The organism is Ruegeria sp. CDSC051, from assembly GCF_059610665.1.
In genome coordinates, this window is record NZ_JBXWOC010000002.1 from 346,029 (window position 1) to 549,647 (window position 203,619).

Annotated in this window: 184 protein-coding genes and 6 pseudogenes (1 of these 190 cut by a window edge); 110 read left to right on the top strand and 80 right to left on the bottom strand. The window is 55.2% G+C overall.

What is annotated here, in order from left to right:
* Positions 1 to 6,903: the 5' portion of a hypothetical protein gene (locus tag AC2FH0_RS07215; protein ID WP_496788935.1), read on the bottom strand. 666 nt of this gene lie to the left of the window's left edge; only the first 6,903 of its 7,569 coding nucleotides appear in the window; it begins with the start codon at positions 6,901 to 6,903; its stop codon lies beyond the left edge, outside the window.
* Between the two features lie 631 nt (positions 6,904 to 7,534).
* On the opposite strand from AC2FH0_RS07215, the gene AC2FH0_RS07220 reads away from it, so the two are divergent.
* Together AC2FH0_RS07220 and AC2FH0_RS07225 are read left to right on the top strand one after the other, a co-directional pair.
* Positions 7,535 to 8,467, top strand: coding sequence for a helix-turn-helix domain-containing protein (locus tag AC2FH0_RS07220; RefSeq protein WP_496788936.1), 933 nt, complete (start codon positions 7,535 to 7,537; stop codon positions 8,465 to 8,467).
* A 752-nt stretch (positions 8,468 to 9,219) separates the two neighbouring features.
* Positions 9,220 to 11,913, top strand: a complete 2,694-nt coding sequence (locus AC2FH0_RS07225) for an autotransporter outer membrane beta-barrel domain-containing protein (RefSeq protein ID WP_496788938.1) — start codon at positions 9,220 to 9,222, stop codon at positions 11,911 to 11,913.
* Positions 11,914 to 12,251: 338 nt separating this feature from the next.
* On the opposite strand, the pseudogene AC2FH0_RS07230 reads toward AC2FH0_RS07225, so the two are convergent.
* The 5 genes and pseudogenes from AC2FH0_RS07230 to AC2FH0_RS07250 form a co-directional block, all read right to left on the bottom strand.
* Positions 12,252 to 12,716 (bottom strand): annotated as a pseudogene (locus tag AC2FH0_RS07230) (IS6 family transposase); the annotation flags it as partial.
* A 137-nt stretch (positions 12,717 to 12,853) separates the two neighbouring features.
* Positions 12,854 to 13,726: a TniQ family protein gene (locus tag AC2FH0_RS07235; protein ID WP_496788940.1), complete on the bottom strand. Its 873-nt coding sequence runs from the start codon at positions 13,724 to 13,726 to the stop codon at positions 12,854 to 12,856.
* Positions 13,727 to 13,783: 57 nt separating this feature from the next.
* Positions 13,784 to 14,466 (bottom strand): IS6 family transposase gene (locus tag AC2FH0_RS07240; RefSeq protein WP_496709084.1). Its coding sequence is split into 2 segments (ribosomal slippage): positions 13,784 to 14,181 and positions 14,181 to 14,466, totalling 684 coding nucleotides; the frame shifts between segments, so codons are not numbered across the junction.
* Between the two features lie 288 nt (positions 14,467 to 14,754).
* On the bottom strand, positions 14,755 to 15,822 hold the full coding sequence (locus AC2FH0_RS07245; RefSeq protein WP_496709085.1) for a ParB/RepB/Spo0J family partition protein: 1,068 nt from the start codon (positions 15,820 to 15,822) through the stop codon (positions 14,755 to 14,757).
* Entirely contained in the window at positions 15,815 to 17,200 is a 1,386-nt protein-coding gene (locus AC2FH0_RS07250; protein WP_496691397.1) for an AAA family ATPase, read from the bottom strand. The genes AC2FH0_RS07245 and AC2FH0_RS07250 overlap by 8 nt, the downstream gene beginning before the upstream one ends.
* A gap of 580 nt (positions 17,201 to 17,780) precedes the next feature.
* On the opposite strand from AC2FH0_RS07250, the gene AC2FH0_RS07255 reads away from it, so the two are divergent.
* Positions 17,781 to 19,040, top strand: coding sequence for a replication initiation protein (locus AC2FH0_RS07255; protein WP_496787392.1), 1,260 nt, complete (start codon positions 17,781 to 17,783; stop codon positions 19,038 to 19,040).
* 38 nt (positions 19,041 to 19,078) lie between these two features.
* Here the strand turns inward: AC2FH0_RS07255 and AC2FH0_RS07260 are convergent, their stop codons facing one another.
* Both AC2FH0_RS07260 and AC2FH0_RS07265 read right to left on the bottom strand, forming a co-directional pair.
* Complete coding sequence (locus AC2FH0_RS07260) at positions 19,079 to 21,385, bottom strand: Tex family protein (RefSeq protein ID WP_496788941.1); 2,307 nt, start codon at positions 21,383 to 21,385, stop codon at positions 19,079 to 19,081.
* Between the two features lie 64 nt (positions 21,386 to 21,449).
* The gene (locus AC2FH0_RS07265; protein ID WP_496788943.1) at positions 21,450 to 22,472 is read right to left on the bottom strand and encodes an Ldh family oxidoreductase; all 1,023 of its coding nucleotides are present in this window, start codon (positions 22,470 to 22,472) and stop codon (positions 21,450 to 21,452) included.
* A gap of 157 nt (positions 22,473 to 22,629) precedes the next feature.
* Here AC2FH0_RS07265 and AC2FH0_RS07270 point away from each other — a divergent pair, with 157 nt between their 5' ends.
* From AC2FH0_RS07270 to AC2FH0_RS07335, 14 genes are all read left to right on the top strand, one after another.
* Positions 22,630 to 23,475 (top strand): helix-turn-helix transcriptional regulator, encoded by an 846-nt coding sequence (locus AC2FH0_RS07270; RefSeq protein ID WP_496788944.1) that lies wholly within the window; start codon positions 22,630 to 22,632, stop codon positions 23,473 to 23,475.
* A gap of 210 nt (positions 23,476 to 23,685) precedes the next feature.
* Positions 23,686 to 24,312: a hypothetical protein gene (locus AC2FH0_RS07275; protein WP_496788945.1), complete on the top strand. Its 627-nt coding sequence runs from the start codon at positions 23,686 to 23,688 to the stop codon at positions 24,310 to 24,312.
* Between the two features lie 73 nt (positions 24,313 to 24,385).
* Positions 24,386 to 24,985 (top strand): hypothetical protein, encoded by a 600-nt coding sequence (locus AC2FH0_RS07280; RefSeq protein ID WP_142640306.1) that lies wholly within the window; start codon positions 24,386 to 24,388, stop codon positions 24,983 to 24,985.
* 23 nt (positions 24,986 to 25,008) lie between these two features.
* Positions 25,009 to 25,602, top strand: a complete 594-nt coding sequence (locus tag AC2FH0_RS07285) for a hypothetical protein (protein ID WP_496705314.1) — start codon at positions 25,009 to 25,011, stop codon at positions 25,600 to 25,602.
* Between the two features lie 36 nt (positions 25,603 to 25,638).
* Positions 25,639 to 26,946: a hypothetical protein gene (locus AC2FH0_RS07290; protein ID WP_496709090.1), complete on the top strand. Its 1,308-nt coding sequence runs from the start codon at positions 25,639 to 25,641 to the stop codon at positions 26,944 to 26,946.
* Between the two features lie 41 nt (positions 26,947 to 26,987).
* On the top strand, positions 26,988 to 27,668 hold the full coding sequence (locus tag AC2FH0_RS07295; RefSeq protein WP_496788947.1) for a hypothetical protein: 681 nt from the start codon (positions 26,988 to 26,990) through the stop codon (positions 27,666 to 27,668).
* Positions 27,669 to 27,673: 5 nt separating this feature from the next.
* Positions 27,674 to 30,970, top strand: coding sequence for a hypothetical protein (locus AC2FH0_RS07300; RefSeq protein WP_496788949.1), 3,297 nt, complete (start codon positions 27,674 to 27,676; stop codon positions 30,968 to 30,970).
* Positions 30,967 to 31,605, top strand: coding sequence for a tail fiber protein (locus AC2FH0_RS07305; protein ID WP_496788950.1), 639 nt, complete (start codon positions 30,967 to 30,969; stop codon positions 31,603 to 31,605). The genes AC2FH0_RS07300 and AC2FH0_RS07305 overlap by 4 nt, the downstream gene beginning before the upstream one ends.
* A gap of 21 nt (positions 31,606 to 31,626) precedes the next feature.
* Positions 31,627 to 32,343, top strand: a complete 717-nt coding sequence (locus AC2FH0_RS07310; RefSeq protein WP_496788951.1) for a glycoside hydrolase family 25 protein — start codon at positions 31,627 to 31,629, stop codon at positions 32,341 to 32,343.
* Between the two features lie 311 nt (positions 32,344 to 32,654).
* Entirely contained in the window at positions 32,655 to 33,548 is an 894-nt protein-coding gene (locus AC2FH0_RS07315; RefSeq protein WP_496788953.1) for a type IV pili methyl-accepting chemotaxis transducer N-terminal domain-containing protein, read from the top strand.
* Between the two features lie 216 nt (positions 33,549 to 33,764).
* The gene (locus AC2FH0_RS07320) at positions 33,765 to 35,378 is read left to right on the top strand and encodes a phosphate ABC transporter substrate-binding/OmpA family protein (protein ID WP_496697221.1); all 1,614 of its coding nucleotides are present in this window, start codon (positions 33,765 to 33,767) and stop codon (positions 35,376 to 35,378) included.
* 82 nt (positions 35,379 to 35,460) lie between these two features.
* Positions 35,461 to 37,098, top strand: coding sequence for an OmpA family protein (locus AC2FH0_RS07325; protein WP_496788954.1), 1,638 nt, complete (start codon positions 35,461 to 35,463; stop codon positions 37,096 to 37,098).
* A gap of 101 nt (positions 37,099 to 37,199) precedes the next feature.
* Entirely contained in the window at positions 37,200 to 39,020 is a 1,821-nt protein-coding gene (locus tag AC2FH0_RS07330) for a serine/threonine protein kinase (RefSeq protein WP_496788955.1), read from the top strand.
* Between the two features lie 175 nt (positions 39,021 to 39,195).
* Positions 39,196 to 40,017 carry a PP2C family protein-serine/threonine phosphatase gene (locus AC2FH0_RS07335; protein WP_496788957.1) on the top strand — a complete coding sequence of 274 codons (822 nt, stop codon included), beginning with the start codon at positions 39,196 to 39,198 and terminating at the stop codon, positions 40,015 to 40,017.
* Between the two features lie 100 nt (positions 40,018 to 40,117).
* Here AC2FH0_RS07335 and AC2FH0_RS07340 read toward each other — a convergent pair whose 3' ends face one another.
* A complete protein-coding gene (locus AC2FH0_RS07340; protein WP_496788958.1) occupies positions 40,118 to 40,630 on the bottom strand; it encodes a cold shock domain-containing protein in 513 nt (170 codons plus the stop codon).
* Positions 40,631 to 41,002: 372 nt separating this feature from the next.
* Here AC2FH0_RS07340 and AC2FH0_RS07345 point away from each other — a divergent pair, with 372 nt between their 5' ends.
* Positions 41,003 to 41,374 (top strand): transposase, encoded by a 372-nt coding sequence (locus AC2FH0_RS07345; RefSeq protein WP_496788960.1) that lies wholly within the window; start codon positions 41,003 to 41,005, stop codon positions 41,372 to 41,374.
* A gap of 150 nt (positions 41,375 to 41,524) precedes the next feature.
* On the opposite strand, the gene AC2FH0_RS07350 is transcribed toward AC2FH0_RS07345, so the two are convergent.
* From AC2FH0_RS07350 to AC2FH0_RS07370, 5 genes are all read right to left on the bottom strand, one after another.
* Positions 41,525 to 42,148, bottom strand: a complete 624-nt coding sequence (locus AC2FH0_RS07350; protein WP_496788961.1) for a class I SAM-dependent methyltransferase — start codon at positions 42,146 to 42,148, stop codon at positions 41,525 to 41,527.
* A 9-nt stretch (positions 42,149 to 42,157) separates the two neighbouring features.
* Positions 42,158 to 42,904, bottom strand: a complete 747-nt coding sequence (gene pssA / locus AC2FH0_RS07355; RefSeq protein WP_496691414.1) for a CDP-diacylglycerol--serine O-phosphatidyltransferase — start codon at positions 42,902 to 42,904, stop codon at positions 42,158 to 42,160.
* A 12-nt stretch (positions 42,905 to 42,916) separates the two neighbouring features.
* Positions 42,917 to 43,591 carry a phosphatidylserine decarboxylase gene (locus AC2FH0_RS07360; RefSeq protein ID WP_496788963.1) on the bottom strand — a complete coding sequence of 225 codons (675 nt, stop codon included), beginning with the start codon at positions 43,589 to 43,591 and terminating at the stop codon, positions 42,917 to 42,919.
* A 347-nt stretch (positions 43,592 to 43,938) separates the two neighbouring features.
* Positions 43,939 to 45,372 (bottom strand): NCS1 family nucleobase:cation symporter-1, encoded by a 1,434-nt coding sequence (locus AC2FH0_RS07365; protein ID WP_496691416.1) that lies wholly within the window; start codon positions 45,370 to 45,372, stop codon positions 43,939 to 43,941.
* 222 nt (positions 45,373 to 45,594) lie between these two features.
* Entirely contained in the window at positions 45,595 to 47,052 is a 1,458-nt protein-coding gene (locus AC2FH0_RS07370; protein WP_496788964.1) for an NCS1 family nucleobase:cation symporter-1, read from the bottom strand.
* A gap of 109 nt (positions 47,053 to 47,161) precedes the next feature.
* Between AC2FH0_RS07370 and AC2FH0_RS07375 the strand changes: the two genes are divergently transcribed.
* On the top strand, positions 47,162 to 47,728 hold the full coding sequence (locus tag AC2FH0_RS07375) for a recombinase family protein (protein WP_496691418.1): 567 nt from the start codon (positions 47,162 to 47,164) through the stop codon (positions 47,726 to 47,728).
* 46 nt (positions 47,729 to 47,774) lie between these two features.
* On the opposite strand, the gene AC2FH0_RS07380 is transcribed toward AC2FH0_RS07375, so the two are convergent.
* Both AC2FH0_RS07380 and AC2FH0_RS07385 read right to left on the bottom strand, forming a co-directional pair.
* Positions 47,775 to 48,728, bottom strand: coding sequence for a helix-turn-helix transcriptional regulator (locus AC2FH0_RS07380; RefSeq protein ID WP_496788965.1), 954 nt, complete (start codon positions 48,726 to 48,728; stop codon positions 47,775 to 47,777).
* Positions 48,729 to 49,182: 454 nt separating this feature from the next.
* Positions 49,183 to 49,660: pseudogene (locus AC2FH0_RS07385) on the bottom strand (IS6 family transposase); the annotation flags it as partial.
* A gap of 178 nt (positions 49,661 to 49,838) precedes the next feature.
* Between AC2FH0_RS07385 and budA the strand changes: the two are divergent.
* A complete protein-coding gene (budA, locus tag AC2FH0_RS07390) occupies positions 49,839 to 50,633 on the top strand; it encodes an acetolactate decarboxylase (protein WP_496702375.1) in 795 nt (264 codons plus the stop codon).
* A gap of 123 nt (positions 50,634 to 50,756) precedes the next feature.
* Positions 50,757 to 52,409, top strand: a complete 1,653-nt coding sequence (locus AC2FH0_RS07395) for an NAD-dependent malic enzyme (protein WP_496788966.1) — start codon at positions 50,757 to 50,759, stop codon at positions 52,407 to 52,409.
* Between the two features lie 97 nt (positions 52,410 to 52,506).
* Here AC2FH0_RS07395 and AC2FH0_RS07400 read toward each other — a convergent pair whose 3' ends face one another.
* Complete coding sequence (locus AC2FH0_RS07400) at positions 52,507 to 53,730, bottom strand: YbfB/YjiJ family MFS transporter (protein WP_496788967.1); 1,224 nt, start codon at positions 53,728 to 53,730, stop codon at positions 52,507 to 52,509.
* 145 nt (positions 53,731 to 53,875) lie between these two features.
* On the opposite strand from AC2FH0_RS07400, the pseudogene AC2FH0_RS07405 reads away from it, so the two are divergent.
* A pseudogene (locus AC2FH0_RS07405) lies at positions 53,876 to 54,082 on the top strand (isochorismatase family protein); the annotation flags it as partial.
* Between the two features lie 366 nt (positions 54,083 to 54,448).
* Positions 54,449 to 54,763: a hypothetical protein gene (locus AC2FH0_RS07410; protein ID WP_496788969.1), complete on the top strand. Its 315-nt coding sequence runs from the start codon at positions 54,449 to 54,451 to the stop codon at positions 54,761 to 54,763.
* Positions 54,764 to 54,982: 219 nt separating this feature from the next.
* On the opposite strand, the gene AC2FH0_RS07415 is transcribed toward AC2FH0_RS07410, so the two are convergent.
* Complete coding sequence (locus tag AC2FH0_RS07415) at positions 54,983 to 56,287, bottom strand: tetratricopeptide repeat protein (RefSeq protein ID WP_496788970.1); 1,305 nt, start codon at positions 56,285 to 56,287, stop codon at positions 54,983 to 54,985.
* A 135-nt stretch (positions 56,288 to 56,422) separates the two neighbouring features.
* Between AC2FH0_RS07415 and AC2FH0_RS07420 the strand changes: the two genes are divergently transcribed.
* The 5 genes from AC2FH0_RS07420 to AC2FH0_RS07440 all read left to right on the top strand — a co-directional run bounded on the left by AC2FH0_RS07420 (position 56,423) and on the right by AC2FH0_RS07440 (position 62,238).
* The gene (locus tag AC2FH0_RS07420) at positions 56,423 to 56,701 is read left to right on the top strand and encodes a hypothetical protein (RefSeq protein WP_142639695.1); all 279 of its coding nucleotides are present in this window, start codon (positions 56,423 to 56,425) and stop codon (positions 56,699 to 56,701) included.
* A 1-nt stretch (position 56,702) separates the two neighbouring features.
* Entirely contained in the window at positions 56,703 to 58,340 is a 1,638-nt protein-coding gene (locus tag AC2FH0_RS07425) for a sulfatase-like hydrolase/transferase (protein ID WP_142639693.1), read from the top strand.
* A 102-nt stretch (positions 58,341 to 58,442) separates the two neighbouring features.
* Positions 58,443 to 60,110, top strand: coding sequence for a sulfatase-like hydrolase/transferase (locus tag AC2FH0_RS07430; RefSeq protein ID WP_496691424.1), 1,668 nt, complete (start codon positions 58,443 to 58,445; stop codon positions 60,108 to 60,110).
* 60 nt (positions 60,111 to 60,170) lie between these two features.
* Positions 60,171 to 61,415, top strand: a complete 1,245-nt coding sequence (locus AC2FH0_RS07435) for a DUF3179 domain-containing (seleno)protein (RefSeq protein WP_496788971.1) — start codon at positions 60,171 to 60,173, stop codon at positions 61,413 to 61,415.
* 70 nt (positions 61,416 to 61,485) lie between these two features.
* Positions 61,486 to 62,238 carry an outer membrane protein gene (locus AC2FH0_RS07440; RefSeq protein ID WP_496788972.1) on the top strand — a complete coding sequence of 251 codons (753 nt, stop codon included), beginning with the start codon at positions 61,486 to 61,488 and terminating at the stop codon, positions 62,236 to 62,238.
* 510 nt (positions 62,239 to 62,748) lie between these two features.
* Here the strand turns inward: AC2FH0_RS07440 and AC2FH0_RS07445 are convergent.
* From AC2FH0_RS07445 to AC2FH0_RS07465, 5 genes are read right to left on the bottom strand one after another with little or no spacing between them, the layout of a single operon-like run.
* Positions 62,749 to 63,318: a TetR/AcrR family transcriptional regulator gene (locus AC2FH0_RS07445; protein WP_142640372.1), complete on the bottom strand. Its 570-nt coding sequence runs from the start codon at positions 63,316 to 63,318 to the stop codon at positions 62,749 to 62,751.
* A gap of 3 nt (positions 63,319 to 63,321) precedes the next feature.
* Complete coding sequence (locus AC2FH0_RS07450) at positions 63,322 to 64,380, bottom strand: flavin monoamine oxidase family protein (RefSeq protein ID WP_496788973.1); 1,059 nt, start codon at positions 64,378 to 64,380, stop codon at positions 63,322 to 63,324.
* A gap of 3 nt (positions 64,381 to 64,383) precedes the next feature.
* Complete coding sequence (locus tag AC2FH0_RS07455) at positions 64,384 to 65,067, bottom strand: SDR family NAD(P)-dependent oxidoreductase (protein WP_496788974.1); 684 nt, start codon at positions 65,065 to 65,067, stop codon at positions 64,384 to 64,386.
* The gene (locus AC2FH0_RS07460; protein ID WP_496691430.1) at positions 65,067 to 65,735 is read right to left on the bottom strand and encodes a cupin domain-containing protein; all 669 of its coding nucleotides are present in this window, start codon (positions 65,733 to 65,735) and stop codon (positions 65,067 to 65,069) included. The genes AC2FH0_RS07455 and AC2FH0_RS07460 overlap by 1 nt, the downstream gene beginning before the upstream one ends.
* A gap of 33 nt (positions 65,736 to 65,768) precedes the next feature.
* Positions 65,769 to 66,389, bottom strand: coding sequence for a glutathione S-transferase family protein (locus tag AC2FH0_RS07465; protein WP_085822351.1), 621 nt, complete (start codon positions 66,387 to 66,389; stop codon positions 65,769 to 65,771).
* Positions 66,390 to 66,745: 356 nt separating this feature from the next.
* Here AC2FH0_RS07465 and AC2FH0_RS07470 point away from each other — a divergent pair, with 356 nt between their 5' ends.
* Positions 66,746 to 67,033 (top strand): hypothetical protein, encoded by a 288-nt coding sequence (locus tag AC2FH0_RS07470; protein ID WP_496702353.1) that lies wholly within the window; start codon positions 66,746 to 66,748, stop codon positions 67,031 to 67,033.
* Between the two features lie 188 nt (positions 67,034 to 67,221).
* Here the strand turns inward: AC2FH0_RS07470 and AC2FH0_RS07475 are convergent, their stop codons facing one another.
* The 8 genes from AC2FH0_RS07475 to AC2FH0_RS07510 all read right to left on the bottom strand — a co-directional run bounded on the left by AC2FH0_RS07475 (position 67,222) and on the right by AC2FH0_RS07510 (position 74,963).
* A complete protein-coding gene (locus AC2FH0_RS07475; protein WP_496702351.1) occupies positions 67,222 to 67,665 on the bottom strand; it encodes a YqfO family protein in 444 nt (147 codons plus the stop codon).
* A gap of 80 nt (positions 67,666 to 67,745) precedes the next feature.
* Positions 67,746 to 68,450 (bottom strand): ArsR/SmtB family transcription factor, encoded by a 705-nt coding sequence (locus AC2FH0_RS07480; RefSeq protein ID WP_496702349.1) that lies wholly within the window; start codon positions 68,448 to 68,450, stop codon positions 67,746 to 67,748.
* Positions 68,451 to 68,796: 346 nt separating this feature from the next.
* On the bottom strand, positions 68,797 to 69,606 hold the full coding sequence (locus tag AC2FH0_RS07485) for an NAD-dependent epimerase/dehydratase family protein (protein ID WP_496788975.1): 810 nt from the start codon (positions 69,604 to 69,606) through the stop codon (positions 68,797 to 68,799).
* On the bottom strand, positions 69,594 to 70,496 hold the full coding sequence (locus AC2FH0_RS07490) for a hypothetical protein (RefSeq protein WP_496788976.1): 903 nt from the start codon (positions 70,494 to 70,496) through the stop codon (positions 69,594 to 69,596). The genes AC2FH0_RS07485 and AC2FH0_RS07490 overlap by 13 nt, the downstream gene beginning before the upstream one ends.
* 52 nt (positions 70,497 to 70,548) lie before the next feature.
* Positions 70,549 to 71,544, bottom strand: coding sequence for a substrate-binding domain-containing protein (locus AC2FH0_RS07495; RefSeq protein ID WP_496788978.1), 996 nt, complete (start codon positions 71,542 to 71,544; stop codon positions 70,549 to 70,551).
* A 56-nt stretch (positions 71,545 to 71,600) separates the two neighbouring features.
* Entirely contained in the window at positions 71,601 to 72,563 is a 963-nt protein-coding gene (locus AC2FH0_RS07500; RefSeq protein ID WP_496691437.1) for an ABC transporter permease, read from the bottom strand.
* A 26-nt stretch (positions 72,564 to 72,589) separates the two neighbouring features.
* Complete coding sequence (locus AC2FH0_RS07505; protein WP_496691438.1) at positions 72,590 to 74,155, bottom strand: sugar ABC transporter ATP-binding protein; 1,566 nt, start codon at positions 74,153 to 74,155, stop codon at positions 72,590 to 72,592.
* 136 nt (positions 74,156 to 74,291) lie between these two features.
* Positions 74,292 to 74,963: a GntR family transcriptional regulator gene (locus AC2FH0_RS07510; protein ID WP_496691439.1), complete on the bottom strand. Its 672-nt coding sequence runs from the start codon at positions 74,961 to 74,963 to the stop codon at positions 74,292 to 74,294.
* 107 nt (positions 74,964 to 75,070) lie between these two features.
* On the opposite strand from AC2FH0_RS07510, the gene AC2FH0_RS07515 reads away from it, so the two are divergent.
* The 13 genes from AC2FH0_RS07515 (at position 75,071) to AC2FH0_RS07575 (ending at position 85,783) form a co-directional block, all read left to right on the top strand.
* A complete protein-coding gene (locus AC2FH0_RS07515) occupies positions 75,071 to 75,940 on the top strand; it encodes an SMP-30/gluconolactonase/LRE family protein (protein WP_496691440.1) in 870 nt (289 codons plus the stop codon).
* A gap of 26 nt (positions 75,941 to 75,966) precedes the next feature.
* On the top strand, positions 75,967 to 77,001 hold the full coding sequence (locus AC2FH0_RS07520; RefSeq protein WP_496702333.1) for a sugar ABC transporter substrate-binding protein: 1,035 nt from the start codon (positions 75,967 to 75,969) through the stop codon (positions 76,999 to 77,001).
* An 83-nt stretch (positions 77,002 to 77,084) separates the two neighbouring features.
* Positions 77,085 to 78,608, top strand: a complete 1,524-nt coding sequence (locus tag AC2FH0_RS07525; protein WP_496702331.1) for a sugar ABC transporter ATP-binding protein — start codon at positions 77,085 to 77,087, stop codon at positions 78,606 to 78,608.
* Entirely contained in the window at positions 78,605 to 79,606 is a 1,002-nt protein-coding gene (locus AC2FH0_RS07530) for an ABC transporter permease (protein ID WP_496788979.1), read from the top strand. Before AC2FH0_RS07525 ends, AC2FH0_RS07530 begins: the two co-directional genes overlap by 4 nt.
* Before the next feature lies 1 nt (position 79,607).
* Entirely contained in the window at positions 79,608 to 80,396 is a 789-nt protein-coding gene (locus AC2FH0_RS07535; protein ID WP_496788980.1) for an SDR family NAD(P)-dependent oxidoreductase, read from the top strand.
* A 22-nt stretch (positions 80,397 to 80,418) separates the two neighbouring features.
* Entirely contained in the window at positions 80,419 to 80,913 is a 495-nt protein-coding gene (locus AC2FH0_RS07540; protein ID WP_496702537.1) for a lactoylglutathione lyase family protein, read from the top strand.
* Positions 80,906 to 81,937 (top strand): C-terminal binding protein, encoded by a 1,032-nt coding sequence (locus AC2FH0_RS07545; RefSeq protein ID WP_496788982.1) that lies wholly within the window; start codon positions 80,906 to 80,908, stop codon positions 81,935 to 81,937. Before AC2FH0_RS07540 ends, AC2FH0_RS07545 begins: the two co-directional genes overlap by 8 nt.
* Positions 81,938 to 81,949: 12 nt before the next feature.
* Positions 81,950 to 82,639, top strand: a complete 690-nt coding sequence (locus AC2FH0_RS07550; RefSeq protein ID WP_496691446.1) for an RraA family protein — start codon at positions 81,950 to 81,952, stop codon at positions 82,637 to 82,639.
* Positions 82,620 to 83,540, top strand: coding sequence for a 2-dehydro-3-deoxygalactonokinase (locus AC2FH0_RS07555; protein ID WP_496702541.1), 921 nt, complete (start codon positions 82,620 to 82,622; stop codon positions 83,538 to 83,540). The genes AC2FH0_RS07550 and AC2FH0_RS07555 overlap by 20 nt, the downstream gene beginning before the upstream one ends.
* Positions 83,537 to 84,163 (top strand): 2-dehydro-3-deoxy-6-phosphogalactonate aldolase, encoded by a 627-nt coding sequence (locus AC2FH0_RS07560; RefSeq protein ID WP_496691448.1) that lies wholly within the window; start codon positions 83,537 to 83,539, stop codon positions 84,161 to 84,163. Before AC2FH0_RS07555 ends, AC2FH0_RS07560 begins: the two co-directional genes overlap by 4 nt.
* Positions 84,160 to 84,861, top strand: coding sequence for an SDR family NAD(P)-dependent oxidoreductase (locus AC2FH0_RS07565; RefSeq protein ID WP_496691449.1), 702 nt, complete (start codon positions 84,160 to 84,162; stop codon positions 84,859 to 84,861). Before AC2FH0_RS07560 ends, AC2FH0_RS07565 begins: the two co-directional genes overlap by 4 nt.
* A 9-nt stretch (positions 84,862 to 84,870) precedes the next feature.
* Positions 84,871 to 85,389, top strand: coding sequence for a 2,4'-dihydroxyacetophenone dioxygenase family protein (locus tag AC2FH0_RS07570; protein WP_050606110.1), 519 nt, complete (start codon positions 84,871 to 84,873; stop codon positions 85,387 to 85,389).
* A complete protein-coding gene (locus tag AC2FH0_RS07575; RefSeq protein WP_496691451.1) occupies positions 85,370 to 85,783 on the top strand; it encodes a methylglyoxal synthase in 414 nt (137 codons plus the stop codon). The genes AC2FH0_RS07570 and AC2FH0_RS07575 overlap by 20 nt, the downstream gene beginning before the upstream one ends.
* 24 nt (positions 85,784 to 85,807) lie before the next feature.
* On the opposite strand, the gene AC2FH0_RS07580 is transcribed toward AC2FH0_RS07575, so the two are convergent.
* From AC2FH0_RS07580 to AC2FH0_RS07595, 4 genes are all read right to left on the bottom strand, one after another.
* Positions 85,808 to 86,953 (bottom strand): alpha-hydroxy acid oxidase, encoded by a 1,146-nt coding sequence (locus tag AC2FH0_RS07580; RefSeq protein ID WP_496788984.1) that lies wholly within the window; start codon positions 86,951 to 86,953, stop codon positions 85,808 to 85,810.
* Between the two features lie 47 nt (positions 86,954 to 87,000).
* Entirely contained in the window at positions 87,001 to 88,284 is a 1,284-nt protein-coding gene (locus tag AC2FH0_RS07585) for a TRAP transporter large permease (protein WP_496788985.1), read from the bottom strand.
* Between the two features lie 10 nt (positions 88,285 to 88,294).
* On the bottom strand, positions 88,295 to 88,780 hold the full coding sequence (locus tag AC2FH0_RS07590; protein WP_496691454.1) for a TRAP transporter small permease: 486 nt from the start codon (positions 88,778 to 88,780) through the stop codon (positions 88,295 to 88,297).
* A gap of 78 nt (positions 88,781 to 88,858) precedes the next feature.
* A complete protein-coding gene (locus tag AC2FH0_RS07595) occupies positions 88,859 to 89,857 on the bottom strand; it encodes a TRAP transporter substrate-binding protein (protein WP_496788986.1) in 999 nt (332 codons plus the stop codon).
* 117 nt (positions 89,858 to 89,974) lie between these two features.
* On the opposite strand from AC2FH0_RS07595, the gene AC2FH0_RS07600 reads away from it, so the two are divergent.
* Complete coding sequence (locus AC2FH0_RS07600) at positions 89,975 to 90,646, top strand: GntR family transcriptional regulator (RefSeq protein WP_496691456.1); 672 nt, start codon at positions 89,975 to 89,977, stop codon at positions 90,644 to 90,646.
* Positions 90,647 to 91,648: 1,002 nt separating this feature from the next.
* Here AC2FH0_RS07600 and AC2FH0_RS07605 read toward each other — a convergent pair.
* Genes AC2FH0_RS07605 through napF form a run of 8 tightly spaced genes read right to left on the bottom strand, consistent with a single transcriptional unit; the run spans position 91,649 to position 98,155 of the window.
* The gene (locus AC2FH0_RS07605; RefSeq protein WP_496788988.1) at positions 91,649 to 91,906 is read right to left on the bottom strand and encodes a hypothetical protein; all 258 of its coding nucleotides are present in this window, start codon (positions 91,904 to 91,906) and stop codon (positions 91,649 to 91,651) included.
* A gap of 13 nt (positions 91,907 to 91,919) precedes the next feature.
* Positions 91,920 to 92,621, bottom strand: coding sequence for a NapC/NirT family cytochrome c (locus AC2FH0_RS07610; RefSeq protein ID WP_185956761.1), 702 nt, complete (start codon positions 92,619 to 92,621; stop codon positions 91,920 to 91,922).
* A gap of 29 nt (positions 92,622 to 92,650) precedes the next feature.
* Positions 92,651 to 93,088 carry a nitrate reductase cytochrome c-type subunit gene (locus AC2FH0_RS07615; protein ID WP_185956760.1) on the bottom strand — a complete coding sequence of 146 codons (438 nt, stop codon included), beginning with the start codon at positions 93,086 to 93,088 and terminating at the stop codon, positions 92,651 to 92,653.
* A gap of 12 nt (positions 93,089 to 93,100) precedes the next feature.
* The gene (napH, locus tag AC2FH0_RS07620; protein WP_496788989.1) at positions 93,101 to 94,018 is read right to left on the bottom strand and encodes a quinol dehydrogenase ferredoxin subunit NapH; all 918 of its coding nucleotides are present in this window, start codon (positions 94,016 to 94,018) and stop codon (positions 93,101 to 93,103) included.
* Positions 94,015 to 94,833, bottom strand: coding sequence for a ferredoxin-type protein NapG (gene napG / locus AC2FH0_RS07625; RefSeq protein WP_496788990.1), 819 nt, complete (start codon positions 94,831 to 94,833; stop codon positions 94,015 to 94,017). Before napG ends, napH begins: the two co-directional genes overlap by 4 nt.
* Positions 94,834 to 94,860: 27 nt before the next feature.
* On the bottom strand, positions 94,861 to 97,353 hold the full coding sequence (gene napA / locus AC2FH0_RS07630; protein WP_496788991.1) for a nitrate reductase catalytic subunit NapA: 2,493 nt from the start codon (positions 97,351 to 97,353) through the stop codon (positions 94,861 to 94,863).
* Positions 97,350 to 97,643: a chaperone NapD gene (locus tag AC2FH0_RS07635; RefSeq protein WP_282027935.1), complete on the bottom strand. Its 294-nt coding sequence runs from the start codon at positions 97,641 to 97,643 to the stop codon at positions 97,350 to 97,352. Before AC2FH0_RS07635 ends, napA begins: the two co-directional genes overlap by 4 nt.
* A complete protein-coding gene (gene napF / locus AC2FH0_RS07640) occupies positions 97,640 to 98,155 on the bottom strand; it encodes a ferredoxin-type protein NapF (RefSeq protein ID WP_496702283.1) in 516 nt (171 codons plus the stop codon). The genes AC2FH0_RS07635 and napF overlap by 4 nt, the downstream gene beginning before the upstream one ends.
* Before the next feature lie 407 nt (positions 98,156 to 98,562).
* Here napF and AC2FH0_RS07645 point away from each other — a divergent pair.
* The 5 genes and pseudogenes from AC2FH0_RS07645 to AC2FH0_RS07665 form a co-directional block, all read left to right on the top strand.
* Positions 98,563 to 98,823: pseudogene (locus AC2FH0_RS07645) on the top strand (IS110 family transposase); the annotation flags it as partial.
* Between the two features lie 476 nt (positions 98,824 to 99,299).
* On the top strand, positions 99,300 to 101,222 hold the full coding sequence (locus AC2FH0_RS07650) for a DUF3604 domain-containing protein (RefSeq protein WP_496788993.1): 1,923 nt from the start codon (positions 99,300 to 99,302) through the stop codon (positions 101,220 to 101,222).
* 160 nt (positions 101,223 to 101,382) lie between these two features.
* Entirely contained in the window at positions 101,383 to 102,213 is an 831-nt protein-coding gene (locus AC2FH0_RS07655) for a peptidyl-prolyl cis-trans isomerase (protein WP_496788994.1), read from the top strand.
* Positions 102,210 to 103,199, top strand: a complete 990-nt coding sequence (locus AC2FH0_RS07660) for a HupE/UreJ family protein (protein WP_496788995.1) — start codon at positions 102,210 to 102,212, stop codon at positions 103,197 to 103,199. Before AC2FH0_RS07655 ends, AC2FH0_RS07660 begins: the two co-directional genes overlap by 4 nt.
* A gap of 7 nt (positions 103,200 to 103,206) precedes the next feature.
* Positions 103,207 to 103,314: pseudogene (locus tag AC2FH0_RS07665) on the top strand (IS6 family transposase); the annotation flags it as partial.
* A 119-nt stretch (positions 103,315 to 103,433) separates the two neighbouring features.
* On the opposite strand, the gene AC2FH0_RS07670 reads toward AC2FH0_RS07665, so the two are convergent.
* Positions 103,434 to 106,310, bottom strand: coding sequence for an autotransporter family protein (locus AC2FH0_RS07670; protein WP_496788996.1), 2,877 nt, complete (start codon positions 106,308 to 106,310; stop codon positions 103,434 to 103,436).
* 231 nt (positions 106,311 to 106,541) lie between these two features.
* Between AC2FH0_RS07670 and AC2FH0_RS07675 the strand changes: the two genes are divergently transcribed.
* Positions 106,542 to 108,641 carry a tetratricopeptide repeat-containing sulfotransferase family protein gene (locus AC2FH0_RS07675; RefSeq protein WP_496788998.1) on the top strand — a complete coding sequence of 700 codons (2,100 nt, stop codon included), beginning with the start codon at positions 106,542 to 106,544 and terminating at the stop codon, positions 108,639 to 108,641.
* Positions 108,642 to 109,087: 446 nt separating this feature from the next.
* Here the strand turns inward: AC2FH0_RS07675 and AC2FH0_RS07680 are convergent, their stop codons facing one another.
* Positions 109,088 to 109,822, bottom strand: a complete 735-nt coding sequence (locus AC2FH0_RS07680) for a TetR/AcrR family transcriptional regulator (RefSeq protein ID WP_496691632.1) — start codon at positions 109,820 to 109,822, stop codon at positions 109,088 to 109,090.
* On the opposite strand from AC2FH0_RS07680, the gene AC2FH0_RS07685 reads away from it, so the two are divergent.
* The 3 genes from AC2FH0_RS07685 to AC2FH0_RS07695 are packed head-to-tail and all read left to right on the top strand — an operon-like array spanning position 109,776 to position 111,284.
* Entirely contained in the window at positions 109,776 to 110,312 is a 537-nt protein-coding gene (locus AC2FH0_RS07685; RefSeq protein ID WP_496691467.1) for a redoxin domain-containing protein, read from the top strand. The two genes, AC2FH0_RS07680 and AC2FH0_RS07685, sit on opposite strands and share 47 nt — an antisense overlap.
* A 55-nt stretch (positions 110,313 to 110,367) precedes the next feature.
* Complete coding sequence (locus AC2FH0_RS07690) at positions 110,368 to 110,835, top strand: YybH family protein (RefSeq protein ID WP_496691468.1); 468 nt, start codon at positions 110,368 to 110,370, stop codon at positions 110,833 to 110,835.
* Between the two features lie 41 nt (positions 110,836 to 110,876).
* On the top strand, positions 110,877 to 111,284 hold the full coding sequence (locus AC2FH0_RS07695; protein ID WP_496709125.1) for a hypothetical protein: 408 nt from the start codon (positions 110,877 to 110,879) through the stop codon (positions 111,282 to 111,284).
* A gap of 318 nt (positions 111,285 to 111,602) precedes the next feature.
* Here AC2FH0_RS07695 and AC2FH0_RS07700 read toward each other — a convergent pair whose 3' ends face one another.
* A complete protein-coding gene (locus tag AC2FH0_RS07700) occupies positions 111,603 to 112,229 on the bottom strand; it encodes a DUF2306 domain-containing protein (protein WP_496704945.1) in 627 nt (208 codons plus the stop codon).
* Complete coding sequence (locus AC2FH0_RS07705) at positions 112,222 to 112,974, bottom strand: hypothetical protein (RefSeq protein WP_496789000.1); 753 nt, start codon at positions 112,972 to 112,974, stop codon at positions 112,222 to 112,224. The genes AC2FH0_RS07700 and AC2FH0_RS07705 overlap by 8 nt, the downstream gene beginning before the upstream one ends.
* Positions 112,975 to 113,015: 41 nt before the next feature.
* Between AC2FH0_RS07705 and AC2FH0_RS07710 the strand changes: the two genes are divergently transcribed.
* Genes AC2FH0_RS07710 through AC2FH0_RS07720 form a run of 3 tightly spaced genes read left to right on the top strand, consistent with a single transcriptional unit; the run spans position 113,016 to position 114,323 of the window.
* Positions 113,016 to 113,468, top strand: coding sequence for a MarR family winged helix-turn-helix transcriptional regulator (locus tag AC2FH0_RS07710; RefSeq protein ID WP_496691472.1), 453 nt, complete (start codon positions 113,016 to 113,018; stop codon positions 113,466 to 113,468).
* 1 nt (position 113,469) lies between these two features.
* Positions 113,470 to 113,694, top strand: coding sequence for a hypothetical protein (locus tag AC2FH0_RS07715; RefSeq protein ID WP_496702585.1), 225 nt, complete (start codon positions 113,470 to 113,472; stop codon positions 113,692 to 113,694).
* 5 nt (positions 113,695 to 113,699) lie between these two features.
* On the top strand, positions 113,700 to 114,323 hold the full coding sequence (locus AC2FH0_RS07720) for an SAM-dependent methyltransferase (RefSeq protein WP_496691474.1): 624 nt from the start codon (positions 113,700 to 113,702) through the stop codon (positions 114,321 to 114,323).
* Between the two features lie 876 nt (positions 114,324 to 115,199).
* Here the strand turns inward: AC2FH0_RS07720 and AC2FH0_RS07725 are convergent.
* The 3 genes from AC2FH0_RS07725 to AC2FH0_RS07735 are packed head-to-tail and all read right to left on the bottom strand — an operon-like array spanning position 115,200 to position 117,766.
* A complete protein-coding gene (locus AC2FH0_RS07725; protein ID WP_496789001.1) occupies positions 115,200 to 116,576 on the bottom strand; it encodes an MATE family efflux transporter in 1,377 nt (458 codons plus the stop codon).
* 12 nt (positions 116,577 to 116,588) lie between these two features.
* Complete coding sequence (locus AC2FH0_RS07730; protein WP_496691476.1) at positions 116,589 to 117,176, bottom strand: helix-turn-helix domain-containing protein; 588 nt, start codon at positions 117,174 to 117,176, stop codon at positions 116,589 to 116,591.
* An 11-nt stretch (positions 117,177 to 117,187) separates the two neighbouring features.
* Positions 117,188 to 117,766 carry a carboxymuconolactone decarboxylase family protein gene (locus tag AC2FH0_RS07735; RefSeq protein ID WP_496789002.1) on the bottom strand — a complete coding sequence of 193 codons (579 nt, stop codon included), beginning with the start codon at positions 117,764 to 117,766 and terminating at the stop codon, positions 117,188 to 117,190.
* A gap of 334 nt (positions 117,767 to 118,100) precedes the next feature.
* Between AC2FH0_RS07735 and AC2FH0_RS07740 the strand changes: the two genes are divergently transcribed.
* Genes AC2FH0_RS07740 through AC2FH0_RS07760 form a run of 5 tightly spaced genes read left to right on the top strand, consistent with a single transcriptional unit; the run spans position 118,101 to position 122,103 of the window.
* Positions 118,101 to 118,829 carry an amino acid ABC transporter ATP-binding protein gene (locus AC2FH0_RS07740; RefSeq protein WP_496691478.1) on the top strand — a complete coding sequence of 243 codons (729 nt, stop codon included), beginning with the start codon at positions 118,101 to 118,103 and terminating at the stop codon, positions 118,827 to 118,829.
* Between the two features lies 1 nt (position 118,830).
* Positions 118,831 to 119,673 carry an amino acid ABC transporter permease gene (locus AC2FH0_RS07745; protein ID WP_496691479.1) on the top strand — a complete coding sequence of 281 codons (843 nt, stop codon included), beginning with the start codon at positions 118,831 to 118,833 and terminating at the stop codon, positions 119,671 to 119,673.
* 36 nt (positions 119,674 to 119,709) lie between these two features.
* Positions 119,710 to 120,543: a transporter substrate-binding domain-containing protein gene (locus tag AC2FH0_RS07750; RefSeq protein WP_496691480.1), complete on the top strand. Its 834-nt coding sequence runs from the start codon at positions 119,710 to 119,712 to the stop codon at positions 120,541 to 120,543.
* A 55-nt stretch (positions 120,544 to 120,598) separates the two neighbouring features.
* Complete coding sequence (locus tag AC2FH0_RS07755; RefSeq protein WP_496691481.1) at positions 120,599 to 121,480, top strand: amino acid ABC transporter permease; 882 nt, start codon at positions 120,599 to 120,601, stop codon at positions 121,478 to 121,480.
* Between the two features lie 14 nt (positions 121,481 to 121,494).
* Positions 121,495 to 122,103, top strand: coding sequence for a glutathione S-transferase family protein (locus AC2FH0_RS07760; RefSeq protein WP_496691482.1), 609 nt, complete (start codon positions 121,495 to 121,497; stop codon positions 122,101 to 122,103).
* A 30-nt stretch (positions 122,104 to 122,133) separates the two neighbouring features.
* Here AC2FH0_RS07760 and AC2FH0_RS07765 read toward each other — a convergent pair whose 3' ends face one another.
* The 3 genes from AC2FH0_RS07765 to AC2FH0_RS07775 all read right to left on the bottom strand — a co-directional run bounded on the left by AC2FH0_RS07765 (position 122,134) and on the right by AC2FH0_RS07775 (position 124,654).
* Positions 122,134 to 122,451 carry a non-heme iron oxygenase ferredoxin subunit gene (locus AC2FH0_RS07765; protein ID WP_496691483.1) on the bottom strand — a complete coding sequence of 106 codons (318 nt, stop codon included), beginning with the start codon at positions 122,449 to 122,451 and terminating at the stop codon, positions 122,134 to 122,136.
* A 3-nt stretch (positions 122,452 to 122,454) separates the two neighbouring features.
* Complete coding sequence (locus tag AC2FH0_RS07770) at positions 122,455 to 123,411, bottom strand: fatty acid desaturase family protein (protein WP_496702245.1); 957 nt, start codon at positions 123,409 to 123,411, stop codon at positions 122,455 to 122,457.
* A 157-nt stretch (positions 123,412 to 123,568) separates the two neighbouring features.
* The gene (locus AC2FH0_RS07775; protein ID WP_496702243.1) at positions 123,569 to 124,654 is read right to left on the bottom strand and encodes a hypothetical protein; all 1,086 of its coding nucleotides are present in this window, start codon (positions 124,652 to 124,654) and stop codon (positions 123,569 to 123,571) included.
* Positions 124,655 to 124,748: 94 nt separating this feature from the next.
* On the opposite strand from AC2FH0_RS07775, the gene AC2FH0_RS07780 reads away from it, so the two are divergent.
* Both AC2FH0_RS07780 and AC2FH0_RS07785 read left to right on the top strand, forming a co-directional pair.
* On the top strand, positions 124,749 to 125,678 hold the full coding sequence (locus AC2FH0_RS07780) for a LysR substrate-binding domain-containing protein (RefSeq protein WP_496691486.1): 930 nt from the start codon (positions 124,749 to 124,751) through the stop codon (positions 125,676 to 125,678).
* Between the two features lie 96 nt (positions 125,679 to 125,774).
* The gene (locus AC2FH0_RS07785; protein ID WP_496702597.1) at positions 125,775 to 126,824 is read left to right on the top strand and encodes an aromatic ring-hydroxylating dioxygenase subunit alpha; all 1,050 of its coding nucleotides are present in this window, start codon (positions 125,775 to 125,777) and stop codon (positions 126,822 to 126,824) included.
* A gap of 43 nt (positions 126,825 to 126,867) precedes the next feature.
* On the opposite strand, the gene AC2FH0_RS07790 is transcribed toward AC2FH0_RS07785, so the two are convergent.
* Entirely contained in the window at positions 126,868 to 127,656 is a 789-nt protein-coding gene (locus tag AC2FH0_RS07790) for a phytanoyl-CoA dioxygenase family protein (RefSeq protein ID WP_496789004.1), read from the bottom strand.
* Positions 127,657 to 128,012: 356 nt separating this feature from the next.
* On the opposite strand from AC2FH0_RS07790, the gene AC2FH0_RS07795 reads away from it, so the two are divergent.
* The 6 genes from AC2FH0_RS07795 to AC2FH0_RS07820 all read left to right on the top strand — a co-directional run bounded on the left by AC2FH0_RS07795 (position 128,013) and on the right by AC2FH0_RS07820 (position 134,339).
* Positions 128,013 to 129,263: an FAD-dependent oxidoreductase gene (locus tag AC2FH0_RS07795; RefSeq protein WP_496789006.1), complete on the top strand. Its 1,251-nt coding sequence runs from the start codon at positions 128,013 to 128,015 to the stop codon at positions 129,261 to 129,263.
* Between the two features lie 13 nt (positions 129,264 to 129,276).
* Positions 129,277 to 129,534 carry a sarcosine oxidase subunit delta gene (locus tag AC2FH0_RS07800; RefSeq protein ID WP_496691490.1) on the top strand — a complete coding sequence of 86 codons (258 nt, stop codon included), beginning with the start codon at positions 129,277 to 129,279 and terminating at the stop codon, positions 129,532 to 129,534.
* Positions 129,521 to 132,391: a 2Fe-2S iron-sulfur cluster-binding protein gene (locus AC2FH0_RS07805; RefSeq protein WP_496789007.1), complete on the top strand. Its 2,871-nt coding sequence runs from the start codon at positions 129,521 to 129,523 to the stop codon at positions 132,389 to 132,391. The genes AC2FH0_RS07800 and AC2FH0_RS07805 overlap by 14 nt, the downstream gene beginning before the upstream one ends.
* Before the next feature lies 1 nt (position 132,392).
* Positions 132,393 to 132,890, top strand: a complete 498-nt coding sequence (locus AC2FH0_RS07810; protein ID WP_496709133.1) for a sarcosine oxidase subunit gamma — start codon at positions 132,393 to 132,395, stop codon at positions 132,888 to 132,890.
* A 13-nt stretch (positions 132,891 to 132,903) separates the two neighbouring features.
* A complete protein-coding gene (locus AC2FH0_RS07815) occupies positions 132,904 to 133,314 on the top strand; it encodes a RidA family protein (protein WP_496709134.1) in 411 nt (136 codons plus the stop codon).
* Positions 133,315 to 133,406: 92 nt separating this feature from the next.
* Positions 133,407 to 134,339, top strand: a complete 933-nt coding sequence (locus AC2FH0_RS07820; protein ID WP_496691494.1) for an AEC family transporter — start codon at positions 133,407 to 133,409, stop codon at positions 134,337 to 134,339.
* Positions 134,340 to 134,361: 22 nt separating this feature from the next.
* Here AC2FH0_RS07820 and AC2FH0_RS07825 read toward each other — a convergent pair whose 3' ends face one another.
* The 7 genes from AC2FH0_RS07825 to AC2FH0_RS07855 are packed head-to-tail and all read right to left on the bottom strand — an operon-like array spanning position 134,362 to position 141,987.
* Positions 134,362 to 135,660, bottom strand: a complete 1,299-nt coding sequence (locus AC2FH0_RS07825; protein ID WP_496789009.1) for an amidase — start codon at positions 135,658 to 135,660, stop codon at positions 134,362 to 134,364.
* Positions 135,657 to 136,874 (bottom strand): YlbE family protein, encoded by a 1,218-nt coding sequence (locus AC2FH0_RS07830; protein WP_496789011.1) that lies wholly within the window; start codon positions 136,872 to 136,874, stop codon positions 135,657 to 135,659. The genes AC2FH0_RS07825 and AC2FH0_RS07830 overlap by 4 nt, the downstream gene beginning before the upstream one ends.
* Positions 136,847 to 137,473: a hypothetical protein gene (locus AC2FH0_RS07835; RefSeq protein ID WP_496691497.1), complete on the bottom strand. Its 627-nt coding sequence runs from the start codon at positions 137,471 to 137,473 to the stop codon at positions 136,847 to 136,849. Before AC2FH0_RS07835 ends, AC2FH0_RS07830 begins: the two co-directional genes overlap by 28 nt.
* Positions 137,473 to 138,105, bottom strand: a complete 633-nt coding sequence (locus AC2FH0_RS07840; protein WP_496702607.1) for a hypothetical protein — start codon at positions 138,103 to 138,105, stop codon at positions 137,473 to 137,475. The genes AC2FH0_RS07835 and AC2FH0_RS07840 overlap by 1 nt, the downstream gene beginning before the upstream one ends.
* On the bottom strand, positions 138,102 to 139,472 hold the full coding sequence (locus tag AC2FH0_RS07845) for a Rieske 2Fe-2S domain-containing protein (RefSeq protein ID WP_496789012.1): 1,371 nt from the start codon (positions 139,470 to 139,472) through the stop codon (positions 138,102 to 138,104). The genes AC2FH0_RS07840 and AC2FH0_RS07845 overlap by 4 nt, the downstream gene beginning before the upstream one ends.
* 31 nt (positions 139,473 to 139,503) lie before the next feature.
* Positions 139,504 to 140,964, bottom strand: coding sequence for an aldehyde dehydrogenase family protein (locus tag AC2FH0_RS07850; RefSeq protein ID WP_496789013.1), 1,461 nt, complete (start codon positions 140,962 to 140,964; stop codon positions 139,504 to 139,506).
* A complete protein-coding gene (locus tag AC2FH0_RS07855; protein ID WP_496789015.1) occupies positions 140,965 to 141,987 on the bottom strand; it encodes a succinylglutamate desuccinylase/aspartoacylase family protein in 1,023 nt (340 codons plus the stop codon).
* 131 nt (positions 141,988 to 142,118) lie between these two features.
* Here AC2FH0_RS07855 and AC2FH0_RS07860 point away from each other — a divergent pair, with 131 nt between their 5' ends.
* The 3 genes from AC2FH0_RS07860 to AC2FH0_RS07870 are packed head-to-tail and all read left to right on the top strand — an operon-like array spanning position 142,119 to position 144,330.
* Positions 142,119 to 143,213, top strand: a complete 1,095-nt coding sequence (locus AC2FH0_RS07860) for a pyridoxal phosphate-dependent aminotransferase (RefSeq protein ID WP_496789016.1) — start codon at positions 142,119 to 142,121, stop codon at positions 143,211 to 143,213.
* The gene (locus AC2FH0_RS07865) at positions 143,213 to 143,761 is read left to right on the top strand and encodes a decarboxylase (protein ID WP_496702615.1); all 549 of its coding nucleotides are present in this window, start codon (positions 143,213 to 143,215) and stop codon (positions 143,759 to 143,761) included. Before AC2FH0_RS07860 ends, AC2FH0_RS07865 begins: the two co-directional genes overlap by 1 nt.
* Positions 143,758 to 144,330, top strand: coding sequence for a thiamine pyrophosphate-dependent enzyme (locus AC2FH0_RS07870; protein WP_496702617.1), 573 nt, complete (start codon positions 143,758 to 143,760; stop codon positions 144,328 to 144,330). Before AC2FH0_RS07865 ends, AC2FH0_RS07870 begins: the two co-directional genes overlap by 4 nt.
* Here the strand turns inward: AC2FH0_RS07870 and AC2FH0_RS07875 are convergent.
* Together AC2FH0_RS07875 and AC2FH0_RS07880 are read right to left on the bottom strand one after the other, a co-directional pair.
* Positions 144,317 to 145,207: a LysR substrate-binding domain-containing protein gene (locus tag AC2FH0_RS07875; RefSeq protein ID WP_496702618.1), complete on the bottom strand. Its 891-nt coding sequence runs from the start codon at positions 145,205 to 145,207 to the stop codon at positions 144,317 to 144,319. The genes AC2FH0_RS07870 and AC2FH0_RS07875 overlap by 14 nt on opposite strands.
* A gap of 140 nt (positions 145,208 to 145,347) precedes the next feature.
* Entirely contained in the window at positions 145,348 to 145,926 is a 579-nt protein-coding gene (locus tag AC2FH0_RS07880) for a helix-turn-helix domain-containing protein (RefSeq protein WP_496691506.1), read from the bottom strand.
* Between the two features lie 269 nt (positions 145,927 to 146,195).
* Between AC2FH0_RS07880 and AC2FH0_RS07885 the strand changes: the two are divergent.
* Together AC2FH0_RS07885 and AC2FH0_RS07890 are read left to right on the top strand one after the other, a co-directional pair.
* Positions 146,196 to 146,296 (top strand): annotated as a pseudogene (locus AC2FH0_RS07885) (IS6 family transposase); the annotation flags it as partial.
* A 51-nt stretch (positions 146,297 to 146,347) separates the two neighbouring features.
* Positions 146,348 to 146,542: a hypothetical protein gene (locus tag AC2FH0_RS07890; protein WP_496702425.1), complete on the top strand. Its 195-nt coding sequence runs from the start codon at positions 146,348 to 146,350 to the stop codon at positions 146,540 to 146,542.
* Positions 146,543 to 146,741: 199 nt separating this feature from the next.
* Here AC2FH0_RS07890 and AC2FH0_RS07895 read toward each other — a convergent pair whose 3' ends face one another.
* Positions 146,742 to 147,743 carry a nuclear transport factor 2 family protein gene (locus AC2FH0_RS07895; protein ID WP_496709795.1) on the bottom strand — a complete coding sequence of 334 codons (1,002 nt, stop codon included), beginning with the start codon at positions 147,741 to 147,743 and terminating at the stop codon, positions 146,742 to 146,744.
* 158 nt (positions 147,744 to 147,901) lie between these two features.
* Between AC2FH0_RS07895 and AC2FH0_RS07900 the strand changes: the two genes are divergently transcribed.
* The 15 genes from AC2FH0_RS07900 to AC2FH0_RS07970 all read left to right on the top strand — a co-directional run bounded on the left by AC2FH0_RS07900 (position 147,902) and on the right by AC2FH0_RS07970 (position 163,004).
* Positions 147,902 to 148,951, top strand: a complete 1,050-nt coding sequence (locus AC2FH0_RS07900) for an ABC transporter ATP-binding protein (protein ID WP_496691509.1) — start codon at positions 147,902 to 147,904, stop codon at positions 148,949 to 148,951.
* A gap of 83 nt (positions 148,952 to 149,034) precedes the next feature.
* Entirely contained in the window at positions 149,035 to 150,261 is a 1,227-nt protein-coding gene (locus AC2FH0_RS07905; protein ID WP_496691510.1) for an ABC transporter substrate-binding protein, read from the top strand.
* A 65-nt stretch (positions 150,262 to 150,326) separates the two neighbouring features.
* On the top strand, positions 150,327 to 151,355 hold the full coding sequence (locus AC2FH0_RS07910; RefSeq protein WP_496789017.1) for a carbohydrate ABC transporter permease: 1,029 nt from the start codon (positions 150,327 to 150,329) through the stop codon (positions 151,353 to 151,355).
* Between the two features lies 1 nt (position 151,356).
* Positions 151,357 to 152,238: a carbohydrate ABC transporter permease gene (locus AC2FH0_RS07915; RefSeq protein WP_281972841.1), complete on the top strand. Its 882-nt coding sequence runs from the start codon at positions 151,357 to 151,359 to the stop codon at positions 152,236 to 152,238.
* A 178-nt stretch (positions 152,239 to 152,416) separates the two neighbouring features.
* Positions 152,417 to 153,406, top strand: a complete 990-nt coding sequence (locus AC2FH0_RS07920; RefSeq protein WP_496789018.1) for a nuclear transport factor 2 family protein — start codon at positions 152,417 to 152,419, stop codon at positions 153,404 to 153,406.
* A 132-nt stretch (positions 153,407 to 153,538) separates the two neighbouring features.
* A complete protein-coding gene (locus tag AC2FH0_RS07925) occupies positions 153,539 to 154,069 on the top strand; it encodes an ester cyclase (protein WP_142639920.1) in 531 nt (176 codons plus the stop codon).
* Positions 154,070 to 154,080: 11 nt separating this feature from the next.
* Positions 154,081 to 155,421, top strand: a complete 1,341-nt coding sequence (gene hisD / locus AC2FH0_RS07930; RefSeq protein ID WP_496789020.1) for a histidinol dehydrogenase — start codon at positions 154,081 to 154,083, stop codon at positions 155,419 to 155,421.
* A 79-nt stretch (positions 155,422 to 155,500) separates the two neighbouring features.
* Entirely contained in the window at positions 155,501 to 156,565 is a 1,065-nt protein-coding gene (locus AC2FH0_RS07935) for an ester cyclase (RefSeq protein WP_496713557.1), read from the top strand.
* A 1-nt stretch (position 156,566) separates the two neighbouring features.
* Positions 156,567 to 157,334 carry an SDR family oxidoreductase gene (locus AC2FH0_RS07940; RefSeq protein ID WP_399169394.1) on the top strand — a complete coding sequence of 256 codons (768 nt, stop codon included), beginning with the start codon at positions 156,567 to 156,569 and terminating at the stop codon, positions 157,332 to 157,334.
* The gene (locus AC2FH0_RS07945; RefSeq protein WP_142639914.1) at positions 157,334 to 158,353 is read left to right on the top strand and encodes a LacI family DNA-binding transcriptional regulator; all 1,020 of its coding nucleotides are present in this window, start codon (positions 157,334 to 157,336) and stop codon (positions 158,351 to 158,353) included. Before AC2FH0_RS07940 ends, AC2FH0_RS07945 begins: the two co-directional genes overlap by 1 nt.
* Positions 158,350 to 159,324: a nuclear transport factor 2 family protein gene (locus AC2FH0_RS07950; RefSeq protein WP_496789021.1), complete on the top strand. Its 975-nt coding sequence runs from the start codon at positions 158,350 to 158,352 to the stop codon at positions 159,322 to 159,324. Before AC2FH0_RS07945 ends, AC2FH0_RS07950 begins: the two co-directional genes overlap by 4 nt.
* Before the next feature lie 150 nt (positions 159,325 to 159,474).
* On the top strand, positions 159,475 to 160,437 hold the full coding sequence (locus AC2FH0_RS07955) for a cupin domain-containing protein (RefSeq protein WP_496691516.1): 963 nt from the start codon (positions 159,475 to 159,477) through the stop codon (positions 160,435 to 160,437).
* A 58-nt stretch (positions 160,438 to 160,495) separates the two neighbouring features.
* Positions 160,496 to 161,620 (top strand): cobalamin-independent methionine synthase II family protein, encoded by a 1,125-nt coding sequence (locus tag AC2FH0_RS07960; protein ID WP_496704993.1) that lies wholly within the window; start codon positions 160,496 to 160,498, stop codon positions 161,618 to 161,620.
* Complete coding sequence (locus AC2FH0_RS07965; protein ID WP_496789022.1) at positions 161,617 to 162,312, top strand: alpha/beta fold hydrolase; 696 nt, start codon at positions 161,617 to 161,619, stop codon at positions 162,310 to 162,312. Before AC2FH0_RS07960 ends, AC2FH0_RS07965 begins: the two co-directional genes overlap by 4 nt.
* On the top strand, positions 162,309 to 163,004 hold the full coding sequence (locus AC2FH0_RS07970; protein WP_496702200.1) for an RraA family protein: 696 nt from the start codon (positions 162,309 to 162,311) through the stop codon (positions 163,002 to 163,004). Before AC2FH0_RS07965 ends, AC2FH0_RS07970 begins: the two co-directional genes overlap by 4 nt.
* A gap of 110 nt (positions 163,005 to 163,114) precedes the next feature.
* Here AC2FH0_RS07970 and AC2FH0_RS07975 read toward each other — a convergent pair whose 3' ends face one another.
* The 5 genes from AC2FH0_RS07975 to ugpB are packed head-to-tail and all read right to left on the bottom strand — an operon-like array spanning position 163,115 to position 168,215.
* Positions 163,115 to 164,050 (bottom strand): glycerophosphodiester phosphodiesterase family protein, encoded by a 936-nt coding sequence (locus AC2FH0_RS07975; protein ID WP_496789024.1) that lies wholly within the window; start codon positions 164,048 to 164,050, stop codon positions 163,115 to 163,117.
* Positions 164,050 to 165,105, bottom strand: a complete 1,056-nt coding sequence (ugpC, locus tag AC2FH0_RS07980; protein WP_496709800.1) for a sn-glycerol-3-phosphate ABC transporter ATP-binding protein UgpC — start codon at positions 165,103 to 165,105, stop codon at positions 164,050 to 164,052. Before ugpC ends, AC2FH0_RS07975 begins: the two co-directional genes overlap by 1 nt.
* Before the next feature lie 3 nt (positions 165,106 to 165,108).
* Complete coding sequence (gene ugpE, locus AC2FH0_RS07985) at positions 165,109 to 165,945, bottom strand: sn-glycerol-3-phosphate ABC transporter permease UgpE (protein WP_271949133.1); 837 nt, start codon at positions 165,943 to 165,945, stop codon at positions 165,109 to 165,111.
* A gap of 20 nt (positions 165,946 to 165,965) precedes the next feature.
* On the bottom strand, positions 165,966 to 166,847 hold the full coding sequence (gene ugpA, locus AC2FH0_RS07990; protein ID WP_496789025.1) for a sn-glycerol-3-phosphate ABC transporter permease UgpA: 882 nt from the start codon (positions 166,845 to 166,847) through the stop codon (positions 165,966 to 165,968).
* Positions 166,848 to 166,904: 57 nt separating this feature from the next.
* Positions 166,905 to 168,215 carry a sn-glycerol-3-phosphate ABC transporter substrate-binding protein UgpB gene (gene ugpB, locus AC2FH0_RS07995; RefSeq protein WP_281972851.1) on the bottom strand — a complete coding sequence of 437 codons (1,311 nt, stop codon included), beginning with the start codon at positions 168,213 to 168,215 and terminating at the stop codon, positions 166,905 to 166,907.
* A gap of 181 nt (positions 168,216 to 168,396) precedes the next feature.
* Here ugpB and AC2FH0_RS08000 point away from each other — a divergent pair, with 181 nt between their 5' ends.
* The gene (locus AC2FH0_RS08000; RefSeq protein ID WP_281972852.1) at positions 168,397 to 169,302 is read left to right on the top strand and encodes a LysR substrate-binding domain-containing protein; all 906 of its coding nucleotides are present in this window, start codon (positions 168,397 to 168,399) and stop codon (positions 169,300 to 169,302) included.
* A 239-nt stretch (positions 169,303 to 169,541) separates the two neighbouring features.
* A complete protein-coding gene (locus AC2FH0_RS08005) occupies positions 169,542 to 171,521 on the top strand; it encodes a bifunctional 2',3'-cyclic-nucleotide 2'-phosphodiesterase/3'-nucleotidase (RefSeq protein ID WP_282021800.1) in 1,980 nt (659 codons plus the stop codon).
* Positions 171,522 to 171,638: 117 nt separating this feature from the next.
* On the opposite strand, the gene AC2FH0_RS08010 is transcribed toward AC2FH0_RS08005, so the two are convergent.
* From AC2FH0_RS08010 to paaG, 4 genes are read right to left on the bottom strand one after another with little or no spacing between them, the layout of a single operon-like run.
* On the bottom strand, positions 171,639 to 172,235 hold the full coding sequence (locus AC2FH0_RS08010) for a TetR/AcrR family transcriptional regulator (protein ID WP_496709802.1): 597 nt from the start codon (positions 172,233 to 172,235) through the stop codon (positions 171,639 to 171,641).
* Between the two features lie 3 nt (positions 172,236 to 172,238).
* Positions 172,239 to 173,549 (bottom strand): phenylacetate--CoA ligase PaaK, encoded by a 1,311-nt coding sequence (paaK, locus tag AC2FH0_RS08015; protein ID WP_496709803.1) that lies wholly within the window; start codon positions 173,547 to 173,549, stop codon positions 172,239 to 172,241.
* 24 nt (positions 173,550 to 173,573) lie between these two features.
* A complete protein-coding gene (paaI, locus tag AC2FH0_RS08020) occupies positions 173,574 to 173,999 on the bottom strand; it encodes a hydroxyphenylacetyl-CoA thioesterase PaaI (RefSeq protein ID WP_496709833.1) in 426 nt (141 codons plus the stop codon).
* 2 nt (positions 174,000 to 174,001) lie between these two features.
* Positions 174,002 to 174,787: a 2-(1,2-epoxy-1,2-dihydrophenyl)acetyl-CoA isomerase PaaG gene (gene paaG / locus AC2FH0_RS08025; RefSeq protein ID WP_496789027.1), complete on the bottom strand. Its 786-nt coding sequence runs from the start codon at positions 174,785 to 174,787 to the stop codon at positions 174,002 to 174,004.
* Between the two features lie 103 nt (positions 174,788 to 174,890).
* Between paaG and AC2FH0_RS08030 the strand changes: the two genes are divergently transcribed.
* The 14 genes from AC2FH0_RS08030 to AC2FH0_RS08095 all read left to right on the top strand — a co-directional run bounded on the left by AC2FH0_RS08030 (position 174,891) and on the right by AC2FH0_RS08095 (position 189,909).
* Positions 174,891 to 176,924: an FAD-dependent oxidoreductase gene (locus AC2FH0_RS08030; protein WP_496691526.1), complete on the top strand. Its 2,034-nt coding sequence runs from the start codon at positions 174,891 to 174,893 to the stop codon at positions 176,922 to 176,924.
* 69 nt (positions 176,925 to 176,993) lie between these two features.
* Complete coding sequence (locus AC2FH0_RS08035; protein ID WP_271949076.1) at positions 176,994 to 178,013, top strand: TRAP transporter substrate-binding protein; 1,020 nt, start codon at positions 176,994 to 176,996, stop codon at positions 178,011 to 178,013.
* A gap of 57 nt (positions 178,014 to 178,070) precedes the next feature.
* Entirely contained in the window at positions 178,071 to 178,577 is a 507-nt protein-coding gene (locus AC2FH0_RS08040; protein WP_496691527.1) for a TRAP transporter small permease, read from the top strand.
* Entirely contained in the window at positions 178,574 to 179,926 is a 1,353-nt protein-coding gene (locus AC2FH0_RS08045; RefSeq protein WP_496693796.1) for a TRAP transporter large permease, read from the top strand. Before AC2FH0_RS08040 ends, AC2FH0_RS08045 begins: the two co-directional genes overlap by 4 nt.
* Positions 179,926 to 181,113: a cytochrome P450 gene (locus AC2FH0_RS08050; RefSeq protein ID WP_496789029.1), complete on the top strand. Its 1,188-nt coding sequence runs from the start codon at positions 179,926 to 179,928 to the stop codon at positions 181,111 to 181,113. The genes AC2FH0_RS08045 and AC2FH0_RS08050 overlap by 1 nt, the downstream gene beginning before the upstream one ends.
* Positions 181,114 to 181,220: 107 nt before the next feature.
* Positions 181,221 to 183,251, top strand: a complete 2,031-nt coding sequence (gene paaZ, locus AC2FH0_RS08055) for a phenylacetic acid degradation bifunctional protein PaaZ (protein WP_496789030.1) — start codon at positions 181,221 to 181,223, stop codon at positions 183,249 to 183,251.
* 49 nt (positions 183,252 to 183,300) lie between these two features.
* The gene (locus AC2FH0_RS08060) at positions 183,301 to 184,116 is read left to right on the top strand and encodes a PaaX family transcriptional regulator C-terminal domain-containing protein (RefSeq protein ID WP_496789031.1); all 816 of its coding nucleotides are present in this window, start codon (positions 183,301 to 183,303) and stop codon (positions 184,114 to 184,116) included.
* Positions 184,117 to 184,318: 202 nt separating this feature from the next.
* Positions 184,319 to 185,521: a 3-oxoadipyl-CoA thiolase gene (gene pcaF, locus AC2FH0_RS08065; protein WP_496789032.1), complete on the top strand. Its 1,203-nt coding sequence runs from the start codon at positions 184,319 to 184,321 to the stop codon at positions 185,519 to 185,521.
* Between the two features lie 15 nt (positions 185,522 to 185,536).
* A complete protein-coding gene (gene paaA / locus AC2FH0_RS08070; protein WP_496698310.1) occupies positions 185,537 to 186,514 on the top strand; it encodes a 1,2-phenylacetyl-CoA epoxidase subunit PaaA in 978 nt (325 codons plus the stop codon).
* 23 nt (positions 186,515 to 186,537) lie between these two features.
* Positions 186,538 to 186,822, top strand: a complete 285-nt coding sequence (paaB, locus tag AC2FH0_RS08075; RefSeq protein ID WP_142639870.1) for a 1,2-phenylacetyl-CoA epoxidase subunit PaaB — start codon at positions 186,538 to 186,540, stop codon at positions 186,820 to 186,822.
* On the top strand, positions 186,822 to 187,580 hold the full coding sequence (gene paaC, locus AC2FH0_RS08080) for a 1,2-phenylacetyl-CoA epoxidase subunit PaaC (protein ID WP_496789034.1): 759 nt from the start codon (positions 186,822 to 186,824) through the stop codon (positions 187,578 to 187,580). Before paaB ends, paaC begins: the two co-directional genes overlap by 1 nt.
* Before the next feature lie 5 nt (positions 187,581 to 187,585).
* Entirely contained in the window at positions 187,586 to 188,047 is a 462-nt protein-coding gene (gene paaD / locus AC2FH0_RS08085) for a 1,2-phenylacetyl-CoA epoxidase subunit PaaD (protein WP_142639942.1), read from the top strand.
* Between the two features lie 13 nt (positions 188,048 to 188,060).
* Positions 188,061 to 189,134 (top strand): 2Fe-2S iron-sulfur cluster-binding protein, encoded by a 1,074-nt coding sequence (locus AC2FH0_RS08090; protein WP_496789035.1) that lies wholly within the window; start codon positions 188,061 to 188,063, stop codon positions 189,132 to 189,134.
* Between the two features lie 13 nt (positions 189,135 to 189,147).
* On the top strand, positions 189,148 to 189,909 hold the full coding sequence (locus tag AC2FH0_RS08095; protein ID WP_496789036.1) for a Phenylacetic acid catabolic protein: 762 nt from the start codon (positions 189,148 to 189,150) through the stop codon (positions 189,907 to 189,909).
* A gap of 33 nt (positions 189,910 to 189,942) precedes the next feature.
* On the opposite strand, the gene AC2FH0_RS08100 is transcribed toward AC2FH0_RS08095, so the two are convergent.
* The 4 genes from AC2FH0_RS08100 to AC2FH0_RS08115 form a co-directional block, all read right to left on the bottom strand.
* Entirely contained in the window at positions 189,943 to 190,683 is a 741-nt protein-coding gene (locus tag AC2FH0_RS08100; protein WP_496789038.1) for a maleate cis-trans isomerase family protein, read from the bottom strand.
* Positions 190,684 to 190,691: 8 nt separating this feature from the next.
* Positions 190,692 to 191,855, bottom strand: a complete 1,164-nt coding sequence (locus AC2FH0_RS08105; RefSeq protein ID WP_496789039.1) for a M24 family metallopeptidase — start codon at positions 191,853 to 191,855, stop codon at positions 190,692 to 190,694.
* Positions 191,852 to 193,006: an amidohydrolase gene (locus AC2FH0_RS08110; protein ID WP_496789040.1), complete on the bottom strand. Its 1,155-nt coding sequence runs from the start codon at positions 193,004 to 193,006 to the stop codon at positions 191,852 to 191,854. The genes AC2FH0_RS08105 and AC2FH0_RS08110 overlap by 4 nt, the downstream gene beginning before the upstream one ends.
* 105 nt (positions 193,007 to 193,111) lie before the next feature.
* A complete protein-coding gene (locus AC2FH0_RS08115) occupies positions 193,112 to 193,576 on the bottom strand; it encodes an Lrp/AsnC family transcriptional regulator (RefSeq protein ID WP_271949042.1) in 465 nt (154 codons plus the stop codon).
* Between the two features lie 124 nt (positions 193,577 to 193,700).
* On the opposite strand from AC2FH0_RS08115, the gene AC2FH0_RS08120 reads away from it, so the two are divergent.
* The 4 genes from AC2FH0_RS08120 (at position 193,701) to AC2FH0_RS08135 (ending at position 197,800) form a co-directional block, all read left to right on the top strand.
* The gene (locus AC2FH0_RS08120; RefSeq protein ID WP_496705028.1) at positions 193,701 to 194,750 is read left to right on the top strand and encodes a pyridoxal-phosphate dependent enzyme; all 1,050 of its coding nucleotides are present in this window, start codon (positions 193,701 to 193,703) and stop codon (positions 194,748 to 194,750) included.
* Between the two features lie 23 nt (positions 194,751 to 194,773).
* Positions 194,774 to 195,826 carry a TRAP transporter substrate-binding protein gene (locus tag AC2FH0_RS08125; protein WP_496709815.1) on the top strand — a complete coding sequence of 351 codons (1,053 nt, stop codon included), beginning with the start codon at positions 194,774 to 194,776 and terminating at the stop codon, positions 195,824 to 195,826.
* Positions 195,827 to 195,918: 92 nt separating this feature from the next.
* Positions 195,919 to 196,455: a TRAP transporter small permease gene (locus tag AC2FH0_RS08130; protein ID WP_271949035.1), complete on the top strand. Its 537-nt coding sequence runs from the start codon at positions 195,919 to 195,921 to the stop codon at positions 196,453 to 196,455.
* Between the two features lie 61 nt (positions 196,456 to 196,516).
* Positions 196,517 to 197,800 carry a TRAP transporter large permease gene (locus AC2FH0_RS08135; RefSeq protein ID WP_416383921.1) on the top strand — a complete coding sequence of 428 codons (1,284 nt, stop codon included), beginning with the start codon at positions 196,517 to 196,519 and terminating at the stop codon, positions 197,798 to 197,800.
* 59 nt (positions 197,801 to 197,859) lie between these two features.
* On the opposite strand, the gene AC2FH0_RS08140 is transcribed toward AC2FH0_RS08135, so the two are convergent.
* Positions 197,860 to 199,164 carry a UDP-glucose dehydrogenase family protein gene (locus AC2FH0_RS08140; RefSeq protein WP_142639848.1) on the bottom strand — a complete coding sequence of 435 codons (1,305 nt, stop codon included), beginning with the start codon at positions 199,162 to 199,164 and terminating at the stop codon, positions 197,860 to 197,862.
* Between the two features lie 160 nt (positions 199,165 to 199,324).
* Between AC2FH0_RS08140 and gmd the strand changes: the two genes are divergently transcribed.
* Both gmd and fcl read left to right on the top strand, forming a co-directional pair.
* Entirely contained in the window at positions 199,325 to 200,449 is a 1,125-nt protein-coding gene (gene gmd, locus AC2FH0_RS08145; protein ID WP_142639846.1) for a GDP-mannose 4,6-dehydratase, read from the top strand.
* Between the two features lie 10 nt (positions 200,450 to 200,459).
* Positions 200,460 to 201,437: a GDP-L-fucose synthase gene (gene fcl / locus AC2FH0_RS08150; RefSeq protein WP_496789041.1), complete on the top strand. Its 978-nt coding sequence runs from the start codon at positions 200,460 to 200,462 to the stop codon at positions 201,435 to 201,437.
* A gap of 32 nt (positions 201,438 to 201,469) precedes the next feature.
* On the opposite strand, the gene AC2FH0_RS08155 is transcribed toward fcl, so the two are convergent.
* Both AC2FH0_RS08155 and AC2FH0_RS08160 read right to left on the bottom strand, forming a co-directional pair.
* A complete protein-coding gene (locus tag AC2FH0_RS08155; RefSeq protein ID WP_496789043.1) occupies positions 201,470 to 202,546 on the bottom strand; it encodes a DUF2793 domain-containing protein in 1,077 nt (358 codons plus the stop codon).
* Positions 202,547 to 202,753: 207 nt separating this feature from the next.
* Positions 202,754 to 203,619: cupin domain-containing protein (locus AC2FH0_RS08160; RefSeq protein WP_496789044.1), on the bottom strand; the 866-nt coding region annotated here is incomplete at its 5' end.

The window sequence follows — 203,619 nt, forward strand, 5'->3', positions numbered from 1 at the left end:
CACGCCTTCGTAGGACAACGCACCGCCCAAGAACCATCCATCCGAGACCTCAATCTGAGCACCCCCTGCCATACTCCAAGTGTTTTCATCAAATGAAAGATCGCCATTGTTTGCGTCCGCATTTCGCGTCAGGCCACCAAAGGAAAACCATGAACAAGTTCCCTCATGCGAATAGGAAATCTGCCCGTCTTCATTTGCTTCTGGACAAGACATCAGACGCTCTGAAAACCGGTATGAGCTTCGCAATGACGCGTCCGCCAAACGTAAGACATCAGCACTTGCAACATGCTCGTAAATCTCGACCACTTCTTCGACTGTTTCGACGGCAAGTAACGGGAAAACAAATGCGTCCACATTTGTGAACTCATCGCTGCCCGACGCGACAGCTGTGTTACGCGAATCTGCCAGTCTACCCAGGTATCCTGCAACCGAGTTTAGGTTTGGATTGGAGGCATAAGCGCTGGACTGAGAACGCGTAGTATCTCGGGTGTCATTCACCCCAGAACTTATCGGCTCAGATTCCCAGGCTGCATAGTTAACATCATAATTTAGCGAAAGAATATCTTCCCCATTGCTGGTAGTCTTTGCCAGACTATAGGTGACAATAGCGGTGTCACTAACAGTCAGATCGGTGGTTTCCACAGTGGTTGCTCCATGGACAATCTCAATGCTTCCTGTCGCGCTATTGATAGGCAAATGATCAACCGGGTTGGCCACGACAGTCCCTGCAAGGGTCGCCGGGCCATCCTGGATCGAAATCAAATCGCCAGAGTTGCTGTCAAAGTCGAAGTCAACCCAAAGAGATCCCGTATCAGATTGTGTGATTGAACCGGTTAGCTGAGTGGTGGCCACATCGCCTAGCGTTCCTCCCACGCTACCGATTGACCCGGCTGACATAGTGCCGTTGTTGGTCAATTGTGACGTGCTCGTCCCTAGATCGAAAACAATTCCAAGACCAAGCGATGCGTCCTCATAGTTGTTAAACGCATTCTCGGTGGCAGAACCATTTCCCTTTGTCGCAACCAGCGATACTGAGCCCTCCCAGATGCCGTAGTTGTCCACAGCCATTTCGCCATCATGGTTCTTCAACGCATAGCCATATGTAACACCCTCTAAGGAAAATGCTTCTGACCGCTTTATGGTGCCGTGGTTGACAAGACTACTGTCACTATTCCCCATTCCCCAAAGAATGGCTTCTGTCGTGTCTTCGCTGGCGGTGATCGATCCCCCCTCGTTGACCGTTAACGAGATCGCGCCATCGCCATCATAGCCATCGCTTTGCAGAAATACGCCACGGCCATCCACTCCGGTCGCGGTGATATCGCTATTCACGATCAAGGTCACATCACCTGCATCCTGACCACCAGCGGAGCCAGCATCAACATCCGCTCCGCTGACACTTTGAGCAAAAACTCCCACAGCACCGGCACCCGAGACCGATATAGGTGCATTCACCGTGACATTCACATCACCGCCTGCACCATTGTCTGCTCCACCACCGGCCCAAGATATGGCTTCGCTTTCAGCATCGGTAATCAAGCCGCCCCAGCTTGACGCACCGCCACCACCGCCAATCGATTGAGCCCAAACGCCATGTCCGCGAATGCCGGTCGTGGATATTCCCCCAGACCCGTTGCTTGCATTTCCAATTGTAACGTCGACTTCACCGCCGTCGCCACCGTCGCCCGCGACCAAAGCTGTCCCCACGGCAATACCAACGTTCAGATCAACGCCAAATTCACCAGTCAACGCACGCGCAACAGCGCCTGCGCGACCGCCTCCGCCACCTACAGACTGAGCGAAGACGCCCATTGCATCAATTCCTGTGGTAGCGATGTAACCTGTCGACTCAACCTCGACCGTATGGCCATTTCCGCCATTTCCACCGGTTCCACCAACGGCGAACTCACCAATACTACCCGCACCCGTCGACGCGGTGCCGCCATTGCCGCCGCCTCCGCCGATGGATTGCGCAAGGATTGCGTCTGCCGCAAATCCTGCGGTCGAGATCGAACCGGAATTGGTGACAGTAACAGCGTCACCATCACCGCCGCTTTCCCCTTGGCCACCAACTATCGCGGAAACGGATGTGAAAGAACGGACATTGCTAAAGCCTTGACCTGCTGCAGCCGAGATATACCCCAGAACTTCGTCAGCCGTGGCATCCGGCAGAACGTACTCAAGCCCGAGCGAACCACCGCCGCCATTGCCGCCACCGCCTCCAATCGATTGTGCAAAGATGCCGTAGCTTTCAGTGCCCTCTGTCTCGATCGTTGCAGCGTTGTCTACGACAACCACACCACCATCGCCGCCATTTGATCCGTTGCCACCAATCTCGATATTGGCTTTCGCCGAGTAGGTTGTTTTGGGTGAATCCTCATCGGTTGAGGAGGCACACGTGACCGAGCTTGGCAGGACCGCATTGTTGAAGGTGCACGCCCCTACAATACTTTGATTGTAACCCGAAACGGAGCCTCCGTCACCGCCCCCACCCCCAACGGATTGCGCAAAAATACCGTAAGAAATACGGTCCGCCACCTTGTTACCGTCATCGTCGTATTCTTCGTATCCCACTTTGATGTTGCCGGTATTGTTGACCGTGACATCACCGCCATGGTTGCCACTGCCGCCTTTGCCGCCGACCGAAATCCCAACATTGACGTTACCCGTCTTGTCGGTGGTGCCTTGTTGGCTTGAGGTATAATCGAAAATAGCAGTCCCTGCGTTTCCAGCGCGGCCGCCTCCGCCACCGACGGATTGGGCATAGAGGCCGTGCGACTCTACACCATTTGTTGTCACGGCGGCCGAATTCGTTACGGAAACGTCACCTGCAGTTCCGCCCCCTGCACCCGACCCGCCTACGGCAGCTTCAAAGTTTGCGCTACTGCTCTCGGCCATTTGGATCGCAGCAGCAACAGCATTCCCACCATAACCGCCGTCACCACCAATTGACGTTGCCATGATCCCGTCAGAATAAGCGCCAGCGGTGACAATCGAGATCGTGTTTTCAACGCTCACATCATCGCCAACGCCGCCTGATCCTCCGTCCCCGCCAACTGTGACATCGGCTTGCATTCCAGCGTCAGAGCTGAGCGTGAGTGCACCCGAATAGGACGAACCACCGAATCCACCATTTCCACCAACGCTCGAGGCAAGAATACCCCGTGAAGCATAGCCGTAGGTCGTAATCAGGTTCGACGAGTTTACCGTAGATGTTGAAGTTGCGACCGTAACGGTACCTGACGAACCGCCGCCACCACCGGCGCCGCCAATAGTAACGCCGGTTTGCGCTGAGTATTCTCCCGCGCTCAGGCTACCTGCCGCGGAGAACGCACCATGGCCACCGCTGCCACCAAGGCTCATAGCCATGATTGCATCCGCATAGTCACCTGAAGTTAGCACTTGGCCCGACTGTTCAACCGAGACATCTCCGCCGGTTCCACCGCCGCCACCTTCACCACCAACTGTGACCTGAGCCTGCCCCATCGAGGATGTCGTGCCCGAGATCGCGGCAGTAGCGCTACCACCGCCGCCGCCAACGCTCATAGCCTTGACAGCAGTTGCATGATCTCCTGCAGTCTGCACGAGGTTGTCCGTGGAGACAGAGACATTCCCAGCCTTGTGCCCTCCGCCACCGTTTCCTGAGACTGAAACTGTGGCTGCTCCGGTCGATGTACCGTCTCCTGCGATCGAGATACCGCCGCTGCCTCCGCTGCCGCCAACCGACTTAGCCAGGATCCCAATGGAATTATCTCCAGCTGTAGAGATCGTGCTGGCTATTCCCAAAGTCACATCCGCAGCATCGCCGCCGCCGCCACCCGTTCCTCCAACCGCAAGGTTTACTGCACCCGAACTCGTTAACGATCCTGCAATTGTCATCGAGCCGTGGCCGCCACCGCCACCGATTGATTGCGCGTTGATCCCGATTGCAGAACTTCCTTCTGTGCTAACCGCAGTGGTATCATCCATGGAAACCGAAACACTGCCAGCATCGCCACCTGCGCCACCGGCTCCGCCGATAGACAAGTCCGCATCAGCTGTCGACGAACCAGTTGCTGCGACAACGAGCGCCGCATTGCCGCCATTGCCGCCAACACTTTGTGCGAAAACACCATCCGAGGCGTCACCCGTGGATGAAATTGCAGCTGTTCCAGTGATATCCACGGAAACCGTGTCCGCAGATCCACCACTACCTGCGGCACGTCCAACTGCTGCCGAGAGGCTGATGTCCGAAACGGCATTGGCATCAATCGAGATGCCGGACGCCCCACCACCGCCGCCTACAGACTGTGCCTTTACGCCGGTGGAATTGTCTCCGGACGTGGCCACATTACCGGCACTGCTCACCGTCACAGCGCTGGCGTCACCGCCGGTTCCGCCCTCACCGCCAATAGACGTACTGGCCGCAATGTTTGAAGAATTTGCAGAAGAAATGGACATTCCACCAGTGCCGCCGCCACCGCCGACCGATTGGGCATGGATACCTGCAGAATGATCTCCTGCAGTTGTCACGTTTGTCATGGCCGAGGCACCATTCGCTCCGGTAAAGGACACCGCAGCGCCGTCACCGCCAGCTGAGGCATCGCCACCGGCACCTACGGACATATCAATCACTGCACCTGCGCTGGCCGAAATGCCGTATCCGCCATCTCCGCCGCCACCGCCAATCGATTGCATGTAAATGCCGGTGGAGTGGTCACCCTGGGTTTCAACAGCACCGGTTCCCGTACCGACCACGGCGATGGCCCCGCCATCGCCACCAGCTCCGCCATTGCCACCAATCGCAGAGGAGAACTCTGCGCCGACCGAGATCGAATTCGACCCTGATCCGCCGCCACCGCCAGCACTCTGCAAAAAGATTCCGTCGGAATCCTCGCCTTCGGTAGAGATAGTCGCTCCACCGGATGACCCCACGGCCATGTTTAGGGTGGCATTAATGGTGCCACCATTACCACCGTCGCCGCCAGTACCGCCAATTGAGGTCATTCCGCTGGTAGAATGGCCTCGACCACCGCCGCCGCCGATTGTCTGGGCGTGCAAAGCATCAGAATATGCACCTATGGTCCCGATCGTTCCGTTAAGATCTATAGTGACCGCGCCGCCATCACCGGCGGAACCCGCATCGCCGCCAATGGCAACAAGTCCGGTTGAAGATCCCGATGCTCCACCGGAGCCGCCTTGGCTTTGCAAGACTATCGCATCCGCGTTGTCACCATTGGTGTTTACGGCACCACGACCGGTGAAGGACACCGCGCCACCGTCACCGCCAGCTGATCCATCGCCACCTAGCGCGACAATCCCGTCGGCCGAGCCGCCGATGCCACCTCCGCCGCCAACCGATTGAACATAAGCAGCAACGCCATAGTCAGAATTCGTGACAATGTTCGCTTCATCATAGAGGGTCAAACTCGCTCCGGCGGATGCTCCTCCTGCCTGCCCGCTAGCTCCATAAGTGTCTAGGCCAGAGCTTGAGCCGCCTACCCCACCAAGCCCGCCGACCGATTGCAAGACCAAACCATAGACCTCGCTGTCCGAGGAACCAGCAACTAGATATCCGTTGAAATCCAGGCTGACATTGCCGGCACCGCCGCCGCCGCCGCCACCACCGGATTTCCCACTCGACAATCCGCCACTGCCATCGCCCCCATCGCCGCCGCTGCCACCCAATGATTGCAACACAATGACTGGTTGATGGTAGTTTTCAATTTGGTTGCCGCTATTGCTTAGATCAACGATCACATTTCCGCCGACACCACCCTCGGCTCCGTCGCCTCCGCTAGCTTTGTAACCATTGCTTCCATCGCCACCAGACCCACCGTGCCCGGCCTGCGACTTAAAGAGAAAAGTCGGCTCAACGGAATAGTGATCATTCCATATGATATACCCCTGGCTTGCATCGAAATTGATGTCACCGCCATCGCCACCGGTTCCACCATTTCCAGCCTTGCTATCATCCAGATCACCACTTGCGTTGCCACCATGGCCACCCTCGCCGCCGATGGATGAAAAGGCCAGAAAGGTCTGCGTACCAGTTTGTTCGTTGTTCAGGTAATTGTAGAGCGTGAAATCGATGTCGGCACCGGCCCCACCGACGCCGCCTTTACCTCCGGTTGCGGTCTTTAACACGCTAAAGCCTTCACCGCCATGGCCGCCTTCACCACCTTGGCCAGTCACCGACAAAAGTTGAATATCGGTATCAACGCCTTGTGTTTTTCCAATGCTGAGCGTGATCGATTCACCACTTCCCCCGGCTCCACCCTCACCGCCATGGCCGTTACCTAGATCAGACTTTCCCGAACCGCCTTCTCCACCATCTCCGCCATAGGTCCCGAGGGTAACGTCGGTGCCCGACATGAGACCAGAATCCCAATACAACAAAACCGGGCCACCGGCTCCACCGTCGCGTCCATCGCCACCTTCATGAGTTGAGGTCGAGGTGTCGCTGCCATTGTCGTTTCCGCTGTGCCCTTTTCCACCTGTGCTGGTCGAGTAAACGACGCTCCCGGTCACTTGTATGCCATAAGTCTCGTCACCGTTTTGACCGTCAACGACGATCTCAAGTTCGCGACCGCTCGTACTGTCGTCAGTGTGGTTCTCACCTTCTTTGCCTGTGGACGTAAACCAGAGGCCATAGTTCACACTGTCTGATTCATTGGTCAGGAAATCCGTCTGCTGATCCATATGGATACCATAGTAGTCACCGCCTGCCGTATCGGATCCGTCCGTATCTTCTTCTTTGAACGAAGTGAGATCGCCCTGACACCGCCAGGTGGTCACGTCGGATTCGAAGTAGCATTCATCTGCCAGCGCCTGCGACCAACCAAAAACCGTGAACATCACAACCAGGGATGAGGGTGTTCCGGACATGACAAAGGCATGCGAAATCGTTGAAATCGGTTTCATGTACCGTACCCGTTTTTTTGTTCTTCAGAGCAAACCTCGGCTCACTCATTATGATCCAAGACGTAACAATTCAATCCGGGTCGTTCATTGTCACAGCGTCTCAGTCTGCAACTGAGGAAATGACCTCGATCTTTACCTCAAAAGTGTCTGTAGTTTCTGGACCTTATTGGGTGGGCGGCCCTTGATCTGCCATCAGGTAAGTCGTCGAGATGGACTACATCAGAACCGCTTTAGTTCAACTTAGCCCGCGGAATGTGAGACAACTCCTAGTTCAGAAATCGGAGTTGAACGGATCGACCTGCAATTGGTCGGTCATGTTCCCGAGAAACATACACGTCAAACCCGTTTGTATTTTCGCCATAATTGAAACAAACTCTGAAAATACTCATTTAGGTGTATGTTAAGTTTAGAAGCTGACCTATGGTTGTGTCCTGATGTTGAGGAATGGCACGGGAGTATTGATCCATACGATGCCACCAGCGCCGGGACACTAAACAACGACACACTGGCTTATGTCACATTCGGCACCGAGCGGAGTGAGTTTTGTTACATCGGTTAGCCATGATGGAGCATTTGTGAGCAAGTGAGCAGCACAGGAAAACCTGCCCAAGAGGGTCATGACCCAGTGCCGATGTTAACGATGACTTCTTCGTGCTCACTGGAAGAGCAAATGGAGTTCGCCTTGGACACCAATCGCGAGGGATTTGATGTTGATTTGGCAACAGATCTCGAGCGAGTGAGTATCGACCAAAAGATGTGGTTCGCAGACAGTTTTGCCCTTTCCGCCGGAACGTGGAATGGCCTTGCCTTTTCTCGCATTCCCAACAAGCATTCACTGAATGACGTTTTCGCGATTGAGATCCTATATTCAGGGGTCGAGCACTGCCATACTTCAGGCGACCGATCAGAATTCAAAGTTTCGACGACCCATATGCATTCGGGTAGCGAGTATCGAGATACCTTGGAAGATGCGACTACAGCGGGCCTCTACGTCCCAATTGAAGCTGTCGGGTTTGATCCTTCTAAACACACAGAGCACCTGTTTCATTCATTGGATTCATCAATAGGCGCGCTTATTGGAACTGCCCTGCAGAATGTAGTCCAACGTATGCCCTACATGCCCGCAAATGACGTGCCTGACGCTATTGAAGAAGTAACAGATCTGGTCCGCGACCTTATTCTGGCCAATCGAAAAGACGTTAATCGGGGCAATGTTTCACGCGCCCGTAGGCTGGCGATTGACGCTTATATCGACGAACACATCTTTGACACGACGCTGAACGCCAACAAGCTTTCAAGCGAATTCGCGGTATCCCGCGCAAGCCTGTACCGTCTATTCGAAGCTGACGGCGGTGTAGAAGCCTATATCATAAAACGAAGATTGCACCGCACCTTGTTGACACTCAAGCGCACGACATCGAAACGCGGAGCCGTACGCCGGGTATCGGAGAGTTTCGGCTTTTATGATGCCGGGAACTTTACGCGTGCTTTCAAAAACGAATTTGGCTTTAAGCCATCTGAGGTTCTTGGCACGGGTGAAATCCAAGTCACAAATCTGGTATAGTTGATACTGGTTAGAAACGAACCCGGGTACGAAACGGTACAACGCGTTAGCTGTCTGAGAAACTTGAGTTCTGCGACCTTGGGAATTTCAATCGTAAATTTTGGTCCCGTTTCGATTGAAACCATCAACTTATTCTAGGCTCAAGACTCATCGCCAGTATATGACCAAATACTAGATGCGATCCCTGAATCGCCAGTTCCAATCAGAGTTGATTGACCCACTTTCTGACCACATTGCCTTTGCCGTGCGGACTTGAGCCATAGATGCGCTCCCAAACCGAGCAGAAACTTGGCTTCACTGTTTCTTCAACAGTAATCCGGCATTTGATTTAGCCAATTTACGAAGAATCAGATTGAGACGTGGAGACAGTGATCTGCCGCATTCGAGCCGTATTATTTTTACACGCTAAAGGTGTAAATAGGTGCGCACTTTATTTTCGTTAACGATTTCAGCGGCTTAATAACCGCAAACTTGTCAGTCGAAAACTGAATTGTCAATTGTTTTGGCAGGTGAAGGCGTTTGCGTTGGTTCAGCATTCAACGCAGTGCGAATTCGCAGCTGGAATTGAAAGAATGGCTGCCCGTATCACCTGAAACTACCGGAAATAAAGTCGGGATAATCCCCGAGTGCATTTCTAACGACATGGCAATTCCTGGTTGCAAATTAAGTAGTTAGGGATCGGAACTTTGAAGAAAAACATCACAAACATCACACCCGCATATCAGTCATCATATCTGCTGCGGGGAGGGCGTATGACAAAACACAAGGGTCAGGTGGCCAGTTTTGCACCGTTACTTGGGCGACTAGGCAGACATGCCGCATCAGGTGTGCTTGGCTTGGCTCTTATTTTTGGCGGTGGAACTGCTCATGCAGGTGTTTGCTCGGGGACCGCTACCCCTGGTAGTTTTCTCTGTAACGGAGGAGCAAACCCCGCCTCTGATATCCCTGTCTACATCAATCGAAACGGACCAGTCATCGTAACAACCGAGGGGGGGTTCGATCTGAACATCAACAGTTATCCCAGCAACAATGCTTTTGATTTAACTGGTAGCGCGATCAACTTCACCGATGGGGTCGCTTCAACAATCACGGCCTTGGGCTCGAACTCCAATGGAATAGATGCGGATGTTCAACTTGGTTTTTCAGGCGATATTCAGATTACTTCAAATGGCATTATCAGGGCTGGACGCGCAGGGATCTTTGTAAGGCAAGGAGGGTCCGGGGGAGTTCGGATAAACACCAGAGATGTGACCGGTCAAAACACCCACGGAATCTTCACGAGGACAGACACTGGAGGAACCGGTGACGTGGAAATAAGTGCAGGAGAAGTCAACAGCCGACTGGCCGGTATTCGCTTGGTTCATTTCGGAGGTGGTGATGTCCGGATTGATGCCGGGATCATTAACAGCACAAACGGAGAAGGCATAAGCGCGATTTCTCTTGCAACCACCGACTATGACATGACGGTTACCGCACTTGGCTTGATAACCAGCGGAGGACCGGGAATTGCCGCACGACACAATGGTACCGGGACCTTGGCGATCACGGTTCTGGGTTCGATCGATAGCCAAGGTGGGGCTGCAATCGCTGCTGATACCTTAGCCGGACAATTGTCTACGATCGACATTCTAAGTGGTGCGACGGTTGTTTCGCGCTCCGGTCAGGCGATCACGAACAATGAAGGCGACAGCCGGGTGACGGTTGAGAACGGATCTATCGTTCTTGGTGATGTTGTGCTGGGCGGCGGCCGGGATGAGCTGATAGTTGAAGGGGCTGCGGATATCAGTGTACCGTCGCGCATTGACGGCGGCGACGGTACCGAAGATCACCTGACGCTATCGGGGGTATCGGGCCGATTTGACTTCGATCCGTTTATGAACTGGGAACACCTGACGCTAAGCAATGATTCCGATTTGGGAATAACCTCATTCTTCGCCAATCAGTTTGACACGATTGAGATTGACAGTGGTGCGATCATGAATGTGTTGCCCGGATCAGTCATTGAGAGTGATCTGACTGTTCAAGCAACTGGCAACCTACGGGCACAAGCAGGATATGTGACCCGATATCTTTTGGACGGCAGTGTTTTAAATGACGGGTTGATCTCGGTTTCTGACACCGTTGCCGGTGACGAGTTGTTCTTTGGCCGGAATCTGTCAGGCAGCGGTACAATTGAACTGGATGTGAATTTCACCAACGGAGCAAACGATTTCGTGCAGGTGGACGGTGACAGCGCAGGGGCCAGTCAAGGCTTAGGGGTGCAAAAGATAGGCAGCGGCAATGGTCGTTTACAGGAGTTCACGCTTGTCAGAGTGTCGGGCTCCAGCACTGAAACCGATTTTCGCCTTGTTGATGCGGATTTCGTCACAAATAGCGGCGCACAGGCGATCAGTGATGGCACCATTTCCTACGTACTGGAATACGATGCCGCCGCCGGAGCATTCGTTCTGACGCCATTTACCCGCCCGGGAACACCTGGTGGTGTGAATGGCAATCCTGGTGGAGATTTCCTGGCTGCAAGTGCCCAGCAAGCGAGCGATCACATGGCCTTTTCAAGTGCATTGCAGCGTGTTCGGATTGCAACGCGAAGCAGCGGCACTGAAGCCAATACGGTCAGTCGCTCGCTTAACAAACTGACATCGACCACGCGACCCTTGGTCTGGGTTCAGGCCGAGGGGCAGCGTGACCACTACGAATCCGGTGGCCGGGATGTAACAACCAACAGCGGCGGCTTGCGATTTGGCGCCGGTCTGCCCTTGGGTGAAGTCGCGGGTGGGCAAGTGTTTGGTGGGCTCGAGTTTGGTGTAAGCAGCCTATCAACCGACATAAGCACTTCTTTGACCAGTGCCGATGTCTCGACCGACGCCTATGACGCGACACTCAGCGCGCTTTGGGTTGCGGATAGTCTGCTCTATGTCGACGGTCAGCTTCGCTATGGGTATTTTGATAGCACCACTCGCCCCAACGGGGGCGAGTCTGTGGACACCGACAGCAGCGGGTACGGGATATCTGTCGAGATCGGTAAACCATTTGCGATGCAAAACGGGCTGACGCTCATTCCGCAATTACAGCTGATGTACAGCGATATTGACATGGACGATGTTGCGGATCTGGCAGGCGGTGGTCAAACCGGCTCATTGGTAGATGGTGATACTCTAACAGCGCGGTTCGGGATGCGTGCAGAGCGCGCTTTTTCAGACTACTCAGTTCTCTATGGTCAGATCGACTATTATCACGCATTCGACGATGAAACCTCGGTGGCCTTCGGCCAGAACACGGTGCTGACGGAGCGTGGCCAGAACGCCGTCGCGCTGGCCCTTGGCGGCAATATCGAACTGTCAAGCCGAACGCGCGTGTTTGGCGAACTTATTGCCGAAACCGGACTGGGCGGCAGTTCTGACGACTACGCCTTTGGCGGAAACATTGGCTTTGAGTTCAGGTTTTGAAAACTAGCTAATGCAACCTCACCCATCACAGCGAACCTTAACAGGAACTAAATGGGGGCGATCACTACGCAAATGAGGTTCTTCATGACGTGAGTCTATCGTTTCAATCTATGCCTCCCCCCTCCTGCATTGATGTGAAACGTCAAACCGCGACGCGCTTGGAACCCGCAGTTTTCGACGTGCCCTTAGCGGGCCTCCACTCCGATCCCTGGCTCGCTAAACTGCCGTCGCAGCTCGCAACAGCTGCGGCGGCTTTTTTCGGTAGAGTTTGAGGAAAGCGAACGGGTTGTGTCGCAAACTTTGGCGTTGATCAGAGCTACCCCTCTGATTGGGTGGATTTATCCGGCGAGCTCTGCAAATTGACGGAATCCGCTTGTCGAAGGCCCAAGCTGGCCCTTGCGGATCATGTGGGCGGTCTCGATCCCTGCAAGTGTCGCTGCAGCTGAGACGAAGCTTTTGAAGCCGAGCATCGGCCTCATGAGTCGCTTGATGAACCGGTGATCCTGCTCGATATTGTTGTTAAGGCATTTCGACCTGACGGTGTCGATCTTAACCGGCATCTGCAACCGCTTGAAGATCTTGTTCACGTCCTTGATCCCGGCCGCGTTGCTCCTGCTTTTGTCAATGGTGATCTGCTTCGGTATTCCTTTGATGCACAAAGCACTGGCGAAGAATCTCAATGCAGACTTGGCGTCTCGCTTCTCGGAAAGCATGAAATCAAGGGTTTGCCCGTCGCGATCGACGGCACGGTACAGGTACACCCATTCACCGCGAACTTTGATATAGGTCTCATCCATGCGCCTAGATTCCGCCGTGTTGGCCTTCCGTTTCTGAGCCGCGCAAGCTGTCACTGTACCCTAATAAATCAGAACTTACGGATTCACGGCGTTCTGGGGCGTTTTTGTACCCTTAATTGCAATTTATCCGCAGGTTCCTTGGCTTATGACTTGACCCCACTTGAGTGCTTCCAGATTGCATCGGCGCGTGTCAGAAGCGCTTGACGATTTGCCTCTGCTCCGAGCTCTGAGATGGCCTGACGAGCGGCCTGCAAAGCGCTCTCCGACACTCTTGGGCGGCACAATCCAAGTGTTTCATGCCCGGTTGGATGCCCTGTTTCACCCAGTTCAGGAAGCGGTCGACCGAGGTCCTGCGACAATCCACGGATCCGCTCGATCATCTGACGATGTTCAGGAAAGACGCGGCTCAACTCCCGGGCCGCCAGGTCGTTTCCTCGCAGTATGATGGCGGCACCCAACAAGGGACGGGTCGTGCCGATACCGACCGCAGCAAGCGCCAGTAGCCTATCGCGCTTGTTCCCAGAGGTGAGCGACCAAAGACGCCCGATCTTCAGCACCGACATGACTTGCAGGGTCAGACTGATCCGGCGCAACCGCGCGAGATCGGTCGTGGTAGCAGCCGTCTTCAGAACTTCCGCGCCACGCAAAGCGCGGGCATGAAGTCTGCCTGATACATCTTTGGCTGGATACTTGGCTGCCAGGACCTGGCCGCAGATTTCACAGGTCATCGACCATGCCAAGCGCCAATGGCGAAGTACAAGATCGGGTGATTTAGCAACACACCCCGGGCAATATTGGAAGTCATGCCGGGACACGTATTTCACGTCATGCTGCATTGTATCCGGAAGAGCCATGCTGACGATTTCACCCGGGGACCGCTGAACCGCCCCGCATAGCATGGCCCAGTTCGCCGTCCGCAGATCGCTTGCACATTCCGGCACCCTGCCCTGCCCAATACCCAGATAGCCACAAAGCTCTTCAACCGAACAATGATTGGCCTTCGCCAAGCGACCCATCCAGGTTCTGTCGCAAACTTTTTGGATGGCAGAACATCAGTGGAATTGATTAGCAGTTTACCCCGCCAGTTGGGCGAACTGCTGAAACGGACGGAGTTTGGGTGTGAATTGACCTTTGCGGATCATGTTGACCAGTTCTATGCCTGCCAGGACAGATGCGGCTGAAGCGAAAGATTTGAAGCCCAGCATGGGTCTGATCCTTCGTTTGATGAAGCGGTGATCCTGTTCAATGATGTTGTTGAGGTATTTCCGCCTGACCATATCGATCGGGATCGGACAACCAAAGCCTTTCAACATCTTGTTGATCGCCTTGATGCCAGCAGTATTGGCACCACTTTTGTCGATGACGATCTTGCGTGGCAATCCGTTCAACTCGAGAGCGCGGGCGAAGAACCTCGTCGCAGCGGCTTTGTTCCGGCGCTCGGACAACATGAAATCCAGGTCTTGCCGTGTTTGTCGATCGCTCGGTAAAGATAAACCCATTCGCCTTTTACTTTCACATAGGTTTCATCCATGCGCCACGAACGGTCTGCGGGACGCTTTCTATACCGCCCTGTTTCAGCAAGGGGACCTGCATATCGACTGACCCAACGGTTTAGCGTCGTATGATCCAGATCAACGCCACGTTCCGCCACGATTTCTTCCAGATCCCGGTATGAAACACCGTAGCGGAGATAGAAGAAAACCGCGTGAAGGATCACGTCTTTCGGAAAATGCGCGCCCTTAAATGAGATCTTCACGGCCTGCTCCTGTCGTGTTCCAGCACGCGCTACCAGAAATGCAGTCGAACTGACAGGTGGGGGCGAAGTTTGCGGCAGAACCCACGTAAACGTTTGCCTCAGCGACATTAGCATTTACCCAAATTCCTCTAGCGAGCACCTCCAAAGGATCTTGAATCCATAATGATCATTTATTCCTCATTTTGATCATTACCTTGACAGTAGTAGAATTCGCCTCTGCGAACCAATCCAGTCAGCTCTTTGATTTTTTTGACGACGAGACCGACCTATCCCGGTCTCGTCACAGGACTAACCCAGATGGTTGCCAATCTGGTCGATCAGGTTTTGAGCCTCATCAACTGAAATTTCCCTCCCGCGTATCCTGAGGCGGAGTTCCCCAGATGTCACCTCGGCCTGAATTGTGCCGCCTGTGGGAATGATAACCGGTGTCAAGCGTTGCACCTGCTGCGGGCGCCCGCCGCGCGATTTTGCTTTTTCCGCGTCCGGCACGCCCTTGATCGCAGCTTCAAGCAGACCCCATTCGGATTTGGAATCCAACGGGCCGGCGCCAGCCAATGCCTGGCGCAATCTGGTTTGTGCCCCGTCCCGCAATGCCGAAGCAAGCTTGAGCCCGGCCTTTTCTGACAACGACACGGGATGCTGCAGCAAATCCCCCAACGCTTCATGCACCATAGCAAAGCTACGGACCTTGGACCGTTTGGCTTTGGACGCTGCAGCAAAAAGCACATCGACAGCGGCCTCGGTTGAAGCAAAAACCCCCTGCCCCGCCGCCAGAACCGCGACGCGCCCGCGTTCATAAGGGCTGAGGTTCGAGCGCAACTCATTCTCTTCCACCATCGAGACGTAAGCGCCCTGCCCTGTTCCAGCCTCACGGACAAATGCAGGAATCTCGATGAACCGAGCATCACTTTGGGACAGCCGCTTGAAGGCCTCCAGACGCCGATAGCCCGAGATCAGGCCAAAACTGTCACCGACCCGGCTCACCTCGATTGGCGTTCTCAAGCCGTGAACGCGCAGCGATTCCAACAGTTCCGCCATGGCTTCTTCGTCTTCAACCATCCGGTCACGGCGGATGAAATCCGGATCAATCTGATCCAGCGATATTTTTTCCGCAATCAAACCGGCGGTTTGTGCATCGCGCCATCGAGCTGCATCACCTTGGTCCTGGGCCAAAGCGACTCTGTCTGTCACGGACGCCATGCCACCCAAGGTAGCGGCCTCCGCCGCAACCTGAGCTATTGGAGGTGCGGACGAGCTTGCTTCAAACGGGCTGATCGACGGTTTCGCGGCGAAACCCGCTTCAAGCTGTTCGAGCTCTGTTGTGTCCGGTGCGGTCAGTCTTCTGCGTTTAGCCATCTGCCTCTCCTCCCATCTGAGCGTCGCGCCACCAGCAACCGATCAGAACCTCTTTGAATTCTGCGTAAGTCCGGTCAAACGTTTCCCGACCCCGAACATACGTATCCCGGTTAAAATCACGGTAGTCGGCTTCGTAGATCCCATTCACCTGCTCACCAGCCTGCCCGACCAAAGCAGTATAGTCCTGCCGGTAGGCATTCATGAAATCCCCGAAATAGGCCTGAATTACGTTCGCCATGTCTGTTTGCTGACTGGCATCAAACCGGGTGATGATTGCGCGTACAACATCCCATTCGAACTTGAGCTCAGGCAAGCCAGCTGCGCGTTGTGCCGTGTTTTCACCATCCTCGATACTGGCGAAGGTCGTATAGAGCATGTCGAAGAACCGACCCGTTGAATCAAACTCCAGAAACGAAGCTCCAAGCGGAACCAGAAGGATATCTGCAGCAGCCAGTGCATTGATCGTAAGGTACCCAAGTGCAGGAGGCGTATCGAGAAAGACGATGTCATAATCGTTGAGGATACCTTCATCTTCGAGGAAATTGGTCAGGCCGTCCCACAAAGGCCAACTTCTCAGCCCCATCCTCCACACTGGGATCTGGAACTCGGCCCAGTAAAGGTTCAACTGCGCACCTATCAGATCAATATTTGGCCAATGGGTGTTCTGAATTACATCGCCAGGGGTCGTTTTAAGCGCCTCTTGCAAGGTCTCATCCAATGGAATTTCAGGTTGACCCGCCGCATTGCGCACGCGGTTTTCCTCCTGCACCGCCCGAGCATAGTCCTTCGCGATCAAGGGGAACACAGTTTGCCATTCATCTGCGACGGACCCGCCAAGGATCGACGTCATGGATCCTTGGCTGTCGAGGTCGATTACCAGAACCTTGTACCCGTCCAAGGCGGCGGACATGGCCAGATGGGCGGCGGTCGAGGTTTTTCCAACACCGCCTTTGAAATTTGCAACGGAAACAACCTTTGCCGGAAGCCCTTCAGGCCGGTAGGGAAGATACTCCTTCGTGCTGACGCCTTCAGCCGCAAAATGCTGGCGCAAGGTCAGGACCTCTTCCAAAGTGAACCATTTTGAACCGGCTTCTCCTTCGCCTTGAGGAAGATCAGGATGTGCTTTGAGGACACGGCGGAGATGCGCAGGTGCAACCGGAATTAGGTACTTAGTTATTTCCCAAATTGAAAACCTACGCAGCCGCTTTTCCCCATCAGGAGCATAACCTCGGCGAGCAAGATCCTCACGGCCTTTGGCGCAGAATGCCGCTGCTTTTGCGAATCGAGAGGTTCCTATAGGATCAGGTAACTTCCCGGCCGCTGTTGCGGGATCAAGATTCAGATATGGCGGTAGCGGAGGTTGGTTTGATTTGTTCACTGTCGTTGCCTCAGAAGATGTTCGCCTTAGCGGCGTATATTTAGGAATGTAGCGAACATTATCTTCTAAAGCTATCCTGCGATCGGAAGTTTTCCACAGTTTTTGCGCGCAAGGCTGGGTTTCGCCACGAAACTCTAGAAAAATGAGAGAGCACGCCAACAAAGAGTTTATTATTTATAGAGTCTTTAAGAGATTTAGATTAAGAATATGATAATTATAACAACAAGTTAGATCACATTAGGGACCCATTTACAGTTCCTAGGGCATCCGATTCCGGGATCAAAGGTGCCCAGATACGGGACCAAGAGAACCATTCGACAGGAACAAGGGCACCGATTCGCAGGGACGTGGATCTTCGACGCTATTAGACACTTACAAAGCCGTTTCTAGTACGTTCGATCCTGTCTGAGTCGTTCTTATGACGGGCTCGCGATGATGGGTCTGGGGATAAGTTTCGGTATATCTGTTTAGGGTACCCGTTTTCGGGATGAGCCAGATCCTGTATTTGGGCACCTAATAGAAGTTGATTGATAGGTACCTTTCATGGCAGAAATGCAAAAAAGAGCAGTCAGGCAGAATCATGCCGGAAACACAAATAGACATGGATCACCTATCCGGAGCCTTGCGAAGGGAAACGGTGAAAAAGAACGTCGCCGCGATTCATATCAGCGGTAAGTTGACATTGCTTCAGCGAAAGCTGTCGAATGTCCTGCTTCTCAATGCCTATGATGCGCTGACATCTGCACAGACCCATACCATCGATGCACGAACTCTGGCGATGATGGTCGGCTATAACTCGAACGATTTTGATACCTTGCGTGCAAGCCTGCGCGCCCTGGCCGAGACTGTCGCTGAATGGGACATGTTGGATGAGCAGGGGCGTCAGGAATGGGGTGTTTCCTCTCTGCTGAGTTTTGCCAAGCTCAAGAATGGTGTTTGTGAATATGCCTACTCACCGGCGCTGGCGCAGAAGCTGTATGATCCCAAAATCTATGCGCTGATCAACGTTCAGATTCAGCGCAACTTTTGTTCTGGGCACGGATTGGCACTGTATGAAAACTGCTATCGCTTTGTCCGCATCGGGTCGACAGGTTGGTGGGCCTTGGACGTTTTTCGAAAGCTCATGGGTGTAGATGGCAGCGACTATTATACCAGCTTTAAACATCTCAACGCTAAGATCATCAAGCCGGCGGTTGCCGAGGTGAACAAAAGCTCGGACATTCTGATCGAACCCGAGTTCCAAAAGAAAGGCCGGACGGTCACTGATATTCGCTTTCGGATTAAGGGAAACCCGCAAAAGGCGATGTTCGAAATTGATGACAGCGACGGTGCTCGGAATATGCAGGTGTACACGAAGCTACGTGATCAAGGGGTCTCGGACCGTTTGGCCCGACAGTGGATTTCCGAACATGGTGAAGACTACGTCGCGCAGAAACTTGATTACGTAAGGCAAAAGGGCGGAGTGAAATCCACATTGGGCTATCTGTCGGCCGCATTGCGCGATGACTATCAGCCACCTGAACCGGAACAGCCAGCGAAACCCAGCCCCGAAGCACTGGTAGAAGCGCAGGCGAGGCAGGCCCAAGTGGCGGTTGAAGACAAAGCCTATGCCGAACGGGTAGCCGAGCGGGAGGAGCGGGCGCGGAAACTCTCGATCGTAGAAGAGCTGGTTTCGCGGCGAAACCCGACACAGAGGGACGCAGATAAAAGACTGTTTCTTGCCGGTCTAGACAACGACCTGGACCGCGAGCATTTCCGAGCGCATGCGTGGCGCTCGGGGCTGAATGCAACCGCAATCTTCGAATTCTGGCAAGAGCTAGAGCCAGACGCTTTCGACTGATCGCGGTAAGGGCAGGGGGGTGCACACCCTGTAGCAGATTATTGTTTTTTGAACGCAGATTTCAGTGCATCTGCAAGTGCCCCCTGCTGCGCATTATTGCCGTTTTTTGCGCGTTGTGTTTCTTTTTGTTTTGTATGGCTTTGCCGCGTTTGGTCGCTGCTTTGAACGCGCTTTTGCCGGGTTTCAATGCCACCATCCTTGCGCATCGTCAGACCGATGCGTTTTCGTGGCGCATCCACCTCGACGACCCGTACCTTAACTACCTGGCCCGCTTTGACGACATCATGGGGATCTTTGACAAACCGATCTGCTAGTTGGCTGATATGCACCAACCCGTCCTGATGAACACCGATATCAACAAAAGCACCGAATGCCGCAACATTGGTAACTGTGCCCTCCAGGGTCATTCCAGGTTTCAAATCGCTGATCTCTTCCACGCCATCAGCGAACGAGGCAGTTTTGAAATGTGGCCGGGGATCACGACCGGGTTTTTCAAGCTCGGAGAATATGTCCTGAACCGTGGGCAGGCCAAAACTGTCGTTAACAAACTGTTCGGCGCGCAGGCCTTTCAGGGCGCCTTCATTCCCCAGGATTTGCCGAATATCCCGCCCACATGCGGCGACAACGCGTCGGGCCACGGAATAAGCCTCGGGGTGCACGGAAGACGCATCAAGGGGCTCGGCCCCATCGCGTATTCTCAAAAAACCCGCGCATTGTTCGAACGCGCGGGGACCAAGGCGCGCCACCTTCAGCAACTCTGAACGAGATTGAAAGGCACCATTCATGTCGCGGTGCAACACGATGGATTCTGCCAGCCCCGGGCCCAACCCGGACACATGCGACAGCAATGGGGCAGAAGCAGTATTCAGATCAACCCCGACAGCATTCACAACGTCTTCAATGACAGATGCCAATGATTGCGAAAGCTTATATTGATCCACATCGTGCTGATATTGCCCGACCCCGATGGATTTGGGTTCGATCTTGACCAGTTCCGCCAAGGGGTCCTGTAAACGACGGGCGATTGAAACTGCGCCCCTAAGGGAAACATCCAGGTCCGGGAACTCTCGGGCGGCCAGTTCGGATGCGGAATAGACCGATGCTCCGGCTTCCGAGACCACGACTTTGGTGGGAGGAGTGACGGTTTTGGGCAAATCTCCGAGCGTGTCGCCGACCAGCTTTTCGGTTTCGCGGCTGGCTGTTCCGTTGCCGATTGCAACAAGCTCAATGCCGTGCTGGGCGATCAGGCGCAGGATTGTGGCCTGCGCGCCTCGAAGGTCATTCTTGGGTTGGAACGGGTAAATTGTTTCAGTTGCAACCACTTTGCCAGTTGCATCGACAACCGCTGCTTTGACACCTGTTCGTATTCCAGGGTCCAGCCCCAAGGTTGGGCGGGCGCCAGCTGGCGCAGAGAATAGTAAGTCTTTGAGATTGCGAGAGAAAACGGAAATCGCCTCGTCCTGGGCACGGCTGCGAAGGTCGGCCATCAGGTCAACCATCATCGTCAGCGAGAGCTTTACCCTCCAGGTCCAACCGGCCACCTTGCGTAACCAAGTATCGGCAGTTGAATCCGTGCGGGTTAGCAGATGTGATGCGACGATCGCTTCCGCCCGAGCAGCGCCGGTCTCGGGGTCCGGCGCGATGTCCAATGTCACGATGCCCTCTTTTGAAGCGCGAAGCATCGCCAAAGCCCGATGAGACGGCGTTTTGGCCCACAGCTCGGAATGGTCGAAATAGTCACTGAATTTCGCGCCATCCTGTTGTTTGCCATCAATCACCTTCGAGGTCAGCAGCGCCTCGCGCTGCATGAAGCTGCGCAGTTCGCCTAACAGGGTGGCGTTTTCGGTTAGTCGTTCGGTGACAATGTCGCGGGCACCGTTCAGGGCATCCTTGCCGGTCGGAACGGCCTCGGACAGGTAGGATTGAGCAAGGGTATCGGGATCGACAGACCGGTCTGCAAGAATTGCGTCAGCCAGAGGTTCCAACCCGTTCTCGCGTGCGATCATTGCCTTGGTGCGCCGCTTGGGTTTGTAGGGCAGGTAGATGTCTTCCAGCTGTGCTTTGGTGTCAGCCAGCGCAATGGAATTTGCAAGATCGACTGTCAGCTTGCCTTGATCCTTGATCGAATTCAGGATGGTTGCGCGACGGGCGTCCAATTCGCGCAGATAGGTCAGGCGTTCTGACAGGGTGCGCAGTTGGGTATCGTCCAAACCACCTGTCGCTTCTTTGCGGTAGCGCGCAACAAAGGGCACAGTCGCGCCTTCGTCCAACAATTTTACTGCGGCCCCTACCTGATCGGGTCGGGCGTTGATCTCGGTGGCGATGGTGCGGGCGATGCGGTCCAATGGGGCCTCCTGACAGTCGTTCGGAGAGACTTCTTAGCCAGCTGCTTTGCTGAGGGGAAGGGGGCTAAATCTGTTGGGCCAACTCTTGCAGATCGTCATAGAGGGTTTTGGTAATCTCAACATATCCGCGTTCGATGTTGCGGGCTCGGGCGGCAAACCGGCGTTGCGATGGCAGGCGCGCGCCCTGATCGGTGATGTCAGCGAACAGGCGTTCTGCCCTTGCATCATTCGGGTCTATGCGGCCACCGCTGAAATGCCTCGGATCGAAGGCCAGAAGGATTTCACCATGATAGGGGGCGCCGCCTGAGTTGCCGGCAAACTCCATGCTTTCCAGACTGGTCAGGTCGTCGATCAACGGACCGGCCAAGAGTTCGATCATGATGGACAGGGCCGAACCCTTGTAGCTGCCGAAGGTCAACATCGCACCCTCCATCGCAGCCTGCGGATCGTTGGTTGGGTTGCCGTCCTTATCGATTGCTACGCCATCGGGCAGGGGCTTGCCTGCGCGGCGATAGAGTTCGATTTCGCCACGGGCAAAGGCGCTTGTTGCGAAGTCAAAGGTGAAGGGATCCTTGCCCTGTCGCGGCCAGCTGAAGGCCAGCGGGTTGGTGCCCAACGAACCGCGGGTGCCGCCGGCAGGGGCAACCCAGGAATGGCTTGGTACCATCGCCATCGCCGCAAGGCCGGCAGCAGATAGCCGCTCCACTTCGGGCCAGAGGGCAGAGAAATGAAAACAGCGATTGATGGCCATGGCTGCAATACCATGGGTTCGGGTTTTCTCGATCAGAATTGGCAGTGCCTCATGAAATGCCAGCAGGGACATACCCCCGCGAGCATCGACCCGAACGATGGCGTTATCCGATTGGGTAATGGCTGGCGCGACATTTCCGTCAATCTTGCCTGCCTTCATGGTGTCATTGCACATGAACAGTCGGAACAGGCCGTGCGACTGGCAATCATCAATCTGACAGGTGACCAGCATATCCGCGATGGCCGCTGCATGGTCCGGCCCGTATCCGGATCCGGACAGGATGGTCAGGCTTAGGTTTCGTATCTCATCCAGTGTCAGCTTGACCGCTTCGCTCATCTGCCATGTCTCCCATTGCGTTGGCAGAAGAAGGCATAGCTTGGTCTGACTGGCAAGGAGAACCCTTGGCAATTTGCCATTCATTTATGGTTAATACCGTATTGGATTGGTCTAATAATGCAATATGTGAATAAGTTAACAGAAGTTCCCAGGCCTTTTGTACTCAATCGAAAGTTGTGGTGGCGGCACAGCGACTCAAGTTGATTTTTCAGATCAGCAGAGGTCGCACCCTGCGTGGCGCCCTACAAAATTTTCAGAAGTTTTTTGGATGGGGAATTTTATGCATAGTCCTTATGATCGTGACCGAGTGATCTGCTTGGAGTTTACACCGCGCCTTTTGTCCGAATTTCGCAGCATAGTTGAAAGGTCTATGGGATACCGCGTGTCGAACGATGCAGAAAGCACAGGCATTTCTTACCATGAAAAAGCAATCGTTGTACGTCAGTGCCTGAAGCGTTTTGTGCCGGCCAACGCCCCAAAACCTGCCGGGTCGCATAAGCGCCAGCATAGTTTTGCACTGATCAACCTGGGTTTGTCGACGGCGCGTGCCGAAGTATATTCGCAAGGATACAGCGACTATATTGCCTATCCATTTGTCACCAGCGAAATCCAGCACAGATTCAGTGCGGCGCGAGCATTGATGAAACAGGATGTCTCTGCCGAGTACTTTTCAAAAGATACGTTGGTCAATGCTGCTTGTAATTTCCTTTCTACCGAGCCCGAATTTGCAGGCGGCATTGACGCCTTGGCGCAAGTGGTCGGGTCAAACCGGAACACCTTGTCCAAGCGCTTCAAGGAAGAGTTCGGTGTTGGCCCCATGGCTTGGTTTCGGCGCTACAGGTTGAACTATGCAGCGGCCCTGGTTCTTGAGGGGCAGCACAGCATTCAGGACATCGCCTTCAAGGTTGGCTACGAGGATGCGAATAACTTTTCGACCGCGTTCAAACGGGAATTCGACGTCTCGCCGTCGGAGTATCGGCGCTATCGCAATTCGATGAATTAAGCCTCACCCAAAACACGTCCTGGATGAGCATGCTCCTGCGCGCGCGAGGCTGGCCAAAATGTGCACCGGTTACCGCGGGCAGGGGTCTAACAGTGCAAAGATCAAAGGAAATGATGATTCCTGCAAAGATCGAATTACAGAGTTCTCAGCTAGCATTGATTCACGATTTCGTCGTTCTCGACAAGAACCGCTAATGGAAGGAATCTGAAATTGGTTACCGAAAATATTCAACTCAGATTGGTCAATCACTCGGATGATGCCAATAATTCATCGATCGTTATTTTCCAGCAAAACGTGGCCGAAGATTTCGGCGAACTCGCTATCGCGTGGAAAGTCATCAAAAACCTGGGGCGGCTGGATTATCACCCCTTCAAATACCCGCTGAAATTCATGGTTTCGGCCTCGGACAGTTATGGGAACTATACGCCGCAGATGACGGCCTATGACGGTCAGGCCTATGAAATGGTCAAAGACACCAGCGGAGATATTTTGCGCCTGGCCAAAACCCCGGCAACGTCACCGAATGAGGTCGAGCTGCGCAACAACCTGACTATGGGGTCGATCAACGCGAATATCTATCGCGAAGGCAAACTTCTGGCCGCCAAGACCAACCTTGCGCCGGGGCAGAAGGGCGTCTTTCAGTTCCACCCGACCATCTATATCGGCGTGGTGTCGCAGATCGAAGAGGGCCAGGTCATGGACTCGGCGATCATCAGTCAGATCAACACCGAGATCAATCTGTTCGGCATCCAAAGCGCTGATATCGTGATGTCGGGCGGCGGGCCTGGCAAAAACTCTACCCCCTTCGATTTCCAGCTGGCAAACATCAATGCGTAAACGCGCCCTGCGGCGAATCACGCGCCGCAGGATGCACACCGCTTGACGGAGCTATGGAAAGAGGAGGTGTGTCATGACCAAAACTGCCGACACAACAATCGCCCTAAAACGCAAACGGTCTGAGGGCGACGAAGACAGCGATCAGAAGGCTGCCGCTGATACCCCGACGCCGGTAAAGCCCGCGAATCCCAAAAAGCCGGATTCGAAACCCAAGGATGACGCGGACAAGAAAGACAGTTTGAAGCCCATCAAACAGGTTTGGCAATCTGGCGATTTCCATAAGACCGGGCGCAACAAGCCCCCCTATAACGGGCTTCAGATCTCGGTTCAGTACAAGGTGGACGATGCCGGGAAATTTGAGGACGTGGCCGTCACCTTCACGGATTTTACATATTCCAAGGACGGGGTCTCATCCGAAATTCAGGCTCTGGCGGTCAGTGATGGCTGGGTTGAGGTTCCCAAACCCGCCAAACCCAAGCCCAGCAAAGACGCCAAGGCGTCACCGTCCAAGGGCGATAAGGGTAAAACAGATTTCACAGTGGTCGGCCACGTCAAAATCAGTGGCGAGCCGGACGGAAAGTTCTTGAGGTTGCGTCTGAAATCCGGCCTGGAGCCGGGGTTTCAACAGCTTGGTTTTATCATGAGGCTGTCGCCGCCGCCGTCGAGTTCATAACACAGATTCGTCAGGGTGGCGCGATGACAACCCAACTCGTATTTGAGAACCGATCATTAAACCCCAATGTGCGCAGGGTTGGCCTGTTCTGGGACTGTTTGGATCACGACCAGCACATTAGGCCGTTAACCTGGCAGGTTGTTCTGCAATGCCCGTATCGCTGGTACCGAAGCTTTCAGATTGACCTGGCCCTGTCGGTCAGGTTCGTCACTCGCGAGGGCAATATCTCGCCCGATGTTCTGGTGGATCGCAAAGTTGTCTGTGGCGAGGCAACGATCGAACCCCGGCGCAAAGGCGACGGGATTGACCTGACCATCACGGTTCCAAAAGGGCATCGGTTGCACAAGGTGCAGGTCGTGCGCTGCGGCTTTCCCCTGACCGAAACCCGCCTGCCTTTGCAGGGAGAATGCGTGCTCCGGGCTCCGGACCGGCTGAACTTTGCGGCCGATATGACAACGCGGCAGGGTTTTCGGATCGACCGCCGGGAAATAGGTCCGGGTGTGGCCAGTTTTGATCTGCACCAGGTCCAGGCAATGCGCGTCGCCATGTATGGCGGCACGCCGGGTCCGAATTCCGATCCGATCAATTTTGTTGGTTACGACATTCAATATTCATGACGCCCAAAGCGGGCGAAACTTTGGAGGAGTGAATTGATGGTTTACAGACGTACATCCGGAATTCTGACCGACGGCGGTGCCGATCCCAAGCGTGAGGCGGACTATATTGTTGCCGCCGCCATCGTAGGTCATTCGATCGAACAGATCCGCGCCAATGTCGATGTGCAGTTTTCAATGGAACCTTCTGACGAGATGCCCAGGCCCGACAAATGGTCCCGCGAATGGGATCAGCTTCAGCAAGCCGCCCAGAAAATCGGACAGCTGGCCGCTTTGGAAATCGACATGCAGGGCCATTCGGTCAGGGCAGGGACGGCCGTCGATCATAAAACCGGCGCTGTGATCGTTGGGGTTTATGGTTTGGCCGGGCATGAGCCTCCGACCGAGGGCGATATCCGCCACCCCGAACACCACCTCAGTGACAAGGGGCAGGTGCTATATGATGAGATCAAGCAAAGGGATCGCGACCCCGCTTATCAGTATATCGGGCTGGGGGCCTATACCGGGTTTGTCGATAACGGAAATGTCGAAGGCGACACCGATCCGGTCGGTCCGATGCCAAGCGCGCGGTTCCATATCCCTGATCTGGATGCGGGCGATCATGACGACAATATTTTCGAGGGATGGTACCCTCGGTGGTTGCCGCCCGAGGATTCTGCCCTGTGGAACCCGCGCGTTCGTCGCGATACCCATGACCATGACTGCGTTGGTTGGGGCATCATTGGCGGCGATCTGGCGCAGGATGCTCCGAAGGAAGGGGAACCCGATCACGGGGCGACAAACCGGTCGGACCAGATCACCAATATCATGCGCTTTGATCAGGGTATGAATTTCGTCGATGAAAGCGGGGACGAAGGCGTTAAGGGCTATACCCACGGTATGATCCAGGCGATCTACAAGGCCTATCATCTGGGCCCGCATTGCACGCCTTATGAAATTACGGTTGGTGACTGTACCACCAAGCTGGCCTCGTGTTTTGGCTGTACGATGTTCATGACCGCCAATGGCTATCCGCCCACCTCGACCCATCTGGGGCGCGCCGAAAGCTGGGTGCCACTTTACGAGCCGTACAAGCCGTCGACCTCACCCAAAACCGAGCGGATCGTGATCAACGACCTGAACGCCAGCTTTGCTGCCTATTGCGACAAGGTTCTGCGTACTGGGATGCGCGCGCTGAGCGTCGACAATATCGCGGGTGCCTATGACCACTGCCCGGCTGCGCTGGAGCATGTTCTGGGCGGGCATTATTCTGCGGATAACCGGGTTGCGGTCTCTCTGTTTCTGGATGCCCTGACTGTTCATGACCGCGAGCTGAGCCGCGTCCGTCGCGTATTGGGTTTGGACTAAGTCACCGACAGCCCGAATTAACATATCGGAGGAGAAGACACATGGCCTTTCAGGTTTATGCACTCGTACATACCCGCTCTGGTCGGTTTCTGATGTTTCGTCGACCTATCCTGACCTTTTTCCAGCGTGGAAATGGGGGGCAAATTTTCCCCGAAGGTCAGAAACTGCAGGGCGGCGGGCGCTATGCTCTGCCATACGCTCAGGTTGATCCTGAAATCGCGATTGAGCTTTGGGAGGATGATAATTTCATTGCCGAAGCCGGCCAACAAATTCTGATTGATTGTTGCGGTGCGCTGATCGAGTTCCTTCCCCCAGAAGCGGCAGACAGGGGGCCTGTGTCAATCGAGGGCGAGCATGAGATATTGCTCGCCCCGGCGACCGAAGTCGTGACCCGTTTCGACGAAGATGGCACGCGATCCGCGGTTTATTTCGCCGAAGTGTCCGACGCGGATCTGGACCGCATTCGCGACTATATGGTTGAGGTGTTGGCCGAGGCTCGCGCGGCGATGTTGGCCGTGATTCAGGACAACCTGTATGAATACACCGAGATCGAGGCATTCTTTCCGCACGCGCCTTTTGACAACATCCATACCGGTGTTGATGTCTGGCAACTGGATATCGAGCGTCTGGAAATCAGTGGCCTGAAATCCAGCAAGCTGACCAAGGGTTCACTGCAGGCGATCAGCGAGCTTGAGGTCGTGTTGGCGGTGGAAGACGCTTAACGGGCATGACCAGCCAGGACCCCAAACTCATTTGGATGGATGCGCCGTTCGAGGATCTGCGTAACCAGTTGGTGGCCAATTTCGAAACCCATCCGCATGGTGCCGATCCCCCGGAATTCGTGACCGTCCAGTTCTTTTTCACCAAGACACCGGGCAAGGCCGTGCGCGGCCCTGTTCTGAGGTACAAGGAAAGAACGCCGCTGAATGTGCTGTTCGAAACCGGTGAGCGGTTGACCGGTACCCTGACCTGGCAAAGCGGGTTGAGTACACCGTTGTCTCAGCAGGTCCTTGGGGCTTTGGCTCTGCAAGAACCCGAGACCGGTCGTGTCTGGCGCTTTCAGGGTTTCATGTCTGAATTTGGCAAGCCAAGCCATATTCCATCGCCCGATTCCGGGGCAGGGGGCGGGGCCGATGATGGTGGGAACTCTGGCATCGGGCAAAACGGTTCAGGCGGACATGACGGGCATGACCCAGATCAGCCAAGCCACAATCACGCCGGAGATGGCAGTGATCCCTTCAGCGATGATCCAGATTCCGAAGGGCTGAGCCCGATCACCCAAGGGGCCAACCTGCGCTGGGATGAGCTGTTCCCCTTCATCTATATGAAACACTGGCCGTCGATAGCGCCGGGCGCGCTGGATGCGGGTTTCATGGAGGTTCCGCAAAAGATCCTGGCGAACAGCGTGTTCCTGCAAAGCCTTGTTTCAAAATCCGGGGACAGGTCAGGGCAGGAGGCTTTGGCGGTTACTTACGTGGATCCAAGCTCGAACACCGACAAAACACCAGGTGGGGATAGTTCGCCCCATCCGGCATCGGATGCGGGGCAATCCGGCAAGGCTCAGCCTGCGGCTGAACCGAACAAACCCAAAGGGTACATCTCCTCGATTGAAACGCTTGGCCCGCCATTCAGTTCTTATCCTGAACTGTGGCCGGCTCTGCGAGAGCTGCCGGAATTTACGCTGGCCCAGATCACAGATCTGATCAAGGCCCGTCTGGGCGGATGGGCCGCATTCAAGGTTCTGGCAAATGCACCGGATGCGCAAAAGGAACTGGCCCGCATCTGGGAAAGCACTATTGCGCTGAACCTTCTGGCTGGCTGGCAAAAAGACGAACTTGCAGTTCTGATTCAGGTGTTGACTACCCATCACGTTCTGACCCGTGCACTGGCTGCAACCGAAGGAGGGCAGGCCAGTTTGATGACCGATCCGGTCACCGGGCAACAGATCAAAGCTTGGATGCATGCGACGCTGGTTTTGCCTGGCTCCATATTCGAGCCGAAAAAGCCTGCGCCGGTTGCGGCAAAGGATACAGATCATCAGATCCCTTTGAAATTGACAAAGCCCGGCTGGGTGCGCGCCTATTCATACGGGCTTGCCCGTTCGATCCGGTATCAGCCACTTGGGTATGAATTGGGCGACGTGCAGCGTATCGAAAATGTCTTGCGCGGTGAAATGCGCGAGACGCGAAACCGGAGGTTGCAGCGCCGCGAAAGCCATGAGGCACATTCCGATGTGACCACCAAAATTGCACGGCGGGACGAGGATACCTCGGTCTCGGACCTAATCAACCAGGTGCAAAAGACGTTGGCCGACCATGTCTCGACCACGCATGTCAACTCCTACGACACCCAGTACGGAATGCCGACAGATGGCAATAAGATGAGTGTTACCGGGAATTGGTGGGTGCAAGAGCAGCCAGCCGGAGGCTTTGCGAAAAACGACCTGAAATTCGCTCGCGACATCGTCGAGAAAACGGTGCGAAACCTGTCACGCGAAATGCGCCATACGCGCGAGGTATCCGAAGTTGAAGAAACCGAATACTCGGATGTGACTCGCTTTGACAATCGGCGGAACGGCACGGATATCCGCGGCATCTATCGCTGGGTGAACAGAAGCTTCCGCCTGCGCACGAAAAGCCTGGGCGAGGTTCTGATTTTTGAGATCATGGTCCCCAGCCCAGGCGAGAATCTGGTCAGGCACATCCGCCGGTCCTGGCAGCTTGATCTGCGCCCACCGAAATCGCCAGCTGAGTTCGGGATTGCCGGGTTTCAGAATCTGACGGACACGGCAGGCTCGACTGACGATGGCAAGGTTTTTTACCTTGATGCCTTTCAGGAATTCGGGGTGGAGGCGACCCGCATGGCGCCGCCATCCCAGCTTGTGGTGAGCCAAACGGTGCAAAGCCACACGCCAGTGGCAGAAGGCGCCCTGTTGATCCCAGGCGGCTTTGAGCCGATCAGTGCAACAGCCTCGGTGATGAGTGTCGGAACCCCGGCGGAAACCCATGTCATCGTGGGGTCGGTCGCCCTGCAACCTCAGCAAGCGGGGGGCAAAACCGCTCCTTCTGGTGCAAATGGCCATGCGGACAAGTCACCGCAGCCACTGCGCCTGCCTGTCAGCCAAGCCTCGGGCGCGCAGGTGCTGAGCGCCCAGCTGGATAAAGGGTTCGGAACCGGAACCTCTCCGGCGGATGAAGGCCATCCGCTTGGGTTCACCATTCTGTGCAGCCCCAAGCAAACCGCAGCCACACAATCGTCCGAGCCCAACTCTCCGCCGGATATGCCGGTTCCCGATCCTGCACCAATGCATCTGCAATCCGAATTGACCGGTTTCTTTGCGGCAACTCTTGAAGTGACGTGCCAACGGTCGGCGCAGACTTATTCCGATTGGCAATTCGAAACCTATAGGCTGATCAAGGAAGCGTATGCGCGGCAGCTAGAGGGATACCGTCGCAAACTGGAACAACAGGTGGCTGCGATTGAGGCTCAGAACCCTGCGTTCCTGAACAAGGCGGTGACGACGGAAATCCTGTCCGCGGCTCAGGAGCAAATCTTGACCCTCAGCGGGTCCGAGAAAGATGCCGTGGCCCCGGATTATGCCAAGCCGCGTATCCGGCACTATCTGCAACAAACGGTCGGGTGGTCCGACATCGCCACATTCATGGATATCGAGGACGAAGTCAGCGATCTGACAGGCGACCCCGCGGATCTTGCCCTGCGTGAGACCGTACCCGACCTGCGGTTCCGGGATTTTCTGCGCGCTGACCGTGTGCGCATTCTGGCACCGGTCGACAGAAAGCACGCGCGCAGTTTCCTGTATTTCCTGCGCACCGGTCGGATCTGGCCGGATGCAGACCATCTTGCCCCTTGCTTGCCCGAAGACGCCGAGATTGTGGCCCGGATAAAATCGGAACATACACAAGACGATGAAGGCAATGCGCAATCCTGGACGGTTCAGGTGCCCACGCATATGTGCATGCTGAGTGCGGATAGTGATCTGCCAGGTCAGGCGGATTCAGAATGAGACCGCCAGGCTTTCCGACCCCGCCCCGACCAAATGCTCCTGGCGGACCGTTTGAGCCGCAACAAGGCTGGGGTCCGTCTCCGGGCCGGGTATTGGGGATGCCGGTTGGCGCGGTGATCGCTTTTTCCGGGGAGCTTCTGGGACAATCCAAAAAGCTGGCGGGCGGGACCACTGATCTGCAACATTATGGCTGGAAGGTTTGCGACGGCTCACCTCTGTTGATTTCCGCTTATCCGGAATTGTTTGCCGCCATCGGATATCTGTTTGGTAAAGGCAAGGACGGAGAGTTTCGACTGCCTGATTACCAGGGCTATTTTCTGCGCGGCGTCGACCCCGGCGGGAAAGTCGATAAGGATCAGGACCAGAGGTACCGGACCGACAAAAAGAACCAGAAATATGACGGGGTAGGGTCGCTGCAACTGTCTGCGCTCCAGCAACACCAACATGTGCTGGAACAAAGCGACAGCACGGTTTCAAACGGAGTGTTAGGCCCGGAACCGGTTATCGCCCCCACACCCCAATCCAATTCGGGCAACGTCGTTAAAGGGTCGGCCCTGACCAGCGAGACCGAGACCCGCGCAATCAACATCTCGGTCTATTGGCTGATCAAATGTCGGTTGGATGCGGTGTTATGACAGATAGAAAAGGCCGATCTGATGGCATGTAGGCTGGGCAAAATTGTAAGGTCGTTTCGCAAACCATCGGGTCATATTCCCAAAGCGGCGCCAGATAAGGCGCAGGCAAAAGGGATAGATGTCAGTGATCATCAGCGGGATATCAATTGGCCGCAAGTCGCAGCCTCGGGTGTTTCTTTTGCGCTGATAAAGGCGACCGAAAGCGTCAGCATCAAGGATGCGTATTTTCAGCCAAATGTACTCGGCGCGAATGAGGTGGGTATCCTGTGCGGCGCCTACCACCTGCTTCACATCAGCCACCCGGCCAAGCCACAGGTCACGAATTTTGTCGATGCAGTGCAGGCTGTTCTTTCGAAAGGCCCGGTTGGAAAATCCGGCCTTCTGCACCTGCCATTTACACTCGATCTTGAAGGCGTCCCGACGGCACAGGGGGCCGCCTATCGAAGCCTCGCGCTGGAATGGCTTACCAGCGTTCAGAGAGCTTTCGGAACGGTTCCGATGGTATATGCCAATCTGAACACCTGGGAGACCGAGCTGACCTCGGGTTTCGGGAACTACCCGGTCTGGCTGGCAGAATACGCAGCCAGACCCGCACCCAATGCGCCGCAATGGGAGTTTTGGCAGCATTCTACGAACGAGCGAGTGTCCGGAATTGCCCCAGAGGTTGATTTGGACGTGTATCGCGGATCGGTTCAGCAACTGAAGGCGCAGTACGGGGTGCGAAGTCGAAACTTATAATTGTCACAGTTCGATTAACCAAAATGTTCAGTTGCTAGCTTGGGCAAACCCAAAAACGGTGGTGCAATTCCACAAAAGGATTTGTGTGATCCCGGTTGGTTAGGATTGTTTTTGACCTGTCGTATGCGTCGAACAAAATGGCCCATCTACCTTATGAATCACCAGTCCTGGCTCGGTTTGGGTGACGTGGCGTAAGTCCCGAAATCAACACAATTTGATCTTGGGCGTTCCACATTGCCACCCGAAAGAAGAGGTCACGTTCGAATGTGGTGGGTTAAATGTGAACAGGGGTAAGGTTAACTGCAATGAGAATGAATCGACGAGTCTTCGTTAACTGCGCATCAGTCGCGACAGTTGCGACATTATTGCCAGTGGGGGGAAATGCACTGGCAATGGCCGCAGGTCAGGTAGCACACCGTATACTGGCCGCGGATAAGCTGAGTTTCCTCACAGAGAAGGTCGCCAAAGCCGTTGTGCTTTTAAGCCTCGGTGCTGAGGTGGAAAAAGATCTTGCAGAGCTGCAACATGCTCATGATGAGTTCGACAACATCCTTTTGGGGTTCCGCGAAGGCAAAGGGTCTTCGGGTGTTGATCGCGAAAGGTTTGTGTCCGTCAACAATGCTCTGAAAGAGGTAGAGACGCTTTGGGCGCCCTATCGCATAGCGGTTGAAGAAATCATCGCGGCCGGGTCTGTCGATGACGAACATCTTCATATGATTGTCGACAATGACGAGGCTCTGGAAAAGACCTGTCACCATGTTGTTCGCAAGCTGGAAGAAGCTTACGGGGACGTGGACATTGATCTGGCGCTTGCGATTGCGCTGGACTTTGCGGGTCGCCAACGAATGCTGACGCAGAAAATCTGCAAAGAGATCGCTCTGGCTGCCACAGGCAAAGACACTGTTGAGCACCACGAGAAGTTCAAAAAGAACGCCAAGAAGTTTGGTAAGATCGTGGATGTGCTGATCGAAGGTGGTAGCAGTTCGATAACAATCGCCAAACCGCCAAGCAAAGCTGCTCGTGAAGCATTGACCGAAGTGCAGACGCATTGGGTCAAGTTGCAGCCCGTCGTCGAACAGCTGGACGGTGTTGATGTTCCGAATGTCGCGGATGTAACCCATTTCTGCGCCGAGATGGACGTTCTTGAAATCGAAGCTGAAAGGGCCGCGCTTCTGTACGAAGAGGCAATCAAGCTCGATTCCTGATCACTATCAGGGGCTTGGGCAACGCCTGGGCCTGAGTTCGGGGATATTCGCAATCCAAGGCATTGCAATCACCGAGAAACTGTAAATCGCGCGATTTGGCTCATTCACCTCTGCAACGCATATCCACAAACCGCAGTGCAGCCACATTCGCGTCTTTTGATGCACAAAAACATGCATCAAAAAAACACCAAATGAGTGCTAACTCGAGGAGTTAAGATGTTAAATTCGACATTCCAGCGGCTGTTCGCCGCCTCTGTAATCACAGGTTGTATCACCACAGGCTCACTCGCGCAAGAGGTGCGTCTGGTCGGGAAAGACAGCAATATCGATGTTATTGGCAATCTTTTGTCGTCGAAAGACGGGAAATATCTGGTCGAAACCGATATTGGCGAGTTTGTGATCAACCAGGATCTTGTGACCTGTGAGGGCGAAGCCTGTCCGACCGAACAGACATACGTCTATGATCTTGAGATTTCCGCACCGGACGAAATCGCCGAAGTTCTGGTTCCGATTATTGCCGAGGGCTATGCCGCGGTCGCGTTGGAAGCCGAAGCCCAGCTGTATGACGAAAACGGTGAACCGGTTGATACCGAGACTGTCGATGTGGGCGACCACAAGTTTGGCGAAGAACATGACTTTGCCTTGGTGCTGAACGATCTGGAAGGCGACGACGTTGCCACGTTCGGCATTCATACGGCGAATGGTGCGCGCTTGTTCGAGCGGATGGCCAAGAAAGACGCGTCGATCATCTTCTCGGAAACACCGGCCGGTAAAGCGGATCGTTCAATCGTATCCGAAGGCGGCGGTGGAAATCTGCGCGATTTCGACCAGGAACGCGTCATTGCCGTGGACGGATTTGCGATGATCGTGAACCCTTTGAACCAGATCCCTGATCTGAGCGTTAAGCAGGCGCGCGATATCATGTCCGGCGACATTACAAACTGGTCCGAGGTTGGCGGGTCCGATGCACCCATTCACGTGTATTCCTTCGACCCTGACACCGAGGCTTATCACCACATTGAAAAGCTTCTGTTCAAAAAGTCGGACAAATCTCTGACAACTGAATCCAGTATCGTCCATGACAGAACCGAATTGACGACCGCGATCATGGAAGATGTCGCTGGCTTTGGTATCGTGAACTATGCGGCCAAGCGCTCGGCGCGCGCTGTTCCGCTGCGCACAACCTGCGGGATCATTCAGGACCCGAGCACCTTTAACCTCAAGACCGAAGAATACTATCTGCAGGAACGGGTTGTGGTCTACAACCGCGCGGATATCGACGGCTATGCGCGTGAATTGGTTGATTTTCTGGACACTGACGGGCTGGATGGACTGGTTGCAAAGGCTGGATATATCGACCTGTCGATCACAGCGGACAGTCAGGAGCGAGCTTCTGAACGGCTGGCGGCCGAGCTTGAAGAAGGTGAAAATGAATACGAGGCCGAACTGGTCGAGAGCCTTCTGAAAAACATGAATACCCATGATCGTCTTTCGACAACGTTCCGTTTTGCGCCCGGCTCTAAGCGTTTTGACAACAAGGCCGAGCGGGATTTGGCACGGATGATCAAATACCTGGGTGAGAGCAAACCAACCGAGGTCGTTATCGTTGGGTTTACAGATAACAAAGGCCCCTTTGACTCGAACCTGCTGATTTCGCAGGAGCGCGCCGAAGCCGCATTGGATCATCTGATCGAAGTGGCAACGGGTGGCGAGCTTGAAGGCATAACTCTGAAGGCATCCGGATACGGCGAGCTGGAACCCGTGGCCTGCAATGACAGCCCGCGTGGCCGCGCAATCAACCGCCGTGTTGAAGTGTGGATCAAAGAATAATCACATGATTGGAAGCCGCGGCCATTGTGCTGCGGCTTCCGCGTCACGCGTTAAAATTTATCCGGGGTTTTAGACGAGTATGATGAGTTTGTCCAAATACGCAGCTGCAGCAGGCTTTGTGGTCATTGCTTCTTTGGGGCACGCGCAGGATGTCACGCTGACCGCGAAAAACGGGTCCAGGTCGGTGACAGGTGAGCTGGTAGATATCCAGCCAGGGAAATTCATTGTCCGTTCCAATGTTGGTGTGCTTTCTCTGAACGCGTCTGAATTTCTTTGTCAGGGTTCAGGCTGCCCGAAAAGCCTGCCTTCGGATACCGACATGGTGGTTTCTGGCGCAGGAGGTCTGGCGGATATCCTCCTTCCTCTTGTCGTAGATGGGTTTGCCTCCGAGCGGGAACTGTTCTCGGACACCTTTGATCTGCAGGGTGTACCACTGGGAGAGCAGCACGGATTTGACACAGATGCCGGCAAGGTTTCGACGATCGAAGGACGAAAGGCCTTTGATATCCTGATCACCGATGACGCGGCTGAACCGGTTCACAATATCCTTGTCAAAGAAGCAACCGGGCAGGACTTGTTCGAGTCTCTCATTGCCGGTCAGAGCGATTTGATTATCAGCGAGGAGCCGGTTTCAGCTGAATTGTACCGAAAGGCCAGGAAGAGTGGCCTTGGCGATCTTACAGCTTTGCAGCAAGAGCATGTGCTGGCGGTTGATGGCTATACGGCTTCGGTCAATCCTGTAAATGGCACGAAGGCTCTGACGGTTGATCAGATTTCGCAGATATTGTCCGGTGAAATTACCAACTGGAAACAGCTCGGCGGCCCGGATCAAAATATCAACGTCTACTCGCTGCCCAAATCCTCTGGGGCGTTTCACCGAATTGAGGGTTTGATCCTGTCTCCATTTGGGCGTGAGTTGTCCCCCGGCGCCGAAATCGTAAATTCTGATCGCGCACTTTCCCGTGCAATCGAATCCGACCTGTATGGCTTTGGTGTCATGCGGTATTCTACGATCCGCGATGCGAGGGCGATGCCTCTGCTCAGCGAATGTGGCATTGTCCATCTGCCAAACCAGTTTTCGATGAAAACCGAAGAATATGGGCTACAAAATCGGGTGACCGCCTATAACGGTCGCGATTCCGGAAGCTTTACCACAGCCTTGGTGTCCTTTTTGGATAGTCCTGAAATTGACGGGCTGGTTTCAAAGTCCGGGGTCACAAGCCTGTCTGTTGTCGAACAGGAAGAGGACGCAAAGTTCGAACAGCTGAAGGCGAGCATCGAAGCCATGGCGGTTTCGGCAAATTCGGCTGAGATACGGTCCTATGTTGCGGAAAAATTAGCGACCAGGCGCCTTTCAACGACGTTCCGTTTTGCGCCCAGCTCGTCCAGCCTGGACAACAAGGCGAAGCGGGATATCGCCCGAATTGCTGAATATATCCGGGATGTCAAACCCTATAAAATCGTTTTGGCCGGTTTTGCCGATGCCGGCGGCAGCTTTGGCAAAAACCGTCAGCTTTCGTTGGCGCGCGCCAAAAAGGTGCTCCAAGAGCTGAACAAAACCATCGAACCAAATGGCACTTTGGTCGAGGTGCGTGGTTACGGGGAAATGGCCCCGGTCGCGTGCAACACCAACTCGATTGGCCGTGCCAAAAACCGCCGTGTCGAAGTTTGGAGCGAACTAGAAGGGCCCGATGCCGAAGTAACCGCATGGGGAGAGTAAAGCATCATCCCCAGGTTCCTGACACCACTTTTGTACAGATTTTGTGAGCAACAATCGGCCGGCACCGGAACCAGCTGACCAAGGTAGGGTAAATATTTCCAATGGTACAACCAGTCCACTCAAACGAACATTTCCCGGACGAACTCGCTCCGGGCAGCCGGCTATTGGCCGGCCAATACACGATTATTCGATTTCTCAACAGCGGCGGTTTTGGCATCACCTACTTGGCCAAAGACAGCCTTGAGCGCACGGTCGTGATCAAAGAGTGCTTTCCCGAGGCAATCTGCAGACGGAGTCAAACGGCCGTTCGTCCCCGTTCACAGTCTCATACGTCTTCCTATGAGGCACTTGTCAGGTCGTTCGAAACAGAAGCGCGCAATCAGTCGAAGCTTGTGCATCCGAACATCGCGGGTGTGCACCAGGTGTTCCGGGACAACGAAACCGCCTATATGGCGATCGATTTCATCGAAGGCAAAGACCTTCTGGATACGATCGATGAGCGCGGCATCCTACCTCCGGAAGAAGTGAAAAACCTGCTGCGCACCACGCTCAAGGCGATTGGATTCATACACAGTAAGGGCATGCTTCACCGGGATATCTCCCCGGATAATATCTTGATCGACAAGGATGGCGAGCCCGTGGTGATCGACTTTGGTGCCGCGCGCGAAAGTGCAGCTAAATCCGACCGGGCCATGTCGATGTTGCGTGTCGTCAAAGAAGGGTATTCACCACAGGAGTTCTATCTGCAGGGCGGTGAGCAGGATCAATCCAGCGATCTTTACGCTTTGGCCGCTACATTTTACCATGTCATCAAAGGGTCCGCTCCGCAGGATAGCCAAACCCGTCTTGCTGCCTTGGCCCAGAACGGAACGGATTGTTACGATCCACTAGAAGGCGCTGTAGAAGGTTATCGCCCCGCTTTCCTTAGGGCGATAGATCGCGCTCTCAGCATCCCGCCCGAAGACAGATTCAAGTCCGTGCAGGAATGGCAGGACGCGATGGAAGAAAAGATGCCGATCGAAGCAAAGCCCGTTTTGGACTCTGCTGTCGAATTCAACGATACGGTCTCAGTCAACAAGAAGCCATCGCGTGGTCGGTCGGGTCCCATTGCCCTGGTCGCGCTTATCGCCATCGGACTGGTCGGAGGCGCCGGCTATTATTTCAGTCAGGGTGGAGAACCCGGGCAGGGTGAAACGATGGTCGCTGAAACCAATGCGCCAGTAGTCGCCGAACAGGCCAAAGAAACTGTGGTTGCGATGGCGGTCGAGGCCACGCCTGCCGCTGTCGAGCCCGTGGCAGAAGTTGAAACTCCGGCCCCGGCTTCGCCCGGCGTAAATTGGATCAGTTGGACTGGCCCCGCCGTTGATTTGCCTTTCACGACTGTCACAACAGCGCAGCCACAGGGCAGCTTTTCCATGGTCACACTTGTGCGCTCTGATCTTGATCAAGCGGCAACGGAATGGCTGAAATCCGGAACAATCATTTATGTGGTAAATGGCAATCTAGTAGTGGATGACGCCTCAATTATTCGTGCGATCCAGTCCAGTCAGACCGCATCGGATAGCGGTCAAATATCTGTGGGCATGCGGATTAGAACCGACGCGGACAGTCCGGTTACCGAACAGACCTTAAACGTCCAGATCGGACATGTGGTCGAACTGGCCAATGGCACTCAGTTCATTACCGTCAGTCAGGGAAATGGGAAGTGGATCACCAAGGTTCTGCGCGCACCATCATCCGTCGTGCCTGTCCGCGTCGGCGACATTGTTGTGTCCGAAGCCGCTTCGCAAATCGCGGTTGAAGGTGAAAACGACATTGCGCGCGTATTTGAGGAACTGACCAAAAATGGTGTGGAACTTGCGCAGCTGACAATTGCCCGAGATGGAGAATTGCAGGCTGTGGATCTGCCGCTCAATCCCTGATGCCTTCATGACCTGTGGTATAGGGTGGCGCCTGAACCGCCAGTAGCGGTCGCACTGGAGCTTTGATTGTCGCCTTTCATGTTTTGGTCCAGATCATTGAGAAGCCCCAGCACTGCAGGAAAGTACAGAATTTATTTGGAAGGGTTTTCTTCTTTCACTTTCGGAGAGATTTCTTATGCAGATTGGAAATGCCTTAAAACATCTGGCACGGGAACGTGCTGTCGAATTGTTTGACGTTGCGATAGCGATCAACCAGGGCGCACGTTACTATCAGGAAGATGCCATTCTGACCGAAATCCCGGCCGGATCCGATTTCGGAATTATTGTTCTGTCCGACGGTATGGGGGGGCACGCAGCAGGTGATGTTGCATCGAACCTCATCGTCCATGCGGTGATGAACTGCTGGAGATCCGCCGGCCTGAGCTGTGAGTCATCGAATGCTGAGGTCACAGATTTCCTTCATCGCGCGACCCAAGAGGCAAATAGCCAAGTTCGCCTCGCCAGCATCAAAGAGCAAAAAACCAAAGGCATGGGGGCGACTTTGGTTGCGCTGGTCTGCATCCAAGATCGTGTGTTTTGGCTTTCGATTGGGGACTCGCCGCTCTATCTCTGGCGTGACCAAAAGCTGATGCAGCTGAATGAGGATCACTCGATGGCGCCTCAGATAGATATGATGGCGAAACTGGGAATGATGGACCCAGAAGCCGCGCGCTGTCATCCCGATCGGAACACGCTTATATCTGTCGTATATGGCGGGGATATTGCCAAATTGGATTGCCCCGCTGATCCGATGATACTTTGTGCCGACGATATTCTGATCGTCGCCTCCGATGGCCTTCAATTTCTACGCAATGATGAAATTTTGGATGTTGTCACGCAAGATTGCGAAAAGCACAGCGCTGCTATCGCGCAAAACCTGATGGGGGCTTTGACAAAGTTGAACCATCCTGATCAGGACAATGTGGTGTTTTCGGTGGTGAAGTTCGGCGCGCCGTAAGGCCCCACAGCTTTGGCGATGAAGATGGGTCTGGGCAATTTTCGGGCGCTAAATCCGTGTTTGCGATGCACTTTGGCTGCCGACTATCCTCGGGACTATATCATGTCCAGGCCTGAACCGAAACCACAACTCTGCCGCCGGGTTCATCGCTCACCTCAACGCCCAATGCCTCTCCGACGCTCACCAATCCAAGACCGGCTTCTGCTAGTGTGTTTGCGTGCAAAAAACAGTCCCTGCCGTCATTGAAAACATTGACGAACCCATAGTTCTTTTCCTGACTAAACCACTTGACCCTGGCCGGCAGAACCGAGGTCGAGGCTATCTGCCGGGAGGCATTGCCATTCTGCTTTGCCGCTGCGGGGGCTGCTTCTGACTGAATGCGCAGGATTTCGACAATTTGAAACCCCTTTGGCGCTTCGCGTGTCAGTGCCTCTACCGTGCATCCAGTGGCGATTGAGGTCTGGCCGAAATCGTGCAGCGCACTTTGATGCAGCAAAGCATCCTTGCCGGTCACAGAGCAGGTTAAAAAGCCATAGCCTTTTTTAGCCGAAAACCACTTCAATGTTCCTGTGATGTGCCCCAGTGAAACATCACCTAGTCTTGATCCGTCCATAACCGTTTACCATTAAGCGTCACAACCTTCGCCTGCAAACCTGATCAGTAAATGTGGTATTTATTAGTCATGTTTAAAAATATCTGCCTGACGCAAAGTCAAATTTGCAGTTGCTATTCCCGGGCGCCGAGCCGCGTGTGATCTGAGCGACCGGGTCAGAGCAAGCGTGCAGATATACCGCTCTAATTGGCTCAACCCGATCCCTCGCGGGTTTCGAATGAGTCTCTCGCTCCCGGGACACGCAAGGTCATAGAAACTTGCGGCGGTTTCTCTGAAAACCGCTGTGTATAGGTAATTGAGAACGACCCCATTGCTCGGGTTACAACGAAAGTCTCCGGCGTCGAGGTGGCGTGAGGGTCTGGATTTCTGAAGGTGTTGTGCAGAACTGGGCGTCACCTCGACGCAAGTAAGCCGATCACCTTCATAGTGGACATCACGGGTCTGAAAATGCGTAGCGGCGACGGTTGGCATGAAGAAAAGCACGGCATCAGGAAAGCCCGCAAAGCCTGGCGCAAGCTGCATATCGGGCTTGATCCGGAAACCGGCGATATCCCCGCAGCGGAGGTGGTCACGGAACATGTGGGCGAGAAACTGCGGCCAGATCTGCTCACCGATGTTGATGCCGATGTGAGCCGGTTTCTGGCGGGTTGTGCCTACGACGGCCATGGATATCCTAGGACAGTAGCATCCCCTGCATTGAAATTCGCGAAGAAATTGAGCAACAGCGATGAAAACACACCGTAAAAAGCTGGAAGACACCGCAAAACGGTTTGGTAGCAAAGCGTTGTGGCTGCACGAAGAAGCATCGTAAGCTAAATTTTGTTCAAATATCGAGAAAAGCTGGTGTTGCTCAGTTTCCTGTTTGCAGCCGTACCAAGTTCATTTACCGAAAAGTTACGTGACAACTGTTTTTTTCAGTACCAAAAATGTCATCATCCCCAGAGGTGGAAGGGTTCTTTGCTCCTCTACGGCAAGCGCATCCTCTTGCAGCACTGTTTCAATATCGAAATCAGAATGCCAGCCAATCGTATTTGCGACCGGAGCAATCGCGCGTTCCAAGGATGCGAGCAACCCCCGCTTTCGTTGGAAATGGTTGGTAATCACTACTTTTCCACCCGGTTTACAGACCCGTGCTATTTCCGCCATTACCCTTTCCGGTTCCGGTACGACGGATAGCACGTGCATTGCCGCAACCGTATCGAAATAGTTGTCGGGAAAATCAAGCGTGCGGGCATCCATTTGCCTCAGCTCGACAACATGGTCCAGCGATAGATCTTTTGCTTTGTCGCGCGCCTTTTGCAGCATGTCCTCACTGAAATCGATTCCGGTCACTTGCGTTTCGGGCCCGTAATGTTCCAGCGAAAGTCCGGTGCCGACGCCAACCTCCAGAACTTTGCCTGGACGTCTATTGATAAAATCAACCGCCTGCTGCCGCCCGACATTGGTAACTGCCCCAAACGTCTTGTCGTAGATGGGGGCCCAGCGAGCATAGGAAGTTTGAACGGCTTTGATGTCCATATCGAGTCCTTAACGGTTAGAAGGTATTCCCCTGTCGAGCCACGCCCAGGCGACCGTGCCCACATATCCGAAACAAAGCACAATCAACGTAGCCCAGGCGAAAGTCAGCAATGCGGCCCCCGCAACAGCGACACCGATGAGAAAAAACTTTGCGTTCTCGCGCGAGATTCGCGTCGTCTTGAATGACCAAGTCGGTATTTGGCTGATAAGCAGAAGACCTATGATCACCATATAAAGGCAAATCAATATACTGGGTAGCAAAGGGGCATCGGCGAAGGCGAAGGACAGATACATTGGCAACATGACAAGCAGCGCCCCTGCAGGGGCGGGTACTCCCTCGAAATAGGCCCCATCTTGATCGCAGGTTTCGGATTTGCCGCCCACATTGAACCGGGCAAGTCGCATGACGCAGCACACCGCAAAAAACAGAACCGCAATCCAAGCCGCACTGCGTATATCCTGCAAGGCCCAGAAATAAAGAACGAGCGGTGGGGCGACCCCGAAGTTCAAGAAATCTGCAAGTGAGTCTAGTTCGGCCCCCAGTTTGCTGTCACTGCTGAGAAGGCGCGCAATACGGCCATCCAGCCCATCCAGCACACAGGCGGCAATTATCAACTGGACAGCGAGCACGTAATTGCCCTGAACGCCAAATCTGATTGCTGACAGGCCCGCGCATATGGCCGTTATAGTCAACGCATTGGGCAACAAGTGGATCAGCGCAAACTCGGTCTCTTCCTGTTTGGGTGGTTTTTCCACTGATCCAGTTACCTACTTTTCTTCAGGCATGGGCAAACTGGCAAGGACGGTTTCGCCCGCAATCATCGTTTGCCCTACACGCACTTGTAGGACCATGCCATCAGGAAGATAAACATCCAGCCGCGACCCGAAGCGGATCAATCCAAATCGTTCTCCAGTTTGCATCGCTGCGCCTGGCTTCACAAAGCAGACGATCCGTCTGGCCACTAGGCCGGCAATCTGGACAACAGCCAGATTCTGACCGTTTTTCATACGAATGCGCAGGCTGTTGCGCTCATTATCAGCACTGGCCTTGTCCAGGGATGCGTTGAAAAATTTGCCGGGGCGATATGCAACAGCGGTAATCTCACCTTCAATTGGCGTGCGGTTCACATGACAGTTGAAGACACTCATGAACACACTGACACGGGTGAGAGGCGTGTCAGGCATCCCAAGCTCGTTCGGCGGCACCGCCGCTTCGATCAGCGAAACCACCCCGTCCGCTGGGCTGACGATCAACCCTTCTCCTGTGGGTGGCACGCGTTCCGGGTCGCGAAAGAAATAGTAGCACCAGATCGTGAGGCCGACACCAATCCAGCCCAGAATGTTAGACAGGATAAACAGACCGAAAGTAATGGCGGCAAAGATCGCGACAAACCGAATACCTTCCGGGTGCATCGGTTTGATGAACGTATCGCGCATGCGCATTGCAATCTTTCCCCTAGGTCAACTGATTGAACTTCATAAGTGGATTGGTAGGGAAGGCAAGTGGGACTATTGCGGTGGGCAACGATTGATGGCGGGGTGTTACAATTTGATGGGTTCTACTGACAGCTTTTTTGATGCCCAGGTATCGGGGGTTGGACCAGGCGCCAGATTTTCGTTGTGGCATTCCGCACCGTTATAGATCCCTGATCCATGCAAAAAGCTCCAAATGCGCCATACTGCGATCTCTTTAGCACTCCATTGCAGGCAGCTTTTGGTCAGAGCCACTGTCAACAACCTCAATACCTGATGGCAGGCGGCGCGCCGCCCGCCATCTATTTTCTCAAATACTAAGTGTTCTTCTTGGCCATAGCATTATAGATAACACCGCCAAGTATCGCACCGATGATCCAAGCATATCCTGACAGAATCCCCAGTGCTGGCACCCAAACAGTAGCCACCGAGAATACTGAAGCAAAACCAAAGGCAATTAGTGCCGAGTCATTCCAACCGTTACCATAATGGTAGGCACCGCCTTCCATGTTGTAGAGGTCGTCCACATTCAGCTCTTCCTTCCGAATCTTGTAGTAATCTACGATCATGATCCCAAAGATCGGAGCCAGCGTCGCACCGAGCGTGTTCACGAACCCGGCAATGCCGATATTCGAGATAATGGCCGTCCAAAGACCGCCAATTACCAAGGCAAAGACTGAAGTGGCCAGACCTGCCTGACGGAAGCTGATCTTACCAGGGGCCAGGTTGGCTATGCCATTCACCGCCGGAATGAAATTCGCGACCAGATTGATGCCAACGGTCGCAGCGAAGAAGGTAATCGCTGCGATGATGGCCAGCAGAACGCTGTCGGTCTTCTCGACGATCTCGGTCGGGTTGATGATTTCTTCACCAAAGACCACGGCGGCACCGCCGGTCGTCAAAAGCGCCAATGCCGAAAAAAGGATCATGTTCAGCGGCAAACCGGCAAGATTACCGGCCTTCATGGATGCCTTGTCGCGGGAATAGCGGGAAAAGTCCGAGAAGTTGATCATCACGGCTGAGAAATAGGCAACCATAGTTCCGAATATGGCGATGAAGCCTTTAACTTCAGATCCAAAGGTGCCTTCTGGGTTGGCGAAGATGGTCGCGGTTGCGCTCAGAAGCTGCCCGTCCGCGCGCTGCCATAGCACGATGACCAAGCCTATCATCACCGCATAGACGAATGGTCCGGCAAAGTTCAGAAATGTCTCGACCCAACCCATGCCGCGCCAGAAAATGACGATGTGGAACACCCAAACGAGGAGAAAGGCAAGCCAGTCGATGCCCGTCAACCCTAACATCTCTGCACCACCGCTGATGCCTGTTATCGAACGGATCAACAATGAAAGGGCGGTCGAAGCGAAATAGACCTGAACGCCATACCAGAAGACAGCGACTGTGGCCCGCAATACTGCCGGTAGCTTGGATCCGGTTGTGCCCATACTGGCGCGCGCCAGAACCGGATAGGGGATACCGTATTTTTCTCCGGGCGCGCCGGATAGGTTCACCATCCACATAACGAACAGCCCCGCGAAGATGAGTGCCAGAAAAGCTGTCCAACCCCCAACGCCGTAGGATATAAAGAGCGACGCAACTAGCGAATAGCCAAACAGTGATTGAACATCGTTGGCCCAGATGTTGAAAATTGCAAACGCGCCCCAGGTTTTTTCATTGGGCGTGACCGGATTTAGCGTGTCACCTTCCGGATCTGTAGTACTTGCATTTTTTGCAGTTGTTTCTGCGGTTACCATAATGGTCCTCCCATTTTGCTTTCGGGGGGAGAGCCCCCAAGATTTGCGGCAATAGCCGCCCATCGATTCAGGGTTTGTGGCCTGAACCGTTTCCGTCGCAGGGTTGCGACGTTCGTTCCCGTGTCGGCTTGTTGTCAGAGACAAATCAATCCAGTCCGATTGCATGTATCTGCAATCGGTTGATTTGCCCGTAGGCATCAAACTGGTGGATGTCTCAGCCTATCAGCGCTTTGCAATTGCCCAGTAGAAAACACCTCCAAATCCTGCGCCAATCACCCATGCAAAGCCTGACAGCGTATTCAGCATGGGAACCCAGACTGTGAGTACCGAAAATGTAGCCGGAAGGATGAACGACACGATTGCGGCCATATTCCATCCGTTACTGTAGAAATAGGGGCCGTCACGGGCCGCTGAAAACAGCTGATCCACATCCAACTCACCGGATTTCACCAGATAAAAGTCTGCGATGATGATCCCATAAACAGGTGCCAGAATGGCGCCTAATGTGTTCACAAACCCCAAGATACCGATCTGGCTGATCGTCGATACCCAAAGCCCGCCAATCACCAGCGCGTAGGCCGAGGTAATTATCCCGGCAACGCGGAAATTGATCCGACTGGGCATAAGGTTCGCCAGATCGTATGCGGGTGGTATGAAGTTGGCGACGAGGTTGATGCCGACCGTGGCGGCCAAAAATGTCGCCGCCGCCAGGAGTGTTAGTGGCAAGGAATCGACCCTTGCAATTATAGCGGTCGGGTTGGTTAACGCCTCGCCCCAGATTGCGACAGTACCTGCCGTTACAATCAATGCAATCAGGGAAAAGAAGGCGATATTGATCGGTAGACCGATCAGGTTACCCTTTCGCATTTCATCTTCTGATCGTACGAACCTGGAAAAATCGCCGAAATTGATCACCACGGCCGAAAAATAGGCGGTCATTGTGCCCACGACTGCAGTGAATGCGCCAAGTGAGTTGCCCTTGTAGTCGCCGGTTCCGCGGAAAATAGTGCCGACCTCCAGCCAGAGATCGTTGCCGACTTCGACCCAGATCATGATCGCCAGCGCCACCATCACCGCATACACAAATGGGCCAGCGAAATTGAGAAAACCGACAATCGGATCAATACCGTTCCAGAAAAGCGCAATCTGAAAGGCCCAGACTGCCAGAAAGGCACCCCACTCGATGACGCTGAGGCCCAGAAAGATTGCAGGGCCATTTTCCCCGATCAGTGCGACCATGGCCAAGGCAAGTGCAGTCGATGCAAAATATGTTTGTACACCGTACCAGAAGATAGCCACGACGGCCCGGATGAGGGCAGGGAAATTCGCCCCGCGAACGCCCATGCTGGCTCGTGCCATTACAGCAAATGGAATTCCATATTTGACACTGGGTTTGCCGATCAAGTTGACGAGCCCCATGACAATGAATCCCGCCAACACGATACCCGCAAACACCGCCCAGCCATTCAGCCCGTAAGTCAGGAACAGCGACGCCGCCAATGTGTACCCAAACAGCGATTGAACATCGTTGGCCCAGACATTGAAGAGCTCAAACCAACCCCAATCGCGCTTTTCGATAGGAACGGGGGCCAGGTCCTCGTTGTAGAGGCTGGAATCCTTTGTAGCTTCTGTAAGAGAATGCTGCATTTCGTCCCGGTCATTCGCTGCGGCGATTGTCATTGCACAGATTCAGCGCTATTGTCGTGCAGAACTGCGTGCAATAAAACGGTCATAAATGCGTGCAAAAGTCAAGAACTACTGTGATCCAATCCTACGAGACTGATTTAAAATGGTAAAAATCGGATATGCGCGGGTATCATCGAAATGGTACCGAAGTGAGGTTCAACTCAGCGAGCTTAAACGTCAGGGATGCGACCGCATATGGAGCGATACCGCGCAGGACGGGACCAACCGAGGCGAAACGCTGGAGGAATTTCTGGCGGATGTTTCGGCTGGTGACGTAATCGTCGTGTCTCGTCTGTCTGCGATTGCTGACTCGATCGCAGAGCTATTCAATCTGTTAGAACGGCTTCACGAAAAAGGAGCGGCATTTCGGTCAATGTCTGAACCCTGGATCAATACCGCAGACGGGCGCGCGAGTATGGTCTTGGAAGTACTAGGCGGAGTCATCGACTATGAGCTTGGGTTGGCTGACTTGGAAAGCCGTGCAGTGGAAGATCGGCCCAAATCCTTCGGCCTGAGTAAAGGACGACCACAAAAACTGAGCGCAACGGAACGCGAAGAGGCGATTTCCCTGCTATCGATGGGCAAAACTGCGGCAGAGATCGGTCGTATGCTGGGTGTGAGCAGATCCACAATCTCTCGGCTCAAGACTGCGCAAGCCGAACCCGGGTAAGAGAAATTATGTGTAATTTGCGCCTCTGCGCTTTTTCAATGCGAATTCAAAGATACCTGACCCACAATCTTTGATCACGGTTATACCCAAGTTCTTCGACCATCTTTTTTGAACTCAAGTTGAACTCTCTTGCGAGGTCTGTGATTTGGGCGGACCGAAAACTATCAGTGTTTCGAGCGAGTCCGCCGTCGTCAAAGGCGATCAACTCATGGGACCTGCCGCCCCAACGGACGATCCCACCACACAGCCGCTGACGTTCTGGATTGACTATTTCTGCCACGGGGTCGGCAAAGAAATCGCTCCATTTGAGGATACCGGTACTGACAGCTCGGGCAACCGCCTGTTCGATCGTCCGACTCTTGAGCTTGGTAGTGATGGAGGCAGTCAGAACATCGATCGTTCTCGAAGCGTGCCCCGTTTTCCTGGCAATGACAGTCGGTTTCAAACCCGACGCGAACATCTTCAACACATCCAGTTCATCCGCAGACAGGGAATCCGATGGAAAGTTGAATACGGTTTCTATGACATCGAGGGCAAGCAGATGCAGGACCTGCGCTTCCTGGCGTAGGGCAGGGAGCTTTTTCGCGATAAAGGCGCTCCACTCAGGACGAGCCATATTGGACGTGACGGTAAACACGCCGCGCTCGCCAAAAGGGTTGATCACTGGAATGGAAAGACCGTTTTGCCCCACTCCAAACCTTCTGGCCGCTTGAAAAAGCGCTGCATAGTCGGCTTGGTCGTCGAACACTGCCCAGTCGATTGGTGCGATAATTTGGGCGCCGAAACGAATGAGGGGATCGGCCAAAACGAGATTGTTGTCGACGTAATACTTGGCCCATTCCTCTGGAAATGTAGTGCAGCCATGAACGACATTATGATGCTTGTCGATGTGGGCGTAGGAGGCGTTTTCAAATCCAAACTTTTGGCAAATTTCCAGAAGAAGAGCTTCCCCAGATTGCCAGAGATCCAGTTCAGAATTGCCAATATCTGCAATTTTCATAGATCGTCTTTCTGTCCTGCGTTGCCGTCGGGGCGGAGTAGCAACCTAAAACTGAACTAACTATTCGGGAATTCCCGTAGCCAACCGAACATTTGAATACGGGTCTGTTATGGGGACGGTAACAGAGCGGAAAGCCGCTGATGAGACACATGAAATTGACTAGCTGGCAGCGCAAAACTCGTCACGGCAATAACCGTTTTTGTGGTCTTGCGCGGTTCAGTTTCCGTAGGTCGTGGGCATCTTGAGCGTGTGATCTAAGCCCATCCGGCGTCATGTATTTCATCTTGTCAGCACGCGGCCAGGAACGAAATTCAGCCTTCATTTCGTCGACATCTGCAGCAGGGCAGGGGAGCGCAAAAAGCGCCGCTAGGGCTATGTGTCAGATAGCGATAAAGCCGTGAGCGATCACCGCGCAGCAAAAAGGTTCCTGAGACGGAACGCAGATGGTGAGATCATGTCGATGGTGATCCGCGTGCGGCGCAAGATCGTAGATTGGCTTGAAATAGCTTCGCAACTTATCCGTGATCACGACACGGGGTTTGCCGAACTGCGAGATCAATCGCTCTAATAGCGCCTGGCCGCCTTGGCGTTTCGCTGTGGTTGGACAAGAAAATCAAGGGTATTCCCATTCGCATCCACTGCCCGCCAGAGTCGGCATTTCCAACCGGTGATCGGTAAACAACTCCTTGTAAATGCCATTTGTCGGTCGCCTTTGGCCGGTCCCGCTTGATGCAGTCGGCGAAATGACGGCCAAAGCGGTAAACCCATTGCCGGGCAGTTTCCGGGCTGACGATTACACTGCGCTCAGCAAGCAAATACTCGACAGTGGCCGTGCTGTGGGCGAAACGGAGATAAGCCCATACGGCTTAGGCGATGATCTCGCAGGGAAAGTGAAAGCCCTTCCGGCGCGGCATTGTCCGTGGCGTTCTCATGATGATCGGTTATCCCGGCGCAATCCCACGATCATCTTTGTAATGCCCTATGAAGCTGTAAACTATCAAATAATCTCTTGTGTTGCCCGATCTCGAGAGGCACGCGATACTTGAAAGCAAGACAGTTTCGAATGGTCGAAAATGTATAGACGCCAGGCAGATAGATTGGTGAAACAGCATGCGACAAGATAAAGAGCTTACTTTTGCAACGGCCCTGGCTAGTCATTCCAGAGAACGGGGTTTCCAATCGGAAAAACATGCACATGAGTATTATCAGGCTTCGTTGCTGAGCGCAGTTATGCAGGGCGTTTACGACGGGACCGTTTCCATCGAACAGCTGCTGGAACATGGAAACTTCGGCCTGGGTACATTCAATGCGCTCGACGGAGAAATGATTGTGTTGGATGGCGTTGCCTATCGCCTCGACGGGGATGGCAATGCTTCGGTCGCAAGCGACAAGGCTCTGACACCTTATGCTGCCGTCATCAATTTCGAACCAGCGGTTTATCGATCTTTGGACAGAGAAACACAAAAGGATGCTCTTGAGGCCCAGCTTGATGCATTGGCGGAGGCAAAAAACCTGTTCTATGCCGTTCGATTTACCGGCGACATTAAACACATAAAGTACAGAAACGTTCTACGGCAGGAGAAACCATACAAACCTCTGCTGGAGGTCGTAAAAACGCAGGCTGAGTTTGAGCTGAACAACGTCGAGGGGACAATTCTGGGGTTTCGGTGCCCGGATTATGCCGTCGGGATCGGCGTCCCGGGCTACCACCTACACTTTATTTCCAGCGATCTGAGCAAAGAAGGACACGTCCTGGATTACACTCTGACCAACGGTCGAATAGAAATTGATCATACGTCTTCTCTACATCTTGAACTTCCAGAAACCAGATCATTTTCAGACGCCAATCTGTCTGCAGGCGCTTCGGCAGACAACATCCTAAGTGCAGAGAGTAACAATACTTAAGTACTTCTATGCAAGATGGTTAAATGCAACCGTGCTCTAAGTTCGTTGCAATTGCCGTTTTATAATGCTGACTTTACTGGAGGTCGCGTGCAAACAGTGCGTGCCGATCCGAAAGGGTAACCTATGGTCGATTCCGGTCCTGTAAATTTACAGTATTTGACAAACCCACTCCTGAACAAAGGTACTGCCTTTTCTTTACACGAACGAGAAAAGCTTGGATTGCTAGGTCTTCTTCCGCCACACATCGAAACGCTCGAAGCCCAGGTAGATCGTGCCTATGCCGCCTTTGAGCGCGAAGAGACACCGCTGGACAAGCATGTCTATCTGCGTGGCCTGCAGGATGATAACGAGGTTCTGTTCTACGCTCTGTTGGTGCGGCATCTGACCGAGATGATGCCGATAATTTACACACCCGTTGTGGGTGACGCCTGCAAACAGTTCAGTGAAATCTATGATCACCCACGCGGATTTATCATTTCGTACCCAGAGCGTGACCGGATCGATGACATACTTGAGAACGCCATCCTGCCCTCTGTCGAAGCCATCGTCGTTACCGACGGAGAGCGGATTTTGGGTTTGGGTGATCAAGGCGCGGGCGGTATGGGAATTCCGATCGGAAAGCTCTCGCTTTATACCGCTGCAGGCGGGATAAGCCCGTCTGTAACGCTCCCGGTGGTATTGGACGTCGGCACCAACAATCAGGAACGGCTGGAAGATCCCCTTTATATCGGCTGGCGTCATGAGCGCATCACCGGGGATGACTATTTCGAGTTCGTCGATCTTTTTGTGCAGGCGGTAAGGCGCAAGTGGCCGGATGTGTTGCTGCAATTCGAGGATTTTGCACAGCAACATGCGGCACCCCTGCTTGCGCGGTATCGCGATCAGCTCTGTACATTCAATGATGATATCCAGGGCACGGCTGCGGTAACGGCAGGCACTTTGCTGGCTGCCTCAGATGTCACCGGCATTCCGCTAAAGGACGCTACCATCGCGTTTCTTGGAGCGGGATCAGCGGGAGTGGGTATCGCAGAACAATTAGTTCAACTCATGATCCGGCAAGGACTATCCGAAACCGAGGCGCGTGAGCGCGTCTACATGGTGGATCGGAATGGCCTGTTAACCGATGCGATGACAGATCTTCTGCCGTTCCAGAAGCAGGTTGTCCAACCCCTCAACAAAGTGGGGAGCTGGTCCAATGGTGAAATTTCCCTGCTGGATGTGATTAATCAGGCCAAACCCAATATTTTGGTGGGTGTCAGCGGTCAGGCAGGCTTGTTCTCTGAAGAAATCATCCGTGCAATGGCGGCTCAGACTGATCATCCTGTCGTGCTGCCGCTGTCGAACCCGACATCACGAATTGAGGCCGCGCCCGCAGATATTATCGACTGGTCAGGTGGCCTTGCAATAGTCGCCACCGGAAGCCCGTTTGATCCCGTTGTCTACAACGGCAAGACGCACCATGTCGCGCAATGCAATAATTCTTACATTTTCCCGGGTATGGGCTTGGGTGTGCTGGCGGCAGGAGCGCGCCGAGTCACTGATGGAATGTTCATGGCCGCCGCCGAGGCCTTGGCTGCATTATCGCCTGCGAAGTCCGATCGCACCGCAAGCCTGCTGCCCGATGTGGAGGACATTCGCCAGGTCAGCAAAGCTATTGCATTTGCCGTTGGTCAACAGGCGCAATCGGACGGGGTTGCGCATAAATCCTCAGAAAATGACCTGAAAGCGGCGATAGAGACGAAGTTCTGGATCCCGCACTATGAGGCAATGGCCTGAAGCAGACCCGCGCTGGAGTGACCAGAGCGCTATTCTTCGCGCAGTCAGAACCCACCTAGTCTGTTGTAGTGAATGAGCGCAGTTCGGAACAGGACGGTTACGCCACCGCACGCCCGAGTGGTTTTTGAATCGCAGCACAAAGGGCACCCACCAGCAGGACAGCAGAGGCCACTACAAGGCTATCTCCAATTTCTCCGGTTATGTCTCCGATGACGCCGGCTCCGATCGGTCCGAGTGTCTGTGAGATAGCGAAAACAACTGTAAAAAAGCTTACGGTTGCACCCCAATCCTGCTGATCCAGATTCTGGCGGACAAAGCTGGTGACAGCAGTGGGCGGCATAAAGACCGACAGCCCAAACACGAGCGCCGACATGATCAATCCATATCCGTTTGGAACAAGGATCGGCAGGGCTGAACCACAAGCGACGCCGGCTAAGATCAACGCCAATGGCGTCCCAGAAGCGAAGCGGGCTAATATCCCACGCCAAACAAATGGCGACGCCATAATGCTGAATCCAAGGATCATCCACGTTGCCGTGGTCAACAGGACACTGGAATGCTGCTCCTTCATCCAGACAGCGATGAAAGTTACGTAGACTATGTAACCCAACCCAAACAGCGCGTATCCGCCGAGTTCGCCTAACATCCTGCGCACCGGAGGAATGGAAGGAAGCGCTGCGTCGTGCTCGGCTTTGTTTAGCTTTGTGGACGCCCAAACGGAAAATGGACAAATGATCAGAGCTGCAATCCCAACTCCGATCCACGCCCAGTCCCAGTATTGCGGCCCGAAAACGTCCAGCATAGCCGGAAGGGTTGCGCCACATAAGGCGATACCAAACCCACCGCCGCCGCCAAAGTACAAGGCGATAGCCAGTGCATTCCTTCGGGCGCAGTTCTGGAACAGCGATGCCGCCAGAACGCCGCCTGATACAAAGGAAAGAGCGCCGAACAACCCGACCAATGTACGACAAGCGGTTTGAAATACGAGGTCCTCATTTAACCCGGTTATTAACAGACACAGTGCGGTCGCCACAGTGCCGCCAGCAAACAGCCGTGACGGCGAAATATGGCGGATCAGGAAAAGTGTTAGGATTGCACCCATTATGTAGCCAATCGAATTGGCGGTGTTTAGCCAACCAGATTGAGTGAGGTTCCAGCCGAGGCTACTTTTCATTGATGGTAGAATTAGGCCGTATGCAAAGCGGCCAAAGGCGTTGGATATGCTGACGCCAAGCGCAAGGCCCAGCAATATGAGCCAAGGGTTAGTAGTTTTTGCCGAAGTCATGAATATTCTTCCAGGTTGAACAACACCGTGCCCCATTGTGGGTGGCTGTGCAATCTCAACAGATCCTAGTCAGCCCCGTGCGGCTTAACCTGAGAAACAGCAGATTAAATATTCTCAACAAGCTGCCGCGCTGCTTTCGTCTACGCTATGTGAGTTCAACTGAGCAACGACCTGCCAGTTTGGATGGCCGGGTGTTGAGCTTGCTTCAGAGGTCGCTCGACTGCGAGACGACATTCTGCTTCGTCGCAATCGTCTGTCGGCTTTTCAGTCGGCACCTCCGAGTCACCTGACTCCTGGTGAAACGCTGTACGTTTGTGGCATTTCGACGAGCATATGCGTGTCGTCGACGGCCATTGCGGGCGAATCTATCAACAATCTCTTACAATAGCACGCCACCACGACCGGGAACCGCTCGAGAAACGCAAACCTTGCGAATGCTGCGATCGGTCGTCAACGACCGCTTTGGGGAAGCTGCACTGCGGCGCTAACCAAGCTCACGAACGCCAGGTATGTGCCCGTCCGGGAATTCTGTTTGAGGTGGGGCAGGGGATAATGCTGCACCGGCTGTGACGGCCGCTCTGAGCCCAACGTCACGAATGCTGCGCTTTGCGCGAGCGTCCGCTTTTCACCGGTTGTCCAAGAAGCAGAACTACAGAAATACAAATCTTCCAACTGGCATCGCGATGTTGGATCGGCTACGGGACGGTTATGTGCGGATTCTCTTCCAAACTCTCTGTGGTGTATTGTGACTGCTTTGACAGTCGCACTCATAGCTGAGGGCTTTGCGCATCGGACAGCTCCCACGTCTACGACCCCGGAACTCACCGCCTATATCGCAGCAGGCGGGCAGTTGAGCGGCATCTGCGGAAATATAGATGGCGACAGCGCACCAGTGACCGTTGATTGCGAAGCTTGCCGCATCAGCAACACGTCCGTTCTGCTTCAAGACAGTTGTCCACGCTTCGTACAGACCACAGCAACGCGAACTTTCGAATTTATCGCCAAACGCGTTGCCGAGCGCAATGATCTCGATCCCACGCGTTTGACCCGCGCCCTGCCTCACGCCTGATTTCATTACCTTTTATTGAAATCAAAGATGCCCGTATCCCTCTGGATGCGGCGCGATTGTGCTTGGAGGCCGTTAAATGACTATTACCGATACACCTGCGCAGTCCGGGGGCGGCGCAAACAAACTCTACTTCGCGGCATGGCGCTGGCATTTTTACGCTGGTCTTTATGTCATTCCAATCTGAGCAAATTGATTGTGACACATCCTACTGCTTGAGAATCAGGGTCTGATGGTTCCTGACCAACCCGCAGCCTTCATTGCACTGATCAGCTCTTGAACTGGCTGTGGGTCTACAAACACTCGAGCCTTCAGTGCTTCGAGAGGGAAGCTTGGCCAAGTGTCCGAAAATACTTTTGCAAGCCGCTGTGCCTCTGCTTGTTCTCCGTTCCTCCAGTGGGCTGCCATAAGGTAAGCTGCGGAAATTGGTCCGAACGGCCCACCACGCGATATTGTTTCATCAAACGTCCTGATTGCGGCAGCATAGTCTCCCGTATGGAACTGAGCCGCACCCAATGCATTGTCAAATACAAGTCCCCCTCCTTGTGGGGCCAGGACTCTATATCGCGCTGATTGAGACAAAACTCGTTCAAAATCAGATGTATAAAGGGAAATCAAGGCATCGAATTCAGCAACATGTGAATCATCGGGTGCCAAACCTACGGCCCGTTGGGATAATCGAACTGCGCTATCGTAATTGCCCACCCCAAATTCAAACCAGGCTCGCGCTGAAAGCGGCCATGCTGCATCCGGAGCCAATTCCAAAGCATAAGCACTATTCTTGTCGGCCGCGTGCAAAAACTCATCAGAACCTGGATCGCCAGATTTCATGATGGCGAACATGGTTTCGACCTGAGAAGCGCCAGCATACCCCCCGTAATAAAACGGATCTCGTTCAATTGCTGTTTGGAATATCAACAACGCAGGTTGAAGGCGTGCCAAATCTGTAACCGGAAAAATCAGATCCCGGCCAGCGTTGCTTAGGTTCATTGCTTCGACGCGGGCTGGCGACACGTCGTAGATCGCAGTTTTGCCAGTTATTGGAGCAACAGATTTCGAACCGCGGCCGATCAGAACACCGACTAGAATACCGGCTACTAGAAGTGAAAGCGAGATAACGACTGCGTAAGCCTGTCGCCTTCCGCGTAATGGTTGTCTGCTTCGATTGGAGCCCGGCAAAAACTCGGGTGCGTAACTTCCGACAGGCAATGAGATTACCAATTCGTCAGCGATCCCATTACTTTCATAATAAGCTTGGAGTTTTCGCCGAACACGTCCCGCATCCACGCGTACGACGCCTTCGCGTTTCAATAGCTCATCCGCGTCGTATCCATAAACATCCATCGCAATGGTTTTGGCGCGTATCTCGTTGGAACGACCCTCGAGCGATTCCATCACAACATAAGACAGAAAAGATCGCATGCGGGCGGACCCTTTGAATTCATCTGACTTCTGAACCCTATCCAACGCATCGCGCACCTGCTCGGCCGAGAACTGTTGAGTGTCATTCTGTTCCTGATCGTCCATGCTGACGGTCAAAGAACTATCCTTTCGCAATAAGGGTTTGTCGCCATGGTGCTACGGTAGCATGCGGCTTTATACGTTCAATACATATTCTGTTGGATGCATGCTTGGCAAACGAATGCCTGAAGGGCGCTGCCAATGACGGATGATGAGTTCTTTGAATCCCAATTTCCCGAAGCGGGTCGCCTGCTGCAGGACCTGCGGGCAAAAGACCAAGAGTTTGATCGAATTTGCCGCGACTACAAAGAGGTCTTCGCCGAACTGGCGGTGCCGCCAAGGTCGCAGTCTGTTCTTCAGATGCGCTATCTCGCCGATCTGGCAGAAAGCCTTTCGGACCTGCGCAGCAGTATTGACGGACGGTTGCAGGCGCATGGCCTTGATTCGGAATCGGTACGGAACAAAGATTTGGAGGTTTGACATGAGACTTAGATACATTTTGCCTGCGTTGTTGATTGGTGCCGGCTCCGCGCTTGCTCAGGAAACCCCGATTGTTCATGACGGCGAGTTCGAATTCCTTCGCGCGCAGTTTGGTGAGGCATGGGATGCGCAAGACGTTGAAGTCGACGCCAAGCTGACCGAAATTCGTGCGGCCAATGGCGGCAAGCCTCCTAATTTCCTCTACATCTTGATCGATGATGTAAGCTTTGGTCAGATGGGTGACCGCAAGATGAATTACGTCATGGGGATCGAGACACCCAGCATCAATCAGTTGGCTACCGAAGGCATGTCGCTGATGCGCATGTATACCGAACCCTCTTGTACTCCCACACGTACCGCCATGCTGACGGGGCGCCACCCAATACGCGCCGGTGTCGAAGAGGTCAAGGTGGCTTTGGTCGGAGAAGGTCTTCCGACCAGCGAAGTGACACTGCCGGAGATACTGAAACAAGTCGGCTACAATACGGCGCATATCGGCAAATGGCACCAAGGTGACATTGAGCAATCGTACCCACACAATCAGGGATTCGACTGGGCCGCATTTCCACTACACCAGCAAGTGCAGCTGAGCCTCATGATCCCCGAGGCAATGAGGTCCAACGCCATGCTCGGCTACGTGCCCGAGGGGCAGAACAATCAGTTCCTGCTGGATGAGCGCTTCAAGCCATATGGTCTTGTCACCGGTGTCGAGGCCGAAGCCGGTGGGCCCGCCCTGGAAGTAGACATGTCAGCCGGTGAGGTTTGGACGCAGGCCAAATATGAAGAGATGAACGAACGATATCAACGGCAGGCGCTGGAGCAACTCGAACGTGTAGCCTCCGAGGATGCGCCGTTCTTCTTACAATACTGGCCGCTGTACCCGTTGAACTTCGTCTACCCGGATCAGGCAATTTCACGAAATGGCGGGTTTCATGCCGACAAGCTGCAACTGCTTGATGGATGGATTGGAGATCTCTTGGCCAAGCTTGAAGAAACCGGCACGGCAGACAACACAATTGTTGTTCTGATGGCAGATAATGGTCTGATGTATCACTATGAAGGCTCATCCGGCCTGAACCAACTAATCTATCGCGGAGGCAAAACTCAGCATCTTGAAGGCGGAGTAAGAACCGATGCGTTCATTCGCTGGCCCGGTGTGATCGAACCCAACACTGCAGCTGGCGACATCGTTCATGTTTCAGATATCTTCACCACAATGGCGCGAATTGCCGGAGCCACCGCCTTTATCCCAAGGGACCGTGTGATAGACGGCATTGACCAGACGGCGTTACTGTTGAACGGCGAGGGGAACGGTCGGCGTGACTATGTCTATGTCTACGAAGGCCCTGTCTTGCGCTCGGTCGTTAAACAAGAATTCAAGATGCACCTTCCTGCCCCTGGTCAACCCGGCGCGGCTGCTCCAACCTATAACATCTATCGGGACCCTCGTGAGGAACACCCGTTGGTTGGCTACTCGCTTTGGGCCGGTGCATCTTTTCAGGATATGATAAAGCGCCACCAGAAGATGATCGCCAAATATCCACATTCAGAGATCGGCAAAGGTACCCCCTATGAGGGCATCGAAAACCTGCGTCCGGAAACTGAACTGACCCGTGATGTATTCATGAGCTGGCAGTGACGTCGCAAATTTAAATAAATATCTGAATATAACGATGTTACAATTGGTTAACGCATCAAAGATCAAACACCGAAGCTCGGCTTCAAACCTGGGGGAGACGGAATGAAACTACAATGGCTTCTGGTTTTTTGTGCAGGCGTTACGGCACCACCTTTGCAAGCGCAGGAAGACCCAATTCAACACGATGCCGAATTCTATATTCTGCAGGCACAACATGCAGAACAATGGGCACAGGATGATACCGCTGTTGATGATGCTCTGGCCGCTTTTCGTGACGGTAACAATGGGCAGCCCCCAAACATAGTCAGCGTTCTGATCGACGATATGGGCTTCGGCGACATGGGCATCCCCGAGCTAAACGCTGTGCGAGGTTATGAAACGCCGAATATCAACGACTTTTCCGATCAGGCGATGCGAATGGTGCGCATGTATACTGAACCTTCGTGCACGCCGACCCGCGTGGCACAAATGACCGGGCGGTTGCCCGTACGCATGGGTATGGGCGACACAACGGTGGACATTGCCGGGTTTGGCTTACCGGAAAACGAGGTCACCTTGGCCGAAATTCTGAAACAGGCGGGTTATGCGACCAGCCATGTCGGCAAATGGCACATGGGCGATATCGCCGAAAGCTGGGCGATGAATCAGGGTTTTGACTATGCCCAGCACGCCATCCACCAACAGGGCCAGCTGACGATCTTCAATGATGATGCGATCAAAGAACAGGTCTCGGTCGCGATCCGTGACTATGACGACAAATATACGCTGGACGGCTGGTTCCGGCCGGACTCTGCCGCGATGATGACAGTCATCGAAGGGGAAACCGGCGGGCCCATCCGCGAAATTCGCATGGAAACCGGCGAACGCTGGAACGCTGCGAAGTACGATGAGATGAACCAGGGGTTTCAGGACAAGACGATGGAAGAATTGGATCGCCTAGCAAGTGGTGAAGACCCGTTTTTCTTACAATACTGGCCGATGATCCCGCTGGACAACACCCGTGCCGGGCGGTCGGGGCCAGAGAGCGTTAATGGTGGCCTGTATGTGGACAAAATGCAGTTGCTCGATCAGTGGTTGGGCGACTTGTTCGCGCGGCTGGAAGAGTTGGGCTTGACGGAAAACACTGTGGTTGTGGTCATGGGTGACAATGGCCATTTCACCAAATACGCGCCGCAATCCGGGTTCACCCCGCTGATCTATGCTGGCGGCAAAGGTGACACGACTGAAGGCGGTATACGAGTTGACGCCTTCATTCGCTGGCCCGGTATGATCGAGGCTGACGGGTTGCTTAACAGCATCATCCATGTCTCGGACCTCTATACCACTTTGTCGCGCTTTGCCGGAGCAGATCAGTATATTCCGCGGGATCGCCTTGTAGATGGGGTGGACCAGTCGGCCGCCTTGTTGTTCACCGATGAAACCAAATCTCGCCGCGATCACGTCATCGTCTATTCGGTGAACAAGCCCGAGGCGGTCGTGAAAGACCAGCTAAAGCTGAAACTGCCGGGACCAGGCGAAAGCGCCATTCTTGCAAAGTTCTTTGATCTCTATCGGGACACGCGCGAAGAATACTCGGTCTCGACCGAGGTTGGCGCCTGGGGAGGGCAGGAATTCGCTCGGATTCTGGGCCGCCACATGGCCCGCAAAGAGAAATTCCCCGATACCGCGCCCGCCTATGGCGTGCCCTATGAAGGGATCGAGAACATCCGCCCCGAAACCCAACAGGCAGTTGAGGCTTTCATGATCAAGCGCGCGTCACCACAGAAGTAAGCCTAATCCTTCGCAATAAACCTGTGAAGGACTGTGTTAATCAAGGTCGAGGGTCACAGCATGTTTGGTAGCATAATATTCGCACTGGGATTGATTGTGTCTCTCGGCATCGGCTTTGTCTATTTTCGCGATCTGGGCGACGTCTCTCAAATGTTGCTGAAGGTAAAGCGCGAGAATATGGTGCGCTTTATCCGCAATGAATATCGCCTGATCGGTATCGGACTTGGCGGGTTCGCAGCGGCAACACTTGCGCATTTCCTTTTGGGCGGTGGCCCTTTCTGGCTTTGGCTCATAGCGGCTGTGCTTACTCTTCTTCTTTATGGGTTTCCCTACGTTTGGGTGCATTTGGGTCTAAGGAACCAGCTCAATGACGCACAGTACTTTCCAATTAAAGAAGCCCGCAAATATGTCGGACCAACTGCGCCCGTCATTGTCATCGAAAACAACGGCCAAGCCCGCGCGCACCCGGATGCGCAGATTATGCGCCCTCATCTGGCCGGGAATGTAGATGGCTTGGGTGGCGAAGACGTGGTCATGACCTATTGCGCTATGGCCAATCTGGGTCAGGGTTACATTCCGCGAATAGAAGGACGACGGTTGAATCTCGAGGTTTTGGCCCAGCATGGCAATAACCTAATCCTGCGCGATAACGACACGGGCGAGCCGATCCAGCACATCTATGGTTTCCGCGAGGCGGACCGCGACCCTAACTCCGACGGTCCTGCCTGCCCCCTTCGACCCGAAGCGCAAATGGAGCCCTGGCCAACCTTTCGAATGACGTTCCGCGGGTTTCAGAAGGCCTATCCTGACGGTGAGGTATTTCTGAACAAGCCATCCCCGAACCCATTTTTGCGCCTGCTGGATATGATGACCGAGATCACGTTTGGCTGGGGCATCGGACGCCAGCATCAGGAAGACGCGCCCGTGATGGACAACATGGATCGTTCAGACGATCGGTTACCAAATAAAACCTACGTTTGGGGAATTACGATCGGTAAGGATGCGGTTTGCTGGACTGATGATTTCATCGTCGAGAACGAGTGGATCGTGAATGCCAATGTCGGCGGACGAGATGTCGTGGTCAGCTTGGATCCAAAGTATGAAAGCCTAGGCGTTTGGTACAACGACTTTGGTCAACCTGTGAGCCATTGCGATTTTTGGGGCCATTCAGATCAGGGTCAGCTAAAACGTGTCGAAACCCTGCGCGCAGGCGCATTCTGGCATGTCTGGTCCGAGTTCTTCCCGAACACTGATATTAATCGTGTCGGCAGCGGTTCCATGGCAACCGAAGGAGCTGTAGAATGAGGCCCAGGGCCAAACAACCACAAACCAAAGACCATTTATTCAAACTTGATTGTTTGACGGGAGGGACAGAATGATTTCGTCAATTTGGGTGAAAAGCTGCGCTTGCGGAGTAGCTTTTTTTGCATCTGTGGCCACAGCGGCTTCGGCACAACAATCCGATTGGTCATATGAGGCCACAATCTACCTGTTCATGCCGGAAACAGAGACTACATTGGACACACCTTTGGGCACTCTGGACGGTACGCTCAGCTTTTCGGATGCGTTGGAAAACCTCGATTTTGCCTTTATGAGTGCGTTCTCGGCCACCAACGGACGTTGGCTGATACTTGCAGATTACAACTACACAGACTTATCGTTCAGTAACAGCGCTCCTGGACCTGTCGGCTCGGGTCTGGAGACATCATTTACCACACAATACCTGAGTGGTTATGTTGGCTACAGAGTGTATGAAGCGCCAACTATCACTGTTGACGTCGCCGGGGGTTTCCGGTGGTTCAGCACCGAAACGGAATTTACCCTTCTACCCGGCGCGGCACCGGGGCGCACAACAACGGCAGACGATAGCTGGACCGACCCTGTCATCGGCGCCAGAGCACGGGTACAGTTCTCGGACAAGTGGTCGGGCTCCGGTTTTGTCGACTACGGAGGCTTCCGCAGCGACAGTGAAACCTGGCAGATTCTGCTGACGGCAGATTACGCAATCAACGACAGGTGGCTGATCCGCGGTGGCTATCGCTATATCTCATTCGATCATGAAATCGACGGCAACGATTTTACATTTGATCAGTCGGGGCCTGTGCTAGGCGCAACTTATCGGTTCTAAAATTCTTTGTTGGCGAACCCGAGACAAGGTTGTGATGTTACGAACGTCGTTTGATTGGCGCGATTCAATTGTAAAAAGGTTTAGAGAATCAAATTCGCATGTGCCCTCAGATTTGTTTTCGTGCCTGGCCCCAGATCTTGATCTCCGGCATCGATAGCTGGATGGAGTTTGTTGTAGCCTTAGAAAGGCTAGCAATGAATGAGACAAGTCTGAGGTAGCGATGCCACTTTCGACCGCGGAGTGAGAATTCACCTAGGCTAGCTTTCGCAATCGCAGCGAATGTCTGAAATGCGGGTTGCTAACGCAATATTTCAAAGGGCTGATGGATGTCGGCTATGGGCCGTTCAAATCGATGGCTAGTGGTTCTTGAACCGAAATGCTGCGCTGCACCCAAGGTCTTGAAAGAGCCCAAAACGACCAATGCTGCAGAGCGCAGCAATGTCTGTTTTTGAACGTGCTCAAGTCCTAACGGACAAAAGCCAGTGTCAGGACGAAGGGTTGCGCATTGGTTTATTGAACCAATCGCTTGGACAAAATCTGGACTGCCGCTTCAAACCTTTGCGGGTCCTGTGCCACTCGGGCTGCCAGTTGTGCGCCCTCGAGCAAAGGCAGTGTTGCGGCGGCTTCTGCTGCCGGATCGGCAACATGTAGGATCGTTCCATCGCCCTGACCCAGTGAAAATACCCTCGCAAGCCATTCGGTCATCATTGTGCGAAAACGGTTCATCTCGGCAATCGTGTCTGCTGATAGATTTTCTGTGCTGGTCGAAAAAGACACGCACAGGCACAAGCTTTGACCACCTTCAAGTGCGCCACGATACCGCTTGATCAAAGCGGCCAAGCGCGTCGCCCCTGTTGCATGGTCTTGATCAATCTCGCCACAGGCGGTTTCCAAATCTGAATAATACCGCTGCATCAGCGCGACGGCCAAAGCTGCCTTGCTGGCGAAATGATGGTGAATGCTGGCCTTTGTGATTCCGACGTCGGCGGCCAGGTCGGCATAGCTGAACCCATCAAAGCCACGCCTGCGCGCGGCCCGTTCAGCCGAATTGAGCAGAGTTGTCTTGGTGTCGGTCGCCATGTGTTATCCAAGATTTTGGGCGTTTAGGCTGTGTAGGACATTCTCTGCCGCTTCCAAAGCACCTTCGATATAGCCGCCGAAAACCGGGGCGACCTCTGTTCCTGCGAAATGCAGCTTTCCGTTCCACAGATTGCTCATCGCCTTCGGTAGACCGTATGTCGGATGGGCATATAGCGGTGCCTTATCCGCCTCAGTTGCAGTGTAGGGATCAATGGCCCAGTCTTTCAAGTAGAGCTTTTGGGGCTCGGCGGCTTCAGGCCCGAACAACCGTGTTAATTGAGCGTGCAGGTGCTGACGCAGCAGTTGTTCGTCCGCGCGACCTTGGGGCGGTACACCGATGAAGCCAAATAGCGCGTATGGTCCGCCCTCAGGGGGGGATGCATCATGGATTTCGACCATCGGTCCTTTCCGGCTCATTGCATCACCGGACAGTCCTTGTTTGCGCCAGAATGGTTTGTCGTACACCGCAACAGCCTTGGCCTGACCTGCCATCCATGTCGCGATGCCTTTCATGGTTTGGGCGGCTTCGGCAGACAATGCGGGCGAAAATGCGATTTCGGCCGCAACACGTGGGGGCACAGCGAGGACAGCTTGATCCGCGTGGATCTGTTCGCCCTTTGCCGTTGTTGCAATGAATTGATCGCCGGACATGTCAAGTTTAACAACCGACGCGTTTAGCTGTTTGCGATGATCCGGCAGGCAGTTGGCCAATGCGTCTGTCAGAGCAGCCAGCCCTCCCTTTAGCCGCCATGACCCTTCCATTGATGAAAAACCCTGCCCGCGTTGCACGTTGCCATGTTCATCCTCAAAGGTCTGAGCGCCATCGGCGAATTGGTCGAACTTTGTCAGACCAAACCGATCAATCAGAGCTGCAATACGTGGCTGGCCCGGCCAGAACCAGGCAGGCCCCATGTCAAAGTAGCCTGCCTCCAGATGCTGCGTCATGATTCGCCCGCCAAACCGCGGGCGGGCCTCAATCAGCATATAGTCGCGCCCTTGCGCCTCAAGACGTTCGGCTAAGACAAGCCCTGACAACCCGCCGCCGACAATCAGCGTTTGCATGCGCTAGAACCCTTCGGATGCCGGACGCAGATCAAGCTCGTGCGTCCATGTGGATTTGGGTTGGTGGGCGAGGCCCCAGTAGGCCTCTGCGATGTCCTCGGGCTTCATCATCTTGCCCGGATCTAGGTTGTGCAGGTCCCGAGATCGCGCTGTATCAATGATACCGTCCAGAATCGCGTGGCAGACATGAACACCTGCTGGTTGATACTCCCGTGCAAGCGATTGCGTCAGGCCGCGCAAGGCGAATTTTGCGCTGGCAAAGGCCGAGAATCTTGTACCACCCCGCAAGGACGCTGTGGCGCCAGATACAATGAACGTACCACCGCCAGCGCGGACCATCGGTTGCAGTGTCGATTGGGCAAGCAAAATGGCAGACTGCACCATGGATCCCCACGTGCGTTGATAATCAGCAAGCCGGGTTTCTGCGAAAGGCGCGATGATCAGTTCGCTCGTGTTGTGGATCACAACCTTAGGCGGGCCATGTTCTGCAATAACCTGTGCCAGGATGCTGGGAACGGCACTCTCGTCCGTCAGGTCCATCTCAAAGAACTGGCCAATCACCGTTTCAGGTTGCGTGCGTCCCAAGCCAACGGCGGCAAAGCCATCTTTTGTGAAACGGGACAACAGGGACTGACCAAGGCCAGCCCCCGCGCCGGCCACAAGGACCAAAGGTTTTTCAACACTCATCAGACGGCAGGCGGTTTGGCGTGGGATAAATGACCCGTCTTGATCCACAGCTTTGCCCCATCAGGGCCAGCCGTTGCAGACAGTTGATCGCCTTCCGGCAGTCGCAGCCATGCTCCTTTTTCAAGCGTATCGCTGCCTTCGGTGACGGAACCGGCAATAACCAGCATTTCGATCCCACCCACATCGGTATTTTCCAGTGTCGCGCCTGCATCAAGGTGGCTGTAGGTAACTGTTTCACGCGCATCACGGTGTAGTTCAGCCGTTGCGACACCATCCACAGGATCGGTCAGTTCTTCGGCCATGGTTTTGCGAAACTGATTGCGGTCGGCCATGTCGAACTGCCACAGCTTTACAAAGATCGTGCAGCCCGGCTCTGACCCCGGCGTATGTGCAGTGGTGGGAGGATTGCGCACATATGTCCCTTCGGGGAAGTCGCCATGTTCGTCCTGAAATACACCATCAAGCACGATGAATTCTTCGCCACCTGTATGGGTGTGTTCCGAAAATTTGCTGCCCGGCGCATAGCGCACAATCGTCGTGGCACGGGCAACTTCGCCGCCGATGCGGTCCAGCATACGCCGATCCACACCGGGCATAGGCGAAGCGTTCCACTCAAGCTGTTCAGAGTGAACAACCACGCGTGTTTTAAAGTCTGCGTTCAGTTCCATGTTTTTCCTTTCGGCTTGAGTGGTATCGCGTCTTTAACCTGCGATGCTGGGCCGTGCCGAGACCTTTGCCCGCCATGCCGTCAGATTGGAGAGTGTTTCTGGAATGTCGACCTTGGCAAAGTCCGCAAAGGCAAGACCGGCAAACGCCGTGATATCAGCAACCGAAAACTCAGAACCTGCCAGATATTCATTGTCAGCCAGAACTTCATCCAAGTAAGCCATTGTCTGACCAGCAACTTGCTTTTGCTTGTTACCCCATTCAGCACATTGATAGGTCTCAAGGTCTGGACCAAGACCTGGTGTGGCATGGTGAAAGTAGGTTCCCACAGCATTCAGCAGACCATTTTCTGCACGCAGGTTCATCATCGAAATTTGCGCACGTTGTTTTGGTGTCTCTCCGGTCAGCGACGGGCCTTCGAAATGATTGTCGATATATTCTGTAATCGCATTGCACTGCGAAATATGTGTACCGTCCGCCAGCTCAAGGCAGGGCACAACGGCATCGGGGTTCTTGGCTTTGAAGGCCTCGGTGCGATGTTCGCCACCCATCACGTCAACCGGAACGAATTGGACCTGGTCTGTTGCGCCTTTTTCAGCAAGCGCAATGCGCACACGTGCGGGGTTTGGGAAACCCTCAGTATCATAGATTTTCATGTTGTCTCTCCTTGCGAACAGACATCAACCTACTAGTAGGTAGATGTCTTGGGCAAGATGTACTTTGGTCGTCGCGATCACAAGGTTGTTACGATGATAAGTTCAGCAGCGTCTGGGTTTGATGCCAGCTTCCTTCGAGCGGTCATTTGTGTCGTCCTAAAGAATGACAATAAAGTCCCGCTATGTGTGAGTTCGAGCAGCGCCAAAGTTTGCACTTGCAGCGAATGACCGGAATGCGGGCTGCGACCGCAGAATGCCAGCAGGGTGCCGAATGTCTCTTATGGGCCGAACCAAGAGTTTTCTAGGTCTGCTAGAATGCCCCCTGAGACGCATACGAAAAACCTACGGTACCCGATATGCCACAGCTGATGAACCTGCATGAGCTCATTAAAGATCAGGACCTGGCACCCGACCTCATCGGGCATATTGATGGACTTTTGGTGTTAAAAAGCAAAACCAAGGAAATGGGCCGTGGACAACGCATAGCGATCCTTGACGATTTAATACACGATCAAATGGCGTGGGCAGCCGTGGTGAAAAAGAACGAAGATCGCCTCGACCTCATGGCCGAGGGTAATAACTTGCTGCGGTACATCGTTAGGGAAAATGCCACGGCCAGAATTGCCATTATCGAAGGCATGTGACAGCAGATCGGGCATTCAACGAGAGACCGGTGCATATAACACCCGAACCGCGATGTGCAGGAGCTTTCCGCTATTGCCTTGTTTCCAGGAAATCAAAACCGGACCCTAGTACAGCGTGCGGCGAAGGTTCCAAAGGAGCCCTTCCTACTTATTCGTTGGGGTTCGGAGATTGCTGAGTTCAACCTCACTTACCAGTGCTCTTTTGGCACCCAATCTTCGGTCTCGTTGTTCCAGAACCTGTTAGGATTGTCCTCGTCCATTCCCCGGATATGAAGCGTCCGCATGCACGGTTCTACGAAGATCACCGGCTCTTCGTAGGGGTGTGATGAATAGATGTTTCTTAGAACCTGCACGGTTTTGGCTTCGTTACTGTCCAGAAAGAATGACAGTTCCACACAGGGTACCTCGACAACCTTTGAGGTTGCCATGTTGCGCCCACTCCCCAGGGATCTGAATTTTTGCATTCCCGGCGCGGTCTGATAGGTGACGCAATCGTAGTCGCCATATTTCAGAACGTCATCGACCAGAACCGCGTCAATGATCTTTTGCGCATGCGTATCTGGCACCTGGACAACGATCCGCAGACCGTTTTCGGGAACGAACCTGTCATTTTCGAGTTTGGGCAATGTCATGTTTATCTCCAGCAGCTTCTGCCGAAATAGCTCGTATTGGCGATGCTGTGGAAAATGACGGTTCGTTATCGGCCGAACTGTCAATTGTCGTCCGAGCCGTCCAGAGTCTTTTTGCTCAGGCCAAACCAGCGTTCGAGCGCATCGAACCCGTCGTCGGAAATGGTAAGAGCGCGACTACCGGTCCTGCGCTCCAGCCAGTTCGCTGTCAGTGACTTCTGCATGATCGCTGTGGCCAGCGGGCCGGAAATGTGGTGCCGACGCTCTGTCCAGTCAAGGCAGAGTTTTGCCGGAGGTTTCCCCGATGAAACAGGTGGCGGCTCGATACCGATATCATCGAGGAAATCCTGATAGCGAGGTCCGGATGTCAAAGCGCCATCTTTGAGATTCAGCACATTAAGGGCAACAAGGCGCTTCGTCATCAGGACGCCGAGCTTACCAGCGATATGATTGTAGCAACTGCGTGCGCGTTGTGTGTCTGTCGCGATCCGGCCGGGCCGAGACAGGTGGTCGGTCGGTGACAGGGTAGCCAATCCTTCCAGCACCTGGGCAACGTCAGCGCTTGCCACCCAGTGATAAACATGCCGACCGCTTCGCAAAGAAGCGGTCAGACCGGCAATTTCGAGTTGCTTCAAATGGGCACTCGCGGTCTGCGGGCTTATCTTGGCCGCACAAGCCAGCTCTTTGTTGGTGAATGCGCGCCCGTCCATCAGTTCGCACAGTATGCGGGATCGGCTGGGATCGGCGAGCGCGGCCCCGATTATATCCAGTCTCGGTTCGATTGCCATGCAAGACAGATTAAAGACAGAAAATGAATGCAGCCAGTAATAACTGTTCGATGGTGAACGAAATGAGCTTTAAAGCGGACGCTGATCATGTGTCTGTGTTTGTCCCGCTAGAGAGCCACTGGCATTAGTCCCACTGAATCGCCACTACTCAACCAGAGATCGCTTCACATAACACCGGTTCAGCGATGTTCGCAGTTTGTAAAAGCGCAGCGATTCAGCCGAAGATTGCGAAATCTGCCGCTCATGACGTGGGGCGTCGACAACCGCAATGCGAACAACGCTTACCTCAAGGCTAGGTTTCGGAAACTGAATGCCCAAAGCAACAACAATGGCTGGGCCTTGTACTTTACCAATCCGGAAAACGTGTGGTGAAATAATTTGGGATACGGACTGAAAACAGGCGCTTCAGCGCAGACCTAAAGGCAATGCCTGTGGTAACTTTTGCCGGGCTCCCATCTTTCGGAGAATAGCCGATCACTTTCTGCGTTTCGGTGATATCCCAACGCATGCCCGGGTTATTCGACATCAAGTTCAGTGCTGCAAAGGAAACGTCTTTTGCATCAATTGCGGCGCGCATGCCGCTTAGGAAATCCCGATCGCTCAACCACATTTCCTGGCCCCATCGGCCCATCGCCATATGCGTGCCGGGTAGGTTGTCGTGGGTCCATTGCGTCCAGCCAATACGCAGGCAAATGACAGACAGTCCGTGATGCTCGGCGAAGTAAGTCCCTGTCTGTTCACAGAACAGTTTTGACATTCCGTAGGCGTTCACCGGGCCAGGTGGTGTCTTACTGTTGAGCGCTTCATGCGTGAACCTCTTGTCGCCATGGATCCAATTGGAACTGGCAAGTACCACGCGACTGACACCCATGGCGACCGCATGGTGATAGAGTGTAAGGGTTGCATCCATATTGTGCTTGATCGCTGAGGGCCAAGTGGCGGCCGGCTCTCTGTCACCGGCAAGATGCACGACTACGTCCACGTCCTCGAGCAAGCTGATCCAACTGCTATCATCAGATAGATCCGCAGTGTGAATATTGGGATGATCGGCGGGTCGGATGTCGATGCCGGAAACCGTGTAGTCGGGATCACTTTCGAGCGTGTCGAACAGTTTGCGCCCAAGATGTCCACCAGCGCCTGTGATCAGGACATGCATAACAGGAATTCCTTGTTGCTTGTAAGACCCGCTGGCATTTGTGGCTGGTCCTCGTCCGTCAAGACGCGGAACATCTGCCTAAAACTCAGCGTTTCATTTGGGGCGAGGTTGCGCACGGGGGAGTGCCACTCTGCTTCACAGTAGGCGTAATCGCCTGAATTGAAGACCTCGAATGGATAGTGATGCGCAAATCGGTCACCTTGCCGAGGTTCCGGTACTGAGCACATCAACAAAGGTCCATCCGTTCCGCACTTTATCAGCGTCCGGCTGTTGGGGTTCGGAAGTCCGATCTTGAATTCCTGCAGTCTGCTACAATCCACGACAGTGCTTCTGCTGTGCGTTGCAACCATCTGTTCGGCAGAGCCGAAAACAGGATAAAACGCAGGATGATCCATTTCGGCGCCGATCTTGGTTGGGGTGTTAAGCATCATGACCGACCAAATGCCAGTCAAACGCGAGGAAGTTCCATGATTGGCAACGATATGTTCAATGTCCCAGCTCTTCTCAGAAGTCAGTGTGATGCGACGCGAAACAGATAAGTGAGATATGGGACAGACGCCGCTGGTCATGTCGATGCGAGTGCTGGTTCTAGAAGTGATCTGATAGGAGCCGCTGTCCAGCACGGGAAATGGAGCGCCGTTTTCCCAAGACGAGTCCGGGGCGATCCATGTCTTCTCGCCTCCCCAAAGTGGAAAGCCAAATTGTGGAGAGCGTGTAGGCAAATCGGCGAGCCGGGTGTCGTCCACCTCCACTCCGTCAAGATCTGAGTTTTGAAAGAGGAGTGAGCGCCCATGAAAACTCACGTCCCACAGACGGCCGCCGATGCCTGGCAGGAGTGTCAGTCGCAGATCACACTGCTGTAGCTGAAGAACACTCCATCTGTCCGGCATGTTTGCTCCCTGACGGTGTTCCGGCGCGACATGGCCGCGCCGGGATGAAAATTTAGACGTGCTTAAACTGTGCGACATTCTCGGACGTGATCGGCATCACCCCGGTTTCGACGCGTTCAGGCAGCGGGTTGATCCCGGCGGCCTTCCAATCCGGCAAGACCTTCAACGCATCGGTATTTTGCCAATGCATCATGTGGAAGGCGAGGAATATCTCCAAATAGGACTTCTGAGCCACAGCACCGTGTATGGTGCCGTCTTCGATGTAGGGCAGCATGTCGTCATTACGATCCATCGCGACGATCTTGATGTCGTTGCGACCCGCCTCGTTGACCGCAATCGCAGCGCCTTTGCCGCTGTCGCCGTCTGTGCCGCCAATGCCAACAATATCGGGGTTTGCCTGAATGGCTTGAAGATAGGCTGTCGGAGCATAGGACGGGTCGGCCTTGTCGTTCACAACATCGACGACTTCGATATCCGGGTATTTCTCAGCGAAGATTTGTTTGTAACCCTCGACCCGTTCCAGCGTGGAAGGAGCGGGAAACGTGCCGAGGATGACCTTCCCCTGGCCGCCAATCGCTTGCGCCAGCATCTCGCCGCCGACACGTCCTGCCTGAACGCCGTTGATGCCAAGGAACGTGGATCGGGGGCTGTCGGGGATGTCACCTATACAGCACGTGATTGGAATCCCGGCCTCGACCGCGCGTTCAACGCCGGGTGCCAAAGTAGCCGGATCACCGGGGAATATGAGGATACCTGCGGGGCGTCTGGCGATCAATTCGTCCAGTTGGCGTGCTTGCGCTGCAGTGTCAAAATCTAGGGGGCCCGTGAACGTGGCCTTGATGCCCATCAACTCCTCAAGATCTTCCATCGCGTTGCGATAATCCACCCAGAACGGCACTTGTGTGACGATGGACAGAAAAACGTATTCCTTGCCAGCGGCTTGCGCCATGGCTTCCGTGGACAGCATGGGCAGTCCGAAAGCGGCGGCCAGTCCCGCAGTCGTGCCCGCTGTCAGCAGCTTGCGCCGATTTACTTTCAATTCGGTCATCGTAGTCTCCCTGTTTTGGATCTTTGGTTGTTGTTGAGTTTTGGAGAGCTTCGGGCCTAACCCCGTTTGCTTCGGATCAGCATGTCCAAGGCGACTGCTGTAACGAGTACACCGCCGATGACGATCATCTGCCAGTAGATCGATACGGCCAGCATCGTCATGGTGTTGTTGATTAACGCGACGAAAACGACGCCAAGGAAAGCTCCAAGGATAGTGCCTTCTCCTCCTCGTAATGATGCGCCGCCGATGACGGCAGCCGCCAGAACTTGCAGTTCGATGCCATTGCCGGCCGTGGGCGTACCGCTCATCAAGCGGGAGGCCAGCAAGACACCCGCCAGAGCAGCCAGAATACCAGTCAGTGCGTACAGAATGATGCGCACGCGTGTGACGTGGATGCCCGATAGCATCGCGGCTTTTTCATTGGCACCAATGAAATAGACCTGACGGAAGAAACGCGTATGGCGGACGGCCAGGTCAAACAGGATCACCAGCAGAATGGTGAACAAGACAATCACCGGAAAGCCGCCGATGTCAGCTTTGCCGATCCAGGCGAAGGACGCCGGCAGGCTGGATACTGAAAACCCCTCGGTCAATACGAGGGCAATACCGCGTGCGATCGACATCGTTCCGAGCGTTGCTATCAACGGATTGATCCCGAGGCCGGTCACCAGCACTCCGTTCACCACGCCCACCATGCCACCTAGAATGAGCCCGCATGCTACGGCGAGCGGGATTGCCATACCGGTCAAAAGCAGCATGGCGACGACGGTGGAAGACAGGGCCATCACCGAACCAACCGACAGATCGAAACCACCGGATGCAAGCAGGATTGCCATGCCGATCACAATGATCGCGGTCGGTGCCATGCCCACGGCCACCGCGCGAAAATTCGAGAAACTCAGGAAGTAGGGGTTGATGTTGGACATCACGATGATGATGGCGGCGATCAGGACGATCAGCGTTAACTCACGAATATCAACAAAGGCTTGCAGGACACGGCGCAACAGGGGTGGTTTCATGGGCAAATTGGCTTGAGCTGTCATAGTCAAGTCGCGACTCCTGATTGATTGGTTTGGGTTGCATCCACCGATGGAACAGAGTTTCCGGCGGCCAATTGAAGGAGCGTGGTCTCGGTTGCGTCAACCGCCGCAACATCGCCCATGAGGCGACCGTCGTGGACCACAAGAATGCGCGTAGAGAGAGAGACAAGTTCAGGGAAATCGGATGACACCACGAGGATGGCCATACCTTCGGCGGCTCGACGTAAAAGCTCTGTGTGAATCTGAAATTTAGCCCCGACATCAACACCTTTTGTGGGCTCCTCGATGATCAGAAGAGCTGGAGAACGTTTGAGCCATTTGGCCAGCATGATCTTTTGCTGGTTGCCCCCTGACAGATCGCCAACAAGTTCGGTAATCCCGCTGGTTTTGACACTGAAGGCGTCAATGGCGGCCTGGCTCGCAGCTTTGATTGTGCTGGCACGTATGAAACCGACAGACGTGTGTTCGGAAAGACTGGCTGCAATCAGGTTGTCGCTGAGCGATTGTTCCAGAAATAGACCTTCGGTCTTGCGTTCCTCGGGGACAAACCCGACACCAGCGCGCATCGCTTGCCGCAAGGACGCAAAGCTGACTGGCTTGCCATGCAATCTGATTTCGCCTGTCGCGCCATGCATCAGTCCAGCGATGGACCGGACAATCTCGCTGCGGCGGGCGCCCATTAGACCGGCCATACCAACGATCTCTCCGGCTTTTATGGAAAACGAAATGTCTTCAAACTCGCCGGGGTGCGTCAGGTTCTTTACATTCAAAACTTCGTTGCCGCCGCCTTGATCCGAACGGGTGACATCACCGGGATGTGCGCCGCCGATCATCTCGGCAACGACCTTTTCCTGTGAGGTTTCTGACACGGGCAATGTGCTGATGCGGTGTCCGTCGCGCAGAACAGTGATGCGGTCTGAAATCTGGAAGATCTCGGCCATGTGGTGACTGACATACACGATGCCAATCCCCTTCTTTGTAAGGGACTTTAAGACGTCGAATAGTGCGTCCACTTCATCGGGTGCCAATGCTGAAGTTGGCTCATCCAAAAGCAGGACGCGGGAGTTCAGTGACAACGCCTTGGCAATTTCTACGATCTGGCGGGAGCTAATCGGAAGGCCGTCAACCGGCATGGAAACATCAATATCCAGACCGAACTCCGCCAACAACGCTTCCGCCCGACGACGCAATTCAGGCCAGTTGACGACACCCAACCGGGTGGGTACGCGGCCTGCGAAGATGTTTTCCGCTACGGAGAGGACACCGGCGAGGCTGAGTTCCTGAAAGACACAGCCAATACCGAGTGATTGCGCATGTGATGGGCTTTCAATCAGCTGCTCGTTGCCATCGCACAGGATTCGCCCGGCTGAAGGCTGGTGAAGTCCATAAAGAAGACCGAGGCAGGTGGATTTCCCAGCACCGTTTTCACCACAAAGCGCGTGAACTTCACCGGGTCTCAACTCGAAGTCGACACCGTCCAAAACAATATTCGTTCCGAAGCTTTTGCCAGCCGCTTCCAGTTGAATCAGTGGCTGTGACCTCAGTGCGCCATGTTCCATTGCAGGTGTCATACAAAGCTCCTCCCGCTTTTTGATTGGCATCTGATATCTCAGATGTCAATCAAAAAGAGATAGCGGTGAAGCGGAACAAGAAAGGGGCGGTGCCGATATGGCCCGCCCCCCTTCAAAAACTCAGCTGTTCTATGCGTCAGGGCGCAGCGGCTCCTTCGAGAACAATTGCAGCGCTCTTGTAGGCCTGCCGCGTGCGATCAATATGTGCCGTAAGAAGAGACTTGATCTTGGCCATGTCCCCTTCGCGCACTGCAATCGCAATCTTCGCATGTTCATCAAAAGAGAGTTCGGTGTGCTGCGGCAGCTTCGCCAGGTGGGTTCGTAGTGCTGCAATCTTACCGATGTATCGGGTATAGCTAGCCGTCAAATAATCGTTCCCGGCATGTTCGAAGATCAACTGATGAAACGTGGTATCTAGTGAAAGGTAGCCTTTCTCGTTGCCTCGCCTGCGTTCTCGCTCCATTTCCGTCACGACGCGTTGCATTTCACTGGCCAGTCCTTCCGGGTCACGCGACAATGCCAGTTCGAAGGCGGCTGTTTCGATCGCTTGTCTAAAGTCGCAGATTTGGGTGACTTCCGGTTCGGACAAAGAAAACACGCGTGCGCCTTTTTGCGGTTCGATACTGACCAACCCTTCGTCACGCAGTTGAGCGAGCGCCTCGCGGACCGGTGACTTAGACACGCCCAGTTCTTCGGAGATTTTTCGCTCCGACAAAACCTGACCCATCTTCAGGGAGCCATCGATAATGCTGTTCCGCAAATGCTCCAGTGCGAGTTCACGCAATGATTTGGGTCTCTCAAGGGCCATCTGGGGATATCTCCAAAAAAGGTGTTGCCAGATGCAAGATATCTGATACACCAGATTAGGCAAGCTGGTATATCAGATATCAGAAAGCGATAGTGGAGGTCAAAAAATTGCGCGCAGAGTTGGTGGTCGACTGCAAGAACCAGCACGGGGAAGGGATTTTCTGGAACCCAACCGATGGGCTTGTCTGGTGGACCGACATCGAAGGCAGCGCGCTTTTCTCATTTGATCCGGTAACTTCGAAATGCACGTCTCATCAGGTGCCAGAGCGCATATGTTGCTTTGCTCCGCGGATCTCTGGAGGGCTGATCGTTGCTTATGCAGATCGTGTCGTTTTGCTCGATCAGGCCATGAAAGAAGAATCCCTCGTCACCCGATTCGAGTCGAATAACCCGGAGACGCGGTTGAATGACGGGCGGACTGATCGTCAGGGGCGGTTGATTGTCGGGGGGATGAACGAAGTCTCGGGTAATGCCGATTCGTCGGTTATTTGCGTCGACACGGATCTGAACGTGCGCACAATTATCGAAGGGGTGTCTTGCGCCAATTCGACCTGCTTCACGGCGGATGGAACTACAATGTTCTTTGCCGATACCCCGGATCGGGAAATCGTGGCGTTCGACTACGACACTGATAGTGGATCTGTTTCGAACCGTCGGATGCATGTTTCTTTCGAGGATGAACCCGGCCTGCCCGATGGGTCCTGCGTGGATGCAGAAGGCGGTGTCTGGAATGCCGAATGGGAAGGTCATCGCGTTGTGCGCGTTGCACCCAACGGCACGATCAATCGCGTAATCGAGGTGCCGGTCTGGAAGCCCACCTGTTGCGCATTCGGCGGTCCAGACCTCGACACGCTTTTCATTACGACATCGCGGTTAATGAGTGACGAAGCCGCTTTAACAAAAGAACCGGATTCCGGCGGTCTCTTCGCCGTGAAACCCGGCATTCGCGGCGTGATCGACACGCCGTTCAACGGATAACCAACGAATTTCTGGAGGAGAAAACAATGTTGAAAACGCTTATGAGCACTACGCTTGCCGCGGGATTCGTCACGCTGGCAACAGTCGTAATGGCCGAGAACTATCCGACACCGGTGCCGTTGCAGGACGGGGCACAGGCTGCGATTGATGCGATTGAACCCAAGAATGACACGTTCCGGATCGCGTATATGCCACCGGCGACCGAGTTCAACTACTACATCGCCATTGGTGAGGGCATCAAAGCGGTCGCTGCGGAGGCCGGGGTCGAAGTCTTCATGCTCGCGCCTCAGTCTGGCGCGGATATCAACGGTCAGATGGGTATGATCCAGGATGTACTGACGCAGGATGTGGATGCGATTATCTTTGGAACGCATGATGAATTTGCTGCGGCGCCGCTACTTAAGCAGGCCGTTGACAAGGGCATGGCTGTTTTGATGATTAACTCGGACATCCCGAACTTTCCGACTCCGATCCACGGTGTGGTCGGGTATTCTCAGCGCAATGGTACTCAGGCCATCGCTGATTGGGCCATCGAGACCTATGGCGATCAACCATTGAAGGTCGGCATCATCGAAGGGCAGCCAGGGTATCACTCAACCGAGCGGGTCGGTGGCTTTCTTGACGGCATTGAGGGCAACGACAACTTTGAAGTTGTTGTATCCATCGATGGCAAATGGAACGTCGAAGGCGGCAACACAGCTGGCATGGATATCCTGCAGTCGAACCCCGATCTCGACATGATCTTTGCTGCGAATGACTACATGATCATTGGAGCATCCTTTGCTGCGAAAGCACTCGGCCGTAATGACATCGTTCTATTGGGCAATGATGGCGACACGTCCGGCCTCGAAGAGATCGCGGCGGGCAATATCACGGCAACCGTCAACACTTCACCATTCCTGATGGGTAAAGCGGCAATGCACGCCACTATTGATGCGCTTAACGGGTCTTATCCCGGTGGCTGGATCGAAACGCCCACATCGATTGAGGACAAGGATGGCGCGATCAGTGTGCTGCAAGAGCCTGAAAAGCTCTTCCCACAACCGTCCAAAGAGTACTGAGCCATCTCCCCGCTTCCCGGTGGCGCGCGTGCGTGCTGCCGGGTTGCAAACCAACCGAATTTCATTTTGTCGAGGCATTCGCAATGACACCCGCAACGCCCCTTTGGGAGTTTGTCGATATTACCAAGGCCTATCCCGGTGTTTTGGCGAACGACAAAGTCTGCATCCGGCTTATGCCCGGTTCCATTCATGGGCTGCTGGGCGAGAACGGCTGTGGCAAGTCCACGATGATCAAAACCTTGTCCGGCGTACAGCAACCAGACAGCGGCCAAATCTTGTACAATGGAAAGTCTGTCACAATCAGCGACCCGCAGGCGGCGCGCGATTCGGGCATCGCGACAGTATTTCAAGAATTCTCGATCGTGCCGACCTTATCGGTTGGCGAAAACATCTTCCTTGGCAATATGCCTCGGTCTCGCTTTGGTGTGATCGATTGGGCCAGGGTCTACGATGAAGCCGCCCGCGTGTTGGCGGAAATGGATGTCGATGTTTCACCCGAAACTATCACCGGTACGCTGTCGGTAGGCGAGCAACAGTTGGTCGAGATCGCGAAAGCCATCGCGATGGATGCCCGCATGATCATCCTTGATGAGCCAACTGCGGCATTGGGCGAAGATGAGATTGAGCGCCTGCACCAGCTTTTGCGAAATATGCGCGAACGCGGCACCGCCATCCTCTATGTTTCTCACAGGCTCGATGAGGTTGAGCGGATCGTCGATGAAGTGACGATCTTACGCAACGGATGCGTTGTGCGCGCAAGTGGTGAGACCAAGATCACTGTCTCTGAGATTGTCAGCGCCATGGTTGGTGAAGACATTGGTGAGCATTATCCCAAAGAGCAGAACGCCACCGATGATATTGTGCTGGAGGCGTCCGGTCTGGCCACAAAATCAGGTGTGAAAGATGTTTCGTTTTCACTGTGCCGAGGCGAGGTTTTAGGCTTGGGTGGCGTCTTGGGCAGTGGCCGCACAGAAATTGCGCGCGCGCTGTTCGGGACCGACGAATTGATTGCCGGGCAAGTAACGCTGAACGGCAAACCGGTTCACTTCCGCCGGGAAATCGATGCGATCCGTGCTGGGTTGGCCCTCGTTCCGGAAAACCGCAAGTTTGACGGGTTGTTCTTCAACTTTCGCGCAAGCGGGAACGTCACTGCAGCGTCTTTAGGCGAGCTAAGCCGGTTCGGAATCTTGAACCTTAAGGTGGAAGATCAAGCCACCCATGATCTGATCCGCGATCTCGAAATCTCGACCCAGGCCGAAGGAAAAACGGTCAATTTCCTGTCTGGTGGCAATCAGCAGAAGATCGTGATCGCGCGCTGGCTGTTCTCTGCCTCGGACATCCTGATCCTCGATGAGCCGACACAGGGGATCGATATTGGCGCCAAGATCGCCGTCTACAAGCTGATCAACAGGCTCACCCGTGCGGGTAAATCGATCATCCTGATCAGTTCGGACCATGACGAGTTGCTGGCGATGAGTGACCGGATTGCCGTTGTACAACATGGCACAATCGCGCGCACGGTCGATGCATCTGAGCTTACTCATGACGATCTAGTGCGCGCTTCCGCCGACATTCCCCATTCCAAGCCTGAGGAGGCTTTCGCATGAAGCGGATCTTTGACACTCAATTGATTGGGCCATTTGCAGCCATGGTGATCGTCGCCCTGATTGTCGCCCTTACGACAGAGCGCTTTCTGAACCCAGGCAACCTGTCGAACCTGTCCTTGCAGGTGAGCATTGTGGCGTTGATCGCAATTGGATCTACCATCGTGATTTTCGCGGCGGGCATTGATCTGAGTTCAGGGTCGATGGTGGCCTTGCTAACCATGATCCTTGCGCAGTTGTTGAAATTCATCGGTATTCCGCTGGTTTTGGCGCTGCCACTCATTCTCTTTTTTGGCGGGTTGCTCGGTCTTTTTATCGGATTGATAACCGCCTACGGGCGCATCCCGTCGTTCATCACCACACTGGCGGCATTGATTGCCTTTCGAGGCCTTGCGCTGACCTTCAACAACGGCTCGCCGATCTTTTCGCTGGATCCAGCGTTGGAGCCGATCTTTTACGGTAAGCTGTTCGGCGTTCCGTTGCCGTTCTTCTACCTCGTGTTCTTCTATGCCCTTGCCGCGTTCACGATGAACTTCACAAAACTCGGCCGAGAGATCTATGCCGTGGGTGGCAACCCAGCCGCTGCCGTTCTGACGGGCATCAACGTCCGTAAGGTTCAGACCACGACATTTGTCATCGCGGGTTTCATGACGGCTGTCGGGGCCATCCTGATGTCGGCGCGCCTCAATTCTGGTTCGCCCAACTATGGCCAGACGCTGGAACTGCAGGCCATTGCTGCTGCTGTAGTTGGGGGCGCCAGTCTTGCAGGCGGGCGTGGCAACATCCTCGCCACACTGATGGGAGCGATGACGATCGTTATTGTCCAGAATGGCCTTAACCTGAACGCGGCGCCGTCGTCCGTTCAGAACATCGTGCTGGGCCTGATCATCCTGTTGGCCGTTGGAATAGATATGTGGCGCGCGGAAATCTCTACGTTGATGGGGCTCATGTTCGGCCGCTCGTCATCGCAGCAATCATCAAACGTTAAGAAGGAGGCTTGAGATGGATCTAGGTCTCAAGGATAAGCTGGTCCTGGTGACCGGTTCAGGTTCCGGTATCGGCAAAGCCACTGCCCGGCTTTACCTGGAAGAAGGCGCCCGGGTCATCGTGCATGGCCTAACCGAGGCGGAAGTGTCCGCCTGCGTCGATGACCTGTCATCTCTGGGCGAGGTTGAAGGCATTGCGGCCGACCTAACAAAAACCGCTGATGCGGATACTCTGGCGGATTTCGCGCAAGCGCGCGGTACAGTTGATGTGCTGGTCAACAATGTCGGCATCTTTTCGGTCAAACCGTTTGAGGATCTGACCGATGACGACTGGATGCATTACTTCAACATCAACGTCCTGTCCGCCGTTCGGATGAGCCGGATTTTCCTGCCCGAGATGCTACGCCGGGGGGAAGGGTCCATCATAAACATGGCCAGCGAAGCAGCGGTCAAACCTCTACCCCAGATGGTGCATTACTCCGTTACTAAAACTGCCATGTTAGGTCTCACACGTGGCATGGCAGAGTTGACAAAGGGGACGAAAGTCCGGGTTAACTCAATCCTGCCCGGTCCAACCTGGACCGAAGGTGTCGAGGCCTACTTTGACGGCCTCGCCGATCAAAAAGGTGACCCGCTCGACATGATCGTCGACAATTACTTCAAATCGGATGAGCCAACCTCCCTTATTCAACGCTTCGTCCAGCCAGACGAGGTCGCCCGCATGATCGTCACAATCTCGGCCAGCACTGCCTCCAATGGTTCTGCGCACCGGATCGAAGGCGGCATCGTACGTAACATTCTTTAACTGCTAACAGAAGGATCCTGCCATGGCCGCTCTTACATTCTCTCATATCGGCATCACGGTTCCAGACCTGGAAAAAGCCGTGGAGTTCTATTCCAAAGCATTTGGTCTCTACGTGTTGATGGAGCCAACCGAAGTACTACACGACGAAAGCGCCATCGGTCAGATGTGCGATGATGTGTTCGGAGAAGGCTGGGGAAGTTTTCGCATCGCCCATTTGTCGATGGGGGATGGTGTCGGTATCGAGTTGTTCGAATTCCCGAAAACTGTCGAAGAGGAGCGCCCGTTTGAATACTGGCGGCGAGGCTTGTTCCATTTCTGCGTGCAGGACGAGGATTTGGAAGGTCGCATCAAGGTCATCGAAGATCTGGGGGGCCGCCAGCGCATGCAACAGGTGCGTAAGTACTACCCCGGCGAAAAGCCCTATCGCATGGTCTATATGGAAGATCCGTTTGGGAATATCTTTGAGCTCTACAGTCACTCGTACGAATTGACCTATTCGGCGGGTGCCTATGACTGATCTCGCTGGCATTGCTCCTAAAACGGACAAACCCAAGGTCGTGATCACCGATTACGATTTTGGTGACGTCTCCGTTGAGAAGGAAATCCTGGAAGCCGCCGGTGCCGAAGTGATCGCGCTTCAGGCCAAGCGTCAGGAAGACCTGTTCGATGTCGCGCCGCATTGCGCTGCGATGATGAATCAATACGCTCGGATCGGGAAAGAAACAATCACGCGGATGCAAAAGTGCGAGGTCATCGCGCGATATGGTGTTGGCGTGGATATCGTTGATGTCGGCACGGCGACGGACAAAGGCATTCTGGTCACCAACGTGCAAAACTACTGTACCGAGGAAGTCGCCGATCACGCGATTGCCCTTTGGCTCACCTTGGCTCGCAAGCTGCCGGACTATGATCGGGCCACGCATGCGGGGGTTTGGAAATGGCAAAGTGGGCAGCCTGTTTACCGTCTGCGCGGACGCACGATGGGTGTTGTTTCGCTGGGTAAAATCGGGCAAGCCATCGTCGCGCGGGCGCAATCCTTCGGGGTTACCGTCATTGCATTTGATCCGTTTTTACCCCGAGAAGTAGCCGCGAAGTTTGGGGTCGAGTTGGTGAGCAAACCCGAGTTGCTGGCACGATCTGACTATGTCCTGATGCAGGCACCGATGACGCCGGATACGCATCACTTTCTGTCTGACGCCGAATTCTCCGCCATGAAACCGGGCGCGATACTTGTGAACACCGGGCGCGGGCCCACAGTTGACAACAAGGCGCTGTTCCGGGCGCTGACAGAGGGTCGTCTGGCCGCAGCGGGGCTCGACGACCCCGAAGAAGAACCCGCCAAGCGTGCAAATTGGACGCCCAATGACAACCCGCTGTTCACATTGCCCAACGTCCTCGTGACGCCGCATTCAGCCTACTATTCCGAGGAATCCATACACGCAGCGCGGGTCACCGCGGCCACGCAAGTGGCCAAGGTCCTGACAGGGCAAAAACCCGACTACACCGTCAATGCTGACGCATTGGCTGTATCTACCGCATAATAGGAGAATAGAATGCCAGAAGTCAGCACGGACCTTAGGGTTTTCAATGATTTTGAAAGAAGCCCGGAACTGCTCAAGAAATTCGACAAGGTGTTAGAGGCGTACTCTGCCGCAGCCATTTTCGCGGATGTGCAATACCGAACTGGTGTGATGGATAGCGCCATCAAGCCAGCTTTCCGCGCCAAGGTGACAGGCCAGGCCGTGACGGTTCAGCTTTCAAAAGGCGATCTGGTGGACCCTTTGAAAGCGCTTGAAATGGGACAACCCGGGGATGTGATCGTCGTGGACGCGGGTGGTGATCGTCAAACGTCAGTTTGCGGCGGTTTAATGGGCGGTCTCGCCAAGAACCGTGGCATCCGCGGCATGATCGTTGATGGCACCGGGCGCGACACAGACGAACTGGAAGACATCAACTGGCCAATCTGGACGCGTGCGATCACGCCGCGTGGGACGCACACGATGTTCTCAGAACGTAAAGAAGAGCTTTCGATCAATGTGCCAATTGCCTGCGGAGGCGTCGTCGTGAATCCTGGCGATTTCATCGTAGCTGATCTGATGGGTGTCGTCGTGATTCCACAGGAAATCGCCGAAGAAACCGTGCGCCTTGCTCAAGAGCAAGCTGACCGTGAGGAGGAAACCCGTAAATGGGTGGCCCAAGGCAAAACCGTCGAGGATCTGCTGAATGAATTCGGTCGCATCTGAGCCAGCGCTGATCGGCGTCGATTGGGGCACTTCATCGTTCCGTGCTTTTCTCATTGGAGCAGAGGGCGAGGTGATCGACGGGGTCTCGTCGCCTGAAGGCATAATGCAGGTTGCGGGTCAAACCTTTGAGTCGGTTCTTGATCGTCTTATCGGCCCGTGGGTTGCCAAGGCAAACCTGCCTATCCTGGCATCTGGCATGATTACCAGCCGCAATGGCTGGGTTGAAACGCGCTATGCCGAAATGCCGCTCGGCGCGGGCGGTCTTGCACGGGCTCTGGTCCCTCATGACGCAACCAGTGGAGCACGCATTCACTTTGTAACGGGTGCTTCGACCGAACATGCCGGATGTCCGGACGTCATGCGCGGCGAAGAAACCCAGATCATTGGGGCCTCTTCGCTGGGCTTAAGCGAAGGTACGTTTGTGATGCCGGGAACTCACAGCAAATGGGTTCAGGTTGCAGGCGGGAAAATCGTGGATTTTTCGACTTACATGACGGGTGAGATCTTCTCTGCGCTGAAAGGGCACACAATCCTCGGGACATTGATGAAGGACGATACCTTCAGTGAGGAGGCGTTCACAATGGGTGTAAAAGCCGGCCTCGATGGAACGTCGAACCTGCTGCACAGCCTTTTCCATGTCCGGACTCTTCCTCTCATGGGCAAAATTCCAAAGGTTGCAACGGCTGACTACATGTCAGGTTTGTTGATCGGTACCGAAGTAGCTGCTGCAACGGGTGAATTGACCGAAGTTGGGACAATCACTGTTGTAGGACGTAGCGATTTGTCGGACCGCTACGAAATTGCTCTTCGAATAGCCGGTTTCGAAAGTCGTCGCGCGCCAGATGATATAGTGGCAAAGGGGCATTTCCTGATCGCACGCGCGGCGGGGTTACTCGGATGATTGACCTTACTGCAGCCCTTGCGGCAAATCCGCTGATTGCGATTTTGCGGGGGCTGGCACCAGAAAATGCGCGCCCGGTGTCTGATGTGCTCTTCAATGCCGGGTTTCGGATTATTGAAGTGCCGCTCAACTCACCGGACCCGCTGGACTCGATATCGCAGATCGTTGCGAAACATGGCGCTCAAGCCATAGTCGGCGCTGGCACAGTGTTGACCACGGATCAGGTCGCGGCGGCCGCAGATGCGGGCGGGCGCATCATCGTATCACCCAATATGAATCCGGACGTCGGGCGCGCGGCTGTCGCACGGGGTCTGATTTGGTGTCCGGGCGTCATGACCCCGTCCGAGGCCTTTGCGGCATTGGAAATCGGAGCCTCGGTGCTCAAATTCTTTCCGGCGGAAATGGTGCCCCCCGCTGCCATAGCGGCTATGCGCGCCGTATTGCCTGCAGACGCAGTCGTCGCTGCGGTAGGTGGCATAACGCCGGATACGATGGCGTCGTATCATGCTGCGGGTGCAGATGGATATGGGCTGGGCTCCGCACTGTTCAAACCGAGCTATACATTGGATGATATCGACAGGCGCGCGCGCGCCTTCACCAGTGTATTGGAGGAACTTGGATGAAACAGGCCCTTGTTACGGGCGGTACACGAGGGATCGGTGCGGGTGTCGCGCGATCGCTGGCTGAGGCAGGCTGGTCCGTCATCGCTGCATCTGCGTCCCAATCCGAGTTGGATGCGTTCGTGCCCCAGAACGGGATCAAGGTACAGACCCTGGATGTGACTGATCAGGTCTCCGTCGATACAGTGTTTAGCGATCTTACGCGTCTTGATGCTTTGGTGAACTGCGCAGGTATTCTTATGCGTGAAGAAGAATACAACATCGACGTATTTGCCAAGGTGCTTGATGTGAACTTGACCGGTACGATGCGCTGCTGCCTCGCCGTACATCCTTTGCTGGCGGAAACAGATGGGGCCATCGTCAATACCGCCTCCATGCTCAGCATCTTTGGTGGGCCTTTGGTTCCAGCCTATTCCGCTTCCAAGGGCGGCGTTGCACAATTAACCAAGGCGCTTGCAGGTCGCTGGGCCGAAGACGGCATCCGGGTCAACGCCATCGCGCCGGGGTGGATCGAAACAGAGATGACCCAAGGTCTGCGGGAAGATTCCGCGCGAACAGCCGGAATCATGGCGCGCACGCCGATGAAACGCTGGGGAAAACCCGAAGAGGTCGGCGCGCTTGTGCAATGGCTTTTAAGTGAAAATGCCAGCTTTGTGACCGGATCGATCTATCCGGTCGATGGCGGCTATCTCGCTATGTGAGGAATATCAATGAATGACGACGACACCGCCCGAATGCCTTATCAATTGCCGTTCCCCAAGGATGCGCAAGAAGAGATCGTGATCCCGAACGCGATGAGCGAAGACGACAGGCTATGGGTTCCGCAGGCTGAAAACGTCTGGTTCCGGCCGCTCTGTCTGAACCGCTCGCAAGGCTATTGGATGAACCTTCTCAAAGTGCGCAAAGCTGGTGTTCTTTCACGGCACCGCCATCCGCAACCTGTCCACGGCTTTGTCTTGAAAGGGCGTTGGCATTACCTGGAACACGATTGGGTGGCGGAAGAAGGGGGTTATGTCTTTGAGCCGCCGGGTGAGACGCATACTTTGGTCGTCCCGGACGATGTCGAAGAGATGGTCACATATTTTCAGGTCAATGGCGTGATGTGCTATGTTGATCCGTGGGGCAAGGTTACTGGCTACGAAGATGTCTTTACCAAGATTGATCTGTGCCGAAAACACTTTGCGGAAGTAGGACTTGGAGAAGACTACGTTGAACAATTCATCCGGTGATGCGCCGCGTTTCGCGCTAGTGGCTCATGATGCGCGAAAGGACGAAATCGTTGAATGGGTGGGTCTACAACAGTCTCGCCTGTTCGGCGTGCAAATCTTTTCGACAGGGACAACCGGCGGTCGACTAAAAGAGGCCTTTCCAGAGCTGAATGTGACTTGCCTGAAAAGTGGACCGCTCGGGGGTGATCAACAGATCGGCGCTATGATCTGTGAAGAGAAACTGGATGCATTGATTTTCTTTGTCGACCCTTTGTCACCAATGCCGCACGATGTTGATGTTAAAGCTCTGACCCGCCTGGCGACGGTCTATAACCTGCCGATGGCTTGTTCGCGTTCAACTGCGGATCTGATCGTTAATGGATTGCTTGACGAGGCGACGAGCGGGTGTGTGTGATACGCGGTGCTTAGCGAAGGGTGATCAGCCACTCTTGAGAAGGTGCTCGGCCAAGTTGTCGAGGTTTTCAGCGCCCAACTGGCTCAAATTGGCCTCAATGTCTGCTTTCAGGATGTGAACGAGATGGTCGACCCCTCGCGCTCCAAACGCTGCGACAGCATATTGAAAGGCGCGTCCGACCATGACGAAATCTGCACCTTTCGCCAGGGCGCGCATGATGTCCAATCCCCAGGCGACGCCGGAATCGTAGATAAGTGGCATGTCTGTACCGACCGCTTCGCGAATAGTCGGCAATTGATCAATCACAGCGGGCCCGGCTTCGAATTGACGCCCGGAGTGGTTTGAAACCCAGATGCAGTCCACGCCCTCGGCCACCATTTTCTGCGCGTCCTCGGACCGCAGGACTCCCTTGACGATCAAGTTGCCCTCCCACTCCTGCCGCAGCTCGCGCAGGTACTCCCAATCCGGAATCCCACGGATCAAGGCACCCGCGTGGGTAAAGCTTTCGCGCCCGCGTGTCGGGACATAATCGTCAAAGAACCGCATGCGTGGCATGACACCTTCGCGCAGATGTGCGAGGCACCATGCGGGACGTGAAGCCATTTCTAACAGAGTGCGTAAGTCAGCTTTTGGAGGCACGGTCAGGTTGGCGCGACGTTGTCGTTCACGCCGGCTTTCCTCTGGTACGTCCACTGTGATGATCAGCGTGTGAAATCCAGCCGCCTTGATCCGCGGCAGCATTGCGCGGCGCAATTCACCGGAGTTCACCGGGTAATGCTGAAACCATCCATTGTGGCCAATGTGGGGCGCCACATCTTCCGGCGATGCTACTGCCACGCTGGACAACGAAAACGGAATGTTGTGAGCGACCGCCGCCTTTGCAAGCATCCGCTCTGCGCCCGCCCACATCAGGCCGGACATGCCCACAGGCGCTATTCCGAAAGGCAGATCATATGTTTTATCCATCAGTGTAGTCTGCAGATCGGCCTTTGTTCGGCCGCATAGAACACGCGGCATGAACCTGATGGAATCAAGTGCGTCACGGTTCACCTTTAACCCTAGTTCCCGGCCGGTCGCGCTGTCGAGATATTCGAAGGCAAACTTCGGGATGCGCTTTCGCGCGGTTTTCCGAAGGTCTTCTATCGACGGGTGGGATAGGTCCAGATCCATCCGGGTCCTCTGGTTTTGTTGTCTAACGTTTGAAGCGCCGCAGCCGGTCACCAAAGGGATGGCAAGGCTAGGGAAATTGCCGGCACATAGGTGATGAACATCAACAGTATCAGCATGCCGGCAAAGAATGGCAGGATTGCCCGGCTGAGGCTTTCGATGGAAACCTTTGAAATGCTGCTGGCCACGAACAGGTTTACGCCCAAAGGTGGCGTGCAGAATCCGATGGCCAGATTGACCGTCAGAATGACGCCAAAGACGATCGGTTCGACACCCAGCGCGGTTGCAACCGGCAACAGGATCGGCGTCATGATGATGATCGACGATATCGTCTCCATGAACATGCCGATCACCAGCAAAAGCAGATTGATCAACAACAGAATAATGATCGGATTGTCGGACAGGCTGGTGATCGTTGTGGCGAGTTCTGTCGGGATTCTTGCAAGCGTGATCAGTCTGCCAAAGGCGGTCGCCATGATCACCAATATCAGAATTGTGCCGCTCGTCTTTGCACTGCCCGCCAAAACCTCTGGCAGGTCCTTCAGGGTGATGTCGCCATAGACGACGATGCCGATGAAGGCGGCATAAACCACGGCCACCGCACCGGCTTCGGTCGGGGTGAAGATACCGCTGTAGATGCCGCCGAGGATGATTACAGGCACCAGAAGTGCCCAGATCGAAGACCGGAAGCTCTGCCAAACACCCGGGCCTGAGAACGTGGTTGTCGATTGCTGAACAACCTCATCCTTTCGCAGCAGGACACGGGCGACCAACATGAACATGAGGGCAAAGAGGATGCCGGGAACAACACCCGCAAGGAACAGCTTGCCGATCGAAACCTCAGCAGTAACGCCATAGATGATGAAGGGGATGCTTGGAGGGATCATCACGCCGATCATCCCCGAGGACGCCGTCAATGCGCCGCTGAATTTGCGCGTATAGCCGACCTTTTCCATCTCAGGGATCATGTTTGATCCGATGGCGGCGACGGTTGCAGGAGACGACCCGGATATGGCGGCAAAGAACACACAGGCGAGCACGTTCACATAAGCCAGCCCGCCCCGGATATGACCTATCAGTGCATTGGCGAACCCAACCAGACGGCGCGACATTCCACCGTGCTGCATCAGGTCGCCTGCCAGAATAAATAGAGGAACAGCTATCAGGGGAAACGAGTCCGCGCCTGTCACCACTGATCGTGCCAGCAAAACCATGGGTGGCGTGCCATCCACGAAGACCATTACGGTCATGGTCGCAAGACCTAGGCAAATGCCAATTGGTACGCTGAAGAGCAGAAGAGCGAAAAGCGTCAGGAAAAGCGTTGTTGCAAGCATGCCGGGTTCCTCACGCTTTGGTTCCTGCGATCAGACGCAGGGTTCGGATCAAATGTTGAGTGACGCGGATCGCGGATAAGCCTGCACCGACCGGCGCTGAGGCATACAGGATCGGGATTGGCAGCCCCAAAACAACTGAGGTTTGGCTGGCCACAAAGGGTTGCCGGATCAGCTTGATAGATTCAATTGTCAGAACGATCAGGAATCCAAGGACAAGAAGCGCGATCACAACATCCGCGTATAGCCTTGCCCGCTCGCTCAGGACATCGCGCAGGACTGTAATGCGCACATGATCGCCGGTGTGGAAGGCATAGCTGACGCCAAGCCAGACGAACCAGACAAACAGCCAAAGCGTTAGCTCTTCTCCCCATGAAAGAGAGGCATTCATGATGTAGCGCATGAACACGTTGCCAAAAATCAACACGACAATCGCGGCTAGTAGCGCACTGGCTAGGACCTTTTCCGCGTTCATATCGATCCATTTGATCACCGACATCGTTCACCTCCCCTTGAACGAAAGGGGCGCCCGAACCTGCTTGGCACGGGTGCCCGGATTGGCTGAGTAAACCGTGGGTCAGCTTCCGCTTGCTGCGGACACCGCCGCGACCCAAGCGTCGTAGGCTTCGGCGCCAACTTCGTCGCGATATTGAAGACGAACGCTTTCTGTTTTGTCGGCAAAGGCTTGTCTCTGCTCTGCAGTCAGCTCCAGAATCTCGACACCAGCGGCACGGATCTGTTCCAACTGCTCCGCATCTTCGCTGGCGACCAGTTCAGCCTGATAGTCACGTGCGGCAGCCATCGAGTCCCGGATTAGTTGCTGATGCTCCGCAGGCAGCGAGTCAAAAAATGGCTTGGAGACGACCGGCATGTAGACCGCAAAGACATGGCCCGTGGTCGAAAGGTATTTCTGCACTTCGTAAAAACGCTGCGAAGTAATGATCGCCAGGGGGTTTTCCTGCCCGTCGATCACGCCTTGCTGGAGGGCAGAATAAACCTCGCCAAAGTTCATCGGCGTTGGGTTGGCGCCGAGAGTTTCGAAGGTTGCCACATGTGCTGGAACTTTCATCGTGCGCAGCTTGACACCCTCGAGATCTGCGGGGGTTGCAACTGGGCGGACATTGTTGGTCACATTGCGTACTCCCAATTCAAGCCAGCCAAGACCGACCAATCCCTGGTTTTCGACACGTGCAAGCATGCCTTCACCGGCCTCACCATCAAGAACATCAAAGGCGATGTCTTTGGAAGCATACATGTAGGGAAGTTCGATCACTGCAAAGGCCGGATCCCAACCTGCGAAGAACGAAGACGGGGGAATGGCCATTTCAAGAACACCGGTTTGAACACCTTCGATCATCTCGCGGTCCGGGCCCATCTGCGACGAGGGGAATATCTGTACGTCGATCTCACCATTCGAGCCAGTTTCGACCAGTTCTTCAAATTTCAGTAGCGCGCGATGCATATGAAACGCTTCTGCTGCGCCGTGCCCAACCTTAATGACTGTTTCAGCGGATGCTGCAAAAGCAAGCCCGGCTGACATGACGACGCCAAGCGCCAATGTTGATTTCTTGAACAAGGTATCCTCCCACGGATTTGGTTATTTTATATCTATTATCTGAGATATCAGATATAATATAGAAATCAAGCGTACATGTGCTATTGTGTTAGAGAGACGAAATAGGACGAAGTGAAAATGACCGAGATTTTGCAGATTAAGCGACCGGATTCGTTGAGTAAAACTGCTGAAGAGCACATCCGAAAAGGCATTATCAATGGCACGTTTCAATTGGGTGAATCGTTGCCGGAAGTGAAGCTGTCAAATGCCATGGGCATCAGCAAAACTCCGATTCGCGAAGCGCTATCGGCTTTGAATCTTCAGGGGCTCGTTCAGATCTTTCCTCATCGAGGAGCTTTTGTATTCTCTCTTTCTCAAGAGGATGTGGTGCAGCTTTGCCAATACAGACTCATCCTCGAAGCTGCTGCTATGGAGCAGGCAGTCAAAGAAAATGGTAACGCTCTGCTTGATGAACTTGCAGATACTGTATCGAAGATGTCTGAAGCGCGGGAAGCAGATGAATTCGAGCAGTACTTGGAACTAGATGCAGAATTTCACCACGCCTTTTTCAGGTACTGCAAAAACAGCTATTTGAGTGATGGTTACCAAAAAGTCGGCGACATCGTCCAAACCATGCGGACTCATCTGTCCAAGCGTTCTGATCGAACGAAGAAGTCGTTCCAGGAGCATCAAGCGATCACGGCGCTTCTGAGCGAGGGTAAAGTAAAAGCTGCAAAGAACATCCTCAAACGACAAATCACTCGCGGCGAGCGTTCCTATTCCGATTTGGTGGGAGTCGATCAAAGATAGGTGCCTCACCTATAGAAGTCGCACTGAAGACTGGTGGATGCATTCCGACTACTCTGATCTGATGGCAAAACTTTGAGTCGCAAATGGTAAAACTTGTGCGTTTCAGAAAATCCAGTTGATTCAATATCAATGGCTTAGCTGTCGTTGGTGGCAGAACCATGCAATTTTCGGCTCACTTCCTTCATCCAGCACTAAGACCGATTTCATTGATCCTGATTTCCCATTTGGGAAAATCAGGGCTGATTTGCAGATCAGACAACGAAGGCGGCTGTTCCTGCTGATCTGCCAAGTGGCGAACGCGGATGGAGGCGAGGCAATGCTATTCGACAATAGTGGTGCGGCCCGCAGGCGCAGCCGAGGACACGGTGTTGTCTAATAGGGTAGCCCGAGGGGAAAGGCAGCGTCTTACCCCTGATGGCCAGAGGCGTTTGGCTTGTCCAAATCCCGCTGGCCCTAAAACAAGTGCGGCGGTGCGGGCTGCGCCGTTACTTTTTGCGCCAGAACAGGTTGTTTTTTGCGCAGTACAAAATGGTGGGAGTAGGACAAGCAGAGCCCGGATCTTGCCAGACCAAATCATGGTTCCTAGGATTATGCGCTTAGGGGGGCCATTGTGCGCAATAAGATATGAAATCAATCTGCGGTGGACTCATTGAGGCCTACTTGCCTGAAGCAATTTGGCCGAAACACTTTCTTTAAGGGTTTGATATGAAATCTATTTTATTGCAGCTAGAAGTCGTAATACCGGTCCATTGCAAGGCGTGGTCGAATGTTCCGGTGGCGCGTGGGCTGCAACTGACAATCTACACCAACGTGAGCAATGGTCCCTCGGCACGGATTGCTCGATAGTTCTGACGGCTTCCATCTCCAAATCCTATCAGATGAGAGATCAGGGGATGTCCATTCCATCAGAGCCCTTCTGCACCTAGTCGCTATCTACCCCAGAGCATCGGGTAAAGGACCAATCACTAAGCCGCCATTGCCCAGCACGCTCCGGTCTTTCTGTTAGACGGTTGCCCCTTTGATACGGATCGCAGAACCCAGTGTTCCGGCACACAGACCCACAACAATGGCGATCAGAAGTTCGGTCATTGCAACATTGGCAAAGTCCCAATGGGCAAACAGCAGCGTCCCAACAATGCCGATCAAACCGCCCATCATGGCCCCCAGCCAGAGGCGGCGCGTCATCATGCCAAGCGCAACGCCCAGAATGCCTGGAAGGCCGATGATGTTGCCGCCGATTGTTCCCAGAAGTTCCAGCATAACTTACCCCTTTTCAGTCCGACTGTGTGGTCAGGTATGACCGGATTTCTGCGCTGCCGTCTGCAACCTGTTGTTGCAAGTTACCTGCGGATTTATTAGCCAGCGCATCGGTGATTTTCTGGTATTCTTCCTGATAACCCTGCGGCAGGCTGTGTGCGATGCCTTGGTGGCAGTCGATGCAGGTCATGTTGTTGTCAATTGCCCGCTGATGTTCCGATGCAGCGCGTGCTTCTTGAATGGTGAAATCCATATAGTCAAAGTTATGGCAGTTGCGGCACTCGCGGCTGTCAGAGGCCTTCATCTTTTTCCAGACCGCCGAAGCCATACTTAGCCGATGCGCTTCGTATTTCTCAGGCGTGCTGATGGTTCCGGCAAGCTCGTGATAGACATCTTTAACAGCCATGATCTTGGCCTTGATCTTGTGGTTCCATTCATGTGGCACGTGGCAGTCAGAACAGATCGCGCGGACACCGGAGTGGTTGTTATAGTGGATCGTCTCGCGGTATTCACCCAGATTGGTTTCCATCGTGTGGCACGAGGTACAGAATTCCTCGGTATTGGTCAGTTCCAATGTCCAGTGGAACCCACCCCAGAACAGAATACCGGCCAGAAACCCGGCGAGGATCAGAAAGCCCGAGCTGAACATAACAGCCGGGGTCCAGATCGCGTTCCAGAGGCGGCGGATCCAACCGCGGTTTTCGGGGGAGTCTGCCATCTTGGTGCTCCTTTCAGACATGCGTTGGATTAGTTGCCGGACGAGGGTTCAAACACGTTGTCGACCAACGCAGGCGCATCTGCCTGAGGCACGTGGCACTGGTTGCAGAAATAACGGGTCCCGGCGATGTGATCCAACTCATTGCCGTCACGATCCAGATAATGGGTCATCGACAGGGTCGGCGCATTGCGTTCCCCGGCTTTGGTCCAGTCATGGCAGGACAGGCATTGATTGGTGCGCACGTCAATCTGGTATTGCTCGATCGAGTGGGGGACAAGCGGTGGTTGCTGGCGATAGTTGCGCTGCATCCGTCCTTCCACGTTCTTGTGAATCCGGTCCAACGGAATGGGTTCATCCACCTCGGCGCCACGCAGGGTTTGCACCGTCGCAGATTGCGCAAGGACGAACCCGCTCAGGAATATAACGGGGATCAGGGCGACGACACCTGTGAGGATTGGCTTGTTCATCTCGGCACTCCCTTAAATAGGTCTGGCTACGCGCGGTTCAGGCGCGGGAACTGGATCGGAAGGTGCGGCGACTTGGTCGTCGAACCGGTGAGTAAATTTGAAGACATCAACTGCACAGACATCGATACAGCGACCGCAGTTTGAGCAGTCGGTTGACAGGATCAGCGGCGTGGCACCCGGCTTGCCCTTCAGCGCGGGCGAAATGATGTGGTTTTCGGGGCAGACGGCGTAGCAATCCATGCAATCGTCACAGGCCGAGCGGTTAACCGCGCTGACCCGCAACAGGCTTTTGGTGCCGATCAGGCCATAAAACGCACCGACCGGGCATATGTGGCCGCACCAGCCGTGACGGGCGACAAGCACATCAAAGACAAAGATCGCAACGACCATGGCCCAGACAAAACCGGCCCCAAAGATCAGTCCGCGATGCAGCATGGTGATTGGGTTGATAATCTCCCATGCGATCACGCCGGTGAGACCCGAGACGATCAGCACGGTGGCCAATATCCACAACCGCGTGAGCCGTTTAGGTTGCCAACCTTTCGGCAAATCCAACCGCCTGTGCAACCAGTTGGCGGCGTCGGTCACTGGGTTGATCGGACAGACCCACGAGCAATAGACGCGGCCTCCGACCAGCGCATAGGCCACCACGACGATCAAGCCGCCAATAAAAGCGGTCATCGCCGGCCAATGCCCGGCGATGATGCTTTGCAATAGTATGAATGGGTCCGTCAGCGGCAGTACACCCAGGGTCTGCGATCCTGCCAAGGTACCTTTTACGACCCAGATGCCGAACCAGGGTCCCAACAGGAACAGGACCAGAAAGAACAGCTGACTGATACGGCGCAGTATCAGGTATTTATGCGCGCCGACCCAGCCTTTGACCGCCACGGCTTCTTGACCTATGGGCATATGTGTGCGGGTGGTCATTGTCCCACCCCTGGAAGATCATAGCCGGGTTCAAAACCACCCGGTGCGATCAGGTTGTCGACCCCCGGGCCGGGCAGGCGGTCGGGCAGGTCGATTATGCCTTCAACAACCGGCGCGCCCTTGGCATCTTTTTCTTCCCAACCTTTGCGGTAATGATCCGCGCTGCTGCCCCGCGCAAGACGTGCCGGCAATACCTTGATTGCGGCTTCTGGCAGTACACAGCTTTTTTCACACATGCCACAGCCGGTGCAGCGGTCGGCATTTACGGTTGGGATAAACATCGCATGGTGGCCCGAGCGGGCGTTATGCGCCGTTTCCAGCGTGATCGCTTCGTCTATCACGGGGCAGACACGGTAACAAACGTCACACCGCAATCCCAGGAAGTTCAGGCAGTTTTCCTGATCGACCAAAACCGCGACGCCCATTTTGGCATCGTCAATGTTATCCAACTTGGGATCTAGCGCACCGGTCGGGCAGGCGGCAACACAAGGAATATCGTCGCACATTTCACAAGGCACATCGCGAGCGGTAAAATATGGCGTGCCCGTCGCCCCGGCATCCGACCCAAGCTCGGCCAGTTTCAAGGTATCATAGGGGCAGTCTCGCACACACAGCCCGCAGCGAATGCAGGCCGACAAGAACTCCCGCTCTGGCAGCGCGCCGGGGGGGCGCAAAGCTTCGGCCGACAATGCACGGGCGTCGCGGGCCAGCCAGGCCAGCAGTGACCCTGCGACCACACAGCCGCCTGCCGCACGCGCCGTATCCTGAAGGAAAAGGCGACGTTTCGGCGAAAGAGGAGTCTTGGCGAGGGGCATGGGGATTACCTTTGCGATCCGTGCCGATTACGCGCGCTCGACCTTACAGGCGCATTTCTTGTAGTCGGTTTCCTTCGACAGCGGACAGGTTGCATCCAGCGTCAGCTTGTTGGTCAACTGGTGTTCATCAAACCACGGCATAAAGACCAAGCCGCGCGGCACCTTGTTGCGCCCGCGTGTCTCAACCCGACTGGTGACCTCGCCACGGCGGGTCGACAACACGATTTCCTGCCCGCGGCGCAGGCCGCGATCCTTGGCGTCTTGTGGATGCATATAGACAACTGCCGACGGGAAGGCCCGGTGCAGTTCCGGCACCCTGCGTGTCATCGAGCCTGAATGCCAATGTTCCAGCACGCGACCGGTCGACAGCCACAGATCATATTCTTCGTCCGGCTCTTCTGCGGCGGGTTCGTAGGGGGCAAAGATGATTTTTGCCTTGCCGTCCTTGTGACCGTAGAATTTAACATCCGCGCCTTCGGGCACATACGGATCGTACCCTTCGCGGAAGCGGTAAAGGGTTTCTTGCCCGTCTACGACCGGCCAGCGCAACCCACGCGCCTGGTGATAGGTTTCGAACGGCGCAAGGTCATGTGCGTGGCCACGGCCAAATTCGGCATATTCCTCAAACAGGCCTTTCTGAACGTAGAACCCAAAATGCTCGGATTCGTCGTTGTCAAAGCCTTCCGCAGTTTCGGCTAGGGGGTACTTATCCACCGATCCGTTGGCGTAAAGCACATCATACATCGTCTTGCCGCGGTGTTCGGGCATCTTGGCCAGCAGCTCTTCATCCCAAACCTCTTCAACGGTGAAGCGCTTCGAAAACTCCATCAATTGCCACAGGTCCGATTTTGCTTCACCTGGCGCTTTCACCTGCTGACGCCAGAACTGCGTACGGCGTTCCGCATTGCCATAGGCGCCTTCCTTTTCGACCCACATGGCGGTGGGCAGGATCAAATCGGCAGAGACAGCCGTGACCGTTGGATAAGGGTCAGAGACTGCGATGAAGTTTTCCGGGTTGCGATAGCCCGGGTAACCTTCCTCATTGATATTGGGTGCCGCTTGCATGTTGTTGTTGCACTGCACCCAATAGGCATTCAGTTCACCATCCTTCAGCTTCCGGTGCTGCAAGACAGCATGGAACCCGGGCTTAGGTGGAATAGTACCTGCCGGGATATTCCAGGCGGTTTCGCAAATCTGACGGTGTTCGTCATTTGCCACCACCATGTCAGCAGGCAGGCGGTGGGCGAACGTGCCCACCTCACGCGCGGTTCCACAGGCCGAGGGCTGACCGGTCAGCGAGAAAGGCGAGTTGCCGGGTTCTGAGATCTTACCAACCAGCAGGTGTACATTATACATCAGCGAATTCACCCACGATCCGCGGGTGTGCTGGTTGAAGCCCATGGTCCACAAGCTCATCACTTTGCGGTTCGGGTCTGCATATTGTTGCGCCAGCTTCCCAAGTTTATCGGCGGGCACGCCAGACAGTTCGGCTGTGTATTCCAACGTATAAGGCGCGACCGCCTCGGCGTATTCTTCAAAGCTGATCGTCTCGAGCTTGCCCGAGTTTGGGTTCTCTGCCTCTTGCTGCAGCGTGTTTGTATCGCGCAGACCATAACCGATATCGGTGGCGGTCTTGGTGATGTTGACGTGTTTGTTGACAAACTCTTCGTTCACCGCGCCGTTCTGAATGATGTAATTGGCGATGTAATTCAGGATCGCCAGATCGGTCTGCGGGTTAAACACTAGGCCATTATCGGCAAGCTCGAACGAGCGATGTTCGAATGTCGATAGAACATGCACTTCGCATCCCGGCTTGGTCAGGCGCGTGTCGGTCAGGCGCGACCACAGGATCGGGTGCATTTCGGCCATGTTCGATCCCCACAGCACGAAAGTATCCGCGTGTTCCAGGTCGTCATAGCAACCCATCGGCTCGTCAATTCCGAAGGTACGCATAAAGCCCACGACCGCGGACGCCATACAGTGCCGCGCGTTGGGGTCGATATTGTTGGACCGGAACCCGGCTTTCATCAATTTCGAAGCAGCATAGCCTTCCCAAACCGTCCACTGGCCTGACCCGAACATGCCGACACTGGTCGGGCCCTTCTTGGCCAGCGCCTCTTTCCATTTGGCAGCCATGACGTCAAAGGCTTCGTCCCAACTGACCGGCTCAAACTCACCGTTCTTGTCATATTCGCCGTTGGTCTTGCGCAGCAATGGGGTGGTCAGGCGATCCTTGCCATACATGATCTTGGACAGGAAATAGCCCTTGATGCAGTTCAGCCCGCGATTGACCGGCGCGTCAGGGTCACCCTGAGTGGCGACAACACGCCCGTCCTTGGTACCTACCAGCACAGAACAGCCGGTGCCACAGAACCGGCAGGCGGCCTTGTCCCAGCGAATGTCAGGAGTGCCCACCTGCGCGGCGGCCTGACCAGTGGCCAGAGGAATACCTGCGGCAGAGGCCGTCGCTGCGGCCGCTGAGGCCTTGAGGAATGTCCGACGAGTTTCTGATATGGTCATAGCGTGGGCCTCCGGCTGGTGGTTTGGCTTGGGGCATCGGGATGCGGATGGCTGTCCGCAGTGTCCTCGAAATGGTGGTACGTTAACGTCAGAGAAATCACCCCGGGGATCTGGTGCAGGTCCATGATGATCTCGGACGCAAGGCGTGTCGGCGTGTCTTCGACAACAATTACGAAACGGCCGTCTTCGGCCTCGGCGTGAATTTCGACACCGACCGTGCCTTTCATTGCCTCGGACGCCGCCAGTGCCTGCGCTGGTGCGATATGTAAAAGGCATCCGCAGATATTCATTGGCTGACTTCCGTTTGAGATATGGTTTTGCGTTTCAATGTGACGGCATCGACCGGGCATGACACCATACACGACCCACAGCCAGTGCAGGCGTCGAGGTCTAAAGATGGATCCGCGCGGCCACCCATTTGCAGCCTGAAGCTGATGGCGTTCTGATCGCAATTATCCTGACACACTCGGCAGCTGACACCGTTGACAGACAGGCAGGACGCAGCTTCGACCGACGCGCGCCACGGCCAATCTTGCAGGCGTTCTATGTCCAGGGCATCCGTGGGACAGGATTGAGCGCAACTCCCACAAAAAGTGCAGGGACCCTCGGTGGGTTGAAACACCGGATACCCATCCTGACCAATGGCAATCACACTTTCGGGGCAAGCTTCGACACAGTCGCCACATTTACTGCATTGATCTGCAAAACCAGGCACAACCGAACCCGGAGGTCGAACAAGATTACTGTCCTCCCGGAATGCGGTGACGCCCAAAAACGCGCGTCGGCTGGTCAGTTGGCTCATATCGCTTTGACCTGGCTACCTCTGATTCCTTTTCTGAGTTTACTGCATAATCGTTCTGAGGCTGGTACATTTTGATCCAGATCATTATTTGAGCGCATCGTTCTTAAACGTTTTGAGCTATTTGACGTCTGGAATGCCACCATCCGTACTGCTTGAAACCAGATGAGCGATGACACAACAAAGTCAAACCGCCATCTGTCTCAAACCATCTGATGACATATAGCCGTCTATTGCCAACCGTTGCCGCGTCGACATGAGATTGGGCCGTAGATCATGTCGTCGCGCAACTTCATTGACCTCACACTCAGGACTGACGACTTGGCCACAACACGACCCTTGAACGGTGCTGAAAGTGTAGACGCCCCGGCTGGCCTCGGTGTGCCATTGTGGGTTTGCAAACATCCTGAATGGAGGCGTCACTGGAAGAGATTGGCCTGAATTTGGCGAAGAATGTGTTCCAGGTGCACGGAGCGGCTAGAACAGGTCACCCGGTTCTTCAGAAGAAACTTCGCATGGGCCAGGTCCTCGAGTACTTTGCCAAATTCCCGCGTAGCGTGGTTGCAATGGGGGCCTGCGCCAGTGCGCATTATAGGGGGCGCGAGATCGGCCGTTTGGGTCACGAAGTCAGGCTGATCCATCCGGCCCTTGTTTCAGGCTGGGCGAAGCGCGCGAATGGCGGGTAGGTTTGGTGTTTCCATGACTGTTCCTCCGAACCGCCATTCCATCCCACTTCAACAACCCGACGTTGACCGGTGCAGCATATCACTGGATGCTGCATCGCATCCGACGTCGAGTTTGAGCCCAAAATGATCCATGCCGCGATAGCCAAGAATGTCATCTAAGCGCAGCTATGCCGACTTTGCTAAAGTGCATACATGGCTCACGATAGACATTCGCCAATTCAATCCGCAATTTCTCCAAAGCTTCCGTTCTCAATGTTGAGCCCAACAATCGAGGCTATGACTTATCGAGGCATTTTCAGACCAACTTCGGCAGCCACACTCCTACTTGCATCATCGTGACAAAGCCGAGAGCTGAGTATTCCCACAAATGGAAAATTGATGTTATATAGAGAAATAGGAATATTAATTCTTGAGATGTAAGTCACCGGCACCACCGGGCGATCTTGAGTTGGGAGGTCAATATGCTTCGAGCTTTTGTTTATTCTATCTCACTGGGGCTGGCATCATCGACGGTCTTTGCCGACGCTGTTCCTAGCGAAGAAGCGGCGGAAGGCTTGTTCTCAAAGCAGCCTTATTCTCCATATGCGAACCGGACTTTCCCTGAGCGCCCGCTGTGGGGAGACTCGCATCTTCACACCGGACTTTCGCTGGATGCAGGTGCTTTCGGGAACACACTGTTACCTGATGAAGCTTGGCGCTTTGCAAAAGGTGAGCAGGTCATTTCATCCACGGGTCAACCAGTAAGACTGGCCCGGCCTCTCGACTGGATGGTTCTCACGGATCACACTGACCTGATGGGATTTGCCCCGGACCTTCAGGCTGGTAAGCCGGGCGTCCTTGCGGATTCAAAAGGATTGGAATGGTACGAAGGTTACAAGGCAGGTGGCGAAGAGGCCGGCAAAGCGGCGTTCGACATCATCACCAACTTTTCGCAAATGACCCTGCCAGAAGTTCTTCTGGAATCTTACAGCCCGGGTGCTGACGCTTTTGCTTTTACTTGGGAGCAAATCGTTCTGGCTGCGGAAGAACATAACGACCCCGGCAATTTCACGGCGTTCATCGGATTCGAATGGACCTCTGTACCCAAGGGTTTCAATCTGCATCGAAACGTCATGCTGCGTGATGGGCCGATCAGGGCGCTTCAGATGGTGCCGCCGGTCACGCAACCACCCTTTGGTGATACCGACCCAAAGGCGCTATATGCATGGCTGGAAGACTATCAAGAAAAAACGGGCGGTCGGGCGGTAGCTTTCGCCCATAACGGCAACCTTTCGAACGGGTGGATGTTCCCGACAAAAGACACCTATCACGGTGGCAAGGTCGACGAGGAATATGTGGCCGCCCGCGCCAAATGGGAACCCCACTACGAAGTCACTCAGATCAAGGGCGACGGTGAAGCGCACCCCTTCCTGAGTCCGGATGATGAATTCGCGGATTACGAAAACTGGGACGTCGGCAACCTCGACATAACCGAGCTGAAAACCGATGACATGCTGGCTGGAGAATACGCCCGAGAAGCTTTGAAGCGCGGTTTGTTGTTAGAAGAAAAGTTCGGCGTTAACCCATATAAGTTCGGCATGGGCGGAGCAACGGACAGCCATACGTCTCTGGCAACTGCCGAAGAAGACAACTTCTTTGGAAAATCCGTCAGCGTTGAACCATCGGCCACGAGAATAAAGCATCCTTTCATCGCCAATGACCTTGGCGAAATTCCTGGCGACCTTCTTGTCGCATCGGGATACACGGCAGTTTGGGCGACCGATAATACTCGCGCTGCAATCTTCGATGCGTTCAAGCGACGCGAAACCTATGCAACCACCGGACCTCGGATCGGCCTGCGGTTCTTTGGCGGTTGGGGTTTCAGTGACGCGGATGTTGAAACACGCTTCCTTGCAGATGTGGGCTACACCAAAGGTGTTCCGATGGGCTCGGATCTGCGACCTCGCGAGGGTGAAGGTGCGCCCGCATTCCTGATCGCTGCACTACGCGACCCGGTTGGTGCCAATCTGGATCGCGTGCAGGTGGTAAAGGGTTGGCTGGATTCTGAAGGGGCCTTGCAGGAAAAGGTTTACGATGTGGCGTGGTCGGACAACCGTGTTGCTGACCAAAACGGCAAGATCCCTGCGGTTGGAAACACAGTTGATGTTGAAACCGCCAGTTGGACCAACACGATTGGAACTGCCGAACTTGTAACCGTTTGGTCTGATCCTGAATTCGATCCAAATGCACGCGCATTTTATTACGTACGTGCGATCGAAATTCCAACACCGCGTTGGATCCTTTACGATAAGCTGAGATTTGGCGCCGAATTGCCCGAAGACGCGGTGCTCACACATCAGGAACGCGCTTACTCTTCCCCGATTTGGTATACACCGACAGAGTAACACTGCCGATCACGGCGTTGGCAACCGAGGTAGAAGCCTTTACCTCGGCCCATTCACCAGACGATTGATTTGTGCGTAGCGTTGATTTTCTTGCAATGCTCAATCGACTGATGTCAGCATCGATACGTAAAACCGGAGCGCGCTTCATGCAGGAGCCTTCATGCGAATATTGAAAGAACCCCTGTTCCATTTCTTCCTGATTGGAGCAGCTATTTTCATTTGGTTCCAAATAGTTGCGCCGGAAAACGAGACTGTCGAAGATTTCGTGACAATAACAATCGACGAAAACGATATCGCGCTTTTGTCTGATCAGTTTGAAGCACGGTGGAAACGGCGCCCAAGCGGTGCCGAGCTGCAAGCTTTGACTGATGCAACAATTCGCGAAGAGGTACTGGTCAGAGAAGCCAGAAAGCTTGGCCTTGATCGCGGAGACTCTGTGATCCGGTCTCGTCTCAGTCAAAAAATGGATTTCCTGACCGAAGCGATCGCCACGTCTGTTGTTCCGGAAGACGAAGATTTAGAGGCCTTTTTGCAAAACAACTCGGAGCGCTATGCGACGCCCAGCAAGCTGGCCTTCATTCAGGTCTTTATTGGTGAGGAGCCAAACAAAGCTGAAGTCGAGGGGGTATTGGCCGCCCTGCGCGCGGGAGATGAGGTTTCCGACCTGGGCGCCTCGACACTGCTGCCCGCATCTATGCCCTTGACTGCGACCAGAGTGATAGACTCGGTCTTTGGATCTGGCTTTTCCAAGGGTCTTACAACATTGGATAAAGGTCAGTGGGCTGGCCCGATCCAGTCGGGTTACGGGGTCCATCTGGTTCAGGTGCAAGACATCGAACCTAGTCAAATACCCCCATTGTCAGAAATTCACGATGCCGTGCTGCGGGATTGGCGTCGCGTGATGAGCGAAGATCTGGCGCAAGCGCAATATGAGATTCTTGCTGCCAACTATGAGATCATAGTGCCCGCTTTCTCAGGTCAAACCAAATGAAAGCTGTATTTGGCCTACTGATTGCGTTGCTGATTGCGTGGGTCGCAGGAAATGCCTCGGCGCATGCGCTTGATCCGGGGTACTTGGAAATTCGCCAAATCACATCGGACACCTGGAGCGTTCATTGGCGAAAACCCGATGTGAATGGTCAAGCCATGGCGATCGATGTCATGGCACCGGATGGTTGCACCCCGGCGCGCGGCCCTACCCCAATTTCCGATGGCAGAGCATGGGTTTCTTCCTGGGTTATCGAGTGCCGCGGGGATATTGCGGGCCAACCAATCCAGATAGAAGGTCTGGAGGTTCAAAAGAACGACGTATTGGTCCGTGTGCAGCCCCTGCAGGCTGAGCCCACGACGCTTCGGTTCACACCAGAGACGGCCGTTCAGAACATACCTCCTGAACAGACCACTTGGTCTGTTTTCACCGCGTATTTCCAGTTGGGTTTTGAACACATACTGGAAGGTTGGGATCATCTGCTGTTTGTCTTCGCGTTGTTTATTTTGGTCCGTGATCCGTGGAAACTGGTGGGAGCAGTCACAGCATTCACACTGGCGCATTCAATAACACTGGCATTGGCAACGCTAGGTTTTCTGAATGTCCCCGGTCCGCCGGTTGAGGCCATCATAGCGCTTTCTATTGTTTTTCTGGCGATGGAAATTGTTAAGGGTGGCGACGGGCGTTTCCGACTTTCAAAGCAGAAGCCCTGGATCGTTTGTTTCGGGTTTGGGCTTTTGCATGGCCTTGGTTTTGCAGGCGCTTTGGCCGATATCGGACTACCCTCAAACGATATTCCTGCGGCCTTGCTTGCCTTCAACCTGGGCGTCGAGGCCGGCCAGTTGAGTTTTGTCGGGGCCTTGGCACTTCTTGTCGCGATCTGGCGGTTGATGGCACGTCCAGTTAGCCAAAGGGCGACTGTGATTACAGCCTATGGCATCGGTTCGGTATCGATGTACTGGCTCATAGAACGCATAAGTGGTTTCTGAAGCGCTTTCAGCATCAGCAACTCCAGCTGGAATCGAAACTGCGCACATGATCCGGAAAGGTCAACTCACGCCAGGAGTCTGTCCATTCAAACAATGCGCCGAACTAGCCGGTTAACACCGATGCGATCGCTCAATCAGCTCACCATGCTCAAAAGTTTGCAACAGAGCCCGACATAGTTCAGCTTGGAGCCGATTTCTGCGGCACCGCTCTGGGTGCCGCAGTGCTCTTTAGATCTAGAACGACCAGCGAAGTCCGGCGCGCAGGAATGGCCCCTGAGCGTCGCTGCCGATTTCCTGTTCCGCCGTTAGTTCAAGCCGCATGTCCTGAATGAGATCTTGCTCGTATCCGACCACGACACTGGCGCCGGTAAAGTCGGTTGACGCAAAGGCCAGAGACTCGGTCTGAGAGAAGACGGTTACGTCGCCCTCGGAACTGCCTAGGTCGCGCCGCAACACGCCGCCAAGCTGACCGCTGAGAACACCGCCGTTTTCAAGGTCCTTTGATGCCTCAACCCCCAAACGGGCCTCGACAACTTCGGTGGTGATATCGCCGACGGTGGCATTCGCAGATGACCCCGTCTCGGTATAGCCGTCATCCTTTTGGTTGGTGTAACGGGCGCTGGCAAAACCAAGCAAACCGAAATCCTCACTGACGTCGAATGCTCGCTCGACCCCGATATTCGCCGTCAACAGCCTGCTGTTATAATCGGCCTTAGCATCAGAGCTGCCCGAGATCGACCGGCTACGATCAGTCGTGAGCCAACCAATGCCGAATCCGGCATCCAGCGTGTAGGCACCAAACTGACGACCCACTGCGGCATCAAGATAGAAGCCATTTGTGTCAAAGTCGGTGGTGCTGTTGTCACCATCCGAAGTGAACACGCCCATGGCAACAGCCAGAGACACTCCGTTGTCCATCTGCCCCGTATACCCGGCGCTTCCGCTGAACATCGTCACGTCCGTGTCATCGTTCGAGCCGCTCTCGAACTCTCGATACTGGGCGTCGATCATTGCGAAGGGCCGGAAACCAGCGAAAGTTGCGCCCTGCGCGACCTGCGGTCCCTGACCATAGCTAAGCGCATTGCCACTGCCGCCGACAATGCTGCCGAAGAAGGCCGCGACATCGCCCGATGGTGCAATGTCATTGCCGTCGACCACAGAATAGATCGGGGCCGCGCCGCCCTTGTCCTGCACGAACCAAGCGGATTGCCCGTCAGACACGGTGGTCTTGAAGGTACCCGTACCCGGCGCGGCATCTTCGAACGCAAACACGCCACTGCCGCCTTTGGCTTCTAGGTTCACGTCATGGTCCTGAACGCGGATCAGACCCTCAACGTCGTCCATTGTATCGACATTCAGCGTCCCCGTGCCGGTTCCAAGGTAGACAGCGTAGACCTCATCATTCCCCGAAACCCTGATGGTCCCCAGATCATGAATCGTTCCGTCGAAATTGTCGAATTGAATACCGGCTGCACGGGTGCCGGAACTGCCGGTCGCGTGCACGGTAATCGGGCCCGTGTTCGAGAACGTTCCCTGCATGTCGCCGGCGTACACGCCGAATGCCTCGGATGCGTTTGGCGGTGGCCCACCATTCTGTTGCGCACCATTGGCGGTGACGGTGATGCTTCCGGTGTTCTTGATGTCACCGGTTACGATTTCATCAACATAAATCCCATAGGCCTCGGCAGAGGTGTCATGCGAAATCGCAGTCGCTGTAATCTCGCCCGTGTTTGCCAGAGAGCCGCTTAGGTTATCGGTCAGGTAAATCCCCGAGGCTTCTGCAGAATCTTCGGCAGCTTCTGCGAAAAGCGTCATAGTGCCCGAGTTACGAATTGCACCGGAAACGTCATCCCCGGCATAAATGCCCGTCGCGGTCGCCTCGTCCGCGGTGTTGAGAGACAAAGCAGTGGCCGTAATCGTGCCCGAGTTTACCACGATCCCGTCAACAAGGTCCTCAAGGTAAAGCCCGCCCGCATATGCTACGTCATCGGTATCCGCGCTGGCAAAGGCCTCAATTGTACCGCTGTTATGTACGGACGCGCCGGACAATACGTCATCATCGACGTAAATGCCGAAAGCAGAAGCGTCGGATTCAACACCGATTGCGGTTACCTCGATGGTACCGCTGTTATCGATCTGACCGGACAGGTCACGATCGACCAAAATTCCATAGGCAATCGCCTCATAGGTCGACGGGGCAGAGGCCAGAACCTCCAATGTGCCGGTATTGCGGATCACACCGTCCGCATTGCCATTGACTTCGATCCCATAGGCAGACGCGGTACTGTCACTGGTCGATATGGCAACCGATTTGATTGTTCCCGAGTTCACGATCTGACCGGTTTCTTCCAGGTCACTTTGCACGTAAATGCCCCAGGCATAGGCATAATCATCGGCGAATGATCTGGCGCGGACATCAATCGTGCCGCTGTTTCTGATCACACCCGCGACGTCGCGGTCGACCGCAATACCGTAGATTGATGCGGTGCTTCCGTCGGTGATCAGCCCATCAACCTTGATCGTCCCGGTGTTGACGATCTTACCTGTTTCAGAAACGTCACCGTCAACGTAGATACCCCAGGCCTCGATATCGCCATCCGTGGACAACACGTCGACATCAATCGTTCCGGTGTTTTGGATTACCCCGTCGGCGTCACCGTTCACCAGCAAGCCATAGATATCCTGAGGATCAGACCCGGTGACATCTACAGAAATGGTGCCATTGTTCACCAAAGCACCGGATTGCTGCAAATTTCCGTCCAGCAAAAGTGCCGTCGCAGTATCGGTATCCGTTGCCGTGACCGAGATTGTCCCGTTATTCGTGAACGTGCTTGAGTAATCGGTCGTGATCGTCAAAGCTGCAGCGGTGGAAGAAGTTATCTCGATCGCGCCGCTTGCCGTTACTTTGTGATCCGCATCGGTCGAGAAAACCTGAGGTGTCGTCACCACATTCGAGATCGTATCCGCATGTACGTCCCCGGCCATCAGGGCAACCATTGATACTTGCGCCAGCAACGCCGCTGGAGCCGCGCTGACAATTTGGCCTTTCCACTTGAAAATACGCCCCCCACGGAGCTTGGGGGCGTTCGCCCTCGACTCATTATTAGTCATTTACTATCCCGTTAGATTATCTTGTTTTTTCTCGAAACTCGTCGCGTTTTTGCAATCGGCTCCGCTTACGAACCGTTAATAAATCGTTAACATGTATGCAATCTACCAATTTTCCATTGCATAGGATGACCTATTGCTGTTGGAAATTCGTAGGAAAACTGCAACACAATGTGGCGACTTGACGGCGCTTGAGATCAGGCTGTTGTCATGCGCCAGCCCGGAGCTACTTGAATGCCTAAAAACCAGACATTATCCATCGGTGAGGCTTACAACCAAGGAGTTCAGGCCTACGATACAGGGCATTTGAATAAAGCTGTCAATGTTCTGAACCAAGTGCTCAAAGCTGCGCCCGAATACGCGCCAGCGCATCAACTGCTTGGCGTAATTGCGTTTCAAACCGGTCAAAGCGGGCCAGCTGAAAATGCTATGCGCGAAGCGATCCGATTGCAGCCGGACAATGCTGGGTTCCTTTCGAACTTCACCGAGGTGTTACGCACGAACGGAAAACCTGAAGAAGCAATCAGGGTTGGCAAACGTGCAGTCCAGCTTGCCCCGGGGGTTGCAAATGCGCATTCAAACCTTGGGCTTGCCTATTACGATATAGGTGATTTATCCGAAGCCGAGGCATCTCAGAAGAGAGCGCTGGCCCTTAATCCAGATCTGATTGCTGCGCTGAATAATCTTGGATCAATCGCGCGCGACAACGAGGACAGTGAAGGGGCAATCTCGTTCTATCGTAGGGTGCTAGATTTGCGCCCGGACTATCTCGAGAGTGTCAACAATCTCATTTCTGTAATGATAGAAGCTGAGGAGCTAGAAGAAGCTAGAGATTTTGCAGATGACTGTCTTGGCAAGGGGTATATTTCCGCAGAGTTGCACCGCAATCGGGGACGGTTACACGTTTTGCAGAGCGAATGGGACGAAGCCGAATGCTGTTTTCGAAATGCGATTTCGCTAGATGAAAAAAAGCCCGAAGCTTATGTCGGGCTTGCGCAGGTCCTGATCGAGAAAAACCTGCATGAACTTGCCCTTGTCGAGGCAGAAAAAGCGCAGCACTTAGACCCCGGCCACGCGCCTGCATATCACTATATAGCCGTTTGCAAATCGCACCTTGGCGACCTCGAGGCCGGTTTTGCCAACTATGAGAAGACCCTTGAGCTAAAACCGGATTTCTCGGCCACAATGATCGCCTTGGGCCATCTGGAGATGGAGCAGGGCAATTTTGACGCTGCCCGCAGCTGGTTCAACAAGGCCGCAGAAAGGGACAAAGCGCGTTTGAATGCGCAGATCGCGTTGGTTAAGTTGGATAAAGTTACCGAAGACAACCTTGATTTTCAGGGTCTTGTGGCTGCGTTGCCTGAAGCCGACAAGATGCTTCCTGAACAATCGGTATCGTATCACTACGCATTGGGAAAATGTTATGAGGACCTCAAGCGCTACGACAGTGCTTTTGAACATTTTGCAAAAGGGGCTGCAGTAAAGCGCAGCATTATCGATTTTGATGCCGACCAAATCGAGGAAACGGCAGACGACCTGATCGCGGCCTTTACACCGGAACTGGTCGAAAAACTTCACCAGAGCTCGGTGGACAGCAGCCAACCAATTTTTGTTGTTGGCATGCCGCGGTCTGGAACGACGTTGACGGAGTCGATCCTCGCCAGCCATCCAGACGTATTCGGAGCCGGAGAGCTTAACTATTTGCACAAACTTTTCACCGATCAACTGCGCGGTGGAAACAAGAAAACTGGAAGTCTGATTGCGGCTCTCTCGGATCAGGAGCTTTCAAAACGCGCCCAACGATATGTCCAGCGGCTCGATGCGCACGCTCCTGGTAAACCTTATATCGTTGATAAGATGCCTGCGAACTTTCTGATGGTTGGCCTGATTCATGCGATCATGCCCAATGCGCGGATCGTGCATGTCGCGCGCAATCCGCTAGATACGTGTCTGTCCTGCTTCACCCGAGTGTTTCAGCGCAGTCAGCTCCACAGCTACGACCAGATCGAATTGGGTCGATACTTTAATGCCTATGTGCGCGTTATGCAGCATTGGAAGGAAGTTCTCCCCGCCGGCAGCTTTCACACCATTCACTATGAGAGCCTTATCGATGATATCGAGTTCGAAGCGCGACGCTTGATAGCATATTGTGGCCTCGAGTGGGATAATAGTTGTCTCGAGTTTTACAAAGGGGCACGACGTGTCCGCACTGCAAGTGTTCAGCAAGTGCGCCAGCCATTATACAGCTCGTCAAAGGAGAAATGGCGAAACTACGAATCTCACTTAGCACCGCTTATCGAGACAATCGGAGAAGCAAGGATTCCGTTTCGATAATCTTTGGATGGATATTGGTTCTAAAAAGTGTCGGATCTACTAAGGCGTGCTGTTATTGAGGCAAATTCCTCTGAGCCGCACATCAAATTGAGTGCAATCAATCGAACTTTGTTCATCCAGCCACAAGCGACGGAGAGCCAGCAAACCTAGCTTCTAACACCAAATTTCTGGGTGCATCTTTTCACTTGGTTAGAAAAAAGCAGTCATTCGAGTCAAAATCATCAAGGTCAGCAAAGTCCCGCAGACTGTGAGTTACCGTTCTACAGGATTTTGCACGCGCGACGAACGGCAGCTAAGCGGGCTGGACTGCAGCATCGAGACAAGCCGATAGATGTCGGCTAAGGGCCGACTTTAAAGACTGAAACTTGGTTTGTGCCAAGGTTGCTGCGCTGTCTCCTAGGTCCACTCTGAGCCCAGAGTTACCGATGCTGCGCTTTGCACCAAAGTCAGCTTTCGGAATTCGCTAGAACAGAGTTCACGTACTTATCTATGTCGCCCGCCAGGTCGTCATCTGAGAATCCGGCACGTGCCCGGAACACCATGCCCTGCCGTAGGTCGAACATCATTTTGGCACGATCAACGCTCGGAAAACGCTGCGGCAACTTACCGTTAATCACTTCCTGATCAAAGCGGGCCGTGATGCGCTTATCTGTCGATATGATCGCGTCTCGTAGCAATTCGGCGGTGCCGTCCACGTGCCCAGCACTTGTCGCGACGCAAGAAACAAGAAAGCACCCCTTTGCCCCACTGTCATGGTGCGTTGAGTAGTCAATCACAGCCTCAAAGAAGGCGCGAACAGCCTGCCGAATATCGGGCACGGTCTCCAATGCGACCAAGGGCGCACAGGCATCATTCGTCGCATAGCTGTTGATTGCTTCCAAGTAAAGGCCGTGCTTGTCACCGAACTCTGCATAAAGGCTGGGACTGTTGATCCCCATTTCATCTGTCAACAGCTTCATCGATGCGCCTTCATAACCTTGTTTCCAGAACACGCCGATGGCCTTGGTGAGGGCTTCGTCCCGGTCGAAGGTTTTGGGCCGCCCAACTTTTTTTGTGACAATCATTACAAAATTCCTTGACGTTTCGCTTTTGGTATTTTTATAACGATCATCACAAAACGCAAGGACAAGAAAAATGTCATCACGAAAAACACCTGCTGGATCACAGTTTCCCGCAATCACAGTGCCCAAATTAGGCGGGGGTGACCTTATTCTCGGTGCTCCGCATGGAGGGCATGATTGGCAAATGGTCGTCGTTTATCGAGGTAAGCATTGCCCGATGTGCACAAGCTATTTGAAGGAGTTGGAAGTCCTGCTGACAGAATTTCACGCTCTTGGCGTAGATGTTGTCGCGGTCTCCGCCGACCCTGAATCCAAGGCGACTGACCAGATCGCACTGATGCAGTCAAGCTATCCGGTTGGGTATGATCTGAGCCTCAACCAAATGCACGAACTTGGGCTTTATGTGTCTGATCCTCGGTCGGCAGCGGAAACGGATCAACCCTTCGCAGAACCCGGCATCTTTATCGTGAACGCAGATGGTCAGGTGCAGGTCACGGATATCTCCAACGCGCCATTCGCTCGGCCAGACTTGAAAACCTTGCTTGGCGGTCTGCGCTTTATCCGCAACCCTGAGAATAACTACCCAATCCGGGGGACGCGCGCCGCATAAGGCAAGCTCCCTCTAACTCCCTAAAATCAATACACTAAACCGAAAGGACAAGCTTATGCGCTTGACATCCGCTCTCTTCACTATTGCCCTCGTTGCCTCTCTGGCAGTGCCCGCATTCGCCGAAACCGCTGCACAAAGCGCAGCACGGGAAAGCCTGATCGCCTTCAATGATCGTTTCAATGAATTGGCGGCAACCCATGACGCAGCCGGGCTCATTGCCCTCTATGACGAAGATGCGTTCTGGATCGCGCCAGCGACACCTCCAGCGCAAGGCCGCGACGGTGTTCCGCGTCAGACCATCACTTTCATGAGCGAGAACGAAGGCGAGCTGTCACACACGATCGAAGACCTGTTCATCTCTGACGACGGCACGCAGGCGGTCATGAAAGGCATAACCCGCGCCGCCGTCGAAAGTCAGGGCTTCCAGCTTGAAGGATCATACATCTACGTCCTGGAGCGCGAAAGCGAAGACGATAACTGGCAGATCGTGCTGGATATGTTCAGCAACTACGCGACCGATTGATCGCTCGCGCCAAACCACCTTTTCCCAAAAGGACCATTTCAATGGCTATGACCGAAAACCACTCCAACGCCTCCGCTGTCAAAGAGACACTGGACGGGCTGATCCACGGCGTCTCAGGGCATTCGTTCGAAGTGCTCGACAACCTCTATCACCGCGACATGCAGACCTATCTTCTGCTGAACGATGGCACCCTGATGCGCAACGACAAACCCGGATTCATGGAGTTCATCAAACACAACATGGGCGCACTGAAAGACGACAACCCTTGGGTGAAGTATCACCTGGTCGAAGCTGACGACACGCATGGCCACATCGTCGTCAGCCGAAAGAACGATGCAACCGGTCGCTATCAGCTCATCTCACTCAGCATCGACTTCGTGCTTGAGGATGGCCGCTGGCAGATCACCCGCGAGATCATCATGACCCGCAGTGAGGCAGCGGACGCCTAAGCTCAGGTTCACTTGATCGGACCCAATCTAGTGAAGCGGCCATTCGAGGAATACCTCGACATGACCGCTTCGTCCGCAAACAGTGAGCATAATGGCCTTCTGGCTTTGCACTCGCGGCGAAGGGCAGTAATGCGGGCTGCGACCGCAGCATGTAAGTTGGCTGAGGGATGTCGGCTCTGGGCCGTCAACGTCGGCACGGGCGTCTTCCTCCGAAGCGGTGATCTGCACTGCCGCATGATCGCAAAGAGCCCATTCTGACAAACGCTGCGCTTCCGACGCATATCGGCTCCTTGGCAAAATACAAAACCTCGCGTTCGGTCAATTTGTTGACGCTCTGCCTCTCTTGCGCGTTCTTCGAATCCATACTTCTGCAAGTAGGAGGTTGGGGACCCAACTCATCGCTACAGCGATGAAATATGCCGTGCCTGTTCCCTGACTGTCGCCTGCCAGGACCGGCACCCAGAAGCTGAATGTCACGAAGAAAAACGCCAGGAAATAACTTCGCAACATCCATTCACGGTGGAGAGAAATATTGCGTTTCCGGATCATCTTGTATGCGAAAATCGTGGACAGAAGCCAAAAGAATCCCAGCAGGAAAAACGACAATCTCGCGGCCCAGCTCACATCGAAGAATGCAGCATTGAGTACCGCCGCGATGCTCGCCAGACATGCGCTGTAGACGTAGATGCGGCCACCCCAGCGATGCGCGCGAATGAAACGGGTTCGTATCGCAGGGTTGAACTGCATTATCCCGGCGATCAATGCGATTCCGCCAGCCAGAGCATGGATTTGAAATGGCAACGGCAGCGCGCGCATCTTGTCAGTTTCAGCAAGGCCAATACTTGCTGCGATAGCGAAAACCCCATACGCCACGCCGGTAGCCGCAAGGATGCACCATGCGCCCCACATTTTCCAACGCCATCGCATGAAATGATCTTTAATCATGGCCATCTCCGTGCGCGCCTATCATCGACTTGCCCGCACCGGCAGTGAGCATTGACGCAGCATCCAGTTCCAGAATTTCGCAGGACCCTGGCCCCCGCACGTGGTCGTCACCGGACACCAGACCAGCGGCAATCGACCCTGCGTAACCAAGCGACACAATTGCAACCGCCGCCCATACGCACCTTGACCGAAACTGCAGGCCGATCAATACGGCGAGAGTGAGCCCCAAGCCGATCTCGATCACCATGAAAACCCGACCGTAGTATCGAGGTTCCCAATAGGAAACTGGTGAGCGGAAGATCCAGTTCGTGAAAGGCATCCATTGCGCGCGCGCATCGTCATGGTGCAGCAGAAAATCAACCCCCACATGAAGCAGTGCGGAGCTGGCGAACACGATCACGATCAGCGCGATCCTACGTGGCCAAACGGCAGGCAGGATCAGACCGGTGAGGCCCAGGGCGATAAGGGCGAGATACAAGGGGATCGAGTTCAGCAGCATCTGAAGCGTTGTCCACGGCTGCTCCCAGTACCGATAATGAAACACTTCGCACCCGCTGGCCCCTTGCTGCCGCTCGACTATGAACATCGCCCAGACATCGGTATCAGGCACTAACGCGCCCATCAGACCAGCCAGAGCAACTGTAGTACGTCCCGGCCTCGCGAAGATTGCGGCTCCGATCAGTAGATGGGTTTGCGTGAACATGAGCAGCATCACCATATTGACAATTAAGTTGTCATAATTCATAGTGACACCTAAGTTGTCAAATAGAATCCCGGAGCCCCCGCGTGACGCAGCAAAACAAAGAACTCACCGCACTGATCAGAGAAATAAGGACAGCGTTCAACCGGCTCAAATCCGTTGCCGAAGCTCTGCACGCCGATCTGGATATCAATCCGTCGATGCGGGCGGTCCTGCAGGCATTGATCTTCAAGGCGCCACAAACGGTGCCCGATATCGCCAAAGCCAAAGGTGTCTCGCGTCAGCATGTGCAGAAAAACATGAATACCCTGTTGGAGAAGGGTCTTGCCCACGCGCAGGACAATCCCGATCACAAGAGATCAGTACTTTATTTGCCCACCCCAACCGGCATTGATCTTTTTGCCGAGATGCAGGACCGGGAAGACGCACCGATGGCCGCGTTGGCCGAGGCCACGGCAGCGCATGATGTCGCAGCTTCGGCGCAGCTGTTGGCCAGTCTCAACGACGCGCTTGAAATCATGATGGAGAAGGGGAGCTAACATGATTCAGCACTCGAAACGCCACAGCAAGACCCTCGGCATCGTCATTGTCGCACTATTTATATGGGGTGTCGCCGCCCTGTGGTCGTGGAATACCTTTGCGGTGGACCTTCTGGGGTTTCCCGAGATGGCGTATCGCCATGCGCTTGCCCTCGGCGTTCTCGTTCTTTCGACTGGCGGGTTGCTGGCGATGCCCCTGTGGATGTCTCGCGCGGGTAACGCGTAGTGTCGATGAAACCGAAGATCGTCGCACAGTTTCGGCATCCATCGGGCCTGTTGGGTGCGTTGGCGGGACGGATCATGGCAGCGCGGCAATCGAACCGTTTCCGAAATGACAGAACAGTCGATTTGATGGCTCTGTCGCCCGATAGCCGCGTGCTTGAGATCGGCTGCGGCCCCGGTCTGGCCCTCGCAAAATGTGCCTCTGTTGTAACGTCAGGGCGGGTAGTAGGTCTTGACCATTCCGAGGTGATGATCCGGCAGGCTCGCAATCGGCTAAGAGAACAGTGTGCCGCAGACAGAGTCACGTTGATCGAGGGCGGGATCGACCGCCTTGCTAACTGGCCGGGCGCATTTGACCGCATCTTCTCGCTGAACGTCATACAATTTCAGAGCGACAAACACGGGTTTTTTGGTGCAGTATATGAAGCATTGGCTACTGGCGGGCTTTGCCTGACCACCTATCAACCACGGCTGGACGCGGATGGCCCGGGTGCTGCGCGACGCATGATCGCCAGCATCGAGGAAGCGCTCCACGCTGTTGGTTTCGAGAACGTGACCGAAATCGAGATCTTTGGCGGGGCCACTCCGGCGATTTGTGTCATCGGCCAGAAGAACGATCCTTACCGAAACTAACCAAAGGAGATCTAACACTGCACAAATTTATGGAATTGGAGGATCTTTCTTCAGATCTGATGATCCGGCTAGACTAGCAGAATGGTATGGGACCCATCTATCAATCCCCTCAACTCCGGCTTCGCCCACCTTGCAATCCTGGATCAGCGAGCGCGGCGTGACAATCTTTTCGACGTTCCCGAAAGACAGCGACTACTATCCCGGAGACCGGGGCTTCATGCTGAACATTCTACGTCGCGGACTTTGATGCGATGTTCAAAGAGCTGAATGTTGCCAGAATCGAAAGCGGCGCCGAAGTCGAGATGGGGGATTGGAAGGATTGCTCGCATTCACGATCCGGAATTAGATCCAATCGATCTGTGGGAACCCATTCTGAGGTGTTGTCACATTAACCGTTGTTTGGTTACTCATGCTTGGAATTGGTCGTAGGTGGCATCGATGAATCCATCGTCCATCACCTACAAGCGTCGCCGATTCACCGATTTCCTTCTCGGATCATTCCCCTGGCTGTGTGGCTTTATGTTCGAGCTTGCGTGAAGTTGACGCGAGGCTTCTGCAGCGCGGGATCGATATTTCTTACGCGACCCTCCGCCGCTGGGTCATCAAGTTCAGACCGCTGACCGTAACACTGCGCGCAGAATTTTAACCTGAGCAGTACTGAGCGCAAAACGATGGTAAATCCAGGCGGCTTAGGCGATGATCTCTCGCGGAAAAACGATAGCCCTTCAGGCGTGGCATTTTGAACGGCATCTTCATGCGTGAGCGGTAACCAGTTCAGAACGCGCGAACAAGTTGGCACTAACCATTTGTTGCCTGGAATGTCGCCTCCCAAGCAGCTTGAAATCTGAGCATGGGCACTTCTTTGTGGACTGGATGTTAACGTGACAACACCCAGAATCCCCCTATCTCGCGCTGTGCTACATGTGTGGTCACGATAAGAGCGATCGCCCATCCTGTCACAACGGCAGCCGCGGTGCCAAACCAAACACCGGTTTCGTTAAAGCCCAGCAGCCAAACAAAAACCCAGACAAAAAAGGCTACCCCAAACCCTTGCCGATACAGGCTGATCCACACCGTCCAGATCGGTCTTTTCAAAGCCTGCAAAAGAGAGTTGATCGAAAAAAGCATCATATAGAAAGGCAGTATCAGGCTGTCGACGCGCAAGTAACTCACTCCAACGCGGATGACTTCGGGGTCATCAGTAAACTGCCGCAGCAAGGGTCTTCCAAAAATCCATAGAGTTGGCGCTGCGATAGCTGTCATGATGAAGCCAACTTTCCAGCAATAAAATACTGCTTCCCTTACTCTCGCGTATTCATGGGCTCCATAATTTTGGGACGCAATTGGTAGCAGCGCCCCGGTTACACCCAGCACCGGCAATAGTAGAATCTGTTCAAGTCGAATTGCCACTCCATGGCCCGCGATTGCGTGTTCCCCAAAGATTTTCAGGGCGAACTGCATGACAAAACCTGACAGCAACATCACCATGAAGGATGTGGCTGTTGGTAGAACCTGGACAGATATTTCGGCAAACTTCTCCAAACGTGGGGCAAAGTTTCGGAATCGTATGCGCCTCATCCTTCGCCGTCCGAGTACTTGCCGGACCATGAAGACCATGACGCCGGTCTGACTGATGACGGTCGAGACAGCCAAACCATCGAAGCCTATGCCGGGAGCCAGACCTGGAATGCCATAGATCAACAGCGGGTTTAGACCGATATTGACAAAAAATGCGACCACGAGTGCGCGCTGCATCGAAACCGCATCGCCGTGCGCCTGTAGGATACCGTTGCACCCAAACGCCAGCAAGAACCCAGGCAGAGCCAAAAGCAACCAATAGAAGTAACGCAGCCCCGCATCACGATATGCGCCCGGCTCAGACACCAGCCGGATCAGAGCTGGACCATACCAGTGCCCAGCCAATGCCAATAGGCCGGACGCTATGAGCCCATAGCTCATTCCTTGCGCAGCCAGCCGACGGGCTTTGCGATGATCGCCGGCTCCCAGAGCGTTTCCAACAAGAGCGCTCATCGCGGCCCCAAGCCCAACGCCGACCGATATGGCAATAAAAAACGCCTGAAACCCCAGTGCCAACCCGGCCTGTGCGCTGGTGGACAAAAGCCCAGCAAAGAACATGTCCACGACGTTGTAGAGGGTGTTGAACAGCATTCCGACTGCGGCAGGAATTGCCAGTGTTCGAAAATGCGCCGAGATCGGTCCGCGTGTCAGATCAAGTTCGGCTGGAATGGCCATATCAGCAGGTCATTACGGGCGCTCGGCCTGCACGGTCAAAAAGACAAATTCGGGTGTCAAAACTTCTTCAAACCCATGGTTCAGTTCGGCATCCACGCTGATACTGTCCCCCGCCGACAAAGTGAACCGGGCCTCACCATAACGATAAACCGCCTGCCCCTCGATCGCCTGAACAAAGACAACGCCGTGACCCACGTAGGTTGGTGGATGGCCCTCGTCACGCAGCAGGGTTACACGGCGCGCCTGAAACCTCAGATCTTTTCGGGAATGTAGCGCGAGATTGACATACTCATGGGAATGACCGCTCGCCAGCCGGGTGGATTTCAATCCCTGACCGTGACGGACGAGGGTATAGTCGGTGTGATCCGTTCTTGCTTCGCGAAACAACGAGACGATGGGCACTTCAAGCGCCTCGGCCAATGCGGCCAATGTGTCGATCGAGGGCGAAACCAATCCATTCTCTATGCGGCTGACCATCGCCGCAGATATGCCAGACTGTTCGGCAAGTCGGCGGGCTGATTGCTTCCGGCTTTGGCGCAGCTCTTTTAGCGACGCGCCGATGGCGCGATCAATTTGTCTTCCCGGAGTGTCACCTTGCATGATACATCCTGTCACTCGTCGGCGTAGTAACCCACGACATCCCCATCCGTGGTGACGCCCAGACCGTTTAGTAAACGGTTGGCATAGTTGAAATAGCTCACAATCTGGTTGATTTCGAGGATCTCGCCATCCTCCCAACCTGCAACTTTCAGTGTGGTTGCATCCGTCTCAACCATCGTTCCGGGTGCTAGGGTGAGTTTCTCGGCATAGATCAATGCAGCAAGGTGTGCCCCTTCAAAAGCATCCTGCGGTTGTTGGGTCTTTAGCGCAGCTTCAATTTCATCGGCGCGCGCATTGTCATCAATCAGGTGCCGAGCGTTTGCCCAATGGTTGGCATAGGAGTAGGGGCAGTTGTTCAGGGTCGACACGTAAGAGCTGATGACTTCCTGAAACCACATCGGTATGGAGTTTGCGTGATCGTGCAGGCACGCCCGGTACAAAATAACATGCCCTTTCATTGTGTTGGGCCGCAGGGAATGCACGCGCATGACATTATCCACTGTCCCGTGCGGCGTGCGTGCCATATCCAATGTGGCCTTTAGCTGATCGTCGGCTTCTTCGTCAGAAATCATCCGAATCCAGGCAGACATTTATGTTTCCTCCCTTGGTCGTCAGCTCAACTTTGAGGCAGCCAAAACCTGCCCGTTGAGTTTTTTATTGACGAATATTGCATATTAAGCAACCATATTAATTAGCGTGCAACAGAATTGAGGATTCTATGGCCTTGCCCGATTGCTCCACTCAATCGCATCGCCAAGCCAACGGCTGCTATCTGGGCAATCCCCGGATCGTGCCACGGCAACAGAATTTCCCGACGGATTTTCGGGGCGGTAGCTTTCTCACCTCTGATTTCATCCACTCACGAGGACACCCGAAAGTGTGGTCTCCCGAATCGACAGGCCCGTCATGAACCAACCTTCTCCCATGATTGAGGTAACCAACCTGGATAAATTCTATGGCTCATTTCATGCGCTTAAGAACATTGATCTGAGTGTTCATCAGGGTGAAAAGGTGGTGATCTGCGGCCCGTCCGGTTCGGGGAAATCCACGTTGATCCGCTGTTTCAATGGTTTGGAGTGGCACAATTCCGGGCGTCTCGTGATCGATGGGATCGAAGTATATGAAGGCATAAAGGAAATCCGCGAATTACGGCAAGAGGTTGGGATGGTCTTCCAACAGTTCAATCTGTTTCCGCATCTGACGGTTCTTGAAAACCTGATGATCGGACCGATGAAGGTGCGCAAGGTATCAAAATCTCAAGCCGAAGAGACTGCGCGCAATTATCTGGACCGGGTCCACATTCCTGAACAAGCAGATAAATACCCGGCTCAACTATCTGGTGGACAACAACAGCGGGTGGCCATTGCACGATCCCTGTGCATGGAAACCCGGATCATGCTTTTTGATGAGCCGACCTCTGCCCTTGATCCCGAAATGATCAACGAAGTGCTGGATGTGATGGTTGAACTTGCTGAGACCGGTATGACCATGGTCGTCGTCACCCATGAGATGGGATTTGCCCGTAAGGTCGCTGATACGATGGTTTTTATGGAAGCGGGGCAAATTGTCGAAGTTTCGCCGCCGGAACAGTTCTTTACCAACCCCTCAAGCGAACGCTGTCGCTTGTTCCTAAACCAAATTCTGGAACACTGATATGAGCGATTTGGGCATATCGGGACCTACAGGTCAGGCGCTGCCGAAACCGCCGGTCATTAAGAGGTTTTTTGGCTCAGTACCCGTATCGATCGCTATCTATACAATCATCGTAGGTTTGATTGCCTATGGCTCTTATGCTGGTGCTCAGGGCATGGGGTATAATTGGCAGTGGTACCGCGTACCACAGTTCCTGTACCGCAATACCGAGGTTGGGTTCGAGTGGGGCGAAATTCCGATTGGTCTGGTCGCCACTATTCAACTATCCGTCACGGCCTTTTTGCTGGCAACCGTTCTGGGATTGTTGTTGGCGCTATTGCGGCTGTCCGGATTGGTCGTAGGTTCAGCGGTTGCGGTTGGCTATCTTGAGCTTATCCGGAACATCCCGCTCTTGGTTCTGCTTTATCTCTTTTACTATGTGCTGGGTCCGATCTTCGGGTTTAATCGTTATACCGCGAGTATCTTGACCCTGGCGGTGTTTCATTCTGCGTTGATATCTGAGATTTTGCGGGCGGGGATCAACGCCATCCCCACGGGCCAGTGGGAAGCGGCCAAATCCATCGGGATGAGCCCCTTTCAGATCTATCGTTACATCATCCTGCCGCAATCGGTGCGGTTCATGCTCCCGCCGATGACCGGCGAGGTCGTTCATCTGATCAAATCATCAGCAATTGTCAGCGTGATTGCGGTGGCCGAACTGACCACTTTCGGACGTAACATCATTTCTGACACCTACATGAGTTTCGAAATCTGGTTCACCATCGCATTGGTCTATCTGGTGGTGACCCTGATCCTGTCGATCGGCGTGAGCTATCTGGAGAAGAAATATGCCGTCGACCAATAAACCTGAACAAATTGTCGGACAACAAGGAGAACCAATATGAAGCTTTCTCGCAGAATGCTCGGGGTAGCCCTGGGTGCGGTCGTGGCGACTGGACTGGCGACCTCAAGCTGGGCGCAAAGCGCGACCCAGGAACTGTCCAGTGAAAGTGTGATTGAAACCATCAAGCAGGACGGGGTGATCCGGATTGGTCTTTCACTGTTCGTGCCGTGGTCGATGCGTGACAATAATGGTGAGCTGATCGGATTCGAACTGGATGTTGGGCGCAAATTGGCCGAAGACATGGGGGTCGAGGTCGAATTCGTTCCAACCGCCTGGGATGGCATCATCCCTGCGTTGGTGTCGTCCAATTTCGACGTGATTATCTCAGGTATGTCGATGACCGCGCAGCGAAACCTGACCATCAACTTTACCGATCCTTACGCCTATTCAGGTCTGGCCATCCTTGCCAACAAATCGATGACCGAAGGCATGACACTGGAAGATTTCAATAAACCAGAGATCACTTTTGCCGCCCGCCGCGGTGCGACCCCGGCTGCGGTGATCGCACAGAACTTCCCTGATGCGACCTTGCTTTTGTTCGATGAGGACGGGGCCTCGACCCAGGAAGTTCTAAACGGCAACGCGCATGCATCAATGGCTGCGCAACCGACTCCAAACCGCGAAGCGGGGCGCAATCCTGAAACGTTGTCCGTTCCGTTCGAAAATCTCTATGACCCGCGCGGTGAGGCCTTTGGGGTGCGCAAAGGTGATCCGGATGCCATGAATTTTTTCAACAACTGGATTGCACAGCAATGGCGGTCCGGTTGGCTGGAAGAGCGTCACAACTATTGGTTCGCCACCGAAGAGTGGGCTGATCAGGTTGCGCAGTAACTAAACTAACCGGGGGCGGGTGCACCGCCCCCGAGATTGACGCGGAGCGCGCCCGGTGCAGAATTTCATCAAGAAGCTCAGATGGCCCGACTACCTGATCATGGCGATTTTGATTGCCTTTTTCGGGTATATCTGGCTGTCGATCGAAGGCACGCTCAATTACAAATGGCGCTGGGAGCTTATTCCTGGATATATCGTCGGCTGGCATTCAAGTCGTGAAGAGTACTTTGCCAACCTGCTTTTGCAGGGGCTAGCTGCCACCGTCCGCATCAGTATCTATTCCGGCATTCTGGCCCTTCTGTTGGGCACTATTTTGGGCGTTGCCCGGTGTTCAGCTAATTTGACAATCCGGATGCTGGCCCGAACCTACCTCGAGTTTTTGCGCAACGTGCCACCGGTTGTTGTCGTCTTTATCTTCTTCTTTTTCCTGTCCCAACAACTGATTGACGCCCTGAATCTCGAACGCTGGGCGCGTGGGATCGCGCGACAAGAGAACAACCAGGTCTGGACTTTCTTTTTTGGCGAAATGCGGCGTTTCCCTTCGCTGGTTTCCGGAGTCATCGTTCTGGCGTTGTTTGAAAGCGCCTTTGTCGGGGAAATTATCCGGGCGGGTATTCAGTCAATTCCGAAAGGCCAGCGCGAAGCCGCGCGTTCGATCGGGATGAGTCAACTACAGGAACTTCGCTATGTAGTCCTGCCTCAAGCGTTGAAGAAAGTGGTCCCGCCGCTGGCAAACCAATTTATTTCGTTGATTAAGGACAGCTCGATCTTGTCACTGATCTCAGTACAGGAACTGACATACAAGACCGTCGAACTTGTTGCGTCCTCACGTATGATCTTTGAGGCCTGGATCACGACAGCAGCTTTCTATTTTATCGTCTGTTTCGGCCTCAGCCGTATCTTTGCCCGCCTCGAAAAACGATCGGATAAACGATAGGTCGGACGACCCGAATGATACGTCTTTATGATTTCAAGTTATCTGGTAGCTGCCACAAAGTCCGATTGTTGTTGTCGCTGCTGAAGCTTGAATATCAGCTCATCGATATTGATCTGCTGAACTGTGACCAGACACAGGAAGAGTTTCTGCGGATAAACCCGCTGCACAAGGTTCCTGTTTTCGATGATGACGGATTTGTTCTGCGCGACAGTACGGCAATCATGTTGTACCTGGCACAGAAATACGATGCTGAGAATTGGGGACCCAGAACACCGGAAGAACACGGCGAGATTCAGCAGTGGCTCTCATTCTCGGTCAATGAGATATTTCACGGCATGGCAACAGCCAGAGCGATTGTTTTATTTGAACGGGATATTGATCTGATCGGACCGCAATCACTGGGCGAGGCGTCGCTGGAGATCATGGAGCGGCAATTGTCAGACAGCCCTTGGCTGACGTGTGGCAGGCTGACCCTGGCGGATCTGGCCTGTTACCCGTACACAGCGTTAGCTTATCAGGGCAACATTCCATTGTCCCCGTACCCGTCGGTTCAAAATTGGATCCGACGGGTTGAAGCATTACACGGATATGTGGCTATTCCCGGAATACCGGCGCTTGCCTAGCGCACATGGCTGACAGGTATGTGGACACATTCATAGCCTGACCTGAACCATTCCATTTTCGACCCGAGTGTCAAAAATGCGCATTGCTCGCGTTGCGGGTGCTGACACGGGTTTGCCGTCTCGTACATCGAACGCGCCCTGATGCAACGGACATTCAATCACGTGTCCATCGAAGTAGCCGTCACATAAATCAGCGCCGCCATGGTTACACAGCGCCAGCGAGGCAAAAACACCGCTTGGCGTATCATAAACGGCAATTAGCCGTGGTCCGATCTCAACGCGCGTGACCCAGTTCTTTTCCAGCTTCGCAACATCGATCAGGTCGCGCCATGGTTTCTCATTTCCCATCGCTCAAACCTCTGCCGATTGCTCGGGTTCACGCTGCAAAATTTGCCGCAGAATGTCACGATGCGCTGCTAAGTAGCCGCCTCTTTCGACAAAAATGTGATCCTTCAGCTTTTCATGCAAACGCGGCAGCGAATGGAATGGAACCGATGCAACGTAATGATGTTCCGCGTGATAGTTCATGTTCCAGCACAGAAAGGCCATCGGTGTTGATACCAGATTGGTGCGGGTGTTTTCCGACATCTGGGCAACCGTTGGTCGCCCCACATGCTCGGTCATTCGCACAAATCGCATAACTGGTTCCCCCAGAAACAGTGGAATGATCCAATACCAGATCAGGCCCCACCAGCCGGTCAGAGCCATGGCTAGAAAAATGGCGGTGTAAATGGCAAGCATCCTGCGCGCGTCCCGAAAAACCGCTTTGTGCTCGACCTTGGGGATAAAGCGCAACTCTGTCTCGTTCAGCCGTCCGCGGGCATGTCGGAACACTTCGGTGAACTTACCGCGCCAATAGGGCAGGGCTGAAAGGTAAAGAAGATATTGTCCAATCGTCTTGGGCATAGGGATAAGTTCAGGGTCTTCGCCGGTGAGTTGGGTATAGGTATGATGGTCGCAATGCTCGTACCGGAAAAACCGGTGTGGCAGAATGATGATCAGCCCACAGATCTGACCAACCAAATCATTCAGCCAGCGTGTCCGAAACACAGTGTAATGCACACATTCGTGCTGCAACGAAAAATGATGCACCAGGACAACGCCTTGAAGGAACATTGCCGGCCAGATCAGCCAGCTGTTCCAGGCAAGTGTTATCAGCGTCGTGGTGAACGCAAGCAACAGGATCCAAAGCGCCAGATGGCGCAATCCCGGTCCGTTTGAACGTTGCATGAATCCTTTGAGTTCTTCGCGCGTGAGTTTTCCTTCGGCCAAGGCCTGAGTCAGCGGCGTAACGATAGCTTTTGACATATGGGTTCCATAATTTTGCCGGTGCGGGGGGACTTTGCCCTCTTCGTACATACCGGCACCGGAGACGGGAGTGCTCCGCACCATAAGACCAACTTGATCGGGTCCTATTAACAATAGATCATCCTATCTGGGCGCGATTCGATCAAGTTAGGAATGATCAGATAACCGCACGCAATCCGATATTCGGATCAGGATCAGCAAACAATGCCGCCGCGCAGGAATGGCGATCGAGAATTGACGGTCCAGCAGGCAGCCGTTCAGCGTAAAAAACACCATTGTCCCAGTAAGTCTCGCCGTCGATCACAATGGTCGGATCGATTACGTTCCAGCTGATTTCACCGGGGGCATAAGCACCACAAGTGTGGAAATGCAGAATACGCGGATTGCCAAAAGCAGACCCGCCCCATCTTTCGTAATTTTCTCGCATATCCCAGGGATATCCGCAGCCTGGGTGAATCCCAGCATGCCATGAATGTACAAAATTACGATCTATGTCGAACTGCCCGGCAACCCGATCATAGTGGGCCTCAGCTCTTGCAACATTAGCAGGGTCGCCGTCAAACCGCGTTAGCTGGCCATTTTCCATGATTGCAAAAACCGGTTCGTCGAATTCGATAGTATAATTGTCATAATACCTCGACCCGGTCCCGGTAAGAAAACTGACGGCCACCCTGCCAGAAAAACTATGTGCTGGAACCGGTGTAAAGACGGACATTGGAAAGCGCAGGATCGAGGTATCCCCAGTGGGCTTCAGATCCATAATCGGGTGTCCACGTACATCAGTTCCCAGCGGGCAGGTGATCCGGACTTCGTCTGCCGCATCAAGCACCGCATTGACGTCTGACTTGAGTTCCAAAAACGCATCGTGGTGGCCGTTCGAAAACCCCGAGCCCAGCAGTTCTTTGTTCACCGCAAAACTGACAATGATCCTTTTGCCCCGCGGCATGTCCGAAAACCGCAACTGATCGCCCAAGCGCGCCAAGAACAGGATGATGTCTGCAGCCCGAAATCGGACAAGAAGGTCGGGCGAGAGATGGGGGTTGTCAGGGTTGAAACCCACATCAACCGCATCAACAATTAGCCCTAGCTGCTGTGCCGCCTGGCTGACGATGTCTACACAATTTGAGTCGAAATACCCGAACTGCGGAGGCTCGTAGGCGATCAGCAACCGGTCGCCCGCTGTTGCATGGGCACAGTTCACCAGAAGGTTTAGCGCTCCTCGCCCGGGCGTTGTGTCGGACATCAGTACCCCCAAAGATTTGATCTTAGAAATCTAGAGCCCTGTATCGACTCTAATCCATTTGAAAGAAGTAATGCCTGACATTAGGATAGCTAATATGATCCTGAATTTGCCATATTCGGCGCTTCGCGCTTTTGAGGCGGTCGTCCGCCATTCCGGCTTTTCGCCAGCAGCCGAAGAGCTGGGTGTAAGTCAAAGTGCGGTAAGCCAGCATGTAAGGTCGCTGGAGGAATGGCTTGGCAGAGAATTGCTGGTGCGCGGTGCGCGTCAGTCACGTCCCACACGCGAGGGCGAACAGCTGGCTCTGGCTATATCCGATGGATTGGGGCGTATTTCTGACGTCTGCGCTCAGCTGCGGGATAAAACTCGCAGCGACCGAACAATAGTCATTTCATGTCTGCCGGGCTTTGCGTTTAACTGGTTGTTTCCGCGGCTTATTCACTTTGATTTGGCGCATCCCGACCTGTCGATTTCGATCGCTACAGATACCGGGCAGCACCCCTTTTCTGGTGCCGATGCGGATATCGGCATTCGGTATGGGCTGGGTGAGTACCCAGGGTTGCAGGCCGATCTGTTGATGGAAGAACGGCTTTTTCCTGTCTGTGCTCCAGCTCTGTTACCCGATCTTCATGGCATCAAAGATTTGTCTCGTCACACACTGCTTGTGGATGAAAACCTACGTCATGGTGCGGCTAACCCGACGTGGGAATTCTGGGCCCGGCAATGTGATCTTAACTTGCCGACAGTGCTGCGTACACGTCGGTTGGGGCAGTCGAATATGGTTGTACAAGCTGCAATCGAAGGGCTCGGCGTAGCGCTCGGTCGTGAGCCGCTCGTGATCGACGCACTCTGTGATGGCCGATTGGTGCGACCGTTCCCACATTTGACGCAATCGCCTTTGTCCTACTGGCTGGTGCGGCGGCATGAGACGAAGGATAGCCAAAAGGTCAGCGAATTCCTGAACTGGATTCATGCCGAAGCCAAAGCGCAACCCGACATCCCGCTGCTCGCAAACGAGTCAAATTAGTAGACCTTATATGTCCCATTACCAATCCAGCATGGCGAAGTGCGGGGAAATTACCCCATATTGGCGCAAGCTAGATATTGAACGGAGAGCGGGATCATGTATCTGAAAAACTGCTGGTATGTTGCCGCATGGAGCAAAGATATTGGTCGCGAATTGAAGGCCGAGACCTTTCTGGGCGAAAACGTCGTGCTTTATCGCCAGCAGGATGGCGCGCCGGTTGCCCTGGAGGATGCGTGCCCGCATCGCAAGCTGCCCTTGTCAAAGGGCAATCTGATAGGCGATCTGGTCGAATGCGGCTATCACGGTTTGACTTTCGACTGCTCGGGCAAGTGCATAGACAGCCCCACCCAGCGTGGGATGACCCCACGCCGTGCGGTTGTCAAATCTTATCCGGTGGTTGACCGCTATCGATTGCTCTGGATCTGGATGGGGGATCCGGCACTGGCAAATCCTGATCAGATTTTCCCCGTAGAGAATTTCGATAACACAACCTGGGGCATGACGGATGGTGGCGTGATGGATATCGATTGCCACTACCTTTGGGTCTGTGACAACCTGCTTGATCCCAGCCATGTGGCTTGGGTGCACGTGAGTTCGTTTGCGGGAGCAGGGACGGACGAAGAACCATTGAACGTGGAAAAAACAGATCGCGGTGTAATCGTGTCGCGCTGGATTGAGAACAAACCGCCTTCACCTTACTATTCCAAGCTTGTGACGTTCGGGGGCGAATGCGACCGCCTGCAACATTATGAGATGTGCATGCCTGCCATCGGGTTGAACAAGTCCATTTACACACCGGTTGGAACCGGTGGGTATGACAAGAGTCCGGTTGCTGAAACCTTCATCAATATCTCATATAATTTCATGACCCCGATTGATGAGGATCGGACGAGGTATTTCTGGTTCCAGCATCGTAATTCCCTTGCCGACGATGCCGAAGTGTCAACCTACATGAATGACGGTGCGCGTATGGCATTTCTTGAGGATAAGGATGTGCTGGAGGCAGTCCACAAAGGTATGAAGAACGCCACCACGTCGAATATTGATTTGGGCCTCGATGCGGGCGCCAAACAATTCCGACGCGTTCTTGACCGTGCTATCGAGGCCGAGAATACGTCACAGGAGGCCGTCGCGCGGAAGGCCTGAGATCTTGGCAGAGGGCTGGGAAATCCAGCCCTCTGCCGCAGATTTACGCAGTTTCGTAGATGACGGGGAACCGTCCACCGGCAAACGGCGCGCCCGGTTTAAGACTGTCATCATGCAGCCATTCGGTGACGGAATCGCGTGGCTCATAAGTTGCTCCGTCAACGGCAAAACGGATTGCATACCCTCGCCTGCGACGGGTGGTGGTTCTGTTACCCATAGCAGAATGCACGGTCATCCCGTCAAAGGCCAATGCATCACCGGGCTGCATATTCTCAAAATGGAAGATGTCGTAGTCGTCGCGGTTTGCCTCAAAATCTGGCATATCGATATAGTCGGGATTGTCCTGTTCCAGATGGTGTAGAAAACCACCGAGTTGATCGGTTTTGAACGGACGGTACTTGGCCCCCCACGCATGTGAACCACGTACAAATTCCAGCGCTCCATTGTCCGGGTCTACAGGGTCAAGCGCGATCCACATTGTCATGATCGGGCCGGAGACCGGCCAATAAGGCTGATCTGTATGCCATCCGGTTTGAGTCTGCGTTCCCGGCTCCTTCACGAATATTTGGTCATAGATCAGCGATGTCCATGGGCTGCCAGCTACCTGAGACACGCGCTGGCCGATATCCGACTTCAGGCAATAGTCCTGAAACACACCCGGCGTTTCACGCATATTCTTGTAGGCGAAATAGCGGTCGCCCTTTTTGATTTCGGTATCTACAGCGTGTCGCAGTTTGGTCAGCCATTCGTCAGATAGGATATCCCTTAGCAGCACGACACCGTCGCGTGCATAGGTATCCTGAACCGTCATCGTTTCAGTTGATGTTGTCATTGCTTTTCCATCCATAAATTCCACCCGAGATTGAGGGCGGTAAAAAAACAGGCGCTATGCGCCTAAGTTCTCATGGGGTTAGGATGTTGGAGAGCTGCGACAGTTTATGATGAAACAGGGCCATTTCGACCGGGTTGACCATTTTCCGGCTAGGTTTCGGTGAAACTGTTTGATGCGAACATGCATGACGCACCCTACCCGAAATAACCTGACCAAACCAGCAAATACCACAACAAGTCATGCACGCGATGTGCGCGATGACTCGTTCAAATGCAGCGGCGCGCCAAAACGGGGATTGCATTCAGGTAAATTTATTTATTGACGAACGTTGCTTATTAGTAAATATAATTACCAACATGCAAAAATACTCTGTGTTCTCACTCGCTCGAAACGCGCTCTCTGGCCATCGCAACTGGCCCTTGGCCTGGCGAAGCCCACCCCTGAAAGACCAGTATGAAGTTGTCGTGATTGGGGCAGGGGGTCACGGTCTGGCCACTGCCTACTATTTGGCCAAGGAATTTGGCATTACCGATGTCGCCGTGCTGGAGCGAGGCTGGCTGGGCGGCGGTAACATCGCGCGCAATACGGTGACAATCCGTTCAAACTACATGCGGGACGAGTCGATCCCGTTCTATGTCAAATCAGTCGCAATGTACGAAGGGCTTACACACGAGCTGAACTTCAATATGATGCACTCAAAGCGCACCATGGTAGATGTCGTACAGACTTGGCCCAAGCTGCGAGAGCTTCGGCGACGGCAATTGGTCATGGACATATACGGCTCAACTTACGAGCAGATCAATACAGACGAATTACGCCGTCGCATTCCCGCGCTGACTGGCGGAGGACCTGATGCTCGGCTGCCAATCATTTGCGGCATGGTACATACCGATGCGGGTGTGAACCGGCATGATGCAGTGGCCTGGGGATATGTCCGCGCGGCGGACGCGATGGGGGTCGAGATCCACCAGCAGACCGCAGTGCAATCGCTGATCCGAGGTGCAGACGGCGCGATCGACGGTGTCGAAACCAATCGCGGAACCATTCGAGCCAAGAAAGTTGTCGTAGCGGTGTCTGGACATACCACAACGTTGACGGAAACCGCCGGGCTGAAGCTGCCGCTGCGAACTATGAACCTGACAGCTTTTGTTTCCGAGCCAGTCCAGCCGTTGGTCGATGTGATCGTGAATTGCCCCGACAGCGGGTTCTATTTCAGTCAATCTGACAAGGGTGAAATGGTAATTGGCGGCGCGCCTGACATGGGCCAGAGCTTTCGCCGGGACATCAAGCAAAACGTGTTCGAAGATACTGTGACGACGATGTTGTCGTTGTTCCCGTCATTCAAAAAGCTCAAGCTGATGCGACAATGGGGCGGGCATCTGGATATCGCGCATGACGCCTCGCCCATCATGGATCAAACCGAAGTGCCGGGGCTATTCATCACGGCGGGTTGGTGGGGTGGTTACAAGGCGATCCCGGCAGGCGGTCTGACCCTGGCCCATCTGGTTGCTATGGGTCAGCCTCATCCGCTGATGTCTTCATTTACCCTCGACCGATTCCGTCATCTGGATTTTGTGATGGAAGCCGGCACCACAACCGCCCGATAGAGAGGACAGGACCATGTTGCTTATCCCCTGCCCATTCTGCGGCAAGCGTAACGAAAGTGAATTTATCTTTGGCGGCCCTGTCGGTGCCGATCGGCCTGATCCAAATGCCGTGAGCGACGCGGAATGGGTTGAGTACCTGACTGTAGCACCGAACCCGTTAGGACCGGTGCAGGAAAAATGGTGGCACGGGCGAGGTTGCGGTGAATGGCTGACAATCTGGCGCGATACCCGAACCCATGACATTGTGGAGGCACCCGATGGCTCAGAGTAATCGTCGTGCTTCGGGCGGGCGTATAGATCGTACCAGCCCAATGACGTTCCGGTTTAACGGAAAAACCTATGAAGGTTACAAAGGAGATACTCTGGCCTCGGCCTTGCTGGCCAATGGGGTCCGTATCACAGCCCGCAGTTTCAAATATCATCGCCCGCGCGGCATCGTTGGTCATGGACCTGAGGAACCGGCGACTTTAGTCGAGCTGGACGGTGAAGATTCATCGGGTAACCGTCCGGCAACAACTGTGCCGCTGCGCGATGGGCTGAGCGCCCGCTCAGTCAACTGCTGGCCTTCGCCCGAGTTTGATCTTGGTGGCGTTAATCAGCTATTAGGACGCTTCATTCCAGCTGGCTTCTACTACAAGACATTCAAGTGGCCCAACTGGCATCTGTTCGAACCATCTATCCGCAAAGCTGCGGGGCTGGCGGCAGCACCCGCGCAACCTCCTACTTCGGGCCACTTCGAAGCGCGTCATGCCCATGCCGATGTGTTGATCGCTGGTGCGGGACCTGCCGGATTGCAGACCGCGCTGGAGGCGGGCAGGTCTGGCAAACGTGTGTTCATTGCTGATGAGGGAACAGAGGCAGGTGGCAGCCTGTTGAACCGGGATCTAAAAATCAACGGGCGATCCGCATTGGACTGGGTGGCTGAAGCTGTTGAAGAATTGCGTGGGATGGGCAACGTTATCCATCTGCAAAATGCAACGGTCTGGGCCTATCGCGAACATAATCTTTTGATTGTGAATGAACGGGAACCCTTAGAAGGCAATATTTTGGAGCGGAGCTGGCGGGTGCGTGCAGACGAGGTGGTTGTCGCCACCGGGTCCACCGAACGCGCCATGGTTTTTGCAGACAATGATCGGCCGGGCGTCATGCTGGCTTCGTCAGTACAGGCTTATGTCAATCGTTGGGGTGTCACTCCGGGACAACGAGTTGTTCTTTTTACCAACAACAACAGCGTTTACGCAGTTGCAGCTGACCTAATGGCAGCAGGTGTGTTGGTCGTCGCAATCCTAGACAGTCGCGATACAGTGCCGCAAGCCGCACTGGATATGGCACAGGGCGTCACCGTTCATACAGGCACCGTCGCCGCAGGTGTGCGAGGTCACAAGCGGGTGCGCGCGGTACGTGCGGTATCCGTCAGTAGTGGGGCGGAGACCTGGATCGATTGTGACCTGCTGGGCCATTCCGGCGGTTGGAACCCAACCGTGCATCTGTGGTCTCAATCCAGAAGTACTCTGCGGTTTGATGAGGAGTTATCCGCTTTCGTACCCGATCAGGCCGCCCAAGCTTGCCGCGCTGTCGGAGCTGCCGCAGGAGCGTTGACGCTTGACGGGATTATCGAAGGAGGTTCGGACCTGCCCTATGCCATCGAGCCGCTATGGCGCGTAGACGTCGCGGGGCAACGTGGAAAGGCATTTCTGGATCTGCAGAACGATGTGGCGGTTAGCGATGTACACTTGGCCCTGCGCGAAGGCTATGACAATGTCGAGCACGTCAAGCGATATACCACCGGCGGCATGGGCATCGACCAGGGAAAAACCGGTAATATCAACATTATCGGTACTGTTGCGATGCAAAAGGGTGTGCCCTTGCAGGATGTCGGAACGACAACCTTTCGCTCTCCCTACACACCAGTTTCCTTTGGCGCGATCGGAGGCTTGCGCGAGGAGACAGTGCTGTTCCCCTACCGCCACACGCCGGTCACGCAGTGGAACAAGGACAATGGTGCGGTGATGTACGAAGCTGGTGCCCGTTGGCAGCGTCCTGGATACTTCCCCAAACCTGGTGAAGGGTTGCAGGAGGCAGTGAACCGCGAATGTCGTGCGGTGCGTGACGGTGTAGGCGTCTATGACGGCTCCCCCCTCGGCACATTCGAGCTGAAAGGGAGTGATGTCCCGCACTTTCTCGATTTTCTTTACTCAAATGTCATGTCCAGCCTGAAACCCGGTGACGGGCGTTATGGTCTCATGCTGTCTGATGACGGGCTGATCCTGGACGACGGGGTGGTCTTTCGGCTGGACGAGCACCGTTGGATGGTCTCAACGTCGACGGGTCATGCAGACGCGGTCAACCAGCACATGGAAAAGCTTCTTCAGACCGAGTTTCCCGACTGGCAGGTCATGATCACTACTGTGACCAGCCAATGGAACAACGCCACCATATGCGGGCCCCATGCACGCCATGTCATGCAGGCGTTGGGAACAGATATTGACCTGTCGTCTGAGGCCTTTCCTTTCATGTCTTTCCGCGACGGCACCGTGGCTGGGATCCCGGCCCGCGTCGTGCGTGTCAGTTTCACTGGCGAGCTGTCATTTGAGGTCAACGTCGCGCCGCGCCACATGGCTGCACTGTGGAACAAAGTGATCGAGGCGGGCGCGCCCTTTGGCATTCTGCCAGTGGGTTCGGAATCCAGCCACGTTCTGCGGGTCGAAAAGGGCTTTCTGTCACTGGGGCATGAGGTGGACGGCACTGTAGATGCCTACGATCTGGGTATGGGATGGGTCATGTCGAAGAAGAAGCCTGACTATTTGGGTAAGCGTTCGATTGTACTGCGTCGTGAAGGTGGCGGCACCCGGCGAGAACTGGTTGGCATTCTTCCTGAAGACCCCAATCGACAAGTGCCTGAAGGTGCACCGCTCACCCCCGGAGGCCGAAAAGAAGCCACCGAGGGACTCGTCACCGCCTGTGTCTGGAGTGTGGTGAACGACCGTTGGGTCGGTTTGGCGTTGCTGGAAAACGGGCACGCGCGGCATGGGGAATCCGCCCATGTGCGCCTGAAAGATGGGGTTATCCCAGTCACCATTACCAAGCCGGTGTTCCACGACCCCGACGGCAAATTGCTGAGGTCCTGAGATGAGCTATGACGTACAGATCACACGCCAGAGTCTGAACGCACTGTTCGATCTCAAAGGGGCGTCGGCAGCGATTGAAAACTGGGTGGGGGACGCTTTGCCCCGTTTGTCCGATAAGCCTAATAGACGAACAGAGAAAGATGCGATTGAGCTGTATCACATCGGGCGAGACCACTGGATCGCCCGTGCTTCGCTGGATTTGGAACAAACGTTGAGAGCACAGCTCAAGCCTACCGATTGTCCCGCCGATATCAGTATTGTGCAGATTTCGGATACTCTGGCCTTTTTCAAAGTAGTGGGTCCGCAAGCGGGCGAAGTGATGGCCATTGCCTGCCCGTTGGATCTGCATGACACTGCATTCGGCAAAGACGCTGTCACCTATACTGAACTGTTTGGCCTCAAGGCATTGGTGATGCGATGTAAGGATGGTTTCGAATTCGCTGTCGAACAGAGCTTTAGTGACATGGTAGAGGACTATCTGGCTCGCGCCGTCACCTGAAGAAAGGGATGTCATGACCCGCACACATATCCACAAGTACCAGACCCGCTATCACGCGCAGGCGACCTATTCCAAAGCGATCCGGGCCCGAGGTGATTTTGTGTTCATGCAGGGACAGGTTGGTACTCTGCTGGACGGAACATTGATTGGTGAAGGCGATCCGGGCGTACAGGCAGATCAGGCCTGCCGCAACATCCAGCGCTGGATGGAAGAAGCCGGGGGCAGTTTGGCGGATGTCTGCAAACTTACCGTCTATGTCACCGACATCTCCTATCGCCCCGCCGTTTACGAGGTGATCAATCGCTGGTTTGACGGCGTGCACCACTGTTCGACCGGTGTTGTCGTGCAGGGATTGGCTGATCCATCGTTATTGGTCGAAATCGATGCAATCGGCGTCATCGACGACGAGTCCGAAGCATCCTGATGACCGAGGTACAATTTCGACGTCGAATGACATTGATCTTCACTCTTTGAAAGTGTCGGGTTGGGTGTGTTCATTTTTGCCCACGGATCGCCATGCTGACGACACTGACTTCCATCCTGCCGATCTTTCTGATCATCGCTTTGGGCTTGGCTCTTCGAAAGGGCGGCATCCCCAGCACCGATTTCTGGAACCTGAACGACAAGCTTGTTTATTGGGTACTGATGCCTTGTCTGCTGTTTACCAAAATCTCGCTGTCGCCACTCGATAAATCCGCGCTTGGCCTTTACTCGGTTACCATTCTGGGCGGGTTTGTTGCGGCGCTGATCTTTGCCTTCATAAGTGCGCGCCTTTTTGGGTTCGCGGCACCGCAAGGTACATCGATACTACAGGGAAGCGCTCGGCATAACTCATTCATCGGGCTGGCGCTGGCGGCAAATCTTTTTGGTCCCACAGGATTAGATATCGCTATTCTTGCGACTGCGATACTGGTGCCGACCACCAATATCGTAATGGTGGTCATGCTGGTCGGTGCACTGCAACGCGACAATGCCACCAGTTTGCCTGTTGCAATCCTGCGCGAGCTTGCCCGCAATCCTTATGTTATTTCGATATTGCTTGCGTTCGGCGCCAACCAGCTGATCGGTGACCGGATCCCGGTTTTACATGATGTAGCAGACGTTTTAGGGGCCGGGGCTTTACCGATTACCCTGTTGGCCGTAGGCGCAAATTTGAGAGTGCGCGCTATGGCCGCCAGTGTGCTACCGCTTATCCTTGCGTTCTTAGGCAAGATGGTGGTCTTCCCCATAGCGGTACTGGTGGTCGGGTTGGCGGTTGGATTGCCCCGGGATGTGCTGCAAATTGCTGTCGTTTATTCTGTGGTTCCAACTGGTGCATCCTCGTACACGCTGTCAAAGCAACTGGGTGGCGATGCCCCTTTGATGGCAGCGATTGTCACATTGCAAACCCTGATCGCCGCAGTGAGCATCCCTCTGTCTTTGGCAATACTGCTGCCGCTGGTCGGTTGATACAGCATCCGGAGAGCGGGATTTATGCTGCTCGGCAGGATACCTGCAGAATCCCGTGCACCCATTGGGCGATGTCCAACAATCGCTTATCTGCTCCGCACGGGCCGATCAGTTGTATACCTAGCGGTAGACCAGAGTGATCCGTACCAAAGGGCAGGGCGATTGAGGGCACCTGAAGCAGAGTCCACATCCGCGAGAACACCGGGTCACCTGTCGCGCCAAGCCCTGCCGGTGCCGGACCAGGAGCTGAGGGAACCAACAACGCATCCACGTCGCGGAACATTTGATCCAGCATGGTTAATGCACGGTTACGGGTCTCAACCGCAGTAAGATATTCGTCTTCCGTAACCAGCAGCCCATCGGCTATTAATTCGTGGAATTGCCGGCTGATACCGGGGACGCCAATTTGGTACTCTGTTTTGCGAAGGCGGGCTGCCTCGTACCCCATGACGGTTATTTGCGCCTGTGTAAGCCGGGAAAATATCGGCGGGTGCGTGATTTCACCGGTTTCCGCACCGGTCGCGGCAATGGCTGCCAGCGCACGGGTGCAGGTGTCGCGCATCTCTATCGATCCGTCGGCCCAATGGGGACCACGCATCAGGCTGACCCGGGGCAACGCAACGTCGTATTCAGGTGGCGGTGTCAGTTTTGCTCCACGCAAAACGGCATCTGCCAACGCCAGATCACGCGGATCTCTTGCCAGAACTCCCAGCGTGTCAAGGCTGCCTGACAAGCCCATAACCCCGCTCAGATCATAGTTACCGGTTGTTGGTTTGAGGCCGCAGATACCGCAATAAGCGGCCGGCCGGATCAAAGAGGCAGCTGTCTGCGAGCCAAATGCGAGCGGTGCCATGAAGTCGGCGACCGCAGCGGCAGACCCGGAGGAAGAGCCGCCGGGGGTATGTCCAGGACTTGCCGGATTTGCAGTATTGCCCGGTCGAAAATAGGCAAACTCGGTTGTGACCGTCTTGCCAACTGGGATCGCCCCTGCGTTCAGAAAAGCCTGGACGCATGTCGCGTTTTTGTCTGGTTGTCGATCGGAATAAAGATCGCTGCCCCAACCTGTTGGCAAGGCTTCTGTGTCGATAATGTCTTTGATAACAAAAGGTACGCCATGGAGCGGCCCACCGATTGGAAGTGTATCGGCAGCGTGAGCAAGCTCCATGGCGTGATCCGCATCGAGGTACTGAAACGCCCCGATCGCAGGCTCCCGTTGCGAAATTCGGTCCAGATGTGCTGCCATCACCTGAGACGGTTTGACTTCACCCTTGCGGATCAACCGGGCCAATTCATGCGCGCTGAACCTGTTTAACTCCGTCATTTCTCCAACATTTCCATGGCCACAGCGAAGGGGGTGACCGGCATGTCATAAATACCCCCTCCCAGCCGGCCAGCTTCGCCAAGCTTGTCGAGGATACCCAGACCAATTACCGGCCCCGACCCTTCGGCCACCGCGCCACGTGCCGTGCTGCCTAGTTGAATATCTAGTGTTCGAAAATAAGGATGTGTCCCTACGGATAGGCCGGAACTGCGTGCTTGAGCGTTGTCGGGGAGAAAGGCACCCAGACCCTTTTTCTGATCTGGGCTCAATTCGATGGCCATGGCGCCGAGTCCGAAAGCCTCAATTACGGCGCTGTCACCGATTGCTCCTAATGCCCTGTCCTGGGGCACATCGACTTCGAATTTCCCTTTTGGTGGATCGGCTTGAATTGTAAACCATTGGCCGGGCAAGCCCGAAATCTGGATGCCAACCTCGTGCCCGTTGCCACCGGCAGCAGTGACAAAACTTGAACCTTCGACACCTTCGGCCAACTTCATCATGCATTTTGTGGCTGCCATCCAAAGATTGAGGAACAGCGACGGCGAGCTAGCCATGAAGGCCAGCGCTTCTTCGTCTTTGATCCCGCCAATGGTACGATCTTTCAGTTCGGCGACAAGCGCGTCTGTTGCAACGGGTGTTCGTCCATGGCAGTCGTCCCCCCCTACCAGGCCAGTCACGGCCAGCGGCACAAGTGCGATACCTTCGGCGAGCCCATTGTCCAACACATCCACAAATCGGGTGTTGAGCCAGCGGATGTGCTCCAACACTGCCATGGATCGTTGACCCAGCCGCATCGCTGGACGGCTGCCCGCATTGATCGGTGTGAACACACGTTGCTGCCCGCGCCAGGCATCATAAATTGTGTGTAGCGGCATGTCTGCCGAGACAACAGCGGCCAGAGGAGTGACAAGATCGTGATCCTGAGCGGGTTTCAACTCGATTTCACCATTTAGGATCATCGCCTCGGCCTGGTCGAAATCCCGAGCAAGCCCCTGCCAGACTGCTGCGACGCAAGCTGAATTAAGGATCGGGGCCGTGATTAGATTGGGATCGGCAAAGGCCGGCCCTGCATGAAGCAGTGTGTTTTCCGCAAGCCCCAACGCGTCGGCGGCCGTGTTGAACCGGTTCCAGACCGGCTGTGTTACCATTGCCCTGTCAAATGCGAGTTGATCCGCAGGATGCAGCATCACGGATTCTCCGGCGGGATGATCCATGTCTCCGAGAAATATAGGAACGCGGTGGTCGTATCGTAGCCGGCCTGTACCCTTGTTCCCAGCTTACCTGGCAGCCATTTGCCATTGACAATAATCTGTGCCGAATGCGCCGGCACGAGTAGCGAAAACATGTTCTGTTCGCCCGAGGCAACCTCATGTGGCGACAGTTCCAGCGCCCGTGGCGGTTGGAGCCCCTCCCAGACGAGTTCGACGGTCAGGCTCTCACCTACTATTGTCTCGGTATAGCGGTGGCTCATCGGATCGCCGGAGGTTCGCACAGCTTGTGCGCCGATTTCAGGCATGGTGGCAAATGCTGGTGCATCGGCAAATGCAGCCAGTTTGCTGATGAAGTTCTTTTTCAGGAATGTGGTTAGATCTGGATTGTCGCTGAGGATCACATTTGGAGCCTCTGGCGGTCCTTCAACCTGATCAGGTGTCCCATAAAGCAGCAATACCTGACCCTGTCCGACAGGCGACCAGGCAACGCGAAAGAACAAAGCCATCGCTGTGAAATCGCCATTGTCGTCTTTTAGCAGAATGCCCGGGTTTTCACCTGTCCAATCTACGGTGCCCGGTGTGACTGGCTCGGTCAATGGCATCACAGATCCTCCTGTGGCGTTACCCAGGTTTCCGAAAAGGCTAGAAAAGCCGTGCTCATGGTTCGGCCAAAGAACTGCCGATCGGCAACGATGCCAGGCAGGGGCGTACCGTTGATCACGACCTGTGCGGATTTTGCTTCCAGAAACACCGAATACATTTCATGCTCTTTGGTGGCCGAGTTTTCCTTGGTCACTTCGACCGGCAAAGGTGCACCCATGTCGTGCCAGATCATTTCGACCGTGACGCCTGATCCACGTAATGTTTCTGAGTAACGTGCCTTCAAATTGCCAGGACGCTTTTCGACACTGTCGCAGTCGAGCCAGGTCATCGCCTCTAGACCCGCTTTGCCGACGAAGGTCGGCATTTTGGTCACCCAGCCATCCACGATCCAACGCATCAAACGCTGGTTGTCGGTCATGATCAGATTTGGAACATGTGGCCAACCTTGCGCCCGATCCGGTGCACCTAAGATGATTGCCGCGTGACCGCGACCATAAGGCGAAAGCACAACGCGGAAAAACAGTGCCAGAGTATCATACTGTTCCTTATCAGCGTTCTGCTTGAGGTAAATGCCCGGGTTTTCACCTGACCAGTCAACCCGGCCAGGGTTGTGAGGGATACGCGTGGTCATGACCAACTTGCCTCGTATGTTTTTAGTGCCTCAATGATGAAGGCTTTGCGATCATCGCCCTGCAAGTGATCGCCGGACATGTAAATCTCGGCCACCCGATGCGAGATCTCCTTGAGAACTGCACCATCGTCGCGCCCCTCCTGAACGGGAATTCTCAGCATCGTATCACCGGCGTAGGTTGGGATGATCTGTCCGGAGAAATTGTCAGACGGTTGTGCCGGAGGTTCTCCGTTTTGCAGCGCGCGGATGGCATTTCGCAGCAGCCGGCGCGCCTTGGCCACCCCCCGGTCGGAAAAGCTGAGATTTTCGCGTGAATGGATATTTTTGGGCCCCTGACTAACCCAGGCATCATAGTCGCCAGGGTCACGTTGCCGCATTTCATATGGGCGATCGGGATCCTGCCCATAGAAGTCGGTCTTGCCAAAGCCCACTTTGCTTTTGTCAGTCAGGCCCTTCGGGTCATCGTTGGCATCAGCGTTGCGGAAATGACGCCAGGCAATGACCATGGTGTTCGTGTCGTCAATGGGTGTGATCCAGCGCGACAACCCGCAACGCCCAAAATAACGCGGCCCGTTTGGCACCGGGAAATGCCCACCGTTCTGGGTAAATGACGGCAGCATATGATCATGGATACGGATCCAGACGATGTCATCTGCACGCCGCACATTGGTGTAAAAATCACCAGTGGCACTGGCATGAAACTCAATCATCGGCATTTCGGCGAAGGCGTCGATGAATTGGCTGCGCACGGCCAGCGTATGAAGATAGACCACATGAAACGGATCCCAGGCGTTCTCCATGACCTGAAGCCAGTTGCAAGGGGATTTGATCAGGTAGGGCACCAGCTCGTCACCCTCATCATCGAAAGTGTCCATTACAGGGAAAGGAGGTTGGGCTTCGGGTGGACCCATATAGGCAAAGGCGAGTCCTTTGTATTCGATCACAGGATACGCCCCCAAACAGGCCTTTTTCTTGACTTGTGATGCGGGCGGTTCGCAGGGGGTCTCCAGAATGGTGCCGTCCAGCCCGTATTTCCAACCGTGATAAGAGCAGCGAATGCCGCCTTCCTCCACGATCCCGAACTCAAGGCTCATGTTGCGGTGGCAGCAATGCAAGTGAGTCAGCCCCAGCTTGCCTTCTTTCTTCTCGCGAAACAGTACAAGGTCTTCGCCCAGAATGCGTAAACGATAGGGCAGATCACCAACCTGATCTGTCATTGCCACCGGCATCCAGAACCGGCGCAGATATTCCCCGCATGGGGTGCCAGGGCCAACCTCAGTCAGTTCCGGGTCAGGTTTCTGAGCCCAAACTGACTGCTTGTCATGGCCTCTAAAATCGCCTTTGGGGGCGTCGAAATGGTCATTCATGGCGTCCTCCGTACGTATTGGTGCTGACAGATCAGGGAAACGGATCCGGGACCGGTGCTGCGCCGGTCCAGACGGATTTGATCTGACAGAAATCCTTGATGGCGTCCGGGCCAAGTTCTCGCCCATATCCGGACAGCTTGACCCCGCCAATAGGGCTGGCGGGATCGACGCTGCGATAATGATTGATGTAAACGGTGCCTGCTACGATAGCCTCGGCCACTCGCTCGCCTTTGGCGGGATCCGTGGTCCAGACACCGGCCGCCAACCCATAGTCGCTATCGTTGGACAGCGCGATGGCCTCGGCTTCTGTATCAAATGAGGTAACCGCCAGCACCGGTCCGAACGCCTCTTCGCGCCAGAGCTGCATGTCGGGCGTCACATTGTCGAAAATGGTTGGGCCAACAAAAAATCCGTCTCGCCCAGCGGCAGTTTCAAGCCCGTCCAACAGGCAAACAGCCCCATCCGCCTTTGCCCGTGCAATCATTTCGGTCACTTTGCGCAGGTGCGGTTCATTGGCCAGCGGAGCAATCTGGGTCTCAAGCTCCATCGGATCACCGAGACGAAAGTCGCGCGCCCGTGACAGCAGTTTTGCCAACAAGTTTTCTTTCATGCTGGCTTCGACGATTAGACGTGACCCGGCGACACAGGTCTGTCCATTAGACAGAAAAATACCAGAGAGAATGCCGTTGACGGTGTTTTCCGGATCACAGTCTGCAAACACAACCTGCGGTGATTTTCCTCCTAACTCCAGCACTGTCGGGACCACACCCGCCGCCGCTGCTTCGGCGACCTTACATCCTCCGAGATCTGACCCGGTAAAGGTCACCTTGCGGGTCAATGGATGGCGAACGAGCGACTCGCCAACCTCATAGCCGAGCCCAGTCACTACATTCAGGACGCCAGGCGGTAACCCAGCCTCATGTACAAGCCGGGCAAATTCCAGCGTTGAAGCTGACGCCATTTCCGATGGTTTGACAACAACCGTGTTGCCCGCCGCCAGTGCCGGAGCCAGCTTCCACGCAAGGATCATCAAAGGAGAATTCCAAGGTGTTATTGCCACAACCACGCCATATGGGATGTAGTGGCCTACGCTGCTCACACCGAAGACTGTATTTGCCTGTTGTTCGGGCTGCATTTTGCGAGCTTGTGCTGCGAAATGCCGAAACCAGCTATGCAATCCGGCAAATTGCGCCCGTACTTCGGAGATCCGCTTGCCATTGTCGCGGATCTCGGGCTCGACCAGTTCCTGCCAGCGGGTCTCCAAAGTATCGGCAAGCTGATCCAGAACATGGGCCCTGTCATTTGGGCTGGTGTTGGCCCATGGGCCTTCCCGAAAGGCGCGGTCGGCATTTCGCATGGCTTGATCGGCTGTTTCAGCGCCACATCGTGCGATCTTGCTCCACTCAGTGCCGGTGGCCGGGTTGACACTCGGCAATGTCTCAGCGGCCCAGGGTAGAAATGACCCGTTGATGAATGGCGTATAGGTCCGCATCTATGGCCCCTCGGGCAGAGGTTGCGCCACCAAGGTCAGCAAATCGCCCCGGCGCACCACACCGCGATTGCCATGGGCAAGAACAAGACCCGAAGCTGGAAACCTCAGATCCAACGGTGCGCGATCCGGTTCGGCTGGAAAAAAGAGCATGCCAGCAGATGCTCCAGCCTCGACATATTGTCCGGCGGAGCAGCGTCGATCAAACAGGCCATCGGCAGGGGCGTAGAGACTGTGCGTTGGGTCCGCGATTTCTACGCAGTGCGTCGGGACAGATTCCGAGGATCTGCTGGGTAGAACACCCAGATGACGCAGGCAACGCATCAGGCCAGCCTCAGCAAGATCGGTCACATCAGGGTCGACACCGCCGCCACCGCTCAGTTCCGCCGCGATCATAGGGATCTTGGCCCGAGCCGCGGCGGAGTTAACTGATCGGTTGTCGTTGTTCGCACCGAGTACCCAGATCAACGGCAACCCAAAGGCCCGAGCCAATTCCATATTGGCTGCAGTGAGCTGCGCATCGTCTGTGCGTGCAGCCAACGCGCAGGGTTCGAACACTGATGCCTTGCCTCCGGAATGCAGATCAATCACGGCATCTGCCCGCGGGATCATTTCAGTTTCAATAAAATGGGCAAGCATGGCGGTTGGGCCGCCGTCTGCATTTCCGGGGAATGCGCGGTTCAGGTTTTGACCATCTAGCGGCGAAACACGCGAAGAGGCGTGAACCGCCGGCGCGTTCAGAGCTGGGATCAGGATGACCTGTCCGGTCAACTTTAACGGATCAAGTTGCGCTGCAAGCCGAAGGATAGCTGCTGGACCTTCGAATTCATCACCATGAGTTCCCCCAAGCATCAACACGACAGGCCCCGGCTGTCCGCGGATGCTGATGACCGGAACGGGGTAATACCCAAGGGGCACAGCATTGTCGGACCATTTCAACATCAGATCACCGGTATTCCGTCCCGGTAAGTCAAGATCCGTTGTGAGATGAAGCCTGCTGTTCGAGGTCGCGTGGGGATCAGTCATGTGAGTCCTTAGGGTGGTATTCTGCACATCAATATCATAACATTTAAGAAAGTGAATTGCTAAAAATGACTAGTTATGTGATATGAAGGAAAATCACAACCCACCCCGCCTATTGGTGCAGGAGGACATGAATGACCGTTGCCCTCGCGAAAGCGGGAATTGACAGGATCAAACCCCATATGGTGAGCGAGGCGGCCAATATCGCGCCGCCCTCCGCAGTCCTGCTCAATTCAAACGAAAGTGCGTTTGGTCCCAGTCCGATTGCCCGAGACGCGGCACGGGCTGCCGCCAGCTCGATTGAACGTTATCTGGAAAATCCGGATCACATTCTTGCCCCGGCAATCGCGAGCCATTTCGGACTGGATGCGGCGCGCATCACAACAGGGCAGGGGTCCGACGACTTGCTGGCGCGGCTGGCGCGGGCATATCTTGGACCCGGTACCGAATTGATCCGCAGTGCAAACGGCTATCTGAAGGTCCCGAACTACGCCTATGCCAACGATGCCGAGGTTGTGTCGGTTGCAGATGATCATTTCAAACCATCCGCTGACCGTATGATCAATGCGTTGACTGATCGGACGCGGGTGGTTTATCTGGCCAACCCCGAAAACCCGGCAGGTACTTACCTGAGCGGAACTGAAGTTCGCCGCCTGCATGCTGCACTGCCGGACAACGTCTTGTTGATCATCGATGCAGCTTATGAAGAATACGTCGACGCGCCGGATTATGAACCCGCCCATATTTTGGTCGAACAGGCGAAAAATGTCGTCATCTGCAGGACGTTCTCCAAGATTTACGGATTGGCCGGCGCGCGCGTGGGCTGGATGTACGGGCCCGATGACATCATCGATGCTGCTCGTCGGGTCGGTTTGACTTTTCCAGTGGCGTCGTCCTCTGCTGCAGCTGCGATTGCGGCATTGGAAGATGAGGCGCACACACGCTATGTCCACGATGCGAACCGTAGGGGCCGGGACTGGATCAGCGCTGAGCTGCAGGCACTTGGGTTGGGCGTAATACCCAGTCAGGCAAATTTTGTTCTGGTTCATTTTCCCGATATGCAAAAATCCGCAGAAGCGGCCACAAGCGCGCTTTTGCAGGAAGGGGTCGCGGTGCGGCGGTTCGCCTCGTCCGCATACGGGGACTATTTGCGCATAACTGTCGGACATATGCGCGATCTGAGGATTGCGCGGGACGGTATTGCAAGATTTCTGGGCGGAGGCGCGTGATGGTCGCTTCGTCTAGGGTGGCGGCGGATGTGCCAAAGGTGGCGCATCCTTCTGGTGCAGCAATTCTGGCACAAATTAAGGCGGCGCATGTGCGTGAAATTGTGGCCCTGCCTGATATTGTTACCAGTGATGGGTTGCTATGGCCAATTTCTCGGGATCCGGAATTTCGTCTGACCCGCATCTGCAAGGAAGATGAAGGTGTCAGTATCTGTGGGGCTATGTCCTATAACGGAACCCGTGCGCTTTTGATGATGCAGCAAACAGGATTGATGGATTCTCTCAATGCAATCCGGGCTATCGGGGTGGATTACGAACTACCGGTCGTGATGATGGTGGGTCTGCAAGGAAAAGAGCCACATATACACCCAGATTACTCGGCCTCTTACGGAGTCAGGATCGTCCGTCCGGTGCTGGATGCAATGGAACTGTCGCATTCGCTGATCGAAGAACCCGGAGATGAGGCGCATATCTGCCAGGCCGTTGAGGCCGCCTATACATCGTCAAAACCCCATATTTTCCTGATCGGGCGCCCCCCGGAGACACCATGACAATGCACCGAGATGCGGCGCTCGAGGCGCTGATCCCTCATGTTCGCGACGACGATATTGTGGTCGCAGTCTATCAAAGCTGTTTCGACTGGCTGGCGCTGAACCCACGTGAACTGAACTATGTCGCAGTCGGGGCGATGGGGCAGGCCTCATCTCACGGATTGGGGCTGGCGTTGGCCAATCCAGATCGGCGCGTGATTGTTCTGGATGGTGATGGCAGTCTGTTGATGAACCTCGGGACATTGGTCACAATTGCCAGTGCCGGGGCAAGAAACCTGTATCACTTTCTATCTTTCAACAGGGTGTACGAAGTGAACGGAGCGCATCCTCTGCCTGGGGCGGACATGGTAGATTTCGCTGCTATGGCCTGGGCCGCAGGGTACGCGGGTGTGCAACGTTTCACGGATATCGACCGGTTTGCCGAAGCGGCACCACAGGTATTATCTTTGTCCGGTCCGCAGTTCATTTCGATGGAGGTAAAGGCAGGCGCGTCCTATCCCCGCGACTATGCCTATATCCACAGCGCTCAGGCGCGATCGACTTTTCGGGCGGCTCTCAATCGGCGTTGAGATCTGATTGGACGATGTTCAGAAAAGACTTTCCAACGGCAGATAGGGTCTTGTTCTTTGACCAAAATAGAACAGCCCGGAAGTTTAACGGCGCGGCAAATGGTATAGCCACGCAACCTGGAATGGTCTTGAGGTAGTCCAGACTGGCGCCGACGACAGAAACTCCCAAACCACGTGAAACCAGCCTGCAGATAGAGTCGGTTGTGCGCGTCTCATACTGCATGCGCCGTGCAATCCCTTTTGCTTCGAAAAACTGGTCGATTTCATAGCGAAAGCGAGAGGACGGCATATAGGAAATAAAACTTTCATCTGCCAGATCCCTCGCCTGGACAAGAGCATTGCCGGCCAAGGCGTGATCCACCGAAACCACGCAGCACACATCACTGTCTTTGATCACAAGGCTTTCAAATGACGGATTTGCCGGTTGGGTTGTCGTGATGCCAAAGTCATAATTCTGGGACACCATCCATTCGACTGCGTCATCGCTGGGGGCAATTTCCATTCGGGCCATCGCATGTGGGCAAGTGGCAGCAAATTTCCCTATCAGGTCTGGCGCGAGTTGCGAAGAAACGCCCGGCGTAATCACAAGATTGAGGCGCGCGTGGCCAAACTTCCCAATAGCTGTGGCAGAATCCTTAATATGTTCCATACCGCTAACGGCTTGGCGCACTTCTTCAACCAGTAATCTGGCCTCGTCTGTGGGTATCAGCACACGGCCGACACGCTGAAAAAGTGGAAACCCAACTTCTTCTTCGAAATCAGAGATCAGCCGGCTGACTGCAGGTTGAGAAATACCCAACATCGCTGCGGCCTCGGTCACAGTCCCGGTCGAGACCACCGTTCGAAACGCGTCAACTTGTCGGAATGTGATGTTCATTTGGCCTCAGTGGTTTTGCCTTTTCATGTAGGGTGTCAGATTCGACCCATAAGATATAGTTATTCGAATTTCAAAAATCTGGCCAGCATGCGATATCACTTAGTTGGCGCCAAATTGGGTTGTGTATCTGGATTTCCCTGCTATTGCTGACGAGTAGAGACGGCTATGAATTCGATCTTTTGCGAGTGGATTTTACGGAAACCATGTGGAAGCTTGGCATCAAAACTCAACGTATCTCCCGCTGACATATCAAAGTCTTCGCTGCCGCAACGATAGATTGCCTGGCCTTCGATTATGTATATGAAGACATAGCCTTCATGCTGATAGCCGGGCAAATTGTCTGATTGTTCTTTTGAAATACTGATCCGTGCCGACTGGAACGTCCCTTGGGGTGCGCTGTGCTTGCCCAACAGAAGGTAGTTATGCGTGTGCCCCTGAGTGATACGCCGCGCCTGGAGACCATCCCCGGCACGCGCGTGATGCACATCTGCTGCCGCATCTGAGCGTGCAAACAATGCCACCAATGGCACATCAAGGGCATCCGCCAGTGATTGCAGCATCGCAAGCGAAGGTGAGACATTACCATTCTCTATACGACTGATCATCGCAGTGGACACCTGTGCCCGAGTAGCCAGGTCACCCAACTTAAGTTCACGCTCTTGGCGTAACCGTTGCAGTGTCTGACCTATTTCACTTTCAGTGCAGTTTTTCTTTTCCACTATTTTTGCTGCCGATCATGGAATTCAGGATATGGATACAGCGCATCCGGGATGTCAACATCAGTGCCCTAATTCGAAAATGCGTCAAGGCTCGAGTATTCAGAACACTTTTTGGATTCCCGATACCAGCAGATTGTTCAGCTGACTGGTCATTGTATTTGGGGCTTGGTCAGGTTGTTGATCGGAAAATGTTGCAATCTTTTGACCATCGACGCATTCGCAATTAGCGCGTGAATGACTGCTGGTCATATCAAGTCGAAAGCCGGTTCATGATTTCCTTTAAAGGCGCGCAATATCCGAAGGATGTATTACTGTTCTCAGTGTTCTTTCCCTCCGCTACAGTGTTTCCTATCGTGATCATGAAGAAATCTCGACCGTCACTATCATCTGCACAAATCAGCCTGCATTGTTGGCGGACGCGGTGACACGTCAGGTGGAGCAACCCGAACTTCAGCGGTTTGAGATTTCGGCGGCGCAGCTAGCAGCCAACTATAACCAAGCTTTGGAACAGGGGATTGAGGTTGACCCCGACCAATGGGACGCCCTGAACGCCGCCGCTTGGCCCATTCTCGTTCGCTCGGATACGCAATCCCGCTCAGGCGCGGGGCCCATGTGAGGCTTGGGATATGAGCCAGCGCTTGCTCCGTTTGCAAACAAGAAATGCCGCCCCGATTGGGGCGGCGTCGGACCGGAACTCGTTCAGCATGTATTCCAGGTGAATCGGCGCTGGGTCGCCAAAGAACCTTTTGACCCTACGCGCCATGAGCCAGGGGTAGTGCACAGAGCCAAGGTCTGATGTGCGTCAATCCTGCCGGTTATGTTCGCGGTAGCTCGGACATTCTGGCAAGGATGTCCACGCCCTGCTGTTTCCAGAAATGTAAAAGGTCGATGAATATCCAGTTCTCGGCCAGCTTATCCCCGTCTCGCCGATAGATATCTATTACCCGAAATTCACCGGCTTTGTCAGTCGCAGGCATTCCCATGAACCCGCCAGTTGGACGGGCTGTGAAGTTCGGCCAGCCAAAAAAACCGCCATAATGACCCTCTGCCAGGCGGCATATGTGTTTGGTTTTCGACCGGTCAGTGAAACCAGCACGGAAAGGGCCTGCATGCTGTTGGGCGTAGCGTTCGATCGTGTAGGTCGCCCCGATCCCGGATGGCCCCCACCAGATCATGTCTTCGGACCATGTGCGCCGTAGCTCGTCCTCAAGGCTGAGGCCGCTGTTCCATTGGCCCAGATCGGAGATCATAGAGTTGATGGCCGCCAGAGTCCGCTCTCCTTCCGCCTCAGGTTGCGGACCGACCATCAGGCCGTCATGGGTCATGGGCCCCGGCTGCACGAGTTGCGCGGCTGTCTGAGGCGGGAACGGCTGCAATCCGGCCTGCATCATGAAATGAGGTATGTCGAAATACATCGCGGTTTCAGTGATTTTCCCGTTTTCGACCTTGTTGAATTCGCAATAGCGCAGAAATGTCATTTTGCCGTTTGGCGAGATACCTAGCCAATCTTTGTCGAACAGCCCCATGAGATGGCCCATTGATACAACCCAGACCGAGGTGAAACCGTCCATCTCGTTTTCTCCGGCCATGAATATGTCCATGCGGCGCTGCATTCGGGTCAGGCTTTGTTTCAGCGGAAGCCAGAACTGGGCACCTACGTCACTGGGGCCATGCAGTTCGTCAAAGGGATGGAATCCGCGCCACAGATAGTCATCGGCGCAATATTTCGAGATCACGTCAGGGACCGCTGATTCTTCAGCTCGGCTCAGAGCTTCATAAAGATCCAGAACAATATTTTTCTCGGCTTCGTAAGGCATATTCTTTTCTTTCAGTGCTTTACCAGGAATTGAGCACAGGTTTTCAGTATAGTGAAACGTAGATTTGCAAACGCATGCAAAAAAAGCTTGCCTGATGTTCCATCAGATGTCTATGCTCTTGCAAACGTATGCACGACAAGTGCACATGGGAGGACAGAATGGCCGAAATTCAACTTCGCAGTGTTGGGAAACGTTGGGGATCGTTTGTGGGGGTCGATAATTTCGACCTGACTATTGCCGATAAAGAGTTTCTGGTTCTTCTTGGCCCATCAGGCTGTGGCAAGACGACGACCATGCGCATGATTGCGGGTTTGGAGGACGCCAGCGAGGGCGACATTCTGATAGATGGCGAGCGTGTCAATGACATGGAGCCCAAGGACCGCGATGTCGCCATGGTGTTTCAGTCCTACGCGCTCTATCCGAACATGAATGTTTATGAGAATATCCGGTTCCCGCTGAAGGTGCGCGGCATCGACCCTTCCACGCATGACGAAAAAGTGCGCCGCGCTTCGGCCATGGTCGAACTGGATGACTTTCTGCATCGCAAACCGGCAGAGTTGTCGGGCGGCCAGCGTCAGCGCGTCGCTTTGGCCCGCGCCATTGTTCGCGAGCCAAATGTCTTTCTGATGGACGAACCGCTGTCAAACCTTGACGCCAAGCTGCGTGTTTCGACGCGCGCGCAGATCAAGAATCTCAGCCACGAGCTTGCCGTGACCACAATCTACGTGACTCATGACCAGATCGAAGCGATGACCCTTGCCGATCGTGTGGTGATCATGAAGCAGGGTATCGTGCAGCAGGTTGGCTCTCCGACCGATATTTACGATGCACCCGCAAACACTTTTGTGGCCAGCTTTATTGGCAACCCTGCAATGAACCTTATCGATGGTCAGGTTCAGAATGGGGTGTTTAGGGCTCAGAACACTGAGGTGCATGGGCTGAATGCGTCGGACGGCCCGATTACGCTGGGCTTTCGCGCCGAGGACGCCAATGTCGTGGAAAGCGGCGGCGAGATTAACGGGCCCATCTACACGCAGGAGCTTTTGGGCGACAGCACGATGGTCTCGGTTCGGATCGGTGGCGCGCTGGTTTCGGTCAAAGCCGACAAAACCTATCGCGCTGAAATCGATGATCAGGTTTCAATCCATATCCACACCGATCACTGCCACTTGTTTGATGCGCAAACCGGAACGCGTTTGGAGCGCTGAACAGAAAATCCAAACCCGCATTGCCGGGTTTAATGCAGGTGCAGACTTCGAAGATGCACCCATCTACCTAGGGAGGAATACAAATGTTTCTGAAGAAAATAGCATTGGCTGGGTCCTTGGCCGCCTTTGCCGCCAGCGCAGGTTATGCCTGTGAAATTAACGGGCGCGTGAATATCGTTGGTAACGAATTTGCGGCCATTCAGGCCGTCGCAACCGGCGCGAAAGAATGCACAGGCGCATCGGTCGATTCAAACCTGACCTCCGAGCACCAGACCATCAACGTGGCTGGTCTGTCCGGAAACCCGTCTGAATACACCAGTGCCATCATCGCCAACAGCTCGATCGTGGCGTTGATGAACGAAGATGTTATTCGGCCGCTCAACGATCTGGTGGAACAGCATGGTCAGGACCTGCAGCCAGGTCAGTTGATCAAGATTGGTGATGACATTATGGCCGTGGCGTTCATGGCGAATGCTCAGCACCTGATGTATCGCAAGGACGTGTTGGAACAGGCCGGTGTCGAAGTGCCGACAACCTATGAAGAATTGCTCGAAGCTGCCAAAGCCATTCGCGAGCAGGGCATCATGCAAAACCCGGTTGGCGGCGCCTATGCGTCGGGTTGGAATCTGGCACAGGAATTCAACAACATTTTTCTTGGCTATGGCGGCAGCCACTTCAAAGCCGGAACAGCCGAGCCCAACGTGAATTCTGAGGCTGGTGTCAATGCGCTGAACATGATGAAGGCTTTGTCGGAATACATGAACCCCGACTTCCTGACCCACGATTCCAATGCCACTAATGCCGAATACCGTGCTGGTAACGTTGCAATCATGAATATGTGGGGTTCACGCGCATCGCAGCAAACCACGACCGAAGGCGTGCTTCAGGAAGTGATCGACGGTCATGCGATCGGCGCACCACTGACAGTCGGCGGCGGGTCGACGCCGGCATCGACCCTGTGGTGGGACGGCTGGACCGTCGGCAAGAACATCTCGGATGAAGAAGCCGAAGCTACGTTCATCGCGATGAAACACGGTATCCGTCCTGACATGCTGAACGATGAAACCACGCCGCTGGCGGTATGGTTGATCGAAGGCTACGAGCCTGGTGCGGACGCCGAAGGCGTGTTTGAGGCGGCCAAAATGGGCACACCGCCTTATCCGATGTTGCCTTACATGGGCCTGATGCACAGCGCGCTAGGCAATGAACTTTCAGACTTCATGCAAGGCAAGGAAAGCGCTGAGCAGGCGCTGGCCGATGTCGAAGCCGCATATCGCGCGGCTGCCATCGAACAAGGTTTCCTCCAGTAGGGCCTGACTCGTGCGGGCGTCTGTAAGGGCCGCCCGCACAAACCAATTCACGTGGGGATTGCGACATGCGCCATAAGACCTTCCTGTGGTTCTTCCTGCCCACCGGGCTTGCGATGCTGCTGTTCATCGCGATGCCGATAGTCTCGGTGGTGACCCAATCCATTTTCGCGCCTCATCCGGCCGTTTTGTTAGAGGTCGAAAGCTGCACCCCCCTGATTGGATGCACGACAGAGACCACGATTGATCAAGAGGCAACAGCCGCCCTTCGCGCCGAGAAACCACTGGGCCGATTTGTCGGATTGGACATTTACCTGGACCGTGGCCACCTGGCGATCCAGGAAATTGGCCAGATCTGGGCTGCGAATGAAACCTGGGGCGATTTCTTCTCAAAGATCGGTAATTTGCCCTTTTACAGGGCAATGGCTTTTACGCTGACCTTCACGTTTGTTGTGACGCCGCTCACAATCATTTTGGGGCTGGTGATTGCGCTGGCAATCAACTCCCTGCACCGAAATCTCAAAGGGCTGCTGATCTTCTTTTCGCTTCTGCCGATGATCGTCACTCCGTTGATTGGCTCGCTTATCCTGTTCTGGATGATTGACAGCCGCGGGGTCATCGGCAACGCCCTAGTATATCTAGCCGGGGATCCGGATTTTAGCCTGAAGGCCTCAACCGGGCTGATGTGGGTGGCGCTGATGGTTTATGGAGTTTGGCACGCCGCTCCATTTGCATTTGTCGTGTTCTATGCGGGGCTGCAAACATTGCCCCAGGATCAAATCGAGGCCGCCCAGATAGACGGGGCAACCCGCTGGCAACAGGTTAAGTTCGTGGTCGTTCCTCATCTCATGCCACTGGTCACATTTGTTGCGTTGATTCAGTTGATGGACAACTTCAAGGTGTTTGAACCGATAATCGGGTTCAGCGCAGGTGCGCACGCACAATCCCTTAGTACATTCATCTTCAACGACTTAGGCGGTGAAACCCGGCAGCTTTCTTCCGCGGCCGCGACCTCTGTGATCACGATAATCGGAGTCGCCATTCTGCTGTCACCCGTGCTTGTCCGCACCTGGCGCGACTTCAAAGGAGCAAGATAATATGGCCAGCCGCGCACAAAGAATGCCTAGAAGTCTCCGGATCGCCTCGTCCTTATTTGTGATCCTATGGTTCGTTCTGGCCGCTTTCCCGTTCCTCTGGACGGTCTGGGGTTCGTTCAAAGTAGAGTTGGATTTCTTTTCGATCGCCGACTGGACCAATGCCATCACCGGAGCACGGACCGAAGCCGTCTATGGCTCGCCCTTCACAACCACAGGGTACGAGGGCGCCTGGATACAGGAAGAATTCTGGCGGAATGTTCTCAACACAGGGATCGTCTGTTTCTTTGTTGTCACCATCTCGCTCACAATCGGAACGCTGGGGGGCTATGCTCTGTCCCGGTCGACCTACAACTATACGTTCTGGCTATTGATCACGGCACTTATCTTCCGGGCTATGCCACCGATTACGCTGGTCTCGGGATATTTGCTGCCTTTCTTCGAATGGAACATCTGGGGGATCCTTCCAACCACGATCATCGTGCTTGTGGCGATAAACCAGCCGTTCACTCTGTGGATGCTGCATTCTTTCTTTAAGAATATCCCAAGCGAGCTGGATGAAAGCGCCAAGGTCGACGGATGCAACCAGTTCCAGGCATTTCGTCGCGTGATCATTCCGGTGATGTGGCCAGGGGTGATCACCACCGGGCTGTTCTCGTTCCTGCTGGCCTATAACGATTTTGCCGTCGGGGCGATGCTGCTGTCCGAAAGCAACCGCACGATGGTGCCTGCCATTGCCGCGTTTCTTGGTACAACGCAGACTGAAGGTAACGTGATGTTCGCGGTTGCGGCTGTGGTTTCAGCCACAGTTCCATTGTTCATTCTGGTCATGTTCTTCCAGCGACAGATTGTGGGCGGTCTGACGGCCGGGGCTGTGAAAGGCTAACTCTGATGGGACGCACTCATCCTCAGTCCGTATCTGCCCATGCGCATACTGCCAGACTGAATGTAGCTGCGCGCAGGACCCGGCGGCCGGGACGAATTCCATTTGCTTTGATGCGCGCGGGACCTTGCGGGGCGCTTCTCCGAACACGCCCCGAACAGACCCCATTGAGACAGAGAAGATGAAAAACCTCGACCGCAAACCCTTTCTGAAATTCACCGAAGCACAACGCCATCCTGGCAACTTCCGGCCGGCATTTGACGCTTTCTTCGCCCCCGGTGCACATGTCAACGTGGTGCATCCCTTCAATGAGGTCGCGGGCGGCCTCGGGCTGCACGATCACGTCATCGCCCCGCTCGCCGCTGCCTTCGACGGGCATTTTCGGCGCGATGACATCGTCATGGCCGGCGAATTTGACGGGCAGGACTGGATCAGCGCCACCGGCTATTTCGTTGGTCGGTTCTCGCGCGACTGGCTCGGCATCCGGGCCACAGGCGAGCTTGCCTATCTGCGCTTCGGCGAGTTCCACCGGATGCAAGACGGCAAGGCGGTGGAAAGCTATATCTTCCTCGATATTCCAGAGCTGATGCTGGCCGCTGGACAATGGCCGATCCCCGACAGCCCGGGCAAGACCCGCGGCTTCACCGGCATGATTCATGGCCCTGCCAGCCATGATGGCATCTTGACCACTCCGCAGGATCCTGCCGAGGGTGCCAAGAGCTATCATATGGTCACAGAAATGCTGGCCGGGCTTGCTACCGAGAACGAGGCTTGGCGCCCCTACTGGCATGACAACATGGTCTGGTACGGCCCCGGCGCCTTCGGTTCTTTCGTCGGGATCGAGAGTTTTGCCAGCTTCCAGGTGCCTTTCGAAGCCACCTTTGAAGGCTGGTCTGGCGGCACTGCGGGCAACGGCATGACGGCGCATTTCACCCGCTATGGCGAAGGTAATTACGTATGCTCGGGCGGTTGGCCCTCGTTAACTGGCGTTCAGGTGAAACCTTTCCTCGGCCAGTCCGCAAGTGGCAAACGCGTCTTCATGCGGGTCTGTGACTGGTGGCGCCGCGAGGACGATCTGCTGGTCGAAAACTGGGTTTTCGTCGATGTCCCGCATGTGCTGTTGCAACTGGGCTATGACCTCTTTGCTGAAATCGCCGAGCAGGCTGCATGAGCTGCTCTGCCAGACATAACGCCGTTGCGCGCCATCCGGCGCTCAACCGGATGCCAAGGGATTTTCTGACGGCGGATTAATCCTCGCCCTCCACAAAGAAGATCCCTTGGTAACCATAAAAGGAAGAGAAACATGAAGGGCTCCCGCCCCGAACAAGCCGTGCTGACACGTGACACGGACATGAGCAAAACCGACGAGACCCGCGCCGTGATCGAGGGGATGGTCGATGGTTTGAACGACCACCGTATCGAAGACATCGGCGAATTCTTCGCCGAAGGGTTCCGCTGGCTTGGCAACCAGGGTTGCGGCACCAAGACGGGCCTGAAGGAATTCCAGGAAAACTGGCAACGCCCGTTCCAGGCTGCGTTTTCCGACAAGACCTGCATCGACGAGGCCCGGCTTTATATGGGCGAGTGGGCGGCAGCTTTTGGCCGCCAGGAAGCAACCCATTCTGGCGAATTTCTGGGGATTGCGCCCACCGGCAAGCGCGTCGAGATCCGTTACATGGATTTCTGGAAAGTTGTCGACGGCAAGATCGTCGACAACTGGGTGAATGTCGATTTTGCCCATGTCGCCTCGCAGCTTGGCGTCGATCTGTTCCAGGGCAAAGGGTGGGAAACATTTGACCGGGGAGAAGAAATTCCGCCCCGGCCCGAAAATTGAGGATTAGGACAATGGCTATCGAATATCTGAAAAGCGGCAAACCCGAGGCCGACCGGGCCGAAGATGACGCCAAAACACGCGCTGTCGTTGAAACGACTCTGAAAGACATCGAAACCCGCGGTGATGCGGCAGTGCGTGATCTGTCGGAAAAGTTTGACAATTACTCGCCGGAAAGCTTCCGCCTGAGCCAGGAACAGATCGACGAGCTGATCGCCTCATTGACCGAACGCGAGCTGGCCGACATCAAGTTCGCTCAGAAACAGGTGATAAATTTCGCCCAGGCGCAGCGCGACTCAATGCTGGATATCGAGGTTGAAACCTTGCCGGGCGTCATCCTCGGCCACAAGAACATCCCGGTGCAGTCTGTTGGCTGTTATGTTCCTGGCGGTAAATTCCCGATGGTTGCGTCGGCGCATATGTCGGTTGCGACCGCTAAAGTGGCGGGTGTGCCTCGCATCATCGCCTGCACGCCGCCGTTTCAGGGCAAGCCCAATGCGGCCGTGATCGCTGCCATGTATCTGGGTGGGGCCCATGAGATCTATGTCATGGGTGGTATCCAAGCGATTGGTGCCATGGCGATCGGTACGGAAACCATTGATCCGGTCCACATGCTGGTCGGCCCCGGGAACGCCTTTGTCGCAGAAGCCAAACGGCAGCTCTTTGGTCGCGTTGGCATCGACCTTTTTGCGGGCCCGACCGAGACCATGGTCATTGCCGACGAAACCGCTGCCGATGCCGAACTTTGTGCGACCGACTTGTTGGGGCAGGCCGAGCATGGCTACAACAGCCCCTGTGTTCTGGTCACCAACTCGCGCAGGCTGGCCGAAGAAACGCTGAGCGAGATCGACCGTATCCTCGGCATCCTGCCTACCGCCGGAACCGCAAAAGTCAGCTGGGATGAGTATGGGGAAGTCATTGTCTGCGACACTTATGACGAAATGCTGCAAGTTGCCGATGATATCGCTTCTGAGCATGTGCAGGTGATGACCGACCGTGACGACTGGTTCCTGGAAAACATGACCAGCTATGGAGCGCTGTTTCTTGGGGCGCGGACCAATGTTGCAAACGGTGACAAGGTGATCGGCACGAACCACACGCTGCCGACCAAAAAGGCTGGACGTTATACCGGCGGTTTGTGGGTCGGCAAGTTCATGAAAACTCACAGCTACCAGAAGGTTGTTACCGACGAGGCTGCGGCAATGATCGGCGAATTCGGCTCACGCCTGTGTATGCTGGAAGGCTTTGTCGGCCATGCCGAGCAATGCAATATTCGCGTCCGGCGTTATGGGGGTATCAACGTACCTTACGGCGAAGGTGCGGCTTATCGCGAGGCTGCAGACGCGTCCTCATAAGAGTGAGGTCATTGCTGCAGAACTTGCGCTTGGGGTTTGCCCGGGCGCCATGGGTTTTGAAAGAAAAGCAGAGAACACAATGCGAGATTTCGCAATGGACACACATTCTACCCATAAGGCCCTGATCGCGCCATTGCGCGAAGCCATGTATAACTTTGACGAAACCGGCGTCCGAGCTGCACTGCAGGCGGTGATTGCGCCCGATGCCGTCATCCACATGCCCCATCCATTCGGCGACCTGACCGGGCCGCAGGAACTCTATGATGCCTGCTACACACCGCTTTTGAAATCCATGCCCGATCTGGAACGCCGGGATTGGATTGTGATGGGCGGGCCGACGCAACATGGTGATGATTGGGTCTGCTGTGGCGGCCACTACGTAGGCACCTTCGTCGCCCCTTGGTTGGACATCCCGCCGACCGGGCATCTGACCCATATGCGGTTCCACGAATTCTACCGCTTCGAAAATCGCAAAGTTGTCGAAATCCAGGCACTCTGGGACATTCCCGAAGTGATGATGCAGGCGAAGGCCTGGCCGATGGCCCCGTCTTTGGGGCAGGAGTTCTGTATTCCCGGCCCGGCGACGCTGGACGGTATCGTGCGGGGCCCCTGGGATGAGGCAAAATCGAAGGCCTCCTGCGACCATATCGTTTCCATGCTTGAGCATCTGGAAAAGCATCCCAGTCAGGGTGGCCCCGAAGTGATGGAGATGGAAAGGTTCTGGCATCCGCGCATGAACTGGTACGGGCCCGCCGGGATCGGCACCGGGCGCGGCATTGCAGGGTTTCGCAACTGGCACCAGATCCCTTTCCTGGGTGGCATGCCGGACCGAGGCAAATACGCCGACGAGATCACCTTTCATTTCTTTGGTGACGGTGATTATGCAGCTGTTACCGGCTGGCCGGACATGATCCAGACCATCACTCATGACGGCTGGATGGGTATCGCCCCTTCTGGCCAGCGCATCACTATGAGATCGTTGGATTTCTGGCGATTGGAAGATGGCCTGATCCGGGAGAACTGGGTGTTGGTCGACCTGCTGGACGTGTACCGGCAACTGGGCGTAGATGTCTTTGCCCGCCTGCGCGAATTCAACAAAGCGCGTGTCGCAGGTGAAATTCCATACCCAGTCGGCGAGGTCTGATATGCTCAATTTTCCCAGCACCCCCAGTTTCAGTCTAGGCGGCAAACGTGCGCTAGTCGCCGGGGCATCGTCGGGCATAGGTCTGGCCTGCGCCGTAGCGCTGGCAGAGCATGGGGCCGAGGTCACATTGGCGGCGCGCCGCGCAAGTGCGTTACAAGAGATAGCCGATCAGATGACTACCAAGGGATGGTCTGCCAAGGTGCTTGAGATGGATGTCACCGATGTCGCAGGAACTGCCGCGGCTGTCGCCGAAAACGGACCGTTTGACATCCTTTTGAACTCGGCAGGGTTTGCACGTCATAGCAAGGCGGTCGAAACGGTGCCCGAAGATTTTGACTCGGTCATGAACGTCAATGTCCGGGGGGCCTATTTCCTAACCCAAGCCGTTGCCAAAGGGTTGCTTGAGGCCGGGCGTCCCGGATCGCTGATAAATATCTCAAGCCAGATGGGCCATGTCGGCGGGCAGGAACGCGCGGTCTATTGCGCCTCCAAGTTTGCGGTCGAGGGCTTTACCAAGGCGATGGCGCTGGAATTCGGGCCCGCAAAGATCCGTGTCAACACGATTTGCCCGACTTTCATCCTGACGGATTTGTCCCGGCCTACATTCGAGGACCCGACCAAACGGGCCTGGATTTTGGACAAGATCAAGCTGGGCCGCCCGGGAGAGATTGAGGATATTATGGGCGCGGTAGTGTACCTGGCATCAGAGGCGTCGGCTTTGGTTACAGGAACAGCAATGTTGGTGGACGGAGGCTGGACGGCAGACTGATGGTTACTCAGAAGGTTACATCGTTGGACGTTGCCCGGCTGGCCGGGGTCAGCCAATCCGCCGTTAGCCGGGTCTTTACGCCTGGTGCATCTGCCTCGCAAAAAACGGTCGCGAAAGTGCGCAAGGCAGCGGATGAACTGGGATATCGGCCAAATTTTCTGGCCCGTGCGGTGGTCTCGGGCAAAAGCCGGATCATTGGACTTGTGGTCGCCTATCTGAACAATCAGTTCTATCCTGAAGCGTTGGAAAAGCTGACAAACAAGTTGCAAGAGCGCGGCTACCACGTGCTGGTCTTCATGGCGTCGCATCAGGCCGGCAACATAGACAACGTGATCGAAGAAATACTGGATTTTCAGGTTGATGGGATTATCGCGGCTTCGGTGGCTTTGTCGTCGGATCTGTCGGATCGTTGTCTGGCTGCCGGTGTGCCGATGGTGCTGTTTAACCGGGTTCAGGACGACCCGGCCATGTCGGCGGTCACCTCGGACAATATCGCGGGTGGGCGCAAGGCTGCCGAATTCCTTTTGGCCGGGGGGCATAAAAAGATCGGGTACATCGCCGGGTGGGAAGGCGCGTCGACCCAGCGCGACCGCGAAGCAGGTTTCAGGGCCGCCTTGCATGATGCGGGGGCGGAACTGCATGCGCGCGGCGTTGGGAACTTCACCAGCGAACAGTCGCGGGCGGCAACGCTGGAGATGTTTGCCTCGGACCCGCCCGACGCCGTTTTTGTGGCCAATGACCACATGGCTATTGCAGTGATGGACACCCTCAGATTCGAGTTGGGCCTAAGGATTCCCGAAGATGTTTCGGTTGTCGGATATGACGATGTGGCCGTTGCGGCATGGCCAACCTATAGCCTGACCACTGTACGACAGCCTGCAAACCGTATGGTTGCCGAAACCGTGGACATTTTGCTGAGCAAAATCGAAGGGCCCGATGTTGGTCCGCACCGATTGGAAATAGATGGACCGCTGATTGTTCGCGGTTCTGCACGTATACCTGAAGGATGGAAGACATGAAGGGATTTGACCCGAAATTCAAAGATTTTCCTGACTATATTATTGGGATCACAAAAGAAATCTGGGAAGATCGGGGCATTGCCACGCTGCACCATTACTATGCGCCCGATATCGTAGTTCGATCCCCGGGGTCAGTTGTCGTTGGCAATCAGGGCGTCATTGCCGCTACCATGGCAACGCTTGCCGAGTTCCCCGACCGCACATTGCTGGGTGAGGATGTGATTTGGTCCGGCACACCGGAAGAGGGCATGCTGTCCTCGCACAGGCTTTTGTCGACTGCGACCCATCTGGGAGACGGTGCCTATGGGAAGGCTACCGGGAAAAAGCTGGTCTACCGTATCCTTGCTGACTGTCACGCCATCAACAACCAGATCAACGATGAATGGCTGATCCGCGACCAGGGTGCGATTGTCCAACAGATGGGTTGGGACCCAAAAGAATATGCCCGCGATCTGATCGCCCGCGAAGGCGGCCCAGAGGCTTGCGCCCAGCCTTACACGCCGGCGAATGATCAGCCTGGACCTTACAAAGGGCGTGGTAATGACAATGAATGGGGTCAGAAATACGCCGACATTCTGAACCGGGTCATGTCTGCAGACCTGAGCGTGATCAGTGCCGAGTATGACCGCGCCGTGCAATCGGAATATCCGCGCGGCACGACTGGTCACAGCTGGGCTCCGGTCGATCGCTTTTGGATGGGGCTTTGCGCCTCTTTCCCGAATGCCGAGTTCAAAATTCAACATCAGATCGGTCGCGATGACCCAATGATGCCGCCCCGCGCCGCGATCCGCTGGTCGCTGCATGGCAAGCATGATGGATGGGGTGTGTTCGGCACGCCGACGGGGGCCGAGGTCTTTGTGCTGGGTATTAGCCACGCCGAATTCGGCCCCTGGGGCCTGCGCCGTGAGTACACTCTGTTTGATGAAACGTCGGTCTGGAAACAGATCCTTTTGAAAACCGGTGATCTGTAAATGTCGCATCGTCTCTCAAATCTGGAGGCTGGGCAGGCCCTGCGGCGTTTTCACGCCCACCGGGCCAGCCTGCGTGCCCGGCGACTGAACAACCGCCCGCCTGGTTTCGGAGTTTGACCGCAGCGAACTCCAACCAAAAGGAAGACAGAAATGAGTACCATCCAAAGCCGCATCGTCCGTTATGGCGAATTGAAACCCTGTAAAACCGCGTTCATCGACGCCCATACCCCGGGGTCAGATCAAAAGGAAAACTTCACCATCATCGGCGGGGGCGTATCTGAAAGCCCCGACCAGCATGTCCACATCACCGATAAGATCGGTTTCAACATCGGTGCCGCAGGCCAACCGCCGAGATGCCGGAACTCTCTGCATAGCCACACCACGGCCGAAGTGTTCTTTGTCGCCAAAGGCCGTTGGCGGTTCTTCTGGGGCAGATACGGATCGGCTGGTGAGTTCATTGCCGAAGAAGGAGACATCTTCAACATCCCGACCGGTATCTTCCGCGGGTTTGAAAATGTGGGGCAGGACTATGGGATGATCATGGCAGTCCTTGGCGGCGACGATGCCGGGGGCGGGGTCACTTGGGCGCCACAGGTTATTCAGGATGCGCAGGCCCATGGCTTGATGCTTGGAAACAATGGGGTTCTTTACGACAGCAAAAAAGGGGAAACGCTGCCGCATGACGTACAGCCCATGCCCTTGCTGACTGAAGAGCAGTTGAAAGCCTATCCCGAGGTCCCCGTCGAAAATGTGATTGGCAATTACGTGGCCCGCTATTGGGATTTGATGGCGCTGTCATCAAACAAGCCTGCCGTTGTGATCGGTGAAAACGGCCTGATCAAGGACAAGCCGGGTTTCGAGGTTGATTTCCTTGGTCGCGGCTCGTGCGTGTCTGATCCGGTCAAAGCCGAAAAGCCGGTGGTCTTGATGCCGGCCAGTGGCCACTGGCGGATTACGATTGAGGATGTCGAAACAACCCTGACAAATGGGGATACTGCACTGGTTCTGCCCGGCGAAAGCTATGGCGTCACGCCTTCGATGACCGGTGACGCGGGGCTCTATCGCGTTACCGCAACCGAAGATCCGGCCGGTACAACTTGGACAGGTGCATGAAACAAACTGCGCTGCCTTCCGGGCGGCGCAGATCAGACTTGCAGAGGGAGAAGAAGGAATGACCCGCATTTCAACCACACATGTAGGGAGCCTTCCGCGTAGTCAGGAGGTCGTGGATTTCATCTTTGCGCGCGAGCGTGCAGAGCCATTTGACGCGGATGCGTTTGATGCCTGCATGACCTCGGCAGTGTCCGAGACAGTGCGCAAACAGGTCGAAGCCGGGGTCGATATCGTATCGGATGGCGAGACGTCGAAGATCTCATACGCCACCTATGTCAAAGATCGCTATACTGGTTTTGACGGGGACAGCCCGCGCAACGCGCCAGCAGATCTGAAGATGTTTCCCGGCTTCCTGAAACGCCTGGCTGATGATGGCGGTACGCCACAATATGCGCGCCCAATGTGTGTGGGTGAGGTGCGGTCAAAAGGGCAAGGTGAACTGCAAAAAGACATCGACAACCTCAAGGCCGCCATGGCCGCGCATGGTGTCGAGCGTGGTTTTATGAACGCGGCCAGCCCGGGTGTCATCTCGCTGTTTCTGCAAAATGATTTCTACCCCACGCGTGAAGCCTATCTGGCTGCACTCGCCGATGCGATGAAGCAAGAGTACGAAACCATTGTGGGGGCCGGTCTGGATCTACAGCTGGATTGCCCGGACCTGGCCCTGTCTCGCCATATGCTGTTCTCTGACCTTTCGGACGAAGAATTTGTCAAGATCGCCAATTTGCATGTTGAGGCCCTGAACCACGCATTGCAGGACGTTCCCGCTGACAAGGTGCGCGTCCATATTTGCTGGGGCAATTACGAAGGACCGCATTGTTGCGACATTGGAATGGACAAAGTGTTCGGCACGCTGATGTCGACCAAATCCCGCTATGTCCTGTTCGAAACCTCGAACCCCCGTCATGCGCATGAATGGACGGTGTTCCGTGACCGCAAAGCCGAAATACCTGAGGACAAAGTGCTTGTACCTGGAGTTGTCGACACCACGACAAATTTTGTCGAACATCCGGAACTGGTCGCCCAACGTATTGAACGGTTTTCGAATATTGTCGGCCGCGAAAGAGTGATCGCGGGCTCGGATTGCGGATTTGGCACTTTTGCCGGATTTGGTGCGGTTGATCCCGATATCGCCTTTGCCAAACTTGGATCTCTGGCCGACGGGGCTGCATTGGTCGCATGAAACCACTTGTAATGTTGCCCGGCATGATGTGCGACGCCCGGCTTTTTGCCCCGCAGGTCGCGGCGCTTTCGAGCAGCAATCCTGTCCTCTACGCGCCGATTGGGGGGCATGACACGGTGCAGGCTTTGGCCGCCGAAGTGTTGTCTTATGCGCCCCCGCGCTTTGTCCTTGCGGGTCTGTCCATGGGTGGCATCGTTGCGATGGAAATAATCCGGCAGCAACCGCAGCGCGTCGTCAGCGTGGCGCTGATGGATACCAACCACTTGGCCGAACGGGATGACGTCAAAGGCAGGCGTGGTCCACAAATCGCTTCTGTGTCCAGTGGGGGCTTGGGCCGGGTCATGGCCGAGGAGATGAAACCAAACTACCTGACCGATGGCCCGAACCGCGAGGCAATTCTGAACCTGTGCATGGATATGGCCTTGGGTCTTGGACCGGATGTTTTTATCAACCAGTCCAAAGCATTGCGAGATCGCCCCGACCAAAGCGATACCTTGCGCGGTTATCCCGGACAGGCCCTGATCCTGTGCGGGAAAGATGATGCTCTGTGCCCGGTTTCGCGACACGCCCTGATGCATGAACTTCTCACGAATAGCCGTTTCGAGGTCATTGAACAGGCGGGGCATTTACCTACACTTGAACAACCCGAACGGACGACAGCGGCTCTGTGCCGTTGGCTGGAGGCACTATGAAAAAACCCTTACTGGACCTTTTGAAATCCGTCGACACCCCCACCGTTTGCAATGCGATAGAAGTGGCGCAAGGCAAGCGTGGGTTCGACAATTTCACGCGGGGCACAATGCTGTGCTCGGATCCCGATGCGGGGGCAATGGTCGGTTATGCCAGAACGGCAAAGATAGCGGCGGTGAACCCTCCCGAAGACCCTCCCGAAGTGATCCGTCAGCGCCGGATGGATTACTACCGGCACATGGCAACGGGCACAGGCCCGGCTGTCACGGTTGTCGAAGATTTGGATTTCCCGGACTGCATCGGTGCTTACTGGGGTGAGATCAATACCACGGTCCACAAAGGGTTTGGCATCAGCGGTGCGTTGACCAACGGCGTGATGCGGGATCTGGGCGATTTGCCGGATGGGTTTCCGGTTGTGTCGGGCTCGGTCGGTCCAAGCCACGGGTTCGTGCACGTCAAAGAGGTGGGCACCCCGGTGACCATCTTCAGCCTCTCGATCAAGGACGGGGACCTGGTGCATGCGGACCGGCACGGCGCTTTGGTGATCCCACCCGAAGTGGTGGACAGCCTGGAACAGGCGATCCGCAAATTGCTTGAAACCGAAAAGCTTATTCTTGGCCCAGCACGCGCGTCAGAGTTCGATTTTGAAGCCTTTGAACAAGCATGGGCGGCGTTCGAATCCTCGCGCACGTAGTGCAGCAACAACCGCGCGGCCCAGCTATAGACTAACCCGATAGCGAGGCGATGTGATTCTGAATGGTCCCGTCATTAGCGATGGCGATCGTGTCGGAAATCGCGGCTGGATCACACCCATCTCATGCCCAAATCCGACAGATGCCTTTGAACCCGTCCAGGATAGTCCGAGACGATGGCATCAACGCCCAGATCAATCATCCTGCTGATTTCCGCCGGTTCATTGACCGTCCATACGGCTACGCAAAGCCCAAGTTCTTTGGCAAGCGCGACGTCCTCAGATATCACATCTGCGAAATACGGACACCAAAGCGCGCCGCCCGCTTGCTTGACCATTTGCGGGATTTTTTCGCTTTGGCCTCGAAAGTCCGGACAAACGGCCTTGGAGGAATCCTCGCCAACGTCATCGGCATTTTCGGGAAGCTGCGTCAGGTAAGATGACGGCATGCCAGGTGCCTGCCGCTGACAGACTTCCAACAGGGTCCAGTCAAAGCTGTGCAGCAACACGCGATCGGATAGGCCAGCGGCCCGAACCTGCTGTACCACGCGTTCGACAAAGCGGTCCAGATAGGCCGCGTCATGGGCCAGATCCGGATCAGATTTCAGTTCGAGCATCAGATTGGCTTTGCTGTATTCCGGCCGATTGATCAGATCCAGAAGGTCCTGCAGCTTTGGCACGCGAACGCCGTCCAGTTGGGCCTGATCGGGGAACCGTCGACCATAATCCGAGTGTCCGTCCAAGCGCCCGATTTCGAACTGTTGAATCTGGTCGAAGGACAGGGATGAGACTTTGGGTTCTTTTCCGGTCAAAAACTGACCGCTGGCATCCCGAAAGGTCGGCGCGTGCAGCCGATGGTTATGGGTTATGACAGGCACATCATCCGCCGTCAGCACCACGTCAAACTCAAGAAGCGGAACCCCGATGGACAGCGTAAAATCGAAACCGATCATGCTGTTTTCGGGCAGGACGCCGCGTGCCCCCCGGTGCCCTACTACACGGATCAGGTTTTTACCGCCGCGAAACGCCTCGACCTGAGGGAAAGGCATCAGCCCTCGAGCCTTATGCCAGAGGTAGGGTCAAACAGATGCATATGCTCTGGCGCAACAGAAAAACGCATATTGGGATGACGGCCTTCGATCGGATGAACACCCGGAAGGCTGATCGTGATTGCCGCGCCAGAGCCTGACACCTGACCGTGCAACAAAGTATTCGCCCCCAGCGGTTCGGCTATCTGAACTACGACATCAAAGGGCCCGTTTTCATCAAGGAACAGATGCTCTGGCCGTATGCCCAATTTGAACGGGCTATCGGGCCCGCCTGATGGGCCAATCTCGGTATCGTTGATCCTGATCTTTCCGCCCTGGCGCTCTGCATCAAAGGTATTCATCGCCGGGCTGCCGATGAATTGCGCAGCGAACAGCGTCCGGGGCGTCTCATAGACCTCAAGCGGGGTGCCGATCTGTTCTGCAACACCACCGTTCATCACGATCATCCTGTCGGCCATGGTCATGGCCTCGACCTGATCATGGGTCACGTATAGCGAGGTGATACCCAGCTTTTCTTGCAGTTCGCGGATTTCCAGACGCATCTGGACACGCAGCTTTGCATCCAGGTTTGAGAGCGGTTCATCAAACAGGAACACGGCAGGTTCACGGACAATAGCGCGGCCCATGGCAACCCTCTGGCGTTGACCGCCTGAAAGCTGACGGGGCTTGCGGTCAAGCAGCGGCTCAAGCTGCAACAGCTTAGCGGCCTCGGTCACCTTCTGGTCAATCTGAGCCTTGGGCAATCCGGCGATTTTCAAACCATAGCCCATGTTCTGGCGTACCGACATATGGGGGTACAGAGCATAGTTCTGGAACACCATCGCAATGTCCCGGTCCATCGGCTCCTTGTCATTGGCGCGCTCTTCGCCAATCCGGATTTCGCCGGATGTCACAGTCTCAAGCCCGGCCACCATCCGCAGCAAAGTGGATTTGCCGCAGCCGGAGGGGCCCACGATCACGATAAACTCGCCATCCGCGATATCGACGTCGATGCCATGAATGACGTCCGTCGGGCCAAAGCTCTTTTTGACGTTCTCAAGGGATACTGTTGCCATTTCTTATTTCTCGCTATCGACAAGGCCGCGGACAAAAAGCTTTTGCATCGACACCACCACAAGGACCGGTGGGATCATTGCCAGGATCGAGGTCGCCATGATCGTCGGCCAATGGGCAAAATCATCGCCCGAGGGGAACATCTGTTTGATGCCCATCACGATGGTGTTCATCTCAGGATCGGTGGTGATCAGCAGCGGCCAGAGATATTGATTCCACCCATAGATGAACAGGATCACGAACAGGGCCGCGATGTTGGTTCGGCTCATCGGGATCACGATATCAACGAAGAACCGCATCGGGCGGGCGCCATCCACCCGCGCGGCCTCGGCCAGTTCGTCCGGGATGGTCAGAAAGAACTGGCGGAACAGGAACGTGGCAGTGGCCGAGGCGATCAGCGGAAAGATCAGCCCCGAATAGCTGTTGAGCATACCAAACCCGGCCACCACCTCGAAGGTAGGGACAATCCGCACCTCAACCGGCAGCATCAGGGTCAGGAAGATCAGCCAGAAAAACGTGTTCCGCCCGGGAAAGCGGAAGTAGACGATGGCAAAGGCTGACAGGAGCGAGATGACGATCTTGCCCACGGCAATGCCAATCGCCATCACCAGGCTGTTGAACAGCATCGTTGCGACCGGGACGTTCACGCCTGAGAACAGGGCCGCCTTGTAATTCACCCAGAACTGATCACCTGGCACAACCGGCATCGGGGGCGAGATTATGTCGGCCTGAGTAACGGTCGAGGCCACAAAGGCCAGCCAGATCGGGAAGAAGATGACCAGAACGCCAAGGATCATAAACGCATGGGTCAGCCACAGGCCCGCACCACGTTTCTCGACCATTCCATGTTGTTGGGCCGCCATCAGTAATGCACCCTCTTCTCAACATATTTGAACTGGATCACTGTCAGCAGGCCGACAACCACCAGCAGGATGACCGACTGGGCCGAAGACGACCCCAGATCTTGGCCCACAAACCCATCGGAAAAGACTTTGTAGACCAGGATGGTTGTGGCTTGTTGCGGACCCCCTCCGGTGATCGTGTGGATCACGCCGAAAGTTTCAAAGAAGGCATAGACAATGTTCACGACCAGCAGGAAGAACGCGGTCGGCGACAAAAGCGGCAGTACGATGGTAAAGAACCGGCGCCAAAAATGGGCCCCATCAATCGCCGCCGCTTCGATGACCGAGCGGGGCACGGATTGCAGCGCCGCAAAGAAGAACAGAAAGTTATAGCTGATGCGCCCCCAGGCCGAGGCGACAACGACCAGCCCCATGGCCTCGGCATCGTTCAGGACGTGGTTCCAGTCATAGCCGAGCTGGCCCAGATACCATGCGACCACACCAACGCGGGTGTTGAACATGAACAGCCACAGCACACCCGCCACCGCGGGGGCAACCGCATAGGGCCAGATCAACAAGGTCCGATACACGCCCGAGCCCTTGATCAGTCGATCTGCGATGACTGCCAGGAACAAGGCCGGGATCATCGAGCACAGGGTCACAAGCGTAGAAAACGCCGCCGTCGTCACGAATGAGGCGCGGTAGTATTTATCGCTCAGCAGGAATTCGAAATTGCCCAAGCCCACGAACTGAGAAGACAACCCGAACGGGTCGGGAATGAACAACGATTGCCAAACGGCCTGACCAGCAGGATAGAAAAAGAAGACGGCGGAAATGATGACCTGCGGGGCGATCAGCGCAAGCGGCAGCAGCCAGCCGCGAAAAATGACGCGTTTTTCCATTCTATTGGCCCACCAGAGTAGAATGCGGGCCCAACGAGGCCCGCATCAGATTACGACTTATTGATTGGCGGATTCGAACCGGCGCAGCAGCGCGTCGCCGCGTTCCTTCGCACTGTCCATCGCCTCTTGGGCGGTCTTTTCACCGGCCCAGATGGCCTCAAGCTCTTCGTCGATGATGCCACGGATCTGGTCGAATGATCCCAGACGCAGACCTTTCGAGTTTGCCGTCGGCTCTTTCGCGGTCATCTGGATGACGGCGATGTCGGTGCCTGGGTTTTCGTCATAGAAACCAGACGCTCGGGTCGCTTCGCCCGCCTCGGTGGTGATGGGCAGATAGCCGGTGTTCTGGTGCCAGGCTGCCTGAACGTCAGACGAGGACAGGAAGCTGAGGAATTCGCCGACGCCTTTGTATTCATCGGCCTCATGACCTTCCATGACCCACAGTGAGGCACCACCGATGATGGTGTTCTGCGGCTCGGCCGTGACAGCTTCCCAATAGGGCAGCGGACGCACGTCGAAATCAAACTCGGCTTCGGCTTTGATCCCAGCGTATCCTGCCGAGCTTTCGGTGAACAGGGCGCATTCGCCGGACCGGAAGTTCGCGCCACCTTCGTTGCGGCGGCCCGTGTAGATGAATTTGCCGTCCTTGGCCCAGTCACCCATCGCGGTCAGGTGCGCAACCTGGGCCGGGCCGTTCAGCATCAGCTCGGTATCCAGACCGGCAAAGCCGTTATCCTGCGATGCGAAGGGGACGTCGTGATAGGCTGACAGGTTCTCAAGATGAATCCAGCTTTGCCATGCAGTGACCAACGGGCAATCTTCACCACCGGCCTTAAGCTGATCCAGCGTGTCCCCGACCTTTTCCCAGGTCGACAGATCGGTGTCGGGATCAACGCCCGCCGCTTCGAAGGCGTTGCGGTTGACCCATAGAACCGGCGTGGACGAGTTGAAGGGCAGAGATAGCATGTCGCCATCCGTGGTCGTATAATACCCTTTGACCGAGCCGATATAGGCGTCCGGATCAAATGACGCACCGCTTTCAGCCATCACCTCATAGACCGGTTTGATCGCGCCCTGGGCCGACATCATAGTTGCGGTGCCAACCTCGAATACCATCAGGATCTGCGGTTGTTCACCGGCGCGGAACGCGGCGATGCCTGCATTCAGGGTTTCCGAATAGTTGCCCTTGTGGCTTTCAACCACGACATATTCATCCTGGCTGGCGTTGAATTCTTCAACCTGAGCTTTCACAAGCTCACCTAGGCGGCCGGTAAAGGCATGCCAGAACTGAACTTCGGTTTGCGCCATTGCCGCGATCGGGGACAAGGCTGTCGATACGGCAAGAGCGCCAAGCAATTTCGTTTTCATGATTCCTCCCATGCATCAAAGGCGATGCTTCGTTGAATACCGAGCGCTACGCGTAATCGGCACACATGACGATTTCACGACGTTAACGTTACAGAAATATAATTCAAGCCTGATTTTCTGGCAAAAAATATAATACGATGTTATGAAGTGACCGAGATTTGCAGCAAAAACAGGACGCTCCATGAGCCAAACCCTGAGAATTAGGCAGCTTGAGGCACTTATGGCGGTGACCGTCAATGGCTCGGTCACTGCCGCCGCTTTTGATCTGGGGGTCAGCCAGCCTGCGGTCAGCAGGTTGCTTTCAGACTTGGAAAAATCGCTTGGGTTTCAACTGTTCGACCGCCGAGAAGGTCGATTGGTTCCGACGCAAGAGGTCCGCTATCTGCAACCTAGCGTAGAGCGCGTGCTGGAATTGATGCGGCAGATCTCGGATGTCAGTCAGGACATCACGCAACGCAAAGCCGGGCATATTCGCGTCGCCTGCCTTCCTGGCTTCGCCACCAGTCACTTACCAGATGTTGTAGCCGGATTTCTGAGCGACCGGCCTGGCGTCACCATGACGATAGAGCCGGATCGGCCCGAGCGCATCCTGGAGTGGATGATCGGCGAGCAATATGATTTCGGAATCACAGATGGGTTTAATGGCCACCCGGCTGTCGAAAGCACCCATATTGATATCCGCACAGTTTGCGTCTTTCCCGCAGGCCATGCGCTGGAAGACCTTTCGACCGTGACACCGGCAGATATTGCCGATCAGAAGATCATCCACACCCGGCGCGACAGCGACTTTTTCGCACGCCTGTCGCGTGCATTTCAAAACTCGAATGTCGAACTGAACTCGCATATCGAGGTTCGGCAATTCACGGCCGCTTGCGAATTGGTGGTGAAGGGCGTTGGGGTGTCTGTCGTTAGCGAACTGGACGCAGTACAATATCAGAACAGGGGGTTGAGCTATCGGTCTTTCAGGCCATTTCTGCCTCATACGCTGTCGCTGGTGCGACCGGTTTTGAAGCAACCATCGCTGGTCACGCTGGAATTCATAGAACAGTTCAGCGACAGCCTTGGACCTTTCATCGCCGATCCTTAGCTGGATACAGCAGAAAGCGTTGCCCGATTGATTGCCTGAACGCGGCTTTGGGCATTGGCAAAATTTTACAAAAATCGAATTGAGACCCCGGGATTGCTTTACGCGCCCTGAAACTTGTGGGCAAACTGACTTGGTTCATGCCCAGTTCGACGCGTGGCAGGACCTGCCAGCCAGTGTCACACCACTGTTTCGCAGGGCCTGCACAAGTCGCGTCGACAAACGAAAATGAAAGGTGTCACATGCCATTTTCCAACCCCAGCTTGATGTCCCGCCGTCAGTTCCTTGCGACCACCACCGCCAGCGCCGCGGCCATTACACTTCACCCTTTTTCTGCGGCGGCTGCCAATAATCAGGCGCATTTACGGATAATGGAGACGACGGACATTCATGTGCATGTCTTCCCTTATGATTATTACGCCGACAAGCCTCGCGACACGGTAGGCCTCTCCCGCACCGCTTCGATCATCAACGGCATCCGGTCCGAGGCGACGAATTCTCTGCTGGTCGATAACGGAGACTTTCTGCAGGGCAACCCAATGGGCGATTACATCGCCTATGAGCGGGGGATGAAAGAGGGCGACAGCCACCCGATTATCACCGCCTTCAACACAGTCGGTTATGACGCCGCCACATTGGGCAATCACGAATTCAACTACGGTTTGGACTTTTTGGAAAAGGCGCTTGCTGGCGCGGATTTCCCGATTGTACTGGCCAACGTGGCAAAGGAACAGGGGGCAAACCCGCGTGAGGATAAAACGCTGGTCAAACCCTATGCGATTCTCGACCGCCAGATTGAAATGGGCGATGGCAGCAAACACCCGATCAAGGTCGGCGTCATTGGGTTTACGCCGCCGCAGGTCATGAACTGGGACCGCAAGCATCTCGAAGGCAACGTGCAGGCCCGCGACATTGTCGAGACAGCGCAGGCCTATGTGCCTGAGATGAAAGAGCAGGGCTGCGACTTGATCATCGCGCTTTCGCATTCGGGGATTGGCGATGCCGACCATTCCGACGGTATGGAAAACGCCTCGGTTGTGCTGGCCGGTGTTGACGGGATTGACGCGCTGGTGACCGGTCACAACCACCTTGTTTTCCCGTCCGAGACATTTGCCGACCGTCCCGGTATTGACGTTGCAAAAGGGACGTTGATGGGCAAACCCGCCGTCATGGGCGGGTTCTGGGGATCACATCTTGGCCTTCTGGACCTGCTGCTGGAGCGCGATGGGAACGAGTGGCGTGTGGTGACCACAACGTCTGAGGCGCGCCCGATTTCGGTTCGCAACGAAGATCGCTCGATCACGGCGCTGGTCGAGGACGATCAGGCCGTGCTGGCCTCGGTCGCGAAAGATCACGACGAAACACTAGCCTATGTGCGCCGTGCGGTCGGCAAGACGTCGGCCCCGCTGCACAGCTATTTTGCGCTGGTAGCGGATGATCCATCTGTACAGATCGTGTCGATAGCGCAGAAATGGTACGTCGAAGAAATGATGAAGGGCACGGAACATGAAGGCCTGCCCATTCTGTCAGCCGCGGCGCCTTTCAAGGCCGGCGGTCGTGGTGGCCCGGAGTATTACACCGATGTCCCGGTGGGTGACGTTGCCATCAAGAATGTGGCCGACCTTTATCTATATCCCAACACCGTTCGCGCCGTACGGGTGAACGGAGCGCAGGTCCGAGGTTGGCTGGAGAGGTCTGCCGGAATGTTTAATCAGGTCGAACCGGGCGCAAGCGACGCGGTCCTGCTGAACCCAGAGTTTCCGTCCTATAATTTCGACGTGATGGACGGCGTCACCTATCAGATCGACCTGTCCCAGCCATCGCGGTTTGGACCCAAGGGTGAAGAGGTCAACCCTGGCGCGGCCCGGATCGTGGACCTTGCCTTCAATGGTTCTCCGGTCACGGATGACATGGAGTTCATTATCGCCACCAACAATTACCGAGCGTCCGGTGGCGGATCTTTCCCCGGCGCGATGGGCGACACGGTTGTGTTCGAGGCGCCGGACACCAACCGCGACGTGATTGTCCGCTATATCGTCGAACAGGGCACGATTGACCCCAAAGCAGATGCCAACTGGTCGTTTGCGCCGCTGGACGGCACCACGGTCCTGTTCGAAACAGGCCCGAAGGCGCGTGACTATATGAGTGACGTCAAAGGGGTTTCGATCGAGGATGCCGGTGAGGGCGCAGATGGCTTTGCGGCCTTCCGCATCCAGCTGTAGCAGATTGAAAGCAGGTTCATCCCCCTAATTTCTGATCCAATGGTATGGATCGGAATTGGGGGGTGAGCCTAAATTGTTCTGTCAGGCAACTGTCCTGCGAAGCGGCCCGTCTTGGGTCTAGAGTTTGCGTATTCCGTGGAGCGTTAGGGTGCTGACCAAATCAGCGTAATCCTCACGTGCTTTGGTGCCTGCGCCTGTGTTCCACATATAATACCAGTTCAGCATGCCAAAAACTGACATCGTGGCACCGCGCAGCTTGTCCTTGTCATCGCCGAACGACTCCGGGGACAGGTCTTTCAATATGTCCCGCACGACATTCACCAGATCCAACTGATACCCGCGCAACAGCTTTTGCTGATCGTCGCTCAGGGCGTTCATGCCGCTGATCTGCACCCGATGTTCATCATCCGCGCCCTGATAGGCGAACAGGATTTCACGCACGGTCTTTCGCAGCCTTTCTTCGGGCGTCAGGCCCGTCAGATCAACCTCGCAGATGCGGTCGCGCAGCTCACGCAGATAGGTTTCGAGGATGTCATACAGGATGGCATCCTTACTGTCGTAATAGTGGTAGATGTTCGCCTTGGAGATTCCGCACTCATTGGCCAAAAGGGTCATCGAGGCGCGATCAAACCCCTGATCGGCAAACACTTTGGCTGCCGTTTTCAGGATTTGTTCCCGCTTTTGGTCGTGGTCTTTTGCGATTGTCCGGGCCAAGGCTTAATCCTTATCGCGGTTGTCGATGACGCGCTTCGCCTTGCCCTGAGAGCGTTCGACGTCGCCCGGCTCACCTACAACAATTTCAGTTGAAACTCCAACGATGTCCTTGATGCGTTTGGTCAGCATCCGGGCGGCCGCCGTCTTGGACATTTCATCGGTAGATCCCTGAGAGGCTTCGACAAAGACCCGCATGGCATCCATCCGGCCGGATTTATACAGCTCGACCTGGTAATAAGGCGCAAGGCCTCCGGTCGCCATGACCTGTTCCTCGATTTGGCTGGGAAAGACATTGACGCCGCGCAGGATCATCATGTCGTCGCTGCGGCCGGTGATCTTGGCCATGCGACGCATGGAGCGGGCCGTTCCGGGCAGCAGGCAGGTCAGGTCGCGCGTGCGATAGCGGATCATGGGCAGCCCTTCTTTGGTCAGGGTAGTAAAGACCAGCTCACCAGTTTCACCGTCGGGCAGTACTTCGCCGGTGGCGGGGTCGATGATTTCTGGCAGAAAGTGATCTTCCCAGATCACTGGGCCATCCTTGGTTTCGACGCATTCGCTGGCAACGCCGGGCCCCATGATCTCCGACAGGCCATAGATGTCGACCGCATGCATGTCGAATGCAGCCTCGATTTCCGAGCGCATCGCGTCGGTCCAGGGCTCGGCGCCGAAGATACCAACCTTCAGAGAGCTTTCGCGCGGATCAAGGCCCACCTTATGGAATTGTTCGAGGATGTTGAGCATGTAGGATGGGGTCACCATGATCCCATCGGGTTGAAAATCTGTGATCAGTCCAACCTGCTTTTCGGTTTGCCCGCCACCCATCGGAACCACGGTCGCCTCTAGACGTTCGATGCCGTAATGCGCGCCCAGACCCCCGGTGAACAAGCCATAGCCATAAGCGTTATGCACGATATCACCCTTGCGCAGACCTGCGGCCCGCAGCGACCGAGCACCCAGATCGGCCCAGTTGTCGATATCGCCTTTGGTATAGCCCACAACAGTTGGCTTGCCGGTTGTCCCGGATGAGGCATGCAGCCGAACCAGTTGGTTGCGCGGCACGGCGAACATGCCGAACGGGTAGTTGTCACGCAGGTCGTTCTTGTAGGTGAAGGGAAATTTCGAAAGGTCAGATAACTGTTGCAGGTCATCTGGATACACGCCGGCATCGTCGAAACGCTGGGTGTATATCGGCACGTTTTCGTAAGCGTGACGCAGGGACCATTTCAGACGCTCCAACTGGGTGGCGCGGATTTCGTCAACCGAGGCGATCTCGATCGGGTCCAGGTCAGCTTTGTTAGGGGACAGGTCCTCCATCGCGTTACTCCTTCGGTCGCGAAGCTATTCTTGAAAATTCGTGCCACCAATCGCGCGGGACATGCCGCGGAATTCGGCGACCACGTTGCCGTCTTGATTTGTGACGCGCACGTCATAGATGCCGCTGCGACCCGTAACCGAGACCTCGGTCGCGGTGGCCGTCAGGCGATCCCCCAGCTTGCCGGGGGCGAGATAGCTCATCATCGTGTGCTGGCCAACGGTCGCGTGATTACGGCTGTTGCAGGCAAAGGCGAAGGCGCTGTCGGCCAGGGCATGGGTCACGCCGCCATGGCACATGCCGTGCCCATTACAGTGATGCGCAACGACGGTCAGCGCCAGAACTGCGCAGCCTTCGTCCACCTCGACAAGCTCCATGCCAAACCATTTGCTGGCTTCGTCACTCGCCCACATCGCAGCGGCTGATTTGCTGGCACGTTCCTTTGGTGTCATCGTCATTTACCCTGAAAATTGGGCGCGCGCTTTTCAAGAAAGCTGGACACGCCCTCGGCATAATCCGCGCTTTCGCCGCAGATTTTCATTGCATCAGCCTCGAGTTCCAGATGATCAGACAAAGAGGTCGTCGCCGCTGCTTGGATACAGTGTTTGGTCTTGCCCAACCCAAGGGTAGGGCCATTGGCCAGTTGATCAGCCAGCGTACGAGCCTCTGCCAATAGTTGATCGTCGGGTATGGCTTTCCAGATCAGGCCCCAGTCTTCGGCCTGTTTGGCGGGCAGGGGCTGTGCGGTAAAGGCCAGCCCTTTGGCGCGCGCCTCGCCCAAAAGGCGGGGCAGGTGCCAGCTGCCGCCAGTGTCCGGTATCAGGCCGACCTTAGAAAAGCTCTGGATGAATTTCGCGCTTTCCGCTGCCAGAACCATGTCGCAGGCCAGTGCCAGATTGGCCCCAGCGCCGGCAGCGACACCATTCACCGCGCAGATGACAGGGAAGTTCAGCGACCGGATCAGCCGCACTAGGGGGGCATAGAAACTGCGGACGGTCTTGCCCAGATCCGGCGGCCCGTCCATATTTGACGGATTGCGGTCGCCAAGGTCCTGGCCGGCACAAAAGCCTCGCCCGGCGCCCGTCAGCAGCACTGCCCGCGCGCCTGTATCGCGCGCGGAATTCAAGGCAGTCTGAAGCGCATGATGCATGTCTTCGTTGAACGAATTCAGCTTGTCTGGACGGTTCAACGTAATCTCGACCCAGTTCCCGTGATTTTCTACAAGAATCGTATCGCTCATCACTGCCTCGGCCGGTATCGTTTCAACTTTATGATTGCATTAACCGAACGGTTGGTCAATATATAAACGCAAGCCGAATCTGAGCAAATCAAAGGGATGGGTTATGGCAAAATCGCCGGTGGTGAGCGTTGAGCGGAAGGGTGACGTTGCCTGGGTAACGATCAACAATCCGCCAGTGAACGCGACATCCGCTGCGGTGCGTCAGGGGTTGGCCGACGCGGTAGGTGCCATCAAAGGCGCGCGCGTGGCTGTCCTGCGATGTGCGGGTAAAACCTTTGTTGCCGGTGGCGATATGTCAGAGTTCGACGCCCCACCGGTTGAGCCACATCTGCCTGACGTAGTACAGATGATCGAAGACAGCGAGGTCCCCTTTATCGCCTGCATGCACGGCACCGTTCTGGGCGGCGGGTTCGAGGTTGCGATGGGCTGCGCTTGGCGCATTGCCGCGCCGGGTACCAGATTTGGTCTGCCAGAGGTCAATGTCGGCCTGATCCCCGGGGCAGGGGGCACGCAACGCATTCCCCGTCTGGTCGGGATGGAGGCCGCGATTGACTTGGCCTGCCGGGGCAAGATCCTGTCTGCAGAAACATTACAGGGGCTGGGTGGCCTTGATCTTGTCGCTGAACAGCCTGAGGCTGCCGTTCAGGCCTTTGCGGCCAACCTGCCGCAGCGACCAGTGCCAGTCAGTCAGCGTAGCCTCACCAGCTTTGCACCGGACCTGATAGAGGTTTCGCGCGCGGAACTTTTGAAACGGTCAAAGGGTCAGCAGTCTCCGCTGGAAAATCTGACGGCATTGGGGTGGGCAACCGAACCCTTTGCCGATGCCTTGCCAAAAGAGCGCGTCCGCCATTTGGCCCTGCGCCAAGGTGCCGAAAGCCGAGCCCTTCGCCATGCTTTCTTTGCCGAACGGAGCGTGTCCAAACCTTCTTTGATCAGAGGCGTAACCCCGCGCGACATCAGCCGTATCGCGGTGGTCGGCGGCGGTCTGATGGGTGCCGGGATTGCAACTGCCGCCCTGAATGGGGGGTTTTCTGTCACGTTGATTGAGCAGAACGCCGAAGCCGCCGCGGCGGCCTTGGGGCGTGTTAAGGGCCTGCTCGAAGGCGCTGCCAAACGGGGAAAGCTGACTGAGGCGCAGATGCAGAGCCGCCTGAGCGCCTTTCGCGCCGTTGACAGCTATGCCGACGCACGGGGTGCGCAACTGGCCATTGAGGCGGTGTTCGAGGACATATCTGTCAAACAGCAGGTTTTCGCGGAACTCGCCCGGCATATGGACACAAACGCAATTCTTGCCACCAACACATCTTATCTGGATCCAAACCAGATTTTCGCCGGTATCGACAGTCCGGCCCGCTGTATAGGTCTACATTTCTTCAGCCCGGCCCATGTCATGAAACTGCTTGAAATCGTACATACCGGGCATTCGGACCCAGAGGTCATCGCCACCGGATTTGCGTTTGGCAAAAAGCTGGGCAAAGTAGCGGTCCTATCGGGCATTTGCGATGGCTTTATCGGCAATCGCATGCTGGCCGCCTATCGGCGCGAGGCTGATTATCTTCTGGCAGATGGTGCGCTGCCTTATCAAGTGGATCAGGCCATGCGCGACTTTGGTATGCCCATGGGTCCGTACGAATTGCAGGATCTGACCGGTCTTCAGATCTCATGGGCCAATCGCAAGCGCAATGCCGCAACACGCCCACCGGATGAGCGCTATGTCTCTGTGGCCGACCAGCTTTGCGAGATGGAGCGTTTCGGGCAGCGGTCCGGAAAAGGCTGGTATCGTTATGATGACGGCGACCGTACGCCGATCCGTGATACACAGGTCGAGGCTTTGATCGAAGCCAACTCGGCTGAACATGGCATCACCCGGCGCGCGTTTACGAGCACCGAGATTTCGTCCCGTTTGATGGCGGTACTTGCGAATGAGGGCGCATTGATCATCGAAGAGGGTATCGCCGAAAACGCGATGGCCGTGGATATGGTCCAGATCCATGGCTACGGATTCCCGCGCTGGCGCGGGGGGCCGATGAACTATCGGGATGAAATTGGGGCGCAGCTGTCGCGGGGAATAATGGAGACCGTCGCCTCTGAAAGCCCCGGGTCTTGGAGGATTGCGGGGCAGACCACATCACCATGACTATTGATGGTTACAAAACGGACTATTAACGCAGATTCAATGTATGTTTCAGAGGGAGGAGACAAAACCATGAAATTCAACAGTTTGAGCACGCTATTGGCCTCAGCCGCCTTGGCCGTTTCGGGCACCGTGGCGCTGGCCGCAGATTATACGCTGACCATATCCAGCTGGGCGCCGCCGACCCACGGTATCAACGCGAAGATGTGGCCAAAATTCGTGGAAATGGTTGAAGAGGCCACAGACGGTCAGGTCACCGCCGAACTGAAGTTGGGCATCGCGCCGCCACCAGCACAGATGGATCTGATCATGGATGGCGCGGCGGATGCCTCGATCATTTTCCACGGCTACCAGCCGGGGCGCTTTGTCACCACAAAGATGATAGAACTGCCCGGATATGAAGGCTCGGCAGAGGCCGCATCGGTCGCCTATTGGCGCACCTATGACGCACATCTCAAGGCCGCGGACGAGCATCGCGGCGTGAAAGTGATCGCCCTGCATACGCATGGTCCGGCGCAGCTGCACTCCAGCAGCGCGGTGACCACGCTGGATGAAGTGTCGGGCCTCAAGGTCCGTATCCCGGGTGGGGTTGGCGGTGACGTCGGCACAGCGCTTGGCGCGACCGGCATCCAGGTGCCTGCACCGAAGGTCTATGAAACCCTTGCTTCGAAAGCAGCCGATGGCGTTGTCATGCCGTTTGAATCCCGCAAGGGTTTTAAGCTGACCGAGGTTGCCCAGAACGTTTACGAGGTTCCGGGCGGTCTGTATCGCGGGTCGTTCGCCTTTATCATGAACGAAGAAACGTTTGCCGACCTGCCCCCTGAGCTGCAGCAGGCGCTGGAGGAGAATGTGTTTGGTGAACCGCTGAGCCGCGAAATCGGCAAGATCTGGGACGAGATCGACGGGATCGGCCGCGAGGCGACCGAAGCCACAGAGGGCAACGCAATCAACGCGGCCTCGGCGGAAGATCTGGAAAAGTTCAACGCGATCGCCGTTGATGTCCGCGCCAAGGTGATTGACGAGGTCAACGGCACCGGTGTTGACGCACAGGCGGCCTATGACATGATCGTAAATGAAATGGCTGCCCAATAACGCAGTCCGGCTGGCGGGGTCTCTTCGCCAGCCAAATTCACCAGCCGGGACCCAATCATGCAATCTCTCGTGACTTTTGCGCGTCGCGTCAGCATCGCTCCGACGCTGCTGGCCTGTATCGCGCTGTTCATCCTGATGGTGATGACCTTTTTTGACGTCATCCTGCGGTCTGTCTTCAACGCCCCGATTGAGGCGGCGACTGAGCTGACACGTATTCTCATGGCGATCATGGTGTTTTCGGTTCTGCCGATGATCTCAGCCGGAAAGGGTCAGATCGCCGTCGACCTGACGGACGGAGTATTTTCCCGCTTGCGGCTGAGCCGAGCGCGTGACGCTGTTGTATATATTGTGTCGGGCGTGATGCTCATCTGGCCGATCAAACGCGTCTGGATTCTTGCCGAGCGCGCACGGGACTATGGCGATGTGACTGAATACCTGTCGATCCCGGTATTTTATGTCGGCTGGTTCATCGCGGGGTTCACTGCGATCACGGCCATGGCGATGATTGTCACGGGCCTGATTACTATCTTCTCCCCCCAATCCTTGTCGGAGACCTCTCAATGACCGCCGCACTTATCGGTTTTGCCCTTGTTCTGGTGCTTGTACTGGTGCGTCTGCCTATCGTCTTCGCGATGGGTCTGGTTGGTACGCTTGGGTTCGCCTACGAACGTGGCGGCAGCATCTTTTCGGAGCGCGGCTTGAAGGCGGCGATGTCGATGGTGGGTCGCCAGATCACCGATACGGCACAGGATTACGGATTGTCGGTGGTGCCTCTGTTCATCCTGATGGGCCTGTTCGTGAACAAAGGCGGGCTCGCGCGCGAGCTTTATGCGGTATCCAATGCATTTCTCGGCCATTTCCGGGGCGGCATCGCCATGGCGACTGTCGCGGCCTGCGGCGGGTTCTCGGCAATTTGCGGGTCGTCTCTGGCGACAGCGGCCACCATGTCCAAGGTCGCGATGCCGGAAATGCGCCGGTATGGTTATGCGGATGAGCTTTCGACTGCGTCGATTGCAGCGGGTGGCACGCTTGGCATCCTGATCCCGCCCTCGGTGATCCTGGTCATATATGGCCTGCTGACGGAAACCTCGATTGGCAAACTGTTTGTTGCGGGCATTATCCCCGGTGTGCTTGGCATTCTGTTTTATCTTTTCGCGGTGCGCTGGACCGTCTGGCGCAAACCAGAGGCGGGACCGGCAGGCGAACGCCACGGTTGGGTCGAGCGCCTGAGGGCCTTGCGCTCGGTCTGGGCCGTGTTGCTGCTGTTCTTTCTGGTCATTGGCGGGCTTTATGGTGCCTTCGATTTTCAACCGCTGAACCTGACCTTCAGCCCGACCGAGGCGGCGGGGATGGGGGCCATGGGCGCCTTTTTGATTGCCTTGTCGCGCGGCGGGCTTAGCCTGGGTTCAACATTCGAGGTTTTGAAGGAAACCACCGCGACCGCTGCGGCCCTGTTCTCGGTCTTGATCGGGGCGCAGATATTTTCGAACTTCATCAACCTCGCCGGTTTGCCCGAAGCGCTGATCGCCATGGTCACAGCGTATGACGTTGCGCCCTTTGTGGTGATCCTGATGATCCTGGGCATCTACATCATTTTGGGGTGTGTTTTTGAATCCCTGTCGATGCTACTGCTGACCGTGCCGATCTTTTTTCCTCTGGTCACATCGCTGGGATATGACCCGATCTGGTTCGGCATTGTAGTGGTCGTCGTCACCGAAATCAGCCTGATCACCCCGCCCGTGGGACTGAACGTGTTCATTCTGAAGGGTGTGGTCGGGGATGTGTCGACCGGGACGATCTTCAGAGGGGTCACGCCGTTCTGGATCGCAGATATCTTTCGGCTGGCCCTGATCGTTCTGGTGCCCTGGCTTGTGCTGGTTCTGCCGGAACAGATGGGGGCGATGGGCCACTGATGTTTGCGCTGACCAAGCTGCCTGACGGGTTCCACGATGATCCCTATCCTACCTATAGGGCGCTGCGTGAAGATACGCCCGTCTGCCTGCAACCCGATGGGTCGGCGATCCTGTCACGACATCAGGATCTGGACATCATCTATCGGGACACAACGCGGTTCATTTCGGACAAGAAGGCCGTGTTTGGCCCCAAATACGGGGTGGATAGCCCATTGTTTGAACATCACACCACCAGTCTTGTGTTCAATGATCCGCCCCTGCACTCGCGTGTCCGCAAGGTGATGGTGGGCGCGATGAACCCGCGCGCTTTGGCGCAGATGGAGCCGGGTCTGATCGAACTTGTCGACGGGCTGTTGGATCAAATGCAGGCCAAGGGCACAGTTGAGTTGATCGAGGATTTTGCCGGGGCGATCCCGATCGAGATCATCGGCAACCTGCTGGGCATCCCTCGGTCCGAGCGTGAGCCGTTGCGTGAGTGGTCCTTGGCCATTCTCGGGGCGTTGGAACCGCAGCTGACGCCCGAGCAGGAAGATTGGGGCAACCGCGCAGTCCGCGAGTTCAAAGCCTTTCTGCGCGATATCATCGACGACCGCAGGGCCAACCCGGGGAACCCGGAGACCGATGTTTTGACCAGGTTGATACAGGATGACACCGAGGGCGGCCTGACCGAGGTTGAACTGTACCAGAACTGCATCTTCATACTGAATGCCGGGCATGAGACCACAACAAACCTGATTGGCAACGCTTTGGATCTGTTGGACCGCCACAGGGATAAGCGGACCGAGCTGTTGGTTAATCCAGACCTGATTTTCACCGCAGTTGACGAGTTTCTGCGTCTGGAAAGCCCGAACCAGTTCGGCAATCGCCTGACCACTGAAGAGGTGGAATTTCACGGACATGTCATTCCAGCAGGAACCGATCTGCATCTTTGCATCGGCGCGGCCAACCGCGATCCGCGACAGTTTGATTGCCCCGACGACATGATGTTGGATCGCCGTCCCAACAAGCACCACGCGTTTGCGGGCGGACCGCATACTTGTGTTGGTCTGACCTTGGCCCGGATGGAAGGACGGGTTGCCATTAGCCGGTTTTTGAACCGGTTCCCTGATTACCAGATCACGGAAAGTGCTCAGCGTGGGGGGCGTATTCGGTTTCGGGGGTTCGCCCACCTGCCCGCGCAGGTTTGAACTAGCCGCGCTGCTTGTTCTGAAATTTATTGACCGACCGTACGGTTAATAATAAGATATCGCAAACGCCCCCGCGCGCTAGCCCTGCCGCGAGTAAGGAGAGACCTATGACGATCCAACAGATTTCAAGTTTTGCTGCGGGCGAGTGGATTGCGCCGGGGGCAGGTGCTCGCAACATCGCAAGCGCGGTGACGGGAGAGGTGATCGCAACAGCCGGAAACAACGCCTTGGACGTTCAGGGAATGCTGGATCATGCGCGCAATGTTGGTGGTCCTGCGCTGCGCAAGATGACGTTTCACCAGCGGGCCAAGATGCTCAAGGCGCTGTCTGTTCATCTGGGCAAGCTCAAGCAGGCGATGTACGATCTGTCCTTCAATACCGGCGCAACCCAGGCGGATCATCTGATCGACATTGACGGCGGTATTGGCACGATGTTCGTCTTTGCCTCAAAAGGGCGGCGCGAGATGCCGGACGGGCATGTCTATCTCGACGGCGAGGTTGAGCAGCTTTCGCGCAATGGCACCTTTCTGGGGCAGCATATCTGCACCCCGTTGAAAGGTGTTGCGATCCATATCAACGCTTTCAACTTTCCGGTATGGGGCATGCTGGAAAAGCTGGCTCCGACTCTTCTGGCGGGGGTTCCGGCCATCGTCAAACCGGCCACAAATTCCTGCTATGTGACCGAGCTGTGCGTTCGGTTGATGCTCGAGTCGGGCATATTGCCCAACGGTGCATTGCAACTGGTGTCAGGCGGGCTGGGCGACATGCTCGATCGCCTGACCATGCAGGATGTGGTCAGCTTTACCGGCTCGGCGGATACGGCGCTGAGGCTGCGCGCGAACCCCGTAATCCTGGAAAATTCGGTCCGGTTCGTGGCGGAACAGGACAGCTTGAACTGCTCGGTCCTGGGCCCTGATGCCGCGCCGGGAACGCCCGAATTCGATCTGTTCGTCAAAGAGGTTCAGCGCGAGATGACCACTAAGGCGGGTCAGAAATGCACTGCCATCCGCAGGATCATCGCGCCCGAGCCGCATGTGCAGGCCGTTATTGAGGCGCTGTCCGCGCGTTTGGCAAAGACCACCATTGGGGATCCGAAACTGGAAACCACCCGAATGGGTGCGCTGGTCTCGGCCAGTCAGAAGCGCGATGTTTTGGAGAAGGCCGCGATTATAGGGCACGAGGCCGAGTGCGTCTTTGGCAATCCGGACGACTTCGTGGTCGATGGGGCCGATGCGGATAAGGGCGCCTTTCTGCCACCGATGCTGTTCCATTGCAGCGATCCCGATGCCGCGCAACGTGTGCATGATACCGAAGCCTTTGGGCCCGTCAGTACAATCATGGGCTATCGCGATACCGACCACGCGATTGAGCTGGCGAACCGAGGGCAGGGGTCTCTGGTGGCCTCAGTCATCACACATGATGCTGATGTTGCCCGCAAATTTGTTATGGGGGCAGGGGCCTATCATGGGCGGCTCTATTTCAACAACCGAGACTCGATGAAAGAATCCACAGGCCATGGCTCTCCTTTGCCGCATATGGTCCATGGCGGTCCCGGCCGTGCTGGCGGTGGCGAGGAAATGGGCGGTGTGCGCGGTGTGATGCATTATATGCAACGTACGGCGATTCAAGGATCGCCGGACATATTGACAGCTATTGGCGAGAGATGGGTGCCGGGTGCAGCCGAGGTCAATGCGCCAGCCCATCCATTTACACGCCGCTATCACGATCTGGCCATTGGTGAGACGATCCACACCGCACCGCGGACCGTGACCATGGAAGACATTGAACATTTCGCGGAATTCACTGGCGACACCTTCTATGCCCACATGGATCAGGCCGCGGCTGAGCGTAACCCGTTCTTTCCGGGCCGGGTCGCACATGGATATCTTTTGCTGTCTTTCGCGGCGGGTCTTTTTGTGGAACCGAACGAAGGGCCGGTCCTGGCCAATACTGGGCTCGATAACCTGCGCTTTATGAAACCGGTAGAGGCAGGCGACAGCATCAAGGTGCGCCTGACGGTCAAAAAGAAAACCCGCCGCAATGATGAATATGGCGAAGTGCGCTGGCATGTCACCCTGACCCAACAAGATGATGAGCCTGTGGCCGAATATGAGCTGCTGACCATGGTGGCCTACTAAGATTCTTGGGCCGGATGGTAATTCGATCTGGCCCGATTATACTTGCCGTATGAAAGATTCAGCCCCTGATTGGTTTGAAACCTGCGTTAGCCATCTGACCTCTGAGGGTACGCAACGGGTGTGGTCCGTGCTGGTGACGATATTCGGTGATCTGGCGCAGGAAGAAACGGATCAGATAAGTGGTGCGGTGATCACTGCACTGACCAGCCTTGCCGGGATCAAAGCCGAAGCCACGCGTGTTGCCCTGCATCGGCTGCGCAAGGATGGCTGGATTGAAAGCACCCGCAAGGGGCGCAGCAGCTTTCACCGCCTGACCGCGTTTGGCCGTCATCAGAGTGTGACCGCCGCACCGCGTATCTATGCCAAGGAAACGCCGGAACCCGGCCTCTGGCATGTACTTATCGCCAGCAATTCGGACTCATCGCGTAAGGAATTGGCTGACCTGATGCTGACTGGGGACTACATCTCTCTCAATCCCGCAACGTCGATGGCTCCGGGTCAGGTTCCGGCGGGTCTTGAAGAACTGATGGGCGTGGAAAGCAGCGCTATCTCTGTTCCTGGCTGGCTTCGGGATCTCTGCGGGCCAGAGGCGTTGAAAACCGCCTATGATCAGTTCTTGAGATCGACACAGATCATCGGCCAAGAGATGCCGCCCGAGGGGGCGGGCGATCCGATGAAGGCGGCCATTCTGCGTGTCCTGATCGTGCATAATTGGCGTCGTATTGTTCTGCGCCATCCCGCCTTTCCTGCGGCGTTTCTGCCCGCTGACTGGAAAGGCCCTGCATGCCGGGCGGCGGTATCTCAGTTGTTGGAAAAACTGCCGCGCCCTGATTTGGAATCCTTGGAAGCCGAGCTGGACAGCTAGGTTTTCTTTAGCGTCACCTATCTGATCCGCCCGATGCTGGTCATTCGGCGATCATTGCGGCGTTTCTCTCGCGCCAAATGTTACAGAAAATCTAAAAAAGAAAAAGAACTCGTAACATAAAGCTTGCCTCGAATCGATGGACGCCCTAAAAACCGACCATGCGGTCAATGATACGGATCAGCACCTACAGGAGAACTAAGTGATGGACGCATTCATTTGCGACGCGACGCGCACTCCGATTGGGCGATATGGGGGGGCTTTGTCGTCAGTCAGGACAGATGATCTGGCCGCGATTCCATTGGCCGCCCTGAAAGAGTGCAACCCGCAGGTTGATTGGGCCAGCGTTGATGATGTGATCTATGGCGATGCCAACCAGGCGGGTGAAAGCAACCGCAATGTGGCGCGGATGGCGGCCTTGTTGGCTGGATTGCCGGTTGATGTGCCCGGAACAACAGTGAACCGATTGTGCGCCAGTGGAATGGATGCGGTTGGAATGGCGGCGCGGGGCATCAAGGCGGGCGATTATGATCTGGCTGTGGCCGGCGGCGTCGAAAGCATGTCGCGGGCGCCCTTTGTGATGCCCAAGGCGACCTCGGCCTTTACCCGCAGCAATGCGGTCTATGATACGACGATCGGCTGGCGCTTTGTGAACCCGAAGATGAAACAGGCCTATGGCATCGACTCGATGCCGCAAACGGCCGACAATGTGGCCGAAGACTTTGGTATCAGCCGCGATGACCAAGATGCTTTTGCGGCGCGCAGTCAGGCCCGATGGGCCGCCGCGCACGAGGCAGGTCTGTTCCGGGATGAAATCACCCCGGTCACGATCCCGCAACGCAAGGGCGATCCGATCATTGTTGATATGGATGAACATCCGCGCCCGGATGTTACCGTGGACAAACTGTCTGGTCTCAAAGGTGTCAACGGGCCGGATAAGACGGTGACCGCTGGCAACGCCTCGGGCGTCAATGATGGCGCTGCAGCCATTTTGATGGCCAATGAGGCGGCAGCGTCAAAGAACGGCCTGACCCCGATGGCTCGGGTCGTGGGCATGTCTGTCGCCGGGGTTGAGCCGCGTGTCATGGGCATTGGCCCGGTTCCGGCTAGCCGCAAAGTTTTGGCCCGCGCCGGGCTGAGCATCGAGCAAATGGACGTGATAGAGTTGAATGAGGCCTTCGCGTCCCAGGGTCTGGCGACACTGCGCGAACTGGGCCTGCCAGACGACGCGCCACAGGTGAACCCGAATGGGGGCGCGATTGCCATTGGCCACCCGTTGGGCATGTCCGGCGCAAGGTTGGTTATGACCGCGGCCTATCAGTTGCGGCGTACGGGCGGGCGATACGCGCTGTGCACCATGTGTGTCGGCGTCGGTCAGGGCGCAGCGCTTATTCTTGAACGCGTATAGGGGAGATGACGGGACATGTATGCTCAGATGGTTAAGTCCGAGGCGACACAGGAAGATCCTGCAAAGCTTGCTGCCTTTCAGGCGCGCATAGACGCTGACGAAAAGATCGAACCCAAGGATTGGATGCCCGAAGGCTATCGCAAGACGCTGATCCGCCAGATCGGCCAGCACGCCCATTCCGAAATCGTTGGGCAACTGCCCGAGGCGAACTGGATCACGCGGGCACCCACACTGGAACGCAAGGCGATCCTGTTGGCAAAAGTTCAGGACGAGGCCGGGCATGGTCTGTACCTTTACTGCGCCGCCGAAACACTGGGTGTCAGCCGGGATGAGATCACCGAAATGCTGCTGGACGGGCGCATGAAATACTCGTCCATCTTCAACTATCCCACCCTGAACTGGGCTGATGTTGGTGCCGTTGGCTGGCTGGTGGATGGCGCCGCGATCATGAACCAGGTGCCGTTGCAGCGCACGTCTTACGGTCCCTATTCACGCGCCATGATCCGCATCTGCAAAGAAGAGAGCTTTCATCAGCGTCAGGGCTATGACGCCATCCGCAAGATGGCCGAAGGCACGCCGGACCAGAAACGAATGGCGCAGGACGCTTTGAACCGCTTTTGGTACCCATCGCTGATGATGTTTGGACCGTCCGACAAGGACTCGGTGCATTCTACGCAGTCGATGAAATGGAAGATCAAGATGAACACCAATGACGAGCTGCGTCAGAAATTCGTCGATCAGACTGTGCCACAGGCCGAGTATCTGGGCCTGACCATCCCTGACCCAAAGCTGAATTGGAACGACGATCGCGGCCATTATGATTTCTCAGAACCCGACTGGTCCGAGTTCTTCGATGTCATCAGTGGCAATGGCCCCTGCAACACCGACCGGCTGGCCGCCCGAAACCAAGCCTGGGACGACGGCAAATGGGTGCGCGACGGGCTGATGGCCCATGCCGAAAAGAAACGCTCTGGCACAGTGGCTGCCGAATAAGTCGACCCTGAGGAGGAAACCCGATGAAAAACGAATGGCCCCTGTGGGAAGTCTTTATCCGCGGTCAGCATGGTATGAGCCACCGTCACGTCGGCTCGTTGCATGCCCCGGACGCGGAGATGGCCATCAAGAACGCGCGCGATGTCTATACCCGCCGCAACGAAGGTGTGTCGATCTGGGTGGTCGAGGCGAATAATATCTCGGCCTCCTCGCCCAGCGACAAGGGCCCATTATACGAGCCCAGCGAAAGCAAGGTCTATCGTCACCCGACCTTTTTCGACATCCCCGATGAAGTGGGGGCCATGTGATGGACCGGGACACGGCATTTGTACAATTCCTTCTACGGATGGGCGACAACGACCTGGTCCTTGGCCATCGCGTCAGTGAATGGTGCGGCCATGCGCCGGTGCTGGAAGAGGATATCGCACTGGCCAACACGGCCTTGGACCTGATCGGGCAGACTCAGATGTGGTTGGGTCTGGCGGGGGAAATCCAAGGCGGCAAAACCGCTGACGATCTGGCCTTCCTGCGCGATGCCTGGGATTTCCGCAATGTGCTGCTGGTCGAGGTTCCAAATGGGGATTTTGGCCGGACCCTGATGCGCCAGTTCCTGTTCGATGCGTGGCATTCCATCATGCAGGGACGCTTGCTCAACTCTACGGATGACCGTGTCGCGGCCATTGCCGCGAAAGCCAGTAAAGAGGTGGCTTATCACCTGGAACGCTCGGGCGACACGGTGGTTGGTCTGGGGGACGGAACAGCGGAAAGCCACGCTCGGATGCAGTCGGCTCTGGACTACCTGTGGCCGTATGTCGGCGAGATGTTCACCAGCGACGAAGTTGACGCCGAGATGGTCGCGGCGGGCATTGCGCCGAACCCCGCGGATCTGCGCGCGGAGTTTGACGCTTTGGTGCAGCGGATCCTGTCTGAGGCGACCTTGACGATCCCGGAAGGCGGCTTTGCCCATAAAGGTGGGCGTGACGGGCGGATGCATACGGAACATCTGGGTCATCTGTTGACACAGATGCAGTGGCTGCAACGCGCCTATCCCGAAGCAAGCTGGTAACGCCGATGGATCGGGCATCGACCAAACAAATCTGGGAATGGCTGGATGCTGTTCCTGACCCTGAAATTCCGGTGATTTCGGTGGTCGATCTTGGCATTGTGCGCGATGTGCAGTGGCAGGACGAGACGTTGAAGGTGACGGTCACTCCAACCTATTCCGGCTGTCCGGCAACATCCATTATCAGCCTGGATATCGAAACCGCCTTGCACGATCGCGGGATCAGTGACGTGCAGATCGAAACCAGCATCGCCCCGGCCTGGACCACCGACTGGCTCAGCGAAAAGGGCCGGGCACGGCTGGAGGACTATGGCATTGCCCCACCGCAACCGGCGGGCGGCCCGGATCGCTGCCCGCGCTGCGGTAGCAAAGCGGTCGAGAAGGTCAGCCAGTTCGGTTCGACCCCTTGCAAGGCGCATTGGCGATGCACCGACTGCCTGGAACCATTTGACTATTTCAAGTGCATCTGAGGAGGACCACCGGATGGCACGTTTCCACGACCTGAAAGTCACAGATATCCACAAAACCATTCGCGATGCGGTGGTGGTGACACTGGAACCTGTGAACGGCGCTGCAGATCAGTTCGATTTCACCGCCGGTCAATATCTGACATTTCGTCGCGAATTTGAGGGCGAAGAACTGCGCCGGTCCTACTCGATCTGCGCGGGCAAGGATGAAGGCGTGCTGCAGGTTGGCATCAAACGTGTTGAAGGCGGCGCCTTTTCCGGATGGGCGAATTCTGAACTGAATGTCGGCGACATCGTCGAGGCCATGCCGCCGATGGGCAGCTTTCATACTCCGATAGATGCGGGTGCGGAAAAGCAATATCTGGGCTTTGCAGGGGGCTCGGGGATTACTCCGGTCCTGTCGATCCTCAAAACGACCCTCGCACAGGAACCGCAATCACGCTTTACCCTTATCTATGCCAATAAGGGCATCAACACGATCATGTTCCGCGAGGATCTCGAAGACCTCAAGAACCTCTATATGGGTCGCCTCAACGTGATCCACGTTCTTGAGACGGATTCACAGGAGATCGAGCTGTTCACCGGTTTGGTAACCCAGGAAAAATGCGCAGAGTTGTTCAAACATTGGGTCGATATCGACCATGTCGACAGCGCATTTATCTGCGGCCCGGAACCGATGATGCTGGGCATTGCCGCCGCATTGCGCGAACACGGTCTGGATGACGGCCAGATCAAGTTCGAGCTGTTCGCCAGCGCCCAGCCCGGGCGGGCCAGGGCCAAGCCGGTCTCGGCGGACGCAGCCACGCAAGGCAACCAAAGCAGCGCGTCGATCACGCTGGACGGATCCACCCAGACCGTGACCATACCCAAGGACCAGTCCATTCTTGAGGCCGCCCTGGCAAACGCTATGGATGCCCCGTTTGCCTGCAAGGCGGGGGTCTGTTCGACCTGCCGCTGCAAGGTGCTTGAGGGCGAGGTCGAGATGCTCGCCAATCACGCGCTGGAAGACTACGAAGTGGAAAAAGGCTATGTGCTAAGCTGCCAGGCCTATCCGGTAACAGACCGCGTGGTCGTGGATTACGACCGGTAGAAAGGGGGCAGATATGTCCGATTCAATGACACTCGACAGCTATCTGGCCGCAGGCGGTGTTCTGACAAACCCATCGAATGTGCCGCCTCGCTATCGGGCCGAGCTGATGAAGCTGATGGCGACATTTGTCGACAGTGAACTGGCCGGGGCTGCCGGGTTTGCCGACATCATCAATCAGGGGCCGGGGATCAAAGAACGGATCGCCGCCGCAAAGATCGTGCTGGAAAAGTCAGATCACGCAAATTGTGTTCTCAGCATCATGGGCGAATTTGGCGCAGATACCGAACGCTATGCCAATCACCATCCTTGGACCATGCGCTTGTCGCGGGATGCGGATATCGGGGCCACCCGGTCCGAGCATGACATGCGTCTGGCGGTGTTCAACTATCCGCTGTCCGGCTGGACAGACGCTGTGGTCATGAATCTGCTGATGAGCCGCGCGGTGGCCGAACAACTGGCCGAGTATTCCACCATCTCGTATCAGCCTCTGGCCGAAGCCTTCCGATCCATCGCCCCGGTCGAGGCGCATCATGGCGAGCTGGCGTTGGAAGGGGCGGTCAAACTGATCGAGAACGGTGCGGCGGACGACATGCAGAACTCGGTCACTTACTGGCGGCCTCGGGTTGCGGTGTCCTTCGGCGGCGATGACCCGAAACGGTTCGAGCTGTTGAAATCAATGGGCCTGCGTCGCAACACAAACAGCGCATTGCAGGACCGTTGGGGCCAGACAATGGCTGCAACTCTGGCAACGCTTGGCCTCAAATCGCCTGCTTGAACGATAGCGCCCTAGGCGGACACCCTTCTCGCTCTATCCAAAGAGCCGCCCGAACTGAGGGTTGGGGTCTTCGATACCGGCCAATCGAAGCATATGCCAGGCAAGCGCTTGATTGCTGGAAATGACTGGAATCCCGATCTTTTCTTCTGCCCGAACAATGACGTCAAGGCATCGCAGGTTCGTGCAAGAGACAATGACAGCATCGCAGGGCGCTTGAGCCGCGACCTTTTCAATAGCGACAAGGATCGACTCTTCTGTGATCCGCGCAACAACGCGGTCATTTCCTTCCTCGAACGACCCGAAACCTGCGATTTCGAAACCGGCCTGTTCCAGCTTTGTGCGCATCCCAGCGGAAACTTCGGGAATATAGGGGGTGACGAAGCCCAATCGTCGGGCTCCTAAATGCTGACCGGCAGCGATGATTGCCGCCAACGGATCGGTCACACGTGCATCCGGGCAGACCGTCTTTATCACCTTGGCCACATTCTCGGACCCGATCACGGTCGAGGCCGAGGTACAGCCAAATCCGATTGCATCAAAGCTGAGCGATGGTGGCAAAAGCCGTGCCGTCGCAGGCAAGTCCTGTTCCATCCGCGCCAGTGTGTCGGGTCGGATTTCAGGCACCATCGGAATCCGGCTGTGATAGAGCGCGACACCAGCTAGGCGCATGATCCGAGAGAATTCGTTCTCTAACGTCTCGTCAGTCTCAAGAACAATCACACCTAGATTGGCGCGGGTGCCAATGCCTTCGTCTGTTTCGAAATCAAGCTTCATGATTGGCCTCAGATGATTGGTAGTTCGGGCGCGGCGCGTTTGGTCAAAAGCTCTGCCCCACTTGCACGTATGACGATGTTCTCTTCGTGCACCATGACCCGACCGTCGCCATAGCCAAGCGATGGTTCAAGGGTCAGTACCATATTTTCGGTGATCTCAGTTGTATCCCAACTGGTGTGCGAGGGCCATTCGGTCAGCTGCATGCCAAGCCCATGACCCAGCCTGCCGACGTCACCACCCTGATCGTCGAGCTCAGCGATCACCTTCTGCATCGCTTGAAACAATTCTCGGCAAGTCGCTCCGGGGCGAGCTGCGGCGATCCCGGCCTCAGTCGCGCGCCAAAGAACATCATATGCACGGCGTGAGGCGTCATCGGCGCGGCCAATGGCCCAATTACGATCGAAGTCGCAAAAATACCCGTCCCAGTTGGCCCCCGTGTCGAGCATCAGCACATCGCCGCGCGCCAGCGGGCGGCGCGACGGGGGCGAGATGACGTCGTGATAGCCACCCGTATCCGCACCGCCGACCAAATACGGAACATCATCGGCACCCTGCGCCAGCCCTTCGCGCCGAAAGGAGCGGAAAACATCCTCAAGCGGCTGCCCTTCGCGGGCGATTTCGGGCACCCGCTCAAATGTGCGCGACCCGATGGCGCAGATATAGGTGAGTTTTTCGATCTCGGCATCGGATTTCACCATTCGCAAGCCTCGGACGATCTCGGTCGCGTCAGTGATCTTTAGCCCATTCAGGCCCGAGATCAGCCGCTCATAATCGCCAAGGGGCATCCGTAAATGGGTTTCGTGGCCCTTCATCAGGCCAACAGTCTCGCCGCGGCTGGCAAGCGGCGCCAGCAGATCGGTCAACAGCCCAATACCGTCATCCTTTGGTGCAGGTGCGCCCCAGGTGCGGATATCTGTGACCCAGGTTCGCCGCATAAGGTCTGCGCCGATCTCAGGGATGATTGCGATGGGCTTGCCGGATGCCGGGATGAACAGGAACCATGGGCGGGTCGGGCTTTGCCAAAACAGTGTGTGGAACCCGCTGAAATAGCGCACATCCGGTTCAGTTGTCAGCAATATGCCCGCCATACCGGTTTCGGCCATCTTTGTCTGCGCCGCTGCGGTACGCGTTGCGAATTCTTGTTGGTCAACACCACGTCGTGGGGCGTTCATGACTCTTGATCCTTTCGCAGGGGCAACCGGTCCTGAACCAATCGGGCCCAGAATTCAGCTCCGATCGGCAGCAGTTCATCATTGAAATCATAGTCAGACGCATGGAGCGGTTGGCCATGCGGCCCGGTCTCGCCATTGCCCAGCAACAGGAAACATCCTGGCACGGCGGCCGAAAACTGGGCGAAATCCTCAGAAAAACTCATCGGTGCCCGATCTTTGATCAGGTCACAACCGGCGGCTTCGGCTGCGCGATATACCGCAAGGGCCGGAGTGGCGGCGTTGATGGTCTCGACGAACTGCGTATCAAAGCTGACCGATGCTTGAATGCCATGTGCTGCCGCAATCCCTTCGGTGATCTGGCGCATGAAACCTTCGATGGCGTTGCGGTCTTCGGGCGATCTGGCGCGAAAATCTCCTTTGAGAGTGGCGTTGCCCGGCAAGACGTTTCGCTGGCCGTCCGTCAGGAATTCGGTCACGGACACTACCGCGCCAGAGGCGGGCGCAAGCTTTCGTGCCACCACGGTCTGCAATGCCACCACAATCTCGGACCCTACGGTAATTGCATCAACGCCGGTTTGTGGCATCGAGGCATGACCGCCCTGGCCTTTAACCGTGATCTCGAACAGGGTTTCACTGTTACAGATAATACCGGCGCGGGTCGAAATCTGACCGGTTGGAGCGCCTGGCAAATTGTGGATTGCATAGATTTCTTCGACCGGAAATTGCTCTAGCACACCGTCGTCGATCATCGCGCGCGCGCCCAGGCCGTGCTCTTCGTTTGGCTGGAATAGAAAAACAACCGTACCGTCAAAGGTAGGTTCTTTCGCCAGACGCTCTGCCGCCCCAAGCAGCATGGTTGTATGTCCATCGTGGCCACAAGCATGCATCACACCGGGTGAGGTCGAGACATAGTCATGGGACGAGGTTTCGGTGATTGGAAGCGCATCCAAGTCAGCACGCAGGCCAATGGCTTTGTTGCCAACGCCGGATCGAAGCACACCGACAACGCCTGCGCCTTCGTGCACTTCGATCCCAAGGGCGCGCAGCCGTTCAGCGACAACCGACTTGGTCCGCGCCTCTTGAAAGCCCAGTTCCGGGTGCCTGTGCAAATCCCGCCGAAGCGCGATCATACGGTTCTCTAAATCGCTCATTTCTTCATCCGCGTGTGAGTTGCATCGGTTCTACAGGATAGGGCTGCGTGTTTCGCATCAAATTTCCGACCCTAAAGCAGAAAAAATTGCACAAAAGCGCCAAGTTCAGATCGGAAGCTCCAGACCAATCTTTGTACGGTCCATCGCGACAGATGTGCGAAATCTGCGGACATTCGAGTTATCGAAAAACAAGCGATGGGTCAGGTCCTCGAAATCCTCCATGTCCTGCGCGACGCAGATAAGAACAAAGTCGGCATCACCGGTCACATAATAGCATTGCTGAACTTGCGGCTCGTTCCTGGCGCGTTTGCGGAACAGATCGAGTTGCTGAAGCGATTCCCGGTCAAGTTCGACCAGAACAATGAAGGTCATCTTATAATCAAAGCGCGACGGGTTTAGCACCGCGACCTCTTTCAGGATTAGCCCGGAATCTCGCAACCGCTTGAGCCGCCGCTGCACCGAGGGAACTGAAAGACTGCATTCTTGCGCCAGCTGTTCCAGCCCGATTCGACAATCCCTTTGCAGGGTTCTGAGGATTATCGTGTCTGCATCATCAAGTTGTTGGTTCATGAAAAATCCTCGCGATGGAAGAGGCAGGTTTGAAACATATTATCGAGATTAGGGTCAAATACGATAAATAGAAATAGGTCGATCATGCACAATCTCTGCACATGGAAAAAGCGGATGAAAATACATGACAGCGACCGACGACCTAAGCTTCGCCCCGGATTTCGTCCGTGCGCAGGAGTTTTTTCAGGGGCAAGAGACCTATGCTGTATCGCCGCTGATTGAAATCACGGGGCCGGATGGTCAGAGCATTCTGGCCAAGAACGAGACAGAGCGTATGGGGCTTGGCGCATTCAAAGCTTTGGGGGCACCCTATGCGGTTGCACGCCTTCTCGAGGAGGCATGGCACGAGAATACCGGTGAAACGCTCTCCTTTACGCGGATGAAGGATGCCGATTTTCGGGAATTCGCATCTGGCCACACATTCGTCTGCGCAAGTGCAGGCAACCACGGAATGGGCGTTGCGGCTGGGGCGCGGGCGATGGGTGCAAAGGCGCGAATTCATCTGGCGCAGACCGTACCGCAAGGGTTCGGCGACCGTCTTAGAACCTTCGGTGCCGAGGTTGTCCGTTCGGGCGATGTTTATGACGAAAGCGTCGCCGCCGCTATTGCTGACGCCAAAACCACCGGTGCCACGCTTTTGGCCGACGGAACCTGGCCTGGTTACACCGAGATTCCGAAACTGGTGATGGAGGGCTATTGCGTCATCGCCGAAGAGTTGCGCGCGCGGTTCGAGGCCTCGGGGCAGTGGCCTACGCATGTCTATCTGCAGGCCGGTGTCGGTGGGTTGGCCGCCGCAATGTCGCATATGATCCGTCTGAACTGGGCGGAACAGCCTGAACTGATCGTTGTCGAACCCGGCGCTGCGTCCTGTTTGCGGGCCAGTCACTTGGCCGGACGGGCCACCCGCAGCGATGGGCCGGATTCGAATATGGGTCGGCTTGACTGCAAGGCACCGTCGATCGTGGCCTGGGATGTGCTCGAGCGCTGCGGCGTGAGCTACGAAACCCTTTCCGAAGAAGAAGGCCAGGCAGCCGCAGAAGCTGTCACAGCACTTGGAATCGCGACCACGCCGTCAGGCGCGGCCGGTTACGGCGCCCTGTGCAAGAGAACCAACCAACAGGCGAGGACGCAGGAAATACGTCCTCTTGTCATCATCTCAGAAGGGCTCGCATGAGCGGGCAAGAAAGGACTAACAGAATGACATCCATCTTTAGCAAGCTGATTACCTCGGCGGTTTTCGCGGCAGGTCTGTCGACTGCTGCCTTTGCGGACACCTGGAAATTCGCCTCGGAAGAGGACAAAGGCGACGTACAGGATATCTTTGCACAGGCCTTCGCCGAAAGTGTCAAAGAGCAGTCCAATGGCGACATCAAAGTGCGTATCTACTACTACGGTCAGTTGGGTACCGAGAACGATATTGTCGAGCTGACATCTAAGGGTACGGTCCAGTTCGTATCGGTGGGCACCGGTCACCTGGGGTCTTATGTGCCCGAGGCGCAGGTTCTTGATCTTCCCTATGTTCTGGGCGGTGATATCGACGTGATCCGCGAAGTTCTGACCACCAGCCCGACCATCTATGAAGACCTCAGCGAGAAATTCGAGAAGGTGAACCTAAAGCTGCTCACTATGATCTCGGAAGGCGACATGGCCTGGGGTGCCAACAAGGCGATCCGCAGCCCCGCTGATTTCGAAGGTCAAAAGATCCGTACCTTCACCTCGACCATTCCGGTGGAAACATTCAAGGCGTTTGGCGCCAACCCGACTCCTTTGTCCTGGGGCGAGGTCTATGGCGCGCTGCAGTTGAAGACCGTCGATGGCATGGTGAACCCGATCTATTTCATCTACAACGCCAAGTGGCATGAGGTTCAGGATTACCTGATCTTCCCGGGCCAGCTTCCTTACGTCGGCACCGTTTCCACCAACAGTGAATGGTTCAACGGTCTGCCCGCGGATCAGCAAGAGATGGTCAAGAACGCCATCGCCGAGGGCGAGCAGGCTGCGCATGATTATCAGATCAAGATCAATCTGGAAAACATGGACAAGATCAAGGCCGAGCGCCCCGATCTGCAGGTCATTGTCCTGACCGAGGACGAGCGCGCTGTCTTTGAAGCCCAAAGCGCCACATTGCATGAAACATTCTTCGATGTGGTCGAAAACGCCTATGACGACGCCGAGAAACCTGCGGCCCGCGCGCAAGCCCAGAAGATCCTCGACGGCCTGCTTAACGAGGTGAGCGATGCGTCGCAATAAGAGCTGACATCACTGAAAGGCGCGGCGTCTCATTCAGGCGTCGCGTCTTTCATTTACGGAACGCTGACTGGCGGGCCGAGGGAGGGAAAATCATGAAAAGCGCATTGGTCGCCCTGAGTAGGGGCACCGAGTTCATCGAGAAATTCGTTATCATTCTGGCCATATTGTTGATGATGGTGAATTCGACCGCTAACGCCATTGGCCGCTACGCCTTTGGCAAAAGCCTGTTCTTCTCGGAAGAGCTGAACCAGTTTCTGATTGTCAGCGTGACCTTTTTTGGATTTGCCTATGCGGTTCGGAAAGGTCGGAACATTCGGATGACGGCGGTTTATGACACGCTGTCCCGCCGGTCCAAGAAAGTGATCCTGACGCTGATTTCGATCACGACCAGCATGCTGCTGGCCTTTTTGGCCTATAAGTCCGTGTTCTACGTGCTTGAGATCAAAGAGCTGAACCGTCTGAGCCCGGCGCTGCAGTTTCCGGTCTATATCATCTACTCGGTGATCCCGGTCGGCCTGTTTATGGCCAGCCTGCAATATCTGATCGCATTCATCATGAATGTCACTCATGTCGGCATCTGGCACTCGTACGAGGTCGAGGACAATGACGCAGTGGATGTAGGAGTCTGAGATGCCCGGATTCCTTGATTTCTTTGGCGATGTCATAGCTGGTGAGCTGGATATCTATGTAATCACCTTTGCTCTGGTCGTGGCGATGGTGGTTCTGCTGTTCCTCAGCTACCCGATGGTTGTTCCGCTAGCGGTTGCCACGCTGATTGGCCTTGTTCATTTCTCGCAAAGCGATACTGGCGTCATCATCCAGCAGATGGTCACCGGCATTTCGCCAAACGCGCTGATCGCTGTGCCGATGTTCATATTCGCCGCCGATATCATGGCGAGAGGTCATACGGCCAACAATCTGCTGGGGCTGATCGAAGCCTTTGTCGGTCACCGCCGGGCCGGATTGCCGATCACGGCCTGCATCAGTTGCACATTGTTCGGCTCGGTTTCGGGTTCGACTCAGGCTACCGTGGTTTCGATTGGTCAGATCATGCGGCCAAAGCTGCTGAAGGCCGGTTACAAGGACAGTTTTGTCATGGCGTTGATCATCAATGCCAGCGACATCGCCTTCCTTATCCCTCCAAGCATCGGGATGATCCTATATGGCACGCTGGCCAATACCAGCGTGGGCGAGCTGTTCATTGCAGGAATTGGTCCGGGCGTTGTTCTGGCGCTGATGTTTTCGGTCTATTGCTATTTCTACAGCGTCCTGCAGGGCGATCTGATCGCGCGGGTGCCAAAGAAATCCGGGGCCGAGCGGCGCGCAGCGTTTCGCAAGGCCATACTGCCGCTTGGTTTCCCGGTCCTGATCGTCGGCGGTATCTACACCGGCGCAGTGACCCCGACCGAAGCAGCCTCGTTTTCGGTGCTTTATGCGCTGATCGTCGAATGCGTGATTTATCGGGAACTGAAACTCAACGACGTTTTGGATTCCGCTCTCAGCACAGGATTGATTACGGCGGTTGTGTTCATCCTTGTCGGGATCGGTCAGGCGTTCTCCTGGTATATTTCCTTCGAACAGATCCCACAGGGCTTGTTAGAGCCGCTGAACCTGGAAGGCGCGTCGCAGGAATACATCCTGTTCATCATCGCGCTGTGCTTCTTCGTGGGATGTATGTTCGTCGACTCGCTGGTCGTGCTTGTCATCCTTACGCCAATCTTCGTTCCGATCGTGGATGCCTCGGGGATTGATCCGGTTCTTGTCGGGGTTATGGTGACGCTGCAGATGGCCATCGGATCAGCAACACCGCCGTTTGGCTGCGATATCTTCACCGCAATCGCGATTTTCAACAGACCTTATCTTGAGGTGATCCGGGGCACTTTGCCGTTCTTCGCGATCCTGGCGCTGATGACGGCTATGCTGATCTACTTCCCGGGTATCGCGCTGTTCCTCAGGGATCTGGCGGCGTTTTGACAAAATGAATGACGGATGGCCGGTTGTTTTGAATCGGCCATCCAAACTTGATCCGAAGATCAGCGCCCAATACCGACGTAACTATCGAAGCCGGATTTCTTGACGGCGGGTTCGGAATAGATATTGCGCAGATCGACCATTCGGGGGGATTTCATCGTGCCAGCTAGTTCGCTCAGATTGAGCGCACGGAACTCGTTCCATTCGGTCAACAGCACAACGACATCCGCATCAGCAGCAGCAGCATAGGGGTCTTCGCACCATTCGACGCCGGGCAGCAGGGCCTCACCTTCGGAACGCCCCTGAGGGTCGACAACCCGCACCGTTGCCCCACCACCGATCAGTGCAGGCACGATAGTTAACGAGGGCGCATCACGCATATCGTCGGTATTGGGTTTGAAGGTCACGCCCAGAACAGCGATCGTTTTTCCATTGAAACTGTCGTCGCAGACATCTCGGATTTTCTGGATCATCCGTTTCTTGACCTCGTCATTCACCCGGATGACGGTTTCGGTGATCTGCATCGGGTGGGCATGTTCCTGACCGATCCGGGCCAGAGCGGCGGTGTCTTTTGGAAAGCACGATCCGCCATATCCCGGACCTGCATGTAGGAATTTATTGCCAATGCGTCCATCCAGACCGATGCCTCGGGCGACCTCTTTCACGTCGCCGCCAACACGTTCGCACAGGCCTGCGATCTCATTTATAAAGGTGATCTTGGTCGCAAGAAACGCGTTAGCGGCGTATTTGATCATCTCTGCGCTTTCCAGATCGGTGGTCAGGATCGGGAAGTCCCGCAGGTAAAGCGGGCGGTATATTTCCGCCATGACATCGGCGGCGCGGTCTGATTCAACGCCGACAACCACACGATCCGGGCGCATGAAATCATCAATGGCGGCCCCTTCGCGCAAGAATTCAGGGTTCGAGGCGACGTCGAATTCGGCCTTCGGGTTGGCGGCAGAAATGACCTGATGCACCTTGCGATTGGTGCCAACTGGAACGGTCGATTTGGTTACCACCACAGTGTAGCCCGTAATCGCATGCGCAATTTCTTCTGCGGCGGCCATCACATAAGTCAGATCGGCGTGACCGTCCCCGCGACGTGTGGGCGTGCCCACGGCAATAAAAACAGCATCCGCACCATCCACTGCTGCGGCCAGGTCCGTGGAAAAGCTGAGCCGACCAGCGGCTACGTTTTTGGCCATCAGGACGTCAAGCCCGGGCTCATATATCGGGACTTCGCCAGCCTGCAGCATCTCAATTTTCTGTTCGGCCTTGTCGACGCAAATGACATCATGGCCGAAATCGGAAAAACATACCCCGGACACCAAACCTACATAGCCGGTTCCGATCATCGCAATACGCATACTAAAATACCCTTCTTAACAAATACCGCCTTTGGCGCGCACACATTCGAAGAAAGTTCCGCCGGTTTCAATGCCTGTCAGCGTGCTTGGGTTGCATTCCGGGGATTCTTGCTGTTTTTGGGTCGGCAATCATACACATTTGTTTTCGTAGGGCGGAACTATGACAAAAACGGCATTAATCACCGGGATTACCGGACAAGACGGATCGTATCTGGCCGAGTTTTTGTTGGAAAAAGGTTATGAAGTTCACGGCATTAAGCGTAGGGCGTCCTCATTCAACACGCAACGCATCGATCACATCTATCAGGATCCACACGTTCCCAATCCCAAACTGCACCTGCACTATGGAGATCTGAGCGATACGTCTAACCTGACGCGAATCATTCGCGAAGTGCAGCCGGACGAGGTCTATAACCTAGGCGCACAGTCCCATGTGGCCGTCAGTTTTGAATCCCCGGAATACACTGCGGATGTGGATGCCATTGGTACTTTGCGTTTGCTGGAAGCGATACGTTTTCTCGGGCTCGAGAAAAAGACACGCTTCTATCAGGCCTCGACCTCGGAACTCTACGGTCTGGTGCAAGAGACCCCGCAACGCGAAACCACCCCGTTCCACCCACGGTCACCTTATGCGGTTGCCAAACTTTATTCTTACTGGATCACGGTCAATTACCGTGAGGCCTATGGCATGTATGCCTGTAACGGGATCCTGTTTAACCACGAAAGCCCGCGCCGGGGCGAAACTTTTGTTACCCGCAAGATCACACGCGGTTTGGCAAATATTGCGCAAGGATTGGAAAGTTGCCTGTACATGGGCAATATCGACAGTCTGCGGGATTGGGGCCACGCGAAGGACTATGTGCGGATGCAGTGGCTGATGCTGCAGCAGGACAATCCTGAGGATTTCGTGATTGCGACCGGGGTTCAGTATTCGGTACGACAGTTCATTGAATGGTCGGCAGCCGAGCTTGGCGTTTCACTGGAATTCACCGGGTCAGGCGTTGACGAAACCGCGACTGTCGTCTCGATCGAGGGGGACAAAGCCCCGGGATTGAAACCCGGTGACGTCGTGATGCGGATAGACCCGCAATATTTTCGCCCGGCCGAGGTCGAGACCCTTCTGGGCGATCCCTCAAACGCCAAGAACAAACTGGGTTGGGTACCAGAACTGACCGTGCAGGAAATGTGCGCTGAGATGGTGACCGAAGACCTGAAGACGGCCAAACGTCACGCGCTTTTGAAAGAGCACGGGTTTGAGCTGCCAATGAGCCTGGAAAACGGCTGAGGAGGCCCTCATGCGTAAGATCTATGTTGCCGGGCATCGTGGTATGGTTGGCGGCGCAATCCTGCGTCGTTTGCAAAACCGCAAGGACGAAGGCGAAGCGCTGGAGTTGATCACGCGCAGGCATTCCGAACTGGATCTGACCGACCAATCCGCCGTGCGTGATTTTATGCAGACTGAGCGTCCGGATATGGTGATCCTAGCCGCGGCCAAGGTCGGTGGGATTCACGCAAATAACACGTACCCCGCAGATTTCATTTACGAAAACCTGATGATTGAATGCAACGTGATTCATCAGGCTTTTGCAGCGGGGGTAAAGCATTTGCTACAGCTGGGCAGCTCGTGCATTTACCCACGGGCTGTGCCTCAGCCCATGCGTGAAGACGCTTTGCTGACCGGCGTGCTGGAACCCACCAACGAACCCTATGCCGTTGCAAAGATCGCCGGGATCAAGCTGTGTGAAAGCTATAATCGCCAACATGGCGTCGATTACCGGTCGGTTATGCCAACCAATCTTTACGGACCCGGAGACAATTTTCACCCCGAAAACAGCCATGTCCTGCCGGCCCTGATCCGCAGATTCCACGAGGCACAGCGCGACGGGCTGGAAGAAGTGGTGATCTGGGGCACAGGAAAACCGCGGCGCGAGTTTTTGCATGTCGATGATATGGCCGAGGCGTCCTTGTTTGTGCTCGACTTACCGCGCGATATCTACGATGCGAATACCCAGCCGATGCTGAGCCATATCAATGTGGGATGCGGCGAAGATATCTCAATCGCTGAGCTGGCGGCCCTGGTGGCCGGAACAACCGGATTCACGGGTAAGATCACTCAGGATGTCAGCAAGCCTGACGGGACACTGCGCAAGTTGATGGATGTGTCCCGACTGGCCGATATGGGGTGGCGAGCACGCGTTGGACTCGAAGATGGTATCCGGGAGACCTATGCGTGGTTTCTGGAGCAGGCAGACACCGATTTGCGCGCCAAATGACCGCCTGGGCATAGCTCCGGACGGTCTAAAGCTCAGAACCAGCGACCGGTTGCGATTACCGTTGGGGACAGGCTGCTTGTGTCCGAGGATGCCGATAGAACCTTAAAGGGCACTTCTGTTTCAGTGGCCGCGCCCAAACCTATAAACCGGCTTGTCGCGCCGCCACTGCCACCGACCGAGGGTGAGGTTCCGGACGCAAAGGCTGCGGGAAAGCTCCAGGTGGTCTCGGCGCTGGAATACAGCGATCCTTCGGCGTTCACGCAATCGGTGGGCGTCAGAACGCCCGTGCAGATTTGTGTACCATCCGCAAACCGGACGTATTCGCCAATGGCGGTTGATCCGCGTTCGACGACCGCGCCGGTTGGCACCCCGGCGGTTTCTGACACAGAGCCCAGCAGGTTTCCGGGGCAGTAGCCATAGTCGGCCCGCATCAGGCGACCTGCGGTGATGTCTTCGGCATCGTTTTGAATGGCAGAGCCAGAGGCTATTCCGGTGGCGGGGTCAAAGCTCAGCGCCTCGGTCCAGGATCCGCCATCAGCCGAGACTTTGATGGAAAAACCGGTATTGCCAGACAATCCCATTTCCGCATGGCCAACCCAGTTTGACTGGAACAAAAGCGAGGCGGTATCCCCGGCCGCTGCCTTGTTGATCTTCAACTGGTGACCCGCCCCGTCATGGCTGAACAACGTCGCAGGCGACCGGATCGAAAGCCGATTGGTGCTGTCATACCCTGTCGCGATACCGACACCGTCCAGGTTCTGGGTTGCGACCTGAGGCTCAGACCAGTCTGCGCCGTCCCAGATCTTCAACCGGTTGGCCTGTTCATCCCAGGCCAGCCAGCCGATTCCCGGGGTCACAAAATGCCAGGCGTCATCCAACCAGGCCGCAAGGGCGCCCGGCTGCGCGGCCCAATCCCCGGTAGGGTTGGCGCCAAGCGCGTGAATCTCGCCCTGTTCCGGCACCGCAGGCGGGACCGAGGCGTTTGTCGACGCTACGCTCAGCTGGACAATCAGGTCCAGAGCACGCAGCGCCTCGTTATGGGTGACGTGTTTCTGGGCCTGCGAAGGTTGCAGGAAAGGTAAATCCAATCTGGGTGAGTTTTGTGACACGGGTGGCGTCCTCCTGTAGCTGTCGGTCCGACTATTGCATTGCGCGCTACATTGCCGTGCCCAGGATGAATCCGTTCTGATCTGACCGAACGTTCGAATAATCATTTGCTAACGTTTGGAGGATTCCATGGGGCGTAGCCAAAGGTCTGGATTCAACGAAAAAGGACAGCCGAAGCTGCCCTTAAGTTTACCAATCGCCGCTAAAGGTTAGCTGCGGGCGTACACATCCTCGTACCGGATGATGTCGTCCTCACCCAGATAAGACCCGGTCTGGACCTCGATCAGAACCATCGGCACCTTGCCCGGATTCTCCATCCGATGAACGGCGCCGAGCGGGATGTAGACAGATTGGTTTTCAGAGATCAGGCGCACATCTTCGTCGATCGTAACTTTTGCCGTGCCCTGAACAACGATCCAGTGTTCAGACCGGTGGTGATGGGATTGCAGGCTTAGTGAGGCGCCGGGGTGAACGTGTATGCGTTTGACCTGGAACCGATCCCCGATGACCAGGCTTTCGAACCAGCCCCAAGGGCGATGATCGACCGGCAGCGATTCCGCTTGTTTGGCACCTTTGGCCTTCAGGGCCGCAACCGCCTGTTTGACGTCCTGAGCCTTGTCCATGCTGGCCACCAAAACCGCATCGGGCATGGCGACCGCAATCATGTTTTCCAGACCCATCGCAACAACTTCTTGCGTGGGGGTTTCTGAACGCACCAATACGTTCCGGCAGTCAATGGTGGTAACCTGGCCCGTGGTGGCAACGCCATCGGCGTCTGGATTGCTCAGCTCTTGAACTGCCGACCAGCTGCCGACATCCGACCAGCCAGAGGCGTAAGGAACAACGCTCAGATTGCGGGCTTTCTCCATGACCGCGTAGTCGATCGAGATATCCTCGACCGTGCCCCAGGCTTGGGGATCGAGGCGCAGAAACCCGAGGTCGGCCTTTGCCTCACGGACGGCCTTGCCGACCGGGTCCAGCAGTGCGGACGCATGTTCTTTGAATGCAGCAATTATGTCTTTGACCGCGAACAGAAATATCCCCGAATTCCAAAGATAGCTGCCATCGGCGATCA

Excerpts from the sequence above, each read along its gene's own strand:
- AC2FH0_RS07745 (WP_496691479.1), top strand. The coding sequence starts at position 118,831 with ATGAGCGATTTGGGCATATCGGGACCTACAGGTCAGGCGCTGCCGAAA.
- AC2FH0_RS07810 (WP_496709133.1), top strand. The coding sequence starts at position 132,393 with ATGAGCTATGACGTACAGATCACACGCCAGAGTCTGAACGCACTGTTC.
- napH (WP_496788989.1), bottom strand. The coding sequence starts at position 94,018 with ATGACCACCCGCACACATATGCCCATAGGTCAAGAAGCCGTGGCGGTC.
- AC2FH0_RS07425 (WP_142639693.1), top strand. The coding sequence starts at position 56,703 with ATGAGACTTAGATACATTTTGCCTGCGTTGTTGATTGGTGCCGGCTCC.
- napG (WP_496788990.1), bottom strand. The coding sequence starts at position 94,833 with ATGCCCCTCGCCAAGACTCCTCTTTCGCCGAAACGTCGCCTTTTCCTT.
- AC2FH0_RS07320 (WP_496697221.1), top strand. The coding sequence starts at position 33,765 with ATGTTAAATTCGACATTCCAGCGGCTGTTCGCCGCCTCTGTAATCACA.
- AC2FH0_RS07505 (WP_496691438.1), bottom strand. The coding sequence starts at position 74,155 with ATGACACCTGCAATGGAACATGGCGCACTGAGGTCACAGCCACTGATT.
- AC2FH0_RS07545 (WP_496788982.1), top strand. The coding sequence starts at position 80,906 with ATGACTGATCTCGCTGGCATTGCTCCTAAAACGGACAAACCCAAGGTC.
- AC2FH0_RS07840 (WP_496702607.1), bottom strand. The coding sequence starts at position 138,105 with ATGACCACGCGTATCCCTCACAACCCTGGCCGGGTTGACTGGTCAGGT.
- AC2FH0_RS07465 (WP_085822351.1), bottom strand. The coding sequence starts at position 66,389 with ATGAAAATCTATGATACTGAGGGTTTCCCAAACCCCGCACGTGTGCGC.
- AC2FH0_RS07380 (WP_496788965.1), bottom strand. The coding sequence starts at position 48,728 with ATGAAAATTGCAGATATTGGCAATTCTGAACTGGATCTCTGGCAATCT.
- AC2FH0_RS07315 (WP_496788953.1), top strand. The coding sequence starts at position 32,655 with ATGAATCGACGAGTCTTCGTTAACTGCGCATCAGTCGCGACAGTTGCG.
- AC2FH0_RS07245 (WP_496709085.1), bottom strand. The coding sequence starts at position 15,822 with ATGGCTAAACGCAGAAGACTGACCGCACCGGACACAACAGAGCTCGAA.
- gmd (WP_142639846.1), top strand. The coding sequence starts at position 199,325 with ATGACAAAAACGGCATTAATCACCGGGATTACCGGACAAGACGGATCG.
- AC2FH0_RS07650 (WP_496788993.1), top strand. The coding sequence starts at position 99,300 with ATGCTTCGAGCTTTTGTTTATTCTATCTCACTGGGGCTGGCATCATCG.
- AC2FH0_RS07945 (WP_142639914.1), top strand. The coding sequence starts at position 157,334 with ATGGTTACTCAGAAGGTTACATCGTTGGACGTTGCCCGGCTGGCCGGG.
- AC2FH0_RS08115 (WP_271949042.1), bottom strand. The coding sequence starts at position 193,576 with ATGAACCAACAACTTGATGATGCAGACACGATAATCCTCAGAACCCTG.
- ugpA (WP_496789025.1), bottom strand. The coding sequence starts at position 166,847 with ATGGAAAAACGCGTCATTTTTCGCGGCTGGCTGCTGCCGCTTGCGCTG.
- AC2FH0_RS07340 (WP_496788958.1), bottom strand. The coding sequence starts at position 40,630 with ATGGACGGATCAAGACTAGGTGATGTTTCACTGGGGCACATCACAGGA.
- AC2FH0_RS07860 (WP_496789016.1), top strand. The coding sequence starts at position 142,119 with ATGACCGTTGCCCTCGCGAAAGCGGGAATTGACAGGATCAAACCCCAT.
- AC2FH0_RS07565 (WP_496691449.1), top strand. The coding sequence starts at position 84,160 with ATGAAACAGGCCCTTGTTACGGGCGGTACACGAGGGATCGGTGCGGGT.
- ugpC (WP_496709800.1), bottom strand. The coding sequence starts at position 165,105 with ATGGCAACAGTATCCCTTGAGAACGTCAAAAAGAGCTTTGGCCCGACG.
- AC2FH0_RS07940 (WP_399169394.1), top strand. The coding sequence starts at position 156,567 with ATGCTCAATTTTCCCAGCACCCCCAGTTTCAGTCTAGGCGGCAAACGT.
- AC2FH0_RS07925 (WP_142639920.1), top strand. The coding sequence starts at position 153,539 with ATGAAGGGCTCCCGCCCCGAACAAGCCGTGCTGACACGTGACACGGAC.
- AC2FH0_RS07360 (WP_496788963.1), bottom strand. The coding sequence starts at position 43,591 with ATGCGCATGCGCGATACGTTCATCAAACCGATGCACCCGGAAGGTATT.
- AC2FH0_RS07660 (WP_496788995.1), top strand. The coding sequence starts at position 102,210 with ATGAAAGCTGTATTTGGCCTACTGATTGCGTTGCTGATTGCGTGGGTC.
- AC2FH0_RS08030 (WP_496691526.1), top strand. The coding sequence starts at position 174,891 with ATGGCAAAATCGCCGGTGGTGAGCGTTGAGCGGAAGGGTGACGTTGCC.
- AC2FH0_RS07610 (WP_185956761.1), bottom strand. The coding sequence starts at position 92,621 with ATGGCAGACTCCCCCGAAAACCGCGGTTGGATCCGCCGCCTCTGGAAC.
- AC2FH0_RS07440 (WP_496788972.1), top strand. The coding sequence starts at position 61,486 with ATGATTTCGTCAATTTGGGTGAAAAGCTGCGCTTGCGGAGTAGCTTTT.
- AC2FH0_RS07455 (WP_496788974.1), bottom strand. The coding sequence starts at position 65,067 with ATGAGTGTTGAAAAACCTTTGGTCCTTGTGGCCGGCGCGGGGGCTGGC.
- AC2FH0_RS07950 (WP_496789021.1), top strand. The coding sequence starts at position 158,350 with ATGAAGGGATTTGACCCGAAATTCAAAGATTTTCCTGACTATATTATT.
- AC2FH0_RS07470 (WP_496702353.1), top strand. The coding sequence starts at position 66,746 with ATGCCACAGCTGATGAACCTGCATGAGCTCATTAAAGATCAGGACCTG.
- AC2FH0_RS07675 (WP_496788998.1), top strand. The coding sequence starts at position 106,542 with ATGCCTAAAAACCAGACATTATCCATCGGTGAGGCTTACAACCAAGGA.
- AC2FH0_RS08140 (WP_142639848.1), bottom strand. The coding sequence starts at position 199,164 with ATGCGTATTGCGATGATCGGAACCGGCTATGTAGGTTTGGTGTCCGGG.
- AC2FH0_RS07335 (WP_496788957.1), top strand. The coding sequence starts at position 39,196 with ATGCAGATTGGAAATGCCTTAAAACATCTGGCACGGGAACGTGCTGTC.
- AC2FH0_RS07255 (WP_496787392.1), top strand. The coding sequence starts at position 17,781 with ATGCCGGAAACACAAATAGACATGGATCACCTATCCGGAGCCTTGCGA.
- AC2FH0_RS07265 (WP_496788943.1), bottom strand. The coding sequence starts at position 22,472 with ATGAGCGAAGCGGTCAAGCTGACACTGGATGAGATACGAAACCTAAGC.
- AC2FH0_RS07730 (WP_496691476.1), bottom strand. The coding sequence starts at position 117,176 with ATGCAAGGTGACACTCCGGGAAGACAAATTGATCGCGCCATCGGCGCG.
- AC2FH0_RS07450 (WP_496788973.1), bottom strand. The coding sequence starts at position 64,380 with ATGCAAACGCTGATTGTCGGCGGCGGGTTGTCAGGGCTTGTCTTAGCC.
- AC2FH0_RS07420 (WP_142639695.1), top strand. The coding sequence starts at position 56,423 with ATGACGGATGATGAGTTCTTTGAATCCCAATTTCCCGAAGCGGGTCGC.
- AC2FH0_RS07395 (WP_496788966.1), top strand. The coding sequence starts at position 50,757 with ATGGTCGATTCCGGTCCTGTAAATTTACAGTATTTGACAAACCCACTC.
- paaG (WP_496789027.1), bottom strand. The coding sequence starts at position 174,787 with ATGAGCGATACGATTCTTGTAGAAAATCACGGGAACTGGGTCGAGATT.
- paaI (WP_496709833.1), bottom strand. The coding sequence starts at position 173,999 with ATGACACCAAAGGAACGTGCCAGCAAATCAGCCGCTGCGATGTGGGCG.
- AC2FH0_RS08090 (WP_496789035.1), top strand. The coding sequence starts at position 188,061 with ATGGCACGTTTCCACGACCTGAAAGTCACAGATATCCACAAAACCATT.
- AC2FH0_RS07865 (WP_496702615.1), top strand. The coding sequence starts at position 143,213 with ATGGTCGCTTCGTCTAGGGTGGCGGCGGATGTGCCAAAGGTGGCGCAT.
- AC2FH0_RS07785 (WP_496702597.1), top strand. The coding sequence starts at position 125,775 with ATGTATCTGAAAAACTGCTGGTATGTTGCCGCATGGAGCAAAGATATT.
- AC2FH0_RS08125 (WP_496709815.1), top strand. The coding sequence starts at position 194,774 with ATGACATCCATCTTTAGCAAGCTGATTACCTCGGCGGTTTTCGCGGCA.
- AC2FH0_RS07760 (WP_496691482.1), top strand. The coding sequence starts at position 121,495 with ATGATACGTCTTTATGATTTCAAGTTATCTGGTAGCTGCCACAAAGTC.
- AC2FH0_RS07910 (WP_496789017.1), top strand. The coding sequence starts at position 150,327 with ATGCGCCATAAGACCTTCCTGTGGTTCTTCCTGCCCACCGGGCTTGCG.
- AC2FH0_RS07285 (WP_496705314.1), top strand. The coding sequence starts at position 25,009 with ATGACAACCCAACTCGTATTTGAGAACCGATCATTAAACCCCAATGTG.
- AC2FH0_RS07870 (WP_496702617.1), top strand. The coding sequence starts at position 143,758 with ATGACAATGCACCGAGATGCGGCGCTCGAGGCGCTGATCCCTCATGTT.
- AC2FH0_RS07235 (WP_496788940.1), bottom strand. The coding sequence starts at position 13,726 with ATGGGTCGCTTGGCGAAGGCCAATCATTGTTCGGTTGAAGAGCTTTGT.
- AC2FH0_RS07525 (WP_496702331.1), top strand. The coding sequence starts at position 77,085 with ATGACACCCGCAACGCCCCTTTGGGAGTTTGTCGATATTACCAAGGCC.
- AC2FH0_RS07500 (WP_496691437.1), bottom strand. The coding sequence starts at position 72,563 with ATGAAACCACCCCTGTTGCGCCGTGTCCTGCAAGCCTTTGTTGATATT.
- AC2FH0_RS07415 (WP_496788970.1), bottom strand. The coding sequence starts at position 56,287 with ATGGACGATCAGGAACAGAATGACACTCAACAGTTCTCGGCCGAGCAG.
- AC2FH0_RS07670 (WP_496788996.1), bottom strand. The coding sequence starts at position 106,310 with ATGACTAATAATGAGTCGAGGGCGAACGCCCCCAAGCTCCGTGGGGGG.
- AC2FH0_RS07310 (WP_496788951.1), top strand. The coding sequence starts at position 31,627 with ATGGCATGTAGGCTGGGCAAAATTGTAAGGTCGTTTCGCAAACCATCG.
- AC2FH0_RS07765 (WP_496691483.1), bottom strand. The coding sequence starts at position 122,451 with ATGGGAAATGAGAAACCATGGCGCGACCTGATCGATGTTGCGAAGCTG.
- paaA (WP_496698310.1), top strand. The coding sequence starts at position 185,537 with ATGTATGCTCAGATGGTTAAGTCCGAGGCGACACAGGAAGATCCTGCA.
- AC2FH0_RS08095 (WP_496789036.1), top strand. The coding sequence starts at position 189,148 with ATGTCCGATTCAATGACACTCGACAGCTATCTGGCCGCAGGCGGTGTT.
- AC2FH0_RS08100 (WP_496789038.1), bottom strand. The coding sequence starts at position 190,683 with ATGAAGCTTGATTTCGAAACAGACGAAGGCATTGGCACCCGCGCCAAT.
- AC2FH0_RS07750 (WP_496691480.1), top strand. The coding sequence starts at position 119,710 with ATGAAGCTTTCTCGCAGAATGCTCGGGGTAGCCCTGGGTGCGGTCGTG.
- pcaF (WP_496789032.1), top strand. The coding sequence starts at position 184,319 with ATGGACGCATTCATTTGCGACGCGACGCGCACTCCGATTGGGCGATAT.
- AC2FH0_RS07490 (WP_496788976.1), bottom strand. The coding sequence starts at position 70,496 with ATGCCGGACAGATGGAGTGTTCTTCAGCTACAGCAGTGTGATCTGCGA.
- AC2FH0_RS07325 (WP_496788954.1), top strand. The coding sequence starts at position 35,461 with ATGAGTTTGTCCAAATACGCAGCTGCAGCAGGCTTTGTGGTCATTGCT.
- AC2FH0_RS07295 (WP_496788947.1), top strand. The coding sequence starts at position 26,988 with ATGGCCTTTCAGGTTTATGCACTCGTACATACCCGCTCTGGTCGGTTT.
- AC2FH0_RS07690 (WP_496691468.1), top strand. The coding sequence starts at position 110,368 with ATGCGCTTGACATCCGCTCTCTTCACTATTGCCCTCGTTGCCTCTCTG.
- AC2FH0_RS07895 (WP_496709795.1), bottom strand. The coding sequence starts at position 147,743 with ATGCCTTACGAAGCCGAGAAAAATATTGTTCTGGATCTTTATGAAGCT.
- paaK (WP_496709803.1), bottom strand. The coding sequence starts at position 173,549 with ATGGAGGACCTGTCCCCTAACAAAGCTGACCTGGACCCGATCGAGATC.
- AC2FH0_RS08105 (WP_496789039.1), bottom strand. The coding sequence starts at position 191,855 with ATGAACGCCCCACGACGTGGTGTTGACCAACAAGAATTCGCAACGCGT.
- AC2FH0_RS07955 (WP_496691516.1), top strand. The coding sequence starts at position 159,475 with ATGAGTACCATCCAAAGCCGCATCGTCCGTTATGGCGAATTGAAACCC.
- hisD (WP_496789020.1), top strand. The coding sequence starts at position 154,081 with ATGGCTATCGAATATCTGAAAAGCGGCAAACCCGAGGCCGACCGGGCC.
- AC2FH0_RS08050 (WP_496789029.1), top strand. The coding sequence starts at position 179,926 with ATGTTTGCGCTGACCAAGCTGCCTGACGGGTTCCACGATGATCCCTAT.
- AC2FH0_RS07280 (WP_142640306.1), top strand. The coding sequence starts at position 24,386 with ATGACCAAAACTGCCGACACAACAATCGCCCTAAAACGCAAACGGTCT.
- AC2FH0_RS07225 (WP_496788938.1), top strand. The coding sequence starts at position 9,220 with ATGACAAAACACAAGGGTCAGGTGGCCAGTTTTGCACCGTTACTTGGG.
- AC2FH0_RS07815 (WP_496709134.1), top strand. The coding sequence starts at position 132,904 with ATGACCCGCACACATATCCACAAGTACCAGACCCGCTATCACGCGCAG.
- AC2FH0_RS07540 (WP_496702537.1), top strand. The coding sequence starts at position 80,419 with ATGGCCGCTCTTACATTCTCTCATATCGGCATCACGGTTCCAGACCTG.
- AC2FH0_RS07445 (WP_142640372.1), bottom strand. The coding sequence starts at position 63,318 with ATGGCGACCGACACCAAGACAACTCTGCTCAATTCGGCTGAACGGGCC.
- AC2FH0_RS07720 (WP_496691474.1), top strand. The coding sequence starts at position 113,700 with ATGAAACCGAAGATCGTCGCACAGTTTCGGCATCCATCGGGCCTGTTG.
- AC2FH0_RS07305 (WP_496788950.1), top strand. The coding sequence starts at position 30,967 with ATGAGACCGCCAGGCTTTCCGACCCCGCCCCGACCAAATGCTCCTGGC.
- AC2FH0_RS07605 (WP_496788988.1), bottom strand. The coding sequence starts at position 91,906 with ATGCTGGAACTTCTGGGAACAATCGGCGGCAACATCATCGGCCTTCCA.
- AC2FH0_RS07740 (WP_496691478.1), top strand. The coding sequence starts at position 118,101 with ATGATTGAGGTAACCAACCTGGATAAATTCTATGGCTCATTTCATGCG.
- AC2FH0_RS07715 (WP_496702585.1), top strand. The coding sequence starts at position 113,470 with ATGATTCAGCACTCGAAACGCCACAGCAAGACCCTCGGCATCGTCATT.
- AC2FH0_RS07430 (WP_496691424.1), top strand. The coding sequence starts at position 58,443 with ATGAAACTACAATGGCTTCTGGTTTTTTGTGCAGGCGTTACGGCACCA.
- AC2FH0_RS07770 (WP_496702245.1), bottom strand. The coding sequence starts at position 123,411 with ATGTCAAAAGCTATCGTTACGCCGCTGACTCAGGCCTTGGCCGAAGGA.
- ugpB (WP_281972851.1), bottom strand. The coding sequence starts at position 168,215 with ATGAAAACGAAATTGCTTGGCGCTCTTGCCGTATCGACAGCCTTGTCC.
- AC2FH0_RS07695 (WP_496709125.1), top strand. The coding sequence starts at position 110,877 with ATGGCTATGACCGAAAACCACTCCAACGCCTCCGCTGTCAAAGAGACA.
- paaD (WP_142639942.1), top strand. The coding sequence starts at position 187,586 with ATGGATCGGGCATCGACCAAACAAATCTGGGAATGGCTGGATGCTGTT.
- AC2FH0_RS07330 (WP_496788955.1), top strand. The coding sequence starts at position 37,200 with ATGGTACAACCAGTCCACTCAAACGAACATTTCCCGGACGAACTCGCT.
- AC2FH0_RS07800 (WP_496691490.1), top strand. The coding sequence starts at position 129,277 with ATGTTGCTTATCCCCTGCCCATTCTGCGGCAAGCGTAACGAAAGTGAA.
- AC2FH0_RS07920 (WP_496789018.1), top strand. The coding sequence starts at position 152,417 with ATGAAAAACCTCGACCGCAAACCCTTTCTGAAATTCACCGAAGCACAA.
- AC2FH0_RS07600 (WP_496691456.1), top strand. The coding sequence starts at position 89,975 with ATGACCGAGATTTTGCAGATTAAGCGACCGGATTCGTTGAGTAAAACT.
- AC2FH0_RS07220 (WP_496788936.1), top strand. The coding sequence starts at position 7,535 with ATGTTAACGATGACTTCTTCGTGCTCACTGGAAGAGCAAATGGAGTTC.
- AC2FH0_RS08130 (WP_271949035.1), top strand. The coding sequence starts at position 195,919 with ATGAAAAGCGCATTGGTCGCCCTGAGTAGGGGCACCGAGTTCATCGAG.
- fcl (WP_496789041.1), top strand. The coding sequence starts at position 200,460 with ATGCGTAAGATCTATGTTGCCGGGCATCGTGGTATGGTTGGCGGCGCA.
- AC2FH0_RS07845 (WP_496789012.1), bottom strand. The coding sequence starts at position 139,472 with ATGAATGACCATTTCGACGCCCCCAAAGGCGATTTTAGAGGCCATGAC.
- AC2FH0_RS07365 (WP_496691416.1), bottom strand. The coding sequence starts at position 45,372 with ATGGTAACCGCAGAAACAACTGCAAAAAATGCAAGTACTACAGATCCG.
- AC2FH0_RS07400 (WP_496788967.1), bottom strand. The coding sequence starts at position 53,730 with ATGGGGCACGGTGTTGTTCAACCTGGAAGAATATTCATGACTTCGGCA.
- AC2FH0_RS07520 (WP_496702333.1), top strand. The coding sequence starts at position 75,967 with ATGTTGAAAACGCTTATGAGCACTACGCTTGCCGCGGGATTCGTCACG.
- AC2FH0_RS07585 (WP_496788985.1), bottom strand. The coding sequence starts at position 88,284 with ATGCTTGCAACAACGCTTTTCCTGACGCTTTTCGCTCTTCTGCTCTTC.
- AC2FH0_RS08120 (WP_496705028.1), top strand. The coding sequence starts at position 193,701 with ATGACAGCGACCGACGACCTAAGCTTCGCCCCGGATTTCGTCCGTGCG.
- AC2FH0_RS08060 (WP_496789031.1), top strand. The coding sequence starts at position 183,301 with ATGAAAGATTCAGCCCCTGATTGGTTTGAAACCTGCGTTAGCCATCTG.
- AC2FH0_RS08045 (WP_496693796.1), top strand. The coding sequence starts at position 178,574 with ATGACCGCCGCACTTATCGGTTTTGCCCTTGTTCTGGTGCTTGTACTG.
- AC2FH0_RS07655 (WP_496788994.1), top strand. The coding sequence starts at position 101,383 with ATGCGAATATTGAAAGAACCCCTGTTCCATTTCTTCCTGATTGGAGCA.
- AC2FH0_RS07570 (WP_050606110.1), top strand. The coding sequence starts at position 84,871 with ATGAATGACGACGACACCGCCCGAATGCCTTATCAATTGCCGTTCCCC.
- AC2FH0_RS07685 (WP_496691467.1), top strand. The coding sequence starts at position 109,776 with ATGTCATCACGAAAAACACCTGCTGGATCACAGTTTCCCGCAATCACA.
- AC2FH0_RS07635 (WP_282027935.1), bottom strand. The coding sequence starts at position 97,643 with ATGAATATCTGCGGATGCCTTTTACATATCGCACCAGCGCAGGCACTG.
- AC2FH0_RS07560 (WP_496691448.1), top strand. The coding sequence starts at position 83,537 with ATGATTGACCTTACTGCAGCCCTTGCGGCAAATCCGCTGATTGCGATT.
- AC2FH0_RS07460 (WP_496691430.1), bottom strand. The coding sequence starts at position 65,735 with ATGGAACTGAACGCAGACTTTAAAACACGCGTGGTTGTTCACTCTGAA.
- AC2FH0_RS07300 (WP_496788949.1), top strand. The coding sequence starts at position 27,674 with ATGACCAGCCAGGACCCCAAACTCATTTGGATGGATGCGCCGTTCGAG.
- AC2FH0_RS07485 (WP_496788975.1), bottom strand. The coding sequence starts at position 69,606 with ATGCATGTCCTGATCACAGGCGCTGGTGGACATCTTGGGCGCAAACTG.
- AC2FH0_RS07875 (WP_496702618.1), bottom strand. The coding sequence starts at position 145,207 with ATGAACATCACATTCCGACAAGTTGACGCGTTTCGAACGGTGGTCTCG.
- AC2FH0_RS08035 (WP_271949076.1), top strand. The coding sequence starts at position 176,994 with ATGAAATTCAACAGTTTGAGCACGCTATTGGCCTCAGCCGCCTTGGCC.
- AC2FH0_RS08110 (WP_496789040.1), bottom strand. The coding sequence starts at position 193,006 with ATGAGCGATTTAGAGAACCGTATGATCGCGCTTCGGCGGGATTTGCAC.
- AC2FH0_RS07935 (WP_496713557.1), top strand. The coding sequence starts at position 155,501 with ATGCGAGATTTCGCAATGGACACACATTCTACCCATAAGGCCCTGATC.
- AC2FH0_RS07705 (WP_496789000.1), bottom strand. The coding sequence starts at position 112,974 with ATGAATTATGACAACTTAATTGTCAATATGGTGATGCTGCTCATGTTC.
- AC2FH0_RS07475 (WP_496702351.1), bottom strand. The coding sequence starts at position 67,665 with ATGACATTGCCCAAACTCGAAAATGACAGGTTCGTTCCCGAAAACGGT.
- AC2FH0_RS07480 (WP_496702349.1), bottom strand. The coding sequence starts at position 68,450 with ATGGCAATCGAACCGAGACTGGATATAATCGGGGCCGCGCTCGCCGAT.
- AC2FH0_RS07775 (WP_496702243.1), bottom strand. The coding sequence starts at position 124,654 with ATGTCCGACACAACGCCCGGGCGAGGAGCGCTAAACCTTCTGGTGAAC.
- budA (WP_496702375.1), top strand. The coding sequence starts at position 49,839 with ATGCGACAAGATAAAGAGCTTACTTTTGCAACGGCCCTGGCTAGTCAT.
- AC2FH0_RS07820 (WP_496691494.1), top strand. The coding sequence starts at position 133,407 with ATGCTGACGACACTGACTTCCATCCTGCCGATCTTTCTGATCATCGCT.
- paaB (WP_142639870.1), top strand. The coding sequence starts at position 186,538 with ATGAAAAACGAATGGCCCCTGTGGGAAGTCTTTATCCGCGGTCAGCAT.
- AC2FH0_RS07590 (WP_496691454.1), bottom strand. The coding sequence starts at position 88,780 with ATGTCGGTGATCAAATGGATCGATATGAACGCGGAAAAGGTCCTAGCC.
- AC2FH0_RS07780 (WP_496691486.1), top strand. The coding sequence starts at position 124,749 with ATGATCCTGAATTTGCCATATTCGGCGCTTCGCGCTTTTGAGGCGGTC.
- napA (WP_496788991.1), bottom strand. The coding sequence starts at position 97,353 with ATGACCATATCAGAAACTCGTCGGACATTCCTCAAGGCCTCAGCGGCC.
- AC2FH0_RS07965 (WP_496789022.1), top strand. The coding sequence starts at position 161,617 with ATGAAACCACTTGTAATGTTGCCCGGCATGATGTGCGACGCCCGGCTT.
- paaZ (WP_496789030.1), top strand. The coding sequence starts at position 181,221 with ATGACGATCCAACAGATTTCAAGTTTTGCTGCGGGCGAGTGGATTGCG.
- AC2FH0_RS07915 (WP_281972841.1), top strand. The coding sequence starts at position 151,357 with ATGGCCAGCCGCGCACAAAGAATGCCTAGAAGTCTCCGGATCGCCTCG.
- AC2FH0_RS07555 (WP_496702541.1), top strand. The coding sequence starts at position 82,620 with ATGAATTCGGTCGCATCTGAGCCAGCGCTGATCGGCGTCGATTGGGGC.
- AC2FH0_RS07725 (WP_496789001.1), bottom strand. The coding sequence starts at position 116,576 with ATGGCCATTCCAGCCGAACTTGATCTGACACGCGGACCGATCTCGGCG.
- AC2FH0_RS07510 (WP_496691439.1), bottom strand. The coding sequence starts at position 74,963 with ATGGCCCTTGAGAGACCCAAATCATTGCGTGAACTCGCACTGGAGCAT.
- AC2FH0_RS07900 (WP_496691509.1), top strand. The coding sequence starts at position 147,902 with ATGGCCGAAATTCAACTTCGCAGTGTTGGGAAACGTTGGGGATCGTTT.
- AC2FH0_RS07970 (WP_496702200.1), top strand. The coding sequence starts at position 162,309 with ATGAAAAAACCCTTACTGGACCTTTTGAAATCCGTCGACACCCCCACC.
- AC2FH0_RS07375 (WP_496691418.1), top strand. The coding sequence starts at position 47,162 with ATGGTAAAAATCGGATATGCGCGGGTATCATCGAAATGGTACCGAAGT.
- AC2FH0_RS07530 (WP_496788979.1), top strand. The coding sequence starts at position 78,605 with ATGAAGCGGATCTTTGACACTCAATTGATTGGGCCATTTGCAGCCATG.
- AC2FH0_RS08000 (WP_281972852.1), top strand. The coding sequence starts at position 168,397 with ATGAGCCAAACCCTGAGAATTAGGCAGCTTGAGGCACTTATGGCGGTG.
- AC2FH0_RS07960 (WP_496704993.1), top strand. The coding sequence starts at position 160,496 with ATGACCCGCATTTCAACCACACATGTAGGGAGCCTTCCGCGTAGTCAG.
- AC2FH0_RS08040 (WP_496691527.1), top strand. The coding sequence starts at position 178,071 with ATGCAATCTCTCGTGACTTTTGCGCGTCGCGTCAGCATCGCTCCGACG.
- AC2FH0_RS07795 (WP_496789006.1), top strand. The coding sequence starts at position 128,013 with ATGCAAAAATACTCTGTGTTCTCACTCGCTCGAAACGCGCTCTCTGGC.
- AC2FH0_RS07805 (WP_496789007.1), top strand. The coding sequence starts at position 129,521 with ATGGCTCAGAGTAATCGTCGTGCTTCGGGCGGGCGTATAGATCGTACC.
- AC2FH0_RS07790 (WP_496789004.1), bottom strand. The coding sequence starts at position 127,656 with ATGACAACATCAACTGAAACGATGACGGTTCAGGATACCTATGCACGC.
- AC2FH0_RS07435 (WP_496788971.1), top strand. The coding sequence starts at position 60,171 with ATGTTTGGTAGCATAATATTCGCACTGGGATTGATTGTGTCTCTCGGC.
- AC2FH0_RS07535 (WP_496788980.1), top strand. The coding sequence starts at position 79,608 with ATGGATCTAGGTCTCAAGGATAAGCTGGTCCTGGTGACCGGTTCAGGT.
- AC2FH0_RS07850 (WP_496789013.1), bottom strand. The coding sequence starts at position 140,964 with ATGCGGACCTATACGCCATTCATCAACGGGTCATTTCTACCCTGGGCC.
- AC2FH0_RS07615 (WP_185956760.1), bottom strand. The coding sequence starts at position 93,088 with ATGAACAAGCCAATCCTCACAGGTGTCGTCGCCCTGATCCCCGTTATA.
- AC2FH0_RS07735 (WP_496789002.1), bottom strand. The coding sequence starts at position 117,766 with ATGTCTGCCTGGATTCGGATGATTTCTGACGAAGAAGCCGACGATCAG.
- AC2FH0_RS07700 (WP_496704945.1), bottom strand. The coding sequence starts at position 112,229 with ATGATTAAAGATCATTTCATGCGATGGCGTTGGAAAATGTGGGGCGCA.
- AC2FH0_RS07905 (WP_496691510.1), top strand. The coding sequence starts at position 149,035 with ATGTTTCTGAAGAAAATAGCATTGGCTGGGTCCTTGGCCGCCTTTGCC.
- napF (WP_496702283.1), bottom strand. The coding sequence starts at position 98,155 with ATGAGCCAACTGACCAGCCGACGCGCGTTTTTGGGCGTCACCGCATTC.
- AC2FH0_RS07350 (WP_496788961.1), bottom strand. The coding sequence starts at position 42,148 with ATGGACATCAAAGCCGTTCAAACTTCCTATGCTCGCTGGGCCCCCATC.
- ugpE (WP_271949133.1), bottom strand. The coding sequence starts at position 165,945 with ATGGTCGAGAAACGTGGTGCGGGCCTGTGGCTGACCCATGCGTTTATG.
- AC2FH0_RS08005 (WP_282021800.1), top strand. The coding sequence starts at position 169,542 with ATGCCATTTTCCAACCCCAGCTTGATGTCCCGCCGTCAGTTCCTTGCG.
- AC2FH0_RS07550 (WP_496691446.1), top strand. The coding sequence starts at position 81,950 with ATGCCAGAAGTCAGCACGGACCTTAGGGTTTTCAATGATTTTGAAAGA.
- AC2FH0_RS07290 (WP_496709090.1), top strand. The coding sequence starts at position 25,639 with ATGGTTTACAGACGTACATCCGGAATTCTGACCGACGGCGGTGCCGAT.
- AC2FH0_RS07825 (WP_496789009.1), bottom strand. The coding sequence starts at position 135,660 with ATGACGGAGTTAAACAGGTTCAGCGCGCATGAATTGGCCCGGTTGATC.
- AC2FH0_RS07830 (WP_496789011.1), bottom strand. The coding sequence starts at position 136,874 with ATGGATCATCCCGCCGGAGAATCCGTGATGCTGCATCCTGCGGATCAA.
- AC2FH0_RS07580 (WP_496788984.1), bottom strand. The coding sequence starts at position 86,953 with ATGGATCTGGACCTATCCCACCCGTCGATAGAAGACCTTCGGAAAACC.
- AC2FH0_RS07855 (WP_496789015.1), bottom strand. The coding sequence starts at position 141,987 with ATGACTGATCCCCACGCGACCTCGAACAGCAGGCTTCATCTCACAACG.
- AC2FH0_RS07975 (WP_496789024.1), bottom strand. The coding sequence starts at position 164,050 with ATGCCTTTCCCTCAGGTCGAGGCGTTTCGCGGCGGTAAAAACCTGATC.
- AC2FH0_RS07495 (WP_496788978.1), bottom strand. The coding sequence starts at position 71,544 with ATGACCGAATTGAAAGTAAATCGGCGCAAGCTGCTGACAGCGGGCACG.
- AC2FH0_RS07835 (WP_496691497.1), bottom strand. The coding sequence starts at position 137,473 with ATGCCATTGACCGAGCCAGTCACACCGGGCACCGTAGATTGGACAGGT.
- AC2FH0_RS07370 (WP_496788964.1), bottom strand. The coding sequence starts at position 47,052 with ATGACAATCGCCGCAGCGAATGACCGGGACGAAATGCAGCATTCTCTT.
- paaC (WP_496789034.1), top strand. The coding sequence starts at position 186,822 with ATGGACCGGGACACGGCATTTGTACAATTCCTTCTACGGATGGGCGAC.